198 protein-coding genes, 1 tRNA gene and 1 pseudogene (2 of these 200 running past the window's edge) are annotated in these 230,686 nt (G+C 34.5%); 104 read left to right on the top strand and 96 right to left on the bottom strand.

Translation table 11 applies throughout. The features are described 5' to 3' along the window. From PBT91_RS09455 to PBT91_RS09425, 7 genes are all read left to right on the top strand, one after another. On the top strand, positions 1–681 hold the 3' portion of the coding sequence (locus tag PBT91_RS09455) for an aldose epimerase family protein (protein ID WP_270058233.1). 504 nt of this gene lie to the left of the window's left edge; the window shows 681 of its 1,185 coding nt (coding positions 505–1,185); its start codon lies beyond the left edge, outside the window; its stop codon occupies positions 679–681. 4 nt (positions 682–685) lie between these two features. Next, the gene (locus PBT91_RS09450) at positions 686–2,389 is read left to right on the top strand and encodes a sodium:solute symporter (RefSeq protein ID WP_270058232.1); all 1,704 of its coding nucleotides are present in this window, start codon (positions 686–688) and stop codon (positions 2,387–2,389) included. 529 nt (positions 2,390–2,918) lie between these two features. Continuing rightward, positions 2,919–3,944 carry a LacI family DNA-binding transcriptional regulator gene (locus PBT91_RS09445; protein ID WP_270058231.1) on the top strand — a complete coding sequence of 342 codons (1,026 nt, stop codon included), beginning with the start codon at positions 2,919–2,921 and terminating at the stop codon, positions 3,942–3,944. Between the two features lie 170 nt (positions 3,945–4,114). After that, complete coding sequence (locus PBT91_RS09440; RefSeq protein ID WP_270058230.1) at positions 4,115–4,654, top strand: hypothetical protein; 540 nt, start codon at positions 4,115–4,117, stop codon at positions 4,652–4,654. Beyond that, positions 4,651–5,511, top strand: coding sequence for an ABC transporter ATP-binding protein (locus PBT91_RS09435; protein ID WP_270058229.1), 861 nt, complete (start codon positions 4,651–4,653; stop codon positions 5,509–5,511). Before PBT91_RS09440 ends, PBT91_RS09435 begins: the two co-directional genes overlap by 4 nt. A 1-nt stretch (position 5,512) precedes the next feature. Next, the gene (locus PBT91_RS09430; RefSeq protein ID WP_270058228.1) at positions 5,513–6,328 is read left to right on the top strand and encodes an ABC transporter permease; all 816 of its coding nucleotides are present in this window, start codon (positions 5,513–5,515) and stop codon (positions 6,326–6,328) included. Then, positions 6,325–6,984: a hypothetical protein gene (locus tag PBT91_RS09425; protein ID WP_270058227.1), complete on the top strand. Its 660-nt coding sequence runs from the start codon at positions 6,325–6,327 to the stop codon at positions 6,982–6,984. Before PBT91_RS09430 ends, PBT91_RS09425 begins: the two co-directional genes overlap by 4 nt. A 76-nt stretch (positions 6,985–7,060) precedes the next feature. Here PBT91_RS09425 and PBT91_RS09420 read toward each other — a convergent pair whose 3' ends face one another. The 4 genes and pseudogenes from PBT91_RS09420 to PBT91_RS09405 all read right to left on the bottom strand — a co-directional run bounded on the left by PBT91_RS09420 (position 7,061) and on the right by PBT91_RS09405 (position 11,954). After that, complete coding sequence (locus PBT91_RS09420) at positions 7,061–8,014, bottom strand: hypothetical protein (RefSeq protein ID WP_270058226.1); 954 nt, start codon at positions 8,012–8,014, stop codon at positions 7,061–7,063. Positions 8,015–8,185: 171 nt separating this feature from the next. Further along, positions 8,186–9,390, bottom strand: a pseudogene (locus PBT91_RS09415) (IS3 family transposase). Between the two features lie 433 nt (positions 9,391–9,823). Further along, complete coding sequence (locus tag PBT91_RS09410; protein ID WP_270058225.1) at positions 9,824–11,377, bottom strand: IS1182 family transposase; 1,554 nt, start codon at positions 11,375–11,377, stop codon at positions 9,824–9,826. A 316-nt stretch (positions 11,378–11,693) separates the two neighbouring features. Then, a complete protein-coding gene (locus tag PBT91_RS09405) occupies positions 11,694–11,954 on the bottom strand; it encodes a hypothetical protein (RefSeq protein ID WP_270061489.1) in 261 nt (86 codons plus the stop codon). A 27-nt stretch (positions 11,955–11,981) separates the two neighbouring features. On the opposite strand from PBT91_RS09405, the gene PBT91_RS09400 reads away from it, so the two are divergent. Together PBT91_RS09400 and PBT91_RS09395 are read left to right on the top strand one after the other, a co-directional pair. Next, positions 11,982–12,527: a tyrosine-type recombinase/integrase gene (locus PBT91_RS09400; protein ID WP_270061433.1), complete on the top strand. Its 546-nt coding sequence runs from the start codon at positions 11,982–11,984 to the stop codon at positions 12,525–12,527. Continuing rightward, entirely contained in the window at positions 12,527–13,657 is a 1,131-nt protein-coding gene (locus tag PBT91_RS09395; protein ID WP_443089621.1) for an IS91 family transposase, read from the top strand. The genes PBT91_RS09400 and PBT91_RS09395 overlap by 1 nt, the downstream gene beginning before the upstream one ends. A gap of 288 nt (positions 13,658–13,945) precedes the next feature. Here the strand turns inward: PBT91_RS09395 and PBT91_RS09390 are convergent, their stop codons facing one another. The 11 genes from PBT91_RS09390 to PBT91_RS09340 all read right to left on the bottom strand — a co-directional run bounded on the left by PBT91_RS09390 (position 13,946) and on the right by PBT91_RS09340 (position 25,612). Beyond that, on the bottom strand, positions 13,946–14,971 hold the full coding sequence (locus tag PBT91_RS09390) for a hypothetical protein (RefSeq protein ID WP_270058224.1): 1,026 nt from the start codon (positions 14,969–14,971) through the stop codon (positions 13,946–13,948). Positions 14,972–15,117: 146 nt separating this feature from the next. Next, the gene (locus PBT91_RS09385; RefSeq protein ID WP_270058223.1) at positions 15,118–15,810 is read right to left on the bottom strand and encodes an RloB family protein; all 693 of its coding nucleotides are present in this window, start codon (positions 15,808–15,810) and stop codon (positions 15,118–15,120) included. Next, a complete protein-coding gene (locus tag PBT91_RS09380) occupies positions 15,803–17,119 on the bottom strand; it encodes an AAA family ATPase (RefSeq protein ID WP_270058222.1) in 1,317 nt (438 codons plus the stop codon). Before PBT91_RS09380 ends, PBT91_RS09385 begins: the two co-directional genes overlap by 8 nt. 796 nt (positions 17,120–17,915) lie before the next feature. Continuing rightward, positions 17,916–18,212 carry a type II toxin-antitoxin system RelE/ParE family toxin gene (locus PBT91_RS09375; RefSeq protein WP_092540706.1) on the bottom strand — a complete coding sequence of 99 codons (297 nt, stop codon included), beginning with the start codon at positions 18,210–18,212 and terminating at the stop codon, positions 17,916–17,918. Next, entirely contained in the window at positions 18,200–18,382 is a 183-nt protein-coding gene (locus PBT91_RS09370) for a hypothetical protein (protein WP_270058221.1), read from the bottom strand. Before PBT91_RS09370 ends, PBT91_RS09375 begins: the two co-directional genes overlap by 13 nt. 191 nt (positions 18,383–18,573) lie before the next feature. After that, positions 18,574–19,317: a hypothetical protein gene (locus PBT91_RS09365; protein WP_270058220.1), complete on the bottom strand. Its 744-nt coding sequence runs from the start codon at positions 19,315–19,317 to the stop codon at positions 18,574–18,576. A gap of 743 nt (positions 19,318–20,060) precedes the next feature. Continuing rightward, positions 20,061–20,978, bottom strand: a complete 918-nt coding sequence (locus PBT91_RS09360; protein WP_270058219.1) for a helix-turn-helix domain-containing protein — start codon at positions 20,976–20,978, stop codon at positions 20,061–20,063. Positions 20,979–21,067: 89 nt separating this feature from the next. After that, positions 21,068–21,790, bottom strand: a complete 723-nt coding sequence (locus tag PBT91_RS09355) for an SDR family NAD(P)-dependent oxidoreductase (RefSeq protein ID WP_270058218.1) — start codon at positions 21,788–21,790, stop codon at positions 21,068–21,070. A gap of 260 nt (positions 21,791–22,050) precedes the next feature. Further along, entirely contained in the window at positions 22,051–23,655 is a 1,605-nt protein-coding gene (locus tag PBT91_RS09350) for an alpha/beta hydrolase (protein ID WP_270058217.1), read from the bottom strand. A gap of 213 nt (positions 23,656–23,868) precedes the next feature. After that, a complete protein-coding gene (locus tag PBT91_RS09345; RefSeq protein WP_270058216.1) occupies positions 23,869–25,059 on the bottom strand; it encodes a hypothetical protein in 1,191 nt (396 codons plus the stop codon). Between the two features lie 292 nt (positions 25,060–25,351). Then, positions 25,352–25,612 carry a hypothetical protein gene (locus PBT91_RS09340; protein WP_270061489.1) on the bottom strand — a complete coding sequence of 87 codons (261 nt, stop codon included), beginning with the start codon at positions 25,610–25,612 and terminating at the stop codon, positions 25,352–25,354. A 27-nt stretch (positions 25,613–25,639) separates the two neighbouring features. Here PBT91_RS09340 and PBT91_RS09335 point away from each other — a divergent pair, with 27 nt between their 5' ends. Together PBT91_RS09335 and PBT91_RS09330 are read left to right on the top strand one after the other, a co-directional pair. Further along, positions 25,640–26,185 (top strand): tyrosine-type recombinase/integrase, encoded by a 546-nt coding sequence (locus PBT91_RS09335; RefSeq protein WP_270061448.1) that lies wholly within the window; start codon positions 25,640–25,642, stop codon positions 26,183–26,185. Beyond that, positions 26,185–27,315, top strand: a complete 1,131-nt coding sequence (locus PBT91_RS09330; RefSeq protein ID WP_443089620.1) for an IS91 family transposase — start codon at positions 26,185–26,187, stop codon at positions 27,313–27,315. The genes PBT91_RS09335 and PBT91_RS09330 overlap by 1 nt, the downstream gene beginning before the upstream one ends. 289 nt (positions 27,316–27,604) lie before the next feature. On the opposite strand, the gene PBT91_RS09325 is transcribed toward PBT91_RS09330, so the two are convergent. The 6 genes from PBT91_RS09325 to PBT91_RS09300 form a co-directional block, all read right to left on the bottom strand. Further along, entirely contained in the window at positions 27,605–28,006 is a 402-nt protein-coding gene (locus PBT91_RS09325; RefSeq protein ID WP_270058215.1) for a hypothetical protein, read from the bottom strand. A gap of 85 nt (positions 28,007–28,091) precedes the next feature. Then, positions 28,092–28,259 (bottom strand): hypothetical protein, encoded by a 168-nt coding sequence (locus PBT91_RS09320; protein WP_270058214.1) that lies wholly within the window; start codon positions 28,257–28,259, stop codon positions 28,092–28,094. A gap of 1,264 nt (positions 28,260–29,523) precedes the next feature. Then, a complete protein-coding gene (locus PBT91_RS09315) occupies positions 29,524–30,159 on the bottom strand; it encodes a hypothetical protein (protein WP_270058213.1) in 636 nt (211 codons plus the stop codon). Between the two features lie 627 nt (positions 30,160–30,786). Then, complete coding sequence (gene xerA, locus PBT91_RS09310) at positions 30,787–31,998, bottom strand: site-specific tyrosine recombinase/integron integrase (protein WP_270058212.1); 1,212 nt, start codon at positions 31,996–31,998, stop codon at positions 30,787–30,789. A gap of 852 nt (positions 31,999–32,850) precedes the next feature. Continuing rightward, the gene (locus PBT91_RS09305; protein ID WP_270061446.1) at positions 32,851–33,492 is read right to left on the bottom strand and encodes an SDR family NAD(P)-dependent oxidoreductase; all 642 of its coding nucleotides are present in this window, start codon (positions 33,490–33,492) and stop codon (positions 32,851–32,853) included. Positions 33,493–33,711: 219 nt separating this feature from the next. Continuing rightward, positions 33,712–33,785, bottom strand: a tRNA-Arg gene (locus PBT91_RS09300). A 216-nt stretch (positions 33,786–34,001) separates the two neighbouring features. On the opposite strand from PBT91_RS09300, the gene PBT91_RS09295 reads away from it, so the two are divergent. Continuing rightward, entirely contained in the window at positions 34,002–34,976 is a 975-nt protein-coding gene (locus PBT91_RS09295; protein WP_270058211.1) for a type I phosphomannose isomerase catalytic subunit, read from the top strand. 195 nt (positions 34,977–35,171) lie between these two features. Here PBT91_RS09295 and PBT91_RS09290 read toward each other — a convergent pair whose 3' ends face one another. Beyond that, the gene (locus PBT91_RS09290) at positions 35,172–35,558 is read right to left on the bottom strand and encodes a cytochrome c oxidase assembly factor Coa1 family protein (RefSeq protein WP_270058210.1); all 387 of its coding nucleotides are present in this window, start codon (positions 35,556–35,558) and stop codon (positions 35,172–35,174) included. A 3-nt stretch (positions 35,559–35,561) separates the two neighbouring features. Then, on the bottom strand, positions 35,562–35,969 hold the full coding sequence (locus PBT91_RS09285; RefSeq protein WP_270058209.1) for a hypothetical protein: 408 nt from the start codon (positions 35,967–35,969) through the stop codon (positions 35,562–35,564). A gap of 122 nt (positions 35,970–36,091) precedes the next feature. On the opposite strand from PBT91_RS09285, the gene PBT91_RS09280 reads away from it, so the two are divergent. After that, positions 36,092–36,448, top strand: coding sequence for a nuclear transport factor 2 family protein (locus PBT91_RS09280; protein ID WP_270058208.1), 357 nt, complete (start codon positions 36,092–36,094; stop codon positions 36,446–36,448). Between the two features lie 102 nt (positions 36,449–36,550). Here the strand turns inward: PBT91_RS09280 and PBT91_RS09275 are convergent, their stop codons facing one another. From PBT91_RS09275 to PBT91_RS09255, 5 genes are all read right to left on the bottom strand, one after another. After that, positions 36,551–37,081: a GNAT family N-acetyltransferase gene (locus tag PBT91_RS09275; RefSeq protein WP_270058207.1), complete on the bottom strand. Its 531-nt coding sequence runs from the start codon at positions 37,079–37,081 to the stop codon at positions 36,551–36,553. Positions 37,082–37,131: 50 nt separating this feature from the next. Continuing rightward, positions 37,132–37,830, bottom strand: coding sequence for a carbon-nitrogen hydrolase family protein (locus PBT91_RS09270; RefSeq protein WP_270058206.1), 699 nt, complete (start codon positions 37,828–37,830; stop codon positions 37,132–37,134). 13 nt (positions 37,831–37,843) lie between these two features. Further along, positions 37,844–38,683, bottom strand: a complete 840-nt coding sequence (locus PBT91_RS09265; protein ID WP_270058205.1) for a metallophosphoesterase — start codon at positions 38,681–38,683, stop codon at positions 37,844–37,846. A gap of 1,820 nt (positions 38,684–40,503) precedes the next feature. Then, positions 40,504–42,297 (bottom strand): cytochrome c peroxidase, encoded by a 1,794-nt coding sequence (locus PBT91_RS09260; RefSeq protein ID WP_270058204.1) that lies wholly within the window; start codon positions 42,295–42,297, stop codon positions 40,504–40,506. Between the two features lie 113 nt (positions 42,298–42,410). Then, positions 42,411–43,970 (bottom strand): hypothetical protein, encoded by a 1,560-nt coding sequence (locus PBT91_RS09255; protein WP_270058203.1) that lies wholly within the window; start codon positions 43,968–43,970, stop codon positions 42,411–42,413. Positions 43,971–44,673: 703 nt separating this feature from the next. On the opposite strand from PBT91_RS09255, the gene PBT91_RS09250 reads away from it, so the two are divergent. From PBT91_RS09250 to PBT91_RS09235, 4 genes are all read left to right on the top strand, one after another. Next, a complete protein-coding gene (locus tag PBT91_RS09250; protein WP_270058202.1) occupies positions 44,674–46,347 on the top strand; it encodes a M1 family metallopeptidase in 1,674 nt (557 codons plus the stop codon). A gap of 73 nt (positions 46,348–46,420) precedes the next feature. Then, positions 46,421–47,809, top strand: coding sequence for an aminopeptidase P family protein (locus PBT91_RS09245; RefSeq protein WP_270058201.1), 1,389 nt, complete (start codon positions 46,421–46,423; stop codon positions 47,807–47,809). A 20-nt stretch (positions 47,810–47,829) separates the two neighbouring features. Next, on the top strand, positions 47,830–50,964 hold the full coding sequence (locus PBT91_RS09240) for a glycoside hydrolase family 2 TIM barrel-domain containing protein (protein ID WP_270058200.1): 3,135 nt from the start codon (positions 47,830–47,832) through the stop codon (positions 50,962–50,964). Positions 50,965–51,548: 584 nt separating this feature from the next. Then, positions 51,549–53,795: a S9 family peptidase gene (locus PBT91_RS09235; protein WP_270058199.1), complete on the top strand. Its 2,247-nt coding sequence runs from the start codon at positions 51,549–51,551 to the stop codon at positions 53,793–53,795. 15 nt (positions 53,796–53,810) lie between these two features. Here the strand turns inward: PBT91_RS09235 and PBT91_RS09230 are convergent, their stop codons facing one another. Then, a complete protein-coding gene (locus PBT91_RS09230; protein ID WP_270058198.1) occupies positions 53,811–54,653 on the bottom strand; it encodes a helix-turn-helix domain-containing protein in 843 nt (280 codons plus the stop codon). Between the two features lie 135 nt (positions 54,654–54,788). Between PBT91_RS09230 and PBT91_RS09225 the strand changes: the two genes are divergently transcribed. From PBT91_RS09225 to PBT91_RS09170, 12 genes are all read left to right on the top strand, one after another. Then, positions 54,789–55,706 carry a dihydrodipicolinate synthase family protein gene (locus tag PBT91_RS09225; protein WP_270058197.1) on the top strand — a complete coding sequence of 306 codons (918 nt, stop codon included), beginning with the start codon at positions 54,789–54,791 and terminating at the stop codon, positions 55,704–55,706. A gap of 18 nt (positions 55,707–55,724) precedes the next feature. Then, positions 55,725–57,293, top strand: coding sequence for an aldehyde dehydrogenase (NADP(+)) (locus PBT91_RS09220; RefSeq protein ID WP_270058196.1), 1,569 nt, complete (start codon positions 55,725–55,727; stop codon positions 57,291–57,293). 6 nt (positions 57,294–57,299) lie between these two features. Next, positions 57,300–58,301 carry a 4-hydroxyproline epimerase gene (locus tag PBT91_RS09215; protein ID WP_270058195.1) on the top strand — a complete coding sequence of 334 codons (1,002 nt, stop codon included), beginning with the start codon at positions 57,300–57,302 and terminating at the stop codon, positions 58,299–58,301. A gap of 10 nt (positions 58,302–58,311) precedes the next feature. Beyond that, the gene (locus PBT91_RS09210; RefSeq protein WP_270058194.1) at positions 58,312–59,553 is read left to right on the top strand and encodes an NAD(P)/FAD-dependent oxidoreductase; all 1,242 of its coding nucleotides are present in this window, start codon (positions 58,312–58,314) and stop codon (positions 59,551–59,553) included. 236 nt (positions 59,554–59,789) lie between these two features. Beyond that, positions 59,790–62,795 carry a SusC/RagA family TonB-linked outer membrane protein gene (locus tag PBT91_RS09205; protein ID WP_270058193.1) on the top strand — a complete coding sequence of 1,002 codons (3,006 nt, stop codon included), beginning with the start codon at positions 59,790–59,792 and terminating at the stop codon, positions 62,793–62,795. 10 nt (positions 62,796–62,805) lie between these two features. Then, complete coding sequence (locus PBT91_RS09200) at positions 62,806–64,476, top strand: RagB/SusD family nutrient uptake outer membrane protein (RefSeq protein ID WP_270058192.1); 1,671 nt, start codon at positions 62,806–62,808, stop codon at positions 64,474–64,476. A gap of 232 nt (positions 64,477–64,708) precedes the next feature. After that, the gene (locus PBT91_RS09195) at positions 64,709–66,925 is read left to right on the top strand and encodes a S9 family peptidase (protein ID WP_270058191.1); all 2,217 of its coding nucleotides are present in this window, start codon (positions 64,709–64,711) and stop codon (positions 66,923–66,925) included. A 54-nt stretch (positions 66,926–66,979) separates the two neighbouring features. After that, the gene (locus tag PBT91_RS09190; RefSeq protein WP_270058190.1) at positions 66,980–70,030 is read left to right on the top strand and encodes a beta-L-arabinofuranosidase domain-containing protein; all 3,051 of its coding nucleotides are present in this window, start codon (positions 66,980–66,982) and stop codon (positions 70,028–70,030) included. 50 nt (positions 70,031–70,080) lie between these two features. After that, the gene (locus PBT91_RS09185) at positions 70,081–71,775 is read left to right on the top strand and encodes a DUF885 family protein (protein ID WP_270058189.1); all 1,695 of its coding nucleotides are present in this window, start codon (positions 70,081–70,083) and stop codon (positions 71,773–71,775) included. Between the two features lie 40 nt (positions 71,776–71,815). After that, positions 71,816–74,134: an alpha-L-arabinofuranosidase C-terminal domain-containing protein gene (locus tag PBT91_RS09180; RefSeq protein ID WP_270058188.1), complete on the top strand. Its 2,319-nt coding sequence runs from the start codon at positions 71,816–71,818 to the stop codon at positions 74,132–74,134. 102 nt (positions 74,135–74,236) lie between these two features. Then, a complete protein-coding gene (locus PBT91_RS09175; RefSeq protein WP_270058187.1) occupies positions 74,237–76,927 on the top strand; it encodes a DUF5695 domain-containing protein in 2,691 nt (896 codons plus the stop codon). Between the two features lie 399 nt (positions 76,928–77,326). Beyond that, positions 77,327–77,779: a CHY zinc finger protein gene (locus tag PBT91_RS09170; protein ID WP_270058186.1), complete on the top strand. Its 453-nt coding sequence runs from the start codon at positions 77,327–77,329 to the stop codon at positions 77,777–77,779. A 188-nt stretch (positions 77,780–77,967) separates the two neighbouring features. Here PBT91_RS09170 and PBT91_RS09165 read toward each other — a convergent pair whose 3' ends face one another. Continuing rightward, entirely contained in the window at positions 77,968–80,289 is a 2,322-nt protein-coding gene (locus PBT91_RS09165) for a penicillin-binding protein 1A (RefSeq protein ID WP_270058185.1), read from the bottom strand. A gap of 198 nt (positions 80,290–80,487) precedes the next feature. Between PBT91_RS09165 and PBT91_RS09160 the strand changes: the two genes are divergently transcribed. From PBT91_RS09160 to PBT91_RS09150, 3 genes are all read left to right on the top strand, one after another. Beyond that, entirely contained in the window at positions 80,488–81,123 is a 636-nt protein-coding gene (locus PBT91_RS09160; protein ID WP_270058184.1) for a hypothetical protein, read from the top strand. A gap of 340 nt (positions 81,124–81,463) precedes the next feature. Beyond that, positions 81,464–82,318, top strand: a complete 855-nt coding sequence (locus PBT91_RS09155) for an SdiA-regulated domain-containing protein (protein WP_270058183.1) — start codon at positions 81,464–81,466, stop codon at positions 82,316–82,318. 3 nt (positions 82,319–82,321) lie between these two features. Continuing rightward, complete coding sequence (locus PBT91_RS09150; protein ID WP_270058182.1) at positions 82,322–83,029, top strand: TVP38/TMEM64 family protein; 708 nt, start codon at positions 82,322–82,324, stop codon at positions 83,027–83,029. Between the two features lie 96 nt (positions 83,030–83,125). Here PBT91_RS09150 and PBT91_RS09145 read toward each other — a convergent pair whose 3' ends face one another. Beyond that, positions 83,126–84,415 (bottom strand): dipeptidase, encoded by a 1,290-nt coding sequence (locus tag PBT91_RS09145; protein WP_270058181.1) that lies wholly within the window; start codon positions 84,413–84,415, stop codon positions 83,126–83,128. A 163-nt stretch (positions 84,416–84,578) separates the two neighbouring features. Between PBT91_RS09145 and PBT91_RS09140 the strand changes: the two genes are divergently transcribed. The 5 genes from PBT91_RS09140 to PBT91_RS09120 all read left to right on the top strand — a co-directional run bounded on the left by PBT91_RS09140 (position 84,579) and on the right by PBT91_RS09120 (position 88,949). Continuing rightward, positions 84,579–84,959, top strand: a complete 381-nt coding sequence (locus tag PBT91_RS09140; protein ID WP_270058180.1) for a hypothetical protein — start codon at positions 84,579–84,581, stop codon at positions 84,957–84,959. A gap of 76 nt (positions 84,960–85,035) precedes the next feature. Then, entirely contained in the window at positions 85,036–85,458 is a 423-nt protein-coding gene (locus PBT91_RS09135; protein ID WP_270058179.1) for a hypothetical protein, read from the top strand. A 146-nt stretch (positions 85,459–85,604) separates the two neighbouring features. Next, positions 85,605–87,056 (top strand): RimK family protein, encoded by a 1,452-nt coding sequence (locus PBT91_RS09130; RefSeq protein WP_270058178.1) that lies wholly within the window; start codon positions 85,605–85,607, stop codon positions 87,054–87,056. A 1-nt stretch (position 87,057) separates the two neighbouring features. Then, positions 87,058–88,275 (top strand): carboxylate-amine ligase, encoded by a 1,218-nt coding sequence (locus PBT91_RS09125; RefSeq protein WP_270058177.1) that lies wholly within the window; start codon positions 87,058–87,060, stop codon positions 88,273–88,275. Beyond that, the gene (locus tag PBT91_RS09120; RefSeq protein WP_270058176.1) at positions 88,272–88,949 is read left to right on the top strand and encodes an N-formylglutamate amidohydrolase; all 678 of its coding nucleotides are present in this window, start codon (positions 88,272–88,274) and stop codon (positions 88,947–88,949) included. The genes PBT91_RS09125 and PBT91_RS09120 overlap by 4 nt, the downstream gene beginning before the upstream one ends. Positions 88,950–89,048: 99 nt before the next feature. On the opposite strand, the gene PBT91_RS09115 is transcribed toward PBT91_RS09120, so the two are convergent. Together PBT91_RS09115 and PBT91_RS09110 are read right to left on the bottom strand one after the other, a co-directional pair. Next, a complete protein-coding gene (locus PBT91_RS09115) occupies positions 89,049–89,462 on the bottom strand; it encodes an OsmC family protein (protein ID WP_270058175.1) in 414 nt (137 codons plus the stop codon). Between the two features lie 190 nt (positions 89,463–89,652). Next, the gene (locus tag PBT91_RS09110; RefSeq protein ID WP_270058174.1) at positions 89,653–90,084 is read right to left on the bottom strand and encodes an FKBP-type peptidyl-prolyl cis-trans isomerase; all 432 of its coding nucleotides are present in this window, start codon (positions 90,082–90,084) and stop codon (positions 89,653–89,655) included. A 416-nt stretch (positions 90,085–90,500) separates the two neighbouring features. Between PBT91_RS09110 and PBT91_RS09105 the strand changes: the two genes are divergently transcribed. From PBT91_RS09105 to PBT91_RS09095, 3 genes are all read left to right on the top strand, one after another. Beyond that, a complete protein-coding gene (locus PBT91_RS09105; RefSeq protein WP_270058173.1) occupies positions 90,501–90,965 on the top strand; it encodes a 3D domain-containing protein in 465 nt (154 codons plus the stop codon). Positions 90,966–91,036: 71 nt separating this feature from the next. Next, positions 91,037–92,110: a transporter substrate-binding domain-containing protein gene (locus PBT91_RS09100; protein ID WP_270058172.1), complete on the top strand. Its 1,074-nt coding sequence runs from the start codon at positions 91,037–91,039 to the stop codon at positions 92,108–92,110. 229 nt (positions 92,111–92,339) lie between these two features. Further along, positions 92,340–92,492: a hypothetical protein gene (locus PBT91_RS09095; RefSeq protein ID WP_270058171.1), complete on the top strand. Its 153-nt coding sequence runs from the start codon at positions 92,340–92,342 to the stop codon at positions 92,490–92,492. Between the two features lie 7 nt (positions 92,493–92,499). On the opposite strand, the gene PBT91_RS09090 is transcribed toward PBT91_RS09095, so the two are convergent. Continuing rightward, the gene (locus PBT91_RS09090; RefSeq protein ID WP_270058170.1) at positions 92,500–93,144 is read right to left on the bottom strand and encodes a hypothetical protein; all 645 of its coding nucleotides are present in this window, start codon (positions 93,142–93,144) and stop codon (positions 92,500–92,502) included. Between the two features lie 100 nt (positions 93,145–93,244). Here PBT91_RS09090 and PBT91_RS09085 point away from each other — a divergent pair, with 100 nt between their 5' ends. Continuing rightward, a complete protein-coding gene (locus tag PBT91_RS09085) occupies positions 93,245–94,579 on the top strand; it encodes an aspartate kinase (RefSeq protein ID WP_270058169.1) in 1,335 nt (444 codons plus the stop codon). A gap of 64 nt (positions 94,580–94,643) precedes the next feature. Here the strand turns inward: PBT91_RS09085 and PBT91_RS09080 are convergent, their stop codons facing one another. Continuing rightward, entirely contained in the window at positions 94,644–95,894 is a 1,251-nt protein-coding gene (locus PBT91_RS09080) for a glycosyltransferase (protein ID WP_270058168.1), read from the bottom strand. 125 nt (positions 95,895–96,019) lie between these two features. Here PBT91_RS09080 and PBT91_RS09075 point away from each other — a divergent pair, with 125 nt between their 5' ends. Genes PBT91_RS09075 through PBT91_RS09065 form a run of 3 tightly spaced genes read left to right on the top strand, consistent with a single transcriptional unit; the run spans position 96,020 to position 97,454 of the window. Further along, the gene (locus PBT91_RS09075; protein WP_270058167.1) at positions 96,020–96,520 is read left to right on the top strand and encodes a GreA/GreB family elongation factor; all 501 of its coding nucleotides are present in this window, start codon (positions 96,020–96,022) and stop codon (positions 96,518–96,520) included. A 2-nt stretch (positions 96,521–96,522) separates the two neighbouring features. Next, positions 96,523–97,029: a gluconokinase gene (locus PBT91_RS09070; protein ID WP_270058166.1), complete on the top strand. Its 507-nt coding sequence runs from the start codon at positions 96,523–96,525 to the stop codon at positions 97,027–97,029. Next, complete coding sequence (locus PBT91_RS09065; protein WP_270058165.1) at positions 97,026–97,454, top strand: DoxX family protein; 429 nt, start codon at positions 97,026–97,028, stop codon at positions 97,452–97,454. The genes PBT91_RS09070 and PBT91_RS09065 overlap by 4 nt, the downstream gene beginning before the upstream one ends. Before the next feature lie 69 nt (positions 97,455–97,523). Here PBT91_RS09065 and PBT91_RS09060 read toward each other — a convergent pair whose 3' ends face one another. From PBT91_RS09060 to gcvT, 4 genes are all read right to left on the bottom strand, one after another. Then, positions 97,524–98,249, bottom strand: coding sequence for a YebC/PmpR family DNA-binding transcriptional regulator (locus PBT91_RS09060; protein WP_270058164.1), 726 nt, complete (start codon positions 98,247–98,249; stop codon positions 97,524–97,526). Between the two features lie 103 nt (positions 98,250–98,352). Further along, positions 98,353–98,640 (bottom strand): 4a-hydroxytetrahydrobiopterin dehydratase, encoded by a 288-nt coding sequence (locus PBT91_RS09055; RefSeq protein WP_270058163.1) that lies wholly within the window; start codon positions 98,638–98,640, stop codon positions 98,353–98,355. A gap of 86 nt (positions 98,641–98,726) precedes the next feature. After that, the gene (locus tag PBT91_RS09050; protein ID WP_270058162.1) at positions 98,727–99,542 is read right to left on the bottom strand and encodes a sugar nucleotide-binding protein; all 816 of its coding nucleotides are present in this window, start codon (positions 99,540–99,542) and stop codon (positions 98,727–98,729) included. Positions 99,543–99,548: 6 nt separating this feature from the next. Next, the gene (gene gcvT, locus PBT91_RS09045) at positions 99,549–100,631 is read right to left on the bottom strand and encodes a glycine cleavage system aminomethyltransferase GcvT (RefSeq protein WP_270058161.1); all 1,083 of its coding nucleotides are present in this window, start codon (positions 100,629–100,631) and stop codon (positions 99,549–99,551) included. A gap of 143 nt (positions 100,632–100,774) precedes the next feature. On the opposite strand from gcvT, the gene PBT91_RS09040 reads away from it, so the two are divergent. Together PBT91_RS09040 and hutH are read left to right on the top strand one after the other, a co-directional pair. Then, on the top strand, positions 100,775–102,286 hold the full coding sequence (locus PBT91_RS09040; protein ID WP_270058160.1) for an NAD(P)H-hydrate dehydratase: 1,512 nt from the start codon (positions 100,775–100,777) through the stop codon (positions 102,284–102,286). Between the two features lie 148 nt (positions 102,287–102,434). Continuing rightward, complete coding sequence (gene hutH, locus PBT91_RS09035) at positions 102,435–103,943, top strand: histidine ammonia-lyase (protein ID WP_270058159.1); 1,509 nt, start codon at positions 102,435–102,437, stop codon at positions 103,941–103,943. A 142-nt stretch (positions 103,944–104,085) separates the two neighbouring features. Here hutH and PBT91_RS09030 read toward each other — a convergent pair whose 3' ends face one another. Further along, on the bottom strand, positions 104,086–106,671 hold the full coding sequence (locus PBT91_RS09030) for an ATP-dependent Clp protease ATP-binding subunit (RefSeq protein ID WP_270058158.1): 2,586 nt from the start codon (positions 106,669–106,671) through the stop codon (positions 104,086–104,088). Positions 106,672–106,915: 244 nt separating this feature from the next. On the opposite strand from PBT91_RS09030, the gene gyrA reads away from it, so the two are divergent. Together gyrA and PBT91_RS09020 are read left to right on the top strand one after the other, a co-directional pair. Further along, positions 106,916–109,450, top strand: a complete 2,535-nt coding sequence (gene gyrA / locus PBT91_RS09025; protein ID WP_270058157.1) for a DNA gyrase subunit A — start codon at positions 106,916–106,918, stop codon at positions 109,448–109,450. Between the two features lie 22 nt (positions 109,451–109,472). Beyond that, positions 109,473–110,717, top strand: a complete 1,245-nt coding sequence (locus tag PBT91_RS09020; protein ID WP_270058156.1) for a tetratricopeptide repeat protein — start codon at positions 109,473–109,475, stop codon at positions 110,715–110,717. A gap of 76 nt (positions 110,718–110,793) precedes the next feature. Here PBT91_RS09020 and PBT91_RS09015 read toward each other — a convergent pair whose 3' ends face one another. Together PBT91_RS09015 and PBT91_RS09010 are read right to left on the bottom strand one after the other, a co-directional pair. Continuing rightward, positions 110,794–111,543, bottom strand: coding sequence for a C40 family peptidase (locus PBT91_RS09015; RefSeq protein ID WP_270058155.1), 750 nt, complete (start codon positions 111,541–111,543; stop codon positions 110,794–110,796). Positions 111,544–111,570: 27 nt separating this feature from the next. After that, positions 111,571–112,749, bottom strand: a complete 1,179-nt coding sequence (locus PBT91_RS09010; protein ID WP_270058154.1) for an acetyl-CoA C-acyltransferase — start codon at positions 112,747–112,749, stop codon at positions 111,571–111,573. A 115-nt stretch (positions 112,750–112,864) separates the two neighbouring features. On the opposite strand from PBT91_RS09010, the gene PBT91_RS09005 reads away from it, so the two are divergent. Continuing rightward, positions 112,865–114,910 (top strand): HD family phosphohydrolase, encoded by a 2,046-nt coding sequence (locus PBT91_RS09005; protein ID WP_270061445.1) that lies wholly within the window; start codon positions 112,865–112,867, stop codon positions 114,908–114,910. Positions 114,911–114,914: 4 nt separating this feature from the next. On the opposite strand, the gene PBT91_RS09000 is transcribed toward PBT91_RS09005, so the two are convergent. Beyond that, positions 114,915–115,364, bottom strand: coding sequence for a transcription elongation factor (locus tag PBT91_RS09000; protein ID WP_270058153.1), 450 nt, complete (start codon positions 115,362–115,364; stop codon positions 114,915–114,917). 193 nt (positions 115,365–115,557) lie between these two features. Here PBT91_RS09000 and PBT91_RS08995 point away from each other — a divergent pair, with 193 nt between their 5' ends. Continuing rightward, positions 115,558–116,217 carry a SatD family protein gene (locus PBT91_RS08995; RefSeq protein WP_270058152.1) on the top strand — a complete coding sequence of 220 codons (660 nt, stop codon included), beginning with the start codon at positions 115,558–115,560 and terminating at the stop codon, positions 116,215–116,217. Next, positions 116,214–116,933, top strand: a complete 720-nt coding sequence (locus tag PBT91_RS08990) for a DUF3307 domain-containing protein (RefSeq protein WP_270058151.1) — start codon at positions 116,214–116,216, stop codon at positions 116,931–116,933. Before PBT91_RS08995 ends, PBT91_RS08990 begins: the two co-directional genes overlap by 4 nt. Here the strand turns inward: PBT91_RS08990 and PBT91_RS08985 are convergent. After that, positions 116,910–117,317 carry a glyoxalase gene (locus PBT91_RS08985; RefSeq protein ID WP_270058150.1) on the bottom strand — a complete coding sequence of 136 codons (408 nt, stop codon included), beginning with the start codon at positions 117,315–117,317 and terminating at the stop codon, positions 116,910–116,912. The two genes, PBT91_RS08990 and PBT91_RS08985, sit on opposite strands and share 24 nt — an antisense overlap. A gap of 234 nt (positions 117,318–117,551) precedes the next feature. On the opposite strand from PBT91_RS08985, the gene PBT91_RS08980 reads away from it, so the two are divergent. The 4 genes from PBT91_RS08980 (at position 117,552) to PBT91_RS08965 (ending at position 120,722) form a co-directional block, all read left to right on the top strand. Beyond that, positions 117,552–118,910 carry an NAD-dependent succinate-semialdehyde dehydrogenase gene (locus tag PBT91_RS08980; protein WP_270058149.1) on the top strand — a complete coding sequence of 453 codons (1,359 nt, stop codon included), beginning with the start codon at positions 117,552–117,554 and terminating at the stop codon, positions 118,908–118,910. 15 nt (positions 118,911–118,925) lie between these two features. After that, positions 118,926–119,807, top strand: coding sequence for a DUF72 domain-containing protein (locus PBT91_RS08975; protein ID WP_270058148.1), 882 nt, complete (start codon positions 118,926–118,928; stop codon positions 119,805–119,807). Positions 119,808–119,810: 3 nt separating this feature from the next. Next, positions 119,811–120,221: an NUDIX hydrolase gene (locus PBT91_RS08970; protein WP_270058147.1), complete on the top strand. Its 411-nt coding sequence runs from the start codon at positions 119,811–119,813 to the stop codon at positions 120,219–120,221. A 108-nt stretch (positions 120,222–120,329) separates the two neighbouring features. Next, entirely contained in the window at positions 120,330–120,722 is a 393-nt protein-coding gene (locus PBT91_RS08965) for an acyl-CoA thioesterase (protein ID WP_270058146.1), read from the top strand. Here the strand turns inward: PBT91_RS08965 and PBT91_RS08960 are convergent, their stop codons facing one another. From PBT91_RS08960 to PBT91_RS08945, 4 genes are read right to left on the bottom strand one after another with little or no spacing between them, the layout of a single operon-like run. After that, the gene (locus PBT91_RS08960; protein WP_270058145.1) at positions 120,723–121,634 is read right to left on the bottom strand and encodes a mechanosensitive ion channel family protein; all 912 of its coding nucleotides are present in this window, start codon (positions 121,632–121,634) and stop codon (positions 120,723–120,725) included. Next, positions 121,631–122,707 (bottom strand): endonuclease/exonuclease/phosphatase family protein, encoded by a 1,077-nt coding sequence (locus PBT91_RS08955; protein ID WP_270058144.1) that lies wholly within the window; start codon positions 122,705–122,707, stop codon positions 121,631–121,633. Before PBT91_RS08955 ends, PBT91_RS08960 begins: the two co-directional genes overlap by 4 nt. A 47-nt stretch (positions 122,708–122,754) precedes the next feature. Further along, positions 122,755–124,044 (bottom strand): mechanosensitive ion channel family protein, encoded by a 1,290-nt coding sequence (locus PBT91_RS08950; protein ID WP_270058143.1) that lies wholly within the window; start codon positions 124,042–124,044, stop codon positions 122,755–122,757. Then, entirely contained in the window at positions 124,041–124,328 is a 288-nt protein-coding gene (locus tag PBT91_RS08945; RefSeq protein WP_270058142.1) for a DUF3817 domain-containing protein, read from the bottom strand. The genes PBT91_RS08950 and PBT91_RS08945 overlap by 4 nt, the downstream gene beginning before the upstream one ends. 146 nt (positions 124,329–124,474) lie before the next feature. Between PBT91_RS08945 and galE the strand changes: the two genes are divergently transcribed. Then, positions 124,475–125,503 carry a UDP-glucose 4-epimerase GalE gene (gene galE, locus PBT91_RS08940; protein ID WP_270058141.1) on the top strand — a complete coding sequence of 343 codons (1,029 nt, stop codon included), beginning with the start codon at positions 124,475–124,477 and terminating at the stop codon, positions 125,501–125,503. Positions 125,504–125,576: 73 nt separating this feature from the next. On the opposite strand, the gene PBT91_RS08935 is transcribed toward galE, so the two are convergent. From PBT91_RS08935 to PBT91_RS08920, 4 genes are all read right to left on the bottom strand, one after another. Continuing rightward, positions 125,577–125,735, bottom strand: coding sequence for a YqaE/Pmp3 family membrane protein (locus PBT91_RS08935; RefSeq protein ID WP_270058140.1), 159 nt, complete (start codon positions 125,733–125,735; stop codon positions 125,577–125,579). Positions 125,736–125,834: 99 nt separating this feature from the next. Continuing rightward, on the bottom strand, positions 125,835–126,620 hold the full coding sequence (locus tag PBT91_RS08930; RefSeq protein ID WP_270058139.1) for a DUF1206 domain-containing protein: 786 nt from the start codon (positions 126,618–126,620) through the stop codon (positions 125,835–125,837). A 105-nt stretch (positions 126,621–126,725) separates the two neighbouring features. After that, positions 126,726–127,343 (bottom strand): YqaA family protein, encoded by a 618-nt coding sequence (locus PBT91_RS08925; protein ID WP_270058138.1) that lies wholly within the window; start codon positions 127,341–127,343, stop codon positions 126,726–126,728. 55 nt (positions 127,344–127,398) lie between these two features. Beyond that, positions 127,399–127,791, bottom strand: coding sequence for a hypothetical protein (locus tag PBT91_RS08920; RefSeq protein ID WP_270058137.1), 393 nt, complete (start codon positions 127,789–127,791; stop codon positions 127,399–127,401). A gap of 204 nt (positions 127,792–127,995) precedes the next feature. Between PBT91_RS08920 and PBT91_RS08915 the strand changes: the two genes are divergently transcribed. The 4 genes from PBT91_RS08915 (at position 127,996) to PBT91_RS08900 (ending at position 131,086) form a co-directional block, all read left to right on the top strand. Then, positions 127,996–128,709 (top strand): SDR family oxidoreductase, encoded by a 714-nt coding sequence (locus PBT91_RS08915; protein ID WP_270058136.1) that lies wholly within the window; start codon positions 127,996–127,998, stop codon positions 128,707–128,709. Positions 128,710–128,800: 91 nt separating this feature from the next. Continuing rightward, entirely contained in the window at positions 128,801–129,130 is a 330-nt protein-coding gene (locus PBT91_RS08910; RefSeq protein ID WP_270058135.1) for an ArsR/SmtB family transcription factor, read from the top strand. Then, on the top strand, positions 129,131–130,189 hold the full coding sequence (locus tag PBT91_RS08905) for an ArsO family NAD(P)H-dependent flavin-containing monooxygenase (RefSeq protein ID WP_270058134.1): 1,059 nt from the start codon (positions 129,131–129,133) through the stop codon (positions 130,187–130,189). It abuts the gene before it with no gap. A 150-nt stretch (positions 130,190–130,339) separates the two neighbouring features. Then, the gene (locus tag PBT91_RS08900; protein WP_270058133.1) at positions 130,340–131,086 is read left to right on the top strand and encodes an SDR family oxidoreductase; all 747 of its coding nucleotides are present in this window, start codon (positions 130,340–130,342) and stop codon (positions 131,084–131,086) included. 77 nt (positions 131,087–131,163) lie between these two features. On the opposite strand, the gene PBT91_RS08895 is transcribed toward PBT91_RS08900, so the two are convergent. Further along, entirely contained in the window at positions 131,164–132,159 is a 996-nt protein-coding gene (locus tag PBT91_RS08895; protein ID WP_270058132.1) for an NADP-dependent oxidoreductase, read from the bottom strand. A 196-nt stretch (positions 132,160–132,355) separates the two neighbouring features. On the opposite strand from PBT91_RS08895, the gene PBT91_RS08890 reads away from it, so the two are divergent. After that, on the top strand, positions 132,356–134,602 hold the full coding sequence (locus PBT91_RS08890) for an FUSC family protein (RefSeq protein ID WP_270058131.1): 2,247 nt from the start codon (positions 132,356–132,358) through the stop codon (positions 134,600–134,602). 3 nt (positions 134,603–134,605) lie between these two features. Next, positions 134,606–135,121 (top strand): DUF6155 family protein, encoded by a 516-nt coding sequence (locus PBT91_RS08885; RefSeq protein WP_270058130.1) that lies wholly within the window; start codon positions 134,606–134,608, stop codon positions 135,119–135,121. Between the two features lie 57 nt (positions 135,122–135,178). Here PBT91_RS08885 and PBT91_RS08880 read toward each other — a convergent pair whose 3' ends face one another. Continuing rightward, positions 135,179–136,243, bottom strand: a complete 1,065-nt coding sequence (locus PBT91_RS08880; protein WP_270058129.1) for a permease — start codon at positions 136,241–136,243, stop codon at positions 135,179–135,181. Positions 136,244–136,313: 70 nt separating this feature from the next. Continuing rightward, positions 136,314–137,498, bottom strand: a complete 1,185-nt coding sequence (locus PBT91_RS08875) for a pyridoxal phosphate-dependent aminotransferase (protein WP_270058128.1) — start codon at positions 137,496–137,498, stop codon at positions 136,314–136,316. 369 nt (positions 137,499–137,867) lie between these two features. On the opposite strand from PBT91_RS08875, the gene PBT91_RS08870 reads away from it, so the two are divergent. After that, positions 137,868–138,440, top strand: coding sequence for a Crp/Fnr family transcriptional regulator (locus PBT91_RS08870; protein WP_270058127.1), 573 nt, complete (start codon positions 137,868–137,870; stop codon positions 138,438–138,440). A gap of 150 nt (positions 138,441–138,590) precedes the next feature. Then, positions 138,591–139,691: an alkene reductase gene (locus PBT91_RS08865; RefSeq protein ID WP_270058126.1), complete on the top strand. Its 1,101-nt coding sequence runs from the start codon at positions 138,591–138,593 to the stop codon at positions 139,689–139,691. A 64-nt stretch (positions 139,692–139,755) separates the two neighbouring features. Here the strand turns inward: PBT91_RS08865 and PBT91_RS08860 are convergent, their stop codons facing one another. The 4 genes from PBT91_RS08860 to PBT91_RS08845 all read right to left on the bottom strand — a co-directional run bounded on the left by PBT91_RS08860 (position 139,756) and on the right by PBT91_RS08845 (position 143,878). Further along, complete coding sequence (locus PBT91_RS08860; protein WP_270058125.1) at positions 139,756–140,175, bottom strand: BRCT domain-containing protein; 420 nt, start codon at positions 140,173–140,175, stop codon at positions 139,756–139,758. 204 nt (positions 140,176–140,379) lie between these two features. Beyond that, positions 140,380–141,396, bottom strand: coding sequence for a zinc-binding alcohol dehydrogenase family protein (locus PBT91_RS08855; protein ID WP_270058124.1), 1,017 nt, complete (start codon positions 141,394–141,396; stop codon positions 140,380–140,382). A gap of 57 nt (positions 141,397–141,453) precedes the next feature. Further along, positions 141,454–142,374, bottom strand: coding sequence for an AEC family transporter (locus PBT91_RS08850; RefSeq protein ID WP_270058123.1), 921 nt, complete (start codon positions 142,372–142,374; stop codon positions 141,454–141,456). Beyond that, complete coding sequence (locus PBT91_RS08845; RefSeq protein ID WP_270058122.1) at positions 142,361–143,878, bottom strand: FAD/NAD(P)-binding protein; 1,518 nt, start codon at positions 143,876–143,878, stop codon at positions 142,361–142,363. Before PBT91_RS08845 ends, PBT91_RS08850 begins: the two co-directional genes overlap by 14 nt. 265 nt (positions 143,879–144,143) lie before the next feature. Between PBT91_RS08845 and PBT91_RS08840 the strand changes: the two genes are divergently transcribed. From PBT91_RS08840 to PBT91_RS08770, 15 genes are all read left to right on the top strand, one after another. After that, positions 144,144–146,018, top strand: coding sequence for a M1 family metallopeptidase (locus PBT91_RS08840; RefSeq protein ID WP_270058121.1), 1,875 nt, complete (start codon positions 144,144–144,146; stop codon positions 146,016–146,018). A 124-nt stretch (positions 146,019–146,142) separates the two neighbouring features. Next, positions 146,143–147,036, top strand: coding sequence for a LysR family transcriptional regulator (locus PBT91_RS08835; protein ID WP_270058120.1), 894 nt, complete (start codon positions 146,143–146,145; stop codon positions 147,034–147,036). A 73-nt stretch (positions 147,037–147,109) separates the two neighbouring features. Then, a complete protein-coding gene (locus PBT91_RS08830; RefSeq protein ID WP_270058119.1) occupies positions 147,110–148,039 on the top strand; it encodes a YeiH family protein in 930 nt (309 codons plus the stop codon). Positions 148,040–148,211: 172 nt separating this feature from the next. Continuing rightward, entirely contained in the window at positions 148,212–148,667 is a 456-nt protein-coding gene (locus tag PBT91_RS08825; RefSeq protein ID WP_270058118.1) for an RpiB/LacA/LacB family sugar-phosphate isomerase, read from the top strand. Positions 148,668–148,687: 20 nt separating this feature from the next. Next, the gene (gene gndA, locus PBT91_RS08820) at positions 148,688–150,094 is read left to right on the top strand and encodes an NADP-dependent phosphogluconate dehydrogenase (RefSeq protein ID WP_270058117.1); all 1,407 of its coding nucleotides are present in this window, start codon (positions 148,688–148,690) and stop codon (positions 150,092–150,094) included. An 18-nt stretch (positions 150,095–150,112) separates the two neighbouring features. Next, positions 150,113–151,639, top strand: coding sequence for a glucose-6-phosphate dehydrogenase (zwf, locus tag PBT91_RS08815; RefSeq protein ID WP_270058116.1), 1,527 nt, complete (start codon positions 150,113–150,115; stop codon positions 151,637–151,639). Beyond that, positions 151,633–152,343, top strand: coding sequence for a 6-phosphogluconolactonase (gene pgl / locus PBT91_RS08810; protein WP_270058115.1), 711 nt, complete (start codon positions 151,633–151,635; stop codon positions 152,341–152,343). The genes zwf and pgl overlap by 7 nt, the downstream gene beginning before the upstream one ends. Before the next feature lie 385 nt (positions 152,344–152,728). Next, on the top strand, positions 152,729–153,151 hold the full coding sequence (locus PBT91_RS08805; protein WP_270058114.1) for a helix-turn-helix domain-containing protein: 423 nt from the start codon (positions 152,729–152,731) through the stop codon (positions 153,149–153,151). A gap of 103 nt (positions 153,152–153,254) precedes the next feature. Then, positions 153,255–153,857, top strand: coding sequence for an FMN-dependent NADH-azoreductase (locus tag PBT91_RS08800; RefSeq protein WP_270058113.1), 603 nt, complete (start codon positions 153,255–153,257; stop codon positions 153,855–153,857). 85 nt (positions 153,858–153,942) lie between these two features. After that, the gene (gene ygiD, locus PBT91_RS08795; protein ID WP_270058112.1) at positions 153,943–154,770 is read left to right on the top strand and encodes a 4,5-DOPA dioxygenase extradiol; all 828 of its coding nucleotides are present in this window, start codon (positions 153,943–153,945) and stop codon (positions 154,768–154,770) included. Between the two features lie 113 nt (positions 154,771–154,883). After that, complete coding sequence (locus PBT91_RS08790; protein ID WP_270058111.1) at positions 154,884–155,021, top strand: hypothetical protein; 138 nt, start codon at positions 154,884–154,886, stop codon at positions 155,019–155,021. After that, entirely contained in the window at positions 155,021–156,046 is a 1,026-nt protein-coding gene (locus PBT91_RS08785; protein ID WP_270058110.1) for a glycosyltransferase family protein, read from the top strand. The genes PBT91_RS08790 and PBT91_RS08785 overlap by 1 nt, the downstream gene beginning before the upstream one ends. Beyond that, entirely contained in the window at positions 156,047–157,450 is a 1,404-nt protein-coding gene (locus tag PBT91_RS08780; protein WP_270058109.1) for a GH1 family beta-glucosidase, read from the top strand. It abuts the gene before it with no gap. Positions 157,451–157,739: 289 nt separating this feature from the next. Beyond that, complete coding sequence (locus PBT91_RS08775; protein WP_270058108.1) at positions 157,740–157,931, top strand: cold-shock protein; 192 nt, start codon at positions 157,740–157,742, stop codon at positions 157,929–157,931. A 188-nt stretch (positions 157,932–158,119) separates the two neighbouring features. Continuing rightward, on the top strand, positions 158,120–159,094 hold the full coding sequence (locus PBT91_RS08770; RefSeq protein ID WP_270061403.1) for a S41 family peptidase: 975 nt from the start codon (positions 158,120–158,122) through the stop codon (positions 159,092–159,094). A gap of 144 nt (positions 159,095–159,238) precedes the next feature. Here the strand turns inward: PBT91_RS08770 and PBT91_RS08765 are convergent, their stop codons facing one another. Beyond that, positions 159,239–159,796: a DUF4251 domain-containing protein gene (locus PBT91_RS08765; RefSeq protein ID WP_270061402.1), complete on the bottom strand. Its 558-nt coding sequence runs from the start codon at positions 159,794–159,796 to the stop codon at positions 159,239–159,241. Between the two features lie 149 nt (positions 159,797–159,945). On the opposite strand from PBT91_RS08765, the gene PBT91_RS08760 reads away from it, so the two are divergent. Both PBT91_RS08760 and hpf read left to right on the top strand, forming a co-directional pair. Continuing rightward, complete coding sequence (locus PBT91_RS08760; RefSeq protein ID WP_270061401.1) at positions 159,946–160,860, top strand: cation diffusion facilitator family transporter; 915 nt, start codon at positions 159,946–159,948, stop codon at positions 160,858–160,860. Between the two features lie 190 nt (positions 160,861–161,050). After that, complete coding sequence (hpf, locus tag PBT91_RS08755; protein WP_270061400.1) at positions 161,051–161,350, top strand: ribosome hibernation-promoting factor, HPF/YfiA family; 300 nt, start codon at positions 161,051–161,053, stop codon at positions 161,348–161,350. Between the two features lie 64 nt (positions 161,351–161,414). Here hpf and PBT91_RS08750 read toward each other — a convergent pair whose 3' ends face one another. From PBT91_RS08750 to PBT91_RS08725, 6 genes are all read right to left on the bottom strand, one after another. Beyond that, the gene (locus PBT91_RS08750; RefSeq protein WP_270061399.1) at positions 161,415–163,403 is read right to left on the bottom strand and encodes an aconitate hydratase; all 1,989 of its coding nucleotides are present in this window, start codon (positions 163,401–163,403) and stop codon (positions 161,415–161,417) included. A 210-nt stretch (positions 163,404–163,613) separates the two neighbouring features. Further along, complete coding sequence (locus PBT91_RS08745; protein WP_270061398.1) at positions 163,614–164,333, bottom strand: MBL fold metallo-hydrolase; 720 nt, start codon at positions 164,331–164,333, stop codon at positions 163,614–163,616. A 187-nt stretch (positions 164,334–164,520) separates the two neighbouring features. Continuing rightward, positions 164,521–165,216 carry an OmpA family protein gene (locus tag PBT91_RS08740; protein ID WP_270061397.1) on the bottom strand — a complete coding sequence of 232 codons (696 nt, stop codon included), beginning with the start codon at positions 165,214–165,216 and terminating at the stop codon, positions 164,521–164,523. A gap of 26 nt (positions 165,217–165,242) precedes the next feature. Beyond that, the gene (locus PBT91_RS08735) at positions 165,243–165,722 is read right to left on the bottom strand and encodes a lipocalin family protein (RefSeq protein WP_270061396.1); all 480 of its coding nucleotides are present in this window, start codon (positions 165,720–165,722) and stop codon (positions 165,243–165,245) included. 83 nt (positions 165,723–165,805) lie between these two features. Then, complete coding sequence (locus tag PBT91_RS08730) at positions 165,806–165,967, bottom strand: DUF1328 domain-containing protein (RefSeq protein ID WP_092540888.1); 162 nt, start codon at positions 165,965–165,967, stop codon at positions 165,806–165,808. 126 nt (positions 165,968–166,093) lie between these two features. After that, positions 166,094–168,091 carry an alpha-ketoacid dehydrogenase subunit alpha/beta gene (locus PBT91_RS08725; protein WP_270061395.1) on the bottom strand — a complete coding sequence of 666 codons (1,998 nt, stop codon included), beginning with the start codon at positions 168,089–168,091 and terminating at the stop codon, positions 166,094–166,096. A 187-nt stretch (positions 168,092–168,278) separates the two neighbouring features. Here PBT91_RS08725 and PBT91_RS08720 point away from each other — a divergent pair, with 187 nt between their 5' ends. The 6 genes from PBT91_RS08720 to PBT91_RS08695 all read left to right on the top strand — a co-directional run bounded on the left by PBT91_RS08720 (position 168,279) and on the right by PBT91_RS08695 (position 174,369). Then, positions 168,279–169,229, top strand: coding sequence for an isopenicillin N synthase family dioxygenase (locus PBT91_RS08720; protein ID WP_270061394.1), 951 nt, complete (start codon positions 168,279–168,281; stop codon positions 169,227–169,229). A gap of 7 nt (positions 169,230–169,236) precedes the next feature. Continuing rightward, the gene (locus tag PBT91_RS08715) at positions 169,237–169,593 is read left to right on the top strand and encodes a translation initiation factor (RefSeq protein ID WP_270061393.1); all 357 of its coding nucleotides are present in this window, start codon (positions 169,237–169,239) and stop codon (positions 169,591–169,593) included. Positions 169,594–169,595: 2 nt separating this feature from the next. Further along, positions 169,596–170,528: a DUF1835 domain-containing protein gene (locus PBT91_RS08710; protein WP_270061392.1), complete on the top strand. Its 933-nt coding sequence runs from the start codon at positions 169,596–169,598 to the stop codon at positions 170,526–170,528. A 1-nt stretch (position 170,529) separates the two neighbouring features. Continuing rightward, the gene (locus tag PBT91_RS08705; RefSeq protein ID WP_270061391.1) at positions 170,530–171,399 is read left to right on the top strand and encodes a nucleoside phosphorylase; all 870 of its coding nucleotides are present in this window, start codon (positions 170,530–170,532) and stop codon (positions 171,397–171,399) included. Between the two features lie 73 nt (positions 171,400–171,472). Next, complete coding sequence (ppk1, locus tag PBT91_RS08700; protein WP_270061390.1) at positions 171,473–173,521, top strand: polyphosphate kinase 1; 2,049 nt, start codon at positions 171,473–171,475, stop codon at positions 173,519–173,521. Beyond that, complete coding sequence (locus tag PBT91_RS08695) at positions 173,518–174,369, top strand: substrate-binding domain-containing protein (protein WP_270061389.1); 852 nt, start codon at positions 173,518–173,520, stop codon at positions 174,367–174,369. Before ppk1 ends, PBT91_RS08695 begins: the two co-directional genes overlap by 4 nt. Before the next feature lie 78 nt (positions 174,370–174,447). On the opposite strand, the gene PBT91_RS08690 is transcribed toward PBT91_RS08695, so the two are convergent. The 4 genes from PBT91_RS08690 to PBT91_RS08675 all read right to left on the bottom strand — a co-directional run bounded on the left by PBT91_RS08690 (position 174,448) and on the right by PBT91_RS08675 (position 177,184). Then, complete coding sequence (locus tag PBT91_RS08690; RefSeq protein WP_270061388.1) at positions 174,448–174,648, bottom strand: DUF4177 domain-containing protein; 201 nt, start codon at positions 174,646–174,648, stop codon at positions 174,448–174,450. Between the two features lie 37 nt (positions 174,649–174,685). Beyond that, positions 174,686–175,030 carry a hypothetical protein gene (locus PBT91_RS08685; protein WP_270061387.1) on the bottom strand — a complete coding sequence of 115 codons (345 nt, stop codon included), beginning with the start codon at positions 175,028–175,030 and terminating at the stop codon, positions 174,686–174,688. A 467-nt stretch (positions 175,031–175,497) separates the two neighbouring features. Next, positions 175,498–176,292, bottom strand: a complete 795-nt coding sequence (locus PBT91_RS08680; protein ID WP_270061386.1) for a DUF3667 domain-containing protein — start codon at positions 176,290–176,292, stop codon at positions 175,498–175,500. A 226-nt stretch (positions 176,293–176,518) separates the two neighbouring features. Further along, positions 176,519–177,184, bottom strand: coding sequence for a uracil-DNA glycosylase (locus PBT91_RS08675; protein WP_270061385.1), 666 nt, complete (start codon positions 177,182–177,184; stop codon positions 176,519–176,521). Between the two features lie 172 nt (positions 177,185–177,356). Between PBT91_RS08675 and PBT91_RS08670 the strand changes: the two genes are divergently transcribed. From PBT91_RS08670 to PBT91_RS08655, 4 genes are all read left to right on the top strand, one after another. Continuing rightward, a complete protein-coding gene (locus PBT91_RS08670; protein WP_270061444.1) occupies positions 177,357–179,543 on the top strand; it encodes an endonuclease MutS2 in 2,187 nt (728 codons plus the stop codon). Next, positions 179,540–179,956, top strand: coding sequence for a thiol-disulfide oxidoreductase DCC family protein (locus tag PBT91_RS08665; protein ID WP_270061384.1), 417 nt, complete (start codon positions 179,540–179,542; stop codon positions 179,954–179,956). Before PBT91_RS08670 ends, PBT91_RS08665 begins: the two co-directional genes overlap by 4 nt. A 51-nt stretch (positions 179,957–180,007) precedes the next feature. Further along, the gene (locus PBT91_RS08660) at positions 180,008–180,178 is read left to right on the top strand and encodes a hypothetical protein (RefSeq protein WP_270061383.1); all 171 of its coding nucleotides are present in this window, start codon (positions 180,008–180,010) and stop codon (positions 180,176–180,178) included. A gap of 117 nt (positions 180,179–180,295) precedes the next feature. Further along, a complete protein-coding gene (locus PBT91_RS08655; protein WP_270061382.1) occupies positions 180,296–180,532 on the top strand; it encodes a hypothetical protein in 237 nt (78 codons plus the stop codon). 123 nt (positions 180,533–180,655) lie between these two features. Here PBT91_RS08655 and PBT91_RS08650 read toward each other — a convergent pair whose 3' ends face one another. Next, entirely contained in the window at positions 180,656–181,969 is a 1,314-nt protein-coding gene (locus PBT91_RS08650) for a dicarboxylate/amino acid:cation symporter (protein ID WP_270061381.1), read from the bottom strand. A gap of 24 nt (positions 181,970–181,993) precedes the next feature. Next, a complete protein-coding gene (gene aroC, locus PBT91_RS08645) occupies positions 181,994–183,058 on the bottom strand; it encodes a chorismate synthase (protein ID WP_270061380.1) in 1,065 nt (354 codons plus the stop codon). 169 nt (positions 183,059–183,227) lie between these two features. On the opposite strand from aroC, the gene PBT91_RS08640 reads away from it, so the two are divergent. Next, positions 183,228–184,043, top strand: a complete 816-nt coding sequence (locus PBT91_RS08640; RefSeq protein WP_270061379.1) for a UDP-2,3-diacylglucosamine diphosphatase — start codon at positions 183,228–183,230, stop codon at positions 184,041–184,043. 4 nt (positions 184,044–184,047) lie between these two features. On the opposite strand, the gene PBT91_RS08635 is transcribed toward PBT91_RS08640, so the two are convergent. Next, complete coding sequence (locus tag PBT91_RS08635) at positions 184,048–185,259, bottom strand: proline dehydrogenase family protein (protein WP_270061378.1); 1,212 nt, start codon at positions 185,257–185,259, stop codon at positions 184,048–184,050. Positions 185,260–185,355: 96 nt separating this feature from the next. On the opposite strand from PBT91_RS08635, the gene aroB reads away from it, so the two are divergent. Next, a complete protein-coding gene (gene aroB, locus PBT91_RS08630) occupies positions 185,356–186,420 on the top strand; it encodes a 3-dehydroquinate synthase (protein WP_270061377.1) in 1,065 nt (354 codons plus the stop codon). 93 nt (positions 186,421–186,513) lie between these two features. Then, entirely contained in the window at positions 186,514–186,813 is a 300-nt protein-coding gene (locus PBT91_RS08625) for a hypothetical protein (protein ID WP_270061376.1), read from the top strand. 63 nt (positions 186,814–186,876) lie between these two features. Here PBT91_RS08625 and PBT91_RS08620 read toward each other — a convergent pair whose 3' ends face one another. From PBT91_RS08620 to PBT91_RS08595, 6 genes are all read right to left on the bottom strand, one after another. Next, positions 186,877–187,425: a type 1 glutamine amidotransferase domain-containing protein gene (locus tag PBT91_RS08620; RefSeq protein WP_270061375.1), complete on the bottom strand. Its 549-nt coding sequence runs from the start codon at positions 187,423–187,425 to the stop codon at positions 186,877–186,879. A 131-nt stretch (positions 187,426–187,556) separates the two neighbouring features. Further along, entirely contained in the window at positions 187,557–188,522 is a 966-nt protein-coding gene (locus tag PBT91_RS08615; protein ID WP_270061374.1) for a YihY/virulence factor BrkB family protein, read from the bottom strand. Positions 188,523–188,569: 47 nt separating this feature from the next. Beyond that, positions 188,570–189,091 carry a DinB family protein gene (locus PBT91_RS08610; protein ID WP_270061373.1) on the bottom strand — a complete coding sequence of 174 codons (522 nt, stop codon included), beginning with the start codon at positions 189,089–189,091 and terminating at the stop codon, positions 188,570–188,572. Next, the gene (locus tag PBT91_RS08605; protein ID WP_270061372.1) at positions 189,091–191,673 is read right to left on the bottom strand and encodes a phosphoenolpyruvate carboxylase; all 2,583 of its coding nucleotides are present in this window, start codon (positions 191,671–191,673) and stop codon (positions 189,091–189,093) included. The genes PBT91_RS08610 and PBT91_RS08605 overlap by 1 nt, the downstream gene beginning before the upstream one ends. A gap of 95 nt (positions 191,674–191,768) precedes the next feature. Continuing rightward, positions 191,769–192,248 carry an Lrp/AsnC family transcriptional regulator gene (locus tag PBT91_RS08600; RefSeq protein ID WP_013072138.1) on the bottom strand — a complete coding sequence of 160 codons (480 nt, stop codon included), beginning with the start codon at positions 192,246–192,248 and terminating at the stop codon, positions 191,769–191,771. 76 nt (positions 192,249–192,324) lie between these two features. Beyond that, entirely contained in the window at positions 192,325–193,488 is a 1,164-nt protein-coding gene (locus tag PBT91_RS08595; protein ID WP_270061371.1) for a M14 family zinc carboxypeptidase, read from the bottom strand. A 277-nt stretch (positions 193,489–193,765) separates the two neighbouring features. On the opposite strand from PBT91_RS08595, the gene PBT91_RS08590 reads away from it, so the two are divergent. Then, positions 193,766–194,212, top strand: a complete 447-nt coding sequence (locus tag PBT91_RS08590; RefSeq protein ID WP_270061370.1) for a helix-turn-helix transcriptional regulator — start codon at positions 193,766–193,768, stop codon at positions 194,210–194,212. A gap of 31 nt (positions 194,213–194,243) precedes the next feature. Then, positions 194,244–194,618, top strand: coding sequence for a DNA topoisomerase IV (locus PBT91_RS08585; RefSeq protein ID WP_270061369.1), 375 nt, complete (start codon positions 194,244–194,246; stop codon positions 194,616–194,618). 3 nt (positions 194,619–194,621) lie between these two features. Here the strand turns inward: PBT91_RS08585 and mscL are convergent, their stop codons facing one another. From mscL to PBT91_RS08550, 7 genes are all read right to left on the bottom strand, one after another. Continuing rightward, a complete protein-coding gene (gene mscL / locus PBT91_RS08580; RefSeq protein ID WP_270061368.1) occupies positions 194,622–195,077 on the bottom strand; it encodes a large conductance mechanosensitive channel protein MscL in 456 nt (151 codons plus the stop codon). Then, positions 195,077–197,707 carry a DNA gyrase/topoisomerase IV subunit A gene (locus PBT91_RS08575; protein WP_270061367.1) on the bottom strand — a complete coding sequence of 877 codons (2,631 nt, stop codon included), beginning with the start codon at positions 197,705–197,707 and terminating at the stop codon, positions 195,077–195,079. The genes mscL and PBT91_RS08575 overlap by 1 nt, the downstream gene beginning before the upstream one ends. A 3-nt stretch (positions 197,708–197,710) precedes the next feature. Continuing rightward, entirely contained in the window at positions 197,711–198,193 is a 483-nt protein-coding gene (locus PBT91_RS08570) for a hypothetical protein (protein ID WP_270061366.1), read from the bottom strand. Then, entirely contained in the window at positions 198,190–200,052 is a 1,863-nt protein-coding gene (locus tag PBT91_RS08565; protein ID WP_270061365.1) for a DNA topoisomerase IV subunit B, read from the bottom strand. Before PBT91_RS08565 ends, PBT91_RS08570 begins: the two co-directional genes overlap by 4 nt. 269 nt (positions 200,053–200,321) lie before the next feature. After that, complete coding sequence (gene ychF, locus PBT91_RS08560) at positions 200,322–201,416, bottom strand: redox-regulated ATPase YchF (RefSeq protein WP_270061364.1); 1,095 nt, start codon at positions 201,414–201,416, stop codon at positions 200,322–200,324. A 169-nt stretch (positions 201,417–201,585) separates the two neighbouring features. Next, complete coding sequence (locus PBT91_RS08555; protein WP_270061363.1) at positions 201,586–202,785, bottom strand: hypothetical protein; 1,200 nt, start codon at positions 202,783–202,785, stop codon at positions 201,586–201,588. A 113-nt stretch (positions 202,786–202,898) separates the two neighbouring features. Continuing rightward, positions 202,899–203,630: a class I SAM-dependent methyltransferase gene (locus tag PBT91_RS08550; protein ID WP_270061362.1), complete on the bottom strand. Its 732-nt coding sequence runs from the start codon at positions 203,628–203,630 to the stop codon at positions 202,899–202,901. A gap of 285 nt (positions 203,631–203,915) precedes the next feature. Between PBT91_RS08550 and PBT91_RS08545 the strand changes: the two genes are divergently transcribed. From PBT91_RS08545 to PBT91_RS08535, 3 genes are read left to right on the top strand one after another with little or no spacing between them, the layout of a single operon-like run. Next, the gene (locus PBT91_RS08545; RefSeq protein ID WP_270061361.1) at positions 203,916–204,875 is read left to right on the top strand and encodes a glycoside hydrolase family 43 protein; all 960 of its coding nucleotides are present in this window, start codon (positions 203,916–203,918) and stop codon (positions 204,873–204,875) included. Between the two features lie 31 nt (positions 204,876–204,906). Further along, a complete protein-coding gene (locus tag PBT91_RS08540) occupies positions 204,907–207,201 on the top strand; it encodes a GH92 family glycosyl hydrolase (protein ID WP_270061360.1) in 2,295 nt (764 codons plus the stop codon). Between the two features lie 9 nt (positions 207,202–207,210). Further along, entirely contained in the window at positions 207,211–209,607 is a 2,397-nt protein-coding gene (locus tag PBT91_RS08535; RefSeq protein WP_270061359.1) for a GH92 family glycosyl hydrolase, read from the top strand. Between the two features lie 115 nt (positions 209,608–209,722). Here the strand turns inward: PBT91_RS08535 and PBT91_RS08530 are convergent, their stop codons facing one another. Further along, positions 209,723–210,160 (bottom strand): energy transducer TonB, encoded by a 438-nt coding sequence (locus PBT91_RS08530; protein WP_270061358.1) that lies wholly within the window; start codon positions 210,158–210,160, stop codon positions 209,723–209,725. 130 nt (positions 210,161–210,290) lie between these two features. On the opposite strand from PBT91_RS08530, the gene PBT91_RS08525 reads away from it, so the two are divergent. Further along, positions 210,291–212,684, top strand: coding sequence for a TonB-dependent receptor domain-containing protein (locus PBT91_RS08525; protein ID WP_270061357.1), 2,394 nt, complete (start codon positions 210,291–210,293; stop codon positions 212,682–212,684). Between the two features lie 88 nt (positions 212,685–212,772). Here PBT91_RS08525 and PBT91_RS08520 read toward each other — a convergent pair whose 3' ends face one another. Next, complete coding sequence (locus PBT91_RS08520) at positions 212,773–215,694, bottom strand: FAD-binding and (Fe-S)-binding domain-containing protein (protein ID WP_270061356.1); 2,922 nt, start codon at positions 215,692–215,694, stop codon at positions 212,773–212,775. Between the two features lie 135 nt (positions 215,695–215,829). On the opposite strand from PBT91_RS08520, the gene PBT91_RS08515 reads away from it, so the two are divergent. Next, complete coding sequence (locus PBT91_RS08515) at positions 215,830–216,327, top strand: hypothetical protein (protein ID WP_270061355.1); 498 nt, start codon at positions 215,830–215,832, stop codon at positions 216,325–216,327. A gap of 32 nt (positions 216,328–216,359) precedes the next feature. On the opposite strand, the gene bshA is transcribed toward PBT91_RS08515, so the two are convergent. From bshA to PBT91_RS08480, 7 genes are all read right to left on the bottom strand, one after another. Beyond that, positions 216,360–217,508 carry an N-acetyl-alpha-D-glucosaminyl L-malate synthase BshA gene (bshA, locus tag PBT91_RS08510; protein ID WP_270061354.1) on the bottom strand — a complete coding sequence of 383 codons (1,149 nt, stop codon included), beginning with the start codon at positions 217,506–217,508 and terminating at the stop codon, positions 216,360–216,362. Positions 217,509–217,567: 59 nt separating this feature from the next. After that, complete coding sequence (locus tag PBT91_RS08505; RefSeq protein ID WP_270061443.1) at positions 217,568–220,504, bottom strand: glycoside hydrolase family 3 N-terminal domain-containing protein; 2,937 nt, start codon at positions 220,502–220,504, stop codon at positions 217,568–217,570. Further along, positions 220,504–220,989: an ABC transporter ATPase gene (locus PBT91_RS08500; RefSeq protein ID WP_270061353.1), complete on the bottom strand. Its 486-nt coding sequence runs from the start codon at positions 220,987–220,989 to the stop codon at positions 220,504–220,506. The genes PBT91_RS08505 and PBT91_RS08500 overlap by 1 nt, the downstream gene beginning before the upstream one ends. Before the next feature lie 116 nt (positions 220,990–221,105). Beyond that, positions 221,106–221,900: a (Fe-S)-binding protein gene (locus PBT91_RS08495; RefSeq protein ID WP_270061352.1), complete on the bottom strand. Its 795-nt coding sequence runs from the start codon at positions 221,898–221,900 to the stop codon at positions 221,106–221,108. 24 nt (positions 221,901–221,924) lie between these two features. Continuing rightward, complete coding sequence (locus PBT91_RS08490; RefSeq protein ID WP_270061351.1) at positions 221,925–223,259, bottom strand: (Fe-S)-binding protein; 1,335 nt, start codon at positions 223,257–223,259, stop codon at positions 221,925–221,927. A 7-nt stretch (positions 223,260–223,266) separates the two neighbouring features. Beyond that, positions 223,267–224,217, bottom strand: a complete 951-nt coding sequence (locus tag PBT91_RS08485; RefSeq protein ID WP_270061350.1) for an MlaD family protein — start codon at positions 224,215–224,217, stop codon at positions 223,267–223,269. Between the two features lie 53 nt (positions 224,218–224,270). Beyond that, positions 224,271–225,401 (bottom strand): N-acetylmuramoyl-L-alanine amidase family protein, encoded by a 1,131-nt coding sequence (locus PBT91_RS08480; protein ID WP_270061349.1) that lies wholly within the window; start codon positions 225,399–225,401, stop codon positions 224,271–224,273. A 136-nt stretch (positions 225,402–225,537) separates the two neighbouring features. Between PBT91_RS08480 and PBT91_RS08475 the strand changes: the two genes are divergently transcribed. Further along, on the top strand, positions 225,538–228,276 hold the full coding sequence (locus PBT91_RS08475; RefSeq protein ID WP_270061348.1) for a putative LPS assembly protein LptD: 2,739 nt from the start codon (positions 225,538–225,540) through the stop codon (positions 228,274–228,276). Positions 228,277–228,301: 25 nt separating this feature from the next. After that, complete coding sequence (locus tag PBT91_RS08470; protein WP_270061347.1) at positions 228,302–228,688, top strand: RidA family protein; 387 nt, start codon at positions 228,302–228,304, stop codon at positions 228,686–228,688. Positions 228,689–228,737: 49 nt separating this feature from the next. Here PBT91_RS08470 and mgrA read toward each other — a convergent pair whose 3' ends face one another. Beyond that, positions 228,738–229,736, bottom strand: a complete 999-nt coding sequence (mgrA, locus tag PBT91_RS08465; protein WP_270061346.1) for an L-glyceraldehyde 3-phosphate reductase — start codon at positions 229,734–229,736, stop codon at positions 228,738–228,740. A gap of 173 nt (positions 229,737–229,909) precedes the next feature. Here mgrA and PBT91_RS08460 point away from each other — a divergent pair, with 173 nt between their 5' ends. Then, positions 229,910–230,686, top strand: partial view of a phosphatase PAP2 family protein gene (locus PBT91_RS08460; protein WP_270061345.1) — the 5' portion only. Its footprint extends 108 nt past the window's final position; 777 of the gene's 885 nt are visible here — the first part of the coding sequence; its start codon is at positions 229,910–229,912; the stop codon falls past the right edge of the window.

Here is a 230,686-nt window from a genome sequence, read left to right as displayed (position 1 = left end):
ACTTCTTTAATATTGAAATACACTAGTAAAGATGGAGAAATGGGGTATCCGGGAAATCTGGATGTTACTGTGACTTACACTTTGAATGAAGATAATTCTCTTGATGTAGCTTATGAAGCTGAAAGCGATAAGAAAACGATTGTTAATCTTACCCAACATTCTTATTTTAATTTAACCGGTAATTTTGAAGAAACTATCTTAGATCACGAAGTGGTTATAAATGCCGACGAATTTTTGCCGGTAGATGAGACGTTGATTCCAACCGGAGAATTAAGAAAAGTTGAAGGTACACCCTTTGATTTTACGGAAGCAAAAAAAGTAGGAAAAGAAATTGAAACTGAAAATGAACAACTTCAATTAGGTAAAGGCTACGATCATTGTTGGGTTTTAAATGACCAGTCTGAGAATATGCATTTTGCAGCTTCAGCTTATGATCCTGAAAGTGGTCGTTTCTTAGAAGTTTCTACTACCGAACCAGGAATCCAGTTTTATACAGGTAATTTTCTAGATGGAACTTTACCGCGCCAAGGTGGAGAAGGAACATATGCACAACGTTCAGGTTTCTGTTTAGAAACACAACATTATCCAGATTCACCAAATCAGGAAAAATTTCCTTCAGTAGTGCTAAATCCTGGAGAGAAGTACAATTCGAAAACTACATTTAAATTCTCTGTAAAATAATACTATGCAAACATTCGAATTATTAGACTGGGTTGTTATTGGTGTTTTTTGTCTTTTACTTATAGGTGTGATTCTATATGTTGTGAGTCAAAAATCGAATAATTCAGCCGATTATTTTTTAGGAGGAAAAGATGCTGGTTGGATTGCAATCGGTACATCCATATTTGCTTCCAATATCGGTTCTGAACATTTAATAGGTCTCGCTGGAGCCGGAGCCTCAAGCGGTATGGCAATGGCACATTGGGAAATTCAGGGGTGGATGATACTTATTTTGGGATGGGTGTTTGTTCCTTTTTATAGTCGTAGTATGGTGTACACTATGCCAGAATTTTTAGAAAGAAGGTACAATAAAGAATCCCGTACGATTCTTTCTGTGATTTCATTAATTAGTTATGTGCTTACCAAAGTTGCCGTAACCGTTTATGCTGGTGGATTAGTTTTTCAGGAAGTTTTTGGAATTGAGACCTTATGGGGAATTGATTTCTTCTGGATTGCAGCGATTGGATTAGTTTTAATTACTGCTTTGTATACTATTTTCGGCGGAATGAAATCGGTTTTATATACTTCAATTTTGCAAACACCAATTTTACTTTTAGGTTCAGCGATTATTGTAGTATTAGGACTTAAAGAATTAGGAGGCTGGGATGAAATGATGGCCATAACCAGTGCTGTAGAAGTTAATGATTATGGAGATTCTATGGTAAATCTAATAAGAAGTAATAAAGACCAGGATTTTCCTTGGTTGGGTGCATTAATCGGATCTTCAATAATTGGATTTTGGTACTGGTGTACAGATCAATATATTGTTCAAAGAGTTCTTTCAGGAAAAAATCTTAAAGAATCTCGACGCGGAACTATATTTGGAGCATACTTGAAATTATTACCGGTGTTCTTATTTTTAATTCCGGGTATGATTGCATTTTCACTTCATTATCAAAACGTATCCGCAGGAGGAGAAGGCTTCTTACCATTTTTAGATAATGGTGTAGCCAATGCCGATGCAGCATTTCCAACCTTGGTAGCTAAATTATTACCAGCAGGGGTAAAGGGACTGGTAGTTTGCGGAATTCTAGCAGCTTTGATGAGTTCTTTGGCTTCTTTGTTTAATTCTTCTGCAATGCTGTTTACAATAGATTTTTATAAGAAATTAAAACCGGAAACGCCTGAAAATAAATTAGTAAGAATAGGACAAATTGCTACTTTGGTAATTGTAGTACTGGGTATTCTTTGGATTCCTATTATGCGAAGCGTTGGTGATGTATTATATACATACTTACAAGATGTACAATCGGTATTAGCCCCGGGTATTGCTGCGGCTTTCTTGTTGGGAATCACCTGGAAACGTACCAGTGCAAAAGGTGGTATGTGGGGATTGATTACAGGACTAATTATTGGATTGACTCGTTTAGGTGCAAAAGTTTATTATAGCAATTTAGAAGTATCTGGAGACTCACTGTTCCAATACGTGTTTTATGATCTAAATTGGCTTTACTTTTGCGGTTGGATGTTCTTATTTTGTATACTGGTAGTGGTAATCGTTAGTTTATTAACTGAAGCGCCGGAAGCTGCAAAAATTAAAGGTTTAGTTTTCGGAACTACTACTAAAGAAGATGATGATGAAGACCGAAAAAGTTGGAATCATTGGGATGTAATACATTCGGTAATTATACTTGGTTTAACAGGAGCATTTTACTGGTATTTTTGGTAAAACAACCTTAAATATAAAGAACCCGATAATTCTAAATTATCGGGTTTTTTCATTCTAATTTTTTATATCGCAATAAGTATTTTTTGCTAAAAGGATTTACGTATATTAGAAGCATAATTTTTTAGTATTACGCTTGAGTTTCTTAAGTGTGAATTTTACATGGATGGGAGAGAGGGTAGTGTCTCTCTCCCTTTTTTTTTGAAATATATGACTGTATATTCAAAAGACAACTTCAGTAATCTTTAAGTCCAACTTTTTAAATGATACTACTATAGTTAAATGGCTGTCATAATTCTAAATTAGCTGTATTTACCTAGATAGTTTGGCGAAATATGGAATAAATTTCGTTTCTTTTAAGAGAATTTATGCTATAAATAAATAACCTTATTTATAGCTATTATAAATGTCATTTAATTAAAAGTATATTCATAGTCCGCATTTAAAATTGTATTGGGATGTATAATAATTTTAAAAAAACTAATATTAACTATATAAACTATAATTCGATATATTCTAACACTACCCTAAAATGAAAAATAAACGATACTCCATAAAAGATATCGCCGCAGCTCTTAATGTATCTGTAACTACGGTTTCATTCGTTTTAAATGGAAAGGCTAAAGAAAAACGCATTTCAGATCAAGTTGCCGATAAAATTATCGAATATGCCAAATCTATTAATTACAAACCTAATTTACTTGCACAAAGTTTACGTACGGGGCGTAGTAAAATTATAGTTGTGATGGTCGAAGATATTTCGAACTATTTTTTTTCTAAAGTTGCTCGGATAATTGAAGATATCGCTTACGAAAAAGGTTACAAAGTATTGTTTTGTAGTAATGAAAATGATGATGAAAGATCAAGGGAACTCATCAATTTATTTAGGGAGCGTCAAGTAGATGGTTATATAGTAGTACCTTCACCCGGTATACAAGGTGAAATTCAGGATTTAGTAGAAGATGATATTCCTGTAGTTTTATTTGATCGGTACTTTCCTGATTTAGAGACGAACTATGTAATTGTAAATAATGCTGAAGCAGTTAAGAATGCAACCAATCGTCTAATTGAAAATTCGTTTCGAAAAATAGCATTTGTGACTATCGCATCAGAGCAAACGCAAATGCAAGATAGAAAAAACGGATATAAATTGGCTTTAGAAGATAACAATCTTAAAGAATTCATTTTAGAAGTTCCTTTTTATGAAAATAACAAATCGAAAATTAAAGAACTCATTCAAAATTTTCTAAACAAAGAGGATGTAGACGCGCTATTTTTTGCAACCAATTATTTAACTCAGATTGGCTTAGAGCTTATTACAGAATCTTTTCCTGATTTGATAAATAAAATAGGTATAAGCACTTTTGATGATAATGACTTCTTTGAAATTTATTCGCCGTCCATTACCGCCGTATCTCAACCTATGGAGAAAATAGGGCAGGAAGTGATGAATATCATGCTCAAAATGTTGAAGGATCCTAGCGGTAAACCCATAAGCAGTCAAAAAGTTCTTTCTACGACATTAAACGAACGAGATTCATCTGCTGCACGTCAATGAAGAACCAAAAAAGCGAATTTAATGGCTCTTAAATAAACTTTAGAAGTTTGACAACGTTATGAAAAAGAGACCTACTTCACCGATTATAAATTTAATTAAAGCGAATCAATGAATGTACTCGTATGAATCAATGATTTTATATTTGCAAGGATTGTTATTGCATTTCCCGTATGAACTTCCATGATTTACCAAAACAGCCTACAATTTTAGAATCTTATTGGAATGTAGGGAAACTCTTATACGGTGCACTTCTATTATTTATTATAGAAACTCTTTTCTATTATTCTGAATTATATAAATCATTAGATTCTGAAGATCTACTAATTATTAGCTTTTGGTTGTGGTGTTTAATGTTTTCTTTTATCCATATGTTTTTGGTATTGGCAGATGTTTGGTCCAGATTTCAAAACTATAAAAGGGTAAAAGATCAATTATTTAGACATGGATTTAGTTCAAAAATTGCCAAAAATTATATTGGAAGTAAGTGCCAACGAATGGCATTTTTTGCAGCTGCGAAAGAGCTTGGTTTGGATAATGATGTTAAACGGTTTTATCAAAAATGTGGCGTAGCCTGGTACCATTTTATTCCTCTATTTATGCTTAAAGATCCTTTATTTCTTTTCCGAAGATATTTTTGGTCGCGTACATTTTTGGAACGTTATTATACTCCTAAATTTGATTTTAGAAATCAGCAAAATCTACTTTATTGATTTTAAAGGCAACCAATTTAACTAAAAGATACAAATCTGGTAATGCAGTAGATAACATTTCTATTCAGCTAAAGTCAGGGGGAATTTATGGCTTGCTAGGTAAAAATGGTGCTGGTAAAACCACATTGTTCAAACTATTAACAAACCTAATTACACCAGACGAAGGCTTTCTGAAAATCAACTCGGCTAAATTGAAGCCTATTGGTGCAATCATCGAAAATCCCGGCTTGTATAGTTATTTAAATGCTTACGAGAATCTAAAGATCTTTGCTGAAATTCAAAATGCCCCAAGAAACGAAGTAAGTCTTCAGGAATATTTAAAAAATGTCGGACTTCCAATAGATAGAAAAGATGCAGTACGTAATTTTTCTATGGGAATTAAACAACGGTTGGCAATTGCTATTGCACTTTTAAACGATCCTGAAATTATTATTTTAGACGAGCCATTTTCAGGATTAGATCCAACGGGTGTTTCAGCATTAATTCAGCTTATAAAATCACTTGCTGCAAATAATAAAGCAGTGCTTATCTCTTCGCATTTAATGAATGAATTACAGAATTGCTGTAATTATTTATACGTAATCGATAGCGGGAAAATCGTTATTCAAGGAGAGACCAATGTATTATTTGAAAATTGTGTTTCAACATATATAATTAAGGGAGATGGAATAGAAAAAGCGGAAAATTTGTTACCAAATCTAATTTCTGCAGAAGTAAATAGAATAGCTATTAAGTGCACAACTTCTGAAATCTCAGAGGTTTTGCGAATGCTACTTGAAAAAGAGTTTTTAATTTCAAGCTGCACCCCTCAAGTAACTTTAGATGAACTTTTAAATCCTATCCAAAATGTTATATAGGATGTTAAAGATCGAATTATTTAAGCTCTTAAAAGAAGCAAAAACCTGGTATGCCATTGCTGCGATACTAATCATAGAATTCATAATCTTTTTTGCAGCTTATTATCAGGGAAAAACTGTCTTAGAACTCTTATTAGATAATTTAAGGCAATCTTTTTATTTTGAAGGAAATTTGCTTAACGGTAACCTTTTACTTTATATCGTATTGAATTCACTTTGGTTTAATCTTCCTTTAATTTTGATGATCGTGAGTTCAGCATTAATAACTGAGGAATATAAAACGGGAACGCTGAAGACGCTAATGCTACAGGCAGTGAGCAAAAAAAAGCTAATTATAGCCAAGTATATAACCTCTCTTATATTTACTATTTTGATGTTGGGAATTTTAATGCTCACAAGTTTTTTACTGGCTTACAGCATTTTTGGTGATGGAGATTTAGTAGTTTATCTGGGAACTTTAAATTTTTTCTCTTCGGAAGAAGCCATTTTTCGAATAACCTGTGCTTTTGCTTCAGGAACATTAAGTATGATTTTCTTCACTACTGTAAGCATAACTTTAGGAATTTTCTTGAAGGAGCCAACTAAGACCTGGATAGCATCTGCGCTTTTCCTAATTCTGTGTTCCATTATTTTAAAAGCAGATTTTGGAATGATGAATGATCTTTTATTTCCGAAATTAACTAATTCCTGGCAGCAGTTTTTCAATTACAACTTAGATGTAAAGAAAATCGTCTTTAATAATTTATTCCTTTTTATCTATACGTTGTTGTTTGTTCGTTTTGGGATTTATAAATTTAGTAAAAGCGACATTGGATGAAATTGAACATATTTTTTTACATTTTACTTAGTGTTACTTCAGCTTTAGAAGACCAGGAAATAGACAAGGATCTATTTGCGATTAAAAAACAAATGGATCAGATTTCCCATTTTACTGCTGATATTATAATTGATGTGGAAGCCCCTTTTATAAACATGCCAACAAAGACGGCTACTATAAATTACAATCGGGGTGAGAAAATAAAGTTTTCTAGTACTGACTTTCTTATTTTTCCCAAACGCGGATTGGATTTTACGTTTTCAGAAATTTTTGATCATCCATTTATAAGCGTAGATCGAGGCTTACAAACGTTCGACAGTAGAGAATTGAAAGTTTTAAGCATTATTCCGAAAGATGATAAAGCAGATATGGCCATGGCAACACTTTATCTGGATACTGAAAATAAGCATATAATTACTTCAGAAATTACAACAAAAAAACAGGGAAGTTACCGTCTGGTTATGAATTACACTTCCGAAGAAATATTGCCCAATTATGTTGAAGTTTCTTTTGCTATCGAGAATCTTAAGATTCCGCTTAATTTTATGGGAAGTGATACCAAAATCGACCGTAAAACCATGCGAAACTCAGATACCAATGCAGGTAAGGTGAAATTACAGATAAAAAACTACAAGATTTCAAGTGATTTTAGATAATTGTAGTTGAAGTTTTTGGGGTTGGTTTCAATCCTTTTTGAAGAGTAAAATTGCTGCTGACTAATCTTGTCTTGAATTATTGAATTCCAAATCTATTATTCACCAAATCAATTACTATCGTATTATTCATAAAAAGATCATTCCCTATAACACCTTTTATATTTTCAGATTCTAAAGTTTTTACTGCTGTTTTTGCTTCAGTAAAAAAGGCTTTTTTGTTGTTTATCGGTAGATTTAAATCGGCAATTCGAACTGCTGTTGTTATATCGCTTCCTGTAAAACTAATTTTTTCTCCGAAGGATTTGAGTTGCTTATTTTCTTTGATGCTCTTATTGGTTAATTTATCGAATAAACTTTTATCTACAGTGGTTAGTGGAAACAGACTAGCCTGAGTACTATACATAAAACGATGGCGATTGCCACCTGCGATTAGATCTAAATACAGCTGATTATTTTTGAACTTTAATGGCGTAAAACTAAATTTCTGTTCTTCCCAGGTTTCAAGTTTATCGGTAAGAACTAGATTTTGAGATTTAAAGTCGATTATAAGAATCTTTCCTTTAATTTCGTTGGCCCCAATTGTTCCAATTAGATCTAAATCATTAAGATCTCCATTATCTCCAAAATTCTGCTGAATAAGTAGATTATCAGATTTTAATTCTTGATCATTTCTGAAAGCTAATTTATTGTAAAATACATTATAACTATCTCGATGCTGAATATTCTCACTCAAATTAGGATAGGCTGATGTAATTACCTCTAACGAATCACCATAAATTACGTTGTGATTAATTCCAAGATCCAACTGCATCTTGAAAGTTTTGTCGATACCTTCAAATTTAACTGGTAACAGTATAGCCCCATGATTAATTGTGAAACCATCTTGTTTCAGTTTAAGCCATTGAAAATTTATAGTGTCTGAAGCTATTTGATATTCATCTTCTGAAATTTTCACGTCATTCTTACAAGAAAAAGCTAAGGAAACGATGATGCTGTAAGCAAAAATTTTAATAGTTAATTTTTGAAACATAGCAAATGAGTTTGATTGATGGCGTCGTTAATTGAAAACTAAATATAATATATTTTACATATCAATTATAGCATGATGAAGAAGAATGGTATATTTTTTTACTTTCTATGTATTTTAACGATTCTGTTATGCATGGACTTGCAATAAAAAACTGGACTTTAAGTTGAGTGACTATGCTGCTAGTTTTTGATTATACATATCTATTTCAAATTCTTTAATGGTTCTGTTTCCTAAATAAGAATGTCTTCTTCTGGTATTGTACCAGGTTTCTATCCACTGAAAGATAGATAACTCTGCCTGTGATATAAGCTTGTATTTATACCAATATACCCATTCTACTTTCAGGGATTTAAAAAAGGATTCCGCTACTGCATTGTCCCAGCAGTTCCCTTTCCGACTCATCGATTGTTTTACCAAGCCCTTATAGCTTTTAAGTAGATTAGTAAATCTTTGGCTGGCATACTGGATACCTTGGTCTGAATGGAATATCAAAGGTTAGGTGAGTGTGGTATTTTTAATAGCCATCTGCCAAGCTTTTATAACAGTATCCTCGGTATTTAAGGTATCAGTTAAAGCCCATCCTATAACTTTCCTATTAAATAAATCAATAATCACTGTTAGGTAACTCCAGCCTTGCTTAGTCTGAACATAAGTAATATCGCTTACCCATACTTGATTAGCCCTAGCTACATTAAAGCATTGGTTCAAAAGGTTTGGTGCTATGGGATATTTATGGTTACTATCGGTGGTGGTTCTAAATTTACGTTTTCTCTTAGCGTATAAATAGTTTGCCTTCATTATACGGGCTACCCGTGGCTTTGATACCTTAAAACCTAGGGCTTTCAATTCAGCCTTTATTCTAGGAGCTCCATAGCTCTGGTAACTATCCTCAAATATATCTTTGATTAGTGAAGAGAGCTTCTGATTTTCTTTCCAGAGGGTGCTGGGGCCAGATTTCAACCAGTGGTAATAACCGCTTTTACTCACAGCTAACATAGCGCACATCTTACGGGCAGGAAATTTCATACGATGCTGTTTTATGAACCTATATTTTTCTTGTCGCTCGCGGAGAAGATGCCAATTGCCTTTTTTAGGATATCACGTTCTAATTCAGCTTCTTTAAGCTGTTTCTTTAAACGAGCTATCTCTTTTTGTTCATCGGTCATTTTAGGATTACCTCGGCCGGGAAAACTATTCTTACCATAACTCTTTTGCTCTTTACGCCAGCGGTAAAGAACAGCAGGTAGGATATCCAGATCCTCACAAACCTGTACTACACTGCCTTTGGCGTAACTTAATTCTACTGCTTTCTGCTTAAACTCTAAGGTGTAATGTTTGGCTTTACGTCTCATAATTGCTAAGTTAACAACTTGCAATAATATTCATTCAACTCTATGTCCAGTCTAATGTAGTAATTCCAGTTTATTATATTGAAATTTTAGAGATGTAACAAAAACCGGAAAATCGATACTTATTTAGTGAACATAACTATACTATTATGAAATTAAAGAAAACGCCTGTATTTGTTACGCTATTGGGAATTGTTATTTTAATATTAGCAATATCTGATAGATTTGATTCGAAACTATACTTAAAATATACCTTAACTGTAATAGGTTTTATATATACTTTACATGGTTTATATAAAATTTATTGTGATGTTAAAAAAGTTCAAGAAAGTTAAAATGGTTTTATCTAATTCAGATTTTTTCTGGACATAATTCCTCCTTATTATTAAACGTTATAGTTGAATTTCCAAGTTGTTCTTGTTTACAACGGCAGTCTGTCTCAAAACTACCATATTTGATTTTAAAAATAGTTGAAATTAGGATTGAAAACAAAATTTATACTATGATCAGTATTTTTTGTTTTGTATTGGTTAAAAGCTTTATTCAGTCCTATATAGTCTTCTATATGCTTCTTTAAGCTTAAAAAGAGGTTGAATATTAGTTCGTTAAGGTCGATTTTATTGTTGAACAATCTCCTTAAATTATAGGCCAGTGCGATGAGTCCAAAATCGGCCGAAGCTGCTTTGATGCCCCTTTTGGTCATGATATGATCAAAACCCCATTGGCGCTTCATAGTGCCATAGGGATGCTCGACCAGCGCCTGCCTCTCTTTATAAAGCTCTCCGCTTTGTTCGACCCGCTTGGCGTTGCCTTGGATGTTCTGGGTAAATTGAGTGCGCTGTATAATCTTACCGTTAGCTTTGGCCGTGGTACACTTGCTGCGTACCGGGCATTCCTTACAGGCCTTGGTCTTGTATTGTTTAAACGTATAGTTTCGGGCTTTGTACCAGGAGCCATTGCTGTATAAAGTATTTCCCTGGGGGCAAGTATAGGCGTCATCATCAGTATTATAAATGAAGTTTTCAGCATTGTATTTAGGATCTGGCGCCTGACTTTTACGTCCAATGGCCGGAATGGCCACCAGGGTATCGATACCCAGACTATCGGCAATATGGAACTCGCTCCCGGTATGATAGCCTTTATCATAGAGTGCAGTAAAGGAATTTGATCGTAAAATGGACTTGGCCCTTCTGAGCATGAAGCCCATTGCTTTTTTATCATTCTGATTGGTGAGTTTATAATCGATCAGTAACTTATGTTTGGCATCTACGGTCGTTTGCGCGGTGTAGCAGACCTCGGTAACGGTTCCCCTTACAATTTGATGTCTGCTATCAGGATCAGAGGTCGATCGTTGTGGGTTTTCAGAAGAAGCATCCTTGTCTAATTGTTTTTGTATAGCCCGGTATTTGGTCTGTTGCTGTTTGCGCCCTTTAATTTGCTCTTTAATTTCTTCGGTTTTTTTCTGATCGCCATCAGCCTTGGCCAGTTCTTGGTTATGCTCTTCGAGCTTTCTATCGATGTACTCTAAGTGCCGCTGTATTTTCTTTTTGTTGTAGTTATTTTTTTTGCTGTTTTGCGCCCTTAGCTTGGTAGAATCCCCGGCAATAAGTGTTCCCCCGATCAGGTTGAAGTTACGGGCGATAGCCACGCTTTGCCGGAACACCTTTCGGATGGCTTTTGGGTTTTCTTTTCTAAACCGGGCAATGGTATTGTGATCGGGTTTTAAGTTTTTAATCAGCCAGATCACTTCAATGTTACGATAAGCCTCTTTCTCCAATCTTCGGGACGATCGCATCTGGTTCATATAGCCATAGATAAAGAGTTTGAGCAGATCTGCGGGGTCATAAGGCGGCCTCCCTTGAGTTCCTATAGTTTGAAAGCCCATCTGTGATAAATCGATCAAGTTGACGAATTGATCAATAAGCCGTACGCTGTTATCCTCTGGGATCATATCATCCAAACAGGTCGAATAAAGGCTGAGCTGTTCGCGGTCTTGTCCTTGTTGGTATTCCATATCCTAAAAATACAAAATTCTTAGGTTTTGAGACAGTCTGACGGTCTCGGCTATGAGTAGTTGCGTGGGTTAGCACTTAACTATGCAAGTACACACCAAGCTGAAAATCCGCGAGGATTTTCAGAAGTAGGCGAGAACAAGCAATTACTTATAGCCATTGTTGAACGAATCCTCCCTACCGGTCGGAAGCTTACTAAGCCAAAATACAACAATTCTTATATTTAAGATAAACTAAAATTTACCGTTATGTATAAAAAAAAGTAAAATGATAGTAGAGACCGCTATCGCAGAAGTTCCTGGCTTTGAAAACCTATGCTTACAACTTGGTAAGAGCTTTTCGATCAATGGGAAAGCCGCAAGTACCCTGAACAACTACAAGCGATGCCTGGCTCACCTGGGCCTGCACTACAAGCAAAGCCCGGAGACCCTCTCTACTGAAATGATCAATGATTATCTTTTTCATTGCCAAAACCTGCACAAAACCCCATCCGAAAGTTTTTTCAAGCACACTATTTTCGGCCTGCGGGCCATCTACAAGATCCTGGGCTTGAATGATAAGCAGGTCAAGCTTCCCCAAATAAAGCGACAGAACCAACTCCCTGTAGTGCTTAGCAAAGCTGAAGTACGTACCTTGCTCAAAGCACCCAAATATCTCAAACACCGATTGATCCTGGGGATGCTGTATGGGTGTGGACTAAGGAGCTATGAACTCTGTGCCCTACGGCTCTGCGATGTAGACTTTGACCGACAGACTGTTTTTGTAAAAAAGCAGAAGGGCAAAGTAGACCGTTATGTGCCACTTAGCGAGCACTTGGCACGTGGACTTAAAAAATACATTGCAACGGAATCTCCAAAAACCTTCCTCTTCAACAGCCAGGTAACCGATGATGGCGCCCCCCGGCCCATAACCCCCACCGCAATACAATGGGTCATCAAAGAGAACCGAAGTAAAGTAAATACCCACAAGACTATTACCGCCCATTGCCTGCGTCACACTTACGCCACGCACTTGCTGGAGGCAGGACTCAATATTATGAGCCTGAAAGAACTTTTAGGACATGCCTTTATCGAGACAACGCTGGTATATTTACACGTTGCCAACACTGGGAGTTCACGCAAGTTTAGCCCCCTGGATACCCTTTTTCAATAATGCGCAGTCACCTTAAGGTGGCCGATGTGCTGGAGATGGAGCAGGATTATATCTCCTCACGGGCATTTACGAGCTGGCACAGGCGTACCCTTCATGCCATCCGTAAATGCCGCACCCCTGCTATGGGCGGACATATCGATAAGTGCGATTGCTGTGATAAACTCCACATCAGTTACAACAGTTGCAGGAACCGGCATTGCCCTACCTGTCAAGGCCATAAACGCGAACAGTGGATACAGGCACGGGAAAGTGAACTGCTCAATGTTCCTTATTTTCATGTAGTCTTCACACTCCCTTCGGAACTGAATGCGTTTGCTTTATCCCATCCCAAAATAATTTATGGGAGCTTGTTCAAAGCGGCCTGGTCCACCCTTAGACAGTTCGGGGAGAACCCCAAGCACCTGGGCGGGCAAATGGGCATGATAGCCATACTGCACACCTGGGGCCAAAACCTGAGCCTGCACCCGCACTTGCATTGTATTGTTCCTGGAGGTGCGGTAAAGAGGTCAGGCAAATGGAAACCTGCAAGGAACAAGGGAAAATACCTGTTCAACGTGAAATCCATGGGGAAGGTATTCCGCGCAAAATATAGTGCACTGCTTCGAGAGCAAAAGATAGCCATACCACAGGAAATCTATGATAAGCTCTTTGCTAAAAACTGGGTAGTCTATGCAAAGCAGCAATTCCACACCCCAAAATATGTAGTAGAATATCTGGGCCGTTACACCCATAAGATCGCAATAAGCAATCACCGGATAAAACAAATAAACAACTCCCAAAGGAGGGTAACCTTCCAGATTAAGGACTACAGGAAAGCGGGCCAAAAAGGACAACTAATACTGGATACCCGTGAGTTCGTGCGCCGATTTGCACTGCACGTACTGCCCAAAGGTTTTACAAGGATAAGGCATTACGGCATCCTAAGCAGCAGTTGGAAAAAGCATAAACTACCGGCCCTACAAAATATCCTTGCAGGGGTGCCAGTAAAACCTGTCGAAAAAAAGCCTCCATTGCTCTTGGGCAAATGTCCAAGTTGCAAAAAGGGAAAACTAGTCACCGCTCTAACTTTCGATAAGCGTGGACCGCCAGATAAATGGAGAAAACTACTTTTATCCATTAATAGCTTTTAAAAACTGGCCTGCACCATGCGGGGCGGGAGAGTTATGTCCTAAAGCCAAGGATTTATTCAAAAAGGGACCGGAAAAGGAGGCTAATCGATACGTAACTAGATTTAAGTAACTAGAAAAATGTTGGAGCCTAAAAAACTCAACAAAAATTGTGGCTCATCTGCCCCAATAAAATTCCAGAATAATACAGGGTAAAAAGGTATTCCCCATAAAGGAGGAAACGGATCCGTCAACAAGATATTCAGCCCTGGCCTATCGGCGGGCCGAATACTTAGTTATTAGCCACTGTTTTTATATTACTCTTTTTAATTTCAAATCCTTTAATCTAATTCTGTACCTGAATAAAAAACCTTTCCAAAATTCAAATACTATATCATTATTTTCAGTTCTTAGCTTTTTAGGAAAAGTTTTCACAAACTGTTTTATTATGAGCTTAGGTGCTTTTTTGGTTAGAGTTATGCTGTTTTCAGGTTTTGGTTCTTTACTCTCTTTCGCAATAAACTTTTTATCTTTTTTATTATAATACAAAGCATATTCATTTTCTGGATTGGAATAAACACGCTTGAATGGTATCAATTCTAATTCACGATAAAAACCATCTATTATTTCGAGGTTAAATTCGTCAAATTCGAATCTAGCACAAGTAGATAGTTGATATCCATATATTAATCTCTCGTGGTCACAAGTTCGTCCGTCAGAACTTCCAGAAAAATACATTGATGGAATAATCGAGCCAAAAGTATTTAGTCCAAAAATGTTTTCAGCTCCACTTTTGACAGTTCCCAACATTGAGTATGAAAGTAAATTTTCTTCTCTTTCTTCTATATCCCAATATATTGGCCAAATGTCTAAGTTTTTTCCATCTTCTCCAGTTTGAAATAATGAGAATCTATTAGACTCAGCCCATAATTCAAATGGCATTTTATTTTCTTCACCTTTTAAAGTAACATCAGAAGGGAAATATAGAGTTACATATCCATTTTTTAAATTCCAATCAGAACCTAAATTGGAAAACTCAGGTAAACCAGGTGTTCCACAAATCAGGGCAACACAAGTATTTGTTCCATTAGCAACTTCAAAACATTTATGTATTTCCTCAATAGAAGGTTTATTGGGTTTTATTTCAATATATAAATCAACTTTATTAGCACCAAATGACTGAATTCTAAAATCAGTTAAGTATTTAGTTTTCCCCAATTGAAAGCCTTCTGTTTCATATTCCCAACCAATATCAATAGCATCGAAAAAGATTGCCCATCTAGCTTCTAATCTGCTTCTAAATCTCCTTCCTTTATATATTGTTTGGATTGCTTTCATTCAAATTGTGGCTAACGGTTAGGCTATGAGTAGTTGCGTGGTTTAGCACTTAACTTTGCAAATACACACCAAACTGAAAATCCGCGAGGATTTTCAGAAGTAGTCGAGAACCAGCAATTACTTATAGCCATTGTTGGCAATAGTACTTATTTTCTTTTGTTTTCATTCAGATAATTCACTAATTCATAAACTAATGAAACTGGATTTTGTTTGTGATATGGTAAATGAGATTGTTTATTATAAAGTTTTTCAGCACGTTCAATAGCGTCTTCTTGAGAGGCATTTTTGTCATTTTCTAATTTAGAATAAATTGTTTGACAAAATTTGTAAGCCTTACCATCTTTCTCATAGTTTAAATTCCAGCTTTCACTAAGAAACTTATAATAAAACGTTCTGTGATGTTTCTGCTCTGTATAATTGAAATGCAGATAAAACCACAGTTCAAAAGAGTCATTTGAGTATGCTATATTATAACCTAATGCTTTACCTTTAGTAATAGCGTTATCAAAATCAGAAAATTCTTTTTCACCTTGTTTAAAGTCCATATCAAAAACACACCAAACTTCATCATATTTAGTTTCACTATTTTCAATTATTGAAGTAGTTGATTCAATTAATTTTAATTTGCTTTGTCCTTTCAAGTCTACTGCTTCAACAGTAAGTGTTAGTACAGGAAAAGATTCAAAATATAATTTTTCAGTTTGTCCTTCTCCTACAATTAAAATTGTTTTTTTGGTTTCTTCTACTTCAATTTTATATAAAGAAGCATCAACTTTTTTAAGCCAAGGTTTTTGAGCTTTTACATCTGTTTTCTTTATTGCTTTTGTTTTTTTAGGCATCTTCTTCAGAATTAATTAGTTTACTGAAATCTCCTAAAAATGGAATTGCACCATACTTTCCTTGAATATAATCTTTTTCAAATGAAGCGGTATTTCTAATTCCTTTAAATTTAACCAAAGAATATAAATGACTTGCTCCATACTTATCTTTTTCTACAAACTCAATTTGGTCTCTTCTTAACAAGTAGGATGAGAGAAGATTCGTATCGTGAGTTGTGAAAATAAGTTGAGAACCAGTATTTTCATTTGAATTAAATAATTCTAAAATTCTTTTTGTCAATAAAGGATGAAAACGAGCATCAAACTCATCAATAATTATTGGTTTTTTATGTTTTAGAGCCTCATAAATAAATGGACTTAATTCAAATAATTTTTGAGTACCTTCTGATTCGTGGTCTCCAAAAGGAAATGATTCGGTTTCGTTAGAATTTAGATTTTTATCAAATTTCTTTCTGGTTGAAATAAGTAGTTTTCGTTTTTTCTTATCAAAGTCTTTGCGAATATCTTCGTCAATATCTTCGGGTAAATCGTCAGATGAAATTTCAACAGCATTTACATCTTCAATTCCAATGTCTCCGTATTTAAGAAAATCAAGGATATATTTCTTCTTTTTATTATCATTTAAGGAATCACCAGCGTAACTGTACATACCTTGATTACCCAATCCACTAATCACAAAAATTGAAGCAAAACTATCAATTAATTGTTTTGATAATTTTCCAAATCCAAATGAAGCAAGGGTTGATAAAAATAGTGAGTTATTTCTGAAAATTTCATTTTCATCTGAGTCATCATCTAATAAACTCATTAATTTGTTTCCTTCGCTAAAATTTGTTTTATCTAATTCGATAACTTCTTGATTATCTCTTATGAAAAACGGAAGTTCTCTATCATTAGGTTTTCCAAACAGCCATTCTGCTGTAATATTTTCATCATTAGCTTCAAAACCGTATCTATACTTAATTTTTTTATGCCAAAAAATAATTTGATAAAAGGTAGGTTCATTTTCGGTTTCTGTAGATAATCTAAATGGTTCAGTATAGTTTAATACTTGTTCATCTTTTACAGAGGTTCTGACAATTCGGATGAATGAAACAAAAGCTTTAATAACATTGCTTTTCCCACTTGCATTAGCTCCATAAATTGCTTTCGACTTGAGGAAAGAGATGTTTTCATTATTCTTTCCCTCAATCACATTTTTTTTATCAATTTCCTCTTTTTTAGATTTTATCTTAGCTGCTGAAAGATTCAAAGTTTGGATGTCTTTGAATGATTTAAAATTTCCAAAACTAAATTCTTGAATTTTCATCTTATTTTAAAATTTGCTTTTATTTTGCAAATATACAAATAAGAATTGAATTGAATTATATTATTTAGGATTGTTTTGGTATTATTGCCAACGTCTGCGGATATCGAAAGTAGCCATTACATTACTGGCTAGTTTGTTATCACCGTTTTGAGTAAAAATAGTAAAACTTTTCGAATAGGCCTCTACTTGGCTATTTTCGATGATCCGCTGTTGTGTGCAGTAATTTTTTGAACCGACCTTAGCAGTAGCCTTTTTAAATATTTTAAAGTTCTTCTATTTCAACTATTCAAAAAATTACGGAGTAAGGGCGGCGCAATCATTAAAGGGAATGTTTTTGACAATAATTGCACATTATCAAGGTCGGGACTGATATGTGCTGTTATTGTCAAAATTCTAGGATCAAAGGGAAATAGGGGAGTCCGTAGCCTTTCTCCACTGTGATTAAGGTACTTGATTTTGTCAAAAAAATCCACTACCTTAACTCAGGCTTTTATACGAGTTCGCTCGTATTTGAAAGTGCACTTTCATACGATCTCATCGAAAAGCCTGGGTTGAGGAATTGCATTCCCCAACTCTCACACTTCCGAAAGGCTACGTCCTTTTTTGATTCTAGAAAATACTCCTTTATCGGTGTAAAAGCCGCGCTTATTGCTCACAACGGTTTCGATTATCGCAAGTAGTGGAGTAAGTGACACGGATTTGTCGGCTTAACCTTTTCTTGCTTGGTTTCTAAAATTACACTTTTTTATTCTGAAACCGCTATTTGCGATTAATCGTTGTTAGCTTGCGTAAGGTATCAAATCTTTCTTCTATATAAATCACGAGCAGAATGATGTACAGTTAAAATATCAATTCTATCTGGATTAATTATTTTATAAATTATTCGATAATTTCCTTCGATTAATTCTCGGATATTTTGTTGATTTATTTCTTCTGTAATTTTTCCTGAATAAATTTGAGACTTTAATATTTTAGTCCGAGTTGTGATTCTTAAAATTTGAAGTTTAGCGTACTTTTTAGAATCCTTTGAGATATATTCGGCAATATCTTGTAGATCATTTTTGGCTTGCAGCGTCCAATTTATTTGAACCATTGATCAATTTCTCTGTTTAGGTCAGATTCCGAAATTATTTCTCCGTTTTCTGATTGTAAATTTCCAGTTTCAATTTTTTCAATTAGGATCAATCTCTCAACAAGTTGATCAATTGAGAATTGTTCAGGAAAACTATCAATCTGTTTTTTTAAAACTGCTTTTGTCAACATGGCTCAATTATTTATAATCCGAAAGATACAATTTTATATTCTTTACTGCTAACAATTTTTATGCAAGCTAACGGTCTTGTATATCTTTCAGTTGTGGGAATTTGAGAACTAAAGATAGTAAAAAGAACTGACTTTGACGCGTGAGCGTTTGTGTCCGTAGGACACAGAACCGCAATTGAAGATATACGTTGTTACCTGCCGTTTTTATTTATTTTCTCTATCCAATTTTCTTCAAATTTATCGTTGTCAAGATTCAGTTGAAATTCTGTATATGTATGTTTAAACCAAAATTTCTTTTGCTCTTCAGTTTCAAATTTTTTAAAGTCACCTTTTTGAGTCTGACTATATAAAACAAATTCAGTTGTATCAATTCCTTGAGCATTTCTTCCATAAAATGTTTTGCTTAAAAAATCTGTTTGATTGTCTGAATTGAAGTTATAAAGTTCAAATTCAAATCCTGATCGAAATCTACCAAAATAGGTCTGCTTTTTTGTTTTAAGATTGTAAATGATTTGATAATTAATACTGCAACCAAGTCCAGTACAGGGTTTATTTATAAGAACAAATCCAATAATAGATTCATCTTTATATATTTTTATTTGCTGTAAGAAATTAGCAAAATTCACATTCTCAACTCCAGAATCCCAAACTATATTGGAAGTCATCTTGTTCGAAGTTGTGAATGCGTGTCCGTCAACAATAATTTCAATTCCTTTCTCTAAATTTCTCCAGCTAAATTTATGTTCTAGTAAGTTAATTTTATTTCTTTTATCGTTATCGAAAACTATAGTTGGTTCGATTTTCTTTGTCTGCAAATATACTTCAATCATCTTACCGTAATCAACTTTCTCAGTTGAATAGTCTATTTTGTTAGCCGCTGAAATACAACAAATCAAGATTGCTAGAACTGTGAATATTTTAATTATTGTTTTCATTTTTTTAATGGCAGGTAACGTCTGCGGATATCGAAAGTAGCCATTACATTACTGGCTAGTTTGTTATCACCGTTTTGAGTAAAAATAGTAAAACTTTTCGAATAGGCCTCTACTTGGCTATTTTCGATGATCCGCTGTTGTGTGCAGTAATTTTTTGAACCGACCTTAGCAGTAGCCTTTTTAAATATTTTAAAGTTCTTCTATTTCAACTATTCAAAAAATTACGGAGTAAGGGCGGCGCAATCATTAAAGGGAATGTTTTTGACAATAATTGCACATTATCAAGGTCTGGACTGATATGTGCTGTTATTGTCAAAATTCTAGGATCAAAGGGAAATAGGGGAGTCCGTAGCCTTTCTCCACTGTGATTAAGGTACTTGATTTTGTCAAAAAAATCCACTACCTTAACTCAGGCTTTTATACGAGTTCGCTCGTATTTGAAAGTGCACTTTCATACGATCTCATCGAAAAGCCTGGGTTGAGGAATTGCATTCCCCAACTCTCACACTTCCGAAAGGCTACGTCCTTTTTTGATTCTAGAAAATACTCCTTTATCGGTGTAAAAGCCGCGCTTATTGCTCACAACGGTTCGTATAACCGCAGTTACGGGATTAAATTTAATGTTTTTCGGATAAGCACCGACGGTAGCAATTACGCGTGGATTCGGACGCAGTCGAATCCGCCGTAATTGCGGTTATACGTTGTTGGCAGCTGTCTTTTTTGTAGAAGGAACAGAAATATAATTATTTAAAGAAAGTTTTTCTGAATTGAAGAGGAGATTGTTCCGTCTTCCTTTTAAATAGTTTATGGAATGATTGAGGATGTGTAAATCCTAAATTGTAGGCTATTTCGTTTACCGAGTCTTCTGTGGTGGATAATTTTAATTTTGCAATTTCAATTATCTTTTCTTGAATATGTTGCTGCGGGGTTTGTCCTGTTATTTCTTTTAAGAGTCTGCTCAAATATTTAGATGAAATATGGAGTTTTTCTGCTAAAAGTTCTACACTAGGTAGACCCTTTTGCAAGGCGATGTCTGATTTAAAATAGTTTAACAATGAATTTTCAAACCGCTCAACGATATCATAATTAGTTATTTTTCTGGTATTAAATTGACGGTTATAAAAACGCTCAGCATATTGAAGTAAAGTCTCTATATGAGCAATAATAATGTTTTGACTGTATTGGTCAATATCCGTTTGATATTCTTTCTTTATTCCATCTAGAATAGGTTCCAGTGTTACTTCCTCTTCTTCTGAAAGGAACAAAGCTTCATTTATTGCATAGTCAAAGAAATCATATTTCGATATTGTTTTGGCTAAAGAAGTATTCCAGATAAAATCAGGATGAATCAATAACATCCATCCTGATCTTTGTTCATTACTACTTGGGTCAGGCTTAATGCTAAATACTTGTTTAGGTGCTACAAAAAACATAATGCCATTATCGCAGTCATACCGCTGCTGGCCATAATACATTTTCCCTTGCAGACCACGTTTTATAGCAATAAGATAAAAATCAAGCATCCAGCTCGAATCCCGTTCTTTTTGAGAAATATTCAACCCAGCATAATTAATAATACTAACTAAAGAATGCTTTGGAGCTTCTAAACCCGATAACGAATGAAACTCTTCTATGGTTTTTACTTTACAAATGTTCTGCATTTAGATACTTTCCTTTACAAAATATAAATACAAACTTAAGTATCTAATTTATTTTATTAGCGAACCAAAAATTAAATCTATTAGGTAACTTACCAAGAAACTTCTCCCTGATCACCATAAAACTTTCCAGAAGTAAAACGAGTTGGTTCAGTAGCTATTTTAACAATAGGAGTGGCGCCTTCTTCCACGGTTTTTGTTCCTTGATGATCATTGAGATCGGTTGATGTATAGCCTGGTGTTACGCTAAATATCTTGAAGGAGCTATCTTCTAATTCATTGGCAAGCATCACTGTAAATGCATTTACAGAAGTTTTTGATGCTCCATAGGCACTCCAAATTTCTAAATTAGGATCTTTGCCTGTTGAAGAATGGATTTCTAAGGATGCAACTTCGCTGGAAATATTAATGATAATTGGCTGTTCTGCTTTCTCTAATAAAGGTAAGAATTGTTGCGTAACTTCAACTGTACCAAAGAAATTGGTATTAAATATATTACGTAACGTTTTGATATTATTATGAGAAAATTTTTGTGGTTGAATACCACTAATACCAGCATTATTGATTAAAATATCTAAAGAATCGATTTTTGACGCCAGCTCAATTTTGCCTTGCTCGATTGAAGTGCTATCTGCTACATCGAGCTGAATCCAATCAACACTATTTAATCCTTGGTCTTTAAGACTTTTCACAGCTTTTAAAGCATTATTTTTACTTCTGCAGCCTAGGTAAACTTTATACCCTAGCTTACTTAACTGTTTAGCCGTTTCAAATCCTATTCCTTTGTTACCTCCCGTTATCAGTACTGTTTTCATCTTTATAAATTTTATAAATGATTATTTATTGCAAATTTATCAAGGTTTGAATAGTTAAAAGTAGCTGAATAACACAAGTTTGTAGCCTAATGTAAGATTAATAGATTGCTGCCAACGGTTTCGATTATCGCAAGTAGCGGAGTAAGGGACACGGATTTGTCGGCTTAATCTTTTCTTGCTTTGATTCTAAAATTACACTTTTTTATCTAAAAGCCGCTATTTGCGATTAATCGTTGTTATGTACAGGTCTTTATCCGTTTTTATTCTTCTTTTATTCCAATCAAAGATATTAATCCGTTAGAAAGAGTTCCACGCCAATTTAAATAATTGTGTCCTCCTTTAAATTCTTGATAATCCACATTATATCCTTTTACTTTAAGAATATCGCGAAATTGTCTATTCATTCCTAGCATAGAAGCTCCTGCATCATATAGTCCTACGTCCATATAGAATTTTATGGGCAGTCGTTCACTGTTCATATATGCATTTATGAGTTTACCATTATCTTCAGGATATATCCAATGATTTTCATTATCAGTCCCTTTTATCCAATAGGAACCAGATTGCGAAAGAACATTTCCTATGACATCTGAGTGATATAATGCAATAAAACTAGCAGCAAAACCTCCTCGGCTAGAACCTGCTAGAACAATATTGTTTCTTTTAGAGCCGATATTATATTCTGAACGAATCCAAGGAATAAGTTCGTTTGCAATAAAATCTCCAAAATTTTCACTAATTAAATCCCTACCTCGCTTTCCAAGATTCCAAACTAAAACCGTTACAGTAGGTTCTATTTTATTGTCTGCCATAAGATTATCCATAATTGTAGGTGTTGGTATTCTTGACCTTCGATTTAATCTTGCACCATAGGATTCTCCATCAAATATTATTAATAAATTATGTGCCTGTTTTTGATCATAATTGGCTGGTGTATGTATTGTGATTTTTCTTTCTTCATTTAAAATTTTACTTTTAATTGAATTTAGTACTACTTCTCCTTTAGCTACATTTTCTCTTTCACTAATGTAAATTTGCTTGGGTGCATTTGGCATCTCGACTGTCCCATCATAAGTGTGCTCTATATTCCTTGATTCAATTTCGTTATTAGGGCCAGCTTTATCTAGATTGAAATAATTGAAACCGTAATTGAATCGAGCGTCTTTAGGAACTTTTTGCGTTACAAAATGAAGTTTTGAGTTTGGCAATCGCTGAAATCTTAATCCCAAAAAATCAGGACCGCCACTTAACATTACATACTCAGTATTATCATTAGGTATGCAAAAGTATGTAACCAACATATCCCTATCATTCCCTTCAATTGGTTCTATAATATGTTGGTCTGTTTGCTTGGCGATGAAGGTATCTATGGCATTTTTATCAGTTAGCGAAGATTCCCATAAGTTGTACAATGTGTTTGTAGGAAGCTCTTTTTTTGTAATACGCTTTGTATTGTCTGATAAACTTAAGATTTTTTTAGTAGTCAAAGTGTATGCTCCTTTTTTTACGCTTTTATCTAGAGTATGAACTATCAATTTATATTCTCCCGATTCAACTGAAGTGATGTCAATAGGTTCAACTCCACTTGTTCCGTTTGGACTATCAATTTGTTCTAGAAGTTCACCATTTGGTTTATAGACATCAATCACGAGGTCTATTTCTTTTTGAAGAACTTCTCCAACTATCGCCATTCCATTTTCTAATTCAACAGTATAAGTATGTTTGTCTAATGCAGAAATAATCTTGTCAATTTTTTCTCCAGCAATAAGTTCTTTTTCATTATTATTTTGAGCTGAAATTGGAAAAGTGAAAATTGAAACAAATAAAATTGAGGTAATAAGACTAAGGTAATAAGGTTTGTTCATTATTTAATATTTCTATGATATTTTGCTTGACTTGTACATAACGGTCTTGTATAACAATCAGTTGCGGATTGATTAAAAACTAAGATAGCTAAAATTACCGACTTTTATGCTTGCGCGGTTGTGTCCGCAGGACACAAAGCCGCAATTGTTGTTATACGGTGTTACACACAGTATTTTATGTATTGAGTTTTTTATTTATAGTATCTTTTCTTTTTATCCATATAAAACCTTCTGATTTTGTAATAATTGCAATATCAGTTGGTCCGCCGACAGATTGAACTTTATTTGTTGCTTTTCTTTTAAACTAGTTATATTAATTAATGATTCAGCTATTTCTATTAAGTCTTCTTTTCTTAAATAGCGGATAGTCTCAATTATTGGCTTAGTATAGTTTTCGATAGCCTTTTGAAAAAACTTCCTATTTATATGATTGTAAGCTGTATTGAAGAATGAATGAATATCGGAATTATTTAGTTTGAATTTATCTACTATTTTATTTTGCAACAGTTTAAGTTCTTGAGATATTATTTTTTTATATTCATTTGAAAGCATAGGATCTAATCCCCTAAAGAAAGTGTCAACCATATCTCTTTGGGCAAATGGCGAAACTATAGCACTTGTTTTATTAGAGATGGAACTAAGAATAGGTTTATTATATCTTAATCTACCTGATATTATTTCACCAATTTTTAAATCAATTATATTTGGATAAATTTCACTTTCTCCATATCCGGCAAATACAATTCCTGTAAAATCTTCTTCAATATCAATTTCATAAATTAATTCATAAAATAAGGCTTTGTAAATACGATTGGTATATTTAGCTTTTCTTGGAAGCTTTATACTTGCATAGAATCCTGGCAGTATTTCGTTGATAATTTTTTTAAATTCTGATTTAAAAGTTTGTAATTCATAATCTTTAAAATCAGCCATTTTTTTTGATGAATCAGGTTCACTAGTAGTACTTTCTAATGATTCATAAAAGATTTTTTCAAGTTCTTCTGTTTTATTTTTTTTATCCGATTTTTCTAATTCTCCAATACAGTGTGTGGAAAATTCATCTAGTAATTGATATAATCTGTCTTTTATAATTTGTTTTGAATCATCTTCATTGAGATATGCCGAGTATTCTGATTTTAAATAGGTAAGAAAGTCAGTTGTGTAATCATTTAGTTCTGAAAATTCTTTATCATTTAATTGCTTAGAATAACTTTTAATAATAATCTCAAGAGGAATTCCCATCCAAGTTGAGTTGTTATATATCATAATACCAACTGGAATATTTTGCCCTATTTTAAAAAGTTTATTTGCGTTTTGATAAACTCTATTGTTTCCTATTGAAACTGCACTATCGGCTGCAATTACAACACTAGTTTTATTTAATATTCCTATTTCAGCTGTCATTTAATATTGTGTGTAACGTGTTTGTATAAGATTAGTTGCGTGGTTTAAGCACCTAATTTAGCAAATACAAACCGAATAGAAAATCCGAGAGGATTTTCGTAAGTAGGCTTGCACAAGCAATTAATTTTATACGGTGTTGAACGAATCCTCCCTACCGGTCGGAAGCTTACTAAGCCAAAATACAACAATTCTTATATTTAAGATAAACTAAAATTTACCGTTATGTATAAAAAAAAGTAAAACGATAGTAGAGACCGCTATCGCAGAAGTTCCTGGCTTTGAAAACCTATGCTTACAACTTGGTAAGAGCTTTTCGATCAATGGGAAAGCCGCAAGTACCCTGAACAACTACAAGCGATGCCTGGCTCACCTGGGCCTGCACTACAAGCAAAGCCCGGAGACCCTCTCTACTGAAATGATCAATGATTATCTTTTTCATTGCCAAAACCTGCACAAAACCCCATCCGAAAGTTTTTTCAAGCACACTATTTTCGGCCTGCGGGCCATCTACAAGATCCTGGGCTTGAATGATAAGCAGGTCAAGCTTCCCCAAATAAAGCGACAGAACCAACTCCCTGTAGTGCTTAGCAAAGCTGAAGTACGTACCTTGCTCAAAGCACCCAAATATCTCAAACACCGATTGATCCTGGGGATGCTGTATGGGTGTGGACTAAGGAGCTATGAACTCTGTGCCCTACGGCTCTGCGATGTAGACTTTGACCGACAGACTGTTTTTGTAAAAAAGCAGAAGGGCAAAGTAGACCGTTATGTGCCACTTAGCAAGCACTTGGCACGTGGACTTAAAAAATACATTGCAACGGAATCTCCAAAAACCTTCCTCTTCAACAGCCAGGTAACCGATGATGGCGCCCCCCGGCCCATAACCCCCACCGCAATACAATGGGTCATCAAAGAGAACCGAAGTAAAGTAAATACCCACAAGACTATTACCGCCCATTGCCTGCGTCACACTTACGCCACGCACTTGCTGGAGGCAGGACTCAATATTATGAGCCTGAAAGAACTTTTAGGACATGCCTTTATCGAGACAACGCTGGTATATTTACACGTTGCCAACACTGGGAGTTCACGCAAGTTTAGCCCCCTGGATACCCTTTTTCAATAATGCGCAGTCACCTTAAGGTGGCCGATGTGCTGGAGATGGAGCAGGATTATATCTCCTCACGGGCATTTACGAGCTGGCACAGGCGTACCCTTCATGCCATCCGTAAATGCCGCACCCCTGCTATGGGCGGACATATCGATAAGTGCGATTGCTGTGATAAACTCCACATCAGTTACAACAGTTGCAGGAACCGGCATTGCCCTACCTGTCAAGGCCATAAACGCGAACATTGGATACAGGCACGGGAAAGTGAACTGCTCAATGTTCCTTATTTTCATGTAGTCTTCACACTCCCTTCGGAACTGAATGCGTTTGCTTTATCCCATCCCAAAATAATTTATGGGAGCTTGTTCAAAGCGGCCTGGTCCACCCTTAGACAGTTCGGGGAGAACCCCAAGCACCTGGGCGGGCAAATGGGCATGATAGCCATACTGCACACCTGGGGCCAAAACCTGAGCCTGCACCCGCACTTGCATTGTATTGTTCCTGGAGGTGCGGTAAAGAGGTCAGGCAAATGGAAACCTGCAAGGAACAAGGGAAAATACCTGTTCAACGTGAAATCCATGGGGAAGGTATTCCGCGCAAAATATAGTGCACTGCTTCGAGAGCAAAAGATAGCCATACCACAGGAAATCTATGATAAGCTCTTTGCTAAAAACTGGGTAGTCTATGCAAAGCAGCAATTCCACACCCCAAAATATGTAGTAGAATATCTGGGCCGTTACACCCATAAGATCGCAATAAGCAATCACCGGATAAAACAAATAAACAACTCCCAAAGGAGGGTAACCTTCCAGATTAAGGACTACAGGAAAGCGGGCCAAAAAGGACAACTAATACTGGATACCCGTGAGTTCGTGCGCCGATTTGCACTGCACGTACTGCCCAAAGGTTTTACAAGGATAAGGCATTACGGCATCCTAAGCAGCAGTTGGAAAAAGCATAAACTACCGGCCCTACAAAATATCCTTGCAGGGGTGCCAGTAAAACCTGTCGAAAAAAAGCCTCCATTGCTCTTGGGCAAATGTCCAAGTTGCAAAAAGGGAAAACTAGTCACCGCTCTAACTTTCGATAAGCGTGGACCGCCAGATAAATGGAGAAAACTACTTTTATCCATTAATAGCTTTTAAAAACTGGCCTGCACCATGCGGGGCGGGAGAGTTATGTCCTAAAGCCAAGGATTTATTCAAAAAGGGACCGGAAAAGGAGGCTAATCGATACGTAACTAGATTTAAGTAACTAGAAAAATGTTGGAGCCTAAAAAACTCAACAAAAATTGTGGCTCATCTGCCCCAATAAAATTCCAGAATAATACAGGGTAAAAAGGTATTCCCCATAAAGGAGGAAACGGATCCGTCAACAAGATATTCAGCCCTGGCCTATCGGCGGGCCGAATACTTAGTTATTGGCAAATCGTTTTTATTTCCAATAATAATATAGTCGGATTCGATATGTTGATGCTCCGAAAATCATATTTAATTTCATAAACCTTTTGTCCGATTCCCATATTGTGTTCCGAGACAAATAATCTGGTCCACCGTAATCAGATTTCGTTTCTTGTGTTCCATCGTCTTGTTTAATGGGTTGATTAAATTCCTTAATTAGTTGCTTTTTAATTCGTTCATATTCCGCATTATATTCAGTCAGTTTGGTGCTTTGTTTTTCCCAATCTTTTTTCTTGTCGTTGTAATTTCCGTAACGATTATTTTCCCAATCATAACTAATATATCTTAAAATTGAGTCAGGTTTTGAGTAAAAATATTCCGCGTAAATTGGAAGTAAACTTGTTTTTTCTCTACGGACAATTAGCGGTTTTGACATATCAAATTCCTTTACTCTCGGAAATATGCTTTCCGACAGACTAACGTTCATTTCTAAAAACTCTAAATCGGGATTTAATTCAGATTCAAATTTCTTTACTTCTCCGATTTTCGATTGTTTTGTCCATAAATTCAGATTCTTCGTACTCGAACATCCTGTTAGGATTAAAGTGAATAAAATCAGAAGTGTAAATTGTCTTATCATAGGTTTTCTCAAATGTTTGCCAACGTCTGCGGATATCGAAAGTAGCCATTACATTTCTGGCTAGTTTGCTATCACTGTTTAGCGTAAAAATAGTAAAACTTTTCCAATAGGCGTCTACTTGGCTATTTTCGATGATCCGCTGTTGTGTGCAGTAATTTTTTGAACCGGCCTTAGCTGTAGCCTTTTTAATTATTTTAGTGTTGTTCTATTTCAACTATTCGAAAAATTACGGAGTAAGCGCGGCGCAATCCTAACCGTAGTATGTTTTTGACAATAATTGCTCATTATCAAGGTCGGGACTGATATGTGCTGTTATTGTCAAAATTCTAGGATCAAAGGGAAATAGGGGAGTCCGTAGCCTTGCTCCATTGTGATTAAGATACTTGATTTTGTCAAAAAAATCCACTACCTTAACTCAGGCTTTTATACGAGTTCGCTCGTATTTGAAAGTGCACTTTCATACGATCTCATCGAAAAGCCTGGGTTGAGGAATTGCATTCCCCAACTCTCACACTTACGCAAGGCTACGTCCTTTTTGATTCTAGAAAATACTCCTTTTTCGGTGTAAAAGCCGCGCTTATTGCTCACAACGTTTATGTATATGGAAAGTTGCGTGTTTGTGTGCAAGGATTTTCCGAAGGAAAATCAGAAGCTAGCAAACGAGCAACTGACATTGGTTTAGCTAAAACTAGCAATTTTTTATATACTATGTTGGCAAACGTATTTATTAAATTCCGACAACAAAAATCCAAAAAGCCAAAACACAAACCGTTATTGAACCAAATATGTATATAAGTGACAGTTTTCTCCAAACCTCAATCATTTTATAATTTTCCACAAATTCTTTGTCATTTAATTTTGGTTTTATCAAAGAAACTATTAGGTAATAAATTATAAAAATCGCCATAAATGTTATTTTATTCAGGCTGTTATCCGTAATAGCTAGTATTGTCAATAAATTAAACAAAAAGAGAACTGAAATTCCATATCTAACATTTACCCACCAATTTTTATACTTACTCCAGGTTTTAATGTAAAACCTACTAATAACAATAAATAAATGCTCGAATAAAATCATAAATCGGTCAGTAAGTATGTCAGGTCAGTCTTTTTTATATTTTACTTTTTGAATTAATTTGTGCTTGCTAAATTTTCAGGTTTTCCGATATGTTTGCCAACGGTTTGCGGTTATCGCAAGTTGCGGGCGTTGGGACGCGGACTTGTCGGCTAACGCTTTACTTTGTTAGGAATCTAATTTAGTTCTTTTTTGTAAAACCCGGAATTTGAGATGAACCGCTGTTGTGTGCTGTAACCTATCGTTCCAATATTTCTTTGAATTCGTTTTCTATTTCTTTAAGAATAGGTGATATTATTTCCGGTACTTTTTTATAAGCTGTAAAAGCTTTCATTCTTGTTTCTGCATTTGGACGATCACCAGCTCTAGTCAGAAATTGATTTTCGTAATATGAGTGGAAAATTTCTAACTCTTCTTTTAAATAAGAGTCAATCAATTCAATTATCTTTTCATTTAAAAAGATTTTATTGTCTGTGAAGAGCGTCACAAATTCATTATGTTTATCATAATAATTTTTATAAAGTTCATCTTCGTACTCTTCAAATGTTTGATGTTCAGGTTTATATTTTACGGGCGAAATATACTTTTGTAGATTTTTTAATTTTCTATTTAATGCTTTATAAAGCAATTCTAATATTTCAAATCTTTTATCGTGAAGCTTCGAGAATTTAAAATTATTCTGATTGTTTATTAAATCTAATTCCGCATTTAATCTGGCCAATTCTGTGTTGTAACCGTTCTTGACTGATTCAATCTTTTTATCAAATTTATTTCTTATACTTCCTTTTACTCTTTCTGTAATATATAGTGTGATTAAGGACGCAAATATTGTTGGAAGAATAGATAGGATTAAAATTTCAATTAATTGTTCCATCTTTTATAGGTTATTGCACACAACGTCTGCGGATATCGAAAGTAGCCATTACATTACTGGCTAGTTTGTTATCACCGTTTTGAGTAAAAATAGTAAAACTTTTCGAATAGGCCTCTACTTGGCTATTTTCGATGATCCGCTGTTGTGTGCAGTAATTTTTTGAACCGACCTTAGCAGTAGCCTTTTTAAATATTTTAAAGTTCTTCTATTTCAACTATTCAAAAAATTACGGAGTAAGGGCGGCGCAATCATTAAAGGGAATGTTTTTGACAATAATTGCACATTATCAAGGTCGGGACTGATATGTGCTGTTATTGTCAAAATTCTAGGATCAAAGGGAAATAGGGGAGTCCGTAGCCTTTCTCCACTGTGATTAAGGTACTTGATTTTGTCAAAAAAATCCACTACCTTAACTCAGGCTTTTATACGAGTTCGCTCGTATTTGAAAGTGCACTTTCATACGATCTCATCGAAAAGCCTGGGTTGAGGAATTGCATTCCCCAACTCTCACACTTCCGAAAGGCTACGTCCTTTTTTGATTCTAGAAAATACTCCTTTATCGGTGTAAAAGCCGCGCTTATTGCTCACAACTCGTTATATCATCATAAAAATACGCTTTTATCCGATTCAGTTTCCGGATATCAACACTTTTTCGTCTCTATTTGTGATATTTGTTATACGCTCTATAGCCAAATCTAAAGGATTCTTGATCTTATTCAAATCTTTTTGGGCTACATGGGTATAAATCATTGTTGTCTCTGGTTTAGAATGACCTAATAATTCTTGAATATATCGAATGTCAACTCCGTTTTCTAACATATGTGTCGCGTAACTATGTCTTAAAGTATGTGGAGTTACTCGTTTTAAAATACCCGCCTGTTTACAACTTATTTTAAGAAAATTTCTAACAGAGCTAGGGGTGTAAGCACTATTATCCCTTCCTTCAATTAAGAAATTTCTAGGCTCATAAGTCATCAAATAATTATTCAAAAGTGGTTTTACAGTTTCACTCAAATTAACCACACGATCTTTCCTATTTTTTCCCTGTTTAATATGAATTACATTTCTAGAGAAATCAATATCGCTTACCTTTAAATTAATTAACTCTCCAATTCTAAGACCGGCAGAATACAATAAGGCAATAATTGCTCGATGTTTCAAATTACGTGTAACTTGTATCAGTTTTAATACTTCATGATCAGAGAGCACAATGGGTAAATATTTACTTTTCTTGGGGCGGTTAAATTCACTGGCATCAAATTTTTCAACATTACAAAATTCAGTTAAATATTTTAAAGCACTAACGCATTGCCGATGGCTACTAATGCTATAGTTTTCTTTTGCCAATACGTTGGTCATAAAATAATCCAAATCAACATTAGCGAAGTCATCAATGGCTTTATTTTTTAATAAATCTATAAACCTTAATACAAAAAAGCCATAACTTTTTAAAGTGCTTTCGCTTAATCTTTTGCCACGTAAGTAGCCAATATAGTCTTTAAGTAAAGCACGATGTTCTTTTGGTAAGGATTTATATAATTTCTTCATTGTTGGTTTTTCGTCAGGATTCTTCTTTATTGCATCATAAAGATATTCAGGAATTTCTTCATTCTTAAAAGCCTCTCTATTTAGCACGAATCCCGCATTTAGACAATAAAGCTTTAAATCGATAAATTGTAAAGGAGAATAACGAACGTAATATGTAGTCTTAGATTGGGACCATTTTATAGCTTTATAAGACTTGATAAAAGATCGAGTCTTGCTGTCATTTCCAAATTTTATAGCAATTTGCTTTGTTCCACGATGGATAAGTGGAATAAGTGTTATCGATTTGTTCATAATCTTACGTCATAAAATGTTGATTTATAGATTATAAAAATAATTAATTAGTCGTTTCTATGGAAGACGATTAAGTGTTAAAATTATAGAATAGAAAAAGTAAACTGATATTTAAGCTTAAGGCCAAAAACTAACTCCAGCAAATTAGCGTAATTTGATACAGATATTTAAGGAGAATTTGAACTAATATAGAATCATATTATTCAAATAGCATTTCTCAATAAACTATAATTTGTCGACCTTTTGAATTGCATTTTGCACAATTAAGGTTGAAACGTAAGCAATCAATACCATATAATAATCAATTCGTATCAATTTTAATGGCCTCATATTATTCTGTTTTTAAATTACTTTCTTTAGAGCCATATTGCTGTTATTTTTTATTGATAATTACGCTATTCAATTTAAGATTAATAAGGACTTAGAAAAGTGAGTAGGGTAGCAGGACATCGCCCGGTTCAAATCGAAATAGTCTTTTTTGATTGAGACGCAAAACTTGGGCAGGTCGTCAGACAGTACAATCTGATACGCTGAATGATGATGAATTTCTACGGTCAGGTTTCGGGCTTTTAGAGCTAGAAGAAATGGGTTATAGGAATGTTTCATAATTGGATTAAAGTTTTAGGTAGGCTAATGACTGTTTGAAATATTTGATATAATATGTTGAGATTGAAAATTCAGTTTATCAATTTTCAGTTCTGATTTTTTTTGTTATAATAATTAAAATTTATTGCCAAATTTCTAGATAGAGCAGCATTGCCGTCAATTTTTTTATAAACGCAGTTCTGGATATACTAAACTTTCTTCCAAATTTGCAAGTGCTCAATTAGAAATTCCGGTTGGAATTTACGCTCAAACCGTAATTTTAAAATTTGCTCTTCGATAGTACCTATATGGTTTTAGCACTCCTGAATCTGCTCTTAAAGATGCTCCATTTGTGGCGATAGACAAAGGACTGGATAAATAAGATACTAAATTTGCGATTTCTTTAGGGTCTATAAATCGCTGTAACAAGATGTGTGGATTTGATTGTTGAATGATTGAACTTTTCATGTCGTCTATTTCGATGTTTTGGGCGCCAGCAATTTTTTCAATCACCTCTGCGACACCATCAGAATACGTTGGCCCTCCTAAAACTGTGTTAACTGTAACCTTTGTGCCTTTAGTCAATTTTGATAGCCCATTCGCAACGGCCGAGAGGGCAGCTTTTGTCATTCCATAATGAATCATATTTGGTGGTACATTAACACCTGATTCACTACTTATAAAAATGATTCGGCCCCATTTCTTGGTAAGCATTTGTGGGAATAAATGCCTTGATAAGCGAACACTACTCATTACATTAATTTCAAAATATTTATACCAGTCATCATCTAAAATATTTTCAAAGTTAGATATGTCAAAAATTCCGACATTATTAATCAAAATATCAATGTCGGTAAGTTCTTCTAAAAGTTTGTTTACTTCTGCTTTATTCGTAAAATCTACCGATATCGCGGAAACATAGGAGTTAGGAAATTGATTTTGTAGCTTTTCTGTTTTAGTAGAATTCTTTTATATAGGATTTTTAGCGGTCATGGCTTTAAAAAAATAGTTGAGGGAATTTAACCGAATCAGGGTAATTTGTGTAGAATAAAATTGCATCAAAAAAAAAGCCAAAACATTACAAATCGTAAGATTAGCAATATTTCGGCTTAATTATAGTTTAAAAAGTGATCTCGACAGGATTCGAACCTGTGACCGTCTGCTTAGAAGGCAGATGCTCTATCCAGCTGAGCTACGAGACCATTTTTGCGGTTGCAAATATAATCTCTTTTTATTTTAAAACAAGCCTTTTTTTAAGAAAAATTAGCTTTTTATTTAATCGGATCGTTTTAATGCTGAAATACAAATAGTTAGTGGTTTTATTTTTTTTATGCTAAAATTTGAAAATATCATATTACAATGCATTCTTAAAGTTTTTCCTTATTTTTAGCCTGAATTAAATTCTAACAAATATCAAAATGCTTAATTACCCGATAAAATTTACACCTATTCTCAAAGAGAAAATCTGGGGAGGTGAAAAATTAGCCACCATTCTTAATAAAAATTCAGATGCTAAAAATCTTGGTGAGAGCTGGGAAATTTCAGGAGTTAAAGGGGATATCTCTGTCGTAGAAAATGGAGCACTTAAAGGAAAAACATTAAATGAGCTGCTAGAAGAGTACAAAGATAAATTTTTAGGAGCCAAAGTTTATGCCGATTTTGGTGCAGAATTTCCTTTACTTATAAAATATATCGACGCTAAAACTGCGCTGTCAGTTCAGCTTCATCCTCATGATGACCTTGCTAAAACGCGCCATAATAGTTTTGGAAAAACAGAGATGTGGTTTATTATGCAAGCCGATAACAATGCCGATATTAATGTAGGTTTTAAAGAAACAATCAGCAAAGAAGATTATATAAAACATCTTGAAGAAGGTAAGATTACTGAGGTATTGAATTTTGAAAAAGTTGAAAAAGGAGATAGCTTCTTTATAAATACAGGGAAAGTTCATGCCATAGGCGCAGGCGTTCTTTTAGCTGAAATTCAGCAAACTTCAGATATTACGTATAGAATATATGATTGGGACCGAGTTGATGATGAAGGGAATTCAAGAGAATTACATACCGCTTTGGCTATAGATGCAATTGACTTTGAGAAGAAAGACGATTTTAAAATGGAGTATGATAAAACTCCTAATGAATCCTCTAATATTGCCGATTGTGAATATTTTACCACAAACTATTTACCGGTAAAAGGCAGTATTACCAAAGATTATTCTGATGTCGATAGCTTTGTAATTTATATGGCGGTAAGTGGTAAAGCGACTATTAGTGTTGCCGGAAATACTGAAGTAATAGAGCAGGGGCAAACATTATTAATTCCTGCAGAAAATAATGAAGTTGAAATAAGCTCTGATGATTGCGAATTGCTAGAAGTGTCTGTTAATAGATAATCATCGCATTTAAAACAAGTAAAAAAGTCATTCTTAGGAATGGCTTTTTTATTTAATCTCCAAGCAAAATAGACTATTTAGAGGGAATGCCGATAATCATTAATTTGAACAATAATTTTTTGTACGAGACAAGTCTGGGTTTATTTAAATCTCAATGATAGATTAGATTAGATTATTTTAAATCCAACCGCAATTTTATTCAATGGTAACCTTTACAGAATTTTTAGTTCTTATCTGAATACGATCGTATTGCCATGCTTCATTTTGTCGATGTGCCTCAATAGCCATTACGCCATTAGCTTTAGTTCCTGTGACTTTAAATGTGAGACTAACCTTCTCATGATTTTCTGAATATTGAACATCGCCATTCAAAAGTGACAGGTTATCTTTAATGTCTATTTTTCCGAATTTGTTTTTCACTTCTTCATTTTGGTTGGCTAAATGTATGGCATTTTCATGAAGCGCTTCATCGGCATAAACTTCAGCAAAATTATAAATATGTGTCCCTAAATTTGTGGTCGTAAAGGCTAGGATTAGCAATATTATAACAAGGCTAGAACTTACTATAAGCCATTTTTTCATAATTTATTCTTTAAATTTACTGGTATCAAAAATCGCTCTTACTTCAGGCTTTTGTAATTCAATAATGGTCAAAATTCCAAGTACAATTCCTAAAACACCAGTTAAACAATTCACTACGGAAACAGCAACTATAAAACTCCAATTTTTGCGTTCTTTCAAATATTTTGCAGCCAAAAAGGTGATAACGGCTAGTATTATAGATAAAAGGATGAACACACCACCAGCTATAAAAAACACTACATTAAATAAGTTAAAAAAATGATCTGGCATTGCTTGTGAAGGTATCACAAAGCCAATAATAATGTAGATAAGCCCAAATAACGTAAAAGCTAAATTTAAGACAGCTTTTATGATAAAAAGAATTCTATAGGTTTCTAGATTTCTTCCGGGATTTGTCTGCAAAGCTTCCATTTATAGGTCTTGTTGTGTTTTATAGCAATTTAAACTATTAAAATGACTGAATACTAATTTCGGTTTAGGTATTTTAAAAATTTATAGTATTTTGAAACATCTTTCACAGAAACCATTAGAAAATGGAAAATAAAAAAGAAAAACTCTTAATAGATTTTAATAAGGCGTTTGCTAGCGGAAATAATCAGTTTATGCTAGATCATATTACTAAGGATTTTCATTGGATTATGATTGGTAAAAAAGAAGTTAAAGGTAAGGAAAGCTTTGCTGAAGAATTACTTGAAATGGAGAGCCATGTAACCGATGATCTTGAACTTGTAGATGTTATTAGCCATGGTAACAAGGGATGTGTAAATGGCAATATGAAAATTAAGACTCCAAACGGTGAATCATTAAGTTTTTCTTTTTGTGATGTTTACGAATTTTGCCAGGCAGGAGATAAGATTGCTAAAATGACCACTTACGTGATAGACAGGTGATATTGGATAATTAAAATACCACACTACAAAAAGAGAACCGACAAATTACTAAAAGTTTGAAAAAGTATTATTAATTGCAATCAATGACTATATTTTGATTTATTAAATGTGAAATTCTTCAGGATAAACAACAATACCAAAAATGTGTTTGGCTGCATTCGGGACTAATTCCTTCAACATAAAATTCTTTTTTGGAACTTCAAAAGGAGCCTGTATATCAAAATTAATAGCTGGCTCATAATCAAATCTTGGATAATACTCTTCGTGACCTAAAACTAATACAACTTCATATTTAAGTTCTTTAGCCTTATCATGCGCAGTTTGTAATAAGCTGGATCCAATACCGTTGTGCTGAAATTCTGGAAGCACTGCGACCGGTGCCAGTGCAAGCGCAGGAAATTTATTTTTGTCGTTTTGGATGGTAATTTCACTAAGCATAATGTAGCCAACAATTTTTTTATCCACTTCGGCTACCATAGAAAGTTCAGGAACAAAGGCATAAGAATTACGTATGCGATTTACAAGAAATTGTTCTTGGTGATCGCTATTAGATTCGTTCAAAAATGATGCTTTAATTACCTTAAAGACCTCATTATAATCTTCTTGTTTTTCTTGCCTAATTGTTACTTCCATATTTCTGAAAAATTAAAAGCAATGTAGCTAAATTTAAGCTTAACTTGTCATTATTCGAGGTTAATTATTAGCAAGGATTCTTCTTGATTCAGGCAACTTATTTTTTCGGCATGTTTATTTAAAGCCAAACTTTTTCCGTAGCAGGTCATTCCATCTGCTTTTCCGATAGTATTCACTAATAGCGCCGGGATTTTATATTTTTCTGAAATCATTTTCAATGCATTTTCAGCTTTTTTCATTCCTATTTGATGTTTTGCTACACTTGCTAAAAAGAAATCAATTTTTTCTGAATTAATATTGTTGAGATGTGCAGCAACCAAAACCTCATAACAAATGGCGATTTTTATTTTTTTCTGTTGGATTTCAATTATAGAAGAATTTGATTTAGGTTGAAAAAAATGAAGTTCATCTGGATGCAAAAATTGTTTGAAATAAAAGCGAATCTCTTTATTAGGTTCAAAAATGGCCATTGCAATATGAAGATTAGAACCTAGTGCTAGAGGCAAGCCCAAAGCGATCGAAATATTGTTTTTAGAGCTATAGTCCTTAAACAAATTCAATCTATCGTCACTTTTAGAAAAAGCTAAAGATTTTGCTAAAGTAGGTTCGTAACCGGTTAATGATAATTCAGGAAAAACAATTAAGTCGGTTTTTGCATCTTTAGCTTTTGTGATAAAATCAAGATGTTTTTTGAGATTTGCATTAATATTTCCGGGGATTGAGCTTATTTGTGCTAAGGCAATTTTCATTTCTACGATTTTTTCAAGCCGACTCTAATGTAAATAAAGTAATTTCTGGTCGTACGTTAAAACGAACTTGACGTAAGCAGCCTAGTGCACGATTTATATACAAAGTTCTCCCGTCGTAAAGGTCGATTATCCCCGCATCGTAACGCTTGTTTTCTACTGGTAAAATTGGTGCTCTTAAAAAAGGAGGTTTGCATTGCCCACCGTGTGTATGTCCGCTTAAAATCCAACCTTTATAATTATTCCAAACGTCTAGATCACAAACATCGGGATTATGACATAAGGCAATATTGGCCATCTGAGAATCATAATTTCCAGTAGCTTTTTCAGGATGAAAATTAGTTCCCCAAAAGTCATCTATCCCAATAAAGTTTATTCCATTGGTAATCACAGCTTCATTTCTTAAAATCTGAATATTTCTCGAAGCCAATTGATCTACTATATTTTTAGCAACATGTTCTTCCTTGTAATCAACTCCATAATCATGATTACCCAAAATACCTATACTTCCCAGACTTCCGGTGGGGAAGAACGGAATAACTTCAGCAAGCTGATCTAGATTTCTAGGCTCATCGTAAGTCACAAAATCACCCGTGTAAACCACAAAATCTGGATGTAGCTGTTGTGCCTTTTTAAAAGAATCAATTATATATTGATAATCGAAAAAATCACCAATATGAATATCGCTAATTTGCATTAGCATTTTCCCTTCTAATGTTGAAGGAAGATTTTTTATTGGCATTTTTTGATAGACAAATTCTAACCAAAAAGGCTCTACCTTCCAGGCATAAAACCCAGGAATACCAGCTACGGCAGAAATGATGGCTATATTTTTTATAAAGTTCTTTCTATTCATTTAATCTTTAAAAATTGAAACGTTCCAATTGTTTTATTTGAAAAATAATTCATTTCCTTGAGTATAACATAGATCTTTTCTAAAAATCATCATTTTAATTTCATCTAAGCAACTGTTTTGAGTGAATTTCATCTTTACAGAAACAAATTCTTATAAAAATATTTCTTTGTGTAATTTAATATTTGCCTTCCTCGGATGTAGTGGATGACCAAGACTAAAAAACTGATTTTACTCCAGAAATATTGAATGGTTTTATTGGAAGTAAGAGAGAAATTGCTGTGATGGAATCTTCCACATTGCATTACGATATCCTATACGGGGAAATCTCTTATTTAAACATGCGTCGCGCATTGTGATCAAATTGCCGAGGATGAGAATAAAAAATTTTATCTTCTGAAATTAGATCGAATTTAAATGATTTTGAATTTGAGAATGCATTATCGAAGGACAGCTGCATGTAGTGAAAGGCGTGCTACGCTATTGAAAAATAGAAATTATAATCGGAAGAAAAATAAGTAATTCAAGATATAAAATTAAAACTGACCTAGAAGTGGTAACAAGAAATAAAAAGATCAAGATTCAATTTGTTTTTTAATTTTTAGTGCTGACGGCCGACTAACACTCACAATTCAGTTTGCAAAGCACGAGTCTAATAACCTCTATTTTAAATATTTATAATGAATTATTTGTGGGATCGAATTATATATTTTAAATTGCTTCATAATTAAGCATTAAGAACCCGAATCCTTGATCTTTAATTAATAAGAGTAATTTAAGCTATCCCAAAATATCTTAGAAAACAAAAGCGCCCTGAAAATTTTCAGGGCGCTTTTTAGTTTATTATTTACTAAGATTTTTTTTATTCTCTAAGCAGATTATGCAAAATTAATCAATACAATTGTGCAATATTGGTTATTTATATGGGTCTCCACTAGCTGCAGTAATGATGCAAATTAGATGTAATATAATTCCTGGAAAGATAAATAGGATATAACCAATAGTTACAAATATAAGCCATAATATACCGGCGGCAACCTGGCCTTTGTAAATATGGCCAATTCCGGGAAAAAAGATACTTAGTAAAATTGCTAATCCCGAATTCCATTTTGGGTACTTATTGATAACGGTTACAGGTGCTTGGTTATGTGAATAATGCTGCTGGCTTCCTTTATCTAAACGCTCTCCACAATACCAGCATTAAATAGCTTCTAGTTTAATAGTCTCGGTACAATACGGGCATTTTTTAGTGTTATATTCCATAATTCATTGATCGATTATATCAAAAAGATCTACTAAGAACTACTTGTATAATGTATATATTTTAAATAAACTATGTCTTTATTTTGAGGTATTTACTAATTTCTAAATTAGAAACAACGGGATAAGCGTTGCAAACCCCATCGTATAATTGAAAATACTATAGACGATAATACCGATACAAACACCAATAAGCACGGCGTTGATTGTTTTTGAATTCGATGCTTTTTTATTGCTAGTGGAATCTTTGGCTTTTTCTAATTTATTTTTAGACATTGATTTAATCGTTAAAAAAAGATAAAGCTAGTTTTTTTGTAATAGGTACGGATATTTATTTTCAATCTTTAATTTGGAAAATGATGATTGTTTACTTTCTGATTATGCTATTTAATAACGCATCGTTAATAAATTAATTTAAACTGTAGTAAATGGTATATCATTTAAAAAGTGATATTCGCTTCTTATTGACCAAATATTTTACAAGAAACTCTGTGCTTATACTTATGAAAAGAATATTATATCTTCGGATTTCAGAAATCTTGTATGATTTCATCGAGGGATTTTCAATATTTTTCTTCAGGTATATCGCTAAGCGTTTTCATAAAAGCGACTAATGCTTGTTGCTCTTCTACTGTAAGATTTAAATTATCAAAAGGTAAGGTTTGGTGTGGGAGGTCGAAACCGAGGCCGGCTCCACCACCTTTGTTGTAGAAATCAACTACTTCTTCTAGACTATTGTAAACCCCATTATGCATGTAAGGTGAAGTGAGGGCTATATTTCGTACTGTAGGTGTTTTAAACACTCCTTTTTGTATAGGTTCTTTATACATAAAATAAAAACCGTTATCATCATCTAATTTTTTATTTTCTGCAGTTTCCGGAACACCTATAACTTCTTTTTCTGTTTCAGAAAAAAATGGGGGAACGGTTCCGTTGGTTAATGGCATAAAATGACAAGTTGCACAAAGGGCTTTGCCCATAAACAAATTCATACCTAATTGCTCTTCTTGGGTGAAGTTATTTAATTCTCCTCTAACATTTTTATCAAACTTAGAACTAAAACCATTTAAAGTAGAAATATAGGCCGATAATGCTTTAATAGTATGTGCGTTTGTCCACTTTACTTTATGACCGAAAGCTTTTTCAAATGCTTCAACATAGCTGGAGTCTTTAGAAATTTCACCTGAAAACTCATGTACCGAACTATTAAACTCTTCTTTGTTGGTAAAAACTCCAGATATTTGCGCTAATAAACTGCCTGCTCTTCCATCCCAGAAAAAACCTTTTTGGAAAATTGAATTAATTAGTGTTGGAGAATTGCGTTGTAATATGTTACCGGTATTATTGAAGTTTGCAACAATCCCATCGGCATAAGCTTTATCGGGACTGTGGCAGGTAGCACAAGACATACTGGCTGAATTTGATAAATTCTTGTCAAAAAACAATCGTTTTCCCAATTTAATCTGATCTTTAGAAGGATTACTGTTTACTGTTTGACGAAAATAATCAACGTTAAAAGAGTCGTCCTCAAAAAAAGTAGGCGCATCGAAATTAAAAGGCTTGTTTTGAACCGGTTCCCAAAGATCAGAAGTTTTTCTGATTTCAACCCAACTGCGCATCATAGGGTTAAAATAATTTCTCAAAAAAGTATAACGATCAAAGGTTTCAAAATCAGGTTTTTTTCCTATAAAATTTATTGCTTTATCAATCTGTTGTTGAAATCTTTTATCGAGCTCCTTATTTTTTGGAAGAATAATTTTTTGAATGCTTAATTTATATAGTGTTAATAGATTTTTTAATGAAGCTTTTGTTTCTTCAAGTCCTAAACCACTTACGGGTGTATCGAAACCGGTTATTCCAAAACTTACTATACGCATTAATTGTTGGTGTGTAGCTATAAAAAAGCGTTGAGCATTGAGTTCTCTTTTTTCAATAGCATCTTGAAGTACATGAATTAAACCACGTGTTAATTCAACTTCTCGTTTAAAATCATTTTCAGAAACATCTCCTTCATAAATTGATTCTTCAATTTTCTGAAATCCAATTGGTAATAAAACACGTTGAGTATCATCGGTTAATCTGGGTAGTGCGGGGCCATTGGCTTGATGACCAACTTCAGGATTAAGGTAAGATGCATAAGGCTCTGCTTCTTTAAAAGCTTGGCGGGCTTGAATGAAATAGTTTTTAGCTTTGGGAGATTTTACCGAGGTTTTATTTAAACTGTCTAAATACGCTAACGTATTTTTGATATTTTTTAAATAATAATCTTGTGCTGCTGTCCAATCTACACGAGCTTTCAAGGTAGAGGTATGTGTGTCTTGATATTCCTTTTTACAAGCGTATAGCAGAAGTAACATAATCAGTGCTGAGGCCCACAAAAATTTTGAGGATATTTTCATTGTATTCAATTTATAATGATAGAAAAACCCCCGTTAAAAACGGAGGTTTTTTCGAAACTTGATAAAGAAACTTATCTTGGTAAACCTTGTAATAAAACTATTTGTCCTCCCTGGTTATCTTCAAAAGTACCATCTGTAAAAGTATGACCATCTCTTCCTTTAAAACTATCATCTTGCCAGTAATGTGGTTGAAGGTTCAGCATAAATGTACCTGGCTTACCTACTTTATCTGAGATGTCGATTAAAGCCCCATACTCTCCACTAAACCCTGTACTTCCATCTGGTGCAAGATCTTGTCTTACCACAAATTCAAGTACTTGCTGAATATTGTTACCATTTAAATCTGATTGGTAGATGTATGCTGAATGTCCTCTATCAAAAGAATTTGGATCTTCTTGAAAGTATACAAAATTTTCGGTTACACAAACATTATCTGGACTCTGTAATTCAGAAAGATTACCATCCGCATTATTGGTATTTGTGTTACCACTTATTATTTGTGTTAATTTTCCTTCACGGGGATTGTTTTCATCCAATTCTAATTTATAAACTGTACCCCAGTCATTGTAAGTTCCTCTACCCGGGCCACGACCCGTTACAGCGAAGTAAAGATTACGGTTGTTTGCAGCAGAACCTTTTTGGTAATCTACATCTTCAACACGCATAAAAGCTGAAGCTTGTACTGCTACACAAGCGTCTTCCATTTCGTCTTTAGTTAAATCTTTTCCATTTGGAACTTCCACAAACTCCACATCATAAGTTTGTTTGAGGTCAAGATTACTCTCATTATATATTTCTCCAGGTGTTACAGCAGTTTTTCCGCCGTTCCCATCAGAAATCTCCTTGAACCGAAGTACATAAACTTTACCATTCTCTAGATCTGCATCTCCATTTTCAGATAAGTATAAAGAAACTTGTCCTTCTGAACCGCTAGAGTCATCATCGCCACCGATAATTACAGTTTTACCGGGATATGCCACTTGAGGAAGTGGTACTGCATTTTCCCAAGAAAATTCACCTAAAGCATCTAATCCAAAATCGGCATCTGGATCTGGTGTCATATAAGGATCAATTCCTTTTACATCGTAATGAATACTTTCTGAAGCAGATAAAAATAAATCTTGAGAACCACCGTGTATGTCTGCTTCCCACATCGTACCACTACATTGTCTCGCGTAATCTGCAACGCTAGAGTTTAATAACCATTCACCAGTAAGAGGCTTTAAGTTTTTATCTAACATAATTCTTGAAACCGCATAGGTGTCCTCTGCGTTTACTACATAGATATAACCGTCGCTATTAGGATCCTTTAAAAATCCCGCACCATCTTGCGCTCCAACCAACTTAAAATCGTTGCTTAATGTATCTGATGAACTAAGTATAGAATAAGCATTTACATAATTAAATTGTGGTTTCATGGCCACAAGTGCCTTTAGGTTAGATTTGTCTGAAAACATCCCGGGCTCGGGTGTGAAGTCTTCGCCATCTTCACCATCAACTCCATCTTGACCGTTAACTCCATCAGCGCCATCGATTCCGTCGATTCCATCTTCTACATCACATGAGATGACGAATGTTACTGTTGCACTTAGCAACAAAAAATTTAAAATTAGTCGTTTAAAAGTAATCATTTTTTCGAATAGGTTTAGTTTATAGATTGGAGTAAAACTACCTATAAATAACCTTATATAAGTTAATTAGACTTCTAGCTTATATCATAAAAACTTTAACTTAAGTTTAAAAAAGTTAATTAAAAGCTGTTGTTTAGAATGGTTATAAAGACTAATGTTAAGACTTTTTAATGCTTCTTATTAATACATTATTGCTGTTTAAATCTATATTGAACTTCGAGATTGAATATTTAGATTTATAGCCAAAAGGTTTCAGAAGTAAAAAATACAACCGTTGCAACTTACTAAATTGCAGTTTTCTGGAAATACTTTGATTTTCCTGCAGTTTCAAAGTTTATTTACTTATTTATTAAGTGAGTGAAAATATTAAGAATATTAATTTCTTAAATCTTATAAATTATATGTCCAAAATTCTCTGATAGCAAGATCGTGAAAACTCAAAATTGAAAAGAGTTTTTGATATTTTTAATTCACGAATTTTAAATGTTTGTAACTGAAATGTAAAAAGATCCTATTCGCCATAGCTTAACGATTGCAAATTACTTTTCAGTTTTATTAAAAAACTTTTGAATTTTCAACATTGTGATCACTATTACTTACTAATATTTTAACTGTATCTGATATTATATTACCTATAAAAGTGATATTCGTTGCTTATTGCACAAATATTTTACAACTTTACGGGAAACTATCTTCTAAATTTATGCTTAAATATAATTCCCTACTAATTTTATTGTTACTGCCATTATTTTCGCTTCAGGCTCAAGAAACTCAATTTACCCACTCCGATACGCTTAGAGGAAGTATTACACCAGAAAGAGCCTGGTGGGATGTGATGCGTTACGATATTTCAGTAACACCAAATTTCGATAAAAAATATACATCAGGATTCAACAATATCACTTATAAAGTAATTCAAAAAGAACATCCAAATTTAATGCAAATCGATCTTCAGAAACCATTGGTGATCGATAGTATTATTTACGACAAAAGACAATCTTTAAGTTTCAGTAGAGAAGGCGATGTGTACTTTGTAAAAACTCAGCCTCAAAATATCGAATCTGAGCACGAAATAAAAATATATTTTAGCGGAAAACCTCACGAAGCGATTCGTGCCCCATGGGATGGCGGTTGGACATTTACTAAAGACGAAAAAGGAAGACCGTGGATGACGGTGACCTGCCAGGGACTTGGTGCTTCAATCTGGTATCCTAACAAAGATCACCAAAGTGACGAGCCAGATCGTGGAGCTTCTTTAACGATGCGAGTTCCAAAAGAATTAATGGCGGTGGCAAACGGCCGAATGTTAGATAAGACCGAACATAATGACGGAACGATTTCTTACAAATGGGGCGTAGAAAATCCGATTAGTAACTATACTATCATTCCTTATATCGGGCACTACAAAAACTTTTCTGAAGTTTATACCGGCATAAAAGGCGATTTAGATCTTAATTACTGGGTAATGGATTATAATTTGGAAAAAGCTAAAGATTACATGCCGCCAGAAGTTCATAACCTTTTGGATGCGTTTGAATATTGGTTTGGCCCTTATCCTTTTTATGAAGATGGCTATAAATTGGTGGAAACCGAGCATACTGGAATGGAACATCAGTCGAATGTTTCCTACGGAAATTATTATGCCGGTGGATATCGAGGTAGAGATGGATCTGGAACTGGTTTAGGTTTAACCTGGGATTTCATCATTATTCACGAGAGTGGTCACGAATGGTTTGGAAATAACATCACCACAAACGATCTGGCCGATATGTACGTGCACGAAAGTTTTACCAATTACAGCGAAACTTTATTCCTGGATTATGTTTACGGTGAAGAAGCTGCAAACGATTATAATTATGGTACCAGAAGTGGAATTCAAAATGATAAACCAGTTATTCCAGCCTACGCCGTAAACGCACAGGGTAGTGGCGATATGTATCCAAAAGGTGGAAATATGCTGCATAGCATTCGTCACAGTATGGACGATGATAAATTATTCAAGAATATTCTAACCGGTTTAAATATGACTTTTCATAATAAAACAGTAGACGGTTCAGAGATTCAGGAATATATTTCAGATAAAGCTGGATACGACTATTCGAATGTTTTTGAGCAATATTTAACCACCACTAAAATTCCGAAACTTCAATTATATATCGATGCGCCAAACAGCAAGATGTTTTATAAATATAGCAATGTTGTTGATGGTTTCAATTTACCATTGGTTTTAAAAGGTAACGAAGAAAAAATAAAGATTATCCCTTCAGCAGAATGGCAAAGTGTCGATTTTCAACATGAAAATCAGTATTTATTTACACCCTGGAGGATAGAGCATATGTATTATGTAGATGTAGAATTACTCGATAATCGAGATTAAATATTTAGAGGTTTGCCTCAAAAAATAATTTCCAAAATACCTAACGGTTGTTCACTAAAAAATGAAAGAATAGATGTTTTCAAAAGAAACTTATGTAGCGCGAAGAGAGCGATTAAAGAAAAAAATGAAATCGGGAATCCTTATTTTCCCAGGAAATAAGGAAACCGGAATGAATTACAAGGACAACTGGTATCCGTTTAGACAGGATAGTAGTTTTTTATATTACTTCGGAATTAATCTTCCAGATCTTTATGTACTTATCGATTTAGATAACGATAAAGAGATCCTTTTTGGAGACGATCTAACTCCTGAAGATTTTGTTTGGGTTGGTGCGGTAGAACCACTATCAACGTATGCAGAAAAATGCGGACTTGCTGAAGTGCAGCCAATGGCAAAGCTGGAGGCTTATATTAAAAACGCGCAGCAAAAAGGCCAAAATCTGCATTATTTGCCACCGTACAGAAATAAAGTAACGATTGAAATTAGCAATCTTACCGGCATTCCCGTTAACGAAATTGATGCGAATAAATCGGAAGCATTCACCAAAGCCGTGATCGCGCAGCGTGCTGTAAAATCTGCTGAAGAAATTGCAGAAATCAATAAAGCAGTGAATATCACGGCTGCTATGCATCGCCATGCTATAAAATGGACAAAGCACGGTGTTACCGAAAAACAAATCGCAGGAGAATTACAGGCGATCGCCATTGCCGGTGGTGGAAATATTTCTTTCCCGATAATTCTAACCAAAAATGGCCAATATCTGCATAATCATGCTACAGAAGCTGTAGTTGAGAACGGAGATATTGTTTTATGCGATTGTGGTGCAGAAACCGCTATGAATTATGCTGGGGATATGACACGTACGTTTCCGGTAGCCGAGCGTTTTACAGATATTCAGCGAGAAATCTATTCGATTGTTCTAGATGCGCACGAATCCTCTTCTGCGGCACTAAAACCGGGTTATCGCTTTAAAGAAGCCCATTTATTGGCTTGTAGCCGAATTGTAGAAGGCCTAAAAGGTCTAGGCTTGATGAAAGGTGATACGCAGGAAGCGGTAAATGCAGGTGCACACACCTTGTTTTTTCAATGTGGTTTAGGTCACTTTATGGGAATGGATGTGCACGATATGGAAAACTTTGGCGAGCAATTAGTTGGTTATAACGATGATCTTAAAAAGAGCACCGAATTTGGTTTAAAATCGCTTCGATTAGGAAAAGAACTGGAAGAAGGAAATGTACTTACGGTTGAACCCGGAATTTATTTTAATCCGTTTTTAATCGATTCGTGGAAAGCGCAGGGTAATTATACCGATTTTGTGAATTACGACGAAGTCGAAAAATTTAAAACTTTTGGTGGCATGCGAGTAGAAGAAGACTTTTTGATCACCGCAAACGGCAAGGAACTTCTAGGCGATCCTTTAGCAAAAACCATAGAAGAAATAGAAGAACTTAAAAATTCATAATTAATAAAATCCAAAAAGCTATGAGCACATTCAAATTAATCAAATTATTTTTTTCTATTCATGTGTTGCTCATAGCTTCTTCTTTCTCATTACATGCTCAGGAAAATCCCGAATGGCAGTGCTTAGATGTGCTATCTGTAAATACGGAAGATCCTCGTGCTACTTTTCATATTTACGATTCTGAAGCTGACGCTCTAACCGGGGACTATAAAAAATCTGGAAACTATAAAAGTTTAAACGGAAGCTGGAAATTCCATTTTGCTGAAGTTCCTGAAGAAAGACCGGTAGATTTTTATAAAACCAATTTTGATGTAAAAGACTGGGACGATATTCAAGTTCCCGGCGATTGGCAAATGCAGGGCTATGATTTTCCGCTGTATGTTTCAGCTGGTTTTACTTTTGAAATTAATCCGCCTTTTGTAGATACTACTTACAATCCGGTAGGATCGTATAAACGAACTTTCGATTTACCTAAGTCGAAATTCGATAAAAATGAAGACTATTTTTTACATTTAGGAGCCGTAAACAGTGCTTTTTACGTTTGGATAAATGGCGAGAAGGTTGGTTACAAAGAAGGAACCAAAACACCATCAGAATTTAAGATCACTAAATATTTAAAAGCGGGAGAAAATAGTATTGCGGTAGAGGTTTATCGTTGGTCTTCTACAAGTTATTTAGAAGATCAGGATTTTTGGCGATTAAGCGGAATCGAGCGTGATGTGTATATCTATAAAACGCCTAAATCCAGAATCAAAGACTTTTTTGTGACTCCGGGATTGGATAAAAATTACGATAAAGGAATTCTTGATGGATATGCTGTAATTACTTCGGAAAAGAAAAAGCTTCAGTTAGATCTTAAAATTTGGGATGGAGAGAAAATCATTTCAGAAATAACAAAACCAATTGCTGAAGCTAAAAATGATACGCTAAACTTTCAAATTTCAGATCTAGATATTAAATACTGGTCGGCCGAGACACCAAATCTCTATTCTTTAAGTTTAAGTTTGAAGGATGGAGAGAATACACTGATGGCTACTTCAGCAAAAATTGGTTTTAGAACTTCAGAAATTAAAGGTGGTCAACTTTTGGTCAACGGAAAACCAATCCTCCTTAAAGGAGTGAATCGCCATGAGCACGACCAAAATTCTGGACATGTGATTTCGCGCGAATCGATGCTGCGGGATATCAAACTTTTTAAAGAATACAATATAAATGCGGTTCGAAATTCACATTATCCGGTAGATCCTTACTGGTATGAGTTGTGTGATAAATACGGAATTTATATGATCGACGAGGCCAATCTTGAAAGTCATGGTTTTGGCTACGACGAAGATAAAACGCCTGCCAATAAACCTGTATTTGAGAAAATGCATCACGACCGTATTGTCAGAATGATGCAAACCAATAAAAATCATCCTTCGATTATTATCTGGTCGATGGGGAACGAGGCTGGTGACGGTCCGGCATTTATAAAAAACTATCACTGGTTAAAGAAAAACGATCCAAGTCGCCCGGTGCAATACGAAAGAGCAGAACGTGGAGATAGTTTTCAGGAACCACACACCGATATTATTCCGTGGATGTATGCCAGCGTAGATTATATAAAAGATAATTATTTAGGCAAGTATCCGGAGCGTCCATTTATTTGGTGTGAATATGCACATGCCATGGGAAACAGTACGGGGGATTTGGTAGATCTTTGGAATTTTGTTTACGAAAATCCACAAATTCAAGGCGGATTTATTTGGGATTGGGTAGATCAGGGGTTTGTGAAAACCGATGAAAATGGTGAAGAATATTGGGCTTATGGTGGTGATTTTGGACCCGATCGATATCGGCATGATGCTAATTTTGTGATTAACGGATTAGTAAATCCAGATCGTACACCACATCCTGCACTTTACGAAGTAAAAGATGTATATCAGAATGTAGATTTTCGATTAAAAAATGAAGAGAACCAAAATTATAGTTTTGAAATTGAAAATCGCTTCTTTTTTACCGATTTAAATGAATACGAAATTTCTTATGAGCTGCTAAAAGAGGGTAAAGTTATCAAGAAGGAAACGCTTGATGAAATTGAACTAGAACCGCAAAAAGTAACAACTTGGCATTCGGATTTTGAATTTGATGAAAATGCCGAGTATTTTATAAATTTTTATGTAAGAAACACCAAAATTGGTAAAATGCTTCGTAAAGGGCATATTATTGCCAAAAAGCAAATTCAGCTTCAGGAAGGTGATGAGGTTCAATTACCAATTAAAGCTTCAGGTAAATTAAAGACAAAAAATAAGGGTGAAAATCTTACAATTTCGAATAAAGATTTTGAAATTATTTTCAACAAAGAGAGCGGTCAACTTTCAACATATACTTTTAAAGGGAAAAAACTGATCAAAAAAGGGCCAAAACCCGATTTTTGGAGAGCACCTACCGATAATGACTTTGGAAATAGTTTTCAGAAGCGAGCAAAAGCATGGAAAGAAGCTACAAATAATCCAAAATTCGTTAATTTTTCTTCGGAAAAACAAGACCGCTATGTTGAAGTGAATACCAATTTTGAATTAGATTCGGTTTCTTCGATTTTAAAAATTACTTACAAAATTTACGAAAATGGCGTTATTGAAATTGGCAATAATTTTGAATTTAATGGTGATCCAGAAAAAATAACGTCACTGCCAAGATTTGGAAATGCGATGGTTATTCCGTTAGATTATGACAAAGTAGAATGGTACGGTCGTGGGCCTTTCGAAAATTATTGGGATCGTAAAACATCTGCTTTTGTTGGTATATATCAATCGACCGTAGAAGATTTGTATGTACCCTATATACGTCCGCAAGAAAATGGTTATCGAACCGATAATCGTTGGATTAAATTGACTGATAATAAAGGAAACGGAATCAAATTCAGCGGTATGCCACTAGTTTCGTTTAGCGCGCTTAGAAATCCTACTTCAGATTTTGACCCGGGTATGGAAAAAGCACAACGACATACTAATGATATTAAGCCAAAAGATGAGATTTTTCTGAATATTGATTACAAACAAATGGGAGTTGGTGGCGATAATAGTTGGGGTGCCAAAACCTGGGAAAAATATCAGCTAAAACCTAAGAATTACAGCTATACTTATTTTATAGAACCGATCTTTAGAAGTGAGTAAGTGAGTAAGTTAGTAGTTAGAATTGAGTATTGAGTATTGAGAAGTTAGATTGCTTTGCTGTTAGAGTATAGAAAATAAACTTGATTTAATTTGAAAATGTGATGATTTGAAAATGAATTTTGAATGTTGAATGTTCTTTTGTCATTTCCACAGGAGCATAGCGGAATGGAGAAATCTCTATTTGTGTTGAAAGTAAGTATTGAGAAGTTAGATTTTAGATCGCTTTGCTGTTAGAGTATAGAAAATAGATTTGATTTGATACTGTGCTGATTTGAAAATGAATTTTGAGCTATTGAGAGAGGATCAATTTTAAATTTTGAATGCTGAATCGTGAATAATTGGCAGTCAGAACGCTTCTTTGATCGTCATGCTGAACTTGATTCAGCATCCCATCATGCTTCGCAGATTCTGAATAGCAGGATGAGATTCCGTGTCAAGCACGGAATGACGTAACGAGTTCGAGAAAATGTATTGCATATAGATACCTTTATTACGTTCTGGATGACGTTGGTAAGAAAATGCAATCAATATAGTATTAAATATTGATAGCTAATAGCAAAAAACCGTAAACCAATTATAACAAAATGACCAAATTAAACTTAGTTGGAATAATTTTATTATTATTTTTTCCATTTTCTAGTAGTGCACAAGAAAATGATTCTTTATTAACCTTAGGACGTATTTATTCTTCTTCGGAATTTAGTAGTGATTACCAGCGTCCTATTTTCTGGATAGAAGAGGGCGATGCTTTTGTCAGTATCGAAAAAGATAAAGCAGGCAATGATGAACTTATTCGTTACGAGAGTAAAAACTACAAATCAAGCACTTATTTAGCAGCCAATAATCTTAATATAAATGGTAAAAACCTGGCAATAGAAGATTTTTCGTTATCTCCAGATGGAAGCAAGGTTTTAATTTTTACAAACTCCAGCCGAGTTTGGCGTTCGAATACCAAAGGTGATTTTTGGGTGTACGATTTTGATACCAAAGAATTAAAACAATTAGGAAAAGATTTTCCATCTTCCTCATTGATGTTCGCTAAGTTTTCTGAAGATAATCAATTTGTAGCTTATGTGCATAATTTCAATATTTATAAAGAGAATTTTAAAACCGGAGAGCTTACTCAGCTAACCGAAGATGGAACAGGCGATATCATTAACGGAACGTTCGATTGGGTGTATGAAGAAGAATTTGGAATGCGCGATGGTTTTATTTGGAGTCCGGATGCTTCAAAAATTGCGTTTTGGCAATTAGATGCTTCAGAAATTGGCACCTTCTACATGATCAATAATACCGATTCGGTATATTCTGAACCGATTGCGCTGCAATATCCAAAAGCAGGATTCAATCCTTCTTCAGCAAAAGTTGGAATTATAGATACAAAAACTTCCGAAGTAACGTGGATACCGATGCCGGGCGATCCTGTTCAGCATTATTTACCGGCGATGCAATGGCTTAATGAAGATTTGGTGCTTATTCAGCAAATGAATAGAAAGCAAAACGAGCTCAATATTTTTACGTATAAACTTTCAACTTCCGCATTAAAAAAAATGTATACCGAAACTGAAGAAACCTGGGTAGATTTGCGCTATCCGGATATTTCTTCGAACCAATGGGGCAATAACGATCAGCTAATCGTGGATGATGGAACGTCGTTTTTACGAATGACGGAAACTGATGGTTGGCGCCATATCTATAAAATTGATTTGGAATCGGGTAAAAAGACATTGCTTACGCCCGGCGATTATGATGTAGCCACGTATTACCAAACTGATGATAAAAATTTATATATTGTAGCTTCACCAGATAATGCTACGCAACGCTATTTATACAAGGTACCATTAAATGGAAATGGAAAACTAACCAAAGTTACTCCGCAACAATTTGAAGGCGTAAATACGTATGATGTTTCGCCTAATGGAAAATATGCTATCCATAAATTTACGAATGTTAGCACACCAAATACGGTGAATTTAGTGAATTTGCCCAAACATAAATCGGTTAAAACTTTAGTTGATAATGAACGGTTGAAAAACAAATTAAGTTCATTAGCCTTACCAGAAACGTCATTTTTTAAAGTCATGACTGAGAACGGAATCGAAATGGATGCTAGAATGACCAAGCCATTAAATTTTGATTCGGCTAAAAAATATCCGGTCCTTTTTCATGTGTATGGCGAGCCTTGGGGAGTTGTGGCGACCGATCAATGGGTTGGGTTGTACGAGCTTTTTATGGCACAACAAGGATTTGTAGTGATAAGTATTGATAATCGCGGAACGCCAACTTTAAAAGGCAGTGATTGGCGAAAAAGTATTTACCAAAATATGGGCGTACTTAATACCAACGATCAGGCGGCGGCAGCTAAAAAAGTGCTTGCAAATTACGATTTTCTGGATGAAAAATTCGTGAATGTTTGGGGCTGGAGTGGTGGAGGCTCGATGACTCAGAATTTGTTATTCAGATATCCTGAAGTTTATCAAACAGGAGTGGCTGTAGCCGGAGTTACCAATCAGTTATTCTACGATAATATTTACCAGGAGCGTTATATGGGATTGCCTAGTGAAGATAAAAAAAAGTTTATTGAAGGTTCGCCGGTAACCTATGCTAAAAATCTGGAAGGAAATTTATTACTAATTCACGGAACCGGAGATGATAATGTGCATTATCAAAATATGGAATATTTGGTGAATGAGCTAATTCGAAATAACAAGCAATTCGACATGATGGCTTATCCTAACAGGGCGCATCATATTTACGAAGGAAAAAACACTTCGATCCACTTGTATACTTTGATTACTAATTATTTCTTGGAGCATAACGGATTGAAATAATATAGAAGATGAGAATTAATCGTTTTGCTGCCTGTATTGTGTAGGCGTAATTCCTTTTAATTCCTTAAACTTTCGGTTAAAATTGGCGATGTTCTGAAATCCACAAAGTTCAGAGATCGCCGATACCGATAAGTCCTGATCTTTATACAATAACTTGCAGGCATGTTCTATCCTTATTTCAATTAAAAACTGAAAAAACGTTTTATTGGTTCTTTTCTTAAAATATCGGCAAAAAGCATTTTTACTCATAAAAGCAATATCTGCAATATCATCTAAAGAAATATTATCCTGAAAGTTATCCATAGCATATTGAAAAACATCATTCATTCGTTTTCCTTCATCCTCTGTATATTTTTTCTGGTAAACGAAAGAAGACAATGGTTGCCGCTCGGCATGCGTAAGTTCATTCAGTAATAATAGTAAAGTAGCTACTCTTTCAATTTTACTTTGCCGCTTCAGATTATTAAAAAGATGAAACTTTTTTTCATCAGCCTTAATTTTCATTCCGTATTCAGATTCATCAAAAAACTTCTGGATTCCGCTAAGATCAGTAAGGTTGAAGAATTCTTTTCCGAAGGACTTTTTGGTAAAAAACAGCGTGTACATTATCGAATTTGGATGAGCCTCTGCATCACTTCTAAAAACATGCGGAATATTTTCTCCTATAATAAGGATGTCATGTGGCTGATATTCGTTAATACTATCACCAACAATTAAAGAGCCGCTACCTTCCATAATATAGCTAATTTGTATCTCCTCGTGCTGGTGAAGTTTATCATAAAATATAATTTCATGATCTTCCTGATATACAAGGGCTTCTTTTTCGGGTTTTGGGATTTTAAACGGAAGGACTTTCATTAGTGTGAGTTTTTGTAAATATTATTAAAAAAAACCGAATTAGTCAATTTATATGATAATATCGTATCATGTTTAGATAATCAATACAAATTGAAAGCGATTTAATGCCCATATTTTTGTTAAAAAAATAGACACATGGCAATTAAATGGGAAGGGGTAATGCCCGCAGTAACCACTAAATTCACAAAAGATGATGAACTGGATTTAGTAACCTTTGAAAAGAACATTAACGCACAACTGGAAGCAGGTGTAAACGGAATCATCTTAGGAGGAACTTTGGGTGAAGCTAGTACTCTGACACCGGCAGAAAAGGAAACACTTGTAAAAAAGACTTTAGAAATTACAGCAGGACAGGTGCCGGTAATCATTAACATTGCCGAGCAATCTACAAAGGAAGCGATCGAAGTTGCAAAAAATGCAGAAGCATGGGGAGCACAAGGATTAATGTTGTTACCACCAATGCGTTATAAAGCTACAGATCACGAGACCGTAGTATATTTTAAAGAGATCGCAAAAAGCACTTCACTGCCAATTATGATTTATAACAACCCTGTAGATTACAAGATTGAAGTAACTATCGAGATGTTCGAAGAACTTTTAGCAGATTGTCCTACGATCGAAGCAGTAAAAGAATCTACTCGTGATATTAGTAATGTTACACGTTTAAAAAATAAGTTTGGTGATCGTATCAAGATCTTATGTGGTGTAGATACATTAGCATTAGAAAGTATGGTTGCTGGTGCAGATGGTTGGGTTGCTGGATTGGTAGCCGCTTATCCGGCAGAAACTGTGGCAATCTATAAATTAGTAAAAGCTGGTAATATTGAAGAAGCTTTAAGAATCTACAGATGGTTTATGCCATTATTAGAATTGGACATCTCTCCGCAATTAGTACAAAATATCAAATTGGCTGAAGTTGCAACTGGTTTAGGAACCGAGTATGTAAGAGCACCAAGATTAGTATTACAGGGAGCAGAAAGAGAACGAGTTCAGGGAATTATTGATGCCGCAATGGCGGTAAGGCCAGAATTAGTAGAATACAAATCTTTATAAATCAAGAAAACAGAAAGCATGATTACAGGAAAAAATTATATTGGTGAGGAGCTTTCCAGTAAAGGTGATGTTACCTTTAAAACTTTTGATCCAAAAGAAAATAAAGAAACTGCTGCTATTTTTACCGAGGCAACAACACAAGAGGTTGATGCGGCAGTAGAAAAAGCCGCCGCCGCTTTTAAAGTGTACAAACAAAAATCTGATGCTGAAAAAGCTAGATTTTTAGAAGCAATTGCTGAGGAATTAGAGGCAAATGCTGAAGCTTTAAAAGAAATTTACAGAGCAGAATCCGGCTTGCCAGAAGGACGTTCTAATGGAGAATTTGCTAGAACTTGTAACCAGTTACGAGCTTTTGCCGAAATGCTGAAAGAAGGGAGTTGGGTAGAAGCCATTATTAGCAATCCTGAAGGAAAACCTGATATTCGAAGAATGCAGGTGCCTTTTGGGCCGGTAGCTGTTTTTGGAGCAAGTAATTTCCCATTTGCATTTTCTACTGCTGGTGGGGATACTGCCAGTGCATTGGCATCGGGTTCTCCGGTTATCGTAAAATCTCATCCATTACATGCTGGTACAGGAGAATTGGTTGCTGAAGCGATTATTAAAGCCGCTAAGAAAACCGGAATGCCAGATGGCGTTTTCTCTAACTTAAACTCTAAAGGAATTGAAGTAGGTGAGTGGCTGGTAAAACATCCAAAAATAAAAGCGGTTGGATTTACCGGAAGTTATAAAGCAGGAACTGCGCTTACTAAATTAGCTGCAGATCGCCCAGAGCCTATCCCGGTTTACGCAGAAATGGGAAGTATTAATCCTGTTTTGGCTTTACCATCTGCTTTAAAAGCTAAAGGAGATTTTTGGGCCGAGCAATATGCAGGTTCGATCACTGCTGGATGTGGACAATTTTGTACAAATCCCGGACTAATTTTAGGAATAGAGAGCGCTGCTTTAGATAGTTTTGTTGAAAAATTAGGTGAGAATTTATCGAATCTTGCCCCTTCAGTAATGTTGAGTCCTGGGATTCAAAATCAATACGAAGCTTCAAAATCTGAAGTTTTAGAACAGGAAGGCTATAATGAAGTAAGCAAATACGATGGTGAAGTTGCGCCAAACTTTGGTAGACAGCAGGTAATCACCGTTTCTGGTGCTAATTTCCTTCAGAATAAAAACTTTCATAAAGAAGTATTTGGGCCTTTTTCAGTAGTTGTAAAATGTAAAGATAAAACCGAATTGGCCGAAGTGCTTCAGCAATTAGAAGGACAGCTAACCGGTACGGTATTAAATTCCGAAGAAAAAGAATTAAGTGAATTTGCAACGATTATCGACACTTTAACCGATACTGTAGGTAGAATTATCTATAACAGTGTACCAACAGGGGTAGAAGTTTGTGCGGCAATGACGCATGGTGGGCCATTCCCGGCAACTTCTAATGCTAAATTTACTTCAGTAGGATTAACAGCGGTACAACGATGGGTGCGTCCGGTTTCTTTCCAGGACTGGCCACAGACATTGCTTCCGCAGGCGTTAAAAGATGAAAATCCTTTAGGCATTTTGCGTAATATCAATAATAAATACACAACAGATAGCTTATAGACTTTAATGGCAAGAAAAACTTTTTTTTGTGTTGATGCCCATACTTGTGGGAATCCGGTAAGAGTGGTTGCTGGTGGCGGCCCATTTATCGAAGGAAAGAACATGAGTGAAAAGCGTCAGAATTTTATGCGGGAATACGATTGGATTCGTCGTGGTTTGATGTTCGAACCACGCGGTCATGATATGATGAGCGGAAGCATTTTGTTTCCGCCTTCAGATCCCCAAAATGACTGCGGAATTCTTTTTATAGAAACCAGTGGATGCCTGCCAATGTGCGGGCACGGTACGATTGGTACCGTAACGGTTGCTATCGAAGAAGGTTTGGTTTCTCCTAAAAATCCAGGAACGCTAAGGCTAGAAACTCCGGCGGGACTCGTAAAAGTGAGTTATGTTCAGGAAGGAAAAAAAGTAAAGTCGGTTAAGATCGTTAATATCAAATCGTATTTAGCGAAAGAAGATATCATTGTAGATAGCGATGTTCTTGGTGATTTAAAAGTTGATGTTGCGTACGGTGGTAATTTTTATGCTATTGTAGAAGTTCAGGAAAACTTTAAAGGTTTAGAGCATTATCAGGCTAGTGAATTAATTACGTGGAGCAGGGAATTAAGAAGTAAATTAAACCAAGCTCACGAATTTATTCATCCAGAAGATCCTACGATACATGGTTTAAGTCATATGCAATGGACAGGTGCAGTGATAGATGAAACTTCTACAGCGCGTAATGCTGTTTTTTATGGCGATAAAGCTATAGATCGTTCACCATGCGGTACAGGAACTTCAGCAAGAATGGCGCATTGGTATGCAAAAGGTAAGTTGAAAAAAGGCGATCTTTTTGTACATGAAAGTATTATTGGTAGTAAGTTTATTGGAAGAATAGAAGAAGAGACAGAATTAGGCGGTAAAAAAGCTATTGTGCCAAGTATAGAAGGTTGGGCAATGGTTACCGGTTATAATAATATCGTTATCGATGATGACGATCCTTATGCTCACGGATTTCAGGTACTTTAAAATTTAGATTATGAAGAGAGTTGCAATTATTGGTGGAGGAATTACTGGTTTATGCTCGGCTTATTATTTGGTAAAAGCCGGCCACGATGTTACCATAGTAGATAAAGGTAATATTACAGATGGCGCTTCTTTTATTAACGCCGGTTATGTGACTCCCAGTCATTTTGTGCCAATTGCAGAACCTGGAATGATTAACCAGGGAATTAAGTGGATGTTCAATAATTCTAGTCCGTTTTATATAAAACCGCGCTGGGATATGGATTTCTTCAAATGGTCCTGGTATTTCAAGAAATCTTCAACGAAACAAAAAGTAGCGAAAGCTATTCCTGTGCTTAAGGAATTAAATGAAAAAAGTAGAGACCTTTACGCTGAGATGTTAGAATCTTTAGATTTTGATTTTCACATGGAGCGTAAAGGTCTTCTTATGGTTTATAAAAGTGCGAAGAACGAAGAGCACGAAGCTAAACTTGCTGAAAAAGGAAAAGAATTAGGTCTGGATGTTAGTGTTTTGGATAAAAAGGCCTTGCATGATCTGGAACCTCAGTTTAGCGAGGATGTAATTGGCGGAGTTCATTATGAATGTGATGCGCATAGCACTCCTAATCTATTTATGAAAAATTTAAAAAAGTGGTTAGAAGATAAAGGAGTAAATTTTGTTTTAGAGGAAACGGTTACCGGTTTAGAAGTAGATGGAAGAACCATTAAGGCTATTTCTACGGAAAAAAATACAATCGAAGCAGATGAATTTATTCTGGCTGCCGGAAGTTGGACATTTCCTCTAGCTAAAAAATTAGGTCTTAATATTCCTATCCAACCCGGTAAAGGTTATAGCATGAATATTACCAGGGAGACCAATATTACTTTGCCGGCTATTCTTACTGAAGCTAAAGTAGCGGTAACGCCAATGCAAGATTTTACCAGGTTTGCCGGAACAATGGAATTATCTGGCGATAACAATACTATTTTACCAAACAGGGTTGAAGCAATTGCGCACGCGGCTTCTAATTATTATTCGGGATTCACATTAACTGCTGAAGAAAAACAATCGGCCACGAGTGGATTACGACCGGTTTCACCAGATGGTTTACCGTTTATCGGAAAATCTTCAAAATTCAAAAACCTTAGCGTTGCAGCCGGACACGCCATGATGGGGTGGAGCCTGGGCCCAATTACCGGAAAATTAATTTCAGAAATTGTTGATGCCAATCATACTTCAGTTCTATTGGAGCCATTTGATTTAGAGCGTTTCTAAATTAGACTACACTAATATTCATAAAAATCAGCCAAGTTGGCTGATTTTTTTATTTAATAAATAGTATTTACTAAATAATTTAATATGTGTGTATACTTTGTTAATATAGTATCATTTTATGATAACTTTATCTTAAAAAATAATTAAGTCTAGTTGTAGTTTTACATTATCATTATTGAATTTTATTTTGATAATTGATGATTTAAATTCATCAAAAAACATTAAAACTAGTGTGTATGTTTAAAAAAAGACAATTTTATTTAAAAGATAGTTTAAACCCTAAAATATCGGTTTTATCACTATTCTTAATGCTTATAATTTCACAAACTTTATTTGCTCAATCATCAGTAAACGGGATGGTTAAGGATGAAAAAGGAGTACCGATACCTGGTGTATCTATTAAAGAAAAAGATACAAATAATGGTACTGTCACTAATTTTGATGGTGAATTTAATTTAAATACAACATCTGATGATGCTATTCTTGTTTTTAGTTTTATAGGATATGCAAAAAAAGAAGTTAGTGTCACTAAAACTGAATCTAGGCTAGAAGTTACTTTAAAAGAAGATTTACAATCACTTAATGAAGTTGTTGTAATTGGTTATGGAAAACAAGATAAAAGCCAGGTGACTAGTGCAGTTGCTAGTGTTTCTGAGAAAGAATTTAACCCTGGAAAAATTCAAGATGCAGCTGAACTTGTTAAAGGGAAAGTTGCGGGTTTAGTAGTCAGTAATAGCTCTGGAAATCCTAATAACGAATCGAATATCATGTTGCGGGGTGTAACTACATTAAATGGTAGTACAAGTCCGCTTATCCTCATAGATGGAGTTCCTGGAGATTTAACAATGGTTGCTCCAGAAAATATATCTTCAGTAGACGTGCTTAAAGACGCTAGTGCCGCAGCTATTTACGGAACTCGTGGTGCAAATGGAGTAATTCTTATTACCACAAAATCCGGTACTTTCGACCGTAAAACAAGTGTAGTTTATGATGGTTTTGTATCGGTATCCGATTTTTATAAAGAAGCTGATTTTATGACTCCGGAAGATATTCGTAACGGATTAACTTCTTATAGTGATGGAGGCTTTGAAACAGATTGGTTGGATAAGATTTCACAAACAGGATTTATGCATAATCATGCTCTAACTATTAATGGAGGATCAGAGCTTACATCTTATTCAGGAAACATTTCCTATCGATATGAAGAAGGAACAATTAAAAAATCGAATAACGATCAATTACGATTACAGCTTAATTTAGAACAATATCTTTTAAAAGATATTTTAAAAGTCGGGTTTAAAATCTTTTCTGAGCAGCGTAAAAGAACCCCTAATAATATTGAGGATACCGGAATAAGCAATGTTTATCGTCAAGCAATTATTCGTAATCCAACTTCACCTATTTACGATGAAAACGGCGATTATTTTGAAGAATTTGGGCGGTACCAATATTTCAATCCTGTAGCGATGAATAACGAGTTAATTGGAGATCGTGAATTACGCAGAACCAATATTACTGGTAATGTTACCTTTGAACCAATAAAAAACTGGGTAACTAATCTTCTAATCGCAAAAAACTTAGCGGCCACCGATATTTCTACCTATAGTACTTCCAGATATTATTCATCTAAAACTACCGGATTTAGTGGTAGTGCTTATAAAAGTTATGAGAAAAAAGAAGATAAATTTTTGGAACTTACTACCAATTACGAATTCGATATTAATACTAGTCATCGTTTTAGTGCATTAGCAGGATATAGTTACAGTTATTTTAGTACGAGTAACTTTTATGCCAGCAATTCAGATTTTCCTACAGATGGCTATCTCTATAATAATATAGGAGTTGGTTCTAGGCTGAATGAAGGTAATGCCGGAATGGGTAGTGGAAAAATTGACTCTCGTTTAATAGGGTTTTTTGGAAGAATTCAATATGGGTACGACAATCGATTTAATTTGCTTGCGAGTATTCGTAGAGAGGGTTCATCCCAATTTGGTGATAATCACAAATGGGGGCTTTTCCCATCAGTATCTGCGGGCTGGACACTTAGTAATGAAGAATTCTTAACTTCTGCCAACTGGATGAATAATTTAAAGATTAGAGCAGGTTATGGGGTAACTGGGCAACGACCTAATGATAATTATCTTTCTCTAACAACTTATAATTATGATAGTGATTACGGAAATTTTGTAAATGAAAATGGTGAATGGGTTGCTGGTTTAATGGTCACCCAAAATCCTAATCCAGATTTAAAATGGGAACGAACTTCAGAAATTAACCTAGGGCTTGATTTTTCTTTCTTGAACAATCGTTTAAGTGGTTCTTTAGATATGTATAGAAAGGATACCGATGATTTATTATATTCATATAATGTGCCATTACCCCCAAATATTTACGCACAAACATTAGCGAATGTTGGTTCAATTAGAAATCAAGGATTTGAACTTATGATTAATGCGCTTCCTGTAACCAACGATGATTTTTCTTGGGAAACCACAGTTACAATAACGCATAATGATAATGAACTTTTAAGCTTATCAAATGATTTATATGAAACAGAGGATTACTTAGATGTTGCTTATGCAGGGGATCCGGTAAATGTTCCTACACATAGAGTTGAGGTAGGCCAGGCAATAGGAAATTTTTGGGGATTAAAATCTGTAGGAGTAACAGAGAATGGATTATTCTTGGTAGAAGACCCAAATACCGGTGAAGCTATACCGTATTCCACAAGTTTGAATACAAACGAATATCGCCAGTATCTTGGTAATGGTTTCCCTACTGTTTATATGGGATGGACGAATACTTTTAGGTATAAAAATTTCGATTTAACTGCATTAATTAGCGGTCAGTTTGGTTTCGATATTTTGAATACACAACGAATGTTTTACGAAAATAACTCGATCCAATATAATCGTTTAAAATCTGCTGCAGAACCCGTTTATGGAGAACGTCCATTATCTGGAGCTCAAGCTCAGGCTTTTGTAAGTCATTATTTAGAGAAAGGAGATTTTGTGAAATTGGATAATATCACGCTGGGTTATAATTTCAAAATTGAAAAAATATCAAATTATATTTCGAATATTCGCCTATACTGTTCTGCTAAAAACTTTTTAACAATTACAGACTATAGCGGAATGGATCCTGAATTGGATAATAGAGATTTTTATGCTGCCGGGAATGACTTTAGGGATAAATACCCTACAATCAAATCGTTCACAATAGGTACCAAATTAAACTTCTAAAAAAGACATCATGAATATATTCAAACATAAATTAATAAAGTTAACAGGTGTAGCTGTTTTTTTCTTGGCATCATTTTCCTGTACAGATCTTTCTGAAGATACACATAGTATTTTAACAAACGAGGATATCGATTTTAATAACGAACAGGATATTTCTAGATTAACGGGATATGTATATAATCATTTACGCTATACATATTGGGAGTGGAATGGACTATTCGATATTCAGGAAGAGTCTTCAGACTTGATTATGACACCTTTACGTATAGGAGTAGGTTGGGGAGATCTTTATATTTCGATGCATAAACATGATTTCAATTCCAATATAGGTCACTTAAGTACAATTTGGGATAATGCTTATTCAGGTATTGGTTATGCCAATACAATTCTGGATCTTCCAGAAATTCAAGAAAATCCATTACAAAGCGCCCGACTTCGAACCATGCGTGCATTGTACTATTATATTTTATTCGATTTGTTTAGAAATGTGCCCTTAGAAACGACCCAGCTGGTAGAAAGTGGTTATCTGCCAGAGCAAGCCAGTCCAGAAGAAGTTTTTGATTTTGTAGTATCAGAGCTTAATGCTGTGAAAGAAGATTTAGGAACGGAAAAAATTTATGGATATCCTAATAAATATGCAGCTGAAATGATTCTGGCAAAAATGTATTTAAATCATAATGCGTGGTTTAACGATTATGATAATACTGAATACTTTGAACTCGCTTTAGAACAGGTGAATGATATAATTAATAACGGAGGATATTCTTTATCAGCTAATTATAAAGACAATTTTAAAGCTAGCTTGGCAGGAAATAACGAAATTATTTTTGCCATTCCACTAGATTACACCTATGCTAATGCAAATTATCTTGTAAATAAAGCACTTACCAGTGAAGGAGCTAAAGCTTTTGGTTATGATGGAGCACCATGGAATGGTAGCTGTGCAATACCTCAGTTTATAGATACTTATCATGAAAATGATTCCCGCTTAGATGATACTTGGGCTTATGGCCAACAATATGATTATTATAGTGGAGAGCCTTTAAAAATGAATGCTGATGATCAGGGAGAAGTAAATTTAGTGTATACCAAAAGAGTGCATTCTATCGATAATCCAGGAGCTTATATGATGGAAGGTTATCGTTTTGTGAAAAATGAAATTGTACCGGGTGTCGATGGAACTTATGGTGATGATGTACCATTCTTTAGGCTGGCAGATGCTATGTTTATAAAAGCAGAGTGTTTATTAAGGTTAAATAGAGATCAGTCTGAAGCGGCACGTTTGGTTAGTGAAGTACGTGCTCGTGCTTTTGAAGATGAAAATGAGGCTATTCGAACTGTGCAAGATTTAACTGGAGGTAGTATTTATGATTACGGACACAGAGAATATACTAGTGAAGGTGCAACCAATTACAGTGATTTAGTAGCTACTTATGAAGGTGGTACCGATATAGAATTTGGTGGCTTACTAGATGATTTAGCTTGGGAATTTGTTGGAGAACATCATCGAAGACAAGATCTTATAAGGTTTAGGTTATCAGGATCTAATACTAATGTTTATAACGGAAAATCTTGGTTTTGTAAAGATGCTGAACCAGGGGCAGATTATAAAAATGTGTTCCCAATTTTTCAAACTTTCTTAGATGCTAACCCAAACCTGCAACAAAACCCGGGATATTAAAAAATTAGCCTTTATTAATTTGTTGAGTTTTAAACCAGCAAAGTGTATCTCCACTTTGTTGGTTTCTCTATTATCTTTCAATCATGATACAATAATTATTATTTAATCACCTAGATTATGGTATAAGGTCAATATTGTATTATAAACAGCTACTATTGGTCGAAGTTTTTATAATTACTTCTATTATATTTAAAACATGAGAATATTTGAAACAAAATATATATCCTTTTTTTTGTTTGCAATTGTAGTGCAGCAACTATTCGCACAGGGAACGGTAGAAGATTATAAAAGAGCAGAATCTCTGGATACTCTTTTTAGAAATAAAGTTTTTAATACGCCAAACAGCTTTAACTGGTTAAACGACAAAGAGTTTTGGTATAAAAATAACACAAAAGCAGGTAGTGAATATGTTTTTGTAAATGCTGAAACACAAGAACAAAAATCAGCTTTTGATCATCAAAAATTAGCAGCAGCACTTTCAGAAAAATTAGATAAGGAAATTGAAAGTTTTAAAATCGATATTTCTAATCTAAAATTCGATGAAAATAAATCGAATTTAGAATTTCAGTTAGATACCATAAAATATAATATAGATCTTGCAGGTTACGAGATTAGTGCGATCGAAAATGTTCCTAGTAGAAAACGGGACAGAGGATACTGGGGGAGAAGAGGAAATGAAAGAGAAGGCGATCCTGCACCATCGCCAGATAAAAAATATACCGCATTTATAAAGAATTCTAATCTTTATATAAAAGACAATAAAACAAAAGAAGAAACACAATTAAGTTTTGACGGTACAAAAGGGTTCTTTTATGCTGCAAATATTATCTGGTCGCCAAATAGCAAAAAGATTGTTGCTTATAAAGTAAGACCGGGCGAAAAACATGATATCTATTTTGTAGAATCCAGACCAGACGATCAGCTTCAACCAAAATTACATACCAGAGATTACACAAAACCGGGAGATGAGCTGGATTTTAAGAGTCCGCAACTTTTTGATGTGGCTTCTCAAAAGCATATTCCGGTATCTACAGATCTTTTTAATGCTCAATTTTCATTATACAATTATCAATGGAAAGACGACAGTTCTTCGTTTACATTCGAGTTCAATCAGCGTGGTCACCAGGCATACCGAGTAATTAAAGTTGATGCGAAAACAGGAAAGACTACAGCTATAATCGATGAAACCAGCTCAACTTTTATCGATTATAGCGGTAAAAAGTATCGCCATGATGTAAAAGGAAAAGATGAAATTATCTGGGCTTCAGAACGTGATGGATACAATCATCTTTATCTTTACGATAGTAACACCGGGAAGGTTAAAAATCAAATAACTTCAGGAAATTGGCCGGTTAGAGAAGTTGTAGAAGTTGATGACGAAAATCGTCAAGTTTACTTCACGGCCAGCGGTTTGGATAAAGGGCAGGATCCTTATTTGATCCATTATTGCCGAATTGATTTCGACGGAAAGAATTTTACCCGATTTACTTCTGAAAACGGAAACCATAAAGTGACTTTTTCTCCAGATAAAGAATATTATGTAGATCAATATTCCAGAGTAGATATGCCGGCGGTAACTGTTCTGAAAAAAACAGGTAAGAAAATGCCAATATTAGCTTTAGAAGAAGGAGATATTACAGCATTAGAAAAAACAGGCTGGAAACAACCTGAAGTTTTTACCGCAAAGGGTAGAGACCAAAAAACTGATATTTGGGGAATTATTGTAAGACCTACCAATTTTGATCCTTCAAAAACATATCCAATCATCGAATATATTTATGCGGGTCCGCACGATTCTTTTGTTCCGAAGGAATTCAGTAGTTATTATTGGGCGTTAAGCTCTTTAGCTGAGCTTGGATTTATCGTGGTACAAATCGACGGGATGGGAACTTCTAACCGATCTAAAGCCTTTCACGATGTATGTTGGCAGAATTTAAAAGACGCCGGCTTCCCAGATCGTAAACTATGGATTACCGCTGCGGCTGAAAAATATCCTTATATGGATGCCGATAAAGTGGGTATTCGCGGTACTTCTGCCGGTGGGCAAAGTGCTGGTGCTGCTTTGGTTTTTAATTCAGATTTTTATGATGTTGCCGTCGCTTCCTGTGGCTGTCATGATAATCGAATGGATAAGATCTGGTGGAACGAGCAATGGATGGGATATCCAATAGGGCCACACTATGCTGCAAATTCAAATATCGAAAATGCCGCCCAACTGCAGGGGGATTTAATGCTTATCGTTGGGGAACTAGATGATAATGTAGATCCTGCATCGACTATGCAATTTGCAGATGCCTTGATAAAAGCCAATAAAGATTTTGATTTGGTGGTTTTACCGGGAGAGAATCATACTTCAGGTGGTGTTTTTGGCGAACGAAAAAGAAGAGACTTTTTCGTGAAGCATTTATTAGAGGTAGATCCGCCATCATGGGATAAGGTTTACAACTAATGCACTAAGAATCGTAGAAACAAGCTTAATTTTTTATACCGAAAGATCTATAATATGAAATTGCACAAAATTATCACTTGTTTTATTTGCGTTATGATCGCAGGATTACTTGAAGTCCGCGCTCAGGGTGATCAAATTCTTGACGGAATTGGAGAAACAGGTTTAATTGCCCGCTATGTTTTTGAAAAAGATGCCAAAGACTGGTCTCGTAACAACCTGCACGCAACGATTAAAGGTGACGCGAAATTTGTAAAAGACGAGTTATTTAAAAATGTGCTGTCACTTTCAGGAGATGCATATATTTCTCTACCATCTTCCGCATTAAACAATGTTGAGTCGGTTAGTATGGTGGGATGGGTCAAGTTAAATTCGACAGATATTGACCAAATTCTTTTTGACTTCGGAAAAAATAAAAATACACATGCGTATTTAGCGCCTTTCGGAATTGGAGAAACGAAAGATTTCACAGCTGAAGTTGCTAAAAATTCAAGCAAAAAATACACATTATCGAGTTCAGTAGCTGAAGTTTCAAAAGATCGTTGGTCGCATTTGGTTTTGGTGATCGATGTTCCTTCCAAAACTATAAAAACCTATATCAACGGCGTTCAGGTAAGTTTAGAAGAAAAAATTGACCTTGAATTATCTGATGTTTTTAACGTAGAATCTGGCGAAGAAAACAAATTATATATTGGTCGATCTATTGCTGAAGACAAGCCTGCTTTAGACGCCAGTATTCATGATTTTAGAATTTATAGAATAGGACTTACCGATAATCAGGTAAAAGGAATTTTTGAAAATGCCTTTAAAAAGCGTGATGGTGTGGTAAACGAACGTAAAGAACCTCAGGACAATCTTCCGGAATTTTCAAGAACTTCTCCGCAATTGTACAATGAGTTTTTAACTTCCGTAGAAGATATTGAAATACAAACCGCAGTAGGCGTTTTACCAAGACTACCAAGAACACTAGAAGGAACTTATAAAAATGGCTTAAAAGGACCAAAAGTAAAAGTAACCTGGCCAGCACCAACAGATAATAGCGAAGTTTTAAAAACCGGAACCTATACCGTAACTGGAAGCGTAGCCGGAACAGATTTAAAACCAAAAGCGACCGTTAATGTTGTGCAAATTATTGCTGCTGAAAAACCATCTAGAGCCTTAGAAGCTTTTGGTTTAGACGCGGTAAACTTAGATGCTAATGCTAATGGCCAAAACACCAAATTCATTGAAAATCGTGATAAATTTATAAATACACTGGCAGAAACCGATCCCGATTCGTTTTTGTATATGTTTAGAAATGCATTTGGACAAGAGCAAACGGCGGGAGCAAAACCTCTTGGCGTTTGGGATACGCAGGAAACGAAATTACGAGGCCATGCTTCGGGCCATTATTTAACGGCAATTGCACAAGCTTACGCAAGCACAGGTTACGATAAGGAATTGCAGCAAAACTTTGCCGATAAAATGAAGTATATGGTAAATACTTTATACGATTTATCGCAAATGTCTGGAAAAGCTGCCGAGCAAGGTGGCGAATTCAACGCCGATCCAACTACGGTTCCTATGGGACCAGGAAAAGAAATTTACAGCTCCGATCTTAGTGAAGAAGGTATCCGTACCGATTATTGGAACTGGGGAGAAGGATTTATTAGTGCCTATCCACCAGATCAATTTATTATGCTTGAAAAAGGAGCTGTTTACGGAACTGAAGAAACAAAGATTTGGGCACCTTACTATACGCTTCATAAAATCCTTGCCGGATTAATGGATATCTATGAAGTAAGCGGAAACAAAAAAGCTTTAGCGGTTGCTGAAGGAATGGGAGACTGGGTGTATGCTCGTCTTAGTGAGTTACCAACCGAAATCCTTATTAGCATGTGGAATCGCTACATCGCTGGTGAGTTTGGGGGAATGAACGAAGCTATGGCGCGTTTATATAGAATCACAGGAAAAGATGCTTATTTAGAAACTGCCCGTCTTTTTGATAATATCAAAGTATTTTTTGGGGACGCCAATCATTCTCACGGTTTAGCCAAAAACGTAGATACTTTTAGAGGATTACATGCTAATCAACATATCCCGCAGATCGTTGGTGCGTTGGAAATGTATCGTGATTCAGATCAACCGGAATATTTTAATGTGGCCGATAACTTTTGGGTAAAAGCTACTAAGGATTATATGTACAGTATTGGTGGAGTTGCCGGAGCCAGAAATCCTGCAAATGCCGAATGTTTTATCGCGCAACCGGGAACTTTATACGAAAATGGTTTATCTGCCGGTGGGCAAAACGAAACCTGTGCAACTTATAATATGCTAAAACTTACTCGTAATTTATTTCTTTACGAGCAGCGCCCGGAACTTATGGATTATTACGAACGCGGATTGTATAATCATATCTTAGCTTCCGTAGCCGAAGATTCTCCAGCAAACACGTATCATGTTCCGTTGCGCCCAGGTTCCAAAAAAAGTTTTGGAAACCCTGATATGACTGGTTTTACCTGTTGTAACGGTACAGCTTTAGAGAGCAGTACAAAACTTCAGAATTCGATCTATTTTAAAGGAGCAGATAACAAATCTTTATACGTGAATCTTTACGTGCCATCTACTTTACATTGGCATGAGGAGAAAATAAAAGTAACTCAGGAAACTAATTTCCCTAAAGAAGATCGTACCAAATTAACGATTAAAGGTAAAGGGAAGTTTGATCTTAAATTACGTGTGCCAGGTTGGGCTACCAAAGGATTTGTCGTTAAAATCAACGGTAAAGAAGAAAGCGTAGAAGCTACACCGGGAACTTATTTAACCCTAAGTAGAAAGTGGAAAGATGGTGATACGGTAGCATTAAAAATGCCTTTTGGGTTCCATTTAGATCCTGTGATGGATCAGCAAAATATCGCAAGTTTATTTTATGGTCCTATTTTATTAGCAGCGCAGGAAGACGAACCAAGAACTGAATGGCGTAAAGTAAATTTTGATGCTGAAAATATTGGAGCAACAATTAAAGGAAATCCAGAAGAGCTTATTTTCGAGATCGATGGCGTGATTTACAAACCATTTTATGATACCTACGGAAGACATTCTGTATATCTGGATGTAGATCTTGATTAATGTTTTTATCAGAATTCTAAATTCTCAAATCTAATATCTCAGATCCTATTATGAAGAAATTATTAAGTTGTCTTTTCCTATTTATAAGTATTTCAACCAGCATTTATGCTAATGAAATGATCGATGTGATTAACACATTTAAAGCCGATAAATTTGCGCTAAGACGTACTTATAATATTCGTGAATCTATGGAATATTACGAACGTTACCACCAGTTTTATGCAAATTGGCAGACCAAATTAAAGGACATTGATTTTAATGGATTATCGAAAGATGGAAAAGCAGATTATGTGCTTTTAAGAAACTTGATCGAAAAAGAAGAATATCTGCTTAATCAGGATTACGAAGCTTTTAAAGAAGTTGCTTCTGTAGTTGATTTTGCAGATGATCTATACGATTTTATTAAGCAACGAAGAAGAGGAACTCAGCCAGATGCAAAAGCTTTAGCGATGACTTTTAATGATGCTGAAAAAAAGATTGCAGAAAAAATAAAAGCGCTTAAAATCAACGAATTCGAAGATTGGTTGAAGGCTGAAAAAGCTGCTGCGATCATTTCGTCACTTCATCTTGGTTTGGGAGAAGCTTATAAGTTCTATTATAATTACGATCCAGATTTTACCTGGTGGATGAAAACACCGTATGCTTCTTTAGATAAAAAGTTGAAGGAATATGCTGATTTTTTAAAAGAAAACTATTCAAAAGAAAGTCAAAAAGACGATGGAAGCGGAATTATTGGGAAACCAGTGGGGAGAAAAACACTCATCAAAAATCTCGAATACGAGTTTATACCATACACGCCGGAAGAATTGATCGAAACTGCCGAAAGTCAGTTTGCATGGTGTAAAGGTGAAATGATCAAAGCGGCAAAGGAAATGGGCTATGGAGACGATTGGAAAGCGGCTTTAGAACATGTAAAAAATACGTATGTAGCGCCAGGAAAGCAGCCGGAAGCGATCAATACTTTATACGATTATTCAGTAGATTTTATTGCAGAGCGCGATTTAATTACTATTCCCAAATTGGCAAAAGAAACCTGGGGAATGATCATGATGACGCCAGAAAGACAAAAAGTGAATCCGTTTTTTACCGGTGGCTGGGAAATTAGTATTTCGTATCCAACAGAAGGAATGGAGCACGAAGATAAATTAATGAGTATGAGGGGTAATAATCCAAACTTCTCATTTCCTACTGTTCAGCACGAATTACACCCGGGACATAATCTTCAATTTTATATGAACCAGCGAAATAAACCTTATCGTAGTTCATTTGATACTCCTTTTTGGATGGAAGGTTGGGCACTTTACTGGGAAATCATTTTATGGAATAAAGAATTCCCACGTACTCCGGAAGAAAAAATGGGAATGCTTTTTTGGAGAATTCACCGTTGTGCACGTATTATTTTCTCTTTAAAATACCAGTTGGGAGAATGGACTCCGCAGCAATGTATAGACATGTTAGTAGACGAAGTAGGGCACGAATATGCTAATGCCGAAGCTGAAGTTCGCCGATCTTTTGCAACATCGTACACCCCGCCATTATATCAATTAGCATATATGATTGGAGGACTTCAGTTTTATGCGTTACGTAATGAACTTTTAGAAAAGGGATGGACAGAAAAGCAATTTCACGATCGGGTGATGCAGGAAAATATAATGCCGGTTGCTATACTTCGATTATTGCTAGAAGATAAAAATATATCAAAAAATTATAAAGCAAACTGGAAATTCTCAACCGATTTTAACTAAGCCGAAACATCTAAACATACCGCTAATTCAAACCCAACAAATGAAATACATAAATATCCTTTTTCTCTTGATTATGGTCTGTTCACTCGGAGCATGTGAAAAGGAAAAAAATAAAAATTTATTATCTCCGGCAAAAAATGCAAATGTAAAAGAAAGCGGCTGGCAATACGAGCAATGGAGCGCACCGGCTCATTATATAAATGTAGCTTCAGATCAATACAATTCGCAGGTACTTATGTTATCTTCAGATACCTTAACTGCTGAGCGTTGGTTTAAAAAAATTGATGTAAAACCTTTTGCAACCTATAAAGTAACTGGTTTCGTAAAAACTGAAGGTGTAGAAGGAGAAAATGAGCATGGTGGTGCCGGATTACGACTTGGAAAATTTGAATTTACAGGGGATACTATTTTTAAAGGAGATACCGATTGGACAAAAGTCGAAATGGAATTCTCTACAGAAATGGACGACAGTTTTATGCTAGAGTTTTTACTTGGAAAAAAAGGGCAGGCAAAAGGAAAGATCTATTTTGATAATTTTCAGTTAGAAGAAATTTCAGCTAAAGAATTAAAACCAGAAATCAGCATAAATTTAGACGAAAAATTAGATCCTATGTCGCCATATATCTATGGGCAGTTTATAGAGCACATGGGAAAATCTATTTACGGCGGTATGTGGGCAGAAATGCTGGACGATCGTAAGTTTTACTATGTTCCCGGCACCAAATTATCGCCTTGGGAAACCGCTGTAGACACCAATTTGGTTAGCATCGATAGCTCTTATGCATATTCACGGGGAAAATTACCGGTATACCAGGTAGAAAATAATTTAAGCTTAAAACAACAAAAGTTAGCGCTTGTTTCTGATAAAACTTATGATGGGCGATTGGTTTTTAAAGGAAATGGTATTAAAAAAGTTACTGTTGCATTAAACGGAAACAAGGAGAGTTTTGAAGTTTCAGGAACTGATTTTCAGAAAATAGCTTTTAAGTTTTCTTCGGAAGAAACCAGTGATAATGGAAGTTTAGAGATCACTTTTGAAGGAGCTGGGAAATTAACATTAGCGGCTGTTTCTTTAATGCCGAGCGATAATATTAAGGGATACCGCGCTGAAGTGATCGAGCTAATGAAACAATTAGACGCGCCAATTTACAGATGGCCCGGTGGAAATTTTGTTTCGGGTTACGACTGGAAAGATGGGATTGGCGATCCTGATAAACGCCCAACCAAATTTGAAAGAGCCTGGAATGGTTTAGAATACAATGATGTTGGGGTACACGAATTTATGGCACTTTGTGAGATTTTAGACACCAAAGCCAATATTGCGGTTAACACCGGTCTTGGTACTGCTGAACTTGCTGCGAATGAGGTTGAATATTTTAACGGAGCTGTTTCTACAAAAATGGGCCAATGGAGAGCTAAGAATGGCCACCCAGAACCTTACCATGTAAAACTTTGGGCAGTAGGAAACGAGATGTTTGGTGATTGGCAATTAGGGCACATGCCTATCGAAGATTACGTAAAAAAGCATAATAAAGTGGCTAAAGCCATGTGGGAAGTAGATCCCGATATCGATCTGATCGCCGTGGGTTATCCTGGGAAATGGAATGATATGATGTATGAGAACAGTGCAGCGTATATGACTTATATAAGTGAGCATTTTTATAAACAAAACTGGCATGCCGGTGGTTTATTAACCCACGTAAACCAGATGCCAGAAGTGATCTCGGCTGTGGCTGAAGAGCATCGAAGAGCACGCAAGGAAATTCCAGGAATAGCCGAGAAGAATATCAAAATTGCTATGGATGAGTGGAATTACTGGTACGGACCACATGTGTATGGTTTATTAGGTACACGCTATTTTTTAAGGGACGCTTTGGGTATCGCTGCAGGATTGAATGAATTCTCTCGTCAGTCGGATATTTATTATATGGCGAATTATGCACAAACCGTAAATGTAATTGGCGCGATAAAAACCACCAAAACAGATGCCTGGTTAGAAGGCACGGGACTGGTGTTAAAATTATACCGTAAAGAGTTTGGTACGCAGCCGTTTGAATTTACCGGATCGCCAGAACCTTTAGATGTTTCAGCTACGTTAACAGAAGATGGTGAATATCTTACCATTTCAGTAGTAAACGCTACGCATGCGTCGCAATCTTTAAAATTAGACGGAATTTCAGAAAGCATAGCAACTTCAGGAGAATCATTTATTATTTCAGGAGAAAATGATATGGTTTATAATGATGAAGAAAATAAAGAGCGGATAAATATTACTGAAGCTGATATAAAAATTTCAGAAAACACTATTGAAATTCCGAAGGAAAGCGCAGGAATCTATAAGTTTAAAGTGAATAAGTAAGTCGGCAGAAAAATTATTTTTCTGACGAAATAAACATTAAAAATAGAAATCAGGATTAGCCATTTTTGGATGTAATTCTTGAGAATTGAGTAAAAAATGAACATGAAAACTAAATTACAGACATTGCTTTTATTGTTTTTGATAACGATAACGGCAAGTGCACAGCAGGAATCTACCTATTGGGACAACCTTAAAGATCGGGAATCTACACTTGGGATCGAAGAAGGTTTTAATGAATTAAAAACCGATGAATTTACACTAAAACTGGTAAACGCCTCACAAACCGTAGCGGGCTTATACCCAAATTCAGATCCAGATTTCGATTTTACTCCGGGTGAACGTATCGAAATTCGTGATAAAGACGGTATCTATTATATTGGCGATTTAAACTTCAGAATAAAAGAAGAAGATGGCGAATGGAAGTCTTTTTCTACGGCTAAGCATCGTAAAAAAGTAGAAGCTTTATCGTTGTCTGGTAATGTTTTAGCAGCATCCGATTTAAGTAATACTTTAGGTAAGGAAAATCCACTTAACATTAAAAGATACTATGAGGAAAAGGACGGTGGTTTGGTTTTACGTTTTGAAATTACAAACCCAACAAACAAATCTGTTGAAATTGGTGCTTTAGGAACGCCAATGGCTTTTAATAACATTTTAGAAGGAAAGCATTTGGATGAAACGCATGCCGATAATGTATTTTTTGACCCATATATAGGTAACGATGCCGGCTATTTAGAAGTAAAACATCTTACGGGAGAAGGCGAAGCTTTATTAGTGTTACCAGAAAGCAATATGCCATTTGAAGCGTATCGACCATTAAATGACGATCCTAGTAATAGAAGTATTGTGTTTGAAGGTGTTCACGAATGGATGGCGCTTAGTAAAGCTTATGCTGAAAAAGAGTGGAAAGATAAAGACCAGTGGAATAAACCAACTTCTTTAAGTCTTGGAGCAGGAGAAACGCAGAATTTCGCTTTGAAAATTGTATTAGCGTCTAGTATTAAAGAAATTCAGGATAAATTAATCGAAGAGAAGAGACCGGTAGTCGTTGGTGTGCCAGGTTATGTGTTGCCAATGGATGTAGACGGAAAATTATTCCTTAATTATCCAGAAGCTGTAGAAGACATTTTGGTAGAACCAAAAGGAGCAATTACTATTACCGAAATTGGAAAAAAAGGTGCCGGATTTACCGAATATCAGATAAAAGGAAATATTTGGGGTAGAAGCCGTGTAACGGTAACTTATAAAGATGGTTTAGAACAAACGATCAATTATAAAGTGATTAAGCCAGAAACCGAAGTTGTCGATGATTTTGGACATTTCTTGATGACCGAACAATGGTTTGATCAGCCTGATGAATTCTTTGGGAGAACAAACTCGGTGATCTCTTATGATTACGAAGATAAAAAGCAAATCACTCAGGACAGTCGTGCATGGGTAGCCGGATTAAGTGATGAAGGTGGTGCTGGTAGCTGGTTAGGAGCCATGATGAAGCAACTAATTCAGCCAGAAAAAGCAGAGATCGAAAAACTGGAATTGTTTATTGATGAAACACTTTGGGGTGGCATTCAGTATGATGAAGGAAAAAGAAAATACGGAGTGAAAAAAAGTGTTTTCTTTTACGAGCCAGATTCGTTACCAAAAGGAACTTATAATGATTCCATAAATTACGGTACATGGGCTGCATGGAATAAAGAAGGAGCAGACGACCCCGGAAGATCTTATAACTATCCTCACGTTGCAGCCGCTTATTGGGTAATGTATCGTTTATCGAGATATCACAAAGGATTGGTAAACAATCACGATTGGAAATGGTATTTAGAACAGGCGTATCATACCTCGGTTACGATGCCAGAATTAGCGCCTTGGTATGCTGTTTTTGGACAAATGGAAGGAACAGTGTTCTTGAACATCCTAAAAGATCTACAAGCGGAAGGATTAACCGAGATGGCGACTACTTTAGAAGCTTCGATGAAGAAAAGAGCCGATCACTGGAAGTCTCTTAATTATCCATTTGGTAGTGAAATGCCTTGGGATTCTACCGGTCAGGAAGAAGTATTTATGTGGAGTGATTATTTTGGGTATCAGCAAAAGGCAAACGTTACTTTAAATGCGATCTTGGCGTACATGCCAACTATGCCGCACTGGGCGTATAACGGTAACGCACGTAGATATTGGGATTTCCTTTACGGAGGTAAATTATCCAGAGTAGAACGCCAAATTCATCATTACGGCTCTGGTTTAAATGCGATTCCTGTGTTGAAAGCGTATAGAAATAATCCAGATTTTTATTTATTGAAAGTTGGCTATGGCGGAACTTTAGGAGCGATCTCTAATATCACAAAAGACGGATTTGGATCTGCAGCTTTCCACTCGTATCCATCTACTATGAGAATCGATTATTTATCTGGTGATTATGGATCTAACTTCTTTGGTTATGCAATCAATTCGGCTACTTACATTACCGATAATGCAGATTTTGGATGGCTTTCGTTTGGTGGAAATATCGAGAAAGTTGACGATAAAATAAAGGTAATCCTTACCACCGCTGCTAAAAGTAAAATTTATTTTGAACCAAAGGAGTTATGGCTAACGCTAGACGCTGGTACTTTTAAAGAATTGATTTATGATACCTCTTCAGGAGAAATAGAATTGGTTTTAAAAGAAAAAACAGCGGATAGCCCGGAAGCATATTTGAGATCCAACAAAGAACTTGATCTACAATTTGATAAAATGAACGGATCTTATAAAATTCCGTTAACTAAGAAGCCAAAAACGATAATTTTGAAATAATATATATTATTTTAAAATCGTTTTTGAGTGTGAATTTCACATATAGAGAGGCCCGTTGGGGCCTCTTTTTTTGATTGAAATTATCGATTTTAGATGCTGATTTTTTTCTTTCAATAAATAATACTATATATTTTCATTGGCTGTTTTTTTATAACGTTTATGCAACTCAGCTTTAAACAAAAGCATACATTAGTTTGTATACGTTTTGATTTTGTGATCAAAAGAAAAGTTTTTTAAAGACTGTGCGAGTGTTCAATTCTTTTAGGGAAATATATTGGGTCGAAACTATCATAATTTCTCGAATTTAAATTAGCATTGATAAAATTGGAAAGCATAGTATATTTGAAACAAAAAAAATATAGTTTGGAAGGAGTAATCCATTTTAAAAAAGACTGCGCAATGATGAAATCAAGATATTTGTTGAGCGCTTTATTATGCTTGTTTTATTTCAATTTTACTTATTCACAGATGAGGAAACCGGAATCTACAAATATTTTCCAGATTAACAATACAACTGTTTACGGGCAGTCCATAGATAATCAAACTCGCTGTGTACATTGGCATAGTACGCTAGATGTAATAGCTATTAAATTTAAATGTTGTGATAGGTACTATCCTTGCTTTTCTTGCCATGAAGAAGCAACGAATCATGGACATGAGGTATGGCCAAAAGATGAGTTTTCTGAAAAAGCTATCCTATGCGGTGTTTGTGGCCACGAACTTAGTATAACCGAATACATGGAATCGGGAAATAACTGCCCAGTCTGTAATGCCAGTTTTAATCCTGGATGTAATAATCATTACCATTTATATTTTGAAACTGACGATGTTCAAGAAACTAAAAGTAGCTGAAGCCTTTAAATTATAAAATTTTGCGGCTTTTAGTTTAGATTGAAATTAGGATCGATAAAATTAGAAACCACGTTTTTAGGGATTTTGTAAAATCCACTTTATACTCTTTGAATCCGGATAAACAGTATCAAGGCTTATTTATATAAAAGTACTTCCAACAAAATAGCTATTTCAGCATAGTTTAAAATCTAATTCTCTTTCTTTTTACCACCAAATAACCGTTTAAAAAAGCCTTTTTTCTCCTTCTCTTTTTTCTCTTCTACCGGTTTGTCCATATCTATTTCTTGGGCATCATCTTTTTTGCTGCCAAAAAGCTTTTTAAGGAAACTGTCTTCTTTTGTTTGTTCACAGTCTAAAAGTTCGGCAACTTCGCTTGATGGTCTTTTAAAACGAGCGTTAGTAATCTCATTGAAATAAGAATCGGCATTCATTTTTTGCATCATTCTTCCAAAAATTGGTAAAGCGGAATTAGCTCCCTGTCCAATCCTTGTATTTCTAAAACCAATACGATGATCGTCACTTCCTACCCAGGTTACCGTAAGAAGATTTGGCGTAAGCCCAACAAACCAGCCATCTTTGTTGTTTTGGGTAGTTCCGGTTTTTCCGGCGATATCATTATTTAATCCATAAGTATAACGCAGTCGGGTAGCGGTTCCTTCATTTACCGTTGCCTGCATCATATTGATCATAATTTGTCTCGTTTCTTCGGAATAAGCCTGTTCTTTAGGACTTTTTGATTTGAATTCTGCCAATAGATTTCCAGATCCATCTTCAATTTTGGTTATATAATACGGTTTTGAAGGTCGCCCTTGGTTTGCAAAGCTTGTATAGGCTTCTGTAAGTTCTTCCATATTCAATTCCGCAGTACCAAGGACAATCGACGGAACTTCAGGAAGATCTGAAGTTATTCCCATTTGATGTGCTTTTTTAATCACATTTGCGATTCCCGCGTCTAATAAAACTTTCACGGCAATGGTATTCATAGAATGGCTTAGTGCATATTTCATGCTGTAATTCATACCCTCCTCATCTTCTTCTGCTGAAGCATTTGTAGGCTTCCATCCATCTTTATAGGTTACGGCGCGACCAGAATAATAGGTACAAGGCTCAATACCTTTATCAATAGCTGTTGTATACACAATAGGTTTAAACGTTGAACCCACCTGCCGTTTACTTTGCGATACATGATCGTATTGAAAATATCTAAAATCTACTCCACCAACCCAGGCTTTTACAGCTCCATCTTTTGGATCTACAGAAAGTAAGCCTGAATTTAGGAATTTTAAATAGTGTTGGATGCTATCTATTGTGCTTGCTTGCCTGGTCACGGTTCCTTCATATTCAAAGAGTTCCATTTGCTTTTTCTTCTGAAGTTCTTTCATGATCTCTTCTTCAGAAAATCCATCTTCTTTTAAATTTTTATAAGCTTTAGAACGATGGATCGCATCCTTTAGAATAGCGTTGTTGGTTAACCAAGGGGCGCGGCTTCCGTAGGAATCTTCATGTTCTTGCTGTAAACTTGCCATATGTTCTTTCATAGCAGCTTCAGCAATACTTTGCAATTTGTAATCTAAAGTTGTGTGAACAATGAGTCCGTCTCTATAAATATTATATTTCTCACCATCTTTGTTTTTAATCGTATCCAGAACCTGACTCAGATCTTTTCTAATTTGTTCTCTAAAATAGGGAGCAAGACCTTTTTTATTACTATAATTTTTGTAATTCAGTTTTAGATCTTTTTTTATGTAGTTCTCTTTTTGTCCTTCAGTGATATATCCATATTTTTCCATTTGTGTTAGCACCACATCACGACGTAGTCTACTACGCTCAGGGAAAATTCTAGGATTATATCGATGCGAAGCCTTCAGCATTCCCACTAAAACAGCTGCTTCTTCAACATTAAGATCATTAACATGTTTTCCAAAAAACTTCATTGAAGCACTTTCAATTCCGTAGGTATTATCACTAAAAGGAACTGTATTGAAATAAAGCGTAATTATTTCTTCTTTGCTGTAAATATCTTCAATACGCTTGGCCATAATGCCTTCCTGAAATTTATTCACTACAATGCCAAGCGCTCCGTAATCTTTTCTTCCGTAGATATTTTTAGCCAGTTGAAGTGTTATTGTGCTACCACCGCCAGAACTCTCGTCCTGCAAAAGAATAGATTTAAAAAATACGCGTCCTAAACTACGATTATCGATTCCATTATGTTCGTAAAACCTAACGTCTTCAGTAGCGATTAAGGCCTCGATTAAATGCTTGGGAAGGTCTTTAAATTGAATAGGCTGCCGATCAAAAATATAGAATTTCCCAATTAATTTTCCATCATTAGAAAGTATTTGAGTGGCTTTATTTTGCTGTAATTGGCTAAGTTCTTCTTTAGAAGGGATTTTGCCCCACATCCCAAAATAAATACTTGTGAAAAATAATATGAATAGAACAAATAAACCTAGAAATATTCGTAAAGCCCATTTTAAAATGGGAGATTTTTTAAGTCTGGAAAGCATAAAATTGAAATAATTAGCTGCAAAGAAACAAAGTCTTAGAATATTAACTTTTGATTTTAAGGTAATTTTAAACAAGTAATTTACAATGCTTGCATGTATTTGGCTTCAAAGTATTCGCAATATCAATTTAAATATGAAAGAATAGTTAAGATTAGGCGATTTCCGAGCAAATTTTAGTAAGTTCTTTCAAAACAAATTATGAGAAATTTTGAAAGGATTTGGTATGCCTGCTACGGCTCTAATTTAATGGAGGATCGTTTTCTTTGCTATGTTGCTGGTGGAACTCCAAAAGGTGCGAAAAGAACATATGTTGGCTGTGAAGATAAAGCATTACCAAAAGCAAATAAATCTTTTATTATAAATCATGAACTATATTTTGCTAAAAGCTCCAGAACTTGGAGTGGCGGGGCCGCAGCTTTTATTAAGCCCAATGAGGATAAAACTGCAAAAACATACGGGAAGGTCTATAGTATATCTAAAGGCCAGTTTGTAGATCTGGTAAAACAAGAAATCGCTTTTGGAGGGGATTTGTCTATCGATTTTGAAAAGGTAATAAAACAAGGATATTTAGATGTGGCCACCGATGTTTGGTATGACCGAATTCTATTTTTAGGATTTCATGATGAGATGCCCGTTTTCAGTTTTACAAACGCTAAGTTTATGAGCGAGGAACTCAATGCCCCACATCCTTTCTATTTAGAAAAAATTATCTTAGGACTTCGGGAAACTTATCAGTTCACTTCTGTTGAAATTTTGAAATATTTAGAAAATAAAGTTGGATTGAAGGGAACATCTGTCGCAAAAGAATTGGAAAATTTGGTAGAGAAAATTTAGCTGCGTTATAGCTATGGGATAAATAGGAGCTTTAATATAATTGCTGTTATGTCTTTTTTTATCAAAGTTTTAAAAGGTGAAAAGTATACTTTTGTTTTAAGCTTTCTATCTTTGTTAAATTCCTAATTTATCAACAATAAATCTAGGATAGATAAGCGATAATTGAATTATAAAATTTCTATTGATCGAAATAAATAATTCAAGTAAGAACTATTAAATATTTGTATATAAACCTAATACAGCTGTGGCAGGTAATCGAAATCTTCAGCAATAAATATTATTCTGGATAATTTCAAAATAGCCTATACCTTTAATAAATACAGAGATTAAGAAAAAGTATATGAGTAAAATTGCAGCAGTCATTGTAATTGGGATTTTAGGATTGGTAGCCTTTATCTATTTTACGATGGATTTTCCTTTTAGTTTGGAAAGAAAAGATTTTGAGGAAGAATATGAAATTGAGCAAAAATGGGATCTGCCCAATCGATTAGAAGAAATATCTGGGATGGATTTTGTGGACGACGAACGTATGGCCGCAATACAAGACGAAGAAGGAATTATTTTTATCTATAATCTTCTTTCTAAAAAAATTGAACAGGAAATAAAATTTGGTAAATCTGGTGATTACGAAGGACTTGCTTTAATTGGGAATAATGCTTATGTATTGCGCAGTGATGGTGTAATATTTGAAGTACAGCACTATCTAGATGAAAATAAAAAAGTTACTAAACACGAAACGTTTATAAAAGCAAAGCATAATGCTGAAGGATTGTGTGCCGATTTAAAAAATAACCGATTGTTAATCGCCGTAAAAGATCGTGATCCACTTAGCAATAATACAAAGGGTATTTATGCTTTTGATCTTGAAACTAAAAAATTACTGCAAACCCCGGCGTATGCTATAGATCTTGAAGATCCCATATTTTCTGATGTTAAAAGAAAAAATAAATTGATGGTTATGATGCCATCTGAAGTAAATATTAATCCAGTTACCGGAGAGATTTATATAACCGACGGTAGAAATCCTAAATTATTGGTTTTATCGCCTAATGGAGATTCTAAAAAACTTTATTTGTTAAAGCGTGAAAAGTTTTATCAGCCAGAGGGTATTGCTTTCAAAAAGAACGGGGAGCTTTTCATTTCAAATGAAGGTCATAGTGATCCAGCAAATATTCTTAGAGTAAATCTAAACTAATTTATGAAAGATGAAATAAAATCGACTTCGGTTAGTAAGAGTAAAACACCCTTGTATGTATCACTAGCACTTGTTGCCGCTATAGTGGCATCTTATTTTTTGGTTCCTTCTGTGCAGGATTTTATGGATGAAGCTTGGAGAGTGCTTACTAGCGGAGACGAGAAAAAAATAAGTAATTGGGTAGAGAGATTTGGCTGGTTTGGACCTTTGATGCTAATATTAGCCATGATCGTTCAGATGTTTTTGATTGTAATACCGTCAGTTGCTTTAATGGTTGTTTCTATTATTGCCTATGGCCCAATTTGGGGTAGTTTAATTGTTTTTGTGGCCGTTTTCTTAGCAAGTAGCATTGGGTATATTATTGGCCGTTATTTTGGTCCTGTAATCGTTGAGAAATTAATAGGAGAGAAGAATGAGCAAAAAATAGCCGATTTTATTGACGATTATGGTTTTTGGGCCGTAATTGTTACAAGATTAAATCCGTTTCTGTCTAATGATGCTATTAGTTTTGTAGGCGGAATTTTAAAAATGACCTATTGGAAATTTATAGGAGCAACACTGGTTGGCATTGCGCCTTTAACCATTTTTATAGCTGTTTTAGGTAGAAGTACAGATCAGTTAAAATCTGGTTTATTGTGGGGATCTCTGGTAAGTTTAGCGCTCTTTGGATTATACGTTTTTTGGGACAAAAAGAAACGAAATAAAGATTAAGGTTCTCAGCATTTTATAATTTCTTCGGAAATAAAAATCGTTATTCTAATTGCACAATATTGAATTAGAATAACGATTTTTAAAATTTTCGAGATTTTATGCCTTTTGAATTTCTTTAGCTACCTCTTCAACTTCATCTAAAACACGCAATAAATTTTCTCCCCAAAGTTTTGCAATTTCTTTTTTAGAATAACCTCTTTTCACCAATTCTAAAGTTACATTGAAAGTTTCAGAGGCATCATCCCAACCATCAATTCCGCCGCCACCATCAAAATCTGAGCTAATTCCTACTTGATCGATTCCAACTTTTTCAACCAAATAATCAATATGATCTACGAAATCTGAAACGTTCACCGGGCTTATGGTTTGTTTTAATGCTTCAACTTCCTCTTCAGAATCTGCTACTAGCTTTTTATATTTTTCGATATAAGATTCTCTTTCGGTTTCATCAAGTTCACGAACTTCTCCCCAAGAAAGTATTTCGAAGCCCATTTTTTCAGCTTTATCTTCATATACTTTATTCTTAGCGTCACCAAAAGCTTTATCTTTTTCAGTATTTATATAAGAACTAAATGCGACGGTTTGGATCACGCCACCATGTTCATTAAAAAGTTCCAGTAGCTCATCATCCAAATTTCTACTATGATCGCACAATGCTCTGGCAGAAGAATGTGAAGCGATTAACGGTGCCTTAGAAAGTTCAAACATTTGCTTGATCGCTTCTTTTGAAGGATGTGAAACATCAATCATAATGCCTAATCGATTCATTTCTTTAAGTACTTCTTTCCCCAAATCACTTAATCCATTGTTCAACCATACATTATCAGCTTCTCCTGTGTTCGAATCGCTTAATTGACTATGCCCATTATGAGCCAAAGACATATATCGTGCTCCTAAATCGTAAAATTTTTCAACATTTTTGATATCGGTACCGATAGGATAGCCGTTTTCTACACCGATCATGGCTACTTTCTTACCTTCTTTTACCAGTTTTCTTACTTCTTTTGAAGTTGTAGCCAAACCTATTTTATCTGGAGCTATTTCTTCTGTTAGCTTATGTATCGCGTTAAACTTCGCCATCGCGTTATCATACGCCTTTTTATATCCTTCCGCATCTAAATCACCTTGCCCTGTATACACAATCAGCCAAGAAACATCCATACCACCTTCTTCCATCTTTGGAAGATTTACTTGAGTGTCTAAATTCTCTGTATAATTATGATCGTGGGTAAAATTATTGACACTAAAGTCGTTGTGCGTATCGATGGTAATTACTTTCTCATGAATTTTTCTTGCTTTTTCAACTAACTTTTCATTTTCGCTGTTTTGAGCGAAACCTACCTGCGCAAATAGTAGCGCAAAAAGGCCAATTTGTCTTATTTTCATGTATTTAATTTATGGTTAAGATTGGTAAAATAGGAATTAATTTTTGAACTGAAAGGTAGAATATTGAATAGAAAAATTTGATCCATTATTTTAAGAAAACCTAAAAATAACTCTTCTTTTTTTGAATTCTCAACGTACTTTTGCAAGCAGAATTTAAATTCAGATGCTGAAACAACTTTTAGCGATTTTAATTTTAGTTTCTCTTGCTTACCGCCCGGTTTTCCAAATCGGAGAGATTTCTTATTACCAATTTAATCTGGATTATATTATTGAGAATTACTGTGTAAATCAAGATCAGCCGGCACTTAATTGCAATGGGAAATGTTATCTAATGCAGCAGCTGAATCAATCTAACAAAACGGAGAAAGCAAATACTTCAGCCAGAATCGCCAATTCTTTTCTTCCTCTATATCTAGAAATTCCAAGGCATATTTATTTTAGCCAATTAGAGCTATTCAAGGTAAATAAAAAGATTGTTTTTTATAAACATTTTATTTCCAATCCATATTACAGAAGAATAGAACATCCCCCAAGTTGTAGTTAATTTTTTACTGAAGATGCAAGCTTCAAGTTTATGAGTTTGCAATAAAAGTAGCGGCACCTGGGACCCAAAACTTGCAGTGACTTATCTGTTACAAGGACAAATTTTATCTTTTGGTTCTCAAGTAAACGGAGTATTAAGATTGGGCAAAAATGATCATGATTATCGCTTTGGGAATCAATTAATATGGAATAACTGGATTACTGCTAAACTTTTAAATTCATTTAGTGTTTCGGGAAGGATAGAAGCTAAAACAGTAGGAAAGATTGATGGTTGTTATGCAGATTTAAATCCAATGATGGTAACAACCGCAAATACGCAAAATCAGGGTGGAAAATATATAAATTCGGCTTTTGGAGCTAATTTTTATATCCCTCAGGGAAGATTGAAAAATGTAAGAATAGGTGTTGAATATGCTTTTCCATTATATCAGGATTTAAACGGAATTCAACTTAAAAATGATGACAGCTGGACTTTAGGCTTGCAGTATTCTTTTCACTAAAATAAAAAGAATTTAATATCAAAAAGCACCTTTAAACTTTCGTTTTAAGGTGGCTTTTTATTTGAAGAAAAATCTATATATTCTCAAAATTTTATGATTTTCTATTATTTTTTCAGCTACATTTGATTGATTATTTCTTATAATAAATGAATAAATTTTTAATAGTAAATCAGCCTGAAAAGTGGCCGGTTAAACTTGAAAATGTACATATTATATCTTCTCAGGATTATCTAACCAATCCTAAATATGCTAAGATAAAAAACGCACGTATTTTCAATCTCTCCAAAAATTACAATTATCAATCTAGAGGGTATTACGTTTCTCTTTTAGCTGAAGCAAGAGGCCATTTGGCTATTCCCACAGTGAAAAATCTTGTAGATTTAAGAGAGCCGAAATTGGTGAAAGTAATTTCTGAAGAATTTGATGATGTGATTCAAAAATCACTAAAATCTATCAAATCTCAGGAATTTGTGCTTAGTATTTATTTTGGACAAAATGTAGCTCAAAAATATAAGGAAGTAAGTTCACTTTTCTTTAGACATTTTCAGATTCCATTTTTACAAGTAAAGTTCAGTTTTAGTAATAAGTGGAATATTAAAAGTATAAAAGCTTTATCTGAATCTGAAATCCCAGAAGATCACTTAGAAAGTATGTACTTTTTTGCCAGTGATTACTTTTCTAAAAAAAGGTATGATACTGTAAAACCGCAGCAGTATGATTACGATTTGGCTATTCTTGTGCAAAAAGACGATCCGGCACCGCCTAGTAATGCCAAAGCATTAAAGAAATTTGCAGAAGTTGCCGAGAAGATGAATTTTTATGTTGAATTTCTTTCCCCAAAAGACTTATCAAGATTATCCTCTTTTGATGCCCTTTTTATAAGACAAAGCACCGAAGTTCACAATGAAGCTTATGCATTTGCTAGAAAAGCACAACAGGAAGGCATCGCTATTATCGATTATCCAGATGCCATTTTAAAATGTTGCAATAAAGTATTTATGGCAGAAGCTTTACAAAATGCTGGAATATTGACGCCAAAAACCATGATTATTCATAAAGAGAATAAAGATGCTATTTTGGCTGAAATTGGTTTACCGGTAGTCTTAAAATCTCCAGATTCCACATTTAGTTTTGGCGTTAAAAAAGCAAAGACCGAAGAAGAATACCACGAGCTTGTAACTAAAATGCTTAAAGAATCTGAGCTTATCATTGCACAACAATTTACACCTTCAGATTACGATTGGAGAATCGGTGTTTTAGATGGAAAAGCTTTTTATGCCTGTCGATATTATATGGCAAAAGGACACTGGCAAATATACAACTGGAATGCTAAAAATAAACACGATCAAGATGGCAATGCAGATACGATGGCCTTAGAAGAAGTTCCAGAAAAAATATTAGATTTAGCATTACGCTCTACTAAATTGATGGGAGAAGGGCTCTACGGAATTGATATTAAGGAAATTAATGGAGAAGCTATGGTGATCGAAATTAATGATAATCCAAATATCGATTTTGGTGTAGAGGATCGTTTTTATGGCGAAGAAGTGTATAAGTTAATCATCACGGCCTTAAAAAACAGGCTAGAGAAAAAATAATATGGGATATCATATTTTCGAAGTTTACGGAATAGAATTGGAATATATGCTGGTAGATCGCCAGCTAAAAATTGTGCCGATCACTGATAAACTTTTTATCGAAAAAACAGGAAATCTAACTTCTGATGTTGCTAATGGTAAAATTGAATGGAGTAACGAGTTAGTAGCTCATGTGGTAGAGTTAAAAACAGCTGTACCAATTTCTAATATTGAAAATTTAGATAAATTATTTGCCGAAAATGTTTCTGAGATCAATAAGCTTTTAGAGGCTTTAGATGCTCAATTGTTGCCTACAGCTGCACATCCGCTAATGAATCCCTTAAAGGAAACTAAATTATGGGAACACGATAATAATGATATTTATGAGCTGTACAACCAAATTTTTGATTGTAGTGGTCATGGATGGAGCAATGTACAAAGCATGCATATAAATCTGCCATTTGCAGATGATGCTGAATTTGAAAAATTGCACGCTGGGATACGAATTTTATTACCAATTATCCCGGCGATTAGTGCGTCCTCACCAATATTCGAAGGACAATTAACCGGTTTTATGGATAGCCGTATGGAAGTTTATAAAACCAACCAAAAAGAAATACCAGAGATGGCCGGGAAAGTAATTCCAGAGTGTCTTTATAATAAAGAAGAATATCACCGAGGGATTTTTGAACCTATAAAAAAAGCCATTAAGGCTCATGATAAAAATGGAATCCTAGAACATCATTTTCTAAATTCTAGAGGAGCAATCGCAAGATTTGATCGTGGTGCCATAGAAATTAGGGTGATCGATTTACAGGAATGCCCCAAAGCAGACATCGCAATTGCAGTTTTTATTATAGAGACTTTAAAAGTTTTGGTAAACGAAGATTTTATTTCTCTAGCAGATCAGAAAAGTTGGAAAGAGGACGATTTGCTCAAAATCCTGAATGAGGCTATAAAAGATGCTGAACGAGGTGTGATAAGCAATATTGCTTATCTTAAAATTTTTGGATTGACGGAAACTTCAGAAATTGGTGATGTGTGGAAGAATATATATGAAAGAGTTAAAGATAACATTTCTGAAAAACATCAGCAATCAATCGAATACATTATTCAGAAAGGATCACTTGCCAATCGAATTATAGGTGGTTTAAGAGGGAATTATTCCGAAGAAAATATAGGTAAAGTATATGCCGATATCGCCAAATGTCTTGCTAAAAATGAGCTCTACAAACCTTGAAACTAATACTTAGTTGCGAGCATGCCAGTAATGTATTGCCGCAAAAATTTGCTTACTTAAAGAACGACCAAGATTTGGTTTGGACAACACATCGCGCTTACGATCCTGGAGCGTTCAGATTATTTCAGGAGCTATTAGAAATTTCAGATTTCAGTTTTACCTATAAATTTAGCCGATTATTGATCGAGCCAAACCGCTCTTTGCATCATCCCAACTTATTTTCCGAATATTCTAAATCTTTGGCTAAGCAAGAAAAAAGGGATCTCATCAATTTATATTATTTAACATATAGAAATAAAGTTGAGAAATGTATTTCAGAATTAATTAAAGTTGGAGAGCAAGTCGTACATATTTCGGTACATAGTTTTACACCAATTCTTAATGGGATAGAGCGAAATACTGATTTGGGTTTGTTGTACGATCCATCTCGTAAAGCTGAAAAAAAGTTTGCTCAAATCTGGAAACTTAATTTAGCTAAAGAGTTGGATATTAAAATTAGGTTCAATTATCCTTATTTGGGAAAGGCAGATGGTTTTACAACGTATCTCCGTCGTAAATTTCCCAAGAATTACATTGGGATAGAGTTGGAGGTGAATCAAAAATTGGCAAAAAGAAATACTTTTCCTAAATCTTTAATGTTCGAAATAAAAAATAGTTTGAAGGCAAGTTTGTAGGAAACTTCTAATTATTTTTCAAGTTATTTTAAGCGCTATAATTAGCATAAAAAAAGTCCGGGAAATTATCCGGACTTTTTTTGCATTATATTTTAAATCTTACTTTAAAAGTTTAGCATCTAAAGTAATCTCTGTATCAAGTAATTTTGAAAGAGGACATTTTTCTTTCGCATTATTAGCGATTTCAAGGAACTTCTCTTCAGAAATATTTGGAACTTTACCTTCTAAAATAAGATGTGATTTAGAAACAACTCCGTCTTTGAAAGTGATTTCACTTTTTGTTTCTAAAGATTCAGCAGGAAAATCCTCTTCAGCTAAAAAAGCTGATAATTGCATGGTAAAACATCCAGAATGTGCTGCACCTATTAATTCTTCGGGATTTGTTCCTTTTCCGTCTTCAAATCTGGTTTTGTACGAATATTGAGTTTCGTTAAGTACACCACTCTCTGTAGATAAATTACCTTTACCTTCTTTTAATGTTCCTTTCCAAACTGCGCTCGCTTTTCTTATCATAATAATTTTTTGTTTTTAGTTTGAAATAAAGATACAATCTATAAAAGCTGCTGGAAAGAATTTTATAAAAAGCTTAAGTCTTGAAGGCAGGGATTTAATAGTATTTTTTGAAATCGAAATGAATTGCATAAAAAAATCCCTTTTTGAATTGACCAAAAAGGGATTTTTTATAATTGTTGTGGTAGATTGCTTATTTGATCTCTACTACCTCAAGATCAAATACTAAATCTTTCCCTGCTAATGGGTGATTCCCATCTACAACAATAGAATCTTCTTTTACTTCTTTTACCACTAGGTTCATTTCGCGACCGTCTGGAGTTTTAGAAACAAGTCCCATACCTACTTTAGGCTCAAGATCTTCTGGAAGTTGGCTTTTTTCAACTTCTTGAACTAGTTCTTCTCTTGGCTCTCCGTAAGCTTCTTCTTTAGGGATATTTATAGTTTTCTTTTCGTTAACTTCCATATCTAAAAGTCCTTTTTCGAATCCAGGAATTAATTGCCCCTGTCCCATAGTAAATTCGATTGGTTCTCCGCGATCTACAGAGCTATCGAATACTTGGCCATCGGTTAATTTTCCTGTGTAATGAACTTTTACAGTGTCATCTTGCTTTACTTGACTCATAAATTTGTTTTTCAAAGATTAATTAAGGCCTACTTCTTGGTTTCAGCCAATTAAGTTTGCAAAGTTACAGCTCTCAAATGCACTCACAACTATATTGCTATTTAATTCGGTTTACTTGGTAATTTCTTAACAAACTTTAGCTTTTATTTATTTTGGATATCGAAAGAGCTGCAAAACAGATAGATATACTCAAATTAATTCATAATCTTATTTAATATTCTTCAATTCTGAACACTATTTTTAGTAGATTGATAACTAAGTGCCCGTTTCAGTAATGATACAGAATTGGATGAATTTTGAGTTCATTACCTTATAAACTTGATTTAAGAAGTATAAATCTGAATTTAAGGTAGCTTTTAACGATAAACAGAAATTATTTATATTGAACCTCATTAGGTCTCAATTTAGATATTAAAATGAACTCTATTTCCATTTCAATAAAAACGTGTTGTCAATTTCTATTTTTAAGTTTAGGGCTCTTTGCTTGTAATTCTTCAGATAAAAAAGTAACTGATAAGTCTACTGAAAATTGGGATACAATTAAAGTAACGGTTTCTGCTTTTAACTCAGTTCAATATCAAACAGCAGGATCAAATCCCAATTTAGCCGCATGGGGCGATACGCTAAAACCCGGTATGAATGCGGTTGCCATTTCCAGAGATCTTATAGGATTGGGAATAAACCATAATGATGAGATCAAAATCGCCGGCTTAGATTCTATTTTTGTCGTGAAGGATAAAATGCATTACCGCTGGAAAAAGCGCGTAGATATTTATATGGGAAATGATATAGAAAGGGCGAAAAATTTTGGAAAAAAGAAACTCGAGATTTATTACAAAAAACCAGAAGATAGTACGAAAGCTGAAGTTGCTTCAGAATAAATTCAGTTTTGAAAATGGATTGTAATTGATTAATTTTCGCTACTTACTTTTCAAATATTTCAGAAATTTATATGAAATACTACCTATTCCTTTTATCAGTGTTTTTTACTACTATAACTAGCGCCAAAACTTTTCAGGATTCTACAAAATCTACTCCTGAAGTTTACAAAATAGGAGTGCAGCTTACTGCACCCTTTGTGACTCAAAAACCAAATGGTAATTTTGATGGCTTAAGCATTAAAAGCTGGAATTTAGTTAACGAAAATTTAGATTACAAATTTGAATATAAAACCTACGAAAGTTTGGCCGCGCTGTTAAATGCGGTAGAAAGTGGAGAAGTAGATTTTAGTATAAATCCTATTACGGTTACCGATAACCGTATGGAGCGAATGGATTTTTCTCAGCCTTATTTTATATCACATACAGGTGTAGCAAAAAAGAAAGAATCTCAGGTGTTTAATATCCTGAAGAATTTATGGAGTTGGGAGTTTATTTCAGCAATATTAGCATTATTAGGCACGATTTTTATTTTCGGCTTTTTAGTGTGGATTTTCGAAAGAAAAAAGAATGCCGAAGAATTTGGTGGCGGTAAAGGAAGAGGGCTGTTAGAGGGCTTTTGGTGGAGTGCTGTAACGATGACTACCGTTGGATATGGGGATAAATCGCCTAGAACTACTGGTGGTAGAATTGTTGGGCTAATTTGGATGTTTATGGCCATTATCATTATCTCTAGTCTTACAGCAAGTATTGCATCTTCCTTAACGGTAAAAAGTATTAATGATGAGATTAGCGGAATTTCAGATTTAAATAGATTTAACGTAGGAACAGTTGTGAGCAGTAGTGCAGCAGAGCTTTTAGATCTTTACGACGTGAAGTCTAAAAAATTAAATAGCGTTAATGATGGAATAGAATTAATACGAAATGATGATTTGGATCTGCTAGTTTACGACGAACCGATATTGCGTTACACAATAGAACAAATGGAAGTGGGGAAAGATATTGAAGTTTTAGAGCAAACGTTAAAAAAGGATTATTACAGTTATGCATTTCCTAAAAATTCAGATTTGGTAAAAATTATAAATCCTGCTTTGGTAAGAATGCTTAAGAGTATGGAGTGGGAAAATCTTATCAAAGAATATAAATGAAAAAACTAGGTCTATCTATAAAGAGATTTTCCTTAAACTCAACCGTAATTAAGTTTGTAAAAATATAACACTAATTACGGCATTGTATTTTGAAATCCTTACTTATTTTTAAGAATAATTTACATTTTTATCCAAATTGAAAACTAAAAGTTTTATTTAACTTTGCAAAGTTTTCAACAAAAACGATTGAGAAAATAATACTCATTTTAATATTATTTAAAAAACTAAGATGCAAATTAGAGATAAAGAGGATAATAAATCTGAAGATTACATTCTACAAAAAAATAAAAAGACAAAGTTTGGGGCAACTTTTATCGCTATTGTAATAATAATTATTATTGCTGCAGTTGCTATGACGGGTGTGTATTTTGATTACTGGTAGAATCTAACTACTTCTTGATCTCATTTAAAAGTAGAAAAGCTTTGTTAACATATTCGCGCTCTAAAAATAGCGCAAAATAGTTAGAAGTAGAAATCATTTCGAAAACAGGAATTCCTTCATAAGCTAATAATTTGAAGATATAGAAATAAAGTCCTACAGATTGACTACTATTGTTTGGTAAAGCAATAGTGATCGAAGATAATTCTTCTTTAATAGTAACCCTTACTTCATTTTTAAAATAATCTTCAACCAAATCGGTTAAAGAAGATGAAACTAAAATGTTACTTTCCTGATAATTGCTCGAGTAGTTTAGGTAGACACCCGTTTGATCTTTTACAGCATCTAATAATCTTGATTTGTTGGCAATAATAGTTTTAGAATTTAGAAAAGTATATTCTGTTATTCCAGATCTCACGATTATATCGCCCAATTCGCGTAAACTGTTTTTATTAATTTTTGTTCGCTTGGGGGCATAGCGCCGTAATGCCATAATTATACTACCTGTTTTAACAGGTTTACGCATTTCTTTCTCAACTTCAGGTCTTAAATCTTCTGCAAGTCCGCTAAAATTTATGATATCTCTCGCGATAGCATCGTCCAAAAATGGTTGATGCCGTATTATATCATGTACGCAGGTAGTTATCGTTTTCATTGTTAATTATTACACATTTTGTACAAATGTATATAAAATGAATCATTTTTTTTAATTCCTGTTGCTATCATTTTAATTATGCATCATCAAAAGTATAGCAATGAAAGTTTTAAAATTTGGTGGTACATCAGTTGGTACTCCTCAAAGTATTCAGAATGTAAAAAATATCGCTCTAGGTGAAGAGGGAAGAAAAATACTAGTTCTTTCTGCAATGAGTGGTGTTACAAATGAGCTCGTAGAAATATCTAATCTTGTTCAGGCTAATAAAACTGAAGAAGTTCAGGATATCGTAGATAAACTTAAGGATCGCCATTTTTCAGCTATCGATCAATTGATAAATGATGAAACCTTAAATAAGCAAACTAAAACTTTTGTTTCGGGTCGTTTACAAGATTTATTACTTTCTGCAAATAAGGAATATACCGAGGTTGTTTATGCTGAAATAGTAACTTATGGAGAAACCATGCTTACTTTTATCGTATCTCAATATTTCACATCTTTAGGTATAAACAACGTATGGTTGGATGCTAAAGAATTTATGGAAGTTCATAACCTCGAAAATCCAGATACCGATAAGGTTGGGAAACTTTTGGACGATTACATTTCAAATCAAACTGCCGATCTATATATTACTCAGGGATTTGTTTGTATCAATAAGAGAAACGAAATTAGCACCTTAAAAAGGGGTGGAAGTGATTATACCGCAACTATACTTGGTGCTGCAGTGCGGGCAACAGAGGTGCAGATTTGGACCGATATTGATGGTTTTCATAATAACGATCCACGCCATGTAGAGGGAACTCATCCAATTTCTGAACTGACTTTTGAAGAGGCCGCGGAGTTAGCTTATTTTGGAGCAAAAATTCTTCATCCACAAACAGTATCACCGGTAATTAGTAAGGGAATCCCAATTTTTCTGAAAAATACATTTACACCAGAGAAAACAGGAACAAGAATATCTTCAGAAATTAAAAGTAAAGGATTAAAAGCCATTGCTGCAAAAGATGATATTACCGCCATTAAAATAAAATCAAATAGAATGCTAATGGCGCATGGTTTTCTTCGTAAAATCTTTGATGTTTTTGATAATTACGAAACATCTATCGACATGATTACTACTTCTGAAATTGCTATTTCGCTAACGATAGATAATACGAGTAACCTAGACCAAATTCTTGAAGAATTAAATGCCTATGGTGAAATTACCGTAGATCGTAATCAAAGTATAATATGTGTTGTTGGAGAATCTGTGATCGAAGATAAATCTACTTATAAATTGTTTGAATTGCTAAATGATATCCCTGTACGTATGATAAGCTATGGCGGAAGTAGCAATAATATTTCGATTTTAGTTGATACTCAAAATAAAATTGATACTCTTAGAAGTTTAAATCAAAAACTTTTTAGTGAAGGTTTTGCCACTCAGATGGTTTAGATTTTAGTTCTTTTGCAAAAAAAAGCCGCTGAAAAATTATTTTCAAGCGGCTTTTTTGATATTCTTAAATTGTTTCTGATTTTTTATTCTTTTCTTTTTCTTCGATAAATTTCGACATAAAATAAGTACTTCTATTATTATGGAATTTCAGCATTTTACCTGTAAAGTTTTTATTTCGATGATCGTTTATATTTGTCTCTAAATTATTGATTTGTGTTTTTAAAAAAGGAATATACTTTGATGCTGAAAATCGATCTTTTAAAATAGATTCAGCGTATTGCCGTTTCTCCAACCATAGTTTTTGGTCAGTATAAAGTTGAATTGATTTTTGGATAATTTCATCTTCAGTGTCGCAAATAAATCCATTCCAATCATTGTTTTTTGAAATTCCCTCGGCACCAATTTTCGTTGTAATTGACGGTAAACCATTTTGCATAGCATCTATCATTTTACCTTTAAGACCGGCACCAAATTGGATAGGAGCGAGCAGAATTCTATGCTTTTGCATGACCTCGTCAACACTTCCTGCGCGCCCATGAACTAAAAAACTTTCTTTTTTATTCTGAAGATTAAAAACCTTTTCACTTGGGTAAGCTCCGTATATGTTTAATTGCGCGTTTGATAAAACTTTCCTAATTTTTGGCCAAATACTCTGTTTTAAATAGCGTACGGTATCCCAATTAGGTTCATGTAGAAAATTACCTATAAACATAAAATCTTTACGATCTGAAAAAATTGGCGAAGAATCTGCTTTTTTGATCTCTGCTTCAGATAATAAATAGGGGAGATATTGTATAATTTCAACTGGAATTTTAAAAAGAGTTTTAAGTAATTCCATTTCAAATTCTGAAATAATTAAACTAAGATCACAACGATAAATAGACGCAATTTCACGTTTTGCCAAATCAGAATTTAGTATTATTCCTTCTAATGTGAGATTAGAATTTAAATGCTTTTTTCGAGCGTTTCTTAAAAAATGTAAATCTTCTGTATCTAAAATTTTAAGCGCATTTGGACAATGATTATCCACCCGCCAACCATACTGCTCTTCCATCATAAACCGATCGAAAAGTACAATTTTAGGATCCAATGCTAAAAGAAAATTATCGAAGCTAGAATTGTTTAATTCGATTTTAGCGGTTTCAATACCTAATAATTCTAATTGGAAAGCATATTTTGAAGTTGTGGCTGTTGTTGCAAAAGTAATGTGATAATTTTCTTCCAAAAAGAACTTCAGTAATTGTAGCATTCGGCTTCCTGCCGCAGACGAAGTTGGTTCTGGCCAAACATATCCAATAACAAGTAATTTTTTCATGAATTTTGAAATCTATCAATTTCAGCAAAATTAAGCTTCTTTTTTACAACAGATTTAAAAATAAGTGCACGAATTAGTAATTGTGATAAATTTCGTATCTTCTATATTTAGAAAAAGAAAATGAAATGAGTAGAGGGTTTGTAAAAGAGGAAGATCAGGAAGAAGCTCCGGTAATACCACCAAGAGCTGCATTACCGGTAGGAGCAACTAATTATGTTACTCCATTAGGTTTTGAAGCTTTAGAAAATGAAAAACATGATTTAGAGCGAGAACGTACAAAATTACCTGAAGATAATGAGACCGAAAAGCGCAGGGCGCAGGCAGTTATCGATGGTAAATTAAAATTATTGGCCGAGCGTAGAGCTTCCGCTAGAATTATATATCCAAATCAACAACCTGAAGATGAAGTACGTTTTGGAGCAAAAATAAAATTGAAAAATCATTCCAATGGAAGTATTCAGGAATTTCAAATTGTAGGAGTGGATGAAGCTGATGTAAAAAAACAAAAAATTGCGTTTGTAGCACCTATAGCTAGAGCGGTGACCGGTTTAAAAATAGGAGATACAACAGAATTTAAATTAGGAAACGAAACACGAACACTCGAAATTCTCGAAATCACATATTAAATATGAAAGTATATATTGTAATGGGAGTCTCTGGAAGTGGAAAGACAACTATCGGCAGGGAAATCGCCAGTACGCTCGAGATTCCATTTTTTGATGCCGACGATTATCATCCAGCAGCGAATATTGAAAAGATGAAAAAAGGTATAGCCCTAAATGATGAAGATCGAAAAGCCTGGCTAAAATCTTTGGCTGAAAATATCGAGAAATGGAAGGATAATGAAGGTGCTGTTTTAGCTTGTTCGGCTTTAAAAAAGAAATATAGAGCGGCACTATCCCATAATTTAAAAGAATATGTGGTGTTTGTTTATTTATATGCAGAATATGAGCTTATTTACAAACGCATGATGGCTAGGAAGGGACATTATTTTAAACCCGAATTATTAAAATCTCAATTCGAAACTTTAGAAGAACCTAAAAATGCTATTAAGGTAGAAGTGAATAAAGAGATTCCTGAAACAGTATCAGAAGTTATTTCCAAAATCAAATCAGAAAAAACATCTACTTTATGAAAAACACTTACACCACCAGCTTAAACCTTCCAAAACTAGATTTTATATTACTTATATTTAGAATTGGTATGTCGATATTGATGCTTTTCCACGGTATACCGAAATTAATCACTTTTTTTACCGAGGATGAAATAACTTTTGCAGATCCATTGGGTGCCGGCCAAACTTTAACGTTTACAATTGCAGTTTTAGCCGAATTTGTATGTTCTGTGATGATTATTTTAGGACTAGCCACTAGAATAGCTACGATACCACTTATTATTACGATGGGCATTGCGGCAATAATTGTACATATGCCAGATGGTATGGCAAAACAAGAATTACCGTTTTTGTATTTGCTTTCGTATCTATTGCTATTTTATACAGGTGCAGGAAAATATTCACTGGACCATTATTTTATGTATAAAGCTGAGAAAAAGAAATAGAGATCTATAAATAAAAAGTCTTGTTAATTAGTAACTAACAAGACTTTTACAATTTTTCGAAGAAGTATATTATTCTTCTGAAGAAGATTCTTCCATGGTATGATATACATTTTGTACATCATCATCTTCTTCTAATTTTTCTAAAAGTTTCTCTACATCTGCAGCTTGCTCTGGTGTTAATTGTTTTGTTACCTGAGGAATTCGCTCAAATCCTGAAGAGATAATTTCTATATTTTGATTTTCTAATTCTTTCTGAATACTTCCAAAATTTTCGAAAGGCGCGTAGATGTGTATTCCATCTTCATCTTCAAAAACTTCTTCAGCTCCGTAGTCAATAAATTCAAGCTCTAATTCTTCAACATCAAGTCCTTCAGCATTTATTCTGAAATTACAGGTGTGATCGAACATAAATTCTACAGATCTTGAAGTTCCCAAATTCCCATCACATTTATTAAAATGCGATCGAACATTAGCAACAGTTCGGTTATTGTTATCTGTAGCGGTTTCAACCAAAATAGCAATCCCGTGTGGAGCATAACCTTCGAAAAGAACAATTTTATAATCCCCTTGGCTTTTATCTGATGCTCTCTTGATCGCTCTTTCTATATTGTCCTTCGGCATGTTAACGCTCTTCGCGTTTTGTATAACTGCTCTAAGCTTAGAGTTAGCGTCTGGATCTGGCCCGCCTTCTTTTACGGCCATTACAATATCTTTTCCTATACGAGTAAAGGCTTTGGCCATTGCCGACCAACGTTTCATCTTACGTGCCTTTCTAAATTCAAATGCTCTTCCCATGATAATAAAAATGAAATCCGGGCAAAAATATAAAAAAAGCTCCTAAAATGATTTCAAATTAGGAGCTTTCTAAAATATTGCTTTTTTAAACTGTTTTTTAAAGTTATTTAGCCTCTACAATATCCTCTATTGCCTTTGCCATTTCAAAATCTTTAGCTGTTACGCCGCCCGCATCGTGCGTAGAAAGTGAAATTTCTAATTCATTAAAAGAATTTGCCCAATTAGGATGATGTTGTAAAGCTTCAGCTTCAAAAGCGATTCTTGTCATCACTGTAAAAGCATCTTTAAAATCTTCAAACTGAAAAGAAGTATGAATGGCATCTTTTGCGTACGTCCAGCCCTGTAAGGATTCTAGTTTTTTATGAATTTGATCTTCGGTTAGCTTTTCCATTATTGTAATGTTTAAATTATGTTATTCAATTTAGTAATACTAAAAGTGAAAACAGGATGATAGCGCCGGTTTAATATAAGATTAACCTATTTTTTAATGGTAGCTTCTACTACTTGCTGTACATTAATCTGAAGATTAGGCGGTAAGAGGTTGTCTTTTGGTAAAACAGCTAAATATCGATCTTCGTTGCTATCGTATACATTTTTAAAAAGCGGATTTTCATAACCCAAAATTTCACAAACATCTTGTATAAAATCTTTTTGATGTACCAAATCACTACTACCAAGATGTAAAACTCCTTGTTGCTTTCTATTTATGATGTAATGAATTTGCTGCGTAATTTTATTAATTTCGGTAACATTAATAACCACGTTTGGAAAAACTTCTATAGCTTCTCCTAAGTCTAATAAAGCCTTTATCTCGTTAATTCTTGGAGAGCCTTGCCCAAAAACCATTGGTAATCTTAAAATATTGTATTTATCATTTGGAAGCCGAAGTAAAGCATTTTCGATTTTAATCTTAAATCGACCGTACACACTTTGGGATAAAGTCTTATCATATTCGTAGCTTGGATAGTTGGTAAACGCATCAAACACATTGGCAGAACTTAAAAAAATAAGCTTGCAAGGATTGGTAAGAATATAACTAATTGCAGAATAATGCAGTGCCAGTTGCATAGCAAAACTACCCCGAACTGCAGAGATGATAATACTTGGCTTAAGATTATAAAGTAAAAGATCTAAACTATCAGTTTCCATATCGTATTGATGAAACTGATGGTTACTTTCTAAACCGGGATTATCTCTAAAATATGTTCCGTGGGTATCAAAAAAGGAGCGTAGCTCTTTATATATGGCATTGCCAATAAAGCCGCTAGCTCCTAAAATTAAAATACGTTCCAAATAAATTTATCCTTTATAAAAGGGCAATTTCACCTGTGTAGCTGGAATTGCTTTTTTACGTATCTGAATATTAATTTTCTTTCCAAAACCTGCATATTCAGTTTTTACGTAACCTAAACCAATACCTTTCTCTAACGAAGGTGACATGGTACCCGATGTAACATTTCCTATAACTTCTCCTTCTTCATTCACGATTTCATATCCCTGTCTTGGGATGCCTCGTTCATCAAGTTCAAACGCAACAAGTTTACGTTTAGCGCCTTCTTCCTTTTCCTTTTTTAAAGCTTCAGAATTTACAAACTCTTTATTGAATTTTGTGATCCAACCCAATTTTGCTTCAATAGGAGAAGTTGTATCGTCGATATCATTCCCGTACAAACAAAATCCCATTTCTAATCGTAGTGTATCACGAGCAGCAAGACCTATTGGCTTAATACCATAATCTGCACCGGCTTCCATTACTTTGTTCCAGATTTCTTCAGCACATTCGTTTTTAAAATAAATCTCGAATCCGCCGCTACCGGTATAACCTGTAGCCGAAATAATTACTTTTTCCATGCCTGCAAATGTTGCCACTTCAAAAGTATAAAACTTCATAGCACTTAAGTCTACATTGGTTAGCGATTGCATCGCTTCTGCAGCTTTTGGTCCTTGTATAGCTAGAAGAGACATATCATCACTTAAATCTGTTAAATGCGCATCCATAGAATTGTGCGTACTTATCCAATTCCAATCTTTCTCGATATTAGCAGCATTCACTACCAACAAAAATTTTTCGGCATCAAATCTGTAAATAATCAAATCGTCCACTATACCACCATCTTCATTGGGCATACAGGTATATTGTGCTTGCCCATCTACCAATTTTGCAGCATCGTTAGAAGTAACTGACTGAATAAGTTCTAAAGCATTTTCGCCGGTGACTAAAAACTCTCCCATATGCGAGACATCAAAAACTCCCAAATGTTCACGAACAGTTTGATGTTCTGCGTTTACACCTTCGTAAGAAACAGGCATATTATAACCTGCAAAGGGAACCATCTTTGCCCCAAGAGCTTTATGTTTTTCAGCTAGTGCTACTTCTTTCATCTTAATTATTTAATTTTTGCAAATTTATAGAATTAAGCCTGAACTGACCATAGATTCCATGAAATTGTGAAGGAAATGTCAAACCTTATTTTATACTTAGACTATGTGTTATATTTGAGAAAAACCTTTAAATATCATCGTTTATGAAGATCTTTTCTGCAGCGCAGCTAAAAAAAGCAGACAACATTACCATTAAAAACCAAAATATTACTTCTACGGAATTAATGGAAAGAGCAGCGAGTTTAACTACTGAAGAAATACATAAGCGACTTCAAAATGCCGATATAAACATAAAAATATTTTGTGGTGTAGGCAACAACGGAGGAGACGGACTAGTGATAGCCAGACTTTTGATTGAAAAAGGTTACCACGTTAAAGTTTTTGTAGTGAATTATACCGATAAAAGATCTGATGATTTTTTAGTGAATTATGATCGTTTAAAAGAGACTACAAACGATTGGCCAGAATATATAAAAGATGAGGGCGATTTCCCAGAATTGAATACAAACGACTTTATTATCGATGCGATTTTCGGGATAGGTCTCAATCGACCTTTAGAAGGTTGGGTGGCTAATTTAGTGAAAAACATAAATAAAACGAAAGCTTTTATTTTGGCTATCGATATGCCTTCTGGATTGTTTTCAGACAAAATTCCTGGGAAAGAAGACCAACTAATTAAAGCCAGTTTCACAATAAGTTTTCAAACACCTAAACTTGTTTTCTTTTTACCACAAACTATGGATTATATAGGGGATTTACAGGTTTTGGATATTGGCCTAGACCGAGAATTTCTTAATTCTGAAAAAACAAATGCTAATCTTATAAGCAAACACGAAGCTCGAGCTTTATATAAGCCTCGTAAAACAAATTCGCATAAAGGAAATTATGGTCACGCGCTTGTAGTTGGCGGTAGCTATGGTAAAATAGGGAGTGTTGTATTAAGTACCACTGCAGCACTTAGAACAGGAGCAGGATTGGTTAGTACTTTTGTACCTAAATGTGGATATATAGTTTTACAAACTGCTTTGCCAGAAGCCATGGTGATCACAGATAAAAACGAAGAAAAATTAACCAATATCGATCATGGTATGGAGCCTTCTATAATTTGCTTTGGAATGGGAGCAGGGAAAGATCCCGAAACCGTTGAAGCTTTTAAAAAGCTGCTTCAAGATATCGATAAACCTATGCTAATTGATGCCGATGGGCTTAATATGCTTTCAGAGCACAAAGAATTGCTAAATCTTCTTCCGAAAAAATCAGTTTTGACTCCGCATCCAAAGGAATTAGAGCGTTTGATAGGGGAATGGGAGGATGATTTTGATAAGCTTGAGAAAATAGAAACATTTACCAAAACACATAATATAATTTTGGTTCTAAAAGGATCTCATACATTTACTTGCGCAGAAGGGAAGATTTATATAAATAATAGTGGAAACCCGGGAATGGCCACCGCAGGTAGTGGTGATGTACTATCAGGAATTATAGCCGGGTTAATTTCCCAACAATACGAACCTTTAGCTGCGGCAATATTTGGGGTGTATCTTCATGGACTATCCGGCGATATTGTTGCTGAAAATAAATCTTACCAGGCACTTATTTCTGGTGATATTGCTGAAAATATGGGAGCTGCATATCAATCTTTATTTGCCGATTAAGCTTGAAATATACAAAACCATTTAATGACTTTACGAGAGTCTAAAACTGAAAGTCCCATTAAAAATTTTAAAATTTGGATTCAATTTTTTGAATATGGAATTTTGCATACTACAGCAAATTGATACTATTAAAAAACAAATCCATTAAATGGAAAATACGCATTATATATCTTCAAAGATTTTAGATTTAGAAAATATTCGAGATATCATCGATAGTAGCAAAAAACTAGCACTTAGTGATGAAGCTAGACTGAATATTAAAAAATCTAGAAATTATCTTGACAAAAAATTAAAAGAAAGGAGTGTTCCCGTTTACGGCATCAATACAGGTTTTGGTGCTTTATGTAACATAAAAATAACTCCTGAAAAATTGACAGTTTTACAGGAAAATTTAGTGAAATCGCACGCTTGCGGAACAGGAGAAAAAATAGCAAAACCAATTATTAAATTAATGTTGCTGTTAAAAATTCAATCCTTAAGCTATGGAAACTCCGGCGTTGCCTTAGAAACCGTAGAACGCTTGATTGATTTTTTTAACGAAGATATTTTACCTGTTATTTATGAGCAAGGTTCTTTAGGAGCTTCTGGCGATTTGGCGCCGCTTGCACATTTGGCTTTACCTATTATTGGAGAAGGAGAAGTGTACTATAAAGGAAATGTAATTAGTGGGGCTACAATCTTAAATAGATATGGCTGGCAGCCAGTAAAATTGCAATCTAAGGAAGGCTTAGCATTATTAAACGGAACACAATTTATGAGTGCTCACGCTGTCCATGCTTTGATAAAAGCTTATAAATTATCCTATTGTGCCGATTTTATTAGTGCAGTATCGATGGACGCTTTCGATTGTAATCTATCTCCTTTCGACGAGTTGGTTCATTTGGTTAGACCTCATAGAGGTCAGATTAAAACAGCACAAAGAATTCGGGAGTTTTTACAAGGAAGTCAATTAGCTAGTCGAGAAAAAGAAAATGTTCAGGATCCTTATTCCTTTAGATGTGTGCCACAAGTGCATGGGGCGACAAAGGATACTATAGATTTTGTGCATAAAACGGTTAAAACAGAGATTAATTCAGTTACCGATAATCCAAATGTTTTTGTAGAAGAAGACAAAATTATTTCAGGAGGCAATTTCCATGGGCAGCCTTTGGCTTTACCGATGGACTATCTAGCGATAGCTATAGCCGAACTTGGTAATATTTCTGAAAGAAGGGTTTATCAATTAGTGTCTGGTTTGCGAGGTTTACCTAATTTTCTGGTCAAGAATCCTGGTTTAAATAGTGGTTTTATGATTCCACAATATACCGCGGCAAGTATCGTTAGCCAAAATAAGCAGTTGTGTACCCCAGCCTCTGTAGATTCTATAGTTTCTTCAAATGGACAGGAAGATCATGTAAGTATGGGAGCTAATTCGGCTACAAAACTTACCAAAGTTATGGAAAATGTAGATTCTTTATTGGCTATCGAGCTTTTCAACGCTTCACAAGCATTACATTTTAGAAAAGAATTAAATTCTTCAGAAAAAATACAAGAAACTTTAACCAATTTTAGAAAAGAAGTTCCGATAGTTAAGGAGGACGTTATGATGGCTCCTTTTATTAAACAATCTAAAATATTTTTGGAAGAATTTATCAATTCTGAGGATTATTTATGTTGAAATATATTCCCCTTTACTGCGATTAAAAAAATCTATTAGAACATTATTTCGAATAAATAACCATTTGAATTAATCATTACAGATCAATAAAAAAGCCTCATGACGAAACATGAGGCTTTTTTAATCATTAAAGATTTTTATTTTATTTTTTCGGTTCAGATTCCTCTTTATCTTTACCTTTTTGAACTTTAATTGACAATTCTGAATCGCCTTCTTTATAATCCATCTCGATTACATCACCTTCAGATATTTTAGAATTAATTATTTCTTCAGCTAAAGCATCTTCGATGTACTTCTGAATTGCACGATTTAATGGTCTAGCACCATATTGTTTATCGAAACCTTTTTCAGCAATAAAATCTTTGGCATCATCTGATAATTTAAGTTCGTATCCTAAACCACCAATTCTTCCATAAAGTTTTGCAAGTTCAATATCAATAATGTTGTGAATATGCTCTCTTTCTAAAGCATTAAATACAATTACATCATCAATTCTATTTAAAAACTCTGGCGAAAAAGCTTTCTTAAGCGCGTTTTGGATAACGCCTCTAGTGTTTTCATCAGCCTGTGCACGTTGTGATTGAGTACCAAATCCAATGCCCTGACCAAAATCTTTGAGTTTTCTTGCACCAATATTAGAGGTCATGATGATGATCGTATTTCTAAAATCAATTTTTCGACCAAGACTATCTGTTAGATAACCATCATCTAACACCTGTAGCATCATATTGAATACATCTGGATGGGCTTTTTCGATCTCATCTAAAAGAATTACAGCATAAGGTTTTCTTCTAACTTTCTCTGTAAGTTGTCCACCTTCTTCATAGCCAACATATCCCGGAGGTGCACCTATCAATCTAGATACGGCAAACTTTTCCATGTATTCACTCATATCGATTCTTATGAGTGTATCCTCATTATCGAAAAGCTCTCTAGCTAAAACTTTAGCTAACTGTGTTTTACCTACCCCTGTTTGACCTAAAAATATAAATGAACCAATTGGTTTGTTAGGATCTTTTAGTCCGGCGCGATTACGCTGTATAGCTTTCACAACTTTAGCAACAGCATCATCTTGTCCAATGACTTTCCCCTTAATCTTTTTAGGAAGTTCAACCAGTTTGTTAGATTCTGTTTGTGCGATTCTATTAACCGGTACGCCAGTCATCATAGAAACCACATCAGCAACACTGTCCTCGCTAACAATTTCTTTATGCTTTTTAGAATCCTCTTCCCAACGCTCTTGAGCGATTGCTAACTCTTTTTCAAGATTTTTCTCATCATCTCTAAGTTTTGCTGCTTCTTCATATTTCTGTTTCTTAACAACAGTGTTCTTCTTTTCACGAACTTCTTCAAGTTTACGCTCCAAATCAAGAATCTGTTTAGGAACATCTATATTGGTGATATGAACACGTGATCCTGCTTCATCTAAAGCATCAATAGCCTTATCTGGAAGGAATCTATCGGTCATATAACGATTAGTTAACTTCACACAAGCCTCTATAGCTTCTTGAGTATATTCAACGTTATGGTGATCCTCATATTTATCCTTAATATTATTAAGAATTTCGATGGTTTCTTCCACAGATGTTGGTTCTACAATCACCTTTTGGAAACGTCGCTCTAAAGCACCATCTTTCTCAATATATTGGCGGTATTCATCTAATGTGGTAGCACCAATACATTGAATTTCACCTCTGGCTAAGGCAGGCTTAAACATATTACTTGCATCTAAACTTCCTGTTGCGCCGCCAGCTCCTACAATGGTATGAATTTCATCAATAAAAAGAATAATATCGTCATTCTTTTCAAGTTCATTCATCACTGCTTTCATTCGCTCTTCAAATTGCCCGCGATACTTTGTACCCGCAACAAGACTTGCAAGATCTAAAGTCACCACACGCTTATCAAAAAGTATTCTAGATACTTTTCGCTTAACGATTCTTAGCGCTAAACCTTCTGCTATCGCAGATTTACCAACACCGGGTTCTCCGATTAAAAGAGGGTTATTTTTTTTACGTCTACTTAATATTTGAGAAACACGCTCTATTTCTTTTTCTCTTCCAACAACAGGGTCTAGCTTATCGGCTTCTGCCATTGCTGTAAGATCTCTACCAAAATTATCTAATACCGGAGTTTTAGATTTTTTATTGGTTTTTCCGGTAGAACCTCCGCCACCGGCAGAACCTGTTCCACTAAACGGGTTATCCTTGGTAGCATCATCTGTGCTATCATCCTCAGAAAATGATTCTGCTGCTGGACCTTGTGTATAATCTGAGTCGTCGTTTGCGATCATAAATTTAAATTGATCTTTTACCCCATCATAATCGATCTTAAGTTTATTAAGCAATTTAGTGGTGGGATCGTTTTCATTCCTTAAAATACACAATAACAGGTGTGCCGTATTTATATTTGGGCTCTGAAACAATTTAGCCTCTAAAAACGTAGTTTTTAAAGCGCGTTCCGCCTGTCTTGTTAAGTGCAGGTTCTTCTTCTCATTAGAAACTGCGGTCATATTTGGATTAGCAGGACTTAAAATCTCTACTTTTCGTCTTAAATGGCTTAGATCAATATCCAGAGCATTTAGGATGTTTATGGCTTTCCCGTCACCGTCTCTCAATAACCCGAGCATTAGATGCTCTGTACCTATAAAGTCGTGCCCTAATCTTAAAGCTTCCTCTTTACTGTACGCAATAACATCTTTTACTCTTGGTGAAAAATTATCATCCATGTTTTTTCCTTTCTCTCTTTATTATTTTTATCCAGAATAGACCAAAAACTGTACCTAATGCTGAATCTATAGCTAATTGACAAAATAACTTTCAAAAATCAAAATGTAACGGTGTTAACTTATCAACTTTTACCCAATAAAATTTTGTTAATAAAAAATACGAAAACATAGGGTAATCTACCATGAAACATATAGAAAATATGTAAATTGCCACGTTAGATTTGTGAACTAAACAATTTGAAATATGGCTGAAGGAGAAAAGCTTATTCCTATCAACATTGAAGAAGAGATGAAGTCGGCTTACATTGATTATTCAATGTCGGTCATTGTGTCACGTGCGTTGCCGGATGTTCGTGATGGTCTTAAGCCGGTACATCGTAGAGTACTTTTTGGAATGTACGAATTAGGCGTACTATCAAATAGAGCATATAAAAAATCAGCGAGAATTGTAGGTGAGGTTCTAGGTAAGTATCACCCACATGGCGATTCTTCGGTTTACGACACTATGGTTAGAATGGCGCAGGAATGGAGTATGAGATACATGCTTGTTGACGGCCAGGGTAACTTTGGATCTGTCGATGGGGATAGTCCAGCTGCAATGCGTTATACCGAGGCTAGAATGAGAAAAATCAGTGAGGATATGCTTGCTGATATTGACAAAGAAACCGTTGATACCCAATTAAATTTTGATGATTCCTTAAATGAACCAATAGTTCTTCCTACCAGAATTCCGAATTTGCTGGTTAATGGAGCTAGTGGTATTGCTGTAGGTATGGCCACAAATATGGCGCCGCATAATATATCTGAGGTTATTGACGGAACAATTGCTTATATAGAAGATCACGATATCGAGATTGATGCTTTAATGCAACATATTAAAGCGCCAGATTTCCCTACGGGAGGAATTATTTATGGTTACGATGGAGTTCGTGAAGCCTTCAAAACAGGGCGTGGACGTATAGTTATGCGCGCTAAAAGTAGCTTGGAAGAGGTTAGAGGTCGTGAGTGTATTGTAGTGACAGAGATCCCTTACCAAGTGAACAAGGCAGACATGATTAAGAAAACTGCCGATCTGGTTAATGAGAAAAAGATTGAAGGAATTAGTCTTATTAGAGATGAATCTGACCGCCATGGTATGCGAATCGTATATCAATTAAAGCGTGATGCAATTCCTAACATTGTTTTAAATACACTATTTAAGCATACAGCACTACAATCTTCCTTTAGTGTAAACAATATTGCACTGGTTAATGGAAGACCAGAAATGTTAAATCTCAAAGACATAATTGCTCATTTTATAGAGCATAGGCATGAGGTTGTTGTTCGTAGAACCGAATACGAACTTAAAAAAGCTGAAGATCGTGCTCACATATTAGAAGGATTAATCATTGCATCAGATAATATTGATGAAGTGATTGCCATTATCCGTGGTTCTAGTAATGCGGAAGAAGCTCGTAATAAATTAATAGAACGTTTTGAATTATCAGAAGTTCAGGCCAGGGCTATCGTGGATATGCGATTGAGACAGCTTACAGGACTAGAACAGGATAAATTAAGAGCAGAATATGATGAGATTGTAGAAACCATAAAAGACCTGAAAGACATTTTGGCACGTAAAGAGCGCAGAATGCAGGTGATTAAAGACGAACTTGTTGAAGTTAAAGAGAAATATGGCGACAGCAGAAGATCTACAATAGAATACGCTGGAGGCGATCTTAGTATAGAAGATATGATCCCAGATGAAAGCGTAATTATTACCATTTCGCATGCGGGTTATATAAAAAGGACATCTCTTAACGAATACAAACGACAAAATAGAGGAGGAGTTGGTCAGAAAGGTTCCACCACAAGAAATGAAGATTTTCTAGAATACTTATTTTCTGGAACCAATCACCAGTACATGCTCTTCTTCACTCAAAAAGGTAAATGTTTCTGGATGCGTGTTTACGAAATTCCAGAAGGTAGTAAAGCTTCCAAAGGTAGAGCAATCCAAAACCTTATTAATATCGAGCCAGATGATCGCGTAAAAGCTTTTATCTGTACAGAAGACCTCAAAAATGAGGAATATGTCAACAATCATTTTGTGATTATGGCCACTAAGAAAGGCCAGGTTAAAAAAACTTCTTTAGAACAATATTCTCGTCCTAGAACTAACGGTATTAACGCTATTACTATTAAAGATGGCGACGAACTATTAGAAGCTAAATTAACTACAGGGGATAGCCAGGTTATGCTTGCTGTAAAAAGTGGAAAAGCAATTAGGTTTGAAGAAGGTAAAACCAGACCAATGGGAAGAAATGCTTCTGGGGTTCGAGGAATTACTTTAGCCGACGATAATGATGAAGTTGTGGGCATGGTATCTGTAGACGATATGGATTCAAATATTCTTGTAGTATCAGAAAAAGGGTACGGAAAGCGTTCTAGCCTAGAGGATTATAGAATAACCAATCGTGGCGGTAAAGGAGTTAAGACAATTTCTGTTACTGAAAAAACCGGAGGTCTTGTTGCTATTAAAAATGTAACTGATGAAGATGATCTTATGATTATCAACAAATCTGGTATCGCTATTAGAATGGAGGTTAGTAATCTTCGTGTAATGGGTAGAGCTACACAAGGAGTTCGATTAATAAATCTTAAAGGAAAAGATTCTATAGCCGCTGTTGCGAAAGTGATGCATGAAGATGAAGAATTAGATTTAGCTGAAGATGCTGAAGAACTAGAAAATCCAACGGAACCTACGGATGGCACAGATATTGCTCAAGATGATTCAGAAGAATAAACTAAATAAATAAACCAATACAATGAAAAGGAATATTTTGACATTGTCGCTATTGTCATTCATTAGTCTTTCAGCAATAGCTCAAAAAGATGAAATTAAAAATGCTGAAGATTTTATCGAAGATGGTAATTTCGACAAAGCTAAAACCGAATTAGCAACTGCAGAGCAAAAACTTTCTGAAGCTAACAGCAAGTGGACAGAGCGATTTTATTTGTATAAAGCTCAAGCTTACTTAGCTGATGGAGAAGGAGTTTCAGTAGATGACTACAAAACTGCTGGCGATGCTTACAAAAAAGCTATCGAAATGGGTAGCGACGAAGCTCAGGAAGGAATGTCTAAACTTAGAAATCAATTAGTACAAAGTGCTATTGATGACCAAAATGCTGAGGAATATAAAAGTGCCGCAGATAAATTAGTAGCGAGTTACGAATTGAACAAGCAAGATACTATTTATCTATATTATGCTGCAGCAAATTCTCTTAATGGTCAAAATTATGATGATGCTCTTAAATATTACGAGCAATTAAAAGATCTAAATTTTGATGGTGCAACCGTATCCTATACTGCCGTAAATAAGGAGAGTGGCGAAACTGAATCTTTTGGTTCTAAGGAACAAAGAGATTTAATGGCCAAAACAGACAATTACACAGATCCTAAAGACGAAAAGCAACCCTCTAAAAGAGGTGAAATTGCTAAAAATATTGCTTTAATTTATATTCAAGAAGGAAATAATGATAAAGCAATTGCTGCTATGGACGATGCCAAGGCAAATAATCCTGACGATTTAGGATTATTGCAGGCAGAGGCCAATATGTATTACCAAATGGGTGATAAGGAGCAGTATAATAAATTGATGAACGAGCTAGTAAAGAAAAATCCTAATGATGCCAATCTATATTACAATTTAGGTGTTAGTACTGCAGAATTAGGTGATCAAGAACAAGCGGTTGAATATTACAAAAAGGCATTGGAAATTGATCCTGATATGAATAATGCCAGAATGAATATCGCAGCTGTTATCTTAAGCAAAGAGCGCGAAATCATTGAAGAGATGAATGGTCTTGGAATGAGCAAAGAAGATAATAAGCGTTATGAAGAATTATCTGAACAGCGTAAAGAAATTTATCAGGAAGCGCTTCCGTACCTAGAAGCTGCTGTAAAGAAAAATCCTGATAATACAGATGCGATCAGAACAGCAATGAATATTTACACACAAGTTGGAAATAAAGAAAAAGCTGCTGAAATGAAAGCTATGCTAGAGCAATAATTATATATTGAAATACATAAAAAAAGCCGCTATTAAAGCGGCTTTTTTTATGCGTTATTTTTTTATAATAAGGATTTTAAATCACCTTTTTGATCACTCTTAATTTATGGGTATGCCGGCGTAATTCGGTATTGAAGATACCGGAATGATCAATTCGATCTATTCTTACTTTTTCATCTACATGAATAATATAATTATCCTGCATCATAATGCCTACGTGAGTTATAATACCTTCATTATCATCAAAAAACACTAAATCACCAGCCTCGCTTTCTTCAATAAAACTTAAAGCTTCGCCCTGTTTTGCCTGATCGCAGGCATTTCGCTGAAGTTTATAACCATTCAGCTTATAAACCATTTGAGTAAACCCACTACAATCTATTCCCAAAGGAGATTTTCCTCCCCACAAATGCGGACTATTTTGATAAAATAGAGCCGTTTTTACAATATTTTCTTTTGCTGAAATACCAGAAACTGTATGTCCATCAAATGTATTACGAAGACAGAAATTGGCATTAAGCTGTGACCCCATAGGAACCGGAGTTAATTGCTGATTTTCGTTTACTACGAACTCAATCAAATCGGCAGTAAGCAATGGAGCTTCAGAATTTATTTTGATATAAGATTGCTCTTCTATTCTATGAATTTGTTTATTACGCACCCATGCTTCGCAAGCATCGAAAGCAACACGAATTCGGCTCCATTTTGCACGTTCTTCTAGTATTTTAAAATGTTCTCCGTAAAGAAGCTGTGAAACCATTTCGCTTTCATCTGAGGGAGCTAAACGAAGTGGCACAATGCTTAGAGGGCAAATACCATATTGCATTTAAAAGGTAAATTTCAATTTTTAGGACTAATTTCTTTCAATAATTATAGCAGACGCGCCGCCTCCGCCATTACAAATGGCAGCAGCGCCAAATTTAGCATTGTTCTGTTTAAGAACATTAATTAATGTAATTAAAATTCGCACACCACTACAACCTAATGGATGTCCCAAAGAAACAGCGCCACCATTTACGTTTGTATTTTCATCAGATAAGCCCAAGATTTTCATGTTCGCCAATCCAACCACCGAAAAAGCTTCGTTAAATTCGAAAAAATCGATTTGATCTTGCGAAACTCCTGCTTTTGCTAAAGCTTTTGGTAATGCTTTTGCAGGTGCTGTAGTAAACCACTTCGGTTCTTGAGCGGCATCAGCAAAACTTTTAATTGTACATAAAATTTCAAGATGTAATTCTTCGGCTTTGGCTTTACTCATAAGAATAACTGCGCCCGCACCATCGTTTATTGTAGAAGCATTAGCTGCTGTTACAGTACCATCTTTGCTAAAAGCAGGACGTAAAGAAGAAATTTTGTCCATTCTAACATTTTTATATTCTTCATCTTCTTTAAAAATGATAGGGTCACCTTTCCGCTGTGGAATTTCAACCGGAACAATCTCTTCATCAAATTTCCCTGCTTTCCAGGCAGCAGCAGAACGTTCGTAAGATTTTACCGCATACGCATCTTGATCTTCTCTACTAAAATTATATTCTTGAGCACATAAATCTGCACAAACGCCCATGGCGTTTTTATCATAAGCATCTACTAATCCATCTTTTTGCATACCATCTTCCATTTCTGCAGCACCAAATTTTTTACCCTGGCGTAAATGAAGATAATGCGGAATCATACTCATGTTTTCCATTCCACCGGCAACAATGATACTGGCATCGCCTAGCATAATAGACTGAGCTGCCTGCATTACTGCTTTCATTCCACTAGCACAAACCTTATTGATAGTCGTGCAAGGAACAGTATTTGGAATGCCCGCTCCCAAAGCCGCTTGGCGAGCTGGAGCTTGGCCCGTACCAGCCTGTACCACATTACCCATTAAAACTTCTTCTACTAACTCTGGCTTAAGTTTTATTTTATCCAAAGCTCCCTTAATTGCGATGGATCCTAATCTTGTGGCTGGTATATTCGATAAGCTACCTAAAAAACTGCCAATTGGCGTTCGAGCAGCACTTACAATTACTACTTCATTATTCATAATTTTGTAATTTAGCTATTCCTATTTTGCGAATTTAGTGATTTTATAAGGAACTTGACAAGACCTCCTTAATGACCACTAATTTTTAGTACATTTGGCGAATACTTCGACTTATATGGTGGATTTCGTAAACAAGCTATACAAAAATCAGGCGCTTTTTTACAAGGTATTCTTATTCATACTAACGGCAGTTTTAATTGTTTATTTGCTGCCCAAGGGAGGAAAATTCAAATATGAAATTCCTAAAGGAAAACCATGGCAGCATGAGAGTCTTTATGCTCCTTTTGATTTTGCAATTCTAAAATCTGACGAAGAGCTCAAATTAGAAAGAGAAGCTATTTCTGCCAATAATATTCCTTATTACGAATACGATCAACAAATTGCAGATAGGGTTAAAAATAAAGCTTTAGAAGAGATTAACGAGGTATTTGGAGACAGTATTCTAGATAACAATCGAAACCTAATCACCAATTTTGTAACTTCTAGGTTAGACGATATTTATAGATATGGTCTGGCTCAGGAAAACGATCGTATGGAACCAGGCGATCTTATCTATTTACGTAAAGGTAATGAGGCTTTCGAAATTCCTTATCAAAATGTATTCAAGCAAAGAGAAATTAGAGATTACATCAATCAAAAGATCTATGATGCTAATTTAGACAGGTTTAGTAATGATTTATTAGAGGTTTTCTTTAATAGTATTAGTCCAAATATGTTCTATGATAATGAATTTACCGATCGTGTGTTACAGAGCAAACTTGATAACATTTCTTATACCCGTGGAAATATAGAGCAGGGTAGTAGAGTAATTGCCAAAGGCGAAGTGGTAGAAGGTAATAAGTATGATATTTTACGTTCCTTAAAAGCTGAATATGAGTCACAGGTTTGGAGCAAATCAAATTATAATTGGATAATTGTAGGCTATAGTGCTCTAGTGGCTATGGCTTTATTGATGCTACTCCTATTTATACAAAAGTATCGTAGGGAGATTTTTGAGAATAATGTAAAAGTTACTTTCATCTTTTTCAACATCATTTTTATGGTGATGTTGACGACCCTGGTAGTAAATTTTGATGTGAATTATGTATACGTAGTTCCGCTTTGTATACTTCCTTTAAGTTTAAAAGCATTTTTTGATGCTCGCTTGGGAATGTTTACGCACGTAATTACAGTGTTACTCTTAGGCTTTATCGTTCCGAATAGCTACGAGTATATGTTCTTGCAGATTATTGCAGGAATAGTAACAATTTTGACAATTTCAGAATTATATAAAAGAGCAAATCTTTTTATATCTGTAGGTCAAATTACACTGGTTTACATTATTTCTTATTTTGCATTTACTATTATTCAGGAAGGAACGATAGAAGATATTAAAGCTGAAGTTTTTCTTACGTTCTTATTAGGCGGTTTAGCTACATTATTTGTGCAGCCCTTAATCTATATTTATGAGAAGATTTTCGGGATGGTTTCAGATATGTCTTTGTTGGAGTTATCTGATACTAATAGTGCATTATTAAAACAACTTTCTGAAAAAGCGCCAGGCACGTTTCACCATTCGTTAAATGTTGCTAATCTTGCTGAAGCCGCAGCAAACGAAATTAACGCAAACGCCATGCTAGTTAGGGTAGGAGCTTTGTATCACGATATTGGGAAAATGGAAAACCCTACATATTATACCGAAAATCAGATTTCTTCGGTAAATTCTCACGACGATCTTGCACCGCAGGAAAGTGCGCAGATTATTATCGATCATGTGATTTTGGGAATAGAAACCGCTAGAAAAAATAATTTACCAGATCGCGTAATCGATTTTATTCGCACACACCACGGTACGAGTACGGTTTATTATTTTTATATGAAGGCTAAAGAGATGGATGATGAAGTTGACGCTAACGATTTTAGATATCCCGGTCCTATTCCTTTTAGTAAGGAAACTGCTATTCTAATGATGTGTGATAGTGTTGAGGCAGCCAGTAAAAGTTTAAAAGAACCAACTTCCATACTTATAGATAGTTTTGTAGAAAAAATTATCAATAAGCAAATGGAAGATGGACAATTCTTAAATGCTAATATTACATTCAAAGAAATTCAAATGATTAAAAAAATTCTTAAGCGTAAACTTAAGAATATCTATCATTTACGTATCGAATATCCCGAATAAGGAATTACTCAATTCCTTTTATTTCGTGTTCTTCATCATTAATGGTGAATTTGTCTCCGGGTTGTTTGCCCTCTAATTCCTTATAAATAGGAGCTTTCGTAGAAATCGCAAAGATCTGGCTTCCATCTTCCATATTTATTTCACCTAGAGGAACAGAGATAAAATAATAATTTCTATCTGTTTCTACTACGCTGCCTAATCCTATGATATTATTTTTATGCTCTGGATCTATTTTGCTTAGTTCTTCTTTCTGTTCTTGAGCTTCGCTTAGATAACCTGCATGCTTTTCGAAATCTCCAAGCATTTGCCCTTTGTTATCCTCATCATAATCGGTTTTTATATCGTTATTTTCCATAGACTGTTTAATTTCGTCCATGCGATTTTGATGTTGTTCGATCTTAGCATTAATCATGTCAATGCAATTATAATACAGTTCTTTTTTATTAGTTTTCATTGTAATTTTTTTAATTTTTCTAAAAATACTTATCTGTTTTTGCCTATTCTAAGAATTAATAAAAGTTTAGTATCTGCTAAATTTGGAAATTTAATTAAATAAGCTATAAAGCTTATAATGTAAATTTATAAGTCTAATAGCTTATAATTATATAATATCAGTTATTTGACTTATATTTTATATCTTTGGAAATATGGTAGCAGTAATTAGCGCAGATTTGATAGATTCTTCATCTTACCCGACAGAATTTCTGGATTTGGTGATAGAAACTATGCAAAAAGAATTTGATTTTTTCGCCAAATATTTTTCAGAAGAAAAAAGTAATTTTAAGATATACAGGGGAGATAGCGTTCAGGGGATGCTAACCAATCCAGAAAATGCCTTGTTATTTTCTCTATTTTTAAAAACAGCATTAAATAAGCTTGAATATGAAAAGGATTCAGCAATTAAAGCAGATTTAAGAATCGCTATAGGTATTGGAAGTATTGATTTAAAGCGGGATGAAATTTCTGAAAGTAACGGAAAAGCCTTTCAGCTTTCCGGAAGAACTTTAGATGAAATGAAATTTACTGGACGAAAATTAATGTTGAAAACGCCTAACATCGATTTGAATCTTGAGTTTTATACTAGTCTAGCTTTATTCGATTTTATTGCAGACCGATGGAGTACCGCGTCTGCTGAAGTTATTTATTATTTGCTTCAGGATTATAAGGAAAAGGAAATTGCAAAGATTCTTGGCATTAGTCAAAGTGCGGTTAATCAACGGAAAAAAACTGCGGGCTGGGACCCTATTTCAGATTTATTGACACGTTTCAAAGAGAAAATTTCAGCAACATTTAAAGAACAAGAATGATTTTTTTACAACTTCTTTTAGCACATATTCTTACCGATTTTGTTTTTCAAACTACAAAATGGGTAAACCAAAAGCAGAAGAAAAAATCTAAATCTGTATTTCTCTATGTTCATGCATTTTTGGCCGGTCTATTGTCTTATCTAATTATGCGCGATTGGGAGCAATTTCTTGTTCCTGTTTTTATAAGCGTTACCCATTTTTTAATAGACTTATGGAAATTGAATCAAAAAAGGGATAATCTTACCTATTTTTTACTCGATCAATTATTCCATATCGTAATCATTACAATCGCATATCTGTATTTAATTTCAGGATTTAATACCGTAGTGCCAAATTTAATATCACTGTTAGAATCTAATGTATTTTTAGCTATACTAATCGCTTACCTATTGATTATTTTTCCGGTAGGTTTTATAATTGGTAAGGCGACAGAAAAATGGCATGATGAGATTCTTAAAAACACGAAAGAATCTTTAAGCCTGAAAGCTGCGGGACGCTATATTGGTATTTTTGAACGTATTTTAGTGCTAACTTTAATCTTAACCGATAACTTTTCAGCCATTGGTTTTCTTATAGCCGCAAAATCTATTTTAAGATTTGCCGATAAAAATGAAGCAAGTGCCCGTAAACAAACAGAGTATGTGCTTATCGGGACACTTATGAGTTTTTCGATTACAATTATAATAGGATTGTTAGTACGCCATATCGCGTTCTAAAAGCTGAATATTATCCTGTAACCTTTGCCTAACCAAATTCATCATTCGCTTGTTTAAGGCAGAAGAATTTTCGATATAGCTTTGGTATTCTTCAATAGTGAATTGTCCTATTATCATACCTTTTAGGCTATTACGAAATTTTATATCCCGCTGTATCGCATTTTCTATATACATCAAACGTTTATCGATGCCCAGCTCATAAAATGCATTTTTATGCTTCGTTATGTAGTTTCTAAAAGCTGCTACCAGTAAATCATTTTGAAGTTTTACAATAGGCCGAAGAGTACCGTTTTGAAATTTTTCTTCAGCACTCATATTTTCCGAAACTTTAGCTGAAGGAATTTCTGGCCTTAGTTGGGTTAATTGGTAATCACGTGGATTCATAATAAAGGCGTTTGCTCTAATATACTAATTATTAGGCTGCATAAGTCATACACAAATTTTACTTGTAAACCGGTTATAAACAAAACAGCGCTATCCCAGCGATAATAAGTGTAATTGGATTTTGGCTAATCAAAATTCATCATTGGTACAAAGTGAGTTAAAATCGTCTTAATCGTTCGCTTGTGCTGTTTTCTTCTTGTTACCTTTAAGAAAAACCATTTAAAAATTGTTTTTATGATCACTTCAAAAAATCCTTATACAGGAGAAGTTGTAGAGGAATTTAAAGAATATACAAAGGAAGAAGTAAATGCAGCAATCGAAAGAGCTGATAGTCGTTTTAAAACCTGGCGTAAGGTAAGTTATGAGGAAAAACGTGATTTAATGCTGAATGCAGCAAAAGAACTGCGTGAGAATCAAAGAGCTTATGCTGAAGATATTACTACAGAAATGGGGAAACCTATTTCACAAGCCATGGCAGAAATTGAAAAGTGCGCCTGGGTTTGCGAATATTATGCTGAAAATGCAAAAAATCACTTAGCAAAAGAAACGATTGAAACAGATGCGCAAAAAAGCTATGTTAGTTACGAACCAATTGGTGTGGTTTTAGCCATTATGCCGTGGAATTACCCATTCTGGCAAGCATTTAGATTTGCGGTACCAGCTTTAATGGCAGGAAACATTGGGCTTTTAAAGCATGCAAGTAATGTGATGCGCTCTGCTAATAATATTCAGAAAGTTTTTGAAAAAGCCGGCTTTCCAAAAGACTGTTTTCAAAACTTAGTCATTTCAAGTAGTAAAATAGAAGGGATATTAAAGGATAATCGCGTAAAAGCAGTGACGCTTACGGGAAGTAAACCTGCAGGAAGTGCAGTAGCCGCTACAGCTGGTAGCGAGATAAAAAAATCGGTTTTAGAACTTGGCGGTAGTAATGCGCTGGTAGTTTTTAAGGATGCAAATATTCAAAAAACCGTAGAAACTTGTGTGCAAGCAAGATACCAAAATACCGGGCAAAGTTGTATTGCCGGTAAACGTTTGCTATTGCACGAAAGCATCGAAGATGAATTTATGGAAGAGTTCGTTAAACAGGTTAGAGAGCTAAAAAGTGGAGATCCAATGGATGAAGATACGTACATAGGTACTCTTGCCCGTGAAGATTTAGCTGAAGATTTAGAATCCCAAATTAAAGATTCTGTAGAAAAAGGAGCCAAAATCGTACTTGGTGGTAAGCGCGATAAAGCTTATTTTGAGCCTACTATCTTAACCAATGTAAAAAAAGGTATGCGAGTTTTTGATGAAGAAACTTTTGGCCCCGCAATTTCAGTTACGACTTTTAAAGAAAATCAGGAAGCTATAGATCTCGTAAATTATTCAGATTTTGGATTGGGAGTTTCCATTTTTACAGAAGATTTTGATTTTGCTGAAGGAATCATTTCTGAGTTTGAAGACGGAGCAGTCTTTGTAAATGAGCTTGTAAAAAGCGATCCCAGATTGCCTTTTGGAGGTACTAAAATTTCAGGATACGGTAGAGAACTTTCTTCTCACGGAATTCAGGAATTCGTTAATAGAAAAACAGTGTATTTCAACAAATATTAATTTAAAGAATAATCCATGAAATTTGGAAAAGTTGATGATCCGGGAAGCGTAGATTTCACGCTTCCAAAAGATCATCCTCAAACAAAAGAAATTTTAAATAAGCAAGAGGCTGCGAAATTTGAGAACGTTAGAATTGGTTGTGCGAAATGGAATCGACAGGATCTAAAAAACTTTTATCCTCGCGGCACAAAAGATGAATTGACATTTTATGCAACGCAGTTCAATGCCATTGAATTAAATGCTTCTTTTTACCGAATATTTCCAGATACACAGTTTGAAACCTGGTATGGTAAAGCTGCAGGCGATTTTCAGTTTTCGCCTAAAGTTCCAAGAATCATTAGTCATATAAAACGTCTTAACGACACTGAACGTTTAGTAGATGATGTTGTTACCAATATGATGCCTTTAAAAGAAAAGCTTGGTTGCTGTTTCCTGCAAATGCCAGATAATTTTATGCCGAAGTGGATAGAGCGATTAGAGCCTTTTTTAAAGCATTGGCCAAAAGAGATTCCATTAGCCGTAGAATTACGCCATACCGACTGGCATAACGATGCCGAAGTTGCAGACCAATTGAATGCGTTATTAATTAAGTATAATATTTCGAGCATTATTGTAGATGCTGCAGGGAGAAGAGATTTGTTGCATATGCGACTAACAAATGATACTGCATTTATTCGATATAACGGAGCTAATCACCCATCTGATTATGAAAGATTAGATGATTGGCAGGAAAGAATAGGAGAGTGGTACGAGCAGGGATTAAAGCAGCTTTATTTCTATGTGCACCAAAATCTTGAAGAAGCCTCTCCGTTACTTTCAGCATATTTTATTGAAAAGTTCAATAAAAAGTTTGGAACCGATATTGTGATTCCAAAGACTTTACCACCTAAAAAATAAATTATGAGTGCAGAAATAGCTGTTACAGTAGATAATGTAATATTATGTAAATCGAAAGATAGATTTAAAATTGTGCTAATAAAGCGCAAAAATGATCCATTTAAAGGAGAATGGGCTTTGCCAGGAGGTTTTGTAGAGGAAAATGAAGACTTACCCGATGCTGCAAAACGAGAGCTTAAAGAAGAAACCGGTTTGATTGTAGAGAATAACGAACAGGTGGGAACTTTTGGAAAACCAAATAGGGATCCGCGTGGCCGAATGATTTCAGTGGTATACTTAAGTTTAATAAATTCAGAAGAAATATTAAAAGGAGATAGTGATGCGGCAGATGCAAGATGGTTTAGTATTGATAATTTACCAAAATTAGCTTTTGATCATGATGAGATCATAAAAACAGCTTATCAATATTTATAATCTGGAATTAACAAATTTGATCAATATTCGTACTCTATCTAAATATCATTATAGGAGATTGCTGAGCTATTTTTTTGGATGAATTCTTTGTAATTTTGAAAATAAAAAATGAGATTTCATACAAGAAAGTGGATCAAACCCCAAGATTTAAACCCAAATAGAACCCTTTTTGGTGGCCGATTGTTAGAATGGATTGATGAAGAATGTGCTTTATATAGCATTATTCAGCTTGAAAATCCTAAGACGGTAACCAAATATATGAGTGAAATAGATTTTAAAAGTTCGGCCAAAGAAGGCGATATTATTGAAATTGGTATCGAAGTTGTGAAATTTGGATCGGCTTCTATTTCTCTAAAATGTGAGGTTAGGAATAAAATGACCAGAGAAACAATTATTACGGTGGACAAAATTGTTATGGTTGGTCTAGACGAAAATGGAAAGCCAAAGCCTCACGGAAAAACAGAGGTAGAATATGTAAAAGATCGTCTGGGAGATAAATAATTATTCTCCCTTTTTTATATCCTTGGCTAATCGCACAGGAAATTCTGTTTCCCCACCATACAGCTTTATTTCCTGTATGTCTGCCGGCATGTAGAAACCGTGATCTTCTAAGGCTTCTTTTATTGTTCTTACTACATTTCCTTTAGTAATAAGCGCCATTTTTCTAAAGTCGGTAGTATCTACCCAAAAGAAAACCTTTAAGTTAACTGTACTTGTAGCCAATTCATCTTCAATAACAAAGTTTTCATGTAACTCGTCTGAAATTACTGTGGGTTCTTTCTGAAGTGTTTCCATAACAACTTTCTTAGCGGCATCAATATTATCCTCGTAGGCTATGCCAATTATAAAATCCCATCTAAAAAAGCCATCTTCGGTATAATTGGTAACTGGTTTTCTAAGAACATCACTATTTGGGATATAAACATCTTTACCATCGAAAGTTTTCAATTTTGTATATCGAAATTCTAGCGCTTTTACTTTTCCGAAGTTATCTCCAATTTCCACGGTGTCGTTTACATCAAACGGTCTGTTGAAAGCTAGAATAACTCCTGAAATAAAATTTTCTCCGATATCTTTAAAAGCAAATCCTAAGATTAACGCACTCGCCCCGGCAGCTGTAAAAATTCCTGTTGCTATGGCGCCCAACCCGGCTGCTTTTAACCCTAAGATAATGGCAATTACTATTATTACAAACTTTATAGCTTTCCCTAAAAATCGACTCATTAAGGGATCTTGAGTGCGCCTAGAGATTTTTCGGGTAATAAAGTTACCTATTGAGGATCCAATTAAAACGCCTAAAATGATTAACAGCAAACCAAAGCCTATACCGGGTAATTGATCGATAAAATCCTGATAGTAATTAGTTGTAGCAGTTGTTAAATCGTGAATTTGATTTGTTTCCTGAATGATCATTTTTTTGTTTTTTCTTGGTCCTCTTCTTTCTCTTCTTTTATTTGCTTTTGGGCATTTTTAAGTTGATCTTCTGTAGGCGGCTCAGGAGCTTGCGCATTGGCTCTTTCCGGCTCGAAAGTTATTTCAGCAAAAGCCGGAAAGTGATCGGAACTGATATCTTTTCCTACTTCTAATCTTTTTACTCTAAATTCTTCTGTAGTAAAAACATGATCTAAAGGCCAGCGCATAATAATATTCTTTGCATTGAACGTATTGTAAAAACCACGACCAATACGTAAATCTAATAACCCGCCAACTTTTCTAAATAATCTGGTAGTTTGCGACCAGGCAACATCATTAAAATCGCCCATAACAATAACAGGATATTTAGAATGATGAGTTCGTAAGGCAATTCGCATCATTTCTGCATCTCTATCAGAAGAGCTAGGATTATGTTGCGGCATAGGAGGAGTAGGATGGATGCTATAAAACTGAATAGTATCCCCGTCGAAAATAAATTTAGTATCGATAGAAGGAATACTGTCTTCTACCATATAATGCACCTCGGGATCAATTAATTTTAATTTGGAATAGAATAGCATTCCGTAGGTGTTATCTAACGGAATTTCTTTTTTATAAGGATATTTTTTAGATAACTCTGGCGATACATCCTTCATCCATTGAGCATCTGTTTCATCCAAAATCAATAAATCTGGATCAAGTCTTTCAACTTCAGCTAAAATACTTTTGTGATCTTTATTTTTTTGAAGAACGTTCGCGGTTAGCAGCTTAATTGAAGGCTTATCTATACTGCTGTCTCCTAATTCTGGTTCCGCTAAAACGGTATAAGGGTAGATTTTACCTGATTGGACTACAAGACAAGCTATAAGCAAAGCTACAAAAACATAGTCCTCTGTCCATCGAATATTAAATTTTATAAAGTATAACAATAAAGCTAAACCTGTGAGAATAGTTAATTGTACATGCGGAAAATCGAATACTCTAATCCACCAATAATCTGCGGCGACAAAAGGAAAAATTGTAAGAACAATGGCTATTATACCAAATACTTGGAGGAAGCGACGTAGTTTCATAGCAAGCAATTTATACCAAATTGCTGTAGCACTGTGTTTACGTTAGGTTAATTTTTCTCCTGAACATCATAGAATCTTTTAATATCATCTCCTGAAGGTGATTCGAATATTTGTAACCCAAAATAGGGCATCGCAGCAATAATATGATCAAAAATATCTGCAGTTATATATTCAAAATTTTCCCATCGCTTGTCTTTACTAAAACATAAGATTTCTATAGGGATACCTTTATCTGTAGGAGCAAGATGGCGAACAATGATATATAATTCTTTATGAATGGCTGAATGGTCGTTAAGATAAGAATCGATATATTTTCTAAAAATACCTAAGTTAGTTTGATTTCTACCGTTTAAAGGCAACGAACGATCAATATTATTTTCTGAATTATATTTATCTATTTCTTCCTGGCGATTGTTGACGTATTTTTTGATCAATGAAATCTTACTGATTTCTTGCAAATCCTCAGAAGTCATAAATTTTACTGAGTTTTGCTTTACATAGACCGCTCTTTTAATTCGCCGTCCGGGAGATTCCTGCATTCCTCTCCAATTTTGGAAGGATTCAGAAATTAAACTATAGGTAGGAATTGTGGTAAACGTATTGTCCCAGTTTTGAACTCTTACCGTCGCCAAACTTATTTCAGTTACATTTCCATCGGCTCCATATTTTTCAAATGTAATCCAGTCTCCAATACGTACAATATCGTTAACAGCAACTTGTATAGATGCAACAAATCCTAAAATAGTATCCTTAAAAACCAATAAAAGTACTGCTGAAGCAGCACCTAATGAAATTATAAATCGTTGGATCGATTCTCCGGTGATTTCAGCAAAAATAAACATTAGCCCTATAACCCAAACCATAATCATAACTACCTGAATGTAGCTATCTACTGGTTTATCATTAAATTGACGTAATGTCTTTAAAAATTTTTTGGAAGTTCTTAATAAACTTCTACAAATCCAGATACATAAGATAATTACGTAAAGATCAAACAGTTTATCGAACAAATATAGAATGGCCGGATAATCTACAAAAACGATGGGAACCAGATAATAAAGCAGCATTAAAGGAATAATCTGCCCTACATAATTTGGAAATCTACTTTGAATCAAAAAATCATCAAAAGTAGTTTTTGTTTTATCGGTAAGCGTTTTAAATGTTTTTATTACAAATCGCTTAATAAGATAATTTGCTCCTAAGACAACAACTAGAAGAACAAAAATATTTAATAATAGATTTGAATAATGAGCAATTTTATAATTCACTCCGTTAGATAGCAAGAAGTCCTCTAACAGGCAGGAAAGATGCTTTACAAATTCATCTAATTTAATCATGGCAAATATTTTCTTTCAACGTAAAAAGGACCTAGTGGTAAAATAGAACAAAGGATTACTATCAATAGCTGCTTGATGTTCCAGTTTAATTTTTCGTACATATAATAAGCTCCTAAAACATATAAAACGAATAAAATACCGTGTGCCATTCCTACGAATCTTACCATAGATGGCATGTCCCAAATATATTTTAAAGGCATGGCAATTAATAGCAAAACCAAAAACGAAATAGCTTCTAGCGTGCTTATTATTTTGAAAATCTTAATGAATTTCGTTCTTTCCATATAAAAATTATTAGGGCTGCAAAGATAAGTTTTTTGATTGCGAATTCCTGAAGATTATTATCCTAAATAAAGAAATGATTAAGATGGTTATTGAAATTTATTATTATTGATATTTTGCTTATTTTGCAGGTTAATCAACCTAAATTATGAGTAGAAAAATATTAGTAACAGGCGGTTTGGGATTTATTGGTTCTCATACCGTAGTTGCTCTTCAGGAAAAAGGATACGATGTTGTTATAATCGATAACCTTTCAAATTCTTCTATAGATGTTTTGGCGGGAATAACCAGAATCACAGGCAAAACACCAGAATTCGAAAAAATAGATCTTAGAGAAAAATCGAGTGTAAAAGATTTTTTCGAAAAACATAACGATATTGATGGAGTAATCCATTTTGCAGCATCCAAAGCGGTTGGTGAAAGTGTACAAAATCCATTATTATATTATGAGAATAATTTAGCTTCCCTAATTTATATTTTACAGGAACTTAGCAAAAAAGATAAAGCTAATTTTATTTTCAGCTCGTCTTGCACGGTTTACGGGCAAGCAGATGAATTGCCTATTAAAGAAGAATCACCTGTTAAAAAGGCCGAATCGCCGTACGGAAACACCAAACAAATAGGAGAAGAAATTATTGTTGATACCTGTAAGATTGCTAAAGGCCTCAAAGCAATTTCTTTACGTTATTTCAATCCAATTGGTGCTCATAAAACTGCAGAAATTGGAGAATTACCATTAGGAACACCTCAAAACTTAGTTCCTTTTATCACCCAAACTGCTATTGGCAAAAGAGAGCAATTATCTGTTTTTGGAGATGATTATCCTACGGAAGATGGAACATGCATTAGAGATTACATTCACGTAGTTGATCTAGCTGAAGCTCATGTTAGCGCACTTACGAGACTTTTGGAAAACGAAAAAGCGCCCAATTATGAAGTCTTTAATTTAGGAACCGGCAAAGGAAGCTCTGTTTTAGAAGTGGTTCACTCGTTTGAGCGTTCTACAGGAGAAAAGTTAAATTACAAAATAGCAGAACGTAGAGAAGGAGATGTCGTTGCTGCTTATGCTGATACTACTAAAGCAAACGAAGTATTGGGGTGGAAAGCAGATACTAATTTAGATACATCTTTAGCTAGCGCTTGGAAATGGGAAAAGAAAGTTAGCGAACAGGAATAGATTTTGGTCATATTAGAATATAAAAAAAGTCCGGTCAAAACTGACCGGACTTTTTTATATAATCCTTTCCTATTTATTTTGTTCCATTAACTAAGAAAGCATGAATAACTCCTGGGATCCATCCAATTATTGTTAGTACAATACTAATTAATAATGTAGTACCCACACCGTGCTTCATATATACAGCTAATGGTGGTAATAAAATGTTTAGAATAATTGTAAGAATAGACATAATTTGATTTTTTTGGTTTGGTTATTTTAATAAAGAGCCAATATATGGTAGTTTGCTTAAGGTGCTGATACAATTAGCCTTAAATTAACTTAGTTTAACTTAAGCTTTAAATTTTCTGTATTTAGCCATCATGAACATATAAATACCATAACAAACTAATCCTGCTGCCACGGCACCTAATAAATATTGACCATAAGAAGATTCCTGAATAAAAGAAAAGGCATCGGTTGTACTTTTAATGTCTGAAGTATTAGATTCCATTGCCGCTCTTATAAAGAAATAACCTAATATAAAGAATATCACACCTCTAGCGATAAGTCCCATTAAACCGGTATTCTTAATCGTTTTTCTTCTTTTTTCTTCTGAAATAGATTTATAATCAAATTTCTGTAAGAAACTTTTTGTATATGCTTTTTTAATCTGATTGATCCCGGCACCGATAACGCAAACACCTATAATTGCGAATATGATCACCCCAATTTGTCCAGTCATAAAATCAGGACTTTTGCTACCGCTTCCTCCAGAGCTACCTCCGGCATTTATAACTTTCATTACTGCTGAAACAGCTAGAGCTAAATAAATTACAGCGCTTACTCCAAAGGCTACTCTTTTTATTTTTCCCTTTTTATCACTTCCAATATTTTCAGGATCTTGAAAAAGTTGTATCCCTCTCCAAACAACATAACATAGAAGGCCAATAGCCATAACTATTAAAATAGCATTTCCATAAGCTTGTTTTTCAAGGAAATCTAAAGCCTGAAATTTTCCTGCTTTTTGCCCTCCTTCGCCGAGGGCGGCTAATAATGTAAGTACTCCGGTAATTGTATAAACCGCTCCTTTAGCAACGTATCCAGTACGTGCAATTTTCTTTAATTTTGAATCCATTTATTGAGTTTTTGGTTGGTAAAATCAAAAATACCTCAATAAATATGGGGGATAAAGATATTTAGCACAAGTTTAATTAGTTATATGCCAAAATGTTATAAAGCGTTAAACCATTTCAAAAATTACGAGTGCGTAAAGGTAGAAACGAACAAAGCGTAAAAGACCAAACATAAGATAACTGCCAAAAGGGAATCTAATAATTCCGGCAGCAATACTTGTTATTGCAAAAGGGATAGGTAGCAAAGCACCTACAATAATTAAAAAACCACCCCATTTTCGGGTATTTTTAATGTGTTGTGCAAGTTTAACTTCCATCGCTTCACGGACGCTTGGAATTTTAGTGATACCGCGCCCTATATAATAGGAAACAATTCCGCCTCCATAAGAAGCTACGGCTAAAAAAGAAAGAAATAAAATTGGGCTAGCAGATTTACCCGCCCATGCAATAAATAATTCAGGAGGGATAAGCCCCAAAATAGATTCGCTGGCAAAAAAGATGCTAAGGACTACTAATGGAGAATAGCTTTCTGTCACCATTACCAAAGTATCCTCTATATCAATTACAAAATAATCTAAAGCAAATAAAGCACCTATAAATAAAGCAATCGGTAAAATAGCTTTTTTTAGACTTTTCCAAACAAAACTATAGAACCCCGTATATTTATAATATTGGTGCATTAAGCGCAGTCTCGATTTTTTTCTAGACTTCGCATCTTTCTTCATCAGCAATCTTTTAGAAATTAATCTGGCTTATCGAATATTAACACAAGAAACTATTCTAATGCTCTTCAGCATATTCTGTAAAAGCCTGGATGTAATCACGTAATTCAATCTCGTTAACCCTGTTTGTATGATCTTCCATTAGTGATAAAAGGTAAGCAAGACTTTCCTGTCCTGTAATTTCCTCTTCAACACGTACTTCTTGGTTTTCCTCATCGTCTTCGATAGGATCGTCTTCAGGAATCGCGATATTAAAAGATTGGTATTCTTCTACATGCTCGGTAGTAAGTCGAATCACTTTAGCTAACAGTGGCTGTCCTTCTTCGACAACATAATCCCTAAGTTGTTTTAAATCTCCAATTAACGTATTAGTGATTATACCGTTACGCATTAAATCACGCTGTATTTTATTCAGCAGCTTTTGAGCTTTTATGTTTTCTAAAGGTTTCAAAATATAAGTGTATTTATTTGTAGTAGTAAGAAATCTAGTTTTTGCAAAAATACTTTTTTATGCTAGTTCTGAAACTATTTAACACCTAAATTAATAAAGGTTTTAGATTTAAAATTAACAATTAATTACCAGTAATAATTTCACAAGGCCTAGCTACTTTATTAGATTTAATTTTAAGTGAATTTATAAATAAAAAAATATACTATGAGTGCTTTAAAAGGAAAAGTCGCATTTATAACCGGTGGAAGTAAAGGTATAGGTTACGGAGTAGCCGAAGCTTTATTAAATGAGGGTTTTAAAGTAGCTATAACCAGTAGAACATTAGAGTCTGCACAGGATGCTGCGAAAGAATTAGAAAGTAAAGGAGAAATTATTGGTCTGGAAGCAGATGTAAGAAGTTACGAAAGTCAGCAGAAAGCAGTAAAAGCTGCGGTAGATAAATTTGGAAAGTTAGATTTATTAGTGGCTAATGCAGGCGTTGGCAAATTCAATTCTATTGAAGATATGACTCCGGAAGAGTGGAATGCAACCATAGAAACTAATCTTACCGGTGTATTTTACAGCGTAAAATCGAGCTTAGAAGAATTAGTAAAAACTGAAGGTTACGTAATTAGTATTTCTAGTCTTGCAGGTACAAATTATTTTTCGGGTGGCGCGGCTTATAACGCCAGTAAATTTGGACTAACCGGATTTTCACAGGCGATAATGCTAGATCTTCGGCAAAAAGGCGTGAAAGTAAGTACGATAATGCCAGGATCTGTTGCTACTCATTTTAATGGGCATACGCCAAGCGACGAAGATGCGTGGAAAATACAGAAAGAAGATATTGGTGAATTAGTGGTAGATTTAATGAAAATGAATCCGAGAACTTTACCTAGTAAAATCGAAGTTCGACCATCTAAACCACCAAAAAAGTAATTCTTAATTGAAATTATATAAAAAAGCCACATTAGTTTTGTGGCTTTTTTTGAGTTTATATTTATCGTAATATTGCAATTAAAATTCAGTTATGGGCGTTACAAAATCCGAAATTTTTAGTGATAGTCAAAATCAAATAGCCAATATGGCTAAAGTTTTGGGACATCCTGCAAGAATTGCCATTCTTCAGCAAATTATTAAATCTAAAAGCTGCATTTGTGGTGATCTAGTTTCAGAAATTGGTCTTGCGCAACCAACAATATCGCAACATCTTAGAGAATTAAAGAATATCGGAATTATAAAAGGGGATATTGAAGGAACACGCGTTTGTTATTGCATAGATGAAGAAAAATGGAACGAGATTCGTGATTTATTGAGTGCATTTTTTCAGCAAGAAATCTGCGGAAAGGAGTGTTGCTAAATGGTTTATGATGTTATTATTATTGGCGGAGGGCAAAGTGGATTAGCCTGTGCTTATTATCTTCGAAGAACTTCGCTTAAATACCTTATACTTGATTGCAATAAAGAATGCGGAGGATCCTGGGCAAAAAACTGGGAGAATTTAGATCTATTTTCAGTTGCTAAACATAGTTCGCTTCCCGGCTGGCTAATGCCCAAGACTAAAAGTGAATATCCTACCAAAGAAGAAGCGATTGATTATTTATGCGCGTATGAAAAGCGTTACGACTTCCCGATAAAAAGAGGGATTAAGATTCAGAATATAGAAAAAGAGAACGGTTTATTTATTCTGAAAAGTAAAAATAGAAGTTTCAGCGCAAAATGCATCATCGCAGCCACAGGAACACAATCAAGACCAATCATTCCAACTATTAGCGGAAGAAATAAGTTTAAAGGATTACAGGTTCATTCTTCAGAATATCATAAAGCCGAAAATTTCAGCAATAAAATTGTATTAGTAATAGGAGAGGGGAATAGCGGCGCTCAAATCTTAGCACAACTTTCAAAAATTACAACAACAAGATGGGCAGTAAAGAATAAACCTGAATTTTTACCCGATGATATTGATGGTAAAGATTTATTCGATCAGGCTTCTGCAAAATATAGAGCTAAACATCAAGGCAAAGAATATAAACCGAAAAACTACAATATTGGTAGTATTGTGATGGTTCCGCAGGTTAAAGAAGCTCGGGATCGCGGAGTTTATAATAACTTCAATTATATTGAAACAATTACTGAAGATGGTGTAAAATGGCAGGATGGTGAGGAAGAAAATTTTGACGCCATAATTTGGTGCACCGGGTTTGGATACGCTACAGACTATTTAAAAAATTTGGTTGAAACTGACCAATATGGAAAGATCAAAACCGATAACACTTCAGCAAAAGATATTTCAGGATTATGGTTAGTAGGTTTTGGCCAATGGACGGGATTTGCATCTGCAACCCTAATTGGCGTTGGCAGATCAGCCAGAAAAACAGTTTCTGAAATTGAAGCTTTTTTAAGTAAAAGTAATATATAATTCCCGAGACGTTTTTTTTTCTATACACTTCAACAAGTTTAAAATCCTTAACATGATCCCGCTTTAGCCGTTAAATATCCGCTAAATGAGGTCTCTATTTTGCTCTGGAATAATCTTGATAGTATATTCAGAAAAAAATAGAAAACTGTTATGAGTATTAAAGGAAAAACTATCATTATTACTGGAGCTTCAAGCGGAATTGGTGAAGCAACTGCAAAAAAACTATCTAAAGAAGGTGCTAACGTAGTAATTAGTGCCAGAAGAGAAGATCGTCTTAAGTCTTTAAAAGAAGCGATCGAGAAAGAAGGTGGTAAGGCTTTAGTGGTAACTGCAGATGTTACTAAAAAAGAAGATTTCGAAAATGTTGCAAAACAAGCAAAAGCCGAGTTTGGAAGTATTGATGCATTAATCAACAATGCTGGCTTAATGCCATTATCTTACGTGAAAAATTTGCATACTGATGAGTGGAATACTATGGTAGATGTAAACATTAAAGGCGTATTAAACGGTGTGGCAGCAGTGCTACCAACGATGAAAGAACAAAAATCTGGACATATTGTAAATATTTCTTCTTCAGCAGGGAACAAAATTTATCCTGGTGGAGCTATTTATTGCGCTACAAAAGCTGCAGTGAAAATGTTTACTGAAGGATTGCGAATGGAATTAGCGCCAAACTTCGGAATTAAAGCAACTTCTATCGAACCAGGTGCTGTGGATACTGAGTTAACCGATACCATTACCGATGATGAAATTAAAGAAGACTTTGTTTCGAGTCTTAATGAGTTAACGCCATTAGAATCTGAAGATATAGCTGAAGCAATTTATTATGCACTTTCTCAACCAGGAAGAGCAAATATTAATGAAGTTTATGTGATGCCAACAGAGCAACAACAGTAATTTCTAGTTCAAAAAACTTCATAAAAAAACCGCTGATTTAAATCGGCGGTTTTTTTTTATAATATTAGTTTAAGCGATTAAACTTCAACAAGCATTTTACCGGTATTTTTACCTTCAAATATTTCGATAAAAGCTTTTGGCACATTATCGAAACCTTCTCGTTTTGTTTCATCAAACTTTAATTTATCATCAGCAAGCCAGCTTCCTAATTGCTTGATCGCATCCTGAAATTGATCGGCATGATCACGAACTATAAAACCTTGCATTAAAGCACGTTTTTTTACCATAATTCCTTCTAAACGCATTCCTTTTGGCACTTCTTCTTTATTGTAAATTGAAATAGCACCACAATTTATAATACGAGCAAAATCATTAATGTTTTGCATTGCAGCATCTAAAATATCGCCACCAACATTATCAAAATAAACATCGACACCATCTGGACAGGCTTTTGCGATATCTTCCTTAATGTATTCCGTGGTTTTATAATTGATCCCGGCATCAAAGCCAAATTTGGATTTTATATGATCAATTTTTTCATCAGTCCCGGCGATACCTACAACGCGACAACCTTTAATTTTTCCTATTTGTCCAACAACACTTCCTACGGCCCCGGCAGCTCCAGATACCAATAGTGTTTCTCCTTCTTTAAGCTTTCCGATAGTTTCTAAAGCTAAATAAGCAGTTAAACCGGTTAAGCCAAGAATACCTAAATACGCTGAAAGTGGTACATCTTTATTGGTAATTTTGTTTAGACCTTCACCGGTATGTTTCTGGATTTCTTTCCAATCTAACATTCCGCTTACGTGATCTCCTTTTTTAAAATCATCAGATTTAGATTCGATCACTTCAGCTACGACCATTGATGCTAATGGTTCATCAATTTTAAAAGGAGGAATATAAGAATCTTCATCTCTCATTCTCCCTCTAAGATATGGATCTACTGAAATATATTTCGATTTCAAGAGAATCTCACCATCTGCAATTTCAGGTTTTTCTTCCGTTTTAAACTCGAAGTTTTTCTCTTCCGGTTTTCCGGATGGTCTTTCCTTTAATGTGATTACTTTACTCATAACTTATTTTTTTATGAAATTAATTTAATCTAAAACCATCACCAAAATGCCGGTCTTAATTTATCCTTAATACTATATTAGATATTTCAGCAAAATTAAACTACCAAGCGATGGTTTAGCTTCGCTTTAACATTTGCAAATCTGAAATTGATAACTTTGTAGCTAAAGCAACAAATACTTAATCTAACTAAGCGCATTGGCAAATAAACTATCCCAGTATTGGCATTCAACTTTAAGATTTTTACACAGTACAGATTTTACGAAGGCTTTAATTCTTACGCTTAGTATTGGTTCGTCGATTGGGATTTTTAATGCATTAGGTTTATCCCATATTGGTGTGCCAATGGCGGTAGGTTGTTTGCTTACAGCCCCAAGTGATACTATAGGAACTTTAAAGCATAAAGTTGTAGGCGTTATTGCAGCAGCAATTCTCGCGGGGGTAACGTCTTTTGTGCTAGGATTTGCTTCAGTAAATTTTTATCTAACCCTTCCAATTTTAGGAATTGTTGTCTTCGCCATTTCTTATCTCGCTATCTATGGTTTTAGAGCATCTATGGTAGCTTTTGCAGGTTTAATGGCAGTCGTCCTTAGCTTTGCAAATGTAGATACATCAATGTCTTTATGGCAACACTGCTTATTAATTTCAGCTGGTGGGTTTTGGTATTTAACGCTTAGTCTTATTTGGCATTTTCTTAATCCTAAGCACGAAACAGAACAACTTTTAGGACAATGTCTAGAACTTACAGGAGAATACTTGCAGGTACGCTCTAAATTGCTGTTAGAGGTAAAAGAACGGGATAATTACCAAAGAAGGCTTTTTGATCTCCAAAACGATTTAAATCAAAAACATGAGAGTTTACGAGAAATTTTAATCAGTTCTAGAAAAATTTCCGGGAATTCGAACTATACCAGAAAGCGACTTTTAATTTTTATTGAGTTGATTGATATTTTAGAGCTAGGTATGGCTAATCCAGTAAATTATGAGCGTATGGATGCGCTTTTCAAAGAGGATAAGAAGTACCTGAAAATGTTTAGTGACGTTACATATTATTTCGGCGAACAACTAATAGAAATCTCTAAATCTATTGAAAATAAAAAGCAGATTCCCGATAATCGAATTTCAGATTATATTGAAAAAAACCGCGAGCTAATTAATCAGTACAGAGAAAATATTGATATTTCAGAAAAACGCGAACATATTTTAATGCTTCGGAATTTGTTTGATTACCAGGAGCGCCAGTCGCATAAAATCAATACTATTTTTGCCGTTATCAATAATTTAAAGATGGGAAACAACATCTTTATGAAACAAAAAGAAGTTGTAAAATTTATTACTCCGCAAGAATATTCATCTAAAATTTTAGTTGAAAATTTCAACTTTAGTTCTCCCATTTTTCGTCACGCACTCCGTCTAGCCATCATTGTTTTAGTTGGATTTTCTATAGGAGCTTATTTCTCTATTCAAAATGCTTATTGGATTCTTTTAACCATTGTCGTTATAATGCGTCCTAATTACGGACTCACAAAATCAAGAACCAAAGAACGTATTATTGGGACACTAATAGGTGGTGCTATTGCAATTGGTATCGTATTTATTACTCAGAATGTCTATATTTATGGCGCACTTGGATTGCTATCCTTAACATTGGCGTTTTCTTTAATTCAACGTAATTATAGAACGGCTGCGGTTTTTATTACCTTAAGTATCATATTTATATATGCGTTAATGAAGCCCGATGTACTGCAGGTAATACAATTTAGAATTATAGATACCCTGGTAGGAGCAGTATTGGCAGCTTTAGGTAATCTATTTTTATGGCCTGCATGGGAAGCCGAAAATATTAGAAATATTATAGCAACAAGCATTGCTGCAAATCGAAATTACTTTGTTGAAATCGATAAATTCTACCACAATAAAGGAGAATTACCAACAAGCTATAAATTATCCAGAAAAAAAGCGTTTTTAGAAATGGGTAATTTGAGTACTGCTTTTCAACGAATGACGCAGGAACCTAAATCAAAGCAAAAAGATTTAGGTTTAATTTATCGCCTGGTTAGTTTAAACCAAACCTTTTTATCGGCATTAGCCTCTATGGGAACCTACATTAGAAATCATAATACCACTGATGCATCAGAGCATTTTGAAGTTTTTGTGAAACAAATTTTGCACAGTTTGGATAATGCTGAAGAAGGTTTAATTGAACAGGGAGAGCAAAAGAAAACGAATGTTAGTTTGCTGAAGGAAGCAAAATCGAGATTGGATGAAAAATACGAGGATTTAGTAAAAATAAGAAATCAAGAAATTGCTGAAGGGAAAGAGTTAGCAGATCACGATATGCGTTTACAGCTTCAGGAAGCGCAACTTATTACCAATCAGCTGCAATGGCTTTTAGATATTTCAAAAAATATTCGAAAAACTGTCTATAAAACGACTTCGATCTAAATTATGAGCAAAAGAGCATTAAAAAAGTACTTAAAAGAGCTGGATAAGGAAGATCTGGAAGAACAAATCATGGATCTTTACGAGCGTTTAGATGAAGTAAAAGTATTTTACAATTTTGTTTTTAACCCCAACGAGCGCAAGCTTATTGAAAATGCGAAAGTTAAGATAGGGAAGGAGTATTTTCCCGAGAACAGGCGAAAGCGACCAAAAGCTCGCAGATCGATTGCGCAAAAACTGATAAAGCATTTTAAAAAATTAGGTGTAGATCCCATAACAACGGCAGACTTGATGCTTTATAATATTGAAATTGCACAGACTTATGCTGAAGATCGTTCTAAGATTAAAGATGCCTTTTATAAATCGATGTTTAAATCTTACGAAGAAGCCGTAAAATATATCTTGGAAAATGGATTATCAATCGATTTTGAATCTCGCATTATTAAAATAGCCTTGCATACTGAAACTCAAGATTGGCCGAATTCTTATTTATTTTTAAAAGTTTCTTCTCAATTCGATTAAAAAAAGGTAGCCAAAAAACTGACTACCTTTCGCTCAAATTGATTGGTTGGTTAAACTTTAAGAGCTTTCGTTAGTTGAAATTTCTAACTCAGTATTTATAACTTCAGCTTCTTCAATATTTGATGTTTTCTTCTGTAATATTAACGGTAATCCAAATCCTGTGACACTTAAGACTGCTCCTAACAGGAAAATAGCTGATGGTTCAGCAAAAAGTTTCCCACTCGATAAAATTCCCAAAATTATTAAGGTTGAAAGCGGAAATGATAGCGCCAAAACGCTTACAGCAAAATTTGGATTGAATGTTTTTCTTTCCCTGTTTTGCTCAGCTGCATCAACAGCAGAGATATGAGCAAAAGGCCAAAAACTACAAGCACTTAGACCAAAGGAAAGCATTAACAATACTTCGTTTTCAATAGCAATTCCGGCGATGCTTATTATTAAACCAATTGCTAAAACCACGAATCCTGCCCGCAACATCAACATTCCCAAAATCTGTAAGAACTGATCCTTTTTAATGTTTACAGCCAATCCAATATACAGCAAAACTAAAGGCGTCATTAGTAAACTTAATCTACTTAAGGTTTCGCTTGCAAAAAATGGAAGCGAATCCAATGTAAAGCCAAAGCCAACAAGTATTAACGCAGCGGCAATAAACAAGTTTACTGGTTCAGAAATCATTGCTATACCCAAGGATTTAAGTTTTGCTTTTCCCGATTGTGCTTTTTTCTGCTGTACTTTATAATGCCAATTCATAGCTACAACATAAAGGATCATAAGTACAAAAACTTTATTCCCAAGATCGGCCATTGCTGCTTTGGCTAAATAAGCATCCCCTAAATATTCCAGCACAAAAGGAAAACATGATAATCCCGGCGCTAAAGAAGGAATAAGCATTTTTGCGGTTCGGTAATTTGGCGTTTCTTTTTCTATACCTAAAATTGGTAATAATAATGGAAAAATAAAAAATAGCAATGCATTTAAAATCAAAGCCAAAATCGGCAATAAAAGAAGATCTGCTTCAACTTTGATTCCCAAAAGCGCAATAAAAATAGTCGCTGGTAAGGCAAGATTCAGGATTATTTTTTTAATACCAACCACTTCAGCTTTGGTACTAAATTTCATCTTTAAAAGTAATCCTATAGCAATAAAAAGAATAAAAGTTATGGTTTTTTGTAGGCTTACATCCATATAACTAGACTAGAATTTCATCAATAGCTTCAGTAAAATATTTCATCTCTTTCATGGTTCCCATACTTACACGGCACCAATCCTGATCCCAAAACTTAAAAGCACGAACAACAACCTTCTTTTCGTAAATTTTTTCTAGAAATTCATCGCCATCCATATTTATAGGGAAAATTACAAAGTTGGTACTAGAAGGCATATAATCCATCCCACGACTTTCAAGATATGACGTTGTATAATTTCGGGCTTCTTCTATTTTGGCTTTACAATCGCTAAGGTAGGCTTCATCTTTCATACTTGCTGAAGCAGCTTCAATGCTAGGCCCAGTTAATCCCATCCCGCCGCGAGTAATCTCATTCATTTCTTTTAAAGACTCTTTGTTTCCTAACATATATCCAACGCGAAGCCCGGCCATTCCGTGAATTTTAGAGAAAGTTCTGGCTACAAAAACATCATAACCGTCTGCAACTAGCGACGCCATGCTAGAGTTGAGTCCGCCAGGAGAGAGTTCTATGTAGGCTTCATCAATAAATACCGGTACTTTCTTAGAAACTCGCTTACAAAAATCTTTAAGAACTTCGGTATCGGTCATAGTAGCCGTTGGATTGTTAGGATTTGTGATATAGACAAGTTTGGTGTCTTTATCAATAGCCTTTTCCATAGCCTTTAGATCATGCTGATAATCCTCGGTAAGTTTCACCGCTTTCCAATTTCCGCCGGCTGCTTTTGCAACACTAACCAGTGACATATAACTTGGATCTGCACTTACTACATTTCCGCCATGCTGAAATTTCACAATGGCCGTTTTTTCTAATAAATCTGAAGATCCCGGCCCCATCATAACGTTTGCTGGCTCGACACCTTCATATTCAGCAATTTGCTTTACCAATGCTCCTAAAGCACCCCAAGAATAATGATTCCCCTCTGTAACTGCCTTTTGAAAAGCTTCCGCAGCCATTTTAGAAGGACCATGAGGATTTTCATTCCAAACCAATCTTGCTTTTACTGTTTTAAGATCAGGAAATCGGGGAGGGGTATACTCGTCGAACGAGTTACTATAATTGTATAGAAATTTAGTGTTTTTTGCATGTGCATCAGAAACGGCATTTGCCCAAAGATCTACCGGCGTTACTGCAGCAACTCCCATCGCAAGCGCGCCTCTTTTTAGCCATTCTCTTCTGTTAAGACTCATAATTGGTGGTATTTGTGTTACATTTTAAAGTTAGAAATTAACACAATGTTAAGCAATGGTAATACCTTAAAAATGAATACTATAAATTCATAATTTAAAAAAATATTAAATGAAATTTAAGATTTGCAAAAATTCGACAGATTTGAATATAATGCACGAATTTTTCAATGCGTCGTTCAAAATATTTTTGATTTAAATTGAATAAAATTTGTTCTCAGTCTAATTTTGGATATTTAGGACATGATTTATATTTATTACTACTACATATTACTGGTGAAATATCTGTTTAATTATTACATTCAATATTATTTAAGAAAGTTTAATAGGTCGTTCGCGACTATATCGAAAAATTATTCAAATTGAAAATCTATGAGTCAACTAATTCTTGATCACGTTTCTAAAATTATTGATCTTACTGAAGAAGAAAAGGCCGAATTTTTAAGCATTCTAACTCCAGTGAAGCATGCTAAAAAAGATCTTTTAATTAGAGACGGAGAATTTGTGCATCATAATTACTTTGTGGTTAAAGGATGTCTGCGAGCTTTTTATCGTGATGATTTTGAGAATGAAGCTAATCTTCAATTTGCTATGGAAGACTGGTGGATTAGTGATTATGAAGCGCTTTTAGAAGGTATTCCCGCAAGATTAAATGTAGAATGTCTTGAAGATTGCGAGTTAATAGCCATTCATAGAGATGCGCAAGAAGAACTCTATAGGCGTATCCCTAAATTTGAACGATTTTTTAGAATTAAAGTAACCAAATCGTTTATAGCGCTACGTTGCAGAATAATGTCCAGCCTTCAAAAAAGCAGTAAAGAACGTTATTTAGAATTTTACGATCGTTTTCCTGAATTAGAAAATAGAATTGCAAATTATCATGTCGCTAACTATTTAGGTATTAAACCTGAAAGTTTAAGTAGAATTAGGAAAGAGCTCATATAGCTTAACAGTATTTAACAGCCTTCGCTAACATAGGTCAATGTTATCTTATCAGAAGATCGCTTAAATTTGTACTGAAAAAGGGATTAAAATTGCTATATAAGTTCCGGCATATCGACGATTGCCGGAATTTTTATTAAAAAAGAAAGAACGATGAGTAAACAACCACTATTAGAAGAATATAATCTGAATGGCTTAAAATTACCAAATCGTGTGGTAATGGCGCCCATGACGCGTACTCGCGCAGATAATGAAGAAAACTCACCGCGTGAAGAATATGAAGCTGAATATTATGCGCAACGCGCTTCAGCAGGTTTAATTATCACTGAAGGATCTCCAATTAACGACAAAGCAATTGGATATATAAATGTTCCTGGGATTTATAAACCTGCACAAATTGAAGGATGGAAAAAAGTAACCCGTAAAGTTCATCAGGAAAACGGGCGAATATTTATCCAATTATGGCATGTAGGAAGGATGTCGCATCCAGATTTTCATAATGGAGAAAAACCATTAGCACCATCTGCCATAAATCCAGATGCGCAGGCTTTTACTGCAGATGGTTTTAAAGATACCGTTACTCCTAAGGAAATGACTATTGATGAAATTGAGCAAACTATAGAAGATTTTAAAACAGCGGCAAAGAATGCAATGGATGCAGGCTTTGACGGTGTAGAAATTCATTCTTCTAATGGTTATTTATTGCATCAGTTTTTTAATGCGACCTCGAATACCAGAACAGATGAATACGGCGGAACGATAGAAAATCGTGCTAAAATTCTTTTTGAAGTTATTGATGCGATTAAAGAAGTAATGCCAGAACAAAAAATTGGATTGCGTTTAAATCCCTCTCTAGATGGTTTATTTGGGATGACGTTGGATAAAGAAACGATTCCTACTTTCGATTATATCGTAAACAAATTAAACGAATATGATCTTGCCTATGTTCATTTATCGGAACCTTTTACCGATGTTTCAGGTAATGAATTTGCGGTTACTGAAATTGCTAAACATTACAGACCATTATATAAAGGTACTTTAATTATTAATGCAGGTTTCGATCAGGAATCTGGAAATGATGTAATTAAAAAAGGCAATGCCGATTTGGTAGCCTACGGAAAACCATATATTTCTAATCCAGATTTAGTGGAAAGATTCGAGAAGGATGTAGCGCTTACCGATTGGGATAAAGATACTTTTTATACAACTGGAAAAGAAGGTTATTTGGATTATCCAATTAAGGCGAGAGATTAATTATAGAACCATTTGAATACTAAAAATCCCAGCAATTTGCTGGGATTTTTTATTGTATGACTTTTTAAATTTTAACCTTAACGGTTGCTCGTTGCATAGATTTCAGTTTGCTTTTCAGCATAAATTTAGGCGCATAGTAAAGTTCAAGAAACGAAGCTTCGCTATAAATTTTAGTTCCGAAAGATTTAGCTTCTTCAACAACAAAATCATCAGGATTTTTACCCGTGATTAAAATCCCCGTTTTAGTAGACATTTTGTGTTGTACTTCTACATTAAATCGCTTCAATATTTCTTTAATTTTAGAATAATCTTCGTTTAATTTTCCGTCGATCAACACTTTCTGTCCTTCAAATTCTTCAGCTAAAGTTTTAATTTTCTTCTTTTTTGATTCTTTATTTTCTTCAGATAAATGCTGAATCACTAAGAATGAGATTAATAGAAAAATCAATACATAGGTTACAATAATTATGGTTTCGGTTGTCATAGCAGTATGGTTTAGTTTTCTTTTTTCAGTTGAAATTCAAAATGCAAATACTGTGGATTGCTAAACTGAATTACACCTTATATAAAGCGAAATCTATGCTATTTTACTTGTTTAAGAATTATTTAACCCAATCCTTGAAAATTGAAAAAGGGACTTCATAACTGAAATCCCTTTTTTAATTATTGAATTTTAACTTCTAAATCATTAAATATAACTAATCACATTTTTGCCAATTGATTTTCCGCTTTCCTGAAATTCATGGACTTCTCTAAAAACACCGGTGTCTAGTCCTTCAAAAGTCTTGTTGATTGTGGATTTTAAAGTTCCTTCTTCAAATAAAAGTCGTAATTCTTCCAATATTTTATGCTGGGCGATCATATCTTCAGTTTTAAAAAGAGAACGCGTAAACATAAATTCCCAGTGAAAAGAGGCACTCTTATTTTTAAGTTTGTTTAAATCTAACGGATCTTTATTTTCTACGATCGAACAAATTTGGCCCTGTGGTTTGATTAATTTTGCCATAGCATCCCAATGCATATCGGTATCAGAAAAATTCAGAATAAAATCAATTTCACTAATATTTGCTGATTCCATTTGCTGAATGAGTTCATGATGATTAATAATAACATCTGCTCCTAACTTCTTACACCAATCACTGGTCTCTTCTCGAGATGCGGTAGCGATCACTTCAATATTAGTCAATTTTTTAGCAATTTGTATAGCGATAGATCCAACACCGCCAGCGCCACCGATAATCAATAATTTTTTACCGCTTTCTCCATTTTTTTGTAGGCGTAAACGATCAAAAATTGCTTCCCAGGCAGTAAGAGATGTTAATGGCATCGCTGCGGCTTCAGCAAAAGATAAATTAGAAGGTTTATGTCCTGCAATTCGAGAATCAACCAACTGAAATTCTGCATTACAACCTGGTCTTCCGTATTCTCCCGAATAATAAACTTCATCCCCAACTTTAAAATTAGAAACTTCGCTTCCAACTGCTTCAACAATACCGGCTGCATCCCACCCCAGAATCTTAGGTTCGTCCAATTCTTCATCTTTAGCAGCGCTTTGGCGTACTTTGTAATCTACCGGGTTTACAGAAACCGCATGTATTTTAACCAAAAGATCATAATCTTCTGGCATTGGTTTTTCAGTTTCAAATGCGATAAAACAATTTTTATCTGATGTTGGTAAAGACTTCGTTATTCCTATAGCTTTCATAATTTTTTATTGAAAATTAAAACAAGAATTATGCATCTCCAAAACTTTGGCGTTTCTTTAATTTCCCCCAAATATCATCGCTCCTAAAGGCACCAGAACTAGCGATAAAATCATTGAAAATACAATAAGTAACGCCGATTGTTTTTCTTGTGATTTCAGAAAAGAAGCAAAAACAGCGAGATTAGCAGCAATGGGGAAAAGACCAATTAGCGCCATTACCTGACGCTCCTTTTGCTCCAATCCATCAATAAGCCAGTATTCTAATCCTATCAAAGCTGCCGTGATAAGGATAGCCGCAATTGCTCTTACCCCAAGAACTTTAGCGTAGTATTTCCAGTCTAAAGATTTAAACTCGATATTCGTTAAATTCATTCCAATAATTAGCATTCCCATCACAGAAACTACAGTTCCCATAACCTCAACTACCGACTTTACCGCTTCAGGTGTTTCTACCTTAAAGCCTTTTAATACTAATGCTAAAATTATAATGTATATAAACGGAATTTTTAAGACTTCAATAATAGCCTGTTTAGTTCCGAATTTGGATTTTGCAACCTGAATATAACCTACAATGTTTCCGTAGAGCGCGGTCCCTACATAAATGCATATTAGTGTGGTCACTGCTTCCTCTCCAAATAAAGATTTTACCGTAGGGATCCCGAAGAATGCGACATTAAAATAAGAAAAACCGCTTTTTAAGATATTAATATCACCAGAATTATCTAGCCATTTGTCTACTAAAATAGCCGGAAAAATCATTAAAAAAGCCAATAAGAATGAAATACTGGCTAATATTAATAAATTAGAAAATTCTGCATTAAGAACATGGTCTATTACTAAAATTGGTAATAAAACAAATAGTAAAGGTTTATGGATCCATGCTTTAGGAATCCATTCTTTTTTGCTAATAAAATAACCTACAGGAATGCAGCATAAATAGGGTAATAAACTTGAATATAAAGATTTAAACGTGTCCATTAGAAGTTGTTTTGAATATAATTTCTGAGGCTAGGCGAGCTATTGTTTTTACATTAAACCAAACGGCATTTACATCCATCAACATGCCATTTATCAGATGGCCTACACCATAAATATGTTCTCCTCCAGCTTCAGATATGCACTGCATAGTATGCGGGTTAATTACTGCGCCACCAATTGGATGAGGTTTTAGGTATTTTTTCTTTAAAAGATTTTGTACAAGTACATTGTCCATTTCTTCTAATCTTCCGGCGCTACCGGTAGCGTTTACAAGTTTATCAAGCTCGAAAACTCCATCTAATCCTGTAGCGATGCTAAAACAATTTTTATCTTTAATAAATTCTACCTTTTTGTTTTGCGATATAATGTCAAGCTTGCCTTCTTTCAAGAGTTTAGACAGCCTTCTAGCATTGTAGAGTGGTATTGCGTGCCTAGTAATCGTCCAGTGTCTACCCAGCCATTTTGTGAAAATTATTTGCTCATGTAAGCTCATCCAACTCCAAATGGTAGAAGTATCGTAACGCATTGAATATGCCATGTTCGATAATGAATCTCCACCTTTTTCAGCAACTTTAATATCATGTTCTAATAAGGGAAGTTGATCTTTAGAATCCCGATTAAAAGAACTCCAATCTAGCGATTTACCTTCGGCAGCTTCAATATCTTTTATAAATAAACGAAATAAGTCTTTAGCTCTTGGTGCATGTCCTTTTTCTCTTTTTATTTTATGGAGGTTAGCAAGGGTTAAATATTTACGTTCAAAACCTTTGTTTTCATCTGGTTGAACTCTGGGTAGCATACCATCTGGAGAAAACATGGTGATTTTACCTTCATGACCGTTATCGATTAAAGTCATTACCGAATCGATAGCACTAAGGCTACTTCCTAAAACACCAACATGATCGTTCTTATTAGTTTTTTCTAACAAGCGCTTTGTGGGCCATGGAAAATCTATGTAATTTGGATTGTCTTTAAAATGACTGAATATGTTTGGTTTCGGAGTTCCCGGAGCTAGCAAAACTTCGTCAACTTCAACTGTGTTTTCGCTACTTAGATGAATAAGCAGTTTTTCATTTTCCAGTTTGTCTATATTATAAGCTTCATCTTTAATACGTTCTACCTTTATATTATGCTTTTTTGCTTTTTCGATGGTTTCTTTTAATTGCTGCGAAACATAATGGCCATATAGCAATCTGCTGGTATAAGCATTATCTTCATCACTCTCACTTTTAACATCGTCTCTATATTTTCTGCCGTTTTCCTTTAACCATTCCGCAAAATGTGCCGGTTCGTTAGCATATATTCCCATCAGGTCGGCTTGCGTATTTAAAATATGGCTACGTTGCTTAGATCCAAAGGCTAAACCATATCCTGCTTTTTCCTTACGTTCAATAAGTACAAAGGAAATTTGATCTTGTAATTTGGCGGTGATACTTTGGATAATAAGTTCGATAAGAGCAGCCGATCCACAAGCACCACCACCAATAATAGCGATTTTTTTCATCTGTTATATTAAGCTTTTGGGTAATTTAAAGAATCATGTAAAAGCACTAAACCGTATTAACTTTATTTAAGGAATACTTAAGCAATTGTAAGATGTGAAATAAAAAAATTGGCAATAAAATTGAAATAAATATTATGCAATTATCTTTTAATCGATCACTTTTTTAATAAATAGACAGTAAAACCCTTTTATACTGAAAAAAGCTGAATTAGCAAGCTTGTTTAAATTCGAAGCATTATTTTCGAATACAATTAACTTTAACTACATGAAAAAATCAATTTTAACAGCATCACTAGGTTTACTATTTCTTGGAAAGTTTGCAATAGGACAAGAATTGTATATACCAAGAGATGTTAAAGAAGCCTACGAGAATAAAACACGTAGCAAAACAGGAAAACCAGGAGATAATTATTGGCAAAATTCAGCAAAATATAAAATTAATTTAGAAGTTAATCCACCAAATCGCAGTGTAAAAGCTTCCGAAGAAATAACTTATACTAATCATAGTCCTGACACTCTAAATTCGTTAAATTTTAAACTAATTCTGAATAACCATAAACCCGGAGTTCCGCGTTTAGGAATGGTTTCAGAAGATTATATGACTAGCGGAATTCATATCGATTCATATTCAGAAAATGGCAACCAAAAAGAATGGAATTCCAAGAACGACGGCACTAATAAAATGATCAAACTGGATACTCCGCTTAAACCTGGCGAAAGTATAGACTTAAGCATTAACTGGCATTTTGATATTTCTAAGCAGAGTGGGAGAGAAGGTGCTATTTTAGAAAACACGTTCTATCTGGCCTATTTTTATCCTAGAGTTGCGGTTTACGATGATTATATGGGCTGGGATACGATGACTTTCTTCGGAATGCAGGAATTTTACAACGATTTTAATGATTACGAAATCAGCATTAATGTTCCAGAAGATTTTATTGTGTGGGCTACAGGAGATTTACAAAATCCAGATAAAGTACTTCAGAAAAAATATGCGAAGAAACTCGAAAAATCAATGACAAGCGATAAAGTAATTCGAATTGCGACGCCTGAAGATCTTAAGAAAAAAGAAATTACTAAAGAAGGAAATAATAGCTGGAAATGGAAAGCTTCAAATATTACCGATGTTGCCATCGCTATAAGCAATGAATATAATTGGGATGCAGCAAGCGTTGTAGTCGATTCTACTACTAATCGCCGGGTAAGTGTACAGGCTGCTTACGATGATGTTTCAGAAGATTTTAAAGAAATGGTAGATTATGGACAGCATGCGTTAAACTGGTTTTCTTTCAATTACCCGGGCGTTCCATATCCATATTCCAAATCGACCTTAGTACGCGGCCATGGAGACATGGAATATCCAATGATGGTTAACGATAATTCTCATGAAGATCCAGATATGGCTCGTTTTGTTGCCGAACATGAAATCGCACATACCTATTTTCCTTTTTATATGGGAACCAACGAAACTCGCTTTGGTTTTATGGACGAAGGTTGGGCAACTACACTAGAACATTTAATCGGAATCGAAGATCTAGGAAAAGAAAAGGCGGTAGAGAGTTTTAAAAATTTTAGAGTACGTAGATGGATTGGTGATAATAATATGGAGCAGGATGTGCCGATTATAACACCTTCCAATATTTTAAGCGGATCGGTTTATAGAAATAATTCCTACGGAAAAGCGGCTCTTGGTTATCTTGCACTAAAAGATTTATTAGGTGAAGAAGTTTTCAAAAAAGCATTGCAAGGATATATGGAACGCTGGAATGGTAAACATCCAATCCCTTGGGATTTCTTTTATAGCATAAATGATATTAGTGGTGAAAACCTAAATTGGTTTTGGGATAGCTGGTATTTTAGTCCTAACTATATTGATTTTAAGATTGAAGATGTAAACCAGCAAAATAACTCAGTTGAAGTTAGCGTAACCAATGTTGGTGGAATGCCGGCACCTTTTGATGTAAAACTGACTTATAACGATGGAAGTACCAAAAGAGTTCATCAAAAATCTACAATTTGGGAAAATGCGGAAAATAAAACTTCTATAAAAATTGCTACGGAAAAAGAAGTAAAAGCTGTAGCGATCGAAGGCGGTATTTGGATGGATGCTACACCAGATAATAATACTTGGGAAAAGTAAATTGTAGTTTTAAATAATTTAAATTGAAACAGCTTCTGATTTTCTATAATTAGAATCTGTTTTTTTATTTCTGAAATTTAAAATAAATGTACTTTTAAACGTATAACTATTACTTTTGATTATAATGTTTGATTTTAAATTACATGTATTTCAAAATGTAGCATCACGGTTAAGCTTTTCTAAAGCTGCTGAAGATCTTCATATTACTCAACCGGCTGTTACTAAGCATATTAGGCAAATAGAAGCTCATTTTAACCAAAAGCTTTTTGTTAGAAAGGGCAATAGTATAGCGCTTACCACTGCGGGAAAACTTTTATTATCACATACTAAACTTATTTTCCAGCAGTATGAAAAAGCTGAATTTGATATGAATTCCCTAATAGATAAAAACGAAGGAACGCTTAGAATTGCTGCAAGTACCACTATCGCACAGTATATCTTACCCGAGGTTTTAGCCAAATTTCATCAAAAATTCCCAAAAATCAAGATTCATTTATTGAATATGAATACCGAAAAAGTAGAAAAGGCGGTTATGAATAATTCGGTAGAGTTGGGCTTTATTGAGGGACAATCCAAAAACCGGGAATTATCCTATCAGGCATTTTTAAAAGATGAGATTGTTCTTGTAGTGGATAAATCTCATCTTTCAGCCAAACTTAATCAGATTTCAATTTCAGAATTAAAACATATTCCCCTTGTTTTAAGAGAGAAAGGCTCGGGTACAAGAGAGGTTATTTTAAAAGCTTTCCAACATAAAAATCTTAAAACAGAGGATTTAAATATCGAAATAGAGTTAGGTAGCTCAGAAAGTATAAAATCGTATTTATCGAACGGGCATAGCGCTAGTTTTTTAAGTGTAAATACGGTTTTAAAAGAATTAAAACACGGAGACGTTTACATTTTGGATATTGAAAATCTTCAAATAACCCGTGATTTCTTTTTTATTCAGCAACAAGGACATCACTCAAAATTGAATGCTGTTTTTCTAAAATTTCTACAGCATCACTATAACTTTTAGTTATATAGGATTACTTTTTATGATTTGAATGCAAACAAGGCTGTAGCTATCTTTGGATATTATAATTCAGTATATGAAAATTTCAATTCATCAGATCGTTTTTCTGCTTTTCTGCATGGCCTGCTTCTTTCCGATGGTAAATCCGCCAATAGCTTTAGCTCTCGGTATTATTTACGCGCAGTTGGCTAAAAATCCTTTTCAGCAAAAAACACAATCGAGCATAAACTGGTTATTAAAATTATCGGTTATCGGCCTTGGTTTTGGAATGAATATCGACAAAGCTTTAGCAGCAGGTAAAGACGGCTTCTTTTTTACGATAATTTCAATTAGCTTAACCATAGGTTTGGGAATTTTAGTTGGTAAGATTTTTAAAATCGATAAAAAAATAACAAAACTTATAAGTTCTGGAACTGCTATTTGCGGTGGAAGCGCTATTGCCGCGGTTTCTCCAATAATAAAAGCTGACCCAAAACAGATTTCTATTGCAATTGGTTGTGTTTTTCTTTTAAATAGTATTGCTCTGTTTCTTTTTCCGGCAATAGGACATTTTTTTAATATGAGTCAGCATCAATTTGGTATTTGGAGTGCCATTGCCATTCACGATACGAGCTCTGTTATTGGCGCAGCGCAAGTATACGGAAACGAAGCTCTAGAAATTGCGACTACCGTGAAATTAGCACGTGCTCTATGGATTTTACCGGTTTCATTTTTATTTGCATTAAGCAGTCATACCCCATTTAAAAAAATCAAGATTCCCTATTTTATAGGTTTATTCATTTTAGCGATTTTGGTGAATACATATATTCCAAATATAGCGATACTGTCGCCCAAAATTGTTTCTATATCTAAAATAGGATTAACGCTAGTTCTTTTTTTAATAGGTAGCGGATTGCATTACAAAAGTTTTAAAAGAGTAGGAGTTCGACCTGTTTTTTTAGCCATAATTATATGGATTTTTATTAGCGTAATTTCGTTTATTGGAATTATGGAAATTATCAAATAAACTTCAAAAATCGGGAAATCTAATCTCCTTGAGTAGGATAATTTTCCAAAAAGCTGGGATATCTAAGCAATTTCAAAGGTTTTAGTATTTTTATAAGGCTTTCTCTTACCCAAGAACAAATTTAATTGGCTAAATTTATCGTCCAAACGCTTAACCAAAAAGTTGAAATTACATGAAAATCGGAATTGCAGCAGATCATGCTGGACTAGAACAAAAGAGAAAATTACTGGATCTTTTAAAAGAAAAAAATTTCGATATACAAGATTTTGGAGCTTTCGAATATCAGAGTGACGATGATTATCCAGACATTGTAACGCCATTAGCGAACGCTATTATCAAGAATAAAATCGATAGAGCAATTGCGGTTTGTGGTAGCGGAGTAGGAGTGTCTATCGCTGCCAATAAATTCCCAGGAGTAAGAGCCGCACTAATTTCTGAAACGTATTCTGCACACCAGGGCGTAGAACATGACGATATGAATATGTTATGTGTAGGAGGTCGTGTTTTGGGAACTTCGCTAATTCTAGAAATCATTTTAGCATTTTTGAAAGCTGAATTTCAGCAAGAAGATCGTTTTAAAAGAAGATTAGACAAAGTAATTGCAATAGAAAAAGAATATTTTAAATAACGTAGAACTAAAAAAGAATCATGGAAGAATTCGATTTTGGAATAGTAGGTCTTGGAGTAATGGGAAGAAACCTCTTACTTAACATGGCCGATAATAATTTCTCTGTAGCCGGTCTGGACTTAGATCCAGAAAAAGCTGCATCTCTAGAAAAAGAAGCCTTAGAAAATCATACTATAAAAGGAACAACCTCTGCAGAAGAGTTTTGCGGACTTATTCGTAAACCGCGAGCAATTATGTTATTGGTTCCCGCCGGGAAACCCGTAGATGCCGCGATTAAATCACTATTGCCGTTTTTAGAAGAAGGCGATGTGTTAGTAGATGGTGGTAACTCTTATTTTCCTGATACCGACCGTCGTGTTAAAGAACTTGCTGAAAAAGGAATTCATTTCTTCGGAATGGGAATATCTGGTGGAGAGAAAGGAGCCCGCTTTGGACCAAGTATGATGCCAGGTGGAAATTCTGAAGCTTACGAAAGACTTCGCCCTATTTTTGAGGCCGTGGCCGCTAAAGTAAATGGCGAGCCTTGTGTTACTTACCTAGGTAAAGGATCTGCCGGAAATTATGTGAAAATGGTTCATAATGGTATTGAATATGCTATTATGCAACTTATCGCTGAAGTCTATGACCTTTTAAAAAGAGGCTATGGTGTTGAAGATGCTAAAATTCAGCAATTATTCGAAAAGTGGAATGATTCAGAATTATCATCCTTCTTGGTTGAAATTACCGCAGATATTCTTAAAAAAGAAGATCAAATAACCGAAAAAGGGATTCTACTAAATTATGTTTCTGATGCTGCAAAAGCGAAAGGAACTGGTAAATGGACTTCCCAAAATGCTATGGATATTCAGGCTCCAATACCTGCTATTAACGCTGCGGTAGAAATGCGCGATATTTCTAAATATAAAGAAGAGCGCGTAAAAGCTTCAAAAAGTTTAAAATGGGAAGATATCTCTGAAACTTCAGAAGAAGAAATTTTCGCAGAACTAAAGGATGCATTTTACTTCGCGATGATTAACATTTATGCACAAGGAATGTCGCAGTTAAATCTCGCTTCAAAAGAGTATAACTACGGCTTAAACCTTGAGGAAGTAGCTAAAATTTGGCGTGGTGGATGTATAATTAGGGCGACGTGTTTAGAAGATTTTAGACAGGCATATAAAAATTCCCCAGAGCTACCTAATTTATTGTTAGATGAAAAATTAGGTAAAGCACTTGAAGAAAAACAAGGGGCTGCTCGCAAGGTGGTAAAAACTTTTATTGATAAAGGAGTGCCTGCTTCAGTATTTACTTCTACAGTTTCTTATTTTGATTCTTACAGAAGCGCGATTTTACCAACAAATCTAATTATGGCTCAAAGAGATTACTTTGGAGCTCATAAATACGAACGTAACGACCAGGAAGGAATTTTCCATACAGACTGGGTATAATCAATTAATTAAATTGAAATGAAGACAGAAAAAAAAGCTGCTCCTACGATTATAGTAATTTTTGGTGGGACCGGAGATCTTGCCAGTCGTAAGTTAATCCCCGCGTTTTATAACCTATTTATAGACGATCGCATGGCCGATAATTTTGCAATTATCGGTTTAGGTAGGTCTGATTTTGATAATGAATCCTACAGAAAGGATTTATACAAAAAATTAAAAGAATTTTCTCGTAGAGAGCCAGATAATAAGGTTTGGAAAGAATTTCAGGAGTCAATTCACTATTTTAAATCAGATATCACTAACGAGAAATCTTATATAGATTTACACACAAAATTGAGTGATTTGGATAAGGAATGGGGAGAGCGAGCAAACCGTTTATTCTACCTTTCTGTATCACCAAAGTTTATCGACGATATTACCACGAATCTAAAAGATCAGAAACTCGTAGAATCTTTAGAAAAAGACCGTTTAGTAATCGAAAAACCATTTGGTTATGATCTGGAATCTGCGATTGAGCTTAACCAACTTCTAAGACGTACGTTTGATGAGAAGCAGATTTTTAGAATCGATCACTACTTGGGAAAAGAAACCGTTCAGAATATCTTGGCCTTTCGTTTTGGGAATGCATTATTCGAGCCACTTTGGAATAGAAATTACATAGATTATGTTCAGATTACTGTTGCAGAAAAAGTTGGCGTAGGCACACGTGGCGGTTATTATGAGAGTTCTGGAGCATTAAGAGACATGATACAAAATCATTTGCTTCAAATACTTTGTATGGTCGCCATGGAAGCTCCAATTTCTTCGGATGCCGAAGAAATTAGAAATCGTAAAGTTGAAGTATTACGTGCTATTAGAAGAATAAAACCAGACGAAGTTGCCAAAAACGCCGTTCGTGGTCAATATAGTAATGGATGGGTACAGGGTGAAGAAGTACCGGGTTATAGAGAAGAAGAAGGTGTTAGTGAAACTTCTAATACTGAAACTTTTGCAGCGATTAAGTTCTTTATTGATAATTGGAGATGGCAAAATGTTCCATTTTATCTAAGAACAGGTAAAAGAATGCAAGAAAAAAGTTCTTCTATTACTATCCAATTTAGACCTGTACCACACGCCACTTTCCCAGGAGAACAGGCTAGTAATATAATGCCAAACAGATTAACGATCAATCTGCAACCTCAAATGGACATTAGATTGCGATTTATGACCAAAAAGCCAGGATTAGAAATGAATTTAAATCCTTCTGAAATGGTTTTTGATTATGATAGCTGTTCTACACATACTCCAGAAGCTTATGAAACTTTGTTATTAGATGCGATGTTGGGAGATACAACATTATTTATGCGTTCAGATCAAGTAGAGGAAGCTTGGGATGTGATTAAAACGGTGCAGGAATCTTGGGAAGGCAGAGAATCACTTAATTTCCCAAATTACCAAGCCGGAAGTTATGGTCCAGAAAATGCGGAAGCTTTAATCGCTCAGCAAGGACATGTTTGGTCTATAAACGTTCGAAATAAGAAAGAAAAGAAAGAAGATCAATGCTAAATATATATAAATCCAAAGAAGAAGCTAGCCATGCAGCAGCACTACATTTTGTAGAACATGCAAAGTTAGCGATCGAGGCTAAAGGAAAATTTACAGTTGCGCTAACGGGAGGTTCTTCACCAGCGGGAATGTATGATCTATTAACTACCGAATTTAAAGATCAGGTAGCATGGGAAAAGATTTACATTTTCTGGGGTGACGAGCGTTGGGTTCCTATAGAAGATGAGCGTAGCAATGCGGGAAATGCTTTTAATGACTTTCTGAATAAAGTTGCTATTCCTGAAGAACAGATCTATCCTATGTATAAGGATGGTATTTCTGCTGAAGATTATGCCAAGGAATATTCTAAAATTATGGATGAAGTTTTAGAAGATGGTAGAACTTTTGATTTAATATTTCTAGGAATGGGTGATGATGGTCATACCGCATCATTATTTCCCGGACAAAAAGTAATTCATGAGGAGGACAAAAAAGTAGCAGCCTATTTTCTAGAACCTCAGGATATGTATAGAATCACTTTAACAGCACCAATACTAAATGCTGCTAAAAGTGTAGCATTTATCGTATTTGGCGCTAAAAAAGCAGACGCACTTTCCGAAGTTGTAAAAGGTGAGAAGAATGTCGAAAAATATCCATCGCAAATTATAGATCCCGTTGGCGAATTAATGTGGTACGTTGATCAAGACGCCGCGGCAAGGATATAATTTTAACTTTTTATAATTAAAACCGGATTATTTAATAATCCGGTTTTTTTGTTTTAAACTCTAATTATGTAATATATACAATCGGTAAAAATGTATATTTGTTTAACAAATAATTTTAAACTGTTGATAAGTTGACGATATTTCTTTAACAGAAATGACCTCTGGCACTACAATTGATATCTATTTACAAATACTTATTTAATTTTTAAATAGCCGTAGCGTTTTACACCCTACTACAAACGAAGGCTTTTAGATCAAAACAATCGCATTTATGAGTTTGTTAGCGTCTTACATAGCGTACTTCGTATTTCATATTAGTTTAGGGAATTTTACATTTAACTCAATTTCCTTTATTTTATTTATTTTGCTTGCATGCTTTTTAATCATGCTTTGTAATCGCGGATTAATTTTTAAAGAAATTGATTCCGAATCAGAACAAAGCTATATAGATTATAAAACGGCAACTGAATATTCGAAACTTCTAGACAAGATTATGTGTAAAGAGAAGTTTTTTTTGATCCATAACTTAAAGATTAAACAAATTAGTCGCCATCTAATGCTAACACCGGGAGAGCTAGACTATATTTTATTAAAAGCAAAGAGAAAAACCTTCACTGAATATCTAGACGATTTCAGAATTATGGAATTAAAAGAAATGCTCAATATTCCTGAATATCAAGAATGTGATTTAAAATGTCTTGCTGAAGCCTGCGGATTCGATGATTATTCAGATTTCGAAAAAGCTTTATCAAGGACATACCACATCAAACCAGAAAATTTCCGTAGAGAATTACTAGAAGAGTATTAGAAGGCACTAACCTAAATGTTAGTGGGAAATCCTTGTGAGTACTATAAATACTGGCAATAGTATCTTATATTTGTATATACAAATGTCATACAAAATATAAGTCATGAAAAAGATACTTCACGTAATTTCAAGTTTAAACGGTCAAAACTCTTACAGTTTAGCTTTAGGGAATAAAATAGTAGAACAACTTAAAGAAAGTTATCCCGAAAGTGCAGTCGTAGAAAAAAAACTTGTTGCTGAAGATTTCCCACATCTAACTGAAGACAGATGGCAGGCAATTCTTACTCCTGAAGAAAACAGAACAGCTGCTCAAAAAGAAAATATCGCTATACAAGAAGAAGCGATTAAAGAATTATTTGACGCAGATATTTTAGTTGTTGGTGCTCCTTTATATAATTTTGGGATTCCTTCGCAATTAAAAGCATGGATCGACCATCTTGCTAAAGCTGGAGAAACTTTTAAATATACTGAAGAAGGTCCACAAGGATTGGTAACTGGTAAGAAAGTTTATATTGCAATGAGTTCTGGTGGTGTTTATTCTGAAAATCCTGGTTATGATTTTGTATCTGAATATCTGATTAAAGTTTTTGGATTCTTAGGAATGACAGATGTAGAACTAATAAGAGTAGAAGGAGTTGCTATTCCTGAATTAAGAGAAGATGCGCTAGCTAAAGCTGAAAAAGAATTTGCTGCAATATTGGCGTAATATCTGAGAGAAAAAGAAAAATTATCACTAGCCTTTCGGATTGATTTTCGAAAGGCTTTTTTTGTTTAACTCAATAGCTCGACTTATGAACATCAGTGAATTGTACAATATAAATACAGGTTTAAAAACTACTCCAAAAATGCCAATTTTGTTTTTTGGACACGGTAGCCCCATGAATGCAATCGAGGAAAATGAATTCGTTAGTAATTGGCGTAAAATAGCCGAAAGTTTACCAAAACCTAATGCTATTTTGTGTATTTCAGCGCACTGGCTTACAAGAGGTACTGCAATTACTGCTATGAATTTTCCTAGAACAATACATGATTTTGGTGGTTTTCCGCAGCAATTATTCGATGTTCAATATCCTGCAAAAGGAACCCGTGCACTCGCCGAAGCTACATCTTCCTTAGTTAGCAGCGAAAGTATTCATTTAGACGATCAATGGGGATTAGATCATGGTGCATGGAGTGTACTTAGACATCTTTATCCAGAGGCTGATGTCCCTATTGTTCAATTAAGTCTAGATGCCTATAAAACACCGCAAGAACATTACAATTTTGCTAAAGAATTAGCCGTACTAAGAAGAAAAGGAATCTTAATTATTGGGAGCGGTAATATCGTCCATAATCTTAGACGCATCGATTGGCAGAATATGAATAAAATCGATCACGCATTCGATTGGGCAATAGAAGCAGATGAAAAAATAAAAGGACTGATAAGTACCAAAGATCATATTGCGCTACAGAATTATAATCAACTGGGAGCAGCAGTAAATTTGGCAATTCCTACTTCAGACCATTATTTACCTTTACTTTATACGCTGGCGTTACAAGAAAATAAAGATGAGTTGGAATTTTTTAATGATAAAGCCGTTGGGGGGGCACTTACAATGACTTCGGTTAAATTATCTTAGCCTAGGCTAAATTTCTTAACCTTAAACATACACTTATTTAAAATTCGCGTAAACACTTTTAAATCATATTCTTATACATTGAATTCGATTAATCGTTTTTAATTTAAAAGTTTATGAAACGAAAAAGAGCATTCCAAAAAAGTGGTCATAGAAACTACTATTTTAAAGAGCGATTTCAGCAATTATTAGTAGCCATTTTTGTTAAGCGTCGATTAAGCTCGATGATTTCGCCTTTCCGACTATCGCATTAATGAAGATATTATATGCGATTCAGGGAACCGGAAATGGACATTTAAGTCGTGCTTTAGAAATTATTCCCATTCTTCAGAAAAAAGGAGATCTAGATTTACTGGTCAGCGGTACTCAAGGCGATTTAAAATTGCCGTATATTGTAAAATATCAGTTTAAAGGACTCAGTTTTATCTTCGGAAAAAAAGGCGGTGTCGATGTTTGGAACACCTACCGCAGAAACCGAATGAAACGCCTTTACAATGAGATAAAAAGCGTACCAGTTGAAAAATATGACCTGGTAATTAACGATTTTGAGCCTGTTAGTGCCTGGGCATGTTCGATGGCTCATAAACCCTGCTACGGCTTAAGTCATCAATCGGCTGTTTTACATCCTTCTGCACCGAAACCTTTAAAAGAAGATTGGCTGGGATTAAAGATTCTAAAGTCTTATGCGCCTTGTAGCTTTAGTTTTGGTTTTCATTTTAAAGCTTTTGATGATCGTATTTTTACTCCGGTAATACGCTCTGAGATTCGTAATCTTCAGCCTATAAAATCAAATCATTATACGGTGTATTTACCTTCTTATTCCGACAAAAAATTATTTAAAGTGTTTAGTAGTTTTCCGCAATTCAGATTCGAGATCTTTTCAAAACATTTTAAAATGAGTTCAGAAATTGATAATATCAATATTAAGCCGGTAAATAATAAAGATTTTATAGAAAGCATAAGAAATTGCCGCGGTGTAATCTGTGGTGCCGGTTTTGAGACCCCTGCGGAAGCGCTATTTCTGAAGAAAAAACTATTAGTCGTACCAATGAAAGGGCAATTGGAGCAACAATGCAATGCTGCCATGCTAAAAACAATGGGAGTTAAAGTACTTAAAAACCTAAAAAACAAACATTATCCTGAAATTGAAAAATGGCTTCTAAAAGAAGAAATTATTGAAGTAAATTTTCCTAACGAGACTGAAATGATCATCGATAAATTAATCGATATTGCCTTGAAAGAGCAGAATTTTGCTGTTAAGAAAACCGGAATTGCATAAATGAAGGATAGTCTATTTAATAACCTAAAAAAAGGTGATTTTGGGGATAATTTTATTTGGGGCACTTCTACAGCCGCATTTCAAATTGAGGGAAGTCCTTACGACGATGGTAAAAAAGCATCTATTTGGGATGAGTTTTCTCATAAAAAAGGAAAAATACATAAAGGACAAAATGCAGATATCGCTTGCGATTTTTACAATCGTTATAAAGAAGATCTGCTTTTAATGAAATCGATGAATATTACAAATTTTCGATTTTCATTATCCTGGAGCCGTATTTTACCAGATGGCACCGGCAGCATAAATAACGCGGGACTCGACTTTTATGACAAATTAATAGACGAATGTTTACAGTTGGGGATTACGCCTTGGGTAACACTTTATCATTGGGATTTGCCACAAACATTAGAAAATAAAGGTGGTTGGACAAATCGTGAAATCGTAAATTGGTTTTCAGAATATGTAAAGATTTGTGTCCATAGATTTGGAGATCGCGTTAAAAACTGGATGGTTTTAAACGAACCTCTGGTGTTTTTGGGAGCCGGACATTTTTTGGGAATCCATGCGCCGGGTAGGAGAGGAGTCAAAAATTTTATCCCAGCGATGCATCACGCTTCGCTTTGCCAGGCCGAAGGCGGAAGAGTTTTAAGAGCTTACGATCCAACGCTAAATATTGGCACTACATTTTCCTGCTCGTATATAGAGCCGTATCGCGATCTTGAAAAAGATCATAAGGCGGCAAAAAAAGTAGATTGTTTGGTAAACCGATTGTTTGTAGAACTCAGTTTGGGTTATGGGTATCCTTTTAAGGAATTGCCTTTTTTGAAAAGAGTAGACAAGTTTTATAAAGCTGAAGATGATAAGTTGCTTCAATTTGAATTTGATTTTATAGGAATTCAGAATTATACTAGAGAGATTGTAAAAAGTGCCTGGTGGATTCCCTATGTGCAATCCATAAATATTAAAGCGGAAAAAAGAAATATTCCTACAACTGAAATGGGTTGGGAAATTTATCCTGAAGGATTATTTAAACTACTAATGAAATATAATGAATATCAAGGAGTAAATAATATTTTGGTTACCGAAAATGGTGCTGCTTTTCCAGATCAGATAATTAATGGACAGGTAAAAGATGAAAAAAGGAAACAATATCTTCAGCAATATATAGAAGCAACATTACAAGCCAAAAAACAAGGTGCAAACGTAAACGGCTATTTTGCGTGGAGTTTTACCGATAATTTTGAATGGGCAGAAGGATATAAGCCAAGATTTGGCTTAGTGTATATCGATTATCAAACTCAGCAAAGAATAATAAAGAATTCAGGATTATGGTATCGCGATTTTATAAAAGTTCCAAAGCATTTAGAAGGAATTCGAGAAGTTTCCATTAAAGTTGGTCGCTAAACAAAAAAACATGGAAAATGATTTAATGTTCTTCTAATACTGAAAGCTCTTAAATTTCGCTTTTTAGCTTCAAATTACAATATTTCATTGCATCAGTTTAGGAAATTGAAAATGAATTAAATTATTTCAAACTTTAACATTAAACGCAACTCCCGTCAACACTACGCTAACAGCTAAAATTATTTCTTTTAATACAGAATTTTATAAATCAAATAGGAATATTTTCAAATTATAGTGCGTTATCGGAATATTAGTTAGATATTTGTCACTTATAATTTAATATATTAAGATGAGTAAAGGAACAGTAAAATTCTTTAACGACACTAAAGGATTTGGATTTATCACTGAAGAAGGAGTAGACAAAGATCACTTTGTACACGTAACAGGTTTAATCGATGAGATTCGCGAAGGCGACGAGGTTAAATTTGATCTTCAGGAAGGTAAGAGAGGATTAAACGCAGTAAACGTAGAAGTTATATAATTATATATTTTTATATTTTCAAGGTTTATCAAAAGCCCATCATTTCTGATGGGCTTTTATTATTTTTAGGCTTAATTTATTTTATACCGTACCGTATATTTTTTTATTTTAGTTGCAAATCTAATAGCCAGATTCATAGGGGTTAAGCAAGGATCTTGATCATTTATAATTACTTAAAAATTAGACTAATGCGTATTTTGTATTTCGTTATAATTGTATTGTTTTTTGGAATTCTATCCTCAGCTGCACAAGAGAAGCCCATTGAAAAGATTCTATCGCTTACTAAAAGAAATTCTATCTATACAAATAATGTAGATTGGGATAGCTTAACACCAAAAGTTAAAGAGGCAGTCGATCTGAATGCCAATAATACATACGATCAATTAGCGCCAGCTGTAGGGATTTTGTTAGATGCTTTAGATGATAGTCATTCTCAGCTAACTTACCACGACAAGCATTCTGGCAGAGCTAATCCAACCGATAAATTTGAACGCTTAAACGATAGTACTAGAAGTATATTAAAATCTGGCGCCAAACTTTATACTACTAAACTAGAAAATATTGGATACATTCGGATACCCTGTAGTCATAATGAAAATGATGCTCAGGTTTTTATGGAAGCGTTCTGTGGGCTAGATATAAATAGTTTATCTGGTCTTATCATTGATCTTCGAATAAATACTGGAGGAAACATGTGGCCGATGATTGCGGGACTGGCGCCAATATTAGAAAATGGCATTTTAGGGTATTTTGAACAAGATTCTTATTTATTGGAATGGAAATTAAAAAAGAATAAAATATATAATGGAAAAAATAAGATGATAAAGTTTAAAAAATTATGCTCTTTAGAAAAGCCGCTTAAAATAGCAGTGCTTTTAGGGCCAATAACCGCAAGTTCTGGGGAAATGACGGCAATTGCTCTAAAAGGAAAAGAGAACGTAAAGTTTTTTGGAGAAAAAACCGCTGGTTATGTAACTGCAAATAGTCAAATTAATATTGAAGGAGAGCTTTACTATCAATTATCATCGGGATTTTGTTTGGATAGAAATAAAAATGAATATCGTAATTGCGTAGCACCGGATGTTGAAATTATTGGTGGCGATGCTTTTAATCAATTAGGAAAAGATCAGAAAGTTATAAAAGCTATAGAATGGCTTCGATAGCAATGAATAATTTTCTACTCATAAATTATATATGCTGTTTTGACCTATAATTTATATTATGTAAAATAGAATATTTTACTATCCATTGCTCCTCATATTCTCGTCTATAAACCGAATTAGAATGTTTCTTAAATCTCGCTATTATTATTCCGATGATAGTTTACTAAATTTCCCGGTATAGGAAATATTATCTCGCTGTGAACTATTTACCGATGTATTTGTATTTCCGTTAGAATATAATGTAATATAAAATTGATAATGTTCAGAATCATCATTTGCAGTGAATTCAAACCGAACATATTTCTTATCTTCATTTTCAGTGATTTCCAAATCTTCAGGAATTCCTTCAAATTTTATCGCACCACGATCATTGTAACCACCGCTTATTTGGCGAACACCAAAATACGGTAAGAATACATCAATAGAATCTCCTTTAAATCTTATAAAGTTGGCATTGCCATTTAAGTTTATAGTTCCGCTATTAAAATTTGGATGATTTATAAAGCTCACCGTATTAGCGCGCATAGGATTTGCCCAGCGGTTTTCTATTTCAAATTCTTTCTTTTGAGCGAATAATTTTAAATCTTCATAATTCTTAACTTCATCAACAGTACTTGCTGAAGAACCACAACTCAAAATACCTAATAGCACTATTATACAACCAACTATTTTTACAGGTAATTTTATATTTAAACGTTTCATGGGTTTATTAGTTAACATATTATCTAATTAATCACATTTTAATTTACAACTATTCTTCCTCATTTATGCTAAATCCTTACTAAAACAGGATTTAGCTTTTTTAGCCCCATCTTTTTTATTGTATTTTGCAGCATCTAACTAAACTAATTATGGCCGGAAATTCAAACATTGCAATATTTGGCGCTATAGGCGCAAATTTTTTAATAGCTGTAAGCAAATTTACAGCTTCGTTTTTTACAGGAAGCTCAGCGATGATGGCTGAAGGTATTCATTCGCTCGTAGACACCGGCAATGGTTTTCTGCTATTACTAGGGATTAAGCGATCAAAACGTAAACCTACCAAACAACATCCATTTGGTTACGGAAAAGAAGTCTATTTTTGGAGTTTTGTTGTAAGTATACTCATCTTTGCTCTGGGTGGCGGTTTCGCCATTTATGAAGGAATTCATGCGCTTGAAGCTCCTGAAGTCGCTGAAGATCCCACATGGAATTATGCTGTGCTTATTGCTGCACTTTTATTTGAAGGTACTGCTCTGGTTCTAGCACTTAAAACTTTTAATAAATCTAGAGCTGGCGCTAAAACAGGTAATTTAATTACCAAAATTACACAAAGTAAAGATGCTGCTACTTTTGCTGTTATTATAGAAGATACGGCAGCGGTTATTGGTTTGGCTGTTGCTTTGATAGGTGTTTTTCTAAGTCAGACGCTCAACAATCCTTATTGCGATGGTATCGCCAGTATCATTATAGGTTGTATTCTTTTAATTGTAGCTACTTTTCTTGCTAAAGAAAGCAAAGGTCTTTTATTAGGTGAAAGTGCCCAACCTGAAATTTTGATAAAGGTTGAAGATATCCTAAATAACAACCCTAGGGTAAAAGAGATCGGACTGCCGCAAACCATGCATTTTGGTCCTGAAAGTATTTTATTAATTGTGGAAGTAGATCTGTATGACGATTTGGAGCTATTAGACGCTGAAAACACTTTACAAAGCTTAAGAGAAAAAATTAAAACTGAGATTCCCAAAATCACCAAAGTTTATTTGCAAACTACCAACAAGCTTTAAATTTAAGATAATTTTATGTTTTTAATCGCTCTACCCCATAATTTTAAGGGTTCATAAGGTTTTAATTAACTAATTATAGTGTGACACCCTATTAATTATAAAATCTTTCACAAAAAAGTGCAAAATACAACTTAAAAACTTGTCTAAATTAGCATTATTAGCGTTCTTAGGTGATTCAAAAAAAGATAATATGGAAACCATTTACCAATTTGTTGCTCTTAGCAAAAGTGAACGTTTACAAAACTTTGTAAATGAGAAGCTTGAGAAGCTTGAAAGAAAATATGACTTTATTACTCGTGCAGAAGTACACTTTAAAAGAAATCACGCCGAGGATCCAAAAGGTTATATCTGTAATATAAAAGTAAGCGTACCAGGACCACAAATTTTTGCAGAATCAAATTCAGATTCTTTTGAAGCTGCTGCTTCCCAAACTGTTAAAGAATTAGATAAACAGTTAGATAAGAAAAAAGGGCAAATGCAAACGCACTAAAAAATTGAAAAACAAAAAAACCTTTCAATATTGAAAGGTTTTTTTGTTTTATTAAATGCCTAAATCACTCCTGAGCTTGCTCTTTTTCTAGACGCTCTTTAAATTCATTTATAATTCCACCTTTTAAAAGGATATTTATCTGGCGATCACTTAGCGTATGCTTAGTTTCAAATTCTTTATTTTCGCCACTTTCTTTTTTTACAATTACCTTAATATTATTTCGCTTTTCTACATCTTCGCGAAGATTTTTAAAGCTTACCGTATCTCCCTGTTCAATCTTATCGTAATCTTCGGCATTTATAAATTCTAATGGTAAAATACCAAAATTAACTAGATTTTGCCATGCGATACGCGCGTAACTATTTGCAATAACCGCATGTTGTCCTAAATATTTTGGAGCAATTGCAGCGTGCTCACGGCTAGAACCCTGCGCATAGTTTTCTTTAGCTACAACAATGTGGCCTCCCTCCTTTTCTTTAGCCTCCATTGCTCTATCGTAAAAAGACTCATCGATTACCGTAAAGGTAAACTTACTTATTTCGGGAAGGTTACTTCTAAAAGGTAAAACTTCAGCGCCTGCTTTTAAAATTTCATCTGTAGAAATATTATCGCCCATTTTCAATAAAACCGGAACTTCAATTTCATCAGCTAAAGGCTCGATTTCAGGAAGAGATTTTATGTTTGGTCCTTTTTCAAGACTTACCTCTTCTCCATTATCTGCTGGCGGAACCAACATATCTTCGTTTATAATTTCGATCTCCGGAGCCTCAAACTTAGGATATTTCATATCGTAAATTTTTTCTAAATCTCTAGGATCTGTAATTTCACCTGTTAGTGCTGAAGCTGCCGCCGTTTCCGGACTTACTAAATGTACCTGATCATCTTTTGTACCACTACGATCGGGAAAGTTTCTAGGCATCGTTCTAAGACTTATTGTTCCTGAAGCTGGAGCCTGTCCCATACCTATACAACCCATACAACCAGATTGGTGAAAACGCGCACCTGCTTTTATTAAATTGGCAAAAGCACGATTATCAATCATATTCTGGATCATTTGTCTAGAAGTTGGATTAACATCCATAGACACATCTGCATTTACAGATTTATCTTTAACGATTGCACCGGCAATCCAAAAATCCCTTAATCCAGGGTTCGCAGAAGATCCTATAACAACCTGACTAATTTTTTTACCTGCAACTTCTTCAATAGGAACAACATTTCCCGGGCTTGTAGGTAATGCAATTAAAGGAATTAATTTACTTAAATTAATTTCTTCATGAAGATCATATTCACAACCTTCATCTGGTAATAGTTCTATCCAATCATCTTCGCGTTGTTGAGCTTTTAAAAATTTCTTTGTTTCGTGATCACTAGGAAAAACAGTTGTTGTAGCCCCCAGTTCTGCTCCCATGTTGGCTATAACATGTCTGTCCATCGCACTTAGATTATCTAATCCAGGGCCATAATATTCTATAATTTTCCCAACGCCACCTTTTACATCATGTCTACGTAACATTTCCAAAATAACATCTTTCGCACTTACCCAATCTGGTAATTTTCCGGTAAGCTTCACTCCCATCACTTGTGGCATCTTTACATAGTAAGGTTGCCCGGCAATCGCTGCTGCAACATCCAAACCACCAGTACCAATTGCAAGCATTCCTAGCGAGCCTGCAGCCGGAGTATGACTATCAGATCCAACCATAGTTTTGCCCGGTTTTCCAAAGCGCTCCATATGTACTGGGTGACTTACACCGTTTCCCGGTCTACTAAACCATAATCCGAATTTTCTTGCTGCGGAAAGTAGAAATTTATGATCATCGGCATTTTTGAAATCGGTTTGTAAAAGGTTATGATCTACATATTGCACAGCAACCTCAGTTTGAGCCTTTTTAAGCCCCATAGCTTCCAGTTCTAATTGAACAAGTGTACCGGTAGCATCCTGAAGCAAAGCTTGATCGATTTTGATTCCGATTTCTTTACCGGCCGTCATCATATCTCCTTCTAAGAGATGCTCTTTAATAAGTTTTTGAGTGACATTTAATTTTGACATAGTTAGTTTTCTTTTATCCTTTAATTTAAGAAATACACTTTTAAGGAGTGAACTCTTTAACAATACGTTATGCTGAAAACATACAATTTTCTCATACCATTTAGAAAATTGATCTTGTTTAATTTTAAAAAGAAAGCATAAAAAACCCTGCAAATTCAATAATGAAAGATGCAGGGTTTTTCTATCCTATATGTCGGATAATTATATTTCTTATTTTGCTTTACTCAAATCGTTTAAGATATCCACTTGCTGACCTTCTTCTACATTAAATGCAGGTTTCCCTTTTCTTGGGAAAAAATAACTAAACTCATCTTCAAAAGCACTCCAGCTTTCAGCTAATCCAAAATCATCGTTTTCACGCTTCATTTCAGGACGCTTAAAAGTATTTAAATCTGAATCGTATGAAGATCCAACAGCATCATCTCCCGGGAATAACATACCACCATTAATTTCAGAATAAACTAAAACCGACGCTCCGCCATTTCCTGGTAAGTCGATTACTTTAATACCAAAATGTTTCAGGTCATTAGCCTGTGTCATGATATCTTTAGTTTTAAAATCGTCTTTAAAATTATTTCTTGGATGCGCATAAATAGGAGCATTATTTGCATCTTTAGAAATAGTCTTAAGATCTGCATAAGCATTATCTAAAATGCCATCACAGGTAATTAGCAGACCCTTGATTTGATAACCTTCATCAATCAATTTTTTAACTGCTGCTTTCGTTTCTTCTTCTACAACATCAATTAAGATAATATCACGACGATTGATGTGTCTTATTGCATATCCCTGATTGAATACGCCATCTTTCTCTTTTCCTTTAATTAAGAATGTATCTGGAATAAGTTTTAAAAATTTACCAGTTTCGCCTTGCAGAATATATTCAGCAGATTGGCTATGCAGTACCTCCATTTTATCAACAGTCTTCATATTGTAAATTGATTTTTTTATTAGTTAGTTTGAAGATACAAACCAATGCGAATAACGACAAAAGTGTTTAGATGGGTTTAACTCGTATTTAGGAAAGCCTTAACTCAGCTCGAAATTTCTTGATTCTATAAAAACAAAAAGCCGCCCAAATGGACGGCTCTATATTTTCAATAAGCAAAACTACAATTTAGTTTTCAGTAGTGTTTTGTTCAGCTTCTTTCTTAAGCTCTTCATTAGCTACAATTGCTAATTCTACTCGTCTATTTTTAGAACGACCTTCGGCTGTAGTATTATCAAATTTTGGTTGTGCTTCACCATACCATTTAGTTTCAAATCTACTGGCCGAAATACCATGGCTGGTTAAAAAATTAGTTACCGCTTGTGCTCTGTTCTTAGAAAGCGTAAGGTTGTAACTTTCGCTACCAGTATCATCAGTATGTCCTTCAACTAAGATATTAGTATCTGGATATTCTTTGAAGATCCCAACTAATTTATTTAAGGTCTCTTCAGACTTTGCATTAATATTATATTTTTCTGAAGCAAAATAAACACCGCTATTTTCATCAAAGGTTACATTAATACCTTCACCTACACGTTCTACCTCCGCTCCTGGAACTTCAGTTTCAATTTTCTTAGCCTGCTTATCCATTCTGTTACCAATATAAGCACCAGCAGCACCACCAACAACACCGCCTATAATAGCGCCTAATGCACTATTACCATCACCGGTATTGTTTCCTATTACTCCACCAATGGTTGCTCCACCCGCAGATCCTATTACCGCACCTTTTTGTTTATTATTTGCATTTTGAATGGCATCGCACCCAACGAGCATACTTGCAGCGAAACAAACCGCCATTATTTTATTTAAAGTCCTCTTCATATTTATTCTATTTATTTAACTGATTCTTATTTTGTAAACATCATTCTTATTACGAAAGGAGAGCCTTCTAAGGTTACAGTTTGCTCCCAAACCATTGAATTTTCAGAAAGATTCACCAAATTCAATCGAAAACCCTGGTCGCCATTAGTAGATTTATATTTTTCGTTTACCGGTTTAAGTAGGAAATCATACATTCCGCTAGGAGTATTTTCTTCATCTATAGACCAGATAAAGTTTCTATTACCAGAAACACAATCTAAACCAGATACTTCGTAAGTTCCGCGATTATTATTGGACACGAAATCCCAGGTACTCCCTTCAAAACAACTGGCTGATGCATCGTTGAATAAGGTGACGTTAAACTGTCCCGTATTATTTGGATAGGTAATATTTGTTAGCGTCCAGTTACCATCAAAGGTTTTTCTTGCTTCTTTGGCAACTTTACTTGGCCCTCCACATGAAACCAACAGCACTAAAAGTGCGAAAATTGAAATTACTTTTTTCATTATAGTAGTTATTAATCATAAAAAACAATGCAGCACGCCAATTAAGAACGTCGCCGCATTGGATAAGTTATCTAGTAATTTTATTATCTTCTAAAAAGCCTGCTTATTAGAGATATTACAAGTAGCACAACAAAGATGTAAAATATAATTTTAGCAATATCAGTTGCTCCTTCAGCGATTCCACCAAATCCAAAGATTGCCGCAACAATCGCAATAATTAAGAAAATAACAATTAAACGTATCATATTAGTTTTTTTTGATTAGCTAAGTCTAAATTAGTTCAGGTATGCAGCGCTAGCAAAAGATTATTAATACTTTAACAGAGGTATTGTTAACAAATCTTAATTAAATAAGAATTAAAATTTTATTTACTAATATTCTATTAATTCTATTAGTTTTTGTCTGAAACGTTGATAGGGTAAATAGTTTTTCTCTAAAATGGAAGCAAAAGGTATTGGAGTTTCTAAACTTCCCACTCTCAAAACCGGAGCATCTAAAAATTCGAAACAATATTCAGAAATTTGAGCGCTAATTTCTGATGCTATACTCCCAAACAAAGAATCCTCGGTTAGAATAATTACTTTTCCGGTCTTTTTTGCTGAAGCGAAAATAGTTTGAGTATCCAAAGGTTGAAGTGTTCTCAAATCAATAACATCAATATTATCGATATGTTCTTCATCGATAATCTTTAATGCCTCCTGTAAAGCTGCACCATAACTAATAAGACTAAGTTTTTCTCCATTTCTTAATAGACAAGCTTTTCCGATCTCAGTTTCATAATAGCTTAAAGGCACTTCTTGTCTTTGTGTTCTATACAAAGCTTTATGCTCAAAATATAAAACAGGATTTGGATCGTTTATTGCGGCTATCAATAATCCTTTAGCATCTTCGGCATTTGATGGATAAACTATTTTTAACCCAGGGACTTTAGTAAACCATGCTTCGTTAGATTGACTATGAAAAGGACCTGCGCCTACCCCCGCTCCACAAGGCATACGTATCACCACATCGCCATTTTGCCCCCATCGATAATGAGACTTAGCCAGATAGTTAACTATAGGATTAAAACCAGAACTTACAAAATCTGCAAATTGCATCTCTACAACCGCTTTCATTCCCTTTATGGATAAACCGGCTGCAACTTCTATAATTCCGCTCTCACAGATAGGTGTATTTCGTACGCGATCTTTGCCGAATTCTTCAACAAAGCCTTTGGTAATTTTAAATACCCCTCCATATTCTGCAATATCTTGTCCCATTAAAATTAGATTAAGATGTTTTTGCATCGATAATCGCAAGGCATCACTTATTGCATCTATAAATCGAATTTCCTTTTTCTCTCCTGAAATTTTATAATATTGATTTTCAGTATATTTAAAAATATCATTTAACTCAATACTTTTATTAAAATCCGGTAAATGGTCTTCTGAAGTAATTGATAAATGCTCTTCAATTTCTTGTTTTATCTCCCATTTAATATGCTCCGCCCAGTCCCAATTTAAAACACCAAGATCCAAAAGATGCTTCTCATATCTTACAATAGGGTCTCTTTCTCGCCAATTCGATAAATCTTGGTCAGGGACATAAGCAGTTCCGCTAGCTTCTTCGTGACCACGCATTCTAAATGTTTTAAACTCGATTAAAACAGGACGCGCATTTTCGCGAATATCCCTAGCAATTTTAAACAACTTTGTATGAATCTCCAATATATTATTGCCATCTACTATATGTGCTTCCATACCGTATCCTTTTGCTCTATCAGCAAGATGTTCACATCTATATTGCTCGCTTGTAGGTGTGGATAATCCATAACCATTATTTTCAATACAGAATAATACCGGCAAATCCCAAACCGAAGCAATGTTGAGCGCCTCATGAAAATCTCCTTCACTTGTTCCGCCTTCTCCCGTAAAAACGGCTGTCAATTTTTTTTCATTCTGAAGTTTATGCGCAAGTGCAATTCCGTTTGCAACTCCTAATTGCGGCCCCAAATGGGAAATCATACCAATAATCTTATATTCCTGTGTGCCAAAATGAAAACTTCTATCCCTACCTTTTGTAAAACCTTTTAGTTTACCCTGCCACTGAGAAAACAATCTATGTAAAGGAATATTCCTACTTGTAAAAACACCCAAATTGCGATGCATGGGAAGAATATATTCATCTTCATTAAGAATTGAAGTTACACCAACTGCAATAGCTTCCTGCCCAATACCACTAAACCATTTACTAATCTTCCCCTGTCGTAAAAGAATTAACATCTTTTCTTCCACTAAACGAGGCTTCAGTAATTTTTTATAAAGATCTATTAGAAAATCTTGGTGGTATCCTTCAGAATCAAAAATCATATCTGTAGCGCTATACGACATATAAAAAAGGTATATTCAAATGTAGCAAATTAGTAAACGACCATGCGCTCTACTTTAAAATAAATCGTAATTATTCATTTTAATTACTTAATTTTAAAAGCATAAACAGATATTTTATTCCTGTTAGATTTATCCTTTTTTCATTAAGTTTGTAAGCCTTACCAAAAAATAAGAGAAATAAATGGCAATGACGAATATACCAAGTGTTGATCTTGCAGACTTTATATCTGGGGATGCCGAACGAAAACAAAAGTTTGTTGATGAAATAGGAAAAGCCTATGAAGAAATTGGATTTGTAGCACTTAAAAATCATTTGTTAAGCGACGACCTTGTATCTGAACTATATAAAGAAGTAAAGTCATTTTTCGATCTTCCATTAGAAACGAAAAAAAAATACGAAATTAAAGGCTTAGCAGGACAGCGCGGATATATTTCCTTTGGCAAAGAACACGCGAAAGGAAAAAAAGAAGGTGATTTAAAAGAATTTTGGCATTTTGGGCAGGAGCCGGCTGAAGATGCAAATTTAATAGAGAAATATCCTGAAAACGTGCATGTAGACGAATTACTCGACTTTAATCACACGGGTATGGAGGCTTACCGAATGTTAGAAAAAACCGGAATTCACGTTTTACGCGCTTTAGCACTATACATTGGTTTAGAAGAAACTTACTTTGATCATTGGGCAAGTAATGGTAATTCAATTTTAAGACCTATCCATTATCCTCCAATTACTAAAGAACCAGAAGGTGCTGTTCGTGCAGGAGCCCATGGTGATATAAACTTAATTACCTTATTAATGGGAGCTTCTACCGGCGGATTGCAGGTGTTACGTAAAGATGGCGAGTGGATTGATGCCATACCAGCAGAAGACGAATTGGTGATTAATGTTGGGGATATGTTAGAGCGCCACACTAATAACAAATTACGTTCTACCATACACCGGGTTATTAATCCACCTAAAGAAAAATGGAGCGAACCTCGTTATTCTATTCCATTTTTTATGCATCCAAGAAGCGAGATGCCTTTAAATTGTTTAGAAGAATGTATAGATGAAGAAAATCCAAAACATTACGAGGATATCACAGCTGGAGAATTTTTGCATCAGCGACTTGTTGAAATTGGATTATTGAAAAAGTAAAAGATTTATGGCCAAAAAGAAACTAGGACTAGAGGATTTAGGCGGATTTGTTTTTTCTACTAATGATGAATTTGATGATAGTCAATACGTAGATAGTGAAGAACAAGAAAACCTGGAACCAAAAGATCAGCGTCTGGAAGCTCATTTTAGCAATAAAGGTCGCGGTGGGAAAACCGTTACCATTATTAAAGGTTTTGTAGGACCCGAAGAAGATCTTGTCACCCTTGGTAAGTTTTTAAAGAAAAAGTGTGGCGTAGGAGGATCTACAAAAGATGGCGAAATTATTATACAGGGTGATGATCGCGATAAAATAATGCAAATCCTGAAAAAAGAAGGATATAACGTAAAGCGCGTAGGCGGATAAATTTGGAAAAAAAACCTTTACATATTATTAATGGAGATAGCCTTGCAGAAAGTGTTGCAGCGCTAGATCTACCCGGTCAACAGATCATTTGGCGTGAGATGCTATGTGAAGGCCCAACAACACAGGAAGTTGGATCTGATGATTTTATTGAAATAAGATCTAATTTTCTGCAGGATTACTACAATATTTCAGCGCAGGATTATCAAGAAAAATTTATTTCAGAACTAAAAAAATTGGCAGAACTAGAAGATTATGATCATATTATTTTATGGTTTGAATTTGATCTCTTTTGTCACGTTAATGTTTTGGCAACTATTAGTTTTTTAACCGACAAGAAGAACAACACACCATTTTATCTGGTTTGTAGTAAAAAACTTAAAGGAGATAAAAAACTTACTGCGCTATCTCAACTTTCAGAAAAACAACTTTTAAAACATTATCAGAAAAAAATTTTATTGATTGAAAATGATCTTGAAGTTGCCAATCTTATGTGGGAATTATATTGTGGAAAAAATCCTAATTTATTAAAGCGACAGATTACAACAATTACAAATTTTGAATATCTATCCAGTTGCATTCGGGCGCATGTTGAACGCTTTCCAAATACCGTTACCGGTATTAATTCTTTAGAAAAAAATATCCTTCAACTCATTGAAAAGTACGAAATACATAATTTCACCCAACTCTTGGGATATGCTTTAGAGTATCAAGGCTATTATGGATATAGCGACCTACAAATGAAGAGAATATTAGATAAACTATCTATTTTTTACGCTACTGAAGGCGATAAAATTAAACTTACCGAAAAAGGTCATTTGGTACTAGATGGAAAAAAGAACTTTTATAGAGAATTAAAGAATGACGACATATTTGGAGGTTCCAAAATGTATGATTTTCTTTACGATCCTGAAGTTCACCAATTATTAAAACTATAGCATGAGCTTAAAAGCTTCTGAATTTATATTGAATGAAGATGGCAGCATCTATCATTTAAATTTGCAACCAGAACATTTGGCAGATACAGTAATCACGGTAGGAGATCCCGACCGCGTAGACCAAGTAACCAAACATTTTGACGATATTGAATTTAGCGTCAAAAAACGTGAATTTCATACCCAAACAGGAACCTATCGAGGAAAGCGAATCACAGTAATTTCTACCGGAATTGGTACCGATAATATTGATATCGTTTTTAACGAACTTGATGCTTTAGTAAATATTGATTTCGAAAAAAAGCAAGTTAAAAAAGAATTGAAATCTCTGGATATCGTTAGAATAGGAACTACCGGAAGTATTCAGGCTGAAATACCGATAGATTCATTTTTACTAAGCGAGAAAGCCGTTGGTTTCGATGGTTTGCTTCATTTTTATCAAGCCGATCAATTCTTAGATCAAGACTTTTCTGAAGACTTTGTAAAACATATGGATTGGAATGCAAAAAAAGCGACTCCGTATGTAGTCGAAAATAGTAAAACACTTCAGGAAAAATTAGATTCAGAAACAATCTATAAGGGCGTAACCGCTACAAATATTGGTTTTTACGGCCCACAGGGACGCTCGTTGCGTCTTGCTTTACAAGACGAAAAAATGAACGATAAACTGGCTAGATTTAAATTTCAGGATCAGAAAATAACGAATCTTGAAATGGAAACTTCTGGCATCTATGGCATGTCGAAACTTTTAGGGCATAATGCCGTTTCTATGAATGTAATTTTAGCGAATAGAGCTACTGGAGAATTTACTAAGAGTCCAAAAGAAACAATGGAAAAACTTATTATATATTGTTTAGATAAGCTTGCTAATTGACCTTATTTAACAGAAAATTAGAAGCTGAACATAGCTCAACTTTGTATTTTTGGTCAAACAAGTGAACCAAAAAATGCAACAACCAACCGAAGATCGATTTAGACATCGGGATCTTAACTGGCTATTTTTTAATGAAAGAGTTTTACAGGAAGCCGAAGATAAAATAAATCCGCTTTTTGAAAGAATACGTTTTCTAGCCATATTTTCTTCAAATCTGGATGAATATTTTAGAGTGCGGGTTTCTCAACTTCGGCAAATGAAGCGGGTTGAGAAAAGTATTCGTAAAAAGCTTGATTTAAAGCCTAATCGTCTCACTAAACAAATTTTAAAAATTGTAAAAGAGCAGCAGGAACGTTTTGGTGATATTTACACCAAACAAATTTTGCCAGAGCTTTCTGCTAATGATATTCACCTTATTGATTCAGATCATTTTGATAATAAGCAACAACAGTTTGCAAACCACTATTTTGAGCATAGTGTAAAAAATCATCTTGAAATGAAAAAGATCAAGTTATCGACTGATAATGATCTCTTTCTTGACAATGCGATGATCTACTTTTTAATTAGTTTTAAGAATGAAGATCATCTTGGGATAGTAAATATTCCGGTAGCTCAATGCGGGCGATTTGTATATTTTGAGCATGGTAAAAACATGCTTACTTATTTAGATGAAATTATTAGAAGTGAATTACCCTGTTTATTTCCTGAAGATGAAATTACAGGAATTTACGAAATAAAATTAAGTAGGGATGCAGAGCTTTATATTGAAGATCAATATGAAGGTGTTTTAGCTGAAAAGATTTATGAAAGCTTAGATCAACGCGCAGATGGGCAGCCAACAAGGTTACTTTACGATGCTAAAATGCCGAAAGATCTGCAAAAAAAGGTTAGAAATTTGCTGAAGTTGGGCAAAATAGACATGATGCCCGGCGGAAAATATCATAATTTTAAAGACTTTTTATCACTAAAAGATCCTACCGAAAATCCTGAACTGCAATTTGGAAAGCAACCTCCTATTCCGCATAATATATTAGAGCATTCTGAAAATTACTTCGAAACAATTAAAGAAAAAGATCAATTAGTTCATTTTCCCTATATGTCTTTTCATTATGTTGAACGATTTTTAGATCAAGCGGTAAAAGATACTCAGGTTACCCACATAAAGATATCATTATATCGGGTTGCCGATAATTCACCTTTAACCAGTAGCTTATTAGAAGCATTAAAAAAAGGAAAAAATGTAACGGTTTTTGTAGAAGCAAAAGCACGATTTGATGAAGAAAATAACATTATTTGGGGAAGAAAATTAGAAGAAAAAGGCGCTAACGTTATCTATAGCTATCCTAAAATTAAAGTACATTCTAAAATAATGATGATTACCCGCCAAGAAGATGAAGAGGTAATTAATTACTCTTATATAGGTACGGGAAATTTTAATAGCGAAACGTCAAAGATTTATTGCGATCATGCCTTATTTACAGCTAAGAAAGATTTAACAAAAGAAATGTCTCGTCTATTTATGGTGCTTGAGGGAGAACTTATTGTACCTAGAGAAAAACATTTATTGATCTCTCCATTTTCTACACGCCAAAAATTCACCACATTAATTTATAATGAAATAGAAAATGCCCGCATGGGCAAAAAAGCAAAAATTACTGCTAAAATGAATAGTTTGGAAGATTACGAAATTATTGATCTTCTTTACAAAGCTAGTAAAGCCGGTGTCGAAATTCGACTTTTAGTAAGAGGTTTTACATGTTTAATCCCAGGAGTTGAAGGTTTAAGCGAAAATATTTATATTACAAGTATTGTAGATCGTTACTTAGAACACGGCAGAATTTATCTCTTCGAAAATGGCGGAGAAGAATTAATGTTTTTCGGAAGTGCAGATTGGATGAATAGAAACCTTGATCGTAGAATTGAAGTAGTTACTCCAATTTACGACAAAGATATTTTTGCTGAATTAAAAGATATTCTTACAATTCAGCTTAGCGATAACGTGAAAGCTAGAATTCAGGATGCCGGGGAAAACAATCGGTATGTTAAAACTGAAGAAGGAGAAAAATATAATCGGTCTCAATATTCAATTTATGAATACCTCAAACAAAAACATACATTATGAAAACGCTAAAAGTAGGTGGAGTCCCCGAACATTTTAATCTTCCGTGGCATTTATGCATAGAAAATGAAGAATTTAAAAAAGAGGATATAAATATCGTTTGGAAAGATTTTCCCGATGGTACCGGAGCAATGACCAAGGCGCTGCGTAATGGGGAAATTGATGTTGCTGTTTTACTTACTGAAGGTGCTGTAAAAGATATAATTTCTGGTAATGAAGCTAAAATTGTGCAATCATACATTGCTTCACCTTTAGTTTGGGGCATTCATGTTGATGCCAATTCAGAATATAATACTATAAAAGACCTTGAAGGAAAAAAAGCAGCCATAAGTCGTGTGGGATCTGGTTCTCAATTAATGGCTTACGTGAATGCAAAAAATCAAGGTTGGGATATTTCAAATCTTGATTTTGAAATTGTTGGCGATATTAATGGTGCAATCGAGGCATTAAAAGAAGGTCGCGCAGATTATTTTTTGTGGGAACATTTTACTACTAAACCTTTGGTAGACAATAATACGTTTAGACGAGTAGCCGATTGCCCTACTCCATGGCCTTGTTTCGTTGTGGCCGTGAAAAACGAAATTTTAAGAATCGATTATACTGATGTTCGAAAAATGCTGAATATTTTAAACAAAAAATCTTCAGAAATTTTAAATATCGAAGAAATTGATAAGGTTTTTGCTGAACGCTACGGCCAAAAAATCGAGGATATCAGGAAGTGGATGAAAATTACTAACTGGAGTCAGCATCAAATTTCTGAAAAAGAATTAGAAGAAGTACAACAGCAACTACTTCAGCTTAATCTTATATCGAATACTATTGATAATTCTTGTATTTTATATAATTTATAAGCGCTAAGATTTTTAAAAAAGGCTAAAAAGGAAAAGAATCTAAATTCGATTTTTTTCCTTTTTTTTAATCTTATTATTTTACAATTCTTTTTCAAAATATAAATAAATATACATTGCTGCCCCAAAATTTGACGCATCTGTAGATGCAAGTCGATATCCATTCTTCGCATATTCATCTAACTTTTCCTGAATTTCAATTTTTGAACTTTTGACGATATGATTCACATCCAAAGTTAATTTGGAATAATAAATTAATGTTTCAACTTTATAATCTTTCATATTTTTAGGTTTTTAAGTTGGGCGTGGTTTAAACTAGCTAATTACTTAAATACTTTATGGTTCCGTTGATAGGAGAGATTTTAACTTCAGTATCAGCCTCTATTAGATAAAAGACGTAGGAACTATTTTTACCAATCAATTTGGCATCTAGTAATTCGCCATCAATAAAGTTTATCTGATTATTATATTCTACTTCTCCAGATGCTATTTTTTGCTTTAAACTTCGAGCTTTACCATATCCTGCACCTACAAAAATTCCGATAAAAAATATAATGGAAAATACGGTTAGTCCTTCAAATACTTTTTTTTCAATATTTGTTTCTGAAGGATCTATTTTTAAAAATGATGTAAACCATTTTTTATCTTTTAATTTTCTACTCATTTTTGGAACTGTAATTAAAAGTGAAATTACGAATGCTGATAATATCAATAATGAGATATTGGAAGACAATTTGGAAATAGGACTAATTAAGACGTCAAGAATGTCAGAGTATTCTAAAATATTTATTCCAAATTGACTATAGAAAAGAGTTTCATTGATAATTCCTAGAACTATCAAAAAAATATATCCTAGATATAATATATTCTGTGTTTTATCAAGATAATTATTCATTATAGTGGTTGCTTATGGTTTAGCCAATGAAATAGTTTTAATTTTATTCAGTGAAACATTAATGAAATTTTCAAGCCTACCTAACTTGTATTCTATCCATTCCATTTGCTCATAAGTATACTTATCTCAATTATGTTACATAAAATCAATATTAAAATATTCTGAATCTTCAATTAGGAACCAATTAGAAATCTTTAAAAAGCACTTAATTTCTCTTGTGAAAATCATATGTTCGCCTATTGTGTACCAAAATATTTTAACACTTCCGGTCCCTTAATCATTACCGCAATAATTCCTATAATAATACCGATTAATAGAAGGATCAAGAGACCAATTATTGTATAGATTACAGTTAGCAAAACTCTTCCAAAAATACTTTTAAACGGTTTTTTATCATAAAAGCCCCTAAAAAACCACAGCATAATAATTGGTAGAGCTAGCATTGATAAGCTAGGTATTTGTATTACCAGATCTTTACTATTCTTAAATATATATATTAAAGGATAAATAATTACTATATTCATTATCAGGTACAATGATAAAATATATGAATTCATCACTATGTGCTCACAGTAATTATGCCCCCATTTTCTAAAAGCTAATTTTGTAACAAGAGCATAGAAGGGAACTAGTAAAAGCATCATTACTGAATTGTACCGCGATGATATCGTTAAATAATCATTCATAAATCCTGAAAGCATCTCTTGTTCAAGATAGAGCGATTTCATTATCTCTAACAATCCTAGAATCTGGAAGGAAATAAATGCAGAAATCCCGCATAAAAGAAAGGCCAAGAGAATTGGTTTGTAATGATTTATTCTATTTCCGTCAATAAATTCTTTTGCTGTCCTTCCTGGGTTACGTATTATTCTTTTTATGGAATATAAAAATCCTTTATTAGTTTGTAAAATGCTGCTTTCTAATTCATTTAATACATATCTTCTATCGATTCTATTAAATTTTTTTTGACCGCAGTTTCCGCAATAATTTCCATCTACCAGCCATCCGCAATTTAGACAAGATTCAGCCATTCTATTCTATTTGGTGAGTGATAATATTAATCACAATCAATGAATTATATGAAACATAAGTCATTTTAAGGATATATAAATGACAGTGTCTCCAAATATAATCATTCTTCTGAAAAATTAATATTATAACCCTTCGGAATAAAAAAATATATCGACCAAATTAGACTAACTCCTAATAACAGGTTTTATAACTAAATTTGAATAAAAGTGATTCACGTGTACAAAACTACCACTCAATTGGTTTTTTACCTTTTGCGATCAGATATTCATTAGCTTTAGAGAAATGTTTATTACCAAACCAGTAACCGCGATTTGCACTTAAAGGAGAAGGATGCCCACTAGTTAAGATTAGATGTTTTGAAGCGTCAATTTTTTTAGCCTTTTTCTTGGCATAACCGCCCCAAAGCATAAAAACAACATTTTCTTTTTCTGCAGAAACAATTTCAATAACGCGATCGGTAAACTGTTCCCAACCTTTTCCTTGGTGTGATCCTGCCTGATGCGCCCTTACCGTAAGCGTAGCATTAAGTAATAAAACACCTTGATCTGCCCAACGCTCTAAGTTTCCACTTTGTGGAATTTCGCTACCGATATCAGTTTGTATTTCCTTAAAAATATTGATTAAAGATGGTGGCTGTGCTATTCCGTCATTTACAGAAAATGAGAGTCCGTTTGCCTGGCCTGGCCCATGATAAGGATCCTGTCCTAAAATTACAACTCTGGTATCTTCAAATTTCGAATGCTCGAAAGCTGCAAAAATATGTTTACCTTTTGGATACACATTAAAGTTTGAATATTCAGTTTTAACAAATTCTACAAGATTTTTAAAATAATCTTTCTCAAATTCGGTGTCTAAATGCGTTTTCCAGCCTTCGTTGATATTTACGTTCATTATAATTTTAAGTAAATTTGCAGTGTTCCAAAAGTAGGAAATTTTAAACAACTCTTGGAATTTGAAAACAGCTATAAAAAAAAGAAAAATAGAATTTATAATTTCAAGAAATTCGATTGTAAAAACCGATCGAATAAAAATTGAAAATTAAACCCTCAGTGAGGGAATGTTTATGATAAAAATTACAGAAAAAAGCCTTACAGATTTAGAGTTTCCTGTAGTACGAGAACAAATAAGTGATTTATGTGTTACCGATCCTGGAAAAGCTAAAGCCTTAGAGATTAAGCCTTATAAAACTTATAAAAAAACCTATTTTGGACTGCATCAAACAAACGAATATGTAAGCTCCAAATTGCAGGAAACACCTATTCCTAACCATGGTTTCGATCAAATAAATAATGAGCTAAAATTATTGAATATTGAAGAAACTATTTTGGAAGTTTCTGGCTTTCGAAAAATTGCAAGCTTATCGGAAACGGTAAATATGCATCTTCGGTATTTTAATAAATTTCAGGAAATTTATCCAAATTTATATCAAACGGTTTCAGAGGTTGAATATACAACCGTTTTAATCGATCAAATCAATAAAATTGTTGATCGATTTGGTGAAATTAAAGATGATGCCTCTCCCCTTTTACAAAGTCTTCGTCGCAACATCAATTCAGTAAAAGGCCAGATTAATGGTAGCTTTAGCAGTGCTTTAAGTACTTATTCGTCTTATGGCTATTTAGATGATATAAGAGAAAGTGTTGTTGAAAATGTACGAGTTTTAGCTGTAACGGCTATGCACCGCCGTAAGGTAAAAGGCGGGATAATGGGAAGTTCTAAAACTGGAAGTATTGTTTTTATTCAGCCAGAATCTACATTTCGGTATACGAGAGAACTTAATAATCTTCAATATGAAGAAAAAGAGGAAGTTAACCGAATCTTAAAAGAACTTACAGAATTTGTTCGACCATTTAGAGAGCTTTTAATTCAGTATCAAAAACTACTTACGAAAATTGATGTGATTGCGGCAAAAGCGAAATATGCTGAAAAAATTAATGGTCTTTTACCAACAATTACGGCAGATCAAGAAGTTCAGTTAAAAGAAGCTTATCACCCTTTACTGCTAATTAGCAACAATAAAAAAGGTGCAAAAACTTATCCGCAGGATATCGATTTAAGTAAAGATAATCGTATCGTAGTGATTTCTGGGCCCAATGCCGGTGGTAAAAGTATTACGCTAAAAACGGTTGGTTTATTGCAATTAATGCTGCAAAGCGGAATTTTAATTCCAGTTCATGAATTTAGTCGAGTTTCTTTTTTCAATAGAATTTTAACCGATATTGGCGATAATCAGTCTATTGAAAATCATTTAAGTACGTATTCGTATCGCTTAAAGAATATGAATTATTTTCTGCGGAAGTGTGACGATAAAACTTTATTTTTAATTGACGAATTTGGAACTGGTAGTGATCCTGAACTTGGTGGCGCCTTGGCTGAAACTTTTCTTGAAGTATTTTACGAAAAAGAAAGTTTTGGGATTCTTACAACGCATTATGCAAATCTAAAAAAATTAGCAAGCGAATTACCGAATATGAGCAATGCGAATATGTTGTTCGATTCGGCAAGTTTAGAGCCATTGTTTAAATTACGTGTTGGTGAAGCCGGGAGCTCTTTTACTTTTGAAGTTGCCCAGAAAAACGGAATTCCTTATAGTTTAATTAATCGTTCTAAGAAAAAAGTTGAGCGTGGTAAAATTCGTTTTGACAGAAGTATTGCAAAACTTCAGCAAGAACGTAGCAAACTTCAAAAAACAACCGATTCGTTAAAGCAAAAAGAGCAAAAAGCGGCAGTACAAAAGGATAAGCTGGAAGAAACCAATGCACGTATTCAGCAAAAATTAGAAGATTATCAGGAACTTTTTGATACCAACCAACGTATGATTTACTTGGGGCAGAAAGTTAATGACATCAGTGAAAAATTCTTCACCAATAATAACAAAAAAGAGCTTATTGGAGAATTTTTGAAGTTTGTTGCTATTGAAAATTCTAAACGTAAAAAACAAAACGCAAAACAGCGAAAAGCGGAAAAAGCCAGGGAACAGAAGATTAAAGCTGAAGCAGAAAAGAAAGTTGAAGTAATTCGACAAAAGAAAAAAGAAGAAAAAAAGAAAGAAGAGATCGAGGCTAAAAAAGAAGCGAATAAGCCAAAAGCTAAGGTAAAACTTGGAGATCGTGTTCGACTTGAAGACAGCCGTAGTGTTGGAACACTAGATAAGATCGAAAAAGGAAAAGCAACAGTTAATTACGGTATGTTTACCACCCAGGTGGCTATTGAAAAACTAGAGTTGGTGCAAGCCATGAAAAAATCATGATGAATATTCCAGAAAATAAGAAAATTGTTTTGTTTGACGGTGTTTGCAATCTTTGTAACGATGCCGTGATATTCATTATAAAGCATGACAAAAAAGACCAATTTCGCTTTGCTTCGTTGCAAGGAGAAATTGGTAAGCAACTGCTTGAAGAACGCGGTTTGGATCCTAATTATTTGGAGTCCATTATTCTTATTGAACCCGGAATTGCCTGGTATCAAAAATCTGATGCTGCACTGGAAATTACAAAGGAATTAAGCGGAATCTATCAAGGCTTAAAAATTTTTAAATTCTTGCCTACAGGTCTAAGAGACATTGTTTACAAAGGTATCGCCAATAATCGTTACAAATGGTTTGGTAAAAAAGAAAGCTGTATGATTCCCACACCCGAGCTTAAAGGTAAATTTTTGGATTAGGTTTTTTGTAGCTAAAGCAATTTTATATCTTACCGTTTTAAACTATTATTTATGGAGCTTCACTGGCATTGTGAACTTTGCCAACACCAAGATGTAAATCTAAGAAAAGGGAATGTTTGTGGATTAACAGGAAATAAGCCAAATTTTAAAAATACCTGCAGTACTATCGAATTTGGAGAAAAAAGGAAACAAAAAGTAATCGATACTAATGCAAAATTTTAGAAGATACTGAAAAACAAATGGTGGGTATATAGTTACTTTATTCTTTTCAATATTTTCGCTATTGCACTTTTCTTTCTGGATTACGTATTTCTTAATTATTTAAAACATTTCTTTTTAATGGCTTATACCGTGCCTATCATTATTTCGGCAATTGCTATAGTTCTCTTGGGAATGGGCTGGGGTGCTTTAAACAATTATCGAAATAACTTAAACATTGCTCAAACTAATAAATCTAAAGTTGATGCCGCACTTTCTAACTACAATATTAATTATGATCTTAAATTAGGTTTTCTAAAATCTTTTCACGGAGCACCGAAGGTTAAAAGTGATCTGAAATTTTATTATATGAAATAATAATTCAGTCTTCCATATTTCAAATCACTTTTCATACAAATTATGAATCAATTGGTAGAAAAACGCCGAATGATGATCTTTTTTTCGAAGCAATAAAAAGTGCAAATCAGAAATTTTTAAAAATTATTTATCTTCTTCTTTAGCATACTCATCATCCCATTCTTTCACATTTGGTGGGCCCATCATATCTACAGATTTTGCAACCATTACCGATACGGCAGCATCACCAGTTACATTGACGGTGGTTCTACACATATCTAATGGTCGATCTACTGCAAAGATCAACGCTAAACCTGCTTCAGGAATACCAGCTTGAGCTAGTACAATTACTAACATTACCATCCCTGCACCTGGCACCGCTGCAGATCCAATTGAAGCTAAAGTGGCAGTAGCAATGATACCTAACTGAGCACCAATACTTAGATCCATACCAAAAGCCTGCGCGATAAATACGGCAGCCACGGCTTGATATAAGCTCGTTCCGTCCATATTGATTGTTGCTCCAATTGGTAATACAAAACTAGTTACCTCTTTGTGCACCCCCATGTGCTCTTCTACTCTTTCCATCGTAACTGGTAAAGTAGCTGCACTAGAGCTGGTAGAAAATGCTAAAAGCTGCGCAGGAGCGATACCATTGATGAAAAAAGATGGTTTATTTTTAGTGAAAATCCATACTAGTAAAACATAAACACCAATCATTAAAGCCAATCCAATAACAACGGTTAACGCGTACATCGCTAATGCGGCAAAAAGATCTGTACTGGGTGATTCGACAACTAAAGCTGCTAATAATGAGAAAACACCGTATGGTGCAAAAAGCATGATTAAATCGATTAATTTTAGAATTACTTCATTAAAACCATCAAAGAAATCTTTTACAGGTTTAGCAGTTTTTTCATCAATTAAAATCAATCCAATTCCGAAGAAAATAGCAAAGAAAATAACCTGAAGCATATTGGCGTTATCACCGGCGGCTGCAAAAATATTACTAGGCACAAGATCTTCTAACGCCTGCAAAGGTCCAGCTTCTTTTTGTTTAGCGGCATTTGCCTGCACACCAACAGCATCACCTTCGTAGCTGGCTATAAGCTCTTGTCGGGTATCTTCGCCAATCGTTCCTCCCGGATTAATCAAATTAACCATCACCAGGCCGATTGTTACTGCTACAATGGTAGTAGCTATATAAATCCCGATAGTACGGAATCCCATTTTAGATAATTTCGAGATGTCTTTTAAATCGGAAATACCTTTTATTAATGAAGCTAGAATTAGCGGAACTGCGATTAATTTTAATGCATTTATAAAAATATTCCCGAATGGTTTTATCCAATCACTTATAAATTCAGCTCCCCAGCTAAAATTGGTCATGATTAAAGCAAAAACAACTCCGGCAAACATTCCTAATAAAATCTGCCAATGCAGTGCTAATTTCTTCATAGTGTGGTTTTCTGTATTGTTTTATTATAATTTAGAAGATTTATTCTGAAGTAAAAAATCGGCAATGGTAAGTGCTGCCATTGCTTCTACAATAGGAACTGCTCTAGGCACAACACAAGGATCATGACGACCTTTACCTTGCATTTCTACTAATTTACCTTCTTTATCAATGGTTTCCTGATTTTGCATTATCGTAGCCACAGGTTTAAAAGCAACATTAAAATAGATGTCCATTCCATTAGAAATTCCACCTTGTATCCCGCCACTTAAGTTTGATTTTGTAGAACCGTCTTCGTTAAAGAGATCGTTATGTTCACTTCCTTTCATCTTGGTTCCTTCAAATCCGCTACCGTATTCGAAACCTTTAACAGCATTGATAGAAAGCATAGCTTTTCCTAATTCGGCATGTAATTTATCAAAAACCGGTTCGCCCAAACCTTTAGGTACATGGCTAATCACGCAACGAACAGTACCGCCTACAGTATCACCTTCAGACCGAATTTGCTTAATATAAGCTTCCATTTCTTCAGCTTTAGCTTTATCTGGACAGCGAACAGGATTTGTTTCAATTAAAGAAAAATCGACTTCATAATGGGGTTTTTCTAATGATATTTTTCCCACAGAATCGACGTATGCAGTAATTTTGATATCCTGAAGCATTTGTTTTGCAATCGCTCCAGCTACTACTCTACTTGCCGTTTCTCTTGCAGAACTACGGCCACCACCGCGATAATCTCTTACGCCGTATTTCTCGTCATACGTATAATCTGCATGCGAAGGTCGATACGCATCTTTAATGTGAGAATAGTCTTTAGATTTTTGATTTGAATTATGAATTACAAAACCAATTGGCGTACCAGTGGTCTGTCCTTCAAAAATACCCGAATAGAATTCTACCGTATCTGGTTCTTTACGCTGCGTTACTATAGCAGACTGGCCAGGTTTTCTTCGGTTCAATTCTTCCTGAATTGCTTCAAAGTCTAATTGTAATCCTGCCGGGCATCCATCGATGACTCCACCAATTGCCGGCCCGTGTGATTCACCAAAGGTGGTGAGTTTAAATAGTTTTCCGAAGGAATTTCCTGCCATTAGTTCGATTTTGAACAAATGTAATTTTTTAGCCTATAATTTAAAAATGTTAACACGATTAATATTAAAGTAACAAGGATCAGATTTAATAATTTGGTAAAAGATGTTTAAAATACAAGAAATCTATAATTGTTTCAATTCCAGTTTCTTTACTATAAAGATTTTTGTATTGAGAAGAAAACGAGAAATTGAAGTGGTTGTAATCTCAGATGTTCATTTAGGAACATTTGGATGTCATGCAAAAGAATTGCTATTATACCTAGACAGTATAAATCCTAAAAAACTTATTTTAAATGGGGATATTATAGACATTTGGCAGTTTAGAAAAAGTTATTTCCCAAAATCGCATTTAGAGGTTATAAAAAAAATTATTGATTTAAGTACTGGTGGAACTGAAGTGATCTATATTACAGGTAATCATGACGAAATGCTAAGAAAATTTAGCGAAACGTTAATGGGTTCTTTTTCTATAGTAGATAAGCTTGTGCTTGAGTTGGATGGAAAAAAAGCATGGTTTTTTCATGGAGATGTTTTTGATGTTTCCATTCAAAATGCAAAATGGATTGCTAAACTTGGTGGTTGGGGCTATGACCTTTTAATTTTAATTAATCGATTTTTAAATTGGTGTTTAGTGGGAATGGGTAGAAAGAAATATTCACTCTCAAAAAAAATCAAAAATCGTGTAAAAGGAGCAATTAAATTTATTGACGATTTTGAAAAAACTGCCACAGATCTTGCGATAGAAAACGGATACAAATATGTAGTATGCGGTCATATTCACCAACCGCGAATTGTAAGAAAAACCAATAAAAAGGGAACTTGTCTCTATTTAAATTCAGGCGATTGGATTGAAAATCTAACCGCCCTGGAGTATAATGATAAACGTTGGGAACTTATTAGTTTTCCTGAAGTTAATTCCAAAAATAATAAAACTCCACAAATGCTCACTGCGATTACTGTGATAAAAAGCAGTAAATCCAGATAGATAATTAAAAATTTTCTTTTTCCTGACGATCGTGCCTTGTCTCGTGACCTTTTCTACGCTTACGTTCTTCTAATAGAAGAGAAAGTTCTCTACCCGTTTGTCCTTTTACTGAAGAATTTTCCTGTGCTCTTCGCATTAAATAAGGTACAACATCTCTTACAGGGCCAAAAGGCACAAGCTTCGCTGCATTGTAACCACGTTTAGCAAGATTATAACTTAGATGATCACTCATGCCAAAAAGTTGACTAAACCAGATTCTAGAATCATTTAAATCTATATTCTTATCTTCTATAATTTGCAAGGCTAAGTAATTACTTACCTCGTTATGAGTACCAATAAATACAGCTATATCTTCCAGATTACCCAGGCAATAAGACATCACACTATTAAAGTTTACATCGGTAGCTTCTTTACTTTCACAGATAGGTGATACATATCCTAATTTTTTAGCGCGCTCATTTTCTTTTTCCATATAAGCCCCTCTAACTATTTTAGCGCCAATTTTAAATCCTTCAGCTTTACCTTTTTCATGAAGATCTTTTAGATATTCTATCCTATCCCAGCGATAACATTGTAAGGTGTTGAAAATTAATGCTTCCTCCTTATTATACTTTCGCATCATCTCTTCCATTAGATCATCTGCCGCTGTTTGCATCCAGCTCTCCTCACCATCGGCATAAAGTCTAACCTTTAAATCGTGCGCGGTTTTGCAAAGTTTATCGACACGCCTTTTAATATTGTCCCACTCTTTTTTTTCATCATCATCCAAACTCACATTGGCAGTCAACTTTTCCCAGATTTCAAATCTTCCTACTCCGGTAGGTTTAAATACTGCAAAGGGAAGCTCTTTTTCTTCCTTCGCGAATTTTATTAAGCTTAATTTCTTCTCTAAAGCCGCATCAAATTCTTCTTCGGTTTCTTTGCCTTCTACAGAATAGTCTAATATACTGCAAAGATTCGCTTCGTACATGGTTTTGATGGTAGGCTTACAATCTTTCATTGTTTCACCGCCAGCAAATTGTTCAAAAATCGTTTTTTTTATAAGACCTTCTACAGGTAATTTTAATCGTAAAGACATTTTAGTAAGCGCTATACCAGACTTTACTAAAGATGGTTTCCCCATCATACTAAATAAAAATATTGCTCTATCTAGCTCATTATCCGATTTTAATTTAAAAGCAGTTTTAGTATTGTTAAATATCTTTTTTCTAATCATGGGATAGCGTTAATTTTCGCAAATATAATTATTGAATATTGATTTCGATTTAATTATTTCTGCTTATTTTCGAATCTGTTACAAACAATCAAAATCATGGCAAATACGGCAAAAGGAACCGTTTATTATAAAGAAGAAGCATACCAGCAAATCAATAATTACCTACAGGAAGCCAATCATTCCAAAATATTTGTTCTTGTAGATACCAATACGCACGAACACTGTTTATCGGCTTTTTTACCTAAAATCATTACAGAGGTCGGGATTGAGATTATTGAAATAGATGCCGGTGAGCCCTATAAAAATTTAGATACCTGCATGGGAGTATGGCAAGCAATGTCTGATCTTGAAGGGGATCGTAAAAGTTTAATGATTAATTTGGGAGGTGGAGTTGTAACCGATCTTGGTGGTTTTGTTGCCTCTACTTTTAAAAGAGGAATTAATTATATAAATGTACCTACTACCCTACTTTCTATGGTAGATGCTTCTGTAGGTGGTAAAACCGGTGTAGATTTAGGTAATTTAAAAAATCAAATTGGTGTAATTTCTAATGCAGAGTTGGTTGTAGTTGATTCCGACTACTTAGCAACTTTACCTACAGAAGAAATGCGCAGTGGATTAGCTGAAATATTAAAACACGGTCTTATCGCTAATGAAGATTATTGGAATAAAGTTGGTCGATTAAGTGATCTTACATTAAATGATTTAGATGAAATTATTCGAACTTCCGTAGATATAAAAGCAAAAGTAGTAAAAGAAGATCCATACGAAAAGGGATTGCGAAAAACCTTAAATTACGGGCATACCTTGGGGCACGCCATAGAATCATATTGCTTAACTCATAACGACAAAAAGACCTTATTACATGGTGAAGCTGTTGCTATAGGGATGATATTAGCCACCTATATTTCAAAACATTTGAAAGATTTTCCTTCTGAAAAACTAGACGATATCACAAAACGAATTATTGATCTCTACGGAAAAACGGAATTTAGCCAGGAAGATATCGATCAGATTATCGATTTGATGAAATATGATAAGAAAAATGAAGCCGGAAAAATTAATTTCGTATTATTAAAAGACATAGGTGAAGCTGAAATTGACTGCGAGGTGCCAAATGATTTGATAATAAATGCTTTCGAATTTTATAAAAACGCCTAATTATTTTAATTTTATTATTTCATTAAAAATTTATACTTAAGCTTTTAGGTTACGTATTTTTAAGTATAATTGCAAAAAATTCAACCTTAGAAAATGAAAAGAGTAATTGTTGACTTTAAAAAATTAACACCCGAAATATTAAGCCTTCTGGTCGAAAAATATCCCGATGGCTACGATGATGATCACATTATCTCCTTTAAAAATCTTAAAGGAGAAACAGTAGATGCTGTAGAAGTAAAAACAGAAGATGCTATTTATCTAGTTAAAGTAAGTACTCGATTAGAAAATAAAATGGCTAATTTTGACGAAGATGATTATGATGATGAAGACTTTAACGAGCCTATTGTAGATATTCCTGAAAAGGGCGAAGAAGAGGAAGAAGATGACAATTAGTGTACATAATAAAAAAGGAGAACTTAAGAGTTCTCCTTTTTTATTATCAATTTTTTAGTCTAATTAGGCATGTTGATAATCATGTTTTCCCTCTTTAATCTCTTCAATTAATTTGTCATTAAAAGCTGGTAGATCATCCGGGGTTCTGCTGGTTACAAAACCTTCGTCAACTACTACTTCTTTATCTACCCATAAAGCTCCTGCGTTTTCAAGATCTTTTTTAATTGATGGGTAAGATGTCATTGTTCTTCCTTCTACAACTTCAGCATTAATCAAAGATTGTGGACCGTGGCAAATTGCTGCAACAATCTTACTTTGTTTAAAGAAATCTCTAATAAATACTAAAGCATCTTCGTTAGTACGTAAATTATCAGGATTAATAACACCGCCTGGTAAAACCAATGCGTTATAATCTTTGGCGCTTACTTCGCTTACCAATTTATCAACAGTAATATCTTTACCCCATTTATCTACATCCCAACTTTTAATAGAGCCAGATTTAATACTTACAACATCTGCAGTAAAACCTGCTTTTTCGATAGCTTCTTTTGGAGAAGTAAGTTCGCTTTCTTCAAATCCATCAGTAGCCAAAATTGCGATTCTCTTTTCCATAATTTTTCTTTTTTTAGGTTTACTCCAAAAGTAAGAACTATGAAGAAGAGGCTGTATTAAAGCGATTTTAAAATTATATTTTTTGGAGTTAATAAGAGTTAAACTTTATAAATCAACTCTTTTAAAGCATCTTAAGACTTCGGATTTTTATCCTTTTTGGCCATTCTAAGGTTTTCCTTTAATCTGTCAATTATTCTTTTTTCTTCTTTTAACTGTATTTTTTTCTTCTCTAGTTTTTCCATTTCCTGATAGATCGCCGGTTCTCCGTTTCTACCCAACTGAATTTTTTCGTTTTTCGCCAAAGCATACTGCACAGTAAATTCAGCTCCGTAGAACAAAATCATACAAGCGTAATAAACCCATAATAATATAAGTACGACGCTAGAAGCACCACCATAAACTGAAGTTGGCTCACTGGTACCAAAATAAAAACTAATTAAATACTCTCCTATTAAAAATAAAATAGTTGTTAGACTTGCTCCCCAAAAAGTTGTTTTCCATTTGATTTTGATATTCGGCAAAATTTTAAAAACAGCCATAAACAAACTGGTAATTACAAAAAAGCTAATTACAAAATTGATGATGTACAACATAGCTCCAGTAATATTTGGTGCAATAAAGTGTATTTTCTCTTTGATAAGATTTAGCAATGCTGAAAGCACAAGTGAAACTAACAGCAACAGCCCAATAACCAATATCATCCCAAAAGAAATAGCTCGATCTAATAATAATCCCCAAAAATCATTACGTTTTTCAGCAACATTCCAAATGTTATTCATTGCCAGTTTTAGCTGAACAAAAACACCTGTAGCACCAAAAAGCAGCATTCCTACTCCAAAAATAATCGCAAAAGTAGAATCTTTTGATAACCAGGCATTTGATATCATACTTTGAATAGCATCTGCGGCATCTGACCCTATAAAGCGCCCGATTTCTGACGTTATTCTTCCCTCTACCGCCTTTCTTCCAAAAAAACGCCCCGCTATGCTTACAATGATGATTAATAAAGATGGTAATGAAAACAAAGTGTAATAGGCAATAGTTGCACTACGCGAATAAGGCTCGTTTTTATTCCAACTTTTAAAAGCTTTGACCAAAAGTTTAAAAAAAGACTGGATTGATTTTATATATTTTGGGGGATTCTTCAAAGTTTATAGCGTTCTTGTAAAATTGTTAAATGATGCTTTGTATGTCCTATTATTATAAAACCAATAGCTCTTGGTGTTGCGGCAGATCCATTTATCTCTCCAACTGTTTTAAGCATATTTTCGGTAAAAGAATTAAATAAAATTGAAGTCGATTTTCTTACAATTTCAAATTCATCTTTTAGACTTTTTAAGCTTCGATGCTCGGCTCCTGAATTAACTACATACTCGTTATGATCAAATCCCGGCAAAGGCTTAGTCTCTTTTCTGGTTAAACTAAGCGCTCTATACTGAAAAATTCTTTCTACATCAATTAGATGTTGCAAAACTTCAGCAACAGTCCACTTTCCTTCCTCGTATTTAAATGATAATTGATCTTCAGACAAACTATCAAATAGATCTAAGCTTTCCTTCAGGTTCTCTAAAAATAATATCCCCAAAGAAGTCTCTTTGGGGATAATCTTGATATAATTTTCATAGAACGAATTATATTCAGAAATACTAATTTGCTCAATTGTCATTATGCAGAGTTTCTACTTGCATTGATATTTCCATACAATGATCTGGTCACCATCTTTTCAAACTCTTCTAAACGCGCACTATCTTCACCATTCTGAAGTTTTTGTACCATTCTTAATGCATGTTGCTGTATAGTAAGTAATGGTAATACAATACGCTCTCTGGCTTGTATAGAAGCTCTCATTGCTGGTTCGTTTTCCATTAAATCTTTATAACCAGTTACTTTAAGCAGCATTTCTTTAGAACGAATATATTCATCATGGATTAACTGCCAGAATTCGCCAAATTCTTCGTCTTCTTTCATATAAGAAGTAAGCTCAAAGAATGATTTCGTTAAACTCATCATACTGTTTTCCAGTAATGTTTTGAAGAATATCGAGTTATTATAAAGTTGCTTTACTTTATCGAACTCTCCATTTTCTTCATACTTTTTTAAAGCTTTTCCAACTCCAAAGAAACCAGGTACATTTTGTTTTAACTGGCTCCAGCTTCCAACAAAAGGAATAGCTCTTAAATTATCCAGATTTAATTCTTTATTATTTCTTTTTGAAGGACGACTACCAATATTTGTTTTAGAGTAATACTTTAAGGTACTCATTTTCTCTAAATAAGGTATAAACCTTGGGTGAGCTTTAAAGTCCATATAAGTATTGTAACTAGACTCTGCTAGACCTACCATAGTGGCGCGATCTTCCTCAGATAAATTATTTTTACCGTGATTGAAAATTTCGTTGGAAACCCCCGCACTTATTAACTGCTCAAGATTGTATTGGCAACTATCTTTGGTTCCAAAATTAGAACTAATCGTTTGTCCCTGTACTGTTAACTGAATTTCTTCATTTTCAATAGCAGATCCTAAGGAAGCATAAAATTGGTGAGTTTTTCCTCCTCCACGCGCTGGTGGTCCTCCACGCCCATCAAAAAAGGTTACTTTAATATCGTATTCTCTAGAAATCTCAGTTAATTCTTGTTTTGCTTTATAGATACTCCAGTTTGCCATTAAATAGCCACCATCTTTGGTACCATCACTAAAGCCAAGCATTATCGTTTGCTTGTTCCCTCTACGCTCTAAATGTTCACGATATACAGGATTGCTATATAAAGTCTTCATCACATCTGGTGAAGCTTTTAAATCGGGCACCGTCTCAAATAACGGAATAATATCTACCGTTGGTTGGTCCCAACCGCATAATCTTAGGAATGCAAACGGCTCTAAAATACTTTGCGGTACTTCACTATGACTAATAATATAGCGATTCGCACCTTTCTCACCATTTTTCTGCTGAATTTCCTTCATAGCATGGATAGACGATATTGTCGCTTTTCCCATACCATTTTCCTCTTCAAATTCATCTGCAGAAAGATTTCCTTTTACTTTCGTTAGAATGTCAATTTGCTCTTCGTTGGAAAGCTCTTTGTAATTACTAGGAATTAGATTATCGTCTCTTTTTTCGCAAACATTTATAATTTCTGAAAGAACTTCTTCGTGGACACCACTATCTTGGCGGATATCCAACGTAGCTAAATGATACCCAAAAAGATTAACCTTATTAAGTAAATCATCTACATCATCCAAGAAAAGAGATTGATGCTCGTCGATTAGTACTTCTCTAATAGAACGAAGTTTAGATTTTAAATCTTCCAGAGAAATTTTAATATCACCACTTTCAGAAACAGCGCCATCGTACAATTCTTTTTCGATTTCTTCGATTGTATCTCTAACGCCTTCAAAAGTTAATCTTCTTTTCAATTTTCTGGCATCCTGATAATAACAGAATAAAATGGTGCTTTTTAATCTCTTCGCAACCTGAAGTGTAATATTTGTGGTTACAAAAGGATTTCCATCACGATCTCCTCCCGGCCAGAAACCTAGTTCTATGATTTCGTTGCCTACACTTTCTCCATCAAATAAATTCTGCTGAATATAGTTGTAAATCTTACTTACACTTTGATAAAAAACGTTTTCAAAATACCATATTAAACTAACAGCTTCGTCGTATGGTGTTGGTTTTTCTTTTTTGAAAAAAGGTGTTTTTCCTAACTGTGATAGTAATTGCTTAATTTTTACAAGATCGTTTTCTTGGATTGCTTTGTCCAAGTCTGTAATAATTCCAAGAACAGCACCAGGATAAAATTGCGTTGGGTGAGCGGTTAAAGTTGGTCTTACTTTAAAGCGTTTTAAAAACTCCTTAATTCCTTCAGTCTGATTTTGTGATTCAGACTCTTCTTTCATATTTCTTAAAGTCCCAATACCATCCATGTTATTCACAATCGGGAATGCAGCATCTTCTATCGCATCAAACAAAACTACCTGTCGTTCTATATATTGAATAAACCTGAACAGAAGCTCATTCATCTCTTTTTCTGAAGGTTTATCGAGATATTTATCAAAAAAAGCTTCTACAATTTCAGAAGGATTTTTCTTTTGCTTGAAACCTTCTTCGCAAACTTCCTGAAAAAGAGGAAGTAATGAACCCGTTTTTTTGATATCATCAAAAGGCAGGGTTAAAAAAAGGCTATTATAAATTTGATACTTAGAAAGAACGTTCTCATTAAAGCGTTCTAACTTAGGCTCTCTGTGCATAATATTTGGTATTTAGTTGAATTTAAAAATATAAAAAAACCCTTCAAACAAAAGAGCTTAAAGGGTTTTTAATAAAAGTTTAAGTATTCCCTTATTTACAGCTCCTTGAAGATAGAGTGCATTAAACGCTTCTTATCGTTAATACTTTCTTCTAAAGAAATCATAGTTTCTGTACGGTAAACACCTTCTATATCATCTAATTGGAAAATAATTTCCTTTGCATGTTGGGTATTACGAGCACGAACTTTACAGAATACATTAAATTTCCCGGTAGTTACGTGAGCAACAGTAACAAAAGGAATTTCGTTGATTCTTTCTAAAACAAACTTGGTTTGAGAAGTGTTTTTAAGGAAAACACCTACATAAGCGATAAACGCATATCCCAATTTTTGGTAATCCAATGTCAAAGAAGAACCGATAATAATTCCTGCTTCCTCCATTTTCTTAACTCGAACATGAACAGTCCCTGCAGATATTAAAAGTTTTTTAGCGATATCTGTAAAAGGAGTCCTAGTATTCTCGATAAGCATGTCGAGAATCTGGTGATCTGTTTCGTCTAATTTAAATTTGGCCATTTTCTTAACTTCTTTTTATTATATGAACCTCAAAAATAATACAAAAACTTTGAAGTATTTATAATTTTTTGAAGAATTAATCACATTTAACCATTAAAATCTCTTTATTTAAGAGTAATTTATCGACTACAACGTTTTCGACTAATGACTTCTCACCTTCTAATTCAAGAATTTTGCCTTCACCTTCAAACTCACGATGACCATATTTATCAATTTTAGAGCTTATATTTTCAATTTTTGGTACAAATTCTATCTTCTCACCTACTAATTTTTCTGAATATTGAATGCTAACATCAAAAATACCATCCTTAATTCTTACATTTTTGATTAGAATATCGTTGAATTTTTTACCATTTTCGGGTATTTTGAAGTAATCATCTCCGCTAAAATTCAGATAGCTTTTAGTAGCAATGCTTCGTAATGAAGAAAAGATACTGGCAACTGCAAACTCCCGCGTAGTTTCTCTGGTATAATCATTAGGGAAATGTCCTTCTTCAAATAAAATTGTAGGTACGCCTTCACTTTGGAACGTATCTCCGGTACAATTTAGATTGAAACCATCGTCATATCGTCCAATCTGTTCTGGTAATGCTGCTTTTAAATCTTCAGCAATTTGTGCAATCACTTTCATGCTTTCTAATCGCTTTGGGGTGATATTACGCTCTTGATCTTCAGCTGGCGTTAAAAAAGACATTACAGCCGACTTATTAGTTAGTCCCGCACTAAAAATAGTTCGCTGCCCATGTAGATTTAAGCAAAAGTCTGGTTTCACTTCCTCAAAAATCTTTCTAAGAATTCTACTTTCAGGCTGCGTAAGATGCTGTGCATCTCTGTTTAAATCTACATTATTATAGTTAAAACGAGTGTATTTCCTAGCTCCATCGGGATTAAGCATTGGGATACAATATAAAGTAATATGATCTAAAATCACTCTCAAATCTGCCGAATCATTATTTATTAATGCATTAAATACATCTAATATAGCTTTAGTTGTAGTAGATTCATTTCCGTGCATTTGCGACCACGCAAGAACTTTTGTATTTCCGTTACCAATTTTTAAAAGATGAATAGGTTCTTTATTTACTGAAAAGCCAATTTTAGAAAGTTCCACATATTCTTCAAACTTATTCAATATAGGTTGAATGTGGGACTGATTTATATATCGCCCCTGAATTTCCTTAAGCTTAAAATCTCCATAAAGACTCATAATACTATCGATGGTTGCTTCGTATTTTCTCATGTTGACAAAAGTAAAAAACCTTTATTTTACAATTGTAAACACAGAAAATAAGTAGTTTCGTTTACAATTGTAAAACTCGCGAATGATTAGCTATTTATCTGTATTGGAAAAATTCCGTAAATGTTTAATTTGCATACTATTTATTTGTATTTTAGGTGTTTAATGTATTTTAGTTATAGTTTCAGTTTAATCATAAGAGTCGATTTACAAATGTAATTTGTATCATTGTAAATTATAATTTACATTTGTAAATATTAATATGTTTTAGTTTTTTACAATGGTAAACACTGAAGAGTTTACAAATAGACTACAGAAAATCATAGAATATTACGATTTAAGCGCCTCTTCTTTTGCTGACAAAATAGAAGTGGGACGCTCTTCTATTAGCCATTTACTCTCGGGAAGAAATAAACCAAGCTTAGAATTTGTAATGAAAATTGTAAAGACTTTTCCTGAAGTGGAACTTTACTGGCTACTAAATGGTAAAGGCGAATTTCCTAAAAGAGATAAAGCTTTTCAGAAAAAAGAAGAAAATAAAACGGAAACTAGACAGCAATCAACAACCGCAACGAAGAATAGCGATAATGATTTGTTTTCAGAAAGTCAGGAAAACAACAATAAAGAACAAAAGAATACGACTCCTATCATTCCTAATAACGGAAAGAAAATTGCTCGCGTAATTATATTTTATGAAGATGGCACTTTTGATGCCTTTGAAAATTGAATATCTAAGCCATTTGGATTAATTTTGCAATATGAAAAAATTAATCTTTCTTCTTATACCTTTCCTATTCTTTAGCTGCTTTGAGCCTGAAAAAAATTGCAAGGATTTTCATACAGGAACTTTCGAATTTCAAACCTATTTAAATGGCGAAATGGTTACTTCCCGTTTTGTTCGCAATGATAGTATAGAGATTGATACTTTCCAAGGTAAGACAGATACTTCTTCGGTAAGATGGGTAAACGATTGTGAGTATGTAATTAAAAATTTACATCCTAAAAATATGAAGGAACGACAGGCTATCCATATTCGCATTATCAAAACCGAAAAAGATGGATATACATTTGAATATGGAAAAGTAGGAGATCCCCGCAAAGAACGAGGATCTGTTTATAAAGTAGAAAAATAAAACCTATTTTGAATTATTATTCTTCAGCAATTCATTTTGCTCTTTTACAAGATCGGTCAAATTCGAGAGTAATTCTATATCTTTTGGCGTAGTTACCTTTTTATTTTTAGGATCTTGTGCCTGTGCTCTAAATCTATTCATAAACTTTACCACGAGGAATATGGTAAAGCCAATAATAAAAAAGTCGATTAACGCTTCTAATAAAGCCCCATAGTTTATCGCCACTTCTTCTACTGCTTCACCACCAGCAGCTACTGAAGCATCTATAGCGTCCCTTAATACGATCTTACGATCGGAAAACTGAATTCCATCGGTCATTAAACTTAGCGGCGGTGTAATCACCTGCTTAACTAAAACATCGATTACTTTATTAAAGGCAGCGCCAACTATCACACCTACGGCGATATCTACCATATTACCTTTAATGGCAAATTCTTTAAATTCCTTAAAAATTCCCATTATTCTTCATCAAATAATTTAGTCTGATTTTCTTCGGAAGAATCTTTATCTTCCTTAAAACTAGTTCCCGTTTTATTTAAATCTACCTGGTTTTCTTCTTCGTCTTCTTCATCTTCAGGATCTGCTATATCTGATAATGGATCTAATAAATTAATAGATTTCACCTTATCTGTAGTTAATTGATTTCCAAGTGCCTTAATACCTTTTACTGAAATAAATTCTTCAATATTAACTTCCTCATTAGCACGACGATCTTTTCCTTTCAATTTAGTGAATTCAATTTCGATCAATGGGTAGAAATCAGTCGATACAATTTCTAAATAAGCATCATCATGATCGCTAATAAATTTCTCTTCCCTGTCTGGATTTTCGATTAAGAATCTTTTTACGTAATAGCGTTCTTTTTCTGGCTCCCAATATACAGCTGAAATTGGCTTTTTAGGATTCCATTTTTCAAGCACTACCATTGCCTCGTTAAAATGTTTAGTAAGTTCTGGCTTAATGGTTTTTACAATGCCATCTTGAGTAATAATTAAAAGACGGTCTTCGCCTTTAAATTCGCCTAAAAGTTCACCACGCTCGTCAACATTTAGTCGCTTCACAACTTCATCAAACCAAATTTTTCTAGGTTTTAGGGTTGAAACTCCTTCCTCTTTCATTTCGATGCGCTTCACAGAGTATTTCGTAACAATATTTCCTTTTACATTTCGACCTTTTATCAGAATTTCAGCAAAATCTAAATCGAATTTCAGTTTTTTAATACTCCCTACCTGTCGTAAGAAAACAGTAATCACTTCGGCTTCACCATTTGGGTTTGCTGAGAAATAAAATACTTTTGAATCTTTTTTACCCTGTGTAAGGTCGTATTCGCGATCTCTGGTAACCGAGGTTACAGCAAAACGCTTTACATATGTTTTGCCACCCTTACCGTCGCGATAAATCATATTATAAATGGTACGCTTATCTTTTTTCTTAAAGACCGCTACATGAATTATATCTTTACCAATAAAAGTTTTCGTATCTACCTTTGTAACCATCATTTTACCATCTGCGGTAAAACAAATAATGTCATCGATATCAGAACAATCAGTAACATATTCATCCCGCTTTAAGGCAGTACCAACAAATCCTTCCTTACGGTTAACGTATAATTTGGTATTACGAATAACAACCTTGGAAGCTTCAATATCTTCAAATAATCTTAATTCGGTTTTACGATCTTTACCTTCGCCGTATTTCGCTTTAAGTTTAGAGAAATAATCTACAGCGTAATCTACAAGATTATCTAAATGATGTTTTATACGCGCAATTTCATCTTCCAGAGCGTCGATCTTCTGTTGTGCCTTATCGATGTCAAATTTGGAGATTCTCTTAATTCTGATTTCTGTAAGTCGGATTATATCTTCTTCGGTTACGGCTCTTTTGAGGTGTTTTATATGTGGCTTTAAACCTTCGTCAATAGCTTTTATAACACCTTCCCAGGTTTCTTCTTCTTCGATTAAGCGGTAAATCCTATTTTCAATAAAAATTCGTTCTAAAGAAGAAAAATGCCATTGTTCGTCTAGCTCGTCTAGGGTAATTTCCAGTTCTCGCTTTAGTAAATGAAGAGTGTGATCTGTAGAATATCTTAAAATATCTGATACTCCTAAGAACTCTGGCTTATTATCTACAATTACACATCCTAAAGGTGCCAGTGAATTTTCGCATTGGGTAAAAGCATACAGCGCATCTATAGTTCGATCTGGAGAAATATTATTAGGAAGATGAATCTGAATTTCTACTTCAGCAGCAGTATTGTCTTCAATCTTCTTAATTTTAATCTTCCCTTTATCGTTAGCTTTTAAAACTGAATCTATTAAACTTGTTGTCGTGGTACCGAAAGGAATTTCAGTAATGACCAACGTATTTTTATCAAGCTGACTTATTTTTGCGCGTACTCTTACACGACCTCCACGTTGCCCGTCGTTATAATTTGAAATATCTGCTATCCCTCCCGTCGGGAAATCTGGAAACAATTGAAATCTTTTTCCTCTAAGATGCTTTATTGAGGCATCTATTAATTCATTAAAGTTATGCGGAAGTAATCGAGTACTAAGACCAACGGCAATACCTTCTGCGCCTTGGGCCAATAGCATTGGGAATTTTACCGGTAAATTTACAGGCTCTTTTTTACGACCATCGTAAGACAATTGCCATTCGGTTAATTTAGGATTATATAAAACCTCTAGAGCAAATTTAGATAATCGAGCTTCTATATATCTGGGAGCAGCTGCACGATCCCCGGTTAAAATATTCCCCCAGTTTCCCTGCGTATCGATTAGAATATCTTTCTGGCCAATTTGAACCATCGCATCACCAATACTGGCATCGCCGTGAGGGTGATATTGCATTGTATGCCCAACAATATTCGCTACCTTGTTGTAACGACCATCATCAAGATCTTTCATAGAATGCATAATACGCCTTTGCACCGGTTTAAAGCCATCTTCCATTGCCGGTACGGCGCGCTCTAAAATTACATAAGAAGCATAGTCCAAAAACCAGTCTTTGTACATACCGGTTACTCGGATAATTTCTTCTTTAGGATTATTTAGTTGTTCGTCTTTAGATTCTTCGGGATTCTCTTCCATAAGTTAAGCCACAGCTTTAGGTTTGTCCAAAACATTTTTTAAAGATTCGACCAATTCTCGCTTCTTTTTTCTACTTAAAAATGTGGTGTTAAAAGTATATTTTTTAAAACCTTTTCTTCGTCTGGATTTTATATAAATAGTGATGCTTGAATAAACACCATAATCTGTAAAATTATAATTGGCGAGTTTTCTTTTTGGAAATTCTGCTTTCTTTAAGCGGTACTCCATAAATTTTGAAAAGAAAACGCCATTATTCTTAAAAATTAGCGTTTCTCCTTCACCATCGAAATTGAAACTTACACCAACTCTATGAACTAATAGAAATAGAACAAAGGTTACAATATTCGGTAAAAAATGACTAAAATTAATAGGCTCATCACGCCCCATTAATTCGAGATTTACAAAAAAATTAGTAAGAAAAACGGCCACCAAAACAATATAAATAGAAGGTATTATTTTGATTTCGTTACTATTATTCAGTCTCATATTCCCAATTCTTCGATAAGATCTAGTTCGACCTTCAAATTATCAATAATAAAATCCTGTCTATCGGGTGTATTTTTTCCCATGTAAAAGCTAAGCATTTCTTCGATAGATTTATCTTTATCCAACATCACGGGATCCAATCGTATATCTTCACCAATAAAATATTTAAATTCATCTGGAGATATCTCCCCTAGACCTTTAAATCGAGTTATTTCAACCTTTCCTTTAAGTTTTTCAACAGCCCTTTTTCGTTCATATTCAGAGTAGCAATAAATAGTTTCCTTTTTATTTCGCACTCTAAATAGTGGTGTTTGTAAAATATAAAGATGATTTTCTTTTATCAATTCAGGGAAAAACTGAAGAAAAAATGTAATTAATAATAAGCGAATATGCATTCCATCTACATCGGCATCTGTTGCGATCACGATATTATTATAGCGAAGATCCTCCATAGACTCCTCGATATTAAGAGCTGCCTGTAAAAGATTAAATTCTTCGTTTTCGTAAACAATTTTTTTACTCAACCCATAGCTATTCAGTGGTTTTCCTTTCAAACTAAAAACAGCTTGCGTGTTAACATCGCGTGACTTGGTAATAGATCCACTAGCCGAATCACCCTCGGTAATAAAAAGCGTGGTCTCTAAATATCGCTCTTTTTTACTATCCCCTAAATGGATTCTGCAATCTCTTAGTTTCTTATTATGCAGGCTGGCTTTCTTTGCTCTTTCTTTAGCTAATTTTCTTATTCCTGAAAGATCCTTTCTTTCGCGCTCGGCCTGTAATATTTTACGCTGAAGTTTATCTGCAGTTTCTTGATTTTTATGCAGATAATTATCAAAATTACGCTTTACAAAATCATTGATATAGGTTCTTACAGTTGGAAAATCTCCTCCCATATCGGTAGAACCTAATTTTGTTTTGGTCTGACTTTCAAAAACCGGTTCCATTACTTTAATGGAAATAGCTGCTACCACAGATTTTCTAATATCTGAAGCGTCATAATTTTTTCCGTAGAATTCTCTAACGGTTTTCACCAAAGCTTCTCTAAAAGCAGCAAGATGTGTCCCACCTTGCGAAGTATTTTGACCATTTACAAAAGAGTGATACTCTTCGCTGTATTGAGCTTTACTATGCGTAATCGCCAGCTCGATATCATCACCCCGTAAATGTATAATTGGATATAATCGATCTTCTTGTTTTAATGTATCACTTAAAAGATCTTTTAATCCATTTTCTGAATAAAACTTTTCTCCATTAAAAATTATAGTTAATCCAGGATTTAGATACACATAATTTTTAATCATTTTTTCGATGTACTCATTTCTAAACTTGAAGTTTTTAAAAATAAGCTCATCTGGTACAAAAGTTACTTTGGTACCACGGCGACGAGAAGTTTCTTCTAATGATTCTTCTTCCTTTAAATTTCCCTGTTCAAATTCTGCTGCATGGGATTTCCCGTCTCTATTAGATTCAACTCTAAAATAAGAAGAAAGCGCATTTACAGCTTTGGTACCAACACCGTTTAATCCAACAGATTTTTTAAACGCCCTGGAATCGTATTTACCACCGGTATTCATTTTAGAAACCACATCTACCACCTTCCCTAGCGGAATACCACGACCATAATCCCTAACGATAACACGCTGATTTTGTACAGAAACCTCGATCGTTTTACCAGATCCCATAACAAACTCATCGATACAGTTATCCAGTACTTCTTTCAATAAAATATAAATTCCGTCGTCTGCACTAGAACCATCTCCCAGTTTCCCGATATACATCCCGGGGCGCATACGGATATGTTCTTTCCAATCTAGCGACCGAATATTATCTTCAGTATACTTTGTTTCCTGACTCATATGTGTAAATAGTGGAGATTCCCGGCTAATATAAGATATACCGGGAAAAGTTAAAACCTTGTTGCCACAAAGTAATTAACAAAGACTTTAGAAAAAATGTTAATTGCGCAATTTTTTAAAATTCCATGCTATTGCACCCCTGAATTTTAAAAATAAATGAAATAGCAAATATCCTTTTGATGTATTACAAAGTAAAATATTTGTCTGCTAAAACTACAAAGTGTGAAGTTTGTAATTAGATTTAAAACTTCAATATTCCTTTTAAAGGTTTACACGTTGAATCTAAAATGCATTACATCCCCATCCTGTACAATATATTCTTTACCTTCAACTCGCATTTTGCCCGCTTCTTTAACTTTAGCTTCAGATCCTAATTCTGAAAAGTCATTATAAGAAATTACCTCAGCACGAATAAAGCCTTTCTCAAAATCGGTATGAATAACTCCCGCAGCTTGTGGTGCAGTTGAACCAATAGGAATAGTCCACGCTCTAACCTCTTTAACTCCGGCTGTAAAATAAGTCTGCAAATTTAAAAGACTGTACGCACCACGAATAAGTTTGGCAGATCCTGGTTCTTCTAATCCAATATCCTGAAGAAACATCTGGCGCTCTTCATAATCATCAAGTTCCGTAATATCAGCTTCAGTTCCCACGGCAAGCACTAAAACCTCAGCGTTTTCTTCTTTTACGGCTTCACGAACTCGATCTACATGGCTGTTCCCATTTACCGCAGCTTCTTCATTCACATTACAAACATACATTACCGGCTTATCGGTAATAAATTGCAAAGGTTTGATAAACTCCTTATGCTCATCTTCAGTAAAATCTACCGCTCTAATCGATTTTCCTGCTTCTAAACCTTCTTTTGCTTTTAGTAATGCAGTTTCTTCTTTTTGCGCTTCCTTATTACCAGTTTTAGCCGCGCGTTTTACTTTGTCCAACTTTTTTTCTACCGTATCTAAATCTTTAAGTTGAAGCTCCATATCGATAGTTTCTTTATCCCGAATAGGATCTATAGAACCATCAACATGTACAATATTATCGTTATCAAAACATCTTAATACATGAAGAATAGCATCGGTTTCACGAATATTAGCCAAAAATTGATTTCCAAGACCTTCTCCCTTACTAGCGCCCTTAACAAGACCAGCAATATCTACAATCTCTACTGTTGCCGGCTGTACTCTTTCTGGATTCACCAATTCTTCTAATCGCTGGATACGAGGATCTGGAACATTAACTACTCCTACGTTAGGTTCGATCGTACAAAAAGGAAAGTTTGCACTTTGCGCTTTGGCATTGGAAAGACAATTAAATAGAGTCGATTTTCCTACGTTTGGTAATCCTACAATTCCGGCTTTCATAAATTAAATTTTGATGCTATTAATTTTGCGGCTGCAAAGATATGAATTAGATACGAATTTAATTGATAATACCTATTTTAAATATCCCTAAAAAACTTTATAAAAGCAAAAAAGGAGAACTTGGCTGTTCTCCTCTATTGTTTAATGAAAAAACATTATTCGATTTTAATTATTCTACGATATACATTTCGTTAGAAGCTTTGATATATTCCTGCGGATTAAAAGTAGACTCAAATGTATTTTTTACAATATCTAATTTCAATTTTAATTCTCCCATTTCTTTTTTCAAATAAGGGTCTTTATTGTATTTTTCAATTAAACCCTCGTACTTTTTTAAATTTTCCAGAATTCTGAAAGTTATATCTCCAAAACGAATTTTAAGATTCTGAACGGCGAGCATTTGATCGTGGTAACTTTGTTTCCAGTTTTCAGGATTTTTTTCGCGCTCTTCTACAATTTTATTTTCAGCAATTTTTGAGATATCAAGAATATATTGCGTTCTTTTTTTCGCATCGGTTTCTTCAGTAAATTTTCTTTCAAATTCTTCAAGATTAACACCAAGCATATTCACAAAATTCTCCTTCATCTCTTTATCCTGAAGACTTCTTAATTCGTCCAGGCTTTTGTTAATTGCTTCCCATTCGGTTTCAATTAGATCTTTATCGTGGGTAAATTGAGATACCGAAGTTGTTAATTTTAGCATTTCTATACTTTGCTTTTGTAGCTCTTTTTGTCTTCGATTTAAAGATTCAATAAAAGTACCAATCCCATCAAATAGACTCCCGGCGAACATTCCTACAAAGGGAGTTCCCTGGCTTAGATCACCGGTTACTGCCATAATGTGATTTAGGGCGGCTAAGCTTGCATTGCTATCCTGTTCTTCCTTTACAAAATTCTGAAATTTACCAAACCATTCTTTGTACCCCTCATAGTGCATAGGATTACTTACTTTATCTAATGTGGAATAAAATTCTCTTGAACTATTAAATAAGTTTAGGGGTTTTATCTCGCGCTCCATACTGGCAAGATTTAATACTGCGGAACTATAGTTATATTTATAAACGCTTACCGTATTTTTATCGATTTCAGATTGGCGCTCTTCCAAAAACTTTACACGCTCTAGAAGCTTTTCAACTTTATCTGAAGCATTTTTAGAATTTTTGATACTTTCATCAAGATTGGTGATTTTAGAATCAATTTCTTTAATTCGAAAGTCCAGATTTTGACTTAGTAAAGCTCGCTCGCGGTTCAATTCTTTAAGAACCTGATCGGTTACTGTTTCATTAGGAACAGTAGTTGAAAGACTTTGCGCAAAAGTAGCTCCGCTAAAAGCAAGAAAAAGGCTAAAGCTTATGGTTAATTTCTTCATTAGTGGTTAAAGTTGATTTAGTTATTCAGCATTTTTTATGCCAAGCTAAATTATCATTTTTTACTTAATAATAAAGATGAAACACTTCAACGCTCCTTTTAAATATTCATTTTTTAGAAAAGTTTACCAATTTTAAATAAAATTGGGAATTCTATCGTATTTGATGTTCCAAAGCTCAGTCTAAGATCTTCATAAATATCATCTACAGGATCAAATCCATTTTTCGCTATAAAATGTTTAACAGCAGACCATGTTTTTATGTATCCAATAAGCCTATCAAAACTCCATTCTTCTCTAAAAATGATTTTTGATGTTTTTATTTCGTCAAACGGAAATGGTATTGTGTTATAGCTTTCATCTAAATATTTGCGCTCTTCGTCCCAATATGGACCGATGATTTGGTAATAAAAATGATCCATTATCTCATTTGTTTTTGAATTACTACGGAAGAGACTATAACCCAAAATTGCTATAATTCCGTTACTTTTTAAAGTTCGCTTAACTTCAGCATAAAATTTATTGAAATCAAACCAATGAATTGCTTGAGCCACTGTAATTAAATCAAAATAATTATCAGGAAAATTTACATTTTCAGCTGGTTGAATACTATAATTGATATTGGATAAGTTAGGTGCTTGTTGTATTTGATTTTCGCTGATATCAGTGGCTTCAACAAATTTAAATAGCTTAGAAAGTTCTTCTGCTACCTGCCCATTACCAGTAGCACAATCCCATGCTTTTGATTTAGCATTTGCATGATTCATTATTTCTGTAAAAACCGCATCTGGATACTTGGGACGAAAAGTGGCGTAGTTTTGAGACTGATCTGAAAAGTTATCTTTCATAAAATGAATTAATAATTTTAGAAAATTCAACTTGATAAGTAGAATTTCAACCTTTAATAATTATTCGAAATTAGAACTTTAGAAAGATACAAAATAAGCTCATACTTCATTCAGATTTTATAGATAGAACATATTAATCATCTGGCATTTGAGATTTCAACATGAATAAAATTTTTTTTTCGAAATATCTAATTTATAGACGAATAAACTTTAGCTAAAACGATTTATTTTTTTAAACTTTATTTTCGTATAATAGCAAGATCAAATAGCTCTAGTTGCAATATCATGAAAAAACTAATATTTCTACTGTTGATATTTTGCTATATAAGCATAAATGGTCAGAATAATAATCCAGTATTCCAAGGTTGGTACGCCGATCCTGAAGGAATAGTTTTTGATAATCGATATTGGATCTATCCAACATTTTCAGCTCCGTATGATGAGCAAGTTTTTTTCGATGCTTTTTCTTCTCCAGATCTTGTAAATTGGACAAAGCACGAAAAAGTGATCGATACGGCAACAATAAAATGGGCAAAACGTGCAGTTTGGGCACCATCAATTATCAAAAAAGAAAATAAGTACTATTTATTCTTTGGCGCAAACGACATACAAAGCAATGAAGAGTTAGGCGGAATTGGTGTTGCAATTGCAGATTCTCCAGAAGGGCCTTATAAAGATCATTTAGGCAAACCGCTTATCGGTAAATTCTATAATGGCGCGCAACCTATAGATCAATTTTGTTTTAGAGATAAAAATGGCCAGTATTACCTTTATTACGGTGGTTGGGGACATTGTAATGTTGCGAAATTAAATGACGACTTTACAGGTTTTGTTCCTTTTAAAGATGGTACCATTTTTAAAGAAGTTACACCTGAAGGTTATGTTGAAGGTCCTTTTATGTTCATTAAAGATGGAAAATACTATTTTATGTGGTCTGAAGGTGGCTGGACAGGTCCAGATTATTCAGTGGCATACGCAATTGCAGATTCACCGCTAGGGCCTTTTAATAGAATAGATAAGATACTTCAGCAGGATAAAGATATTGCTACCGGTGCCGGGCATCATTCAGTAATAAAACATCCCAAAGATGACGATTATTATATAGTTTACCATCGTAGACCGCTTACAGAAACCGATGGAAATTCTAGAGAAACCTGTATCGATGTGATGGAATTTGACAGCAACGGACATATAAAACCGGTAAAAATAACCAATAAAGGTATTGCGGCACATCCTTTAAAATAAAAATTGCAATCTAAATTATTCAACATAAACTATGAAAAAAAAGTTCTTAAAGGTACTGGCCTTTTTTGCCGTATTCAATTATGCGGACGCCCAAAATCATCTTATAGAATCTGTTGAGAATCCTGTAGATTTTGTAAATCCACTAATGGGAACAGACTCTAAACCTGAATTATCTAATGGGAATACGTATCCCGCAGTTGCTGTCCCGTGGGGAATGAACTTGTGGACACCCCAAACAGGTAAAATGGGAAATGGATGGGCGTATACCTATGATGCAGATAAAATACGCGGATTCAAACAAACGCACCAGCCATCTCCTTGGATGAACGATTATGGCCAATTTTCGTTAATGCCGGTTACCGGCGGACTGAAATTTAACCAAGAAGATCGTGCAAGCTGGTTTTCTCATAAAGCTGAAGTATCTACTCCTTATTATTATAAGGTATATCTGGCAGATCACGATGTGACAGTAGAACTTACACCAACCGAGCGTGCCGCCCAGTTCAAAATAACCTTCCCTAAATCTGATAGCTCATACGTAGTTATCGATCCTTTTGATAAAGGTTCTTATGTAAAAGTGATTCCAGAAGAAAATAAGATCATTGGATACACCACAAAATATTCCCGCGGTAAATTAACCAATTTCAAGAATTATTTTGTGATTCAGTTTGATAAACCATTTATTGATGTGAATACTTGGGAAGGTAATAAATTAGCTAAAGGACAGGCTGAAATGGAAACAGATCACGCTGGTGCTATTGTTGGTTTTGATACTAAAGACGGAGCTGTTGTAAATGCAAAAGTGGCTTCTTCTTTTATAAGTTTCGAGCAAGCTCAATTAAATTTGGATCGTGAAATCGCGAGTGATGATTTTGAAACTACAAAGCAAAATGCGCGTGATCTTTGGAACGAAAAATTAGGCAGATTAGAAGTTTCCGGCGGAACGATCGATCAAGTGAGAACATTTTATTCTTGTCTTTACAGAACTTTATTTTTTCCGAATAAATTATACGAAATTAATGAAAACGACGAAATTGTTCACTGGAGCCCTTATAATGGAGAAATTCTTCCTGGTTACATGTTTGCGGGTACTGGTTTTTGGGATACGTTTAGAGCCCTTTACCCATTCCTAAATTTAGCCTATCCTTCTATAAATAAAAAAATGCAACAGGGTCTTGCTAACGATTATAAAGAAGGTGGATGGTTGCCAGAATGGTCTAGCCCCGGTTATGCTAATATTATGGTTGGTAATAACTCCGCTTCTGTTGTTGCAGACGCCTATATAAAAGGTTTACGAGGTTACGATACCGAAACTTTATGGGATGCTTTAGTAAACGGAGCCAATAATGAAGGGCCTATGACGGCTGTAGGACGTGCTGGTGCTCCCTATTATAACGAACTTGGATATGTACCATACGATGTTGGTGTTCACGAAAGCGCTGCAAGAACTTTAGAATATGCCTATGACGATTTTGCTATCTACCAATTTGGAAAAGCGATTGGAAAGCCAAAAAAGGAGATTAAAAAATACAAGGAAAGAAGTATGAATTATAAAAACCTCTTTGACCCTAGCTATGGATTAATGAGAGGTAAAAATGAAGATGGAAGCTGGCAGGAAGATTTTAATCCTTTTAGATGGGGAAATCCTTTTACTGAAGGAAATAGCTGGCACTACAGCTGGTCAGTTTTTCATGATGTTGAAGGTTTAATTGGTCTTATGGGAGGTAAAGAAAACTTTGTAAAGAAATTAGATTCTGTTTTTTCTATGCCTCCAATTTTTGATGAAAGTATGTACGGTGGCGTAATTCACGAAATTCGTGAGATGCAAATTGCAGATATGGGACAATATGCACACGGTAACCAACCTATTCAGCATATGATTTATCTTTATAATTATGCTGGAGAGCCATGGAAAGCTCAAAAATGGGCTAGAGAAACTATGGATAGAATGTACATGGCTACACCAGATGGTTATTGTGGTGATGAAGATAATGGACAAACTTCAGCCTGGTATGTATTCTCTGCTCTAGGTTTTTACCCCGTAACTCCAGCGGTAGATCAATATGTAATAGGAGCTCCGTTATTTAAAAAAATGACTGTGAACCTTGAAAATGGAAATAAGATCGAGATCAATGCTCCAAAAAATAGCGACAATAATAAGTATATTAAGAGTATGAAAATTGATGGAAAGTCTTACAACAAAAACTATTTGAAACATTCAGATTTATTAGATGGCGTAACGATTGATATCGAGATGAGCGCTTACCCAAATAAAAATCGCGGTACTACAAAAGATGCTTTGCCTTATTCATTTTCTAACAAATAGCATTAATTTATGATTATAAGCTCATTTCAAAATAAATCCAAGTTTAAAAAAGGAATCCGACTTTTAGGCATCGGAATTTTACTTAGCTCTTTAAGTTTATATACTTCCTGCAAAGATGCTGAAGCCGAAGAAAATTCGGTTTCAGCATCAAAAATAAACGATACTAAAGATTTTGCGCAGTATGTAGATCCGATGATTGGTACTGCAAAAATGGGACACACCTACCCTGGTGCAACCGTTCCTTTTGGGAGCGTACAATTAAGTCCAGATACAGATACTATTCCTTACGCTGTAGATGGTCATTACAATCCAGATGTTTATAAATATTGCGCAGGCTATCAATATGAAGATAGAACCATTGTTGGTTTTAGCCATACGCACTTTAGTGGCACAGGACATTCAGATCTTGGAGATTTTTTGATTATGCCTACCACAGGATATCTTCAATTAAATCCTGGTACTGCTACGAATCCTGAAAGTGGATATCGTTCCAGATTTTCTCACGACAAGGAAAATGCAGAAGCTGGTTATTACAGTGTGATGTTGGACGATTATAATATTAAAGCTGAAATGACAGCTACATCGCGCGTAGGAATGCATCAATATTCTTTTCCTGAAGGGAAAGATGCACATATTATTTTCGATCTAATGCATGGTATTTATAACTATGATGACAAAAACGTATGGACATTTGTACGTGTAGAAAATGATACGTTAGTTACTGGTTATCGCCAAACTAATGGTTGGGCAAGAACACGCCGAGTTTACTTTGCCATGTCTTTTAGTGAACCAATCAAGGATTATGGTAGAACTCGTTATGATAAACAACCTTACAATGGTTTTTGGGGAAAATTCGATCAGTCTAAAAACTTTCCTGAGATCGCCGGAGAGAAAATTAGAATGTTTTTTAATTTCGATCTAAAACCTCAGGAAAAATTAAAAGTCAAAATGGCTATTTCTCCGGTAAGTTCGGAAGGTGCTTTAAATAACATGAAAGAAGAAACTCCGCATTGGGATTTCGATCAGGTTAAAAAAGAAGCAAGAGCCAAATGGAATCGTGAGCTTAATAAAGTTCAGTTATCATCTAAAGATAAAGATGAATTGACTAACTTTTACACTGCCATGTATCATGCCTTTTTAGGACCTACACAATATATGGATACCGATGGTAAGTATATGGGCTTGGATATGAATGTTCATCAAGCCGAAGGATTTACCAATTATACCAGCTTTTCGCTTTGGGATACTTATAGAGCATTACATCCACTATTCAATATATTACAGCCAAAACGAAATGCTGATATGGCCGAATCGATGATGGCCCACTATGACCAAAGCGTACATTCTATGCTACCAGTTTGGTCGCATTATGCCAACGAAAACTGGTGTATGATCGGGTATCATAGCGCATCTGTTTTAGCTGATGCCATTGTAAAAGGTAATGCAGATTTCGATCAGGAACATGCTTTACAAGCTATGGTGAACACCGCCAAAACAAGATACTACGATGGTTTAGGCTACTATATTGACATGGGTTATGTACCTGAAGATAAAAATGGTGCGTCAGTATCTAAAACTTTAGAATACGCCTACGATGATTGGGCAATTGCCCAGGCAGCTAAAAAACTTGGTAAAACAGAGATCTACGAAGAGTTTATTAAAAGAGCTGAGAATTATAAAAATGTTTATGATTCAAAAACCGGCTTTATGCGTCCTAAATTAATTGATGGTACTTTTAAAAAGGATTTTGATGAATTAAATACTCACGGACAAGGGTTTATTGAAGGAAATAGCTGGAACTACAGTTTATACGTTCCTCACGCTCCCACTGAAATGATCGAGATGATGGGCGGAAAAGAGCCATTTTCGAAGCATTTGGATTCACTTTTCACTATGGAACTTCCTGATAAATATTTCGAAAATACTGAAGATATTTCCCGTGAAGGGATTATTGGTAATTACGTACACGGCAACGAGCCTTCACATCACGTTGCTTATCTTTATAACTGGACTAATACTCCGTGGAAATCTCAGGATAAAATTCGAATGATTTTAGATATGAAATATCAAACAGGAGCCGACGGTCTTAGCGGTAATGACGATTTCGGACAAATGAGTGCCTGGTATATTTTTAGTAGCCTTGGCTTCTACCCTGTTGCTCCGGGATCTGTGGATTATGCTTTAGGAAGTCCTGCTATTAAAGATGCAAAATTAAATCTTGATAATGGTAATATTTTCAGAGTTATTGCTGAAAACCAAAGTGATAAAAATGTTTATGTGGAAAAAGTAGAACTGAATGGCAAAGAATTATCCAAACCATTTATTTCTCACGAAGATGTAATGAATGGCGGTGAACTTAAATTTTACATGAGCAACCATCCAAATAAAGACTTATTTATAAATTAATGTATAATTTATATTGTTCTGAATTTAAAAAGCGGGCAAATACCCGCTTTTTTTACTAATCGCAAATCCCTCGAGTGCTTTTGAAAATTCCTAATTTCAATACGCAGTGAAAGCTTTAAATTTTAAATTTCACAGGAACCGAAAAAATTATATTAACCGCTCTTCCATCTTTCATTGCTGGTTCTAATCGTTTTATCTTTTTTACCGCTAGTTTTATATTTTTTGCGATCTTTTTATTTTCAAAATCAACATTAACCTGGTCTACTTTTCCTTTTTTATTTATTCTGAATTTCGCAATAGCGGTATACAATCCTGGTTCTAAATTCTGGCTATTTATAATAGCTGTATCCACATTAGCCATTATCGTATTACGCACACTCTTATAAAAACAATTAGCAAGCTCTTTATTGCTGGCATTAGGATCACAGTCTTCAGCAATAGGAATTTTATCTACAGCTTCAAGATGCAAATTCTCTATTGCAGGATCTGATTGTGCCATCACCAAACAGCTTATCATAATAAAAACTACGGTGGAAAGTATATTCTTGAACATTCATAAACAATTAAGAAATCGAATGTAAAAATTTCGAACGAGAAGACATATTAATCCCTGTAAATTTTATCCCAAAGCGTAATTATTTTGTATTTTGCTGGAATAAAATAAACATCCCCAAATTCCTTAAATGAAATTATTCATCACCATCATCGTTGGATTATTATGTTTTTCTGCAATTTCTCAAACTAAAATTTCAGGTAAAATTATCGAAAATGACTCCACTGCAATTCCTTTTGCTGAAGTTGTTTTAAAAAACGTAACGTCTGGAAAACTCATTGGTACTATTACCGAGGATGATGGTAGTTTTCAGCTGAACACTACTCCCGGCAATTACAGTTTAGAAATTTCATTTGTAGGCCAACAATTGTTTACTAAAAAGATTGAAGTCAAAGAAGACGCTATAGATTTAGGAACTATAATCGTCGATAATGCTCAAGAATTGGATGAGGTGCTAATTACCTCGAAGAAGAAACTGATTGAGCGAAAAATTGATCGGCTTATTTTTAATGTAGAAAATTCATCAAAATCGTCACAGGGTGATGTTGTTGAGGTTTTAAAAATAGTTCCAGGTATTCGTGTAGAAAATGATGCTATAACTATGATTGGTAAAGGTAATATGCGAGTGATGATTAACGAGCAAATGCTGCAACTTTCTGGTGTAGACCTTATAAATTTCCTGCAAAGTATCGATTCTGAAACTATTAAGAGTATCGAAGTTATTAGCAATCCACCGGCCAGATACGAGGCTGAAGGAAATAGCGGACTCATAAATATCGTCCTGAAAAAGCCCAAAAGCGATTCTTGGAATGCACAACTTAAAGGAACATACATACAGCGAACCAAAGCGAATTATAGAAGTTCGGCCAACTTCAATATTAACAAAGATAAATTTACATTTTCAGGACGACTTGGTTTTATAAAACATCAACTAGTGCTTCAGGAAAACTTAACATCTACATATCCAGAAGAAACCTCAGTAACTTCTACCCCGGTTGATATAGATCTGGAAGGCTCGGTAGCTTCCGCAGAAATTGGCTATGAAATGAATCGAAATTGGCATTTAGGCGCACAATATTATTTTAATGGTACGGCGGCAAATATTGAATCTTTGCCTAAAACCAAAATCACACGAAATAATTTAGAAGATAGCTTTATAAGAATGAATGGATCTGAACCCCAACATCCACGAGTTCACAAGTTAAACCTTAATACCAATTTCAATTTAGATTCCTTAGGTAAAAACGTGATTTTGAATCTAGATTACTTGTATAATACCAACGAAGATAAAAAGTATTATAAGGGTATAGAATCTCTTGGCTTAGATGAAAATACAGAGACTAGCTATTTTAGATCTTTCAATAAAACCAATAATAAATATGATATTTATTCGGCAAAAATAGATATTGAAAATCCATTAAAATGGATCGATTTAGACTTTGGCGCAAAGTATACTTATTCCGATATTTCTAGCGATATTAAAAGTTTTAACACAGGATACACTTTAAATCCTACAGATGAGATTCCTAATATTCCTGCAGTTCCTTTTGATTACGATGAAAAAATTGCTGCGGCGTATATTTCAGCAAATAGAAATTTTGGTGAGCAATGGTCTGCACAGTTTGGTTTACGATTAGAAAATACCGCTATAAGCGCCCTTTCTCCAAATTTGGATATAAATCGTGAGGATAATTACACTAACCTCTTCCCTACTTTTTACATTAATTATAATCTTGATACAAAAACAAACTTTTCACTCAATTACAGTCGTAGGATAGAGCGCCCAAACTTTAGAGATCTCAATCCTAATACTTATTATAGAACCCCGTCTATATTTTACTCGGGAAACGCCTATTTAGATCCCTCATTTATTCATAATATAGAATTTAGTGTTTTGCATCATGATTTTGTAACCCGACTTTATTTTACTCGGGAAAACAATGCATTTGGTGAAGTTCCAATAGCCAATACATCGATTAATAGTACAGGATTTAGTTACGAAAATTATATTGACAGGATGCTTTTAGGAATCTCTGAAAGTTTTACCTGGAATCCAAGACATTGGTGGACTAACGTAAATAATTTAGATCTAAATTATGCAAAATCAACTTTCAATTTAGAGCAACCACAAGCATATCGCAGTGGTTTTAATAGCAGAATTAGCACTAATAATGATTTTAATTTAAATTCTGAAAAAACAATTATCGGTGGCCTTAACTATTGGTATCAATTTGAAGGTGTCGATGGAATTTTTGAAACCCAAGCGCAAAGTTCTCTAGGACTTTCGCTACAGTTTTTACTCTTAGATAAAGATTTGAATATCAGCCTTCGTGGAGAAGATTTATTTAGAAACGCTATTGAGCGAAAAACGGCTAAAATAAACGGAGTTACTCAGGAAATTAGAAATTTTTACGATTCCAGACAATTTTGGCTGAGTGTAAGCTACAAGTTTGGAAATGATAATTTGCAAGTGCGTTCGCAAAAATCAGGAAATATAGATACAGAAAGACGCGCCGGAGGTTGATTTGAGACTTAAATTATCAAAAAAAAGTCTTTAGTTAGATTTTAAAATCAACTAAAGACTTTTTTGATACTTTCAAAATTGGACAATTTTATACTCTTAAGGCACTCAGCAAAATACTTACCGGATGTTGGGCTTCGCGTTTTGTTCCATCAAAAATCTGATGCCTACAACTGGTTCCGTTTGCTGAAATTATCGTTTCTTCTGAAGCTTTTCGAACCGCTGGAAAAAGCGTTTGTTCACCAACCGCCATACTTACCTCGTAATGTTCTTTTTCGTAACCAAAACTACCTGCCATTCCGCAGCAACCCGAAGGGATAATGGTTACTTTGTAATTTTCAGGTAAATTTAAAATCTCAAAAGTTACTGCAGTATTCGATAAGGCTTTTTGATGGCAGTGACCGTGTACTTTTATATTTTTTTCTTCGGAAGTAAATTGCTCTTTTTTGATGTTTCCGAGGGCCATTTCCTTCTTCAAAAATTCTTCAATAATAAAGCAATTTTTAGATAATTCGGTTGCTTTTTCTCGATCATCGGCTAAGCGCAAATATTCGTCCCTAAATGTTAGAATTGCTGAAGGCTCCAAACCTAAAAGCGGTTGATCTTCTGCAACCAAATTGCTAAAAATAGAAACGTTTTTATTCGCCATTTCTTTCGCTTCTTCTAAAAATCCTTTAGAAATATGCGCTCTTCCACTCTCTTCGTGATCGGTAAAAATAACTTTATAATTCAGCTTGCTTAAAAGTTCAAGAGCATCAAAACCAATTTCAGCATCCAAAAAATTCGTGAACTCATCATTAAAAAAATAAACAGACTTTATAGGATTTCGCGGAGTTAATCGATCTTTATTCTTTTCGAAATAAGATTTTAAAGTCATTTTGGCCAATTTTGGCAAACTTCTTTGGGGAGCTACGCCCATTATTCTTTTAGCAATACCAGAGGTTAAACTATTAGAAAACATAAAATTAGCCACTCCAGGAACTTTGGAAACCATTTTATTCATTTTTCCATTATTGGCAAAAGCTTTACTTCGATTGGAAAATCCGTGTTCTTTTTGATATTGATACTGAAATTCTGCTTTTAAAGCGGCAACATCAACACTGCTTGGGCATTCACTTTTGCAGCCTTTACAGCTTAAACAAAGATCATAAGCATCTTTAATTTCTTTATGACTAAATTTATTTTCTTTATCTGAATTTGTTAAAAACTCCCGCAACGTATTTGCTCTAGCCCTGGTAGTATCTTTTTCGTCTTTAGTAGCGCGATAACTTGGGCACATGGTTCCGCCGCTTTCCGCAGATTTCCTACAATCCCCACTCCCATTACACTGTTCCGCTAAACGTAAAATCCCCTGATTTTCATCAAAATTCATCAGGGTTTTTATTTCCGGCTCAATTCGATCTGGTTGATATCGCAACGAGGTATCCATAGCAGGAGCATCTATAATTTTGCCGGGATTAAAGATGTTCTGTGGATCAAAAGTAGCTTTCACCTGTTTTAATAGTGCGTAATTTTTAGATCCAACCATCATTTCCACAAACTCAGCACGAACGCGGCCATCGCCATGTTCTCCGCTCATAGAACCATTGTATTTTTTAACCAATTTCGCTACATCTGTGGTAATCTTTCTAAAAAGGGCGACATCTTCTTTCTTCTTCAAATCTAAAATAGGGCGCAAATGAAGCTCACCCGCACCGGCATGGGCATAGTAAACCGCATTTTGCTTGTACGATTTCATAATCTGGCTAAACTCTTTTATGTAATCTGCCAATACCGGTAAAGCGACCGCGGTATCTTCAATACAGGCTACGGCTTTTTTATCGCCAACGATATTTGCTAATAAACCAAGCCCAGCCTTTCTTAATTCTGAAGCCATATTAATTTGCTCGCCATAAAGAATAGGATTGGCGTAACTCATTCCATTCTCTTCTAGAGTATGTAATAAGGCTTTTGTTTTTTCCTGAAGTTCATCGGCAGTATTTGCTCTAACCTCAAGCATTAATATAGCTTCAGGATCTTCCTGAATAAAAAACCTGTTCTCACGATATTTAATGTTTTGCTTGGTACAATCTAATATAGTTTTATCCATCATCTCGCAGGTGTAGAGTGAATGCTTCATGGTAGAAGCTACATCCTGCAAACAATCTTCGATACTACGATAGTGCGAAGCAATCATGGCTGCTTCAGGCGGTTGAAGATCATCCAACTGCAAAGTAAGCTCGGTAGTAAAGGCTAATGTCCCTTCGCTTCCGGCAAGCAAATGGCAAATATTAAGAAGCTCGTCTGAATCTTCAGAAAAAACTTCAGAATAAATTAATTCATCTATCGCATATCCTGTATTTCTACGATGTAATTCTCGTGGCGGAAATTCTTTAATAATCTCTGCTTTATTTTCTTCCGAAGAAAGTATTTCAGCTATATTTCTGTAAATATCACCTTCTAAATTATCCAATTTCAGCTTTTCCTGAAACTCTTTTTTAGAAATAGCTTTAAATTCAGCTTCGCTTCCATCGCTAAGAATTGTTTTTAAGGCAACCGTTTTTTCTCGGGTGGTTCCGTATTTAATGGAAGTGGTACCGCTACTATTATTTCCTACCATTCCACCCACCATACAACGGTTGGAAGTTGAAGTATTAGGCCCAAAGAAAAGACCGTGTTCCTTCAGCATTCTATTAAGATCGTCTCTTATAACACCTGGTTGTAGTGTTACCGTTTTATTTTCTGTATCGAGACTTAAAATCTTGGTGAAGTTCTTAGATACATCTACAACAATACCAGTACCTACACATTGGCCAGCAAGAGAAGTCCCCGCCGTTCGCGGAATCAATGAGGTTTTATTTTCTTTAGCAAAAAAAATAAGTTCTTTTAAGTCGTTCTCACTTTTAGGATAACTTACCGCTAATGGTAGTTCTCTATAAACTGAGGCATCGGTTGCATAAATCGATCGCCAAAGTTTATCAAAAAATAACTGGCCATCCAGTCGCGTTGCTAATTGCTGAAGTTTCTTTTCCATACAGCCTTTAAAATTAAGCAAATTCACTAAACTGCTTAACAGATTTTTAAAGATAATTAACAATAGATTGGCTAAAAGGCCTAATATTACTTTCCGTCAAAAAGTATTTTTGCCCAAAATATATAAATCAAAACAATGAAGAAGTTTTTAGTGATTACATTGGTTACCTTAGGATCAGCTTTATTTACGAATGTAAATGCACAAGAAATTGCTGATAATGCTATTGGTCTTAGACTTGGAGGGAGTAATGGTTTTGGACCAGAAATTTCTTATCAAAGAGCGGTAGGAAGCGATAATAATCGTTTAGAATTCGACCTTGGTTGGAGAAATCATAAGCATTATGATGTTGTTAAACTTGTTGGATTGTATCAATGGGTTTGGAATATCGAAGGTGGCTTTAACTGGTACGCTGGTGCAGGTGCAGGTATCGCAAGTCTAGATGATGATAGAATTGGTGATCCCTATAACGACGGTGCTTATATTCTTATAGCAGGAGATATTGGTATTGAATACAATTTTGATATTCCTCTAGCGCTTACTTTAGATTTGAGACCAGAAATTGGATTTAATGATTACGAGACTATCGACGATCTTGCTCCAGATTTTGCGATTGGTGTTCGTTACCAGTTTTAAATTGATAACATCGAGATAAAAAAAAGTGGAAATTAATTTTCCACTTTTTTTATGCTCTTTTCTAAAAGTTCTGAATACATTTTTTCGTACATCGGTACGATCTGATTAATATCAAAAGTCGCTGCAACTTTTCTGGCGTTTCTTTTAAAGGTTTTTAAAGTTTCATTATCACTTAATATGGCAATAGCCTTCTTTGCCATTCCTTTCACATCGCCTACGTCGCACAAATAACCTGAGACCCCTTGCTGGTTTACTTCCGGTAATCCTCCGGTGTTACTGGAAACAACGGGAACGCTATTTATCATTGCCTCTAAAGCAGCTAAACCGAAACTTTCTCTTTTTGACGTTAGTAAAAATAAATCTGAAAAACATAGAATTTTATCAATCTCGTGACTTTGACCTAAAAACATCACTTTATCATGAATACCCAGTTCTTCTGCTAAAGCTTCGGCTTTTTCTTTTTCAGGACCTTCACCCACCATCATTAAACGGCATTTTAATTTTTTCTGAACTTCATAAAAAACCTTAATGGTATCCTGAATTTTCTTTACTTTCCTAAAATTGCTAATATGAGTAATAATTTTTTCATCACCGTCAGCCATCAATTCTCGCTGACAATCGGTGAAGCTTTTTTCCTGATACTTAGAAGCATCAATGAAATTAGGGATTACTCTGATCTCTTTCTTAATTTCAAAAAGTTCTAATGTATCTTTTCGCAGACTTTCAGAAACTGAAGTAACCATATCGCTTGCATTGATACTAAAGGTAACTGCAGGTTTATAAAAAGGATGATTACCTACTAAAGTAATATCTGTACCGTGCAGCGTAGTTACCATAGGAATATTTATCCCTTGATCTTCTAGCATTTTTTTAGCCATATAGCCCGCATAAGCATGCGGAATAGCATAATGTACATGTAATAATTCAATTCCGTGTAGCTTCACCATATTTACCAGTTTACTGCTTAAAGCAAGCTCGTAAGGTTGGTAATGAAATAATGGATAGTCTGGTACGTGAACTTCATGAAATTTCACATTGCTAGATAATTGATCTAATCGTACCGGCTGTTTGTAGGTTATAAAATGAACTTCATGACCTCTTTTTGATAACGCCAGGCCAAGTTCTGTTGCGACTACACCACTACCGCCAAAAGTGGGATAACAAACTATTGCTATTTTCATTAATCCTTTTTTAAAATCGGCTAGAACCGATTCAATTTAATTATTTCTAACAATTTACATTAATAGTCTATAGCGTCATAGATTACTTCCTGTATTTTGGTTCTAATATTTTCGCGAATCAGTTTTCTATTGGTCGAATCTGGATATACACGATTAGATAAAAATATATAAACAATCTCTTCTTCTGGATCTGCCCAAGCGAGTGTTCCTGTAAATCCGCTGTGTCCAAAACTACTGTGCGAAACACACGAACAAACCGGGCCTGCACCACTAATCTGTGGTTTGTCGAAACCAACACCACGCCTTACATTTCTATTACAATAATAGCAGGTATTAAACTTTTCTATAGTTTTAGATTTTAGGTAGGTTTGATCACCATAGCTACCACCTTGCAGGTAGGTCTGCATTATTTTGGCAACGTCATTGGCATTACTAAATAAACCGGCATGACCGCCAATACCTCCTTGCATGGCTGCGCCCTGATCATGAACATAACCATGTACTAACTGCCCTCTCCATAATTTATCATTTTCGGTTGGTACAATTTCATCTAATGGGAATCTTGTTATCGGTAGATAACCTGTATAGTTAGCTCCCAGAGTTTTGTAAAATTTATTTTGGGTAAGACTATTTAAGTTAGAACCGTAGTATCCCTCAAGATAATATTTTAGAATATAAAATGGTAAATCGCTGTACTTATATTCTTTTTTACGATTAAGTCCACTCTTTGCTATAATATCTATAATAGTATCCTGCATATCTTTCCTAATATACATATCATTAGCAACTTGGGTATTGAAGCGCTCGTCTGGCGATTTGTGATAGTATAATGTAGATGGATGTTTGGTAACTGCATCTATAGTGGGAACATAAAAAGGAATCCATGCTTTAAGTTTTGCATAATGCATCAACATATCCTGCAACCTTATAAACTCTTTATTAGTTCCCTTAAACACCGGCATTATTTCGCCCAATTTGGTATCAAAACTAATTATTCCCTCTTCTACCTGTTTCATCACCAAAGGCAAAGTAGATAGAATTTTGGTTAAAGATGCTAAATCGTATACTGAAGTATCTGTTACAGGATTTATATGCTCGTAGGTATGAAATCCAAAATTCTTACTATAGATTACTTTTCCCTTTCTTGCCACTAAAACCTGCGCTCCAGGCGTCATTTTCTGGGCAATAGAGTAATTTACAATCGAATCTATTTTCTTCAATTTAAAGCTATTCATCCCCACACTTTCTGGAGAACCATACGTAAGCCTATTTATAGATTTAGTATCATATCCTGTACCTTCCGGAAATTCAATACCAATACTAACGGGTAATTTTCCCTTGGCTTCGGTTGCACCAAAAATAACCTGTGCTGCTTTTTGCTGTGCAATTTCACTATTTTGGTATGCTTCTAATATACTCTGAATATTTGTGGTGCTTCTTATGTCTAATAATGAATAAGGACTTGCAAATACCGTTAAGAGCGTTTGATGCGCTCTGGCAATTTCGTGCAACCAAATTAATTCTTGGTTACTAAAGCTATACGATTTCCAAGGGTTATCATTGCTTTTATGAAAACCTATAATTACATAATTGTAATCTTTTAATTTATCTAGAAGCTGTGGTAATTTTTCTGCGGAAACTTGATCAACTCTCGCATATTTCTTCAATTGCTGAAGAAATGCAGTACCGTCATCATCGCCTAATCCTACATAAGCGATCTTTTGTTCATCTAAGTTTTTGATAGGCACCATACCTTTGTTATTACGAATCAAAGTCATGGCATTTTCCATCAATTTCTCATAAAGAACCTTATCCATAACACCATTCAGTTCTTCATAAAGAAAAGTTTCTTCTACGGGCTCATAATTATTAAGTCCTGTCTTATATTTTGCTTTAAGAATCTTTTTTACGGAATACGCTAACCTCTCTTCAGTTATCAAACCTGAATAATAGGCAGCTTTCAGTTTTTCTATAGATTTTGGAACATCTTCAGAAATTAATAAAATATCATTCCCTGCTCTAAAAGCGGCTAGATCTATCTCTCCTGGTTCGTCGTAATTGGAAGCCCCACGCATATTTAAAGCGTCGGTAAAAATTAAACCTTTAAATTGTAAATTTTCACGTAGAATTCCAGTAACAACCTTTTTAGATAAAGATGTTGATCTTCCTTCTTGAGTTCCTAAAGCGGGAACATCTAGATGCGCCACCATCACACTACTTAAGCTATCCTTTATTAAGCTACGATATGGGTAAAGCTCAACGCCTTCAATTCGCTCTTTTGGAAAATTGATCGATGGTAAGGTTTTATGAGAATCCTGATCGGTATCCCCGTGTCCCGGAAAATGTTTAGCGCTAGATAATATTCCTTCTTTATGCATTCCGTGCATAAAAGCTAAGGCCTTTTGGGTAACATTAAATTTATTCTCGCCAAACGAACGATTACCAATAATTGGATTTTGCGGATTTGTATTGATATCTACAACAGGTGCAAAATTTATATGAATACCAAGTCGTTTTGTATGTCTTGAGATTGCAGCACCAGCCTCTTCGATCAATTTATTATCCTGAATAGCTCCTAAAGTCATATTCCAAGGCAGGGCAAACGTAGAGTCTAAGCGCATGGCCAGTCCCCATTCTGCATCCATACCAACTAGAAGCGGAGTTTTGCTGAGTTCCTGAAACTCGTTCGTTAATTTAGCTTCTCTTACCGGTCCTCCTTTAGAAAAAATAACTCCTCCTATCTCATAATCTGAAATAAGTGATCGTACTTTATCAAAATCTCTTTGAGATCCGCTCGAAAAAATATCGACCATAAAAAGCTGCCCAAGTTTTTGCTCCAGGGAATAATTAGAATAAATACTATCTACCCATTTGTTTTGTGCCAAACTATCATTGGCAACCAAAGGATCGGGGCTGCTTATCTGCTGAGCATTTAAAACAGGAGATAAAAAAAAGAACGATAGAAGCAGTACGGTTAGTTTAGCTTTTATCCTCATTAATTCATAAATCTCTTGTGCCAACTTTCAGATGCTGGGACTTCCCAATCTGAAAGATATTCAGCTTTGTTATTTACCAGATTATTGAAGACGATTGTTTTAGGAGAAACCGATTTATTTTTGGCTAATTTCCTAAAATCTGCTAGGGGTTTATAAGCCACAAATTCTCCCTGCTTAAAGGATACATTCATCTTATCCAATAAATCGACATTATATTCTTTTTCAAGGCTTTGTATAAATTGAACTGAAGCATCAATTGAACATCCTGAAGCTGCGTTGATTTCTTGATCTAGACCAATGGTTATAAATCTTTTATATTTAATATCATACCCAGCTTTTAAGCTAGAACCATGTACTGTCCACTGGGTTAAAAATTGATCTAGTTTTTGCTTAATTTCAGATAATTCTTCTTCAGTAAAAGATCGGTTAGATTGATAGATCCATACTCGTGAACTATCTGGCAAGGATTCAAAAGGTACTAACATATTGTGGTGGTAATTTTATCGATTTCAAACTTAATAATTAAATATATAGTCGCAAAAAAGCTGCCATATTTCAAATTAATTAAGCTTTATTGAAGGAATTTTATAAGAATTTGATTTTAAAGATCTTTGGCGTTAGCGATCATCTCTGCAACATCCATAACATCGATATTTTCTTCCTGATTTTTGCTTTTTACGCCATCAGTCATCATCGTATTACAAAAAGGACAGCCAGCAGCGATTACCTCGGGTTTAGTTTCCATCGCCTGCTCGGTTCTGGCGACATTCACGTCTTTGTTACCAGGTTCTGGTTCTTTAAACATTTGCGCACCTCCTGCCCCACAACAAAGTCCGTTGCTTTTGCATTTGCGCATTTCGATAAGTTCTACTTCTAACTTTTTTAAAAGATCTCTTGGTGCTTCGTATTCACCATTTGCCCTGCCTAAATAACAAGGATCATGGAAAGTTATTCGCTTTCCTTTAAATTTTCCTCCTTCAACTTTTAAACGACCTTCAGTAAGTAAAGATTTTAAAAATTGTGTATGGTGCATTACCTCGTAAGTTCCGCCTAAAGAAGGATATTCATTTTTAATTGTATTGAAACAATGAGGGCAGGCTGTAACTACTTTTTCGATCTCATAGCCATTCAAGGTTTCGATATTCATCGCAGCTTGCATTTGGAATAAAAATTCGTTTCCTGCGCGTTTTGCAGGATCACCGGTACAACTTTCTTCGGTACCTAATACTGCAAAGTCTACTCCAGCTTCATTTAAAAGTTTAACGAAAGCTTTTGTGATTTTCTTGGCACGATCATCAAAACTTCCTGCACAACCTACCCAAAATAAAACTTCTGGCTTTTTTTTACCTTCCGCCATATATTCTGCCATGGTTGGTACTTTTATCGCTTCTGCCATATTCCTGCTATTCTATATGTTCAATTAATTTTCTTCAGCCCACTTAAGTCGATCCATTTGGTTATACGGCCATGGAGCTCCGTTGTTTTCTATATTTGTTAGAGAAACTGATAGTTCGTTGGGAGCAGCACTTTGTTCCATCACCAAGTATCTGCGCATATCTAAAATTATAGACAAAGGATCGATCCCAACCGGGCACGCCTCTACACAAGCATTACAAGTGGTGCAAGCCCATAATTCTTCTCTCAAAATATAATCATCTAGCAATTGCTTGCCGTCATCTTCAAATTTTCCATTTTTATTAATATTTTCTCCTACTTCTTCTAAACGATCCCGAGTATCCATCATAATCTTCCGAGGAGATAATTTTTTACCAGTTTGATTGGCAGGACATTCCGCAGTACATCGACCACATTCCGTACAGGTGTAAGAATTTAATAGTTGTACCTGATTGAGATCCATAACATCTGATGCGCCAAACTTCTCGGGTTCCCCTTCGTCTTCTGCGGGTGCGGCAAAAGGATCGGCATTAGGATCCATCATAAGCGCTACTTCTTTTTTAACCGCTTCTAGATTGTTCATTTCTCCTTTAGGATTCAATTTGGAAAAATAAACATTTGGAAAGGCTAAAAGAATATGAAGGTGTTTAGAATAATATAGGTAATTTAGAAAAAATAATATTCCTAAGATATGAAGCCACCATGCTGCTCTTTCAATAATTATTAAAGTGGCATTTGAAAGTCCTTCAAAAAGAGGAGCTATAAATTGACTAATAGGAAATCCACCAATTATACCTCCTGCATGAGCATAATGAGCAGCTCCATTTAATTGAAGTTGATAATCTGCAGCGTTCATTATTAGAAAAAGCGTCATCAACACCATTTCAAAATAAAGAATATAATTAGCATCGTTTTTAGGCCATCCTTTTAATTCTCGACTTAGAAATCTATAAATATTTAATACATTTCTTCTAATCCAGAAAATAATTACTCCTAATAATACTAAGAGTGCTAAAACTTCAAAGATTCCAATTAAAACGTTATAGAATCCTCCCAGAAAAGAAAGGATACGATGGGTACCAAAAATACCATCGATGATAATTTCTAAAACTTCAATATTAATGATTATAAAACCTAAATAAACAATAATATGAAGCGCTCCTGAAATTGGCTTTTTTACCATCTTGGATTGTCCAAAAGCTATCCTTAGTGTTTTAGACCATCTCTCTGAAGGATTATCTGTACGATCGATTTCGTTCCCAAGCTTAATATTTCTTAGCATCCTTCTAATATTTCTAACAAAAAATGAAATACCAGCTACTAATGCTATTAGAAATAGTATTTGAGAAACAATTTGCATATCTATTTTATTTTAAAGAATCCTTAGGTTCGTCATAAGGACCAGGATTTTTACCGAAAACAGAGAAATGAACGTATCGTTTAGGATTTAATTTAATATCCTGAAGGAGTTCTTCCAACTGTTTGGTAGCACGATCAAGGTTATTATAAACTTTATCGTCATTTAGTAACTTTCCTGCGGTGCCCTGCCCATCATTAAGATTATCGGCTATATTTCTAAAATCTGCTACTACGGTTTCCAAATCATCTGTAATCTGACCTAGATTAATAGCTTTTAAAGAATCTGATACTGTTTTAAAGTTACCAGACATTTTATTCAGATTATCGAAAGTTTTATTCAGATTTTCAGCATTACCCTGCACAATTCCTTCTAAAGAACCACTGGTATTCTTCAAAGATCGCATCGTTGCATTTAAATTTTTGAATGTATTATTGATATTATTGGTAGTGCTATCATTTAATAGATCATTTATAGAGGTAAGCAATGAATCTGCACTTACAACTGTTCTCTCTAGTTTTTGCTGAAGTGGGGTAAGGCGCTCATTAACCAATTCCATTATTCCTTCTTCAACATTACTATCTAAAGTATCTCCAGTTTGAGCCATTTCACCTTTTTCGTATTCTGGCACGATAGCTAATGATTTTCCTCCAATAATGCCACCTCCGTATACCTTAGCGGTACTATTTTTAGAAAAAGTAAAATCTTTCTCTACTGTGAAAGTAACTACAAGTTGACCTACTTCATTAAAGAAATCAATATCTGTAACCTGTCCTACTTTTAGACCATTAATGGTTACTGCAGATGAAGGTGACAATCCTTCAACATCATCATAAATTGCGTAAAATGTACGACTGGAATCTAATAAGTTCTTACCCTTTAGAAAACTGTACCCAAAAATAAGAAGTACAATTGCAACGATAGCAAGAATAGCGGTTTTAACCTCTTTAGAATATTTCAAAAGCTAGTTTTTTAGTATGCAAACAAATTTAGGCATAAATATAGAAAAGTATCTTAATTGACATTAGTTTTTAACGCGTCATTAACTGTAATCTTTTCTCCATTTTTAAAGGCTACAATATAACTATTTGGATAGCCCTTGTTTATCGCATTTTGATGGATTTTTTGTATATCAAGGTAGCTAGAGGTTTCACCCAGATAATATTTGTACAATTTTCCTTCTTTTTTTCTAAAGACATTCTCGATACCTTTAAAATTATAAGACTTGGTTTCTAGTTTCGAAGATCCAGCCGCGAGTTGAACACTAAAAATGATTCCTTCATAATAGTCTGCAGGTTTGCCGTCTATACTAACCCCAGATTCAGATTGTGGTACAGCTTTTGGAATTTGCGCAATACTTTCTAAAGATGACATATTAATTTGCGCACCATAGTTTAAAATACCTTCTACAATAGCTTCAGACATTTTATTTTGACCGGGCGTACTGTTTAAGAATGCTCCTTCACTATCATTAGTAAGAAAACCTACTTCTACCAAAACACTAGGCATATAGGTTTGGTGCAATACAATTAAAGCTCCCTCTTTAACTCCCCGGTTTTTACGCTTTAGATCGTATGTGAATTTTTTCTGAATTAAATCGGCCAACAATATACTTTGATTCAGATATTCTTCCTGCATCAATGTCATACCTATAAATGACTCTGGAGAATTAGGATCAAAACCATTATAAGTTACTTTATAATCTTCCTCCATATAGATTACCGAGTTTTCTCGCTTAGCAACTTCAAAATTAGTTTTATTCCTATTTAATCCCAATACGAAAGTCTCTGTTCCTGAAGCCTGAGAATTATGAGAATTACAGTGTACAGAAACAAAAAGATCTGCTTCGGCATCGTTAGCAATTTGTCCTCTTTCCATTAAAGGAATAAACACATCGGTAGTACGGGTATAAACTACTTTTATTCCTTTTTTTTCCAGCTCCTTACCCACTTTTAAAACAATACTTAGGGCGATGTCTTTTTCTTTATAGCCATTTCCCATGTTCCCTGGGTCCTTACCGCCATGACCGGCATCTAAAACTACTACAAAGGGATCTGTAGGCATAGGTTTTTCTGCAGCTAAACATAACTGTCCTGAAACTAAAATAAAAGCTAATACTAAAAGTTGAAGTATATTCGTTCTCATAAATAAGCAACGCTAATTCTTGGGTGAATATTTTAATTACTATTTTCGCGTGATCACAAAAGTTAGCTAAAAAAATATATGTAATTTTGGAAACTCAAAAAGTAAGCCATTCTTTACAAAAATAGTACTTAAAGCATTGCAAACAAATATACCCAATATACTTTTTTGCTGTATTTTCCTATTGTTCTCTAGTGCGCTTTTACAGGCTCAGGAAATTGAACAAAATCAAAGTATTAGGATAGAAGCTGAGAAAGATTCTCTTGTTATGGTAAGTACCTTACCTTTAGCACAAATGATTAAATCTCAGGATAGCATTCTTGGTCTTTTTCAAACAGACACACTTAAGCGAGCGCAAAAAAATCGGATGATTACCGATGTTGTAGATTACAAAGCAACCGATTATATGAGGCTAAGTAATCGTGAAAAGAAGATGTATCTCTACAACGAAGCCCAGGTTGTTTACCAGGATATGACCATAGACGCCGGTTATATTATTATAGACAACGAAAAAAACGAAGTCTATGCTTACGGTATTACAGACTCTACAGGTGCCTATACACAAACACCTGTTTTTCAGCAGGGGGCTAAAACAGTAGAACCCGACTCCATTCGGTTTAATTTTGATACAGAACGAGCTTTAGTTTATAACTCAAGAACACAGGAAGCTTCTTTTAACGTAAAAGGACAAGTGACTAAAAGAGAGAATGATTCTGTATACTTTATGAAGAACGTTCGTTTCACTACTTCAGAAAACGTAGACGATCCAGAATATTATTTTTATGCCAGAAAGATAAAGTTTGTCCCAGACAGGAAAATTGTTTCTGGTTTTGTAAATATGTATATCGCAGACATCCCTACACCTTTAGGATTACCTTTTGGTTATTTCCCACTTACTGAAGAACGGACTTCAGGATTTATAATTCCGTCTTTTGGTGATAGCCAGCAAGGTTATTTTCTACAAAATGGAGGATATTATTTTGCACTAAGCGATTATGCCGATCTTTTGGCTGTTGGAGATTATTATACCAACGGAAGTTATGCGCTGAGACTTGAATCTAGCTATACGAAAAGATATAAATTTAGAGGGAATTTTAGTTTTAGATACGAACGGCAATACAATAGTGAGAGAGGTTTTCCTGATTTTTCGGAAAGTTCGGTTTATAACATCCGGTGGTCCCATAGTCAAGATGCAAAGGCGAGTCCTTCCTCCAGATTTTCTGCTTCCGTCAATTTAGGCAGTAGTAATTACTATCAGCAATCTGTAAACCAGAGTAACACCGCTAATTTCTTAAATAATACACTTAGTTCTTCTGTCTCTTATAGTAAAACTTTTGAAGGAAATCCCGGTGTTAATTTCAGTTTAACAGCAACCCATAGTCAAAATACCAATACGGGAGAAATTAATATGACGTTGCCTACACTGCAGGCCAGTGTAGATCGTATATATCCTTTTGCGCCTAAAGGCGGATCTAAAAAAGGGATCATTCAGAATATAAATTTGCAATATAATTTAAGAGCTGAAAACCGGTTTAATACCACCGATTCTTTATTCTTTCAGCCAGAAATGTTTGAAGATGCCGTTTTGGGTGCACAGCATAGTATCCCTCTAGCTACAAATTTTAAGATTCTTAAGTATTTTAGTGTGAGTGCAAGTACCAATTTTGAAGAAAACTGGGTATTTAAAACTTACGAGCGTTCTTATGACGAAACTACCAATAGTGAGGTTATCGATACTATTAATGGATTTGATTCTTATCGTACCTATAACTTTAACGCCAGTTTAGGTACTACGCTTTATGGACGTAAAGATTTTAGTAAAGACAGTAAAATACAAGCTATAAGACATGTTATTAGACCATCTATTAGCTACGGAATTAACCCTGCTTTCGATCAATATTATGATACCTACGAGCGCGAACCTCTAACGGGTAGCGGCAGAGATGGATTAACAGATCTTGTAGAATATTCCAGATTTACAGGAACACTTTATGGAGCGCCTAACCGAAACTATTCAATTTCTATTGGATTGAGCGTTAGTAACACGTTAGAAGCGAAAGTAAGAGATAAAGACAGTACAGCTACCGAGCCCAAAAAGATTAAATTATTAAACAATTTTAGCTTTAGTACTTCTTATAATTTAGCTGCGGAAGAATTAAAGTTGGCACCAATTTCAGTACGAGGAGGAATTCCTGTTATTCAAAATAAATTAGATATCAACTTTACTGGTAATTTAGATCCGTATGCTCTTAATAACAATAACCAACGTATCGACAAGCTAAATATCGCCAATGGCGGAAGTTTATTTAGATTAACAAATGCTAATGTTAGTTTTGGATATTCGTTTTCAAGCAAAGATTTTTCAGATAAGGATAACGAAAATGAAGATGAAATTGATAACGAATCCTATAGAAATGGTGGTCGTAAAGATGATCTCTTCGGAAAAAATACCGATTTAGACGGCAATCTCTATGAAGATGAAGATCCTTTTGAAGGCGATGAAGAAGAGGAGAAAAATAAAGAATGGTACCGCTATAAAATTCCATGGGATATACGATTATCATATACGATGACATATAGTAACCAAAGAAGACAAAATGAAATTTCTTCACATTCCATTATGTTTTCTGGTGATGTTGAATTATCACCTAAGTGGGCCGTAGGAGCATCTTCTGGATTTGATATTAGAGAAGGAGGGTTTACATACACGCAATTACGATTCCAAAGAGATTTAGAAAGTTGGAGAATGAGTTTTAGTTGGGTGCCATTTAGCGCAAGAAGATCATGGAATTTCTTTATTGGTATAAAATCATCGGTATTAAGTGATATTAAATACGACAAGCGTAGACAGCCAACAAGAACTATCGGAAGAAACTAAAACTTATAACCAATAAATAAAGATTATGAAAAAACAAATAATAAAAACTGAAAAAGCCCCTGCTCCTATTGGTCCTTACAATCAGGCTGTAAAAACCGGAAATATGATTTTTATTTCAGGACAAATAGCAATTAATCCGGTAACCGGAAATTTGGAAACTGGAGATTTAGAATCGGAAACTAAAATGGTTATGGATAACCTAAAAGCGATTTTAACTGAAGCTGGATGCACATTCGAAAATGTGATTAAAACCTCTATTTTTATAAGTGATATGAATAACTTCAGTAAAATTAATGAAATTTATGCAACTTATTTTGAAGCTGAAACTGCTCCTGCAAGAGAAACTGTAGAAGTTGCCAATTTACCGAAGTTTGTAAATGTAGAAATAAGCGCTATTGCGGTAATAGAATAAAATGAAGTATTAAAAACCTCGAATATAGATTCGAGGTTTTTTGATATTTTTAATTTTGAAGTATGCTTTCGATATTCTCTAATTCTGCTGAAGAAAATTCAAGATTGTCTAAAGCTGAAATATTATCCTCCAGCTGCTTTATCTTGCTCACTCCTACTAAAACTGAACTTACACGCTCATCTTTAAGCAACCAGGCAACAGCCATTTGCGCCAGACTTTGATTTCTCTCTTTTGCTATTTCATTTAATTGTTGCACTTTATTTACAAGTTCAGGAGTAATTCGATCTTTTTGCAAATAGGTTCCTTCCTTATCTGCGCGAGAGCCTTTAGGTATGCCATTTAAATACTTATCTGTTAAAATTCCCTGCTGAAGCGGAGAAAATACAATACTACCAAGTCCAGCATTTTCTAGAGTATCCAACAGCTTATCTTCTTCAACCCAACGATCTATCATGTTGTATCTTGGTTGATGTATTAAAAATGGAGTTCCTAGTTCTTTTAAGATCTTAGCAGCTTTGGCAGTTCTATCAGCGGGATAATTAGATACGCCTACATACAACGCTTTACCACTTCTTACAATTTGATCTAAAGCTCCCATAGTTTCCTCTAAAGGTGTGTCTGGGTCTGGTCTGTGATGATAAAAAATGTCTACATAATCTAATCCCATCCTTTGCAGTGATTGATCCAAGCTTGCTATTAAATATTTTCTTGAACCAAAATTCCCATAGGGTCCTGGCCACATATCATAACCTGCTTTAGAAGATATAATCAATTCGTCCCGATAGGGTTTAAAATCTTCAGCAAAAATTTTTCCGAAGTTTTTTTCTGCGCTACCGTACGGCGGTCCGTAATTGTTAGCCAAGTCAAAATGAGTAATACCATTGTCAAAAGCTGTCCTTAAAATAGCTCTAGCACTATCCAAATCGTCAATATCCCCAAAGTTGTGCCATAATCCTAGCGAAATCATCGGCAATTTAATGCCACTTTTACCACAGCGGCGATATTTCATTTTAATGTACCTATCTTCCTTAGGCTGATATTTATTCATTTTCAACTTATTTATTATCAAGGCTACAAGCTAGGAAAACAATGCAAATAACCCCTTAATTTGGCAAAAAAATACTTGTATAAAATTGACCATTGTGGACTTTCAAATTAAAAAAATCTTTAATAAGATGTTTAATTTATGTAAATACTATTTATTTGTAAAAAATTTTAAAGATGAAATTGAAAAGCTTTAATCTAAAGCTATATTTTCAGAGCTTACTTTTAGTAATAACAACTTCAGTAGTGTCTCAGGAAGGAACTCCTGAATTTAATTCTACTTTCAATAATCCAGATGAATCGACCTGGGAAACCCTAAAAAGTGATGCTGAACTTATGTTTGGCGGATTAAAATACACGTATTCTAGACCTTTCCAATGGCAAAATGATGATATCGGTCTTTTTTTGGGAACGGCTATAGGAACCGCAGGACTGAATCTTATGGATGAAGAAGCTCATCAATTTTTTAGAGATCAAGAAGAAGATGTTCCGGGCGTTATCAAAGAATTTGGATGGTATTTTGGAAGTCCGCAGAACAACTATGGAGTTACCGGATTAATCTATTTTACTGGATTATTCACTAAAAGTCCTAAAATTAGAAGAACGGGAATTTTAATGATTTCAGCAGCAAGTAGTGCAGGACTTATACAAACTATTTCTAAGAATATTGCGGGAAGAGCCCGTCCCGGCGATGGTAGAGATCGATTATCTTTTAAACCATTTTCTAAAGAGGGTACTTACCATTCCTTTCCTTCAGGACATACCATATTATCATTTACGACATTTTACGCTTTAAGCAAGCAATTTGAAAGTCCCTGGGTTAAAGGAGGTTTATACTTAGCAGGAATGGTTTCACCAGTATCCAGACTCTGGCAAGGAGCTCACTGGCTTACCGATGTGGCTTTAAGTATGGCTTTGACTATCGCCGTAGTAGATTCGGTAGATAAATATCTT

Origin of the sequence: Zunongwangia sp. HGR-M22 (assembly GCF_027594425.1) — a bacterium.
Lineage (GTDB): Bacteria > Bacteroidota > Bacteroidia > Flavobacteriales > Flavobacteriaceae > Zunongwangia.
The sequence above is the reverse complement of the archived record's forward strand: the minus strand, read 5'-3'. Positions and strand labels throughout refer to the sequence as shown.

What these genes read in the sequence shown, in the direction of transcription:
- PBT91_RS09450 (WP_270058232.1), top strand. Translation starts at nt 686, where the DNA reads ATGCAAACATTCGAATTATTAGACTGGGTTGTTATTGGTGTTTTTTGT.
- PBT91_RS09445 (WP_270058231.1), top strand. Translation starts at nt 2,919, where the DNA reads ATGAAAAATAAACGATACTCCATAAAAGATATCGCCGCAGCTCTTAAT.
- PBT91_RS09440 (WP_270058230.1), top strand. Translation starts at nt 4,115, where the DNA reads ATGAACTTCCATGATTTACCAAAACAGCCTACAATTTTAGAATCTTAT.
- PBT91_RS09430 (WP_270058228.1), top strand. Translation starts at nt 5,513, where the DNA reads ATGTTAAAGATCGAATTATTTAAGCTCTTAAAAGAAGCAAAAACCTGG.
- PBT91_RS09425 (WP_270058227.1), top strand. Translation starts at nt 6,325, where the DNA reads ATGAAATTGAACATATTTTTTTACATTTTACTTAGTGTTACTTCAGCT.
- PBT91_RS09420 (WP_270058226.1), bottom strand. Translation starts at nt 8,014, where the DNA reads ATGTTTCAAAAATTAACTATTAAAATTTTTGCTTACAGCATCATCGTT.
- PBT91_RS09410 (WP_270058225.1), bottom strand. Translation starts at nt 11,377, where the DNA reads ATGGAATACCAACAAGGACAAGACCGCGAACAGCTCAGCCTTTATTCG.
- PBT91_RS09395 (WP_443089621.1), top strand. Translation starts at nt 12,527, where the DNA reads ATGCGCAGTCACCTTAAGGTGGCCGATGTGCTGGAGATGGAGCAGGAT.
- PBT91_RS09390 (WP_270058224.1), bottom strand. Translation starts at nt 14,971, where the DNA reads ATGAAAGCAATCCAAACAATATATAAAGGAAGGAGATTTAGAAGCAGA.
- PBT91_RS09385 (WP_270058223.1), bottom strand. Translation starts at nt 15,810, where the DNA reads ATGCCTAAAAAAACAAAAGCAATAAAGAAAACAGATGTAAAAGCTCAA.
- PBT91_RS09380 (WP_270058222.1), bottom strand. Translation starts at nt 17,119, where the DNA reads ATGAAAATTCAAGAATTTAGTTTTGGAAATTTTAAATCATTCAAAGAC.
- PBT91_RS09375 (WP_092540706.1), bottom strand. Translation starts at nt 18,212, where the DNA reads ATGGTTCAAATAAATTGGACGCTGCAAGCCAAAAATGATCTACAAGAT.
- PBT91_RS09370 (WP_270058221.1), bottom strand. Translation starts at nt 18,382, where the DNA reads ATGTTGACAAAAGCAGTTTTAAAAAAACAGATTGATAGTTTTCCTGAA.
- PBT91_RS09365 (WP_270058220.1), bottom strand. Translation starts at nt 19,317, where the DNA reads ATGAAAACAATAATTAAAATATTCACAGTTCTAGCAATCTTGATTTGT.
- PBT91_RS09360 (WP_270058219.1), bottom strand. Translation starts at nt 20,978, where the DNA reads ATGCAGAACATTTGTAAAGTAAAAACCATAGAAGAGTTTCATTCGTTA.
- PBT91_RS09355 (WP_270058218.1), bottom strand. Translation starts at nt 21,790, where the DNA reads ATGAAAACAGTACTGATAACGGGAGGTAACAAAGGAATAGGATTTGAA.
- PBT91_RS09350 (WP_270058217.1), bottom strand. Translation starts at nt 23,655, where the DNA reads ATGAACAAACCTTATTACCTTAGTCTTATTACCTCAATTTTATTTGTT.
- PBT91_RS09345 (WP_270058216.1), bottom strand. Translation starts at nt 25,059, where the DNA reads ATGACAGCTGAAATAGGAATATTAAATAAAACTAGTGTTGTAATTGCA.
- PBT91_RS09330 (WP_443089620.1), top strand. Translation starts at nt 26,185, where the DNA reads ATGCGCAGTCACCTTAAGGTGGCCGATGTGCTGGAGATGGAGCAGGAT.
- PBT91_RS09325 (WP_270058215.1), bottom strand. Translation starts at nt 28,006, where the DNA reads ATGTCAAAACCGCTAATTGTCCGTAGAGAAAAAACAAGTTTACTTCCA.
- PBT91_RS09320 (WP_270058214.1), bottom strand. Translation starts at nt 28,259, where the DNA reads ATGGCTACTTTCGATATCCGCAGACGTTGGCAAACATTTGAGAAAACC.
- PBT91_RS09315 (WP_270058213.1), bottom strand. Translation starts at nt 30,159, where the DNA reads ATGGAACAATTAATTGAAATTTTAATCCTATCTATTCTTCCAACAATA.
- xerA (WP_270058212.1), bottom strand. Translation starts at nt 31,998, where the DNA reads ATGAACAAATCGATAACACTTATTCCACTTATCCATCGTGGAACAAAG.
- PBT91_RS09295 (WP_270058211.1), top strand. Translation starts at nt 34,002, where the DNA reads ATGCTTAATTACCCGATAAAATTTACACCTATTCTCAAAGAGAAAATC.
- PBT91_RS09290 (WP_270058210.1), bottom strand. Translation starts at nt 35,558, where the DNA reads ATGAAAAAATGGCTTATAGTAAGTTCTAGCCTTGTTATAATATTGCTA.
- PBT91_RS09285 (WP_270058209.1), bottom strand. Translation starts at nt 35,969, where the DNA reads ATGGAAGCTTTGCAGACAAATCCCGGAAGAAATCTAGAAACCTATAGA.
- PBT91_RS09280 (WP_270058208.1), top strand. Translation starts at nt 36,092, where the DNA reads ATGGAAAATAAAAAAGAAAAACTCTTAATAGATTTTAATAAGGCGTTT.
- PBT91_RS09275 (WP_270058207.1), bottom strand. Translation starts at nt 37,081, where the DNA reads ATGGAAGTAACAATTAGGCAAGAAAAACAAGAAGATTATAATGAGGTC.
- PBT91_RS09270 (WP_270058206.1), bottom strand. Translation starts at nt 37,830, where the DNA reads ATGAAAATTGCCTTAGCACAAATAAGCTCAATCCCCGGAAATATTAAT.
- PBT91_RS09265 (WP_270058205.1), bottom strand. Translation starts at nt 38,683, where the DNA reads ATGAATAGAAAGAACTTTATAAAAAATATAGCCATCATTTCTGCCGTA.
- PBT91_RS09260 (WP_270058204.1), bottom strand. Translation starts at nt 42,297, where the DNA reads ATGTTACTTCTGCTATACGCTTGTAAAAAGGAATATCAAGACACACAT.
- PBT91_RS09255 (WP_270058203.1), bottom strand. Translation starts at nt 43,970, where the DNA reads ATGATTACTTTTAAACGACTAATTTTAAATTTTTTGTTGCTAAGTGCA.
- PBT91_RS09250 (WP_270058202.1), top strand. Translation starts at nt 44,674, where the DNA reads ATGCTTAAATATAATTCCCTACTAATTTTATTGTTACTGCCATTATTT.
- PBT91_RS09245 (WP_270058201.1), top strand. Translation starts at nt 46,421, where the DNA reads ATGTTTTCAAAAGAAACTTATGTAGCGCGAAGAGAGCGATTAAAGAAA.
- PBT91_RS09240 (WP_270058200.1), top strand. Translation starts at nt 47,830, where the DNA reads ATGAGCACATTCAAATTAATCAAATTATTTTTTTCTATTCATGTGTTG.
- PBT91_RS09235 (WP_270058199.1), top strand. Translation starts at nt 51,549, where the DNA reads ATGACCAAATTAAACTTAGTTGGAATAATTTTATTATTATTTTTTCCA.
- PBT91_RS09230 (WP_270058198.1), bottom strand. Translation starts at nt 54,653, where the DNA reads ATGAAAGTCCTTCCGTTTAAAATCCCAAAACCCGAAAAAGAAGCCCTT.
- PBT91_RS09225 (WP_270058197.1), top strand. Translation starts at nt 54,789, where the DNA reads ATGGCAATTAAATGGGAAGGGGTAATGCCCGCAGTAACCACTAAATTC.
- PBT91_RS09220 (WP_270058196.1), top strand. Translation starts at nt 55,725, where the DNA reads ATGATTACAGGAAAAAATTATATTGGTGAGGAGCTTTCCAGTAAAGGT.
- PBT91_RS09215 (WP_270058195.1), top strand. Translation starts at nt 57,300, where the DNA reads ATGGCAAGAAAAACTTTTTTTTGTGTTGATGCCCATACTTGTGGGAAT.
- PBT91_RS09210 (WP_270058194.1), top strand. Translation starts at nt 58,312, where the DNA reads ATGAAGAGAGTTGCAATTATTGGTGGAGGAATTACTGGTTTATGCTCG.
- PBT91_RS09205 (WP_270058193.1), top strand. Translation starts at nt 59,790, where the DNA reads ATGTTTAAAAAAAGACAATTTTATTTAAAAGATAGTTTAAACCCTAAA.
- PBT91_RS09200 (WP_270058192.1), top strand. Translation starts at nt 62,806, where the DNA reads ATGAATATATTCAAACATAAATTAATAAAGTTAACAGGTGTAGCTGTT.
- PBT91_RS09190 (WP_270058190.1), top strand. Translation starts at nt 66,980, where the DNA reads ATGAAATTGCACAAAATTATCACTTGTTTTATTTGCGTTATGATCGCA.
- PBT91_RS09185 (WP_270058189.1), top strand. Translation starts at nt 70,081, where the DNA reads ATGAAGAAATTATTAAGTTGTCTTTTCCTATTTATAAGTATTTCAACC.
- PBT91_RS09180 (WP_270058188.1), top strand. Translation starts at nt 71,816, where the DNA reads ATGAAATACATAAATATCCTTTTTCTCTTGATTATGGTCTGTTCACTC.
- PBT91_RS09175 (WP_270058187.1), top strand. Translation starts at nt 74,237, where the DNA reads ATGAAAACTAAATTACAGACATTGCTTTTATTGTTTTTGATAACGATA.
- PBT91_RS09170 (WP_270058186.1), top strand. Translation starts at nt 77,327, where the DNA reads ATGATGAAATCAAGATATTTGTTGAGCGCTTTATTATGCTTGTTTTAT.
- PBT91_RS09165 (WP_270058185.1), bottom strand. Translation starts at nt 80,289, where the DNA reads ATGCTTTCCAGACTTAAAAAATCTCCCATTTTAAAATGGGCTTTACGA.
- PBT91_RS09160 (WP_270058184.1), top strand. Translation starts at nt 80,488, where the DNA reads ATGAGAAATTTTGAAAGGATTTGGTATGCCTGCTACGGCTCTAATTTA.
- PBT91_RS09155 (WP_270058183.1), top strand. Translation starts at nt 81,464, where the DNA reads ATGAGTAAAATTGCAGCAGTCATTGTAATTGGGATTTTAGGATTGGTA.
- PBT91_RS09150 (WP_270058182.1), top strand. Translation starts at nt 82,322, where the DNA reads ATGAAAGATGAAATAAAATCGACTTCGGTTAGTAAGAGTAAAACACCC.
- PBT91_RS09145 (WP_270058181.1), bottom strand. Translation starts at nt 84,415, where the DNA reads ATGAAAATAAGACAAATTGGCCTTTTTGCGCTACTATTTGCGCAGGTA.
- PBT91_RS09140 (WP_270058180.1), top strand. Translation starts at nt 84,579, where the DNA reads ATGCTGAAACAACTTTTAGCGATTTTAATTTTAGTTTCTCTTGCTTAC.
- PBT91_RS09130 (WP_270058178.1), top strand. Translation starts at nt 85,605, where the DNA reads ATGAATAAATTTTTAATAGTAAATCAGCCTGAAAAGTGGCCGGTTAAA.
- PBT91_RS09125 (WP_270058177.1), top strand. Translation starts at nt 87,058, where the DNA reads ATGGGATATCATATTTTCGAAGTTTACGGAATAGAATTGGAATATATG.
- PBT91_RS09115 (WP_270058175.1), bottom strand. Translation starts at nt 89,462, where the DNA reads ATGATAAGAAAAGCGAGCGCAGTTTGGAAAGGAACATTAAAAGAAGGT.
- PBT91_RS09110 (WP_270058174.1), bottom strand. Translation starts at nt 90,084, where the DNA reads ATGAGTCAAGTAAAGCAAGATGACACTGTAAAAGTTCATTACACAGGA.
- PBT91_RS09105 (WP_270058173.1), top strand. Translation starts at nt 90,501, where the DNA reads ATGAACTCTATTTCCATTTCAATAAAAACGTGTTGTCAATTTCTATTT.
- PBT91_RS09100 (WP_270058172.1), top strand. Translation starts at nt 91,037, where the DNA reads ATGAAATACTACCTATTCCTTTTATCAGTGTTTTTTACTACTATAACT.
- PBT91_RS09095 (WP_270058171.1), top strand. Translation starts at nt 92,340, where the DNA reads ATGCAAATTAGAGATAAAGAGGATAATAAATCTGAAGATTACATTCTA.
- PBT91_RS09090 (WP_270058170.1), bottom strand. Translation starts at nt 93,144, where the DNA reads ATGAAAACGATAACTACCTGCGTACATGATATAATACGGCATCAACCA.
- PBT91_RS09085 (WP_270058169.1), top strand. Translation starts at nt 93,245, where the DNA reads ATGAAAGTTTTAAAATTTGGTGGTACATCAGTTGGTACTCCTCAAAGT.
- PBT91_RS09080 (WP_270058168.1), bottom strand. Translation starts at nt 95,894, where the DNA reads ATGAAAAAATTACTTGTTATTGGATATGTTTGGCCAGAACCAACTTCG.
- PBT91_RS09075 (WP_270058167.1), top strand. Translation starts at nt 96,020, where the DNA reads ATGAGTAGAGGGTTTGTAAAAGAGGAAGATCAGGAAGAAGCTCCGGTA.
- PBT91_RS09070 (WP_270058166.1), top strand. Translation starts at nt 96,523, where the DNA reads ATGAAAGTATATATTGTAATGGGAGTCTCTGGAAGTGGAAAGACAACT.
- PBT91_RS09065 (WP_270058165.1), top strand. Translation starts at nt 97,026, where the DNA reads ATGAAAAACACTTACACCACCAGCTTAAACCTTCCAAAACTAGATTTT.
- PBT91_RS09060 (WP_270058164.1), bottom strand. Translation starts at nt 98,249, where the DNA reads ATGGGAAGAGCATTTGAATTTAGAAAGGCACGTAAGATGAAACGTTGG.
- PBT91_RS09055 (WP_270058163.1), bottom strand. Translation starts at nt 98,640, where the DNA reads ATGGAAAAGCTAACCGAAGATCAAATTCATAAAAAACTAGAATCCTTA.
- gcvT (WP_270058161.1), bottom strand. Translation starts at nt 100,631, where the DNA reads ATGAAAGAAGTAGCACTAGCTGAAAAACATAAAGCTCTTGGGGCAAAG.
- PBT91_RS09040 (WP_270058160.1), top strand. Translation starts at nt 100,775, where the DNA reads ATGAAGATCTTTTCTGCAGCGCAGCTAAAAAAAGCAGACAACATTACC.
- hutH (WP_270058159.1), top strand. Translation starts at nt 102,435, where the DNA reads ATGGAAAATACGCATTATATATCTTCAAAGATTTTAGATTTAGAAAAT.
- PBT91_RS09030 (WP_270058158.1), bottom strand. Translation starts at nt 106,671, where the DNA reads ATGGATGATAATTTTTCACCAAGAGTAAAAGATGTTATTGCGTACAGT.
- gyrA (WP_270058157.1), top strand. Translation starts at nt 106,916, where the DNA reads ATGGCTGAAGGAGAAAAGCTTATTCCTATCAACATTGAAGAAGAGATG.
- PBT91_RS09020 (WP_270058156.1), top strand. Translation starts at nt 109,473, where the DNA reads ATGAAAAGGAATATTTTGACATTGTCGCTATTGTCATTCATTAGTCTT.
- PBT91_RS09015 (WP_270058155.1), bottom strand. Translation starts at nt 111,543, where the DNA reads ATGCAATATGGTATTTGCCCTCTAAGCATTGTGCCACTTCGTTTAGCT.
- PBT91_RS09010 (WP_270058154.1), bottom strand. Translation starts at nt 112,749, where the DNA reads ATGAATAATGAAGTAGTAATTGTAAGTGCTGCTCGAACGCCAATTGGC.
- PBT91_RS09005 (WP_270061445.1), top strand. Translation starts at nt 112,865, where the DNA reads ATGGTGGATTTCGTAAACAAGCTATACAAAAATCAGGCGCTTTTTTAC.
- PBT91_RS09000 (WP_270058153.1), bottom strand. Translation starts at nt 115,364, where the DNA reads ATGAAAACTAATAAAAAAGAACTGTATTATAATTGCATTGACATGATT.
- PBT91_RS08995 (WP_270058152.1), top strand. Translation starts at nt 115,558, where the DNA reads ATGGTAGCAGTAATTAGCGCAGATTTGATAGATTCTTCATCTTACCCG.
- PBT91_RS08990 (WP_270058151.1), top strand. Translation starts at nt 116,214, where the DNA reads ATGATTTTTTTACAACTTCTTTTAGCACATATTCTTACCGATTTTGTT.
- PBT91_RS08985 (WP_270058150.1), bottom strand. Translation starts at nt 117,317, where the DNA reads ATGAATCCACGTGATTACCAATTAACCCAACTAAGGCCAGAAATTCCT.
- PBT91_RS08980 (WP_270058149.1), top strand. Translation starts at nt 117,552, where the DNA reads ATGATCACTTCAAAAAATCCTTATACAGGAGAAGTTGTAGAGGAATTT.
- PBT91_RS08975 (WP_270058148.1), top strand. Translation starts at nt 118,926, where the DNA reads ATGAAATTTGGAAAAGTTGATGATCCGGGAAGCGTAGATTTCACGCTT.
- PBT91_RS08970 (WP_270058147.1), top strand. Translation starts at nt 119,811, where the DNA reads ATGAGTGCAGAAATAGCTGTTACAGTAGATAATGTAATATTATGTAAA.
- PBT91_RS08965 (WP_270058146.1), top strand. Translation starts at nt 120,330, where the DNA reads ATGAGATTTCATACAAGAAAGTGGATCAAACCCCAAGATTTAAACCCA.
- PBT91_RS08960 (WP_270058145.1), bottom strand. Translation starts at nt 121,634, where the DNA reads ATGATCATTCAGGAAACAAATCAAATTCACGATTTAACAACTGCTACA.
- PBT91_RS08955 (WP_270058144.1), bottom strand. Translation starts at nt 122,707, where the DNA reads ATGAAACTACGTCGCTTCCTCCAAGTATTTGGTATAATAGCCATTGTT.
- PBT91_RS08950 (WP_270058143.1), bottom strand. Translation starts at nt 124,044, where the DNA reads ATGATTAAATTAGATGAATTTGTAAAGCATCTTTCCTGCCTGTTAGAG.
- PBT91_RS08945 (WP_270058142.1), bottom strand. Translation starts at nt 124,328, where the DNA reads ATGGAAAGAACGAAATTCATTAAGATTTTCAAAATAATAAGCACGCTA.
- galE (WP_270058141.1), top strand. Translation starts at nt 124,475, where the DNA reads ATGAGTAGAAAAATATTAGTAACAGGCGGTTTGGGATTTATTGGTTCT.
- PBT91_RS08935 (WP_270058140.1), bottom strand. Translation starts at nt 125,735, where the DNA reads ATGTCTATTCTTACAATTATTCTAAACATTTTATTACCACCATTAGCT.
- PBT91_RS08930 (WP_270058139.1), bottom strand. Translation starts at nt 126,620, where the DNA reads ATGGATTCAAAATTAAAGAAAATTGCACGTACTGGATACGTTGCTAAA.
- PBT91_RS08925 (WP_270058138.1), bottom strand. Translation starts at nt 127,343, where the DNA reads ATGAAGAAAGATGCGAAGTCTAGAAAAAAATCGAGACTGCGCTTAATG.
- PBT91_RS08915 (WP_270058136.1), top strand. Translation starts at nt 127,996, where the DNA reads ATGAGTGCTTTAAAAGGAAAAGTCGCATTTATAACCGGTGGAAGTAAA.
- PBT91_RS08910 (WP_270058135.1), top strand. Translation starts at nt 128,801, where the DNA reads ATGGGCGTTACAAAATCCGAAATTTTTAGTGATAGTCAAAATCAAATA.
- PBT91_RS08905 (WP_270058134.1), top strand. Translation starts at nt 129,131, where the DNA reads ATGGTTTATGATGTTATTATTATTGGCGGAGGGCAAAGTGGATTAGCC.
- PBT91_RS08900 (WP_270058133.1), top strand. Translation starts at nt 130,340, where the DNA reads ATGAGTATTAAAGGAAAAACTATCATTATTACTGGAGCTTCAAGCGGA.
- PBT91_RS08895 (WP_270058132.1), bottom strand. Translation starts at nt 132,159, where the DNA reads ATGAGTAAAGTAATCACATTAAAGGAAAGACCATCCGGAAAACCGGAA.
- PBT91_RS08885 (WP_270058130.1), top strand. Translation starts at nt 134,606, where the DNA reads ATGAGCAAAAGAGCATTAAAAAAGTACTTAAAAGAGCTGGATAAGGAA.
- PBT91_RS08880 (WP_270058129.1), bottom strand. Translation starts at nt 136,243, where the DNA reads ATGAAATTTAGTACCAAAGCTGAAGTGGTTGGTATTAAAAAAATAATC.
- PBT91_RS08875 (WP_270058128.1), bottom strand. Translation starts at nt 137,498, where the DNA reads ATGAGTCTTAACAGAAGAGAATGGCTAAAAAGAGGCGCGCTTGCGATG.
- PBT91_RS08870 (WP_270058127.1), top strand. Translation starts at nt 137,868, where the DNA reads ATGAGTCAACTAATTCTTGATCACGTTTCTAAAATTATTGATCTTACT.
- PBT91_RS08865 (WP_270058126.1), top strand. Translation starts at nt 138,591, where the DNA reads ATGAGTAAACAACCACTATTAGAAGAATATAATCTGAATGGCTTAAAA.
- PBT91_RS08860 (WP_270058125.1), bottom strand. Translation starts at nt 140,175, where the DNA reads ATGACAACCGAAACCATAATTATTGTAACCTATGTATTGATTTTTCTA.
- PBT91_RS08855 (WP_270058124.1), bottom strand. Translation starts at nt 141,396, where the DNA reads ATGAAAGCTATAGGAATAACGAAGTCTTTACCAACATCAGATAAAAAT.
- PBT91_RS08850 (WP_270058123.1), bottom strand. Translation starts at nt 142,374, where the DNA reads ATGGACACGTTTAAATCTTTATATTCAAGTTTATTACCCTATTTATGC.
- PBT91_RS08845 (WP_270058122.1), bottom strand. Translation starts at nt 143,878, where the DNA reads ATGAAAAAAATCGCTATTATTGGTGGTGGTGCTTGTGGATCGGCTGCT.
- PBT91_RS08840 (WP_270058121.1), top strand. Translation starts at nt 144,144, where the DNA reads ATGAAAAAATCAATTTTAACAGCATCACTAGGTTTACTATTTCTTGGA.
- PBT91_RS08835 (WP_270058120.1), top strand. Translation starts at nt 146,143, where the DNA reads ATGTTTGATTTTAAATTACATGTATTTCAAAATGTAGCATCACGGTTA.
- PBT91_RS08830 (WP_270058119.1), top strand. Translation starts at nt 147,110, where the DNA reads ATGAAAATTTCAATTCATCAGATCGTTTTTCTGCTTTTCTGCATGGCC.
- PBT91_RS08825 (WP_270058118.1), top strand. Translation starts at nt 148,212, where the DNA reads ATGAAAATCGGAATTGCAGCAGATCATGCTGGACTAGAACAAAAGAGA.
- gndA (WP_270058117.1), top strand. Translation starts at nt 148,688, where the DNA reads ATGGAAGAATTCGATTTTGGAATAGTAGGTCTTGGAGTAATGGGAAGA.
- zwf (WP_270058116.1), top strand. Translation starts at nt 150,113, where the DNA reads ATGAAGACAGAAAAAAAAGCTGCTCCTACGATTATAGTAATTTTTGGT.
- pgl (WP_270058115.1), top strand. Translation starts at nt 151,633, where the DNA reads ATGCTAAATATATATAAATCCAAAGAAGAAGCTAGCCATGCAGCAGCA.
- PBT91_RS08805 (WP_270058114.1), top strand. Translation starts at nt 152,729, where the DNA reads ATGCTTTGTAATCGCGGATTAATTTTTAAAGAAATTGATTCCGAATCA.
- PBT91_RS08800 (WP_270058113.1), top strand. Translation starts at nt 153,255, where the DNA reads ATGAAAAAGATACTTCACGTAATTTCAAGTTTAAACGGTCAAAACTCT.
- ygiD (WP_270058112.1), top strand. Translation starts at nt 153,943, where the DNA reads ATGAACATCAGTGAATTGTACAATATAAATACAGGTTTAAAAACTACT.
- PBT91_RS08790 (WP_270058111.1), top strand. Translation starts at nt 154,884, where the DNA reads ATGAAACGAAAAAGAGCATTCCAAAAAAGTGGTCATAGAAACTACTAT.
- PBT91_RS08785 (WP_270058110.1), top strand. Translation starts at nt 155,021, where the DNA reads ATGAAGATATTATATGCGATTCAGGGAACCGGAAATGGACATTTAAGT.
- PBT91_RS08780 (WP_270058109.1), top strand. Translation starts at nt 156,047, where the DNA reads ATGAAGGATAGTCTATTTAATAACCTAAAAAAAGGTGATTTTGGGGAT.
- PBT91_RS08775 (WP_270058108.1), top strand. Translation starts at nt 157,740, where the DNA reads ATGAGTAAAGGAACAGTAAAATTCTTTAACGACACTAAAGGATTTGGA.
- PBT91_RS08770 (WP_270061403.1), top strand. Translation starts at nt 158,120, where the DNA reads ATGCGTATTTTGTATTTCGTTATAATTGTATTGTTTTTTGGAATTCTA.
- PBT91_RS08765 (WP_270061402.1), bottom strand. Translation starts at nt 159,796, where the DNA reads ATGAAACGTTTAAATATAAAATTACCTGTAAAAATAGTTGGTTGTATA.
- PBT91_RS08760 (WP_270061401.1), top strand. Translation starts at nt 159,946, where the DNA reads ATGGCCGGAAATTCAAACATTGCAATATTTGGCGCTATAGGCGCAAAT.
- hpf (WP_270061400.1), top strand. Translation starts at nt 161,051, where the DNA reads ATGGAAACCATTTACCAATTTGTTGCTCTTAGCAAAAGTGAACGTTTA.
- PBT91_RS08750 (WP_270061399.1), bottom strand. Translation starts at nt 163,403, where the DNA reads ATGTCAAAATTAAATGTCACTCAAAAACTTATTAAAGAGCATCTCTTA.
- PBT91_RS08745 (WP_270061398.1), bottom strand. Translation starts at nt 164,333, where the DNA reads ATGAAGACTGTTGATAAAATGGAGGTACTGCATAGCCAATCTGCTGAA.
- PBT91_RS08740 (WP_270061397.1), bottom strand. Translation starts at nt 165,216, where the DNA reads ATGAAGAGGACTTTAAATAAAATAATGGCGGTTTGTTTCGCTGCAAGT.
- PBT91_RS08735 (WP_270061396.1), bottom strand. Translation starts at nt 165,722, where the DNA reads ATGAAAAAAGTAATTTCAATTTTCGCACTTTTAGTGCTGTTGGTTTCA.
- PBT91_RS08730 (WP_092540888.1), bottom strand. Translation starts at nt 165,967, where the DNA reads ATGATACGTTTAATTGTTATTTTCTTAATTATTGCGATTGTTGCGGCA.
- PBT91_RS08725 (WP_270061395.1), bottom strand. Translation starts at nt 168,091, where the DNA reads ATGTCGTATAGCGCTACAGATATGATTTTTGATTCTGAAGGATACCAC.
- PBT91_RS08720 (WP_270061394.1), top strand. Translation starts at nt 168,279, where the DNA reads ATGACGAATATACCAAGTGTTGATCTTGCAGACTTTATATCTGGGGAT.
- PBT91_RS08715 (WP_270061393.1), top strand. Translation starts at nt 169,237, where the DNA reads ATGGCCAAAAAGAAACTAGGACTAGAGGATTTAGGCGGATTTGTTTTT.
- PBT91_RS08705 (WP_270061391.1), top strand. Translation starts at nt 170,530, where the DNA reads ATGAGCTTAAAAGCTTCTGAATTTATATTGAATGAAGATGGCAGCATC.
- ppk1 (WP_270061390.1), top strand. Translation starts at nt 171,473, where the DNA reads ATGCAACAACCAACCGAAGATCGATTTAGACATCGGGATCTTAACTGG.
- PBT91_RS08695 (WP_270061389.1), top strand. Translation starts at nt 173,518, where the DNA reads ATGAAAACGCTAAAAGTAGGTGGAGTCCCCGAACATTTTAATCTTCCG.
- PBT91_RS08690 (WP_270061388.1), bottom strand. Translation starts at nt 174,648, where the DNA reads ATGAAAGATTATAAAGTTGAAACATTAATTTATTATTCCAAATTAACT.
- PBT91_RS08685 (WP_270061387.1), bottom strand. Translation starts at nt 175,030, where the DNA reads ATGAGTAGAAAATTAAAAGATAAAAAATGGTTTACATCATTTTTAAAA.
- PBT91_RS08680 (WP_270061386.1), bottom strand. Translation starts at nt 176,292, where the DNA reads ATGGCTGAATCTTGTCTAAATTGCGGATGGCTGGTAGATGGAAATTAT.
- PBT91_RS08675 (WP_270061385.1), bottom strand. Translation starts at nt 177,184, where the DNA reads ATGAACGTAAATATCAACGAAGGCTGGAAAACGCATTTAGACACCGAA.
- PBT91_RS08670 (WP_270061444.1), top strand. Translation starts at nt 177,357, where the DNA reads ATGATAAAAATTACAGAAAAAAGCCTTACAGATTTAGAGTTTCCTGTA.
- PBT91_RS08665 (WP_270061384.1), top strand. Translation starts at nt 179,540, where the DNA reads ATGATGAATATTCCAGAAAATAAGAAAATTGTTTTGTTTGACGGTGTT.
- PBT91_RS08660 (WP_270061383.1), top strand. Translation starts at nt 180,008, where the DNA reads ATGGAGCTTCACTGGCATTGTGAACTTTGCCAACACCAAGATGTAAAT.
- PBT91_RS08655 (WP_270061382.1), top strand. Translation starts at nt 180,296, where the DNA reads ATGGCTTATACCGTGCCTATCATTATTTCGGCAATTGCTATAGTTCTC.
- PBT91_RS08650 (WP_270061381.1), bottom strand. Translation starts at nt 181,969, where the DNA reads ATGAAGAAATTAGCACTGCATTGGCAGATTTTATTAGGAATGTTTGCC.
- aroC (WP_270061380.1), bottom strand. Translation starts at nt 183,058, where the DNA reads ATGGCAGGAAATTCCTTCGGAAAACTATTTAAACTCACCACCTTTGGT.
- PBT91_RS08635 (WP_270061378.1), bottom strand. Translation starts at nt 185,259, where the DNA reads ATGATTAGAAAAAAGATATTTAACAATACTAAAACTGCTTTTAAATTA.
- aroB (WP_270061377.1), top strand. Translation starts at nt 185,356, where the DNA reads ATGGCAAATACGGCAAAAGGAACCGTTTATTATAAAGAAGAAGCATAC.
- PBT91_RS08625 (WP_270061376.1), top strand. Translation starts at nt 186,514, where the DNA reads ATGAAAAGAGTAATTGTTGACTTTAAAAAATTAACACCCGAAATATTA.
- PBT91_RS08620 (WP_270061375.1), bottom strand. Translation starts at nt 187,425, where the DNA reads ATGGAAAAGAGAATCGCAATTTTGGCTACTGATGGATTTGAAGAAAGC.
- PBT91_RS08610 (WP_270061373.1), bottom strand. Translation starts at nt 189,091, where the DNA reads ATGACAATTGAGCAAATTAGTATTTCTGAATATAATTCGTTCTATGAA.
- PBT91_RS08605 (WP_270061372.1), bottom strand. Translation starts at nt 191,673, where the DNA reads ATGCACAGAGAGCCTAAGTTAGAACGCTTTAATGAGAACGTTCTTTCT.
- PBT91_RS08600 (WP_013072138.1), bottom strand. Translation starts at nt 192,248, where the DNA reads ATGGCCAAATTTAAATTAGACGAAACAGATCACCAGATTCTCGACATG.
- PBT91_RS08595 (WP_270061371.1), bottom strand. Translation starts at nt 193,488, where the DNA reads ATGAGAAAATACGAAGCAACCATCGATAGTATTATGAGTCTTTATGGA.
- PBT91_RS08590 (WP_270061370.1), top strand. Translation starts at nt 193,766, where the DNA reads ATGGTAAACACTGAAGAGTTTACAAATAGACTACAGAAAATCATAGAA.
- PBT91_RS08585 (WP_270061369.1), top strand. Translation starts at nt 194,244, where the DNA reads ATGAAAAAATTAATCTTTCTTCTTATACCTTTCCTATTCTTTAGCTGC.
- mscL (WP_270061368.1), bottom strand. Translation starts at nt 195,077, where the DNA reads ATGGGAATTTTTAAGGAATTTAAAGAATTTGCCATTAAAGGTAATATG.
- PBT91_RS08575 (WP_270061367.1), bottom strand. Translation starts at nt 197,707, where the DNA reads ATGGAAGAGAATCCCGAAGAATCTAAAGACGAACAACTAAATAATCCT.
- PBT91_RS08570 (WP_270061366.1), bottom strand. Translation starts at nt 198,193, where the DNA reads ATGAGACTGAATAATAGTAACGAAATCAAAATAATACCTTCTATTTAT.
- PBT91_RS08565 (WP_270061365.1), bottom strand. Translation starts at nt 200,052, where the DNA reads ATGAGTCAGGAAACAAAGTATACTGAAGATAATATTCGGTCGCTAGAT.
- ychF (WP_270061364.1), bottom strand. Translation starts at nt 201,416, where the DNA reads ATGAAAGCCGGAATTGTAGGATTACCAAACGTAGGAAAATCGACTCTA.
- PBT91_RS08555 (WP_270061363.1), bottom strand. Translation starts at nt 202,785, where the DNA reads ATGAAGAAATTAACCATAAGCTTTAGCCTTTTTCTTGCTTTTAGCGGA.
- PBT91_RS08550 (WP_270061362.1), bottom strand. Translation starts at nt 203,630, where the DNA reads ATGAAAGATAACTTTTCAGATCAGTCTCAAAACTACGCCACTTTTCGT.
- PBT91_RS08545 (WP_270061361.1), top strand. Translation starts at nt 203,916, where the DNA reads ATGAAAAAACTAATATTTCTACTGTTGATATTTTGCTATATAAGCATA.
- PBT91_RS08540 (WP_270061360.1), top strand. Translation starts at nt 204,907, where the DNA reads ATGAAAAAAAAGTTCTTAAAGGTACTGGCCTTTTTTGCCGTATTCAAT.
- PBT91_RS08535 (WP_270061359.1), top strand. Translation starts at nt 207,211, where the DNA reads ATGATTATAAGCTCATTTCAAAATAAATCCAAGTTTAAAAAAGGAATC.
- PBT91_RS08530 (WP_270061358.1), bottom strand. Translation starts at nt 210,160, where the DNA reads ATGTTCAAGAATATACTTTCCACCGTAGTTTTTATTATGATAAGCTGT.
- PBT91_RS08525 (WP_270061357.1), top strand. Translation starts at nt 210,291, where the DNA reads ATGAAATTATTCATCACCATCATCGTTGGATTATTATGTTTTTCTGCA.
- PBT91_RS08520 (WP_270061356.1), bottom strand. Translation starts at nt 215,694, where the DNA reads ATGGAAAAGAAACTTCAGCAATTAGCAACGCGACTGGATGGCCAGTTA.
- PBT91_RS08515 (WP_270061355.1), top strand. Translation starts at nt 215,830, where the DNA reads ATGAAGAAGTTTTTAGTGATTACATTGGTTACCTTAGGATCAGCTTTA.
- bshA (WP_270061354.1), bottom strand. Translation starts at nt 217,508, where the DNA reads ATGAAAATAGCAATAGTTTGTTATCCCACTTTTGGCGGTAGTGGTGTA.
- PBT91_RS08505 (WP_270061443.1), bottom strand. Translation starts at nt 220,504, where the DNA reads ATGAGGATAAAAGCTAAACTAACCGTACTGCTTCTATCGTTCTTTTTT.
- PBT91_RS08500 (WP_270061353.1), bottom strand. Translation starts at nt 220,989, where the DNA reads ATGTTAGTACCTTTTGAATCCTTGCCAGATAGTTCACGAGTATGGATC.
- PBT91_RS08495 (WP_270061352.1), bottom strand. Translation starts at nt 221,900, where the DNA reads ATGGCAGAAGCGATAAAAGTACCAACCATGGCAGAATATATGGCGGAA.
- PBT91_RS08490 (WP_270061351.1), bottom strand. Translation starts at nt 223,259, where the DNA reads ATGCAAATTGTTTCTCAAATACTATTTCTAATAGCATTAGTAGCTGGT.
- PBT91_RS08480 (WP_270061349.1), bottom strand. Translation starts at nt 225,401, where the DNA reads ATGAGAACGAATATACTTCAACTTTTAGTATTAGCTTTTATTTTAGTT.
- PBT91_RS08470 (WP_270061347.1), top strand. Translation starts at nt 228,302, where the DNA reads ATGAAAAAACAAATAATAAAAACTGAAAAAGCCCCTGCTCCTATTGGT.
- mgrA (WP_270061346.1), bottom strand. Translation starts at nt 229,736, where the DNA reads ATGAATAAATATCAGCCTAAGGAAGATAGGTACATTAAAATGAAATAT.